The following is a 223929-nucleotide window of genomic DNA, read 5'->3' on the forward strand; positions in this document are numbered from 1 at the left end:
TTTAACCCACTTGCGGGTGTGGAAATTCATGCTCACTCCTGACCGTATTGCCAATTGATGGCGCTAATAATGGCAGACCCGGCGCGTTACCTCTATCGGGCATCGGCTTACGTAGCGATTAGTTTTTTGCAGGGTTATGCGATGGAAAGGTCTTGGGCTACGCCTCGAGCACGGCTATAATCGCCGAGCTTCAAAAACGGTCACCGTCGGCTCGATTGTCTAAACAGCCCATGACCGTTCCCGCCACCTGTCCGAGGGGCGCTGCAGCAGGCTTGTCCTGTCAGGCTCGGATGGGGCGTTGCTTGATCGGCTGACCTTACTGAATCAGTCCGGACGAGCCTTAAACGCACAACGGCGCCCATTCGCACACTACGAATGGAGACTCTAAATGAGTGCTGTAATCACGCCTGCAGATTTTAACGACTACAAAGTCGCCGACATGTCCCTGGCTGCCTGGGGCCGTCGCGAAACCATCATCGCCGAATCCGAAATGCCTGCCCTGATGGGTCTGCGCCGCAAATATGCTGGCGAGCAACCGCTCAAGGGCGCGAAGATTCTCGGTTGCATCCACATGACCATCCAGACGGCCGTGCTGATCGAAACCCTGGTTGCTCTGGGTGCCGAAGTACGCTGGTCGTCCTGCAACATTTTCTCGACTCAAGACCAGGCTGCTGCTGCTATCGCGGCTGCCGGCATCGCGGTTTACGCCTGGAAAGGCGAGACCGAAGAAGAGTACGAGTGGTGCATCGAGCAAACCATCCTTAAAGATGGCCAGCCTTGGGACGCCAACATGATCCTCGACGACGGCGGCGACCTGACCGAGATCATCCACAAGAAATACCCGGCGATGCTGAACAAGATCCACGGCGTTACCGAAGAAACCACCACCGGCGTACACCGCCTGCTGGACATGCTGGCCAAGGGCGAGCTGAAAATCCCGGCCATCAACGTCAATGACTCGGTGACCAAGAGCAAGAACGACAACAAGTACGGCTGCCGTCATAGCCTGAACGATGCGATCAAGCGCGGTACCGACCACCTGCTGTCCGGCAAGCAAGCGCTGGTCATTGGCTACGGCGACGTGGGCAAGGGCTCTTCGCAGTCGCTGCGCCAGGAAGGCATGATCGTCAAGGTTTCCGAAGTTGACCCAATCTGCGCGATGCAAGCGTGCATGGACGGTTTCGAACTGGTTTCGCCGTTCATCGACGGGATCAACGACGGCACTGCCGCCAGCATCGACACTGCACTGCTGGGCAAGATCGACCTGATCGTGACCACCACAGGTAACGTCAATGTCTGCGACTCGAACATGCTCAAGGCCCTGAAGAAACGCGCGGTCGTGTGCAACATCGGTCACTTCGACAATGAAATCGACACCGCTTTCATGCGCAAGCACTGGGCATGGGAAGAAGTGAAGCCACAGGTGCACAAGGTTCACCGCACCGGCGCTGGCACCTTCGATCCGCACAACGATGACTACCTGATCCTGCTGGCCGAAGGCCGTCTGGTAAACCTGGGTAACGCTACCGGTCACCCGAGCCGGATCATGGACGGTTCGTTCGCTAACCAGGTACTGGCGCAGATCTTCCTGTTCGACCAGAAGTACGCCAACCTGGCACCGGCACAGAAAGCCGAGCGTTTGACGGTTGAAGTACTGCCGAAAAAACTCGACGAAGAAGTGGCGCTGGAAATGGTCCGTGGTTTCGGTGGCGTGGTCACTCAGTTGACCAAGCAACAAGCCGACTACATCGGCGTGACCGTTGAAGGTCCGTTCAAGCCGCACGCCTACCGCTACTGATTGATCAGGTAGCCCGCTCCCCATAGGAGCGGGCTTGGTCTGGGCCGCATCCGGATGATCGGCCGCGTAGCGGTCGTCGCGATCAGACACGCGAACCGATGTGGTTTCAGCATTTTGAAGGTCGTTCCGACCTTATCGCGGGCTTGCCCGCTCCTACAATGAGATCGGCGTCCATGTCTAACGACCGTCGCTTCAGCTTCGAATTCTTCCCGACGAAGACCGATGCAGGGCATGAAAAACTGCTCACCACGGCCCGTCACCTGGCCAGCTACAACCCTGATTTTTTCTCCTGCACCTACGGTGCCGGTGGCTCGACCCGCGACCGCACGATCAGCACCGTGCTGCAGCTGGAAAGCGAAGTCAAAGTCCCTGCGGCCCCGCATTTGTCCTGCGTGGGCGACAGCAAGGCTGACCTGCGCGCACTGCTAACGCAGTACAAAGACGCCGGGATCAAACGCATCGTCGCCCTGCGCGGTGACCTGCCCTCAGGCATGGGCATGGCCAGCGGTGAGCTGCGCCACGCCAACGATCTGGTGAGCTTCATTCGTGAAGAGACCGGCAGTCACTTCCATATCGAGGTCGCCGCCTACCCGGAGATGCATCCGCAGGCACGCAACTTCGAAGACGATCTGCAAAACTTCGTGCGCAAGGCCAAGGCCGGTGCCGACAGCGCTATCACCCAATACTTCTTCAACGCCGACAGCTACTTCTACTTCGTCGAGCGTGTGCGGAGGATGGGCGTGAACATTCCTATCGTGCCGGGCATCATGCCGATCACTAACTACAGCAAGCTCGCGCGCTTCTCTGACGCCTGCGGTGCAGAAATCCCGCGCTGGGTCCGCAAGCAGCTGGAAGCTTACGGCGATGACGTGCAAAGCATCCAGGCGTTCGGCGAACAGGTCATCACACAAATGTGCGAGCGCCTGTTGCAAGGTGGCGCACCAGGGCTGCATTTCTATACCCTTAACCAGGCAGAACCCAGCCTGGCGATCTGGAATAACCTCAAGCTTCCACGTTAAAAACCAATCTAACGTGATCATCTTGCGCGTGTAACATCCAGCACGTTGAATCAGCCGGATCTCGCCTCATCGAGACTCGGCTGACACCTTGGACTACGTGACTACTTCCAGCGATGTTTCGCATGGCTGCTGTTGGCAAGATGATGCAACGCCGACATGAACAGAAGTGATCCATTAGCCGCAGAGGTCCGATCCGGCGCTTCTATTTAGGCAACGTCCGTCGTAATCTCAGGCGATGTCTCACATTGTCCGACTCCTGACTGCCCTGGTCCTCACTTGTCTTAGCTTCACTGCTTTAGGCGAAAAACTGCGCATCGTCACCGAACCCTGGGCACCTTACGTGTACATGGAGGATGGTCAGGCACGCGGGCTGGACTACGAAACAACGTCGATCATCTTCCAGCGCCTGGGCATCGAAGTGGAGTGGCATTTTCTGCCCTGGAAGCGTTGCCTGGCGATGCTTGAACAGGGCCAGGCCGACGGCGCACTGGATATTTTCCAGAACGCCGAGCGCACTGATTCATTGCTGTACCCCAGCGAACCTCTGTCCGATGTCGAGTTCGTGCTGTTCTACGCCAACGCCCGTCCCCACCCGTTTCAAAGCCTGGAAGACCTGCGCGGCCTGACCGTAGGGGTTTCGCCGGGCTATCTTTACAGCCCGGAATTTAGGGATTCACCGCTGTTCACCCGTGAAGAAGCGCCCACCCATGAAGCCAATTTCGGCAAGCTTCTGCGCGGGCGGATCGATCTGGTGATTACCGACCGCCGTGTCGGCCAGTATCTGCTTGATGAATTGAAGGTTCGCGAGCAAATCAGCCAGTTGCCAACCGTCATCAGCCGTGAGCCGCAATACCTTGCTCTGCGCAAAAATGTGGGCATGGACCTGCTGGTGCAGCGCTTTGGTGCCGAGCTCAAACGCTTCAAACGCGAACCGGCGTACGCCGAGTTGAGTGCCCGCTATGCTGGCGAGGCGACGCCAACGGCTACCACGTTGCTCACCACGCCACTGCAGCCGGCGTCTGCGCCTGAAAAAACCGTTGAGCAGCAGGAAAGCAGCGCGTTGTGATTGCTCTGTTATACTCCGGCATTCCCGCCAGGCTTACGCCCGGACGCTCGGCCTTGCATAAGGCATCTCGATCACGTCAGTCGCGACTTTTCTTTCCCGCGCCGATATGCCGAGACGCACGTCAAGACCCAGCAGGACCGGACGGGATTGCGTCCTCTAAACGCCATTCACGCCAGGCAAGACCTTCTCAATGGGCCCAGCCCTAACTAAAACAGGATTACTCATGTCCTTTGCTTCCCTCGGTCTCTCCGAGGCTTTAGTCCGCGCCATCGAGGCAGCGGGCTATACCGAGCCTACTCCGGTGCAACAGCGGGCCATTCCCGCCGTGTTGCAAGGTCGCGACCTTATGGTTGCGGCGCAGACAGGTACTGGTAAAACCGGCGGCTTCGCCCTTCCGATTCTGGAACGGTTGTTCCCCAACGGTCATCCGGACAAATCCCAGCGTCACGGCCCGCGCCAACCGCGCGTTTTGGTCCTGACCCCAACCCGCGAGCTCGCGGCGCAAGTACACGATAGCTTCAAGGTGTATGCCCGGGATCTGAAGTTCGTCAGCGCCGTTATTTTTGGCGGTGTCGGCACGAACCCGCAAGTCCAGGCCATGGCTAGAGGCGTTGACGTGTTGGTGGCCTGCCCAGGCCGTCTACTCGATCTGGCCGGTCAGGGCAGCGTCGATTTGTCCCGCGTTGAAATTCTGGTGCTCGATGAAGCCGACCGGATGCTCGACATGGGCTTCGTGCATGATGTGAAGAAAGTCTTGGCTCGCCTGCCTGCCAAGCGCCAGAACCTGCTGTTCTCGGCGACCTTCTCCAACGACATCACGGCCTTGGCCGGCAAGCTGCTGCACAACCCGGAACGCATCGAAGTCACGCCGCCGAACACCACGGTCGAGCGTATCGAACAGCGCGTATTCCGTCTGTCTTCGAGCCATAAACGCTCGTTGCTGGCGCATTTGATTACCGCAGGTGCCTGGGAACAGGTGCTGGTTTTCACCCGGACCAAGCACGGTGCAAACCGTCTGGCTGAGTACCTGGACAAGCACGGCCTCACGGCGGTGGCGATCCACGGTAACAAGAGCCAGAACGCCCGAACCAAAGCACTGGCTGACTTCAAGGCTGGCCAGGTGCGGATCATGGTCGCCACCGATATCGCCGCGCGCGGTCTCGATATCGACCAGCTGCCCCACGTCGTCAACTTCGAACTGCCGAACGTCGACGAAGACTACGTGCACCGTATCGGCCGTACAGGCCGTGCGGGCCGTAGCGGCGAAGCGATTTCGCTGGTCGCGCCGGACGAAGAGAAGCTGCTCAAAAGCATTGAGCGCATGACCAAACAGAAAATCGCCGATGGCGACCTGATGGGCTTCGATATCACAACGGTTGAAGCAGAGAAGCCAGAAGTACGTGAGCGTCCGGATGTGCGTAACCCACGCGCACCCCGTGGCCCTCGCGGCGATGGCCCGACCGGCAGTGGCGGTGGTGGCGGCCGTAAGGATAAAGGCAAGGACAAGGGTCAGGAAAAGCCGGCAGCCGCCGCACGTCCTGAGCGTCCAGCCCAGAAGCCGCGCGAGGGCACACCTGCCCGCGAGCAGCGTCAGGCAACCCCGCGTGCCGACCGTGCCCCGGACGAGTTCCTGGACGACGAAGTGGATAACTTCGGCAACCGCGCTGACTACGTGAGCCCGTACCCGAATAAAGGCCAGAGTCGTGGTCGTCGTCCGGGCGCTCCGGCACCTGCGGCTACCGCAGGCGGTGCAGCACCTGCTGCTCGCGCGCCAAGCTCGGGTCGCCCAAGCGGTCCTCGCACCGGCGCTGGCTCGACCACGGGTACACCGCCTGCCGCCCGTTCTGGTCCACGTAACGGCGCGCCACGCGATGGCCAGGCCCGTCGTGACGACGCGCCACGCAATCGTCGCCCTGCCGCCGCTCGCGATGATCAGCCCGCACGTCAGGAACCTGTGGTCAAAGGTCCTCGCGAAGGTGCACCGCAGCCGAAGATCGTGCACAAAGAGTCAAAAAGCGATCGCTTCCCGTCGGCTGATCAACTCGACCAACTGCCAAGCCGTCCACGTGGCGAGAAACCCGCATTGCTGACCCGCAACCGCGAAGGTTAAAGCCAGACACGCTGCATAAAAAAACGCCCCGACCGGGGCGTTTTTTTTGGTCTGGATATCATGCGACTCCAGACATAAAAACGCCGACCCAAAGGTCGGCGTTTTTATGTTGCGAGCAAACCTTACTTGGCTTGAACGCCTTCAAACGAGAAGATCAGCTCAAGTTCCTGGGTTTTAGGGCCCAGATCTTTCTGAATCGCGAAGTCCTTCAGCTTGATAGTGGTGGTGCCTTCAAAGGCTGCACGGTAGCCGCCCCATGGATCTTTGCCTTCGCCCAGGAAATGCGCAGCGATCACGACTGGCTTGGTCACGCCGTGCAGTGTCAGGTTACCGGTCACGTCAGCCGTGTCGGTGCCAGTCGACTTGACCGAAGTCGATACGAATTTGGCTTCCGGGAATTTTGCTACGTCCAGGAAATCAGGGGTGCGGATGTGCTTGTCACGTTCAGCATGGTTAGTGTCGACGCTGGCAGTTTTCAGCGTGACATTAATCTTGCTGGCTTCCGGGTTCTTCGCGTCGAAGCTGAAGGTGCCGTCCCAGTCCTTGAACGTGCCGTAGATGTAGCTGAAGCCCAAATGGCTGATCTTGAAGTTAACGAAGGCGTGCTGGCCTTCCTTATCGACTTTGTAATCAGCGGCCATCACTTGCCCGGCGGACAACAGAGCAGTACCCAGAGCCAGAGCGGCGAGCGTCTTCTTCAACATGCGTTTATTTCCGTTTAGGTTGAACATTAGTCGCGACCCAACATGCGCGTAAGGGTCGCATCGCGATCAATAAAGTGGTGTTTCAATGCGGCCAGGGCGTGAAATCCAGCGAAAATCACCAGTGCCCAGGCCAGGTACTCATGAACAGCGCCCGCGACGTCTGCCTGATCGGGGATGCTGGAAATCAACGCCGGCACCTCGAACAGATCAAACACCGGAATCCCCACACCGTCGGCGGTGGAAATGAGGTAACCGGCAAACATCACGGCAAACAAACCGACATAAAGAAACAGATGTCCGAACTTAGCCCCCCATTGGACGAGCCGACTCTGAGCGGACAGTGCAGGAGGTGGCAGGCTGATGAAGCGCCAGACCACCCTGACCACCATCACAGCGAACAAGGTAAGACCGATGCTCTTGTGCAGGTCAGGAGCCGCTTTGCGCCAGGTATCGTAGTAGTCGAGGTCGACCATCCACAGACCCAGTGCGAACAAACCAAAGACAACAAGCGCCACACCCCAGTGCAGCAAGATGCTGACCAGACCGTAACGAGAGGAGGAGTTGCGTAGCTGCATCACAGTTACCTTCAAAAGTGGGTCTCAGACTAACTTTTTATCTATCGAATGAAAGCGCAAAATTTCGCTTTGAAATATCGAAAAATACGATCATAGGCTGACTCCTTTCAGCCGGATGCCAGCATCCCGTTAATGCCCGACCGACAATACTGCACCGTGACAATCGGACATTCGATCCCGATGAGTGGCACCACATTGTCATTCTGCGTCACAAGAGGTTGTTCCGCAGCCACGCATTGCATAGGCTTGCGCGATTGTTTGCCCTCGCGCCATGCGAGTTGCCACCCGGAGATTGCCAATGGGCCTGAATAACCAGTGGATGCAACGCGACCTTGCGGTGCTGTGGCATCCGTGCACCCAGATGAAAGACCACGAAAGCCTGCCGCTGATCCCGATCAAGAGCGGCAAAGGCGTCTGGCTAGAAGATTTTGAAGGCAAGCGTTACCTGGATGCCGTGAGCTCCTGGTGGGTCAACGTGTTCGGTCACTCGAACCCGCGCATCAATCAACGGATCAAAGATCAGGTCGACCAGCTGGAGCACGTGATTCTTGCCGGTTTCAGCCACCAACCGGTGATCGAACTGTCCGAGCGTCTGATCAAGATGACGCCCGAGGGCCTGACCCGCTGCTTCTACGCAGATAATGGTTCGTCCTGCATCGAAGTCGCGCTAAAAATGAGCTTTCACTACTGGCTCAACCGCGGCCAGCCGAATAAAAAGCGCTTCGTCACTCTGACCAACAGCTACCACGGCGAAACCATGGCGGCGATGTCGGTGGGCGACGTGCCGCTGTTTACCGAGACGTACAAAGCGCTGCTGCTCGACACCATCAAGGTGCCGAGCCCGGACTGCTACCACCGGCCTGAAGGCATGGGCTGGGAAGAACACTCGCGCAACATGTTCGCCGCCATGGAGCAGACCCTGGCTGAGAACCACGACACTGTCGCGGCGGTGATTGTCGAGCCGTTGATTCAGGGCGCGGGCGGCATGCGCATGTATCACCCGGTGTACCTCAAGCTGTTGCGCGAGGCCTGTGATCGGTATGGCGTGCATTTGATTCACGACGAAATCGCCGTCGGCTTCGGGCGCACCGGAACGATGTTCGCGTGCGAACAGGCTGGCATCCGTCCGGACTTCCTCTGCCTGTCCAAAGCCCTGACCGGTGGTTATCTGCCCTTGGCGGCGTGCATCACCACCGATGACGTGTACAACGCGTTCTACGATGACTACTCGACCCTGCGCGCCTTCCTCCATTCGCACAGCTACACTGGCAATCCGCTGGCGTGTGCGGCGGCACTGGCGACGCTGGACATCTTCGAGCAAGACAACGTCATCGAGAACAACAAGGCCCTGGCGCAACGCATGGCCAGCGCCACCGCGCATCTGGTCGATCACCCCCATGTCGCCGAAGTCCGTCAAACCGGCATGGCGCTGGCCATCGAGATGGTGCAGGACAAAGCCACTAAAGCCGCTTACCCCTGGCAAGAACGACGCGGTTTGAAGGTGTTCCAGCATGCCCTCGAACGGGGTGCCCTGCTGCGGCCGCTCGGCAGCGTGGTGTATTTCCTGCCGCCATATGTCATCACCCCGGAAGAAATCGACTTTCTTGCCGAAGTGGCCACCGAAGGCATCGACATCGCGACCCGCACCAGCATCAGCGTTGCGGTGCATGAAAACTTTCATCCAGACTTTCGAGATCCAGGCTGATCCCTTGTGGAAGCGCACTTGCCCGCTCCTACAAGGACCTAAACACTTTCAGAGAACGAACATGAGACTGTCCCGCTTTTTTATCGATGCGCCCTTGAGCCTCGGCGAGCACGAGCTGCCAGAAGCCCAGGCGCACTACATCGGTCGCGTATTACGCATGGCCGAAGGTGACGCGCTGCAAGTATTCGACGGCTCGGGCAGCGAGTTTCGCGGCACATTGCTCGAAGTGGGCAAGAAGCGCGTGCGGGTGCAGCTGAATGAACAGTTTGCCGGGCAAATCGAATCGCCGTTGCGGATTCATTTGGGGCAGGGGCTGTCACGCGGCGAGCGTATGGACTGGGCGATTCAGAAGGCGACCGAACTGGGCGTCAGCGAAATCACGCCCATCGTCAGTGAGCGTTGTGAAGTTCGCCTCAAAGATGAGCGTGCAGAAAAGCGCCAGGCCCACTGGCAACAGATTGCGATCAGCGCGTGCGAGCAATGCGGGCGCTCTGTGGTGCCGGTGATTCATGCGCCCATGGTGCTGGCTGACTGGATCAAGAAGACCGAAGCCGACCTGAAGCTGGTATTGCACCCGGTCGCAGAACCGCTGACCAGCCACAACAAACCCGGCACCCTGGCCTTTTTGATCGGCCCGGAAGGCGGGCTTAATGATGCCGAAGTCGATCAGGCCCAGGATGCGGGCTTCCACGCCGCCCGCCTCGGCCCGCGCGTACTGCGCACAGAAACCGCACCCGTGGTCGCATTGAGCGTGGCGCAGCAATTGTGGGGTGATTTCTAAACTGTCGTACCACACCATCCGTAGGAGCTGACTTGTCTGCAATCCAGTGCGGAGCGCTGGCCAAGATGGTGAGTTCACCACCGCTGGAAGGTCCTTCGGGTCGAGCGCGACCCAGGCTTATCGCAGACAAGGGGGACCAAGCGCCTACGGGTTATGTGTCAAAGCACATAAAACATGATTGCCACAAAGTGCAGCAAACTGCCGGCGATCACGAACAAGTGCCAGATACCGTGCCAATGCCGGAAGCGGCTATCGAAAGCAAAAAAGATAATCCCCACGGTATAAAACACCCCTCCGGCCGCCAGCCAAGTGAAGCCCGCCGTTCCCAGCGCAGCCATCAGTGGCTTGACTGCCACCAGCACGATCCAGCCCATCACCGCGTAGATCACGAGGGACATCACGCGCGCCTCGGAGCGTGGTTTGATCTCCTGCAACATGCCGATCACCGCCAGTCCCCAGACAACCCCGAACAGTGTCCAGCCCCATGGTCCACGCAACGTCACCAGGCAGAACGGGGTGTAGCTGCCCGCGATCAGCAGATAGATCGACAGATGATCAACCTTTTGCATGATCACCTTCGCCCGTCCCCGGACGCTGTGATACACGGTCGATACGCTATACAGCAGCAACAAGGTCACGCCGTAGATCGCCGTGCTGACGATCTTCCATACATCGCCGTCCATGCTTGCCAGCACCAGCATCCAGACCGCACCGACAAAAGCCAGCACCGCGCCGACCAGATGCGTCCAGGCGTTGAAGCGTTCTCCGTGATACATGTTCGCAAACCTCCAAAAACACCGACTGCGCAAGGCTCAGGGTTCTACGCGAAAAGTGCAATGCCCCACGCGGGCCCACGCGATATTTTTAAAGCCCTAAATGCTGAAATCGCTTGCAGCCAGCACGCGCTGAGTTAGGCACAATCCACCTGCTCACATTATTGAAGAGCTACGAATAAGAGTCCCTGCCATGCTGATCGACGAAGAACTGACCCTCAAGAAGCTGGAGATCTTCCTGGCTTTTATGCGCACCGGCAATCTGGCGCGGGCGGCAGTGGAGCTGCAGACCAGCAATGTCAGTGTGCATCGGGCTATCCATTCACTGGAGAGCGCCCTGCGCTGCCCACTGTTCAAGCACGAAGGTCGCAACCTGACACCGCTCGAAAGCGCTTACGTGCTGGAAGAGCGCGCGCAGAAATTGATTCAGGACGTGGTCGCCACGGTGGAGTTGACCCGTCAGGCCGCCGGCTTTTCAGCCGCACGGTTCAAGTTGGGCTCGCTGTACTCGTTGACCATCAAGACAGTGCCGCAGCTGATCATGGGCCTGAAACTGCGTCGCAGTGAGCTGAACATCGATTTGATCATGGGCTCCAACATCGACCTGTTCTACAAACTGAAGAACATGGAAGTGGACGCGATTCTGGTATCGCTCAATGAAAGCGTCAACGATCTGGACTGCGAACACCTGCCGCTGTTTTCCGATGATATTTTCCTCGCCGCGCCCGCAGAGTCACCGTTTTCACAGCAAAGCGAAGTGGATTTGAGCGATCTGCGCGAAGCGACATTCATTACCCTGGCACAGGGTTTCGCGACGCATCAGGACGGGGTTCGAGTGTTCCAGCAGGCGGGCTTCGAGCCAAAGGTGGCGATGCAGGTCAACGACATTTTCACCCTGCTGAGCATGGTCAGCTCCGGGGTCGGTTATGCGTTGCTGCCAGGACGAGTGGCCGCCGTTTATGAGAATAGGGTGCGCTTGATTCCGTTGCAGGCACGCTATCGGATGCAGCAGCATATTGGTGTCGTGTTCCTCAAATCGAAGGAACGCGACCCAAACCTGCTGGCGTTTGTGGCCGAATGCCGGATGTACGCCAACCGGCATTCGCAGCCTGAGACTTGAAAAGCTTCGTAGCGGGACGCGTAGGTATAAGTGACTATGCGTCCCGCTGCGAATGGCGTTGTTACGCCCCCATAATCCCGCGCACGATGAAGTACAACACCGACGGCCCCAACAGGCAGCCCAACCCGGTGTGGAAGGTCGCGGTCAGGGCGCCGTAAGGCACCAGCCGACGGTCCGTCGCCGCCAGGCCTGCGGTCACGCCGCTGACCGTGCCGGCCAAGCCACCGAACACCATCGCCGAGCGCGGGTTATCCAGGCCCATCCAGCGTGCAGCCATCGGTGTGCCGACCATCACAAAAATCGCTTTGATCAAGCCTGTCGCGATGGACAGCGCCACCACATCCGAACTCGCGCCAATCGCTGCGCCGGTTACCGGCCCGACGATGTAAGTCACCGCACCTGCGCCGATGGTGGTCATGCTGACCGCATCACGATAACCGAACATCCAGGCGATGCTCGCGCCAACAATGAACGGCAGTGTGGTGCCCAATAGCAAGGCAACGACCCCTATCAATCCGGCCTTGCGCGCCTCACTGGCTTGCACTTCGAACGCTGTAGCGACAATGGCGAAGTCACGCAACATGGCACCGCCCATCAAGCCGATGCCCGAAAACAGCGTGAGGTCCGCCAAGCCTTTTTGTCCGCCCGTCATGGTACCGCCGACCCACGCCAGTACCAGCCCGATAACGATGGCAATGGCCGAGCCGTGAATGCGCCCGAACGTCAGTCTTCTTGAGATCACCACCGAAATCCACATCACCACGCCGATAAAGGCGAACGCAGTGACCAGGCCGTTATTTGCCAAACCTTTTTCCATGAGCGCCCACATATCAACGCCCCCCTACCGACGTCACACCGGGAATAAGCGTCGGCTCTTCGTCCGGCAAAGGTTCGCCCTTATGAGTTCGACTGATCAGCGCAATGGCACAAGCACAAACCACCACCGAGCCAATGGCCGCCAATACCGCAACCGGTCCACCGTGCAAGGCTGCGACCACGTTCTGTTGCGCGGCCATGGCGACCACGACAGGAATGTACATGGCACCCCAGAAACCCACGCCCAAGTCGCATTCCTTGGTCATACCGCCGCGGTTGTGCATCCACAGACGGGCGCAGATCAACAGGATCATGGCAATGCCAACCCCGCCCACATTGGATTTAACGCCCAGCAGCATGCCGAGCATATCGCCAAGAATGACGCCTGCCAGGGTGCAGATAGCCAGTAAGGCCACACCGTAAATAATCATTATTTTTATCCTCACATTGCGTTGCCGAAGTTGTTGTTTTTATCCTTCGCAGCTGGCGTACGGTCTAGGGGTTGCGGGTTTCCTCCTCTCGCAGCAGCGCACTCAGCGTATCCAGGCGAGCCCCTTGAAAGGCGACTGCCGCTCCTTGTTCGAACACTTTTCTGGCCAGGCACGTCAATACGGTGCCTGGCGGTAACTCGATCTGTAGACGCACGCCGCGCTCATACGCGGTTTGCACGGTGCTGCGCCAATCAATCACCCGGCACATGTTGAACGCCAGGTCGTCGCGTAATTTATCGGCGGTCAGCACCAACCGCGCAGTACTGCCGCTGAGATAGCGCAAGGTCGGGGCCTGCACAGACACTTTGGCAAAAGCCTCCGCCAACGTTACAGCGGGTTGCTCCAACAAGGCGCAATGAGATGGCACACTGACCGCCAGGCGCTTGACCGCCGAAGCACCGATTTTTGTTGCTCGCTCGGCGACCTCTGCCATCGCGCCATCGCTGCCCGCGATCACCAACTGGTTATCCGCATTGATATTGGCAAGATAAACCGGCGTGTCCGGGCCGTGAACCTGCCCGATCAACGCTTCGACAGCAGGTTGATCCAGCCCCATGATTGCAGTCATGCCGTAACCATGAGGGTAAGCACCCTGCATCAGCTCACCGCGCAGGGCCACCAGACGCACGGCATCGCCAAACGCCAGCGAACCGGCAATCACCGCCGCTGGATAAGCGCCGATGGACAAGCCTGCTACGTAATCGGGGGGGCTTGCGCGCTCGATCAGCACGCGGGCACACGCCACACCCGCAATCAACAAACACAACTGCACGGCGCGGCTATCGGCCAGGGCTTCGACCGAATCGAGTGCCAGTACCTCTTCACCCAGTTCGTCGCTGGCCTGGCGCAGGCAATCGCGGACCAACGTTTCGTCCGGCAAACGATGCAGCATGTGCGGCTGTTGCGCGCCCTGGCCGGGAAACACCATAAGGCTGCTCATGCGGCGTGCTCAATCAATCGCCAAGGATCACTGAGCAGACACGCGCCCTCAGAAGTTTTAAGCAGGACTTTGCGCGCTGGGCCAGCCCACTCGCGCAAGGCCATACCGCCGCCAGGGACTTGTAATTGCAGATCGATCCGGCAGCCCGTTCGCGTCATCGTCGCATCCAATACGCGGACCAGCTCGGCCGCCTGCTCGCGGCTGAAAAACTGTGGCGTGCGCAAAATCAAATCAAGGTCACTGTCACGATGCAGCGCAGCCAACCCGCTGGCCAGTTCAAAACCGGCACTGCCGCTGACGCCCCACACCAACCCCAGGTCTTCCATCAGCGGCCGAACCTGCGCCAGTGCTCGTAGCGCAGGCCAGTCGCGACCCTCTTGACTCTCCACATGAATGAGTTGCTCCGGCTGCACCTGGCGCTGGACATCAGCGCACTTGATCAGTGTGGCGTAGCGTTGTTCGCGCTGCTGACCACGAACACCGACCGCGATCTTATCCGCTGAGCACACCGCGCGACGCACCACCACCGGATGGCCAAGGCTCAACGCCTCGGCGACCCAGCTCGGCGCATCGTCAGCCAGCGCGTGCACAGGCAACCCCCAGAGCAAGTCGTGGGGCAGCACAGCAACGGAGGCGTTCATTTACCACTGCGTCCGGAGTAATTCACGCACCTTGGCAGACGCCGCACGGTTGCTCGCACCCAGGCGGCTGGCCAGGTCCGTGCCGGTCGTTTGCACATCCTTGATCGCCAGTGTCAGGCACGCCTGAACATGATCAATGTCTTGCGCCGTCGGTTGCTCAATCTGGCTGACGGACAGACTTTCCCACAGCAACCCGAGGGTCGCGTAACTGTCGATGTCGTAGGCCATTGGCGGCACGCTGGCGGCCAGTTTTTCCAGCTCCTCAACGGTGCGCAAGGTGACCCGGGCGGCTGAAGCCTTGCCCATGGCATGCACCATGACGCCCGGGTCACGCAGGGCAATCAGACGGTTGGCCTGATAACCATGAGCCAGAAAGGCACCGGACATGGCCTTGCCCACCAGTAAAGCAATCACCGGATGCCCGGCCAGACGCGCGCGCGCATAGCTGTCCACCGCACCGGCGAGGGCTTGATGAATGCCCAGCGCTTCTTCGCGCCGACCGTACGCCTGGCTCGGCACATCGACAATGACGATCAAGGCGCGCTTGTGCTCACTGCGCTGATCCCGCGTTATCACGTCATCCACCGCCTTGGCCAATCCCCACCCTTCAAGCAGCCCGACTTCGCCGTTGCGCGCCCGAGGGAAACGGTTTTCAGGGTCAGCGACCACCGCCAGAAAACGTACCGGCTGATCGCCCAGCATGCCGTCGGCCACCTTGAGCGATGCAGGCAAACCCACAACTTCAGTCGCCCCGCCACTCAACGCCAAAAACCAGTGCAACCCGCGTTGCGAATACTCGCTCATGGTTACGTACTCGCTCATGGCCGTTCTCCTTGATAAAGGGTGCGCACCGTCTGTGGATCGATTTGGGGTGCTGTATCCAGCTGCGCCAGGCGCTGCAGAAACAGTGCGTATTGACCGCTGCGTTGCTGTTCAGGCAAGCCCTGCTTGAGCCAGGTATCGACCTGACGCTGAATGCTCGTCACATCATCAATCGAGAAGCCATCTGCCAAGCCGCTGGCGAAGCGCTGCTCACCCCCGGTCAGGCTCCAGATGAAAGGTCGGTTGCGCGAGTCGTACTCTTCGATGCCTGCTTCCTGCTCAATCACCTGTGGTCCGTTCAAACCCAGACGGGCCTCGCGAGTCACCAATATATAGCTGCATAGACCGGCAGCGATGGACATCCCGCCGAAGCAGCCAACGCTCCCGGCAATCACACCAATCACCGGCTGGTACTGGCGCAAATCGACAATCGCCGCGTGGATATCAGCAATCGCCGCCAGCCCAAGATTGGCCTCTTGCAGGCGCACACCGCCGGTTTCCAGGAGCAACACGGCGGCGGTTGGAATGCCGTTACGGTTGTCCTCGGCGGCCAGTTCCAGCGCACCCGCAATCTTCGCCCCGCCGACTTCGCCGAGGCTACCGCCCTGAAACGCGCCTTCAATGGCGGCGACCACCACCGGCAGGCCGCCGATAGAACCTTTGGCGATCACCACGCCATCATCGGCCTGCGGCACAACGCCTTGCTTGGCCAGCCAAGGCGACATCATCCGGGCGAAAGGGTCGAGCAACTCACGGAAGCTCCCGGCATCCAGTATGGCGCGGGCACGTTGGCGAGCATTGAGTTCGACGAAGCTGTGCTGACGCAATAAACGCGCGTTGTCAGTCATGACCGATCTCCTCGAAACCTTGCTCCAGACGCAACCGCACCACACCCGGCGTCGCGCCGAAATCATGAATATCGATGGCCAGCGCGGGCGGCAATTGCCCGTCGAACATGCGCTCGAACAAGTGCTGCCAACGGGCGGCACTGCCGTTGACCGATGTCACCACCTGTATCGATAGCTTGCCCGGCTGACCCGGCTCAAGCAGGGCTTCCAGATCACCCGAACCGACACAACCCACCAACGCACGCCTCAGGGGCGGCTGCCCGGCAGGGAATTCAAAAGACAGGGTTTCCATGATCAAAAAATCCTCGATTGATCGCCGAGCCCAGGCTCAAGGCTATCGATAAACAGGCACGCGGCGAGCAGGTCCGCAGCGCCACCCGGCGATGCGTTCAGGCTCAACAGCTGTTGATCCAGTTCATGCAGGCAACGCCGACCGCCGAGGCTGGCGCTGCCGCCAGCATCCAGGACCCGTTGCGCGCCGAGTTGCATGGCTTCAAGTCCCGGCTGGCCAGCGCGGTACAGCACACAGGTGTCGGCCAGGGTGGTCATGATCGCCAGCAGCGCATCGAGTCGAGCGCTCTGTTCGCCGTGCCCGGCGGCGCGGCTGCGTTTCAACTGCGGCAGGCCATGTTGGATCACGGCTGGAAAGCCCAGCTGCGCCTGCTCCCGAGCGCCGCGTGCGCCATAACGCTGGGCGACTCTGGCACCGTGGCTGTTCTGCAACGGCGAATGGCGGTCATCGATCAATGCCAGTTTCGCTGCCCGCAGGCTCATGCCCGCCGCCGTGCAATGGCCAGGCTCCAGGGCCACCGCCGTCACCAACAGACCCAAAGCCCAAATAGCCCCACGATGGGTGTTCACGCCACCGGTGGTGTTGAGCATCGCCACTTCACCTTCGCGACCGATCCGGCCCACGGCCTCGCGCAGTGGCTGGCCAACGACGCCAAACTCAAGGGCGGCTTCGGCCATGTGCTTGAACGCTGGCCACAACGACAGCGCAGAAGCGTGCATCAAGCCCAGGTGCAGATCCTGATGCGCGCCGCTACCGCGACGGTCGACCAACGCCGGTTTCGGCGACAGGTCTGCTTCATCGATCAGCGCATCCACGGCCAGGTCAGCCAAACGGTCGGCCAACGAAACAACGACAGGTTGCAGGTTGAGTGCGCGCATCACCAGCTCCTGAATTGGGCGGGCGGGTTGTACAGGCCGCCGGACCACTCGACCAGATCGGCGACGCTTTTCGCGGCCAGCAATTCGCGGCTGGCGTCGGTGCGGCGGATGCCCAAATCTTCAGGTAAGGCGATCAAGCCTTCGCGGCGCATGCGCGCTGTATCTTTAGGGTTGTGACGCATGCCGATGGCCGTCACGCCTGCGACCGCAGCGATCATCGCCTGACGCTCTTCCAGAGTCCGCGCCTTGTACAGATAGGCGATGCCTTCTTCGGTGAGCAAGTGGGTCACGTCATCGCCGTAAATCATGATCGGCGCCAGTGGCATACCGCTCTTCTTCGCCACATCGATCGCGTCCAGGGTTTCGACGAACGTCGGTTTACCGCCTTCCTGGAAGGTCTCGACCATCTGCACCACCAGCTTCTTGCCGCGCTCAAGGTAGGCGGCCGGACCGTCACCGGTCTGCAGGCGCATGTCCAGCCAGGCCGGGGTCGCATGACGACGGCCGTGCGGGTCATGGCCCATGTTCGGTGCGCCGCCGAAACCGGCCAGGCGCCCACGGGTCACGGTCGAGGAATGGCCATCGCCATCCACCTGCAACGTTGCGCCGATAAACAGATCAACCGCGTACTGACCGGCCAATTGGCAAATCATCCGGTTGGAGCGCAGCGAGCCGTCACGGCCGGTGAAGAACACGTCCGGTCGCGCAGCGATGTAATTTTCCATGCCCAACTCAGTGCCGAAGCAATGAATGCTTTCGACCCAGCCACTTTCGATGGCTGGAATCAGCGTTGGGTGCGGGTTGAGGGTCCAGTTGCGGCAGATTTTACCTTTCAGGCCCAGAGACTCGCCGTAGGTGGGCAAAATCAGCTCAATGGCGGCCGTATTGAAACCGATGCCGTGGTTCAGCGACTGCACATTGTGTTTTTCATAAATGCCGCGAATCGCCATCATCGCCATCAACACGTGCACAGGCTTGATGTGGCGCGGGTCACGGGTGAACAGCGGCTCGATGTAAAACGGCTGATCCGCCACCACCACGAAGTCGACCCAGGACGCTGGAATGTCGACCCGAGGCAGGTCGCTGACATCATCCACCAACTGATTGACCTGGAAGATCACGATGCCATCGCTGAACGCCGCCGGTTCGACCAGTGCCGGCGTGTCTTCAGTGCTGGGGCCGGTGTAAATGTTACCGGCACGATCCGCCATGAAGCCGGCCGCCAACACCACGTTGGGGATCAGATCGACCACCAGCCGTGAGTACAATTCGATGTAGGTATGGATGGCGCCGATTTCCAACAAGCCATCTTCCAGCAACTGGCTGATGCGCAGGCTTTGCGTGCCGGCGAAGGAAAAGTCCAGCTTGCGGGCGATCCCGCGTTCAAACAGATCCAAATGCTCGGACCGGCCGACGCTGGGCATGATCATGTGCAGATCGTGCAGCTTGGCCGGATCGACCTTGGCCAGGGAACGGGAAAGAAAATCTGCCTGCTTCTGGTTGTTGCCTTCAAGCACCACACGGTCGCCGGGGGCCAACAAGGCTTCCAGCGCGGCGACGATATTCTCGGTCGGCAATACCACGCCATCGGCGAGAGACCGCACCTGCTCGAGTCGCCGCTGCTTTTCGCTGCGCCGACGCGACCAGCGCGGATCGGGTGTATTTATTGTTGTCATGCTCACTCCACGCGTTTTCGCTGTCGTGAGCCACCTTATGAGGGAATGATGAAGCGCATCAATCAAGCAAGGGATGAAATCATTACGGCTGGAGTAATGATTTCAGCCAGACGCTGATCCTCTGTAGGAGCTGACTTGTCTGCGATCCAGCGCGAAGCGTTGGAAAAAGTAGTGAATTCACCGCCGCCGGAAGGCCGTGCCGGCCTTTTCGCGGGCAAGCGCGCTCCTACAGTTTGCTGCGCGACAGCGCGGCGTCGAAGACAGGGCGGAATCTCCTACATGGACCCTGTAAATCAAACCGCCCAGTTGATCTGATACCGAGTGCTGCGCCCGCCGCCTGGGAGTTTCTCCAGACAGCCTTTGTCCAACAGATCACGGAGATGCCGGGTGGCGGTGGCTTTACTCACTTTCGCAACGGCCTGGTACTGCGCAGCGCTAATACCCGCGTCGAAACCTGCGCCAGGTTTATCAACCAACACATCCCCGTCGAGTAAACGGTTGAGCACTTTAATTTGCTCGGCAGAGAGGCCGTGCTCGCGGTACTGCTGCCAATAGCGCGCCTTGGCCAGGACTCGGTCAATGCGCTTTATGACCTGCTCCAGCGTATGCAGCAACGTGTGCAGAAACCACTCCAGCCATGGCGTGATATCCAGCGTAGCCTTCTGACTGGCTTCGAGAATGCTGTAATAGGATTGACGCGCACTGAGGATGCTTGCCGACATCGCATAAAAGCGAATGGACTGATCTTCGCCTTGAGCCAAAGCAAGGTCGGTGATTGCGCGCGTCAGACGACCATTGCCATCGTCAAACGGGTGCACCGTCACGAACCAGAAATGCGCGATGCCCGCTCGCAACAACGGGTCGAGACTGGCGTCTGTACGACTACTGTTGAACCACGCAAGGAAACGAGTGAGCTGTACGTCCAGCCCTGCTCGCGGTGGCGCCTCAAAGTGCACGGTAGGCCGATCCAGCCTTCCAGACACCACTTGCATCGCCTCTTCGCCGCGCAAGGTGCCGACGCGGATACCACGCATCAGCACCGTTTCTTCCGCAGGAAAGAGCAACGTATGCCAGTGCAACAACCGCTCAAGGGTCAAGGGCGACAGGTGTTGCCGGGTGGCATCAAGCATCAGCTCAGCCAAACCCTCGCTGCGTTGACTGACACGCTGATCCCCCGTTAACCCCAGGCGACGCGCCAGAGAAGAGCGCACAGATCCTGCATTCAGCTGCTCACCCTCAATGGCCGATGAGGTAATGATGTTCTGCAGCAACGTATCCAGTTCGGTCTGCGCGCTGGCATCTACCCCTGCCGCACCGATCATTCCCAGCAACCGCCCCTGAGCCTGCGAGCACCCCCGTAACAACGGCGCGAGTCGATCAGCCCGCCACGTGAAATGCGGCCAGTCGGATTGCTGCCATATCCAGTCGGTGGGTTCGTTCATGGGTCGTCCTGAAACGTGTGAGCCGAATAAAAGCGTTATTCGGCTCATTAGGTGAGCCGATTGTGCGATTTATTCGGCTCATCGTCTATATCGCAGGCACGCCCACACCGTCTAAACCAACCCCGCCGCCACCAACAATTCCTCCAGGCCCACCAGGTCCGGGATTTTCGCGACGGTGTCGCCGACTTGCACCGCCGCCAGTTCCAGTTCGGCCAAGGGCACGTCGACGTAGCTGAGTTGGCTGTCGAGTTTGCAGGAGCGAGGAATGCCCTGGGTCAGCAGCGCAATGAACTCAAGGTCGGCGCGGCCACCCAGGGCGTTGAGAACGACGATACGGGCCCGGCCGCCGACGCGGGTGCGGCTGCCGCAGGTGGCTTCGAAGCTGAGCAGCGGCAAGGTGCGGTTACGCCAGTAAATCGGTCCCAGGTACCAGATGGGCGCATCGGGCTCGGCGTTGCTGTCCTGATAGTCGATCAGCTCAGCCACGGCGACGTTGGGCACCAGCAGGTTGCGGTCGCCCAAGGGCAGCAGCAACCCCGTCAGGGTGGTCAGTTGGCTGGGGGTTGCGCTAGACATGTACCAGACTCCATTGGGCGATGCTTTCCAGCAATACTGACTCCTGATACGGCTTGCTCAGGTAGTCGTTAACACCAATAGCCATGGCGTGGTCGCGGTGTTTTTGTCCGGAGCGGGACGTGATCATGATGATCGGCAGGTCTTTGAGCCGGTCGTCATTGCGAATTTTGCTGGCGACTTCGAAGCCGTCCATGCGCGGCATTTCGATGTCCAGCAGCAGAATGTCGGGGGTGTGTTCCTGCAACAGCGCCATGGCATCGATTCCGTCTTTGGCCGTCAGCACACTCATGCCGTTGCGCTCAAGCAGACGGCTGGTGACCTTGCGCACCGTCACCGAGTCGTCCACCACCATCACCAACAACGGACGGGCTTGTGTGACCTCAATGAACTTCGGTGCTCTTTGGCCCGCGGCATGCTGCGCTTGCAGACGACCATACAAGGCGCGGATATGCGCTGGCAGATCGAGAATGAACACCACGCGCCCATCGCCAAGAATGGTCGCGCCGGAAATGCCCTGCACCCCGGCGAATTGCGCACCGAGGCTTTTCACCACGATTTCCCGCGAGCCCGCCAGCGCATCCACCTGCACGGCCACCCAATGGTCGTGCACATGCACCAACAGCACGGGCAACGGCTGGGTCTGGCCGAGCAGTTTGGGGGGCAGGCCATTGTTCAACAGCTCGCCGAGGTAGCGCAGCTCGTAGCTTCGCTCGGCGAAGTGGTAGCGTGGTGGATCGGACAGGTAACAGGTTTCCAGCTCGCCGGGCATCACCCGCACGATGCCTTCGACCGTATTGAGCGGCACCGCGTATTGCTCTTCCCCGCACTGCACCATCAACGCCCGGTTGACCGACACGGTGAACGGTAAACGGATTTGAAAGCACGTGCCCTGCCCCGGCGTCGAGTCGATGACCATTGAGCCGCCAAGCTGTTTGACCTCGGCGTGCACCACGTCCATGCCCACGCCGCGACCGGAGATCTGGGTGACTTTTTCGGCCGTGGAAAACCCGGCCTGGAGGATAAACTGGAGCAACTCGTAATCACTCAGTTCGGCATCCGCTTCCATCAAACCACGCTTTATGGCTTTGCGGCGCACGGCCCCGAGATCAATACCGCCGCCATCGTCACGCATCTCGATGACGATATCGCCGCCTTCGTGAACCATGCTCAGGCTGATCCGCCCCTCTTGCGGCTTGCCTACGGCTCGGCGTTCTTCGGCACTTTCCAGACCGTGATCGATGGCATTACGCAGCATATGCTCCAGCGGCGCGACCATGCGTTCCAGCACGCTACGGTCCATTTCACCTTCTGCGTCACCCACGTCGAAGCGAACCTGTTTATCCAGCTCGCCGGAGACCTGACGCACGATCCGCCGCAACCGTGGGAGCAGGCGTTCGAACGGCACCATGCGCGTGCGCATCAGGCTTTCCTGCAACTCCGTATTGACCCGCGCCTGTTGTGACAACAGCGCTTGCGCGTCGTGATTTCGGGTGTCGAGGGTTTCTTTAAGGTCGAGCAGGTCGGATGCAGACTCGAACAAGGCCCGCGAAAGTTGCTGCAACTGCGAATGACGGTCCATCTCCAGCGGATCGAATTCTTCATAGCCCAATCGCTCGGCTTGCACCTGCTCGCGGCTGAGAATTCGCCCCTGGGTTTCGATGTCCAGACGCCGCAACTGGTCGCGCATGCGCTCGATGGTGGTTTCCATCTCAACCAAAGTGACATGGGCATCGCTGACTTGCTGTTCGATACGCTCCCGGAAGATCGACGTTTCACCCGCCAGATTGACCAGGCTTTCCAGCTGTTCGGCCGCCACCTTGACCGTTTCCGGTGGGGTGCGCTCAGCCTCGGCTTCGGCCGTCGAAGACACTGCCACCGCGCTGGAGGGTGCAGCCTCGCGCGGCGCATCGTCCAGTGTCGCTTTGGCGGTGAGCGACCCCAAGCCGTTTGGGCTGCTGAAACGATGGATGCTCTCGATCAACAACGTGGCGCTGGGCAGCGGATGCCGCGCACGCACGGCGTCAAGCATGCCAGCCAACAGGTCGTGCCCGCTTTGCAACAGGCTGATCAGCAGTGGATTACTGTGCAACAACCCGGCTGACAGGCCTTCATAGAGAAATTCAAGTTCATGGGCCAGGTCGCCAATCGGGGCGATTTCCACCATCCGTGCGCCGCCCTTGAGGGTGTGCAGATCACGCAGCAGGTTTTCCACCTCAACCGTGTTTTGCGGCTCGTCCTGCCAGCGGGTCAAGGCGCCGCCGGAGCTTTCGACAATGTCGAAGCCTTCCTCAAGGAAGATCTCCAGCAATTCAGGGTCGCGCTCTTCGAGGATATCGACCGCTGATCTGACGGGTTTCGGCTCGACGTCAGGGCGTGAACCTTGGCCAGTGCCCTGGCGAAAATCACGGATATATTCAATCAACTCAGCCGGACTGCTGAGCGGCTGATGGTCTTGCAATTGCTCCAGCAGGATCGCCAGAAGGTCGTGGCTTTGCAGCAGCAAGTCAGCCAATGCGGACGAGTGACAGTAGCGGCGGTCGATCAAGCCTTCGTATAGGGATTCCAGCTCATGACCCAGATCGCCCACGGGGCCGATTTCAGCCATGCGCGCGCCGCCCTTGAGGGTGTGCAAATCGCGTTGCAGCGAGGACAGCGGCAACGGGTTGTCAGGATCGGACAACCAACGGTGCAATGCCTGCCCGGCGCTGTCGAGAATATCCACCGCCTCTTCGAGGAAGATTTCCACGATCTCGTCATCGAGGCCGCTTAGCGGTGCATCGGTCTCTCCGGGCTCCTGCACTGCGGACTGAATAGCGTGTTCAACCGACTGTTCAATCGCGAGTTGCTCGGTCGCTGCATTCAGTTCGGTGATGCTCAGCGAGCGGCTACCGTCGCTTTTGATCAGGCCCATGGCGCCAGGGTCGAGGGCTTGATCGAGCAATTCGCGCAAGGCCCGAATGCGCTCCGGGCTGGCATCCACCTCTTGGCCTGCCGCCACTTGGTCAAGCATGTCGATCAGGGCTTCGTGCGCCCTTTCAACCTCATGAAAGAAGCGCTCGCTGACCGCCAGGCTGCTTTCTTCAACCGCGCCATACAAGTCCAGCAGTGCCTCACACAGCTCATCCACCTGCGGCAGATCGGCCATGTGCGCCCCATGACCCAAGGTGGTCAACTCGTCGAGCAGAGCGCTTAATTCCTGGCGCTCGCCGGGATGCTGCTGCCAGCGCTGCAACAGGCTTTCGGCATCGAGCAGAATGTCCATGCCCTCGGCCAGAAAGGTCGCGATCAATTGCGGATTGCGCTTGATGCGCAGGCCGTTGCTCGGTGCGCTAAGGGCAGCCGCCAGGCGGATGTCCAGCAGCGAATGCGCCTCGTCGATCAGCGCCGCTGCGCCCACGATGGTAGCCAGCGGGTCACTGTCGAGCTGGAGCAGGCCCTGTCGAAACAAGGGTTCGGCGGCCTTCAGTAGCTGAATTTCTGCCTGCCTCAGCGGAATCAGATTGGATTTAAACTCGAGGATCAACTGATCCAGGGGTCTGGCCAACTCGGCTATGGGCAGCACGCCCGCCATGTAAGCGCTGCCTTTGAGCGTGTGCAGGGCGCGCTGCAGGTCGTCGCTGATGGGCGGTGACACCGCTTCGGTGGCGCTGTCGAGAAAGCGATTGAGCGTGTCGAGATGGCTTCGCGCTTCCTGACGGAAAATCTCCAGCAGATGCGGGTCCAACGCCTCATCGTTGGCATTGACGGTATGAGCCATGACCGCAGCGATGAGCACCTCTTCGCCCTTGGCCAGCGCGTGGGCACATGCAGCCAACAGGTCGACATCATCACGCTGATGCTGGGCATTGTCGGCGAATTCGCGAATAACCTCAGGCAATAAGGCCAGCACGTCAGCCAGTAAACGCCGAACGCGCTGATCGGGTTTGACGCTGTTCTCCATGATCCGGTTGAGCAGGTTCTCCGCGGACCAGGCCAACTCGCCGAGGATCAACGCACGGACCATCCGCCCGCTGCCTTTTAGGGTATGAAATGCCCGGCGGACTTCGGTCAGCGCGGCGGTATCACGAGGGTCATCGAACCATTGTGGCAAGTGCTCGTGCAGCGCCACCAACACCTCATCGGTCTCTTCGAGAAACACCTCAAGCAACTCGTCGTCCACCCGCTCTTCATCGGCGGGCGGCGGCAACAGGCTGGTTGGCACATAGAGGGCCGGCGGATTAACGGCCGAAACCGGGCTGGCAAGCACTTGGGCGATGGTCTGCGTCGGGCTGACCAGTTCCTGACGGGCCTGCAACTCAAGCAACTCGTCCTGACTGATCACCTCATCGAGCAGCGGCACCTCGACAACGGCGTCCGGTATCGGCGAATACCCGAGTCCCTCCAGACTGGACTGAGCCCGGTCGAGCACTTGCTCACCCGGCGCTTCATGATCCTGGCCCAAACGCTCCAGGTAATACTCAATACTGGTGAGGGCGTCTGCCAGACCATCGAGCTGACCCCAGGTTGGTGGCGTGTTGTCCTCCAGCAAATGCTCCTGGATGTATTCGTTGCAAACCGCGAGCAGGCTGGCTGCTCGCGCCAGCGGAATCATCGCCAGTGCCCCGCGTACCTGCACCAGCAGCGCGGGCAAAGGCTCGAGCCGATGCCGATCCCAAGGGCCGTCGATATAATCGATGATCATGTCCTTGGCCTGCTGCAGCCCGATACGCGCCTCCTTGATCACCAACTGATGGATCTGGGTCAGGTCTGTCGTTGGCAAGCGGCTGTTTTCACGGTGCGTCTGCTCCACGGTGCCGACCATCCCGGCCAGGGTCGCTTCGACGTACAAGAGTGCGCCAGCGACATCCATCAACGCAGAGTCATCGGCTTCACGTTGGCCCTGGGCCAAACCCTGAACAACCGCCAATTGATCGATGATGACTTTACGTGGCTGACCGAAGCCAAGGACGGCCAAGGTATCCGCGACCTGTTGCAGCGGCGGCAGCAGGCTGTTGAGTTCACCAACGTGCTTGCGGTCGCTGCGCACGAAGACGTCCAGGCGATCTTTGACCCTGACCAGCTCCTCGCATAGCGCGACCACCACCGAGCGCATCGCATCGCGATCCGGGCCCGCCAGCCGCGCACGCTCTTCGTCGACCAGCGCGGTATCGGGCAGGGACTCGGCGAGGCCGTATTGATCTTTGAGCAGCAACATAGGTGGCGCCTGGCTGTCGGATTTGGCGATGTAAAACAATAGGCTCTTGAGCAACTCATCTGGCGCCGGCTGATTGATTGCGCTGATACCCTGCTCGAGCAAGCGCTTGAGTTCCTTGTCAGACTCTTTGAGCAGACCGCGCAGCGCCGGGCTATTGGTGAACTGGCCGTCAGCCATGGTTGCGACCAGCGCCGACGCAATCTGCCACAACAGACCGAGCGGCGCGTCTTTGCACAATGCCTCAAGGCGGCTAAACACTTTGGCCATGTGACCGAGGTTGGTCTGCACCTCCTGCTCACGCAGTAAACCAACCAACGCCGCTTGGAGCATTTGCCGCCACTTGCGCAGCAGCGCCGCCAAGTCAGGGCTGTCTAGCTTGGCCAATGCCTGCGCGTCGAGTTCGGGAACACAGAGCAGTTGCGGGGCAAACAGACTGGTTTCCGACAGCAAGCTCTCGCCTCGGGCGCTGCGCAAATCATTCAGCAGCGGCAGCACCACAAGCGGCAAATCGCGTCTGGCGGTATGGATGCGGTCGAGGTAAACCGGCATCTGCACCATAGCCTGCGTCAGCAAATACACGGCTTCGGCCTGTTGCGCCACGCGACGTTGCTGCAACGCCAGCGCCAGTTGCTCGATTTCTTCGGCGAGCAGCGCCGCGCCATAGAATTCGATCATTTGCAGGCTGCCATGCACCTGGTGCACACAGCTCAGGCACTCAACCATTGAGGCCGGGTCCTGTGGGTGTGCGACAAACGCTTCGAGGGCTTGGCGGGCCTGTTTGAGCGTTTCGGCAATTTCGCCCTTGACCCATTCGAGGGCCACGTAGTCGTGCCGATCAGCCATAACAACTCCAGTCATTACCTATTATTTACCCGGGTGTTCAACCAGGGCCTTACGACGGTGGCAAGGTAAAACCAGACACCGAACGCCGCATCTCGCTGGCCATTTTCGCCAGGTTGCCGATACTTTCCGCCGTGGCCGTGGTGCCAGACGTCGTTTGTGTCGTGGTCTGGTGAATCACGCTCATGGTCCGGGAAATCTGCCCCGCAGAGGACGCCTGCTGCTGCGCAGCGTTGGTGATGCTCTGAATCAACGCCGCGAGGGTTTTCGAAACACCCTCGATTTCCTCCAGTGCCACCCCGGCATCGTGCGCCAGTCGGGCGCCGCGCACCACTTCGCTGGTCGTCTGCTCCATGGAGATGACCGCCTCGTTGGTGTCGTTCTGAATGGCCCGAACCAGGGTCTCAATCTGCTTGGTGGCCGACGAAGAGCGCTCTGCCAGCCGTTGCACTTCGTCGGCAACCACCGCAAAGCCACGTCCGGCATCCCCGGCCATCGAGGCTTGTATCGCCGCATTGAGGGCCAGAATGTTGGTCTGATCGGCAATATCATCGATCAAGCTGACAATATCGCCGATTTCCTGGGAAGACTCGCCCAAACGTTTGATCCGCTTGGAGGTGTCCTGAATCTGCTCACGGATGTTGTCCATACCGTTGATGGTGTTATGCACCACCTCGTTACCTTTATTGGCAATGGCCACCGAACGCTCCGCCACCGCCGACGACTCCGACGCATTGGCCGAGACCTCATCGATGGAAATCGCCATGTTATTGATCGCGGTCGAGGCAGCCGCAATCTGCAACGCCTGATGCTCGGACGCCGCCGCCAACTGCATGGCCGTGGTCTGAGTATCTGCAACCGCTGACGCGACTTGCTCCGCAGTCAGGTTGATCGTGGCCACCAGGTCGCGCAACTGGTCGATGGAGTAATTGATCGAGTCGGCAATTGCCCCGGTGAAGTCTTCGGTCACGGACGCGGCGACTCTCAGATCACCGTCGGCGAGGTTTTCGATCTCATCGAGCAGACGCATGATCGCGTGCTGATTGCGCTCGTTCTTCTCGGCGGTTTCGCGCAACTGCCGGTTGGTTTCGCGCACCATCACGATGCCGATCAAAATGATCGACATCAAGGCCAGCAGGCCCAGCAGGTAGCCGCCGATGCTGTGCATCGAACGCCCACTGGCCAGGTGCTCAAAATGATCGGCCAGCACCGACGCTTCATCGAGCAGGGTTTGCGAGGTGGTGAAGATAGTGCTGGCCGATTCACGCACTTGAAGCAGCTCGGGCGAAGTTTCGAGAATTTCATCCACGGAGCCTGAAACGAACTGGAACAGCTCGGCAATTTCGGTCAGGCGCACACGGGAATCGTGGTCCTGGACCTGGGTGATATTCATCACCGGATTGCCTTCAATCATGCCATTGAGCACCCGGCCAAACAGGCTTGCGTCGCGACCGAACGCATCGGCGGCCTGCACCGCGGTGTCATCCCCGGACAGTACAGTGTTGACCGAACCGAGAATTCGCTCAGCCAACAGCGACTGACGCTGCGCCACCGCCACCTGACTGGCCGGCGCATGATTTTGCAGAAGGCTGTCGACGACTTTTTCGTACTCGACCTGCAACTGCGGAATGGTTTCGGCCAGGGTTGCCGCCACTTGATGCAGGGACAGAACGGTCTGTTCACTGGCGACAATCACGTCGGTGCTCTTGCGCAGACTCTCCCAGTCCTTCTGCACGGCCTGCATTTCCTGACTCACGGCTGACGGCGCCGACGGCAACCCCGTGGCCTTGTCACCTTTTTTCAGGAAACCCCAGCGCAGATCAAAATCGTTGCGTGCGTCGGCCAACAGCTTGAACGCAGGCGCCTTGCCCGCGGCGGCTTCGGAGGCGTTTTTGGCGATTCGCTGAGACAACACGCGCAGCTCGCCTGCGTGGCCGATGTACTGTTTATCGTAATTCGACTGCGTGTTGAGGTAGGCGAAGTTAGCGAACAGCAACATGATAAAAATGATCAGGGCGACAAACAGCGCGGCGATCTGCGACCGACTGCGCTCACCCTCCAATGACCTACCTGTCTTGCTCATTATTCAGGGCCCCGCCTGGCCAGCAACATCTATTCATCCCGGAAATAAAAAAGGGCCCGTCGAGGCCCGCCGAAAAACGTTACAGCGCGACATCCATGAAGCCCGGTGATTGCGCCAGCGCATGCGGGCTGAAGACCAACCAGGCCTGTTCACGTAAGAACTGCCCCTGAATGAACGGCGCGACCCCCGCTTCGAACGCCACAAGTGGCTCAGGCATCAGGCTGCGTTGATTGAAATGCTGCACACCCAATACTTCATCGACCATCAGCCCGGCGAACACATCTTGATAGTCGACCACCAGCACCCGCCGCTGCTTGCGCACAGGCGACAACTCATGATCAAAAAACGCACACAAATCCATGATCGGCAGCAACCGCCCCCGCAGGTTGGCCACACCCTTGACCCAAGGCTTTACCCCAGGCAATACGGAGTAACGCGGCTCATGCAGGATCTCGCTGATCTCCCCCATGGGCGCCACGTAACACTGATCGCCCATGCGAAAACCGATCCCGCTCCAGTCTTGCAGTCGCGTCTCCTGCAAAGGCAGACCGGCCGCGAGAGAGCGACAGCGCTGATCGATTTCAAGGAGCAACTGGAAGGCGGTTTGCGACTCAGCCATGAGTGCGGACCGTCAGCCGGCCAATACCGCATTCAGGGTTTTCATCAGGGTTTCTTCGTCCACCGGCTTGGTCAGATAATCACGCGCGCCCTGGCGCTTGCCCCAGACTTTATCGGTTTCCTGATCCTTGGTCGTGATGATGATCACCGGAATCATGTTGGTGTCAGCGTCTTTAGTCAGCTGGCGCGTGGCCTGGAAACCATTGAGACCGGGCATCACGATATCCATGAGCACCGCGTCGGGTTTTTCCTGACGGGCCAGGGCAACGCCATCAGCGCCGTTTTCGGCTTTCAAGACGTGATGACCGTGCTTTTCCAGCATGCCGGTCAACTTGTACATTTCAGTCGGCGAATCATCAACGATCAGAATTCGAGCCATGGTATTCCCCATACGCAATGGATGCTCTCGACCCGCCAGGGTCACAGGGCATCAAGATACTTGTTGTTCTACTGCAACGAACTCCGGCACATGGGCCTTGATCGCGTTCAGTAGTTCTTCCTTGCTGAAAGGCTTGGTCAGAAACTGGTCTGAGCCGACTATCCGGCCCTTGGCCTTGTCGAACAGGCCATCCCTGGAGGACAGCATGATCACCGGCGTTGACTTGAATGCCCGGTTATTCTTGATCAGTGCACAGGTCTGATAGCCATCCAGGCGCGGCATCATGATGTCGACGAAAATGATTCGCGGGTGATTGTCGGCGATCTTCGCCAGCGCATCGAACCCGTCTATCGCGGTGATGACTTCGCAACCGACGTTCTTCAATAACGTCTCTGCGGTGCGGCGAATCGTCTTCGAATCGTCGATGATCATCACTTTCAAAGCTGTGGAATGCTGTTCCATGTTTGCTCTACCATCGCCGCGGCGAGTCGATTTGCTGCGTTGTGCCCGGCGTCTTCAGGCTGACATGGAGCTACCATGAGCCCCCAGCCCCTTAATTAACGGGGCCCAAGGCCAAGTGCCGAGCCTTTTTAGCACACTCTCCAGACGCAATCCATAAAGCCCGACGCTGCGCGCTTGCCTCTTGACCCAGCGCATGCACGGCGCCACCCTGACGCCTATTTTCAGGCCCAAGCGGCCCTTACCGACAGAGGATATTGCCCATGAGCGTTCGCCTAGGGATTGTCATGGACCCCATCGAGGACATCTCCTATAAAAAGGACAGCTCGCTGGCCATGCTCCTTGCCGCCCAGGATCGCGGTTGGTCGCTGTTCTATATGGAACAGCACGATTTGTACCAAAACGCCGGCCAGGCACGCGCCCGGATGAAACCACTGAAAGTCTTCGCCGACCCCGAACACTGGTTCGAACTGGGAGCCGAAATCGACAGCGGCCTGGACGACCTCGACGTGATCCTGATGCGTAAGGATCCGCCGTTCAATATGGAGTTCGTGTACTCCACGTACCTGCTCGAACAAGCTGAACGCGCCGGCGTACTGGTGGTCAACCGCCCACAGAGCCTGCGTGACTGCAACGAGAAGCTATTTGCCACGCTGTTCCCGCAATGCACGCCGCCGACTCTGGTCAGCCGCCGTATGGACATCTTGCGCGAATTCGCCGAACTGCATGGCGATGTGATTCTCAAACCGCTGGACGGCATGGGCGGCACATCCATCTTCCGCCACCGCGAGGGCGATCCAAACCTGTCGGTGACCCTCGAAATCCTGACGGCCAATGGCACGCAGCAGATTATGGCCCAAGGTTACCTGCCAGCGATCAAGGACGGCGACAAACGCATCCTGATGATTGACGGCGAGCCCGTGCCTTACTGCCTCGCACGTATCCCGGCCGCTGGCGAAACCCGTGGCAACCTGGCCGCCGGTGGTCGTGGCGAAGCCCGCCCCTTGACCCCGCATGACCGCTGGATCGCGGCCGAAGTCGGCCCGACACTGCGTGAAAGAGGCCTGCTATTCGTAGGCATCGATATCATCGGCGAGCACCTCACCGAAATCAACGTCACCAGCCCGACGTGCATTCGTGAAATCGACAATGCCTTCGGCACCAACATTGCGTCCATGCTGATGGATGCCATCGAGAAGAAGCTCAAGGCCAGGTAAACGCTATCCCCGGCCTGATCCCCGTGCGGGTTGCACAGGAATGAGGCCGATCCGGCCTGCTCCAGACCAGCGCACACCGCAGTATTTGCGACAGTGCGCTATCATGCGCGGCTTGTGAAAATGTTGGACTGATGATGAACGCTTTGGCCGACGATCTGCCCCCTGAACTCGCCCGTGCTGGCGTGCGCCCGGCTGATCGGCTTGGGTTTACCCTGATGATTGCAGCGCTGATCCACGTAGCACTGATCCTCGGTGTGGGCTTCGCTTACGTCAAACCGCCAGACATCAGCAAAACCCTGGAAATCACCCTCGCCACCTTCAAAAGCGAAGCCCCGCCGAAAAAAGCCGATTTTCTCGCCCAGGATAATCAGCAGGGCAGTGGCACGCTGGACAAGAAGGCGATCCCCAAGACTACCGAGCTGGCGCCATTTCAGGACACCAAGATCAACAAGGTGACGCCACCCCCTGCCGCCAAGCCGGTGGAAAAGCAGGTAGCACCGAAAACGGCGGTCGCGACCACCGCGCAGAAAACCCAGAAAACCGTGACCAAGCGCGAAGAGATCAAGCAAGAACCCGCCGTCAAGGCCGCGCCGACCTTTGACAGCTCGCAGCTGACCAGCGAAATTTCCAGCCTGGAAGCCGAGCTCTCCAACGAACAACAGCTGTACGCCAAGCGCCCTAAGATCCATCGCCTCAGCGCTGCGTCGACCATGCGCGACAAAGGCGCCTGGTATAAAGAAGACTGGCGTAAAAAAATCGAACGGATAGGCAATCTCAACTATCCGGAAGAAGCGCGGCGCAACCAGGTGTACGGTAATTTGCGGATGATGGTGTCGATCAACCGCGATGGCTCCCTGTTCGAAATATTAGTGCTGGAGTCGTCCGGCCAGCCGCTGCTCGATCAAGCTGCGCAACGTATTGTGCGATTGGCGGCGCCTTTTGCGCCGTTCACCGGCGATCTGGCTGACATCGACCGACTGGAGATCATTCGCACCTGGCGTTTCGCCCGTGGCGATAAGCTGTCCAGCAACTGAAGACCTGAACACCTATCACATTAGCCAGTTGTCAGGCCCGTCGGGCAGCGCCACACTAGGGCTCATGAAAAACGTCCCCGCAAGCTACCTCAAGCATCACTTCCTGATTGCCATGCCGCACATGGCCGATCCGAACTTTGCGCACACCTTGACCTACATCGTCGAGCACAACGCAAATGGCGCCATGGGCCTGGTGATCAACCGTCCACAGGGCCTGACGCTGGCGGACATTCTTGAGCAACTGCGCCCCGAAACCGAACCGCCATTGCGCTGCCAGCACATCCCGATTCATACCGGTGGCCCAGTGCAAACCGATCGCGGCTTTGTCCTGCACCCGAGCGGACCGCAGTTTCAGGCAACGGTCGAACTCGGCGGCCTCGCGCTGTCGACGTCTCAGGATGTGCTGTTCTCTATCGCTGACGGCTACGGCCCGGATCAACATGTGATCACCCTCGGGTATGCGGGCTGGGAAGCCGGGCAACTGGACGCCGAGCTGGCCGCCAACATCTGGCTGACCTGCCCGTTCGATCCGGCCATCCTGTTCGATATCCCGAGTGAGCATCGCCTCCACGCGGCGGCGGCCGGCCTGGGCGTCAATCTCAGCTTGCTGACCAGTCAGGCGGGCCACGCCTGATGGCTTTACGTCTTTTGCTGGGCTTCGATTACGGCACCAAACAGATCGGCGTTGCCGTTGGTCAGGTGATTACCGGCCAGGCCCGCGAGCTGTGCATCTTGAAAGCGCAGAACGGTATCCCGGACTGGGACAAGGTCGAAGCATTGATCCGAGAATGGAAGCCCGACGCCATTGTCGTCGGCCTGCCGCTAAACATGGACGGCACGCCGAGCGACATGAGTGCCCGTGCTGAAAAATTCTCGCGTCGACTCAACGGCCGCTACAACCTGCCGGTGTATACCCACGACGAGCGCCTGACCACCTTTGAAGCCAAGGGCGAGCGTCTGTCCCGTGGCGGGCAGAAAGGCAGCTATCGCGACAACCCGGTGGATGCCATTGCTGCCGCGCTGTTGTTACAGGGCTGGCTGGATGCCAACGGCGCCCTGTTTGACGCGTGATCGCTTTATCGATCTCTTTATTGAAAGAATAGACATCCAGTTTTCAGCCTGAGCAACCTGCGTGAAAGACGCTCAGGCCCCTGAAGGAGCAACCATGAGTCTGCCCAATCCCGCCGCACTGATCAGCCAGATGGCCATTGATCTGAAGGCCTATCTGAGCCAGCGCAACATCACTGAACCGCGTTATATCGGCATTCGCACGGGCGGCATCTGGGTCGCACAGGCGTTGCTTGAAGCGCTGGGCAGCCAGTCGCCGTTGGGCACACTGGACGTGTCCTTCTACCGCGACGATTTCAGCCAGAGCGGCCTGCACCCGCAAGTGCGTCCCTCGGCCCTGCCGTTCGAGATCGAAGGCCAGCACTTGGTACTGATCGATGACGTGCTGATGAGCGGCCGGACCATCCGCGCTGCGCTCAACGAACTGTTCGATTACGGCCGTCCGGCCAGCGTGACCCTGGTCTGCCTGCTCGATCTTAACGCCGGGGAACTGCCGATTAGCCCCGACGTGGTCGGCGCCACCCTGTCGCTGGCGCCCGATGAGCGGGTAAAATTGCTCGGCCCCGCGCCGCTCGCACTTGAATACCAGAACCTCTCTGCCGCCGCCCTCTAGCCCCTAATAAAGAGTCCTTGCGATGACGCCTATCGACGCCAAGCGCCCACTGCAGCTCAATCATCAGGGCCAGCTGCGCCACTTTCTCTCGCTCGACGGTTTGCCCCGCGAGTTACTCACCGAAATTCTCGACACCGCCGATTCCTTTCTGGAAGTCGGCGCCCGGGCGGTAAAGAAAGTCCCGCTGCTGCGCGGCAAGACGGTGTGCAACGTGTTCTTCGAGAACTCGACCCGCACCCGCACCACATTCGAACTGGCTGCCCAACGGCTGTCGGCCGACGTGATCACCCTGAATGTCTCGACCTCGTCCACCAGTAAGGGCGAAACGCTGTTCGACACCCTGCGCAACCTTGAAGCGATGGCCGCCGACATGTTCGTCGTGCGTCATGGCGACTCGGGCGCCGCGCACTTCATCGCCGAACATGTCTGCCCGGAGGTCGCGATCATCAACGGTGGCGACGGCCGCCATGCGCACCCGACTCAGGGCATGCTCGACATGCTCACCATTCGTCGGCACAAGGGTGGTTTCGAAAACCTCTCCGTGGCCATCGTTGGTGACATCCTGCACTCGCGGGTGGCGCGCTCGAACATGATTGCGCTCAAAGCCCTCGGCTGCCCGGACATCCGCGTAGTCGCGCCGAAAACCTTGTTGCCGGTGGGCGTCGAGCAGTACGGGGTCAAGGTCTACACCGACCTGGCTGCCGGCCTCAAAGACGTCGACGTGGTGATCATGCTGCGCCTGCAGCGCGAACGCATGCAGGGCGGTCTGTTGCCCAGCGAAGGTGAGTTCTACCGCCTGTTCGGCCTGACCACCGCTCGTCTGGCCGGCGCCAAACCGGACGTCATTGTCATGCACCCAGGCCCGATCAACCGCGGCGTGGAGATCGAGTCGGCAGTGGCCGACGGCGCCCATTCGGTAATCCTCAACCAGGTCACCTACGGCATCGCAATACGCATGGCTGTGCTGTCCATGGCCATGAGCGGGCAAACCGCACAACGTCAATTCGAGCAGGAGAACGCCCAGTGAAGCTCAGCATCCTCGGCGCTCGCGTCATCGACCCCACCAGCGGTCTGGACACCGTCATTGATCTGCACCTGGAAGCCGGCAAGATTATCGCCCTCGGCGAGGCGCCAGCAGGTTTCGTTGCCAGCCAGACGATTGAGGCCAAGGGCCTGGTCGCCGCACCCGGCCTGGTCGACCTCAACGTAGCCCTGCGCGAACCGGGCTACAGCCGTAAAGGCACAATCGCCAGTGAGACCCAAGCCGCAGCAGCCGGCGGCGTCACCAGCCTGTGCTGCCCGCCACGGACCAAACCGGTGCTCGACACCTCCGCCGTGGCCGAGCTGATCATCGACCGCGCCCGCGAAGCCGGCAATTGCAAAGTGTTCCCCATCGGCGCCTTCAGCAAGGGTCTGGAAGGTGAACAACTGGCCGAGCTGATTGCCTTGCGCGATGCGGGCTGCGTCGCCTTCGGCAATGGTCTGGACAGCTTTCGCAATACCCGGACGTTGTGCCGGGCACTGGAATACGCCGCGACATTCGACCTGACGGTGATTTTCCATTCTCAGGACCGCGATCTGGCTGAAGGGGGCCTGGCCCATGAAGGCCCTACTGCCAGCTTCCTCGGCTTGCCGGGCATCCCGGAAACCGCCGAAACCGTGGCCTTGGCTCGGGATCTGCTGCTGGTGGAACAAAGCGGCGTGCGCGCGCACTTCAGCCAATTGACCAGTGCACGCGGTGTGGAACTGATCGCTCAGGCGCAGGCCCGTGGGCTGCCGGTCACCGCCGACGTGGCGATGTATCAGCTTATCCTCATCGATGAAGCGCTGATCGACTTCTCCAGCCTGTACCACGTCCAGCCGCCGCTACGCACCCGCGCCGACCGCGATGGCCTGCGTGCAGCGGTTAAGTCCGGGGTGGTTCAAGCCATCTCCAGCCATCACCAACCCCATGAACGCGACGCCAAGCTGGCCCCGTTCGGGGCGACCGAGCCGGGCATCAGCAGCGTTGAGCTGCTATTGCCGCTGGCGATGACGTTGGTCGCAGACGGCCTGCTCGACCTGCCAACCCTGCTGGCACGCCTCAGCGCTGGCCCTGCGGCGGCCTTGCGCCTGCCTGCCGGTCAATTGCGTGTCGGTGCGCCAGCGGATCTGGTGCTGTTCGACCCGACGGCTTCTACTGTTGTTGGCGAGAAATGGCTGTCCAAAGGCGAAAACTGCCCGTTCCTTGGCCACTGCCTGCCAGGGGCCGTGCGGTACACCCTGGTGGATGGACGGATCAGCTACAGCAGCTGATTGGGTCTTGATCGCGGTGCGTCAGATGCACCGCTTAAACTGCTTCGCAGCGGGACACGTAGTCTTGCAACTATGCGTCCCGCTGCGAAGCAGTCATCAACTCACCCCGCTACCCAACGCTCCCTTCACCTGATCCAACAACCCCATCTTCGATTCGTCAGGCAACCGGTCGAGCAGATCCTTGACCTTCGCTAAAGCCTTCGCCGCCTCCGTGGCCTTGAGCAGTTTTTGCAGCTCGGGCGTGGTCGCGGTTTCTGCGCTGAGGGCTGGCGGTGTGGGCAAGGCTTTCGCCAGCTTCAGCATATCGCCGGGGTCTTTGCTGAACGCCCGAATGTTGTCGAGATTGTCCAGCATCGGCAGGGCGATGCCCGTGACAGAATCAAATGCGCTGACTTGCGGAAAGCCCACCTTGCCGCGAAACACGGGAATGCCCAGCGATGGAATCAGCAGACCCACCAGGTAACGCGGGTCGTGGCGCTTGATGCTCAAACCGACACTGGCCACCGCAATACCCACCCCGATCACTTGCCCGGCCCTCGCCACCGGCGACAGGGACTTGTTGGATTCGTTGTCGAAAAAGATGCAGCGGTAGCGGAAGTAATCACTGAACACTTCGCGCTCGCCCAAGCGAGTAGAGTTCATGAACCAGGCGCGGGAATCGTGGACCTGGTCGTCGAAAAAGTCGGTGAGCGTGCGAGCAGTATCCGTCAGGGGCTCGGCGGTTTTTAAGTCATACAGCGCCAGGTAAGCCTGGTTACCAGAGGTGCGCAGGTCACGGTATTCCTGGGCTTCATCCTGCTCGTTGGTCAGGTATATCAACCCCCCGAACAGCAGATGAGGAATGGTCGCCCAACTGATGGCGTCACCGGCCAACGCCAGCGACCAGTTGCTTGGGTCATAGTCACGACCGAATTCGATCATGGCCCTGTCCATCTGGCGCTGATCGAGCGTGGGCTCAAAGGCTTTATGGGTATTAAAGTCGATGGGTTGTGCCGCGCCGACGCGTTGTTCATAACCCTGTTTGAGCGCCCGATATTCCTGATGCGTTGCCAGCGTGCTGCCTGACAACTCCTTGAGCGGTTGGCCCTCATGGTTGGCCTTGTTCTCGGCGAGCTGTCGCTCATGCAGCGCTTTAAGGGCATCCCACTCTTCCTGGGTCATGTCCTTGCCTGTGACATGCTGGTAAGCGGAGGTTGTCCTGAAGTGAAAACTGCCATACCGATTGATCCGCCACCCCGTCAGCAGCGCCTGCTCACCGGCCAAGGCGCCTTCCAGCGGGCCGGTTTTGTGGTGGGCGAGCCAGGTGTTGAAGCGGAGGGTGAGGGTTTCGGAGATGTCGAAGGCTTCATGGACTTCTTCAGCCATTTCCAGCCATGGCTCGTCTTGTTTCTGTTCGTCACTGAGCGCATTGGGAGGCGCCTGCAACGGCGCACCCACGGCATAGGCCTCCGCATACATATGGTGCAGCGGAATTTGTGACATCACGTCCTGAGTGCCGCCCAGCGACTTGCCCTGATCGCCCGGCGAATACCCACCCCCGACATCGGAGTGCATGCCGGGGTACAGGTATTCGACCGTGTTAGTGCGGTAGGTCGAAGGGTCATCGGGGTCGTTCTTGCGCCGGATCGAGTCCACCGGGAAACAGGTGCGTTGCTCGTGGGCGGCGACCAGATGCACGCAGCGCTCCAGAAACGTCTCCGAGTCCGACAGGCGCATGGAGTCATCGGCCCACCCCATATGGCCCTCGGCGAACGGCATCGCGTAGGCCATGCCGGTGGAGGCCACGGTGTCGAACAGGCCCAGGAAGGCAATGCAGATCGGCAGGCCGGCAAACAGGTAACAGGTCTCACCCTCGATTTCGACCTGGGTCAGGCTCTCCAGCCAGGTAGCAAAGGCCCGGGCTTCGGCGGCGCCCCGGGAAAAGCCGTACACGTACAGGCGCAGGCCGATGATCCGCGGTTTGGTCTTGCGCGCATGCACGTAGTCGACCTTTTTTTGCAGCGCCAGCAACGGCGCGTGCAGGGCCTCTCGCCGACGGCTGTCACCACTCTTGAGCAACGTCGCGCCGAGCATCTCTTCAGTGAACGAGGTGCCCATTTTTTGCACCAGCTCGTAGGCTGCATCCACGGTTAGCGGGTCTTCGCCGCAGGCCCGACCCACAGCATCCAGCAGGCGCGTAATGCCCCAATTGATCCGGTTCTCACCGCCGACCGCGCCGATCAGCCCCAGATCTCGTGGTTCGAACTCACCGATTTCCTTGAACTCGGTGCCGACCCCTTGCATGTAATAACGATAGAAACCCATCTGGTTCGCCCGGCTCTGCTCTGTGCCCTGGTTGGCACCGACGCTGGCGTGGTAAAGCCGCGCGACGTTGCTGGTGCTCGGGGGTTGACCGAGTTTGTCCGAGGGTTCGTGGTTGTTGGTGCCGTCGAAACACAGGGTGATGTTCAGCACATTGATGCACGGCGCGCCGGAATAGGTTTCACCCGCCGCTTTGGCGGCCCGTTTAGCCGCATAGGCCGCCAGCAGCTTGGGCCGATACTGTGTGCGGTAGTTAAGCGCCACATCCTCGGACGTGCGTGGCAGCAGCCCCTCTTTTGGGAACGGCGGGGTCGGCGTTAAAGGCGCCGGGGCCGGGCGTTGAGAGCCTGAATTCAAGGTAATGGACATTTGGCAGGAACTTCCATCTTGAGAGGATAGTTGTAGGGGTGATTGGGGCGACCGTGGTAGCTGGGACTGGCGGCGACCTTGACTTGATCGCAAGGCAGAAAGTGCACATTGACCAGCCCGAGTTGCTCATACGGTGCCACCTCCACGACGGCGCGATGGCGGGTGTATTTGGATCGGTGTTCTTTCATTCGTGCACGCCACGCATCAGAAAACGGGGGGACACCCCAATACCGTGACGCACCGACATTCGGATCCTTCTCCCACTCCACCACCACGGTCAGGCCGGGGTGCCACTTGCGGGGCAGGCTCACGCAGCAGTTCTGGCTGCCGCCCCCGCCGTAAGGCCCGATGTTCGGCCCGCCGTTGCCGTTGACCATGAAGTAGTTGATCGCCGCCGAGGTGTGGCTGTACCCCTCGATGGGCGCGCCGAGCCGGTCGGGCAATGATTGGCTGCACGCTTGCAGCGCAAGGCAGGCGAGCGCAGCCGCCACCCAAAGCGCTGGCCTTCGGCGTGGGGTGCCAGGTTTTAGGGTGCGGGACATACGGCAGGCTCTTCCATTTTCATAGGATAGTTGTAGGGATGATTGGGGCGACCGTGGTAGCTAGGACTGGCGGCGACCTTGACTTGATCGCAAGGCAGAAAATGCACATTGACCAGGCCAAGTTGCTCATACGGCGCCACCTCCACGACGGCGCGATGGCGGGTGTTTTTAGACTCGTGTTCCTGCATTCGCTTGTTCCAAGCATCGCTGAACGGGCGCTCAGGCCATTTGCCGTAGGCGTGCGGCGTCGGATCCTTCTCCCACTCCACCACCACGGTCAGGCCGGGGTGCCACTGGCGGGGCAGGCTCACGCAGCAGTTCTGGCTACCGCCCCCGCCGTAAGGGCCGATGTTCGGACCGCCGTTGCCGTTGACCATGAAGTAATTGATCGCCGCCGAGGTGTGGCTGTACCCCTCGATGGGCGCGCCGAGTCGGTCGGGCAATGATTGGCTGCAGGCTTGCAGCGCAAGGCAGGTCAGCAGGCAAAGCGCGAGCGGGCGCCTCATGCCCAACCACCGGTCTGCGGCAGGTCTTCGGGTAGGTGTCGGGCCAGCCACTCGATCATAAATGCCCGGTGCTCCTCGCCCTCAAGGTGGAGGTCACTGGCGGCGAGGTGCCCCAAATAAAGCAGGGAGACTCGTTGTTCCTTGCCGACCCGGTAGTTTCGTTTCGACAGACCGTGGGTTTTCTCCCATTGCTCGGCATCACTCCACATGCACACGGACTCGACCTGAAACGCGTCCATCATCAAGGCCGTACTGGGGCGGGTAAATTCGTGAAAGGGGAGGTTATAGCCACCGATGATCTGCGCTTTGTGATCGCGATCGGTCCAGTGCCAACTGATGACGGGGGCATGGAAGTCGCGAGCCGCGTCTTCGATAAACACGCCACTGATGTGCTTGAACAACCGGTTGTCGTAGTAACGCAGGATGCCGCTCTTGGCGCCTTTGTCCCAATGCGCCTGGGTGTAATAACGCAGGTGCTCACTCAACGCGTCGAACGGCCAGGGGCTTAACAGCGACAGCACGCGGGACTCGCGTTCGAACGCCCTGACAAACGTCCCCAGCCAGTTCACCTGGGCCGCATGTGCCCAGAACACACGAACATGCACAGGGCCTTGTGCGGCCAGTGCGTGTTCCGGCGTGCCCTCAAGCAGCGGTGTGTGCAAGGGCGGCGGGTCGAGTTCGGCCAGCCGTTGCAGCAAGGGGTAATCCAGCAACGTGGCGTTGATGATCATGTCGAGGTGGTCGAGGCTTGCTGCGTCTGCGTGTTGTTTCAGGTCGCGCAGACACGCGGGGATTTCAAAGCCCATGGCGGGCTGATGAGTCAGTTTCGGCATTCCGCTGCCCTGCCTTTTGTAAGGAAAGTTGTCCAAGGCATAGTCAGCGAAAGGTTTTTTATCGTCTGTAGGCCAAATCAGTCCCGTGTTGCAGGAAAGGTCTGAAAGGTTGGCCCGCAAAAAAACCGCCGTTCGTGAGAAAGGCGGTTAGGGGGTATCAGGGGGGTATTTGAAGGAAATGGAAATAACAAATGTGTGCGGGCATTCGATAGCGATACCACGTTGCACGAGTAAGGCGCGGTCGTTCCACGGACGGTAGAAAATCTCTATCAGTTACAGCTAGCTTGATGGGAGCATTACTGGCTTTACCCCCGCCGCGCATTCTTGACAGAAATCTGGTCGTTCAGGGTCCAGAAGTCATACAACACGCCCAGCAGAAAAAATCCGCCGGTGAATAGATAGATGATCCCGGTGATCCATTTGCCTTGATACATCCGGTGCACGCCGAACACGCCAAGAAATGTCAGCAGGATCCAGGCGATGCTGTAATCAATGGAACCTGCGTTGAAGCGCAAATCTGCCTCGCGATCCATGCTCGGGATCAAAAACAGGTCGATCAGCCAACCGATACCCAGCAGACCCAACGTAAAAAACCAGATCGTACCGGTCACTGGCTTGCCGTAATAAAAGCGATGCGATCCGGTAAAACCGACAATCCATAGCAGGTAGCCGAGAATTTTGCTGTGGGTGTCCTGAGGTTGGACGTCCTGACGATAGCTGTTCATTCACTGCCTCTTTTAAGCTGATAGAAAAAAATATCCGTAAATTTTGTGACTTTAATGTGGCGCTCCGACGTATGGCAAAAACCTTAAAAGCCTGGCGCAAGCCCTTGTAATTAAGGGCTTTGCCAAAATCCATGTGACACATTACCGCAATAATGGGCACATTCGTTCCGCATTTGTTTCGACCAGCGGGGTCAGAACGACGCAAAAAGCTGTTATAAAGTTGCGCGCTGACCAATAAGAGCCCTGCCTAATGCGTCCAATTTTCAAGACATGGCTAACTATTTGCCTACTTATGCCGCTGGCCGCCCACGCCACCAACCGTGAGCAACAGTTACCGCCAAGCTTCAATGGTTTCACCGCAAAATCCCATTCTTCACCAACACCCGCTTTCACCGCAGCCACCGCCTCCATCGAGCCAACAGCTCCAACCCGGACAAGTCACCGTCCCGCTCACGAAAAATCCCTGAGCAAAACCGCAGCCAAAACCAAGAACAAAGGCAAAACCGGCACCGTCGCACAAATGCCGGTCAAGCAGAGCAGCGCCGTATTGAGCCGTGCAGTTAATGTGCTGGGTACTCCTTATCGTTGGGGCGGTAGCAGCCCAAGTAAAGGGTTCGATTGCAGCGGACTGGTCAAATATGCCTTCCGCGACGTGAACGAAGCCGATTTACCGCGCACCTCGAATGCCATGGCCGCAGGTCACGGGCAGAAAGTTGAACGCAAGGATCTGAAGCCGGGCGATTTGCTGTTCTTCACGATAAAGAGCAGCAAGGTCAATCATGTTGCCATTTACCTGGGCAATGACCGCTTCATCCATGCCCCTCGTCGCGGCAAAGCAGTGTCGATCGATACGCTGAAGAAGCCTTATTGGGACGACCATTACGTGCTCGCCAAGCGGGTCCTGCCAAAGAACGATCCCGTCCTGCGCATCTCTCAGCGTTGACGGTATAGCCTGCGTTCGCGCAGGCAATGCGCCGGAGTGTCCTTCGGCGCATCCTTCCCTCCCCCCCGCAAATAGCCCGCGCTTAGAAGTTGTCTGGTGTCTTGGCCTTCTCCCTAGCACCTTCGCGGGTGATCAGGCCTCTGGTCACCAACTCTTTCAAGCTCATGTCCAGCGTCTGCATGCCCAACGAACCTCCCGTCTGGATCGATGAGTACATCTGCGCGACCTTGTCCTCGCGAATAAGGTTACGGATCGCCGGTGTACCAATCATGATTTCGTGTGCGGCGACCCGCCCGCCACCGACTTTCTTGACCAGCGTTTGCGAGATAACGGCCTGCAACGACTCGGACAGCATCGAGCGCACCATCGATTTCTCTTGCGCCGGGAACACATCGACAACCCGGTCGATGGTTTTCGCCGCCGACGTGGTGTGCAGCGTGCCGAACACCAAATGTCCGGTTTCCGCAGCGGTCAGCGCCAGGCGGATGGTTTCAAGGTCACGCATTTCACCCACCAGAATGATGTCCGGGTCTTCCCGCAAGGCCGAACGCAAGGCCTCAGAGAAGCCCAACGTGTCTCGATGGACTTCGCGCTGGTTGACCAGGCACTTCTTCGACTCGTGGACGAACTCGATCGGGTCTTCAATCGTCAGAATGTGGTGATGCTTGTTACTGTTCAGGTAATCGATCATCGCCGCCAGGGTGGTGGACTTCCCTGAACCGGTCGGGCCGGTAACCAATACCAGCCCGCGCGGCACGTCGGTAATCTTGCGAAACACTTCTCCCATGCCGAGATCGTCCATGGTCAGGACTTTCGACGGAATAGTCCGAAACACCGCACCGGCACCCCGATTCTGGTTGAAAGCGTTCACCCGGAACCGCGCAATACCAGGCACCTCGAAGGAAAAGTCAGTCTCCAAAAACTCCTCGAAGTCCTTGCGCTGCTTGTCGTTCATGATGTCGTAGATCAGTTCCTGAACCTGTTTGTGGTCCAGCGCCGGCAGGTTGATCCGCCGTACATCGCCATCGACTCGAATCATCGGTGGCAGCCCGGCGGAGAGATGCAAGTCCGACGCGCCCTGCTTGGCACTGAAGGCCAGCAGCTCGGTAATATCCATAGGGCTCCCCAATCACATAGAATGCCGCAGACCTTAGCCCTGCTGGCGCAAATCAATGTCCACGATAGCAGACAACGTTTCCCAAGTTGATGAGCGAATTCGCGCAGCAGCCCTTGCGGCGCAACGCGACCCATCGACCATCCACTTGCTGGCCGTAAGCAAGACCAAACCTGCCGCTGCTTTGCGCGAGGCGTTTGCCGCCGGACTGCGTGACTTCGGCGAAAACTACTTGCAGGAAGCCTTGAGCAAACAGCTTGAATTAGCTGACCTGCCCTTGTGTTGGCATTTCATCGGCCCCATTCAGTCAAACAAGACTCGCGCTATCGCCGAGCACTTTGCCTGGGTGCACTCTGTGGATCGCTTGAAAATCGCTCAACGCCTGTCCGAGCAACGCCCCGCAGAGCTCCCGCCGCTCAACATCTGCATTCAGGTCAACGTCAGTGGCGAAGCGAGCAAGTCTGGTTGCACGCCGGCCGACCTGCCCGCCTTGGCCGCCGCGATCAGCGCATTGCCGCGCTTGAAGTTGCGCGGGCTGATGGCGATTCCCGAACCCACCGATGACAGCGCGGAACAAAACGCTGCTTTTGCGACGGTACGCCGCCTGCAAGACAGCCTGAACCTGCCGCTGGACACACTGTCCATGGGCATGAGCCACGACCTGGAAGCCGCCATTGCACAAGGCGCAACCTGGGTTCGAATCGGAACGGCTCTTTTTGGTGCCCGCGATTACGGCCAGCCATAAATCCATTTTGCTAACAGGAACTCAGTCATGAGCAACACTCGTATTGCCTTTATCGGTGCCGGAAACATGGCCACCAGCCTGATCGGCGGGTTGCGCGCCCAAGGCGTGGACGCGGCACTGATTCGTGCCAGCGATCCCGGCGCCGAGCAACGCGCCAAAGTCGCCGCCGAGCATGGCATTGAGCTGTTCGCCGATAACGCCCAGGCCATCGAAGGCGCGGACGTCGTGCTGATCGCGGTAAAACCACAAATGATGAAGGCCGTGTGCGAAGCATTGCGCCCAAGCCTCAAGCCCGGCCAACTGGTCGTGTCCATCGCCGCCGGTATCACCTGCGCCAGCATGAACAAGTGGCTGGGTGAACACCCGATCGTGCGCTGCATGCCCAATACTCCGGCACTCCTGCGCCAGGGCGTGAGCGGCCTGTACGCCACCGCCAGTGTTTCCAGCGAACAACGCGAGCAGGCCGGGCAACTCCTGTCGGCCGTCGGCATTGTGCTGTGGCTGGACGATGAAAAGCAGCTGGACGCTGTCACCGCAGTGTCCGGCAGTGGTCCGGCGTATTTTTTCCTGTTGATCGAAGCCATGACCGCCGCAGGCGAAAAACTCGGCCTGCCGCGCGAGACCGCTGCTCAACTAACCCTGCAGACCGCCTTGGGCGCGGCACTGATGGCCACTGGCAGCGATGTTGATGCCGCTGAGCTGCGCCGCCGTGTAACCTCCCCTGCGGGTACCACGGAAGCGGCTATCAAATCTTTCCAGGCTGGCGGCTTTGAAGCCCTGGTCGAAACAGCACTCACTGCTGCCGCGCATCGTTCGGCAGAAATGGCCGAACAGCTGGGCCAGTAACTTTTTAGGCCATTGAGGAGCAGACCGATGATCGGACTGAACACCGCTGCAATTTATGTTCTGCAAACCGTCGGCAGCTTATACCTGCTGATCATTCTGCTGCGCTTCGTGCTGCAACTGGTTCGCGCAGACTTCTACAACCCTCTGAGCCAGTTCGCCGTGCGTGCCACCCAGCCGCTGCTCAAACCACTGCGGCGGATCATTCCGAGCATGTTCGGGCTGGACATGTCCTCGCTGGTTCTGGCGATCATCGTGCAGTTTTTGCTGTTCGCCCTGATCTTCCTGCTGGCTGTAGGGTACATAAACAACCCGCTGCTGCTGTTGGTCTGGTCGCTGATTGCGGTCACCTCACTGTTCCTGAAGATTTTCTTCTACGCCCTGATCATCAGCGTGATCCTGTCCTGGGTCGCACCGGGCAGCCATAATCCAGGGGCAGAACTGGTCAACCAGATTTGCGAGCCTGCTCTGGCGCCGTTCCGCAAGATTCTGCCGAACCTGGGCGGCCTGGATATTTCGCCGATCCTGGCGTTCATGGCACTCAAGCTGCTGGACATGCTGGTGATCAACAACCTCGCCGCCATGACCTATATGCCTGAAGCCCTGCGTCTGCTGATCTAAGCCTCACTCCGCCACATGCAGGCACCGGCAGGTCCGGTGTTTGCTTGCTGCTAAGGGCCGCGGTCTTTAGACTTACGCCTCATTTATGCGAGAGCAGGGTCGATGCCCACGGTCTTTCCCCACGATTCTGTTGGTCTGGTCACGCCGCAACTGGTGCATTTCAGCGAGCCGCTAGCGTTGGCGTGCGGTCGTTCGCTGCCTGCCTACGACCTGATTTACGAAACCTACGGCGAGCTCAATGCTGCCGCCAGCAACGCCGTGCTGATCTGCCATGCACTCTCCGGGCACCATCATGCGGCCGGCTTCCATAGCGTCGATGAGCGCAAGCCCGGTTGGTGGGACAGCTGCATCGGTCCCGGCAAGCCTATCGACACCAACACGTTCTTTGTCGTCAGCCTGAACAACCTTGGCGGCTGCAATGGCTCGACCGGCCCCAGCAGCATCAATCCCGAGACCGGCAAGCCTTTCGGCGCCGATTTCCCGGTGCTGACCGTGGAAGACTGGGTCAACAGTCAGGCACGCCTGGCCGACACCCTGGGCATCCAGCAATGGGCGGCCGTGGTCGGTGGCAGCCTGGGCGGCATGCAGGCGTTGCAGTGGACCATCAGCTACCCGGACCGGGTCCGCCACTGCCTGGCCATCGCATCGGCGCCCAAGTTGTCGGCGCAGAACATCGCCTTCAATGAAGTGGCGCGACAGGCGATCCTGTCCGACCCGGACTTTCATGGCGGTTATTTCCAGGAATACGGTGTGATCCCCAAGCGCGGCCTGATGCTGGCGCGCATGGTCGGGCACATCACGTACCTGTCCGATGACTCGATGGGCGAGAAATTCGGGCGTGGCCTGAAGAGCGAAAAACTCAACTACGACTTCCACAGCGTCGAGTTCCAGGTTGAAAGCTACCTGCGCTATCAGGGCGAAGAGTTCTCCGGGCGCTTCGATGCCAACACCTACCTGCTGATGACCAAGGCGCTGGACTACTTCGACCCGGCCGCCAATCACGGCGACAACCTGGCACTGACCTTTGCCGGGGCCAAGGCTGATTTCTGCGTGATCTCCTTCACCACCGACTGGCGCTTCTCGCCAGCCCGTTCGCGGGAGCTGGTGGATGCGCTGATGGCGGCGAAAAAGAACGTCTGCTACCTGGAAATCGATGCTCCGCAAGGCCATGACGCCTTTCTGATTCCGATCCCGCGCTACTTGCAGGCCTTCACCAGCTACATGAACCGAATTGCACTCTGAGGACACCATGAGAGCCGACCTGGAAATTATCCAAGACTGGATCCCTGCCGGCAGCCGGGTGCTCGACCTCGGCTGCGGCGATGGCGAACTGCTGGCCTGGCTGCGCGATCACAAGCAAGTCACGGGTTACGGCCTGGAAAACGACGCCGATAACATCGCTCACTGCGTCGCCAAGGGCGTTAACGTCATCGAGCAGGATCTGGACAAAGGTCTCGGCAACTTCGCCAGCAACAGCTTCGATGTCGTAGTCATGACCCAGGCCCTGCAAGCCGTGCACTACCCCGACCGGATTCTCGACGAGATGCTGCGGGTCGGTCGCCAGTGCATCATCACCTTCCCCAACTTCGGTCACTGGCGCTGCCGTTGGTACCTGGCCAGCAAGGGCCGGATGCCGGTGTCCGACTTTCTGCCGTATACCTGGTACAACACGCCGAACATACACTTCTGTACGTTCGGCGACTTCGAAGAGCTGTGCCGTGGCCGCAAAGCGCGCGTCATCAACCGGCTGGCCGTCGATCAGCAACATCGACATGGCTGGGCCAGCAAGCTATGGCCTAATCTGTTAGGTGAGATCGGGATCTACCGCGTCAGCAGCCCTGGCCTGCAAGATCACCGGATCGCGATTTGAATCACTGCCCAAGGAGAACGATCATGCGTCGCTTAGCTCTGTTTCTATGTGCTCTATGCCTGGCCCTGCCGGCCATGGCCGCGGATTACGCCAAGCCCGAACGCCTGGAAAAATTTGGCGATGTGACGGTGCACTACAGCGCCTTCACGTCCAGCTTCCTGCAGCCTGACATTGCCAAGGCCTCCGGCCTCGTGCGCAGCAAGAATCAGGGGGTCATGAACATCGCCGTGCTCAAGGCCGACAAGCCCAGTGCCGCCAGCGTCACCGGCACGGTCAAAGACCTGACCGGTCGCAGCACCACCCTGACGTTCAAGCAAATCACCGATCAGGGCGCGGTGTATTACATTGCGCAATTCCCGATCGTGCAGCAAGAAACCCTCACTTTCACTATCAATGTTCAGGCTGGTGGCGCGACCAACAGCTTCAGCTTTAACCAGGAACTGTTTCCAGGCGAATGATGACGTTCACGCAACTTGTTCTGGCCAGCCATAACGCTGGCAAGCTGAAAGAACTCCAGGCCATGCTTGGTGACTCCGTGCACCTGCGTTCCATCGGTGAGTTCAGCAGTGTCGAGCCGGAAGAGACCGGCCTGTCATTCGTCGAAAACGCGATCCTCAAGGCGCGCAATGCCGCCCGGATTTCCGGACTGCCGGCGCTGGCCGACGACTCCGGGTTGGCCGTGGACTTTCTGGGTGGTGCGCCAGGCATTTATTCGGCCCGGTACGCCGACGGCCAGGGCGATGCGGCGAACAACGCCAAGCTGCTGGAGGCGTTGAAGGATGTACCCGCCGACCAGCGTGGCGCGCAATTCGTCTGTGTTCTGGCACTGGTGCGGCACGCAGATGATCCGCTGCCGATCATCTGCGAAGGCCTGTGGCACGGGCGCATCCTGAGCGCTGCAAGCGGTGCACACGGTTTCGGCTACGACCCTTTGTTCTGGGTGCCCGAGCGTGACTGTTCGAGCGCAGAGCTCAGCCCCGTGGAAAAAAACCAGCTTAGCCACCGCGCCCGCGCCATGGCGTTGCTGCGTCAGCGCTTGAGCCTGCAATGACACCGGATACGCCCGTACAACCGCTGTTTCTGGGTGAGACCGGTTTTTCCTCGGCCGCTCCTTCCACCCAGAGCCCGAGGGCAGGCTTGCCACACCTGCCACCCTTGGCGCTGTACATCCATATCCCGTGGTGCGTGCGCAAATGCCCGTACTGCGACTTCAACTCGCACACGGCCAGCCCGGTATTGCCCGAACAGGAATACGTCGACGCATTGCTGGCGGACCTTGATCAAGACCTGCGGCACGTTCATGGCCGCGAGCTGAGCTCGATTTTCTTCGGCGGCGGCACGCCCAGCCTGTTCAGCGCCAACGCGCTGGGCCGTCTGCTCAAGGGCGTGGAACAGCGCATCCGTTTTGCCGGCGACATCGAAATCACCCTTGAAGCCAACCCCGGCACTTTTGAGCAAGCCAAATTCAGCGCGTATCGCGGGCTTGGCATCAATCGGCTGTCGATTGGTATTCAGAGTTTCCAGGAAGAGAAGCTCAAAGCGCTGGGCCGCATCCACAATGGCGATGAAGCCATTCGCGCAGCCGACATGGCGCGCCAGGCTGGTTTCGATAACTTCAACCTGGACTTGATGCACGGTTTGCCGGATCAGTCGCAGGAAGACGCACTAAACGATTTGCGCCAGGCCATCGCGTTAGCGCCGACGCATCTGTCGTGGTACCAACTGACGCTGGAACCGAACACGGTGTTCTGGAACCAGCCGCCGAGCCTGCCGGAGGACGACATCCTGTGGGACATTCAAGAAGCCGGACAGGCGTTGCTCGCCGAGCACGGTTATGCGCAATACGAAGTGTCGGCCTACGCCCAACCCGGCAGACCTGCGCGGCATAACCTCAATTACTGGAGCTTCGGCGACTTCATCGGCATCGGTGCCGGCGCGCATGGCAAGCTCAGCCATCCCGACGGGCGCATCGTACGCACCTGGAAGACCCGCCTGCCCAAGGATTATCTGAACCCGAACAAGGCGTTCAAGGCTGGCGAAAAGCTGCTCAGCAACGAAGAAATGCCCTTCGAATTCCTGATGAATGCCCTGCGCCTGACAAATGGCGTCGACGCGGAGCTATTTCGCGAGCGCACCGGTCTAAGCCTCGACACCCTGGCCAGCGCCCGGCAACAGGCCGAGCAGCGCGGCCTTCTGGACGCCGATCCGACTCGCCTGGTCGCCAGCGCCCGGGGCCAGTTGTTCCTCAATGACTTGCTGCACTATTTTTTGACCTAAGGACTTTGCATGGACCTTGTACTCGACCTGCTCGCCACCGTCTCGCGCTGGAGCCGCAGCAACCTTTCCGAAATCGCCCTGGCGTTGGTCGGTTGTCTATTGGTGTTGTTTGGTGCCGACATCAAAGGCTGGCTGGAAGGACGTATCGGTGGCTTGGCGGGCGCGTTGCGCGTACCCGTCATGGCCCTTTTGTGCACAATCGGCAGCGGCGCGGCACTGATCTACGCCACCCCATGGGTTATCCGCGGGCTGAGCCAGTTCAACAACTACAGCCTTGCGCCTGTGCTGTTGGTGGTGTTGATCTTGATTGGGGTTGTAGCGGATCGCCGCTAAAGAACACCTATAGGAGCGCGCTTACCCGCGATAAGGTCGGCACGACCTTAAGGATGCAAGCCCGCTCCTACAGGTTTTACGCCAGCTTCTCGAACTTCAAATCCCACACGCCATGCCCAAGCCGCTCACCGCGACGTTCAAACTTGGTGATCGGGCGCTCGGTTGGGCGAGGTACGCATTTTCCGTCTTCGGCCTGGTTGCGATAGCCCGGCGCGACGTTCATCACTTCCAGCATGTACTCGGCATAGGGTTCCCAATCGGTGGCCATGTGCAGAATGCCGCCGACCTTGAGCTTGCTGCGCACCAACTCGGCGAACTCCGGCTGAACGATACGGCGCTTGTGGTGACGGCTTTTGTGCCACGGGTCCGGGAAGAACAGCATCAAACGGTCGAGGCTGTTGTCGGCAATGCAACGGTTGAGCACTTCGATGGCATCGCAATCGTAGACGCGCACGTTTGTCAGCCCCTGGGTCAGCACGCCATTCAGCAGCGCGCCCACACCCGGGTGATGCACTTCGACGCCAATGAAATCGTGCTCGAGCGAGGCTGCCGCCATTTCCAGCAGCGAATGGCCCATGCCGAAGCCGATTTCCAGGGTACGTGGCGCCGAGCGACCGAATACCTGATCAAAATCCACGGGCGCATCAGCCAGCGGCAAGACGAACAGCGGCCGGCCTTGATCGAGGCCGCGTTGCTGGCCTTCGGTCATACGTCCGGCGCGCATCACGAAACTCTTGATGCGACGGTGTTGGCGCTCTTCGCCCTGTTCGGGAACAGACGGCTCTGGGTTGGAAACGTGCGAATCAGTCATCAACGGGCTCTTACTTGATCAGACCATCCAGCGGCGAGGAGGCGCTGGCATAGAGTTTCTTGGGCATACGGCCAGCGAGATACGCCAGACGACCGGCGACAATCGCGTGCTTCATGGCTTCGGCCATCATCACCGGATTTTGCGCATGGGCGATGGCCGAGTTCATCAGCACCGCCTCACAGCCCAATTCCATGGCGATGGTGGCATCGGAAGCAGTACCGACGCCCGCATCGACCAGAACCGGCACTTTGGCCTCTTCGAGGATGATCTGCAGGTTGTAGGGATTGCAGATACCCAGACCGGTGCCGATCAGGCCTGCCAGCGGCATGACCGCGATGCAGCCGATTTCCGCCAGTTGGCGCGCAATAATCGGGTCGTCACTGGTGTAGACCATGACGTCGAAACCATCTTTGACCAGAATCTCGGCGGCCTTGAGGGTTTCGATCACGTTCGGGAACAGGGTTTTCTGGTCGGCCAACACTTCCAGCTTGACCAGGTTTTTACCGTCGAGCAGCTCACGGGCCAGACGGCAGGTGCGCACCGCTTCGATAGCGTCGAAACAACCGGCGGTGTTCGGCAGGATGGTGTAGCGATCCGGCGGCAGGATGTCGAGCAGGTTCGGCTCACCCGGGTTCTGCCCAAGGTTGGTCCGACGCACGGCGACGGTGACAATTTCGGCACCCGAGGCTTCAATGGCCAGGCGCGTGGACTCCATGTCCGGGTACTTGCCCGTGCCAACCAGCAGGCGCGACTGGAAAGTACGACCGGCCAGAGTGAAAGGCTTGTCGGTGCGAACGTTGCTCATCGGAAATCCTCTTTAAGGTTGAGGTTCTTGCAGATTTGAATCGAAAGACTGACGACCCGCTGGATCGACTGAAGCGGCCTAGCCGCCACCGATGGCGTGCACCACTTCGACCTGGTCGCCTTCGCGCAGGGCCGTGGAAACGTGCTGGCTGCGCGGGACAATATCCTGATTGAGCTCGACCGCCACTCGACGCCCGGTCAGGTCCAGACGGATAAGTAACCCCGCGACGGTTTCACCGTCGGGCAGTTCAAAGGATTCACCGTTCAACTGAATGTGCATGCGATAAGCAGCCATCATTTTAAGGGCCAGCATTCTAGCCCGATCATTACGTATGACCAAGGCAAAGCCACGCCATTCGTCTCAAGTGGAGCCTAGGGGTCAGGCTCGAATATGTTAGACCGTGCCCAGGCGCCATGCCGCCAGGCCCAGCAGCAGCCAGCCCATCAGGAAGGCCAGCCCACCAAACGGAGTGATGATCCCAAGCCGGGTGACACCGGTCAGGGTCAACAGGTACAGGCTGCCAGAGAACAACACAATACCGACGACAAACGAGATCCCCGCCCACGTCATCAAACGGCCAGGGATCTGCACGGCAAGCAATGCAACGGCTAATAAGGCCAAGGTGTGGACCAGCTGGTACATCACACCTGTATGGAAAATCGCCAGATACTCCGCGCTCAGGCGATTTTTCAGGCCGTGAGCGGCAAACGCACCCAGGGCTACGCCGGTAAAACCGAAAAAGGCAGCAAGCATCAAGAAGCCACGAAACATCTCAAACTCCAGTCAACGATCATTCAATTGCGCAGGGTCTGTATAATGGCCCGCTCGACTGCTCCGGCCAAGCCATCTCTTATGCTGCGTTTCCTCTTCAACCGTGTCGTCAAAGCCCTGTTCTGGTTCGCAGCAGCCAGCGTTGTGCTGGTATTGATCTTTCGTTGGGTGCCGCCACCCGGTACCGCGCTGATGGTCGAGCGCAAGATCGAGTCCTGGACCGACGGCCAGCCTATCGACCTGCAACGCACCTGGCAGCCCTGGGACAAAATCTCCAACGACCTGAAAGTGGCGGTGATCGCGGGTGAAGACCAGAAATTCGCCGAGCACTGGGGGTTCGATGTCGACGCGATTCAGGCTGCGCTGGCCCATAACGAACTCGGTGGCTCGGTACGCGGCGCCAGTACGCTGAGCCAGCAGGTATCGAAGAACCTGTTCCTGTGGTCGGGCCGTAGCTGGCTGCGCAAAGGGTTGGAGGCCTGGTTCACCGGGTTGATCGAGGTGTTCTGGTCCAAGCAGCGAATTCTCGAGGTTTACCTCAACAGCGTCGAGTGGGACGACGGCGTGTTTGGCGCCGAAGCGGCTGCGCGGCATCACTTCGGCGTGAGCGCTGGCGGGCTCTCGATGCAGCAGGCCAGCTACCTCGCCGCCGTGCTGCCCAATCCCCGCCAGTGGAGCGCCAGCCACCCCAATAGCTACGTGGCGCGCCGTGCCGGCTGGATTCGCCAGCAGATGCGCCAGTTGGGTGGGGATGAATATCTGGTGGGCTTGAACCACAGCCGGAAGTTTTAATTCAGCATCGTTGGTGTCTGGACTGACGCCTTCGCGCTTATCTGACACAACAAAAAACGCCCCGATCACATGATCGGGGCGTTTTTTTGTGTCGAGCAGCTGTTTACGCAGCGATCGACAATTTGAGCTTGTTCATCGCGCTCTTTTCCAGCTGACGAATACGCTCGGCGGAGACGTTGTACTTCTGCGCCAGGTCATGCAACGTGGCCTTCTCCTCAGACAACCAGCGCTGATAAAGAATGTCACGGCTACGGTCATCAAGGACATCCAGCGCCTGGTGCAGATTGGCAGTGGAGTTATCGGTCCAGTCGGAATCTTCCAACTGCCGGGCCGGGTCGTAACGGTGGTCTTCCAGGTAATTGGCAGGCGACTGGAAGGCGCTGTCATCGTCCGCTTCGGCAGCCGGATCGAATGCCATGTCGTGGCCCGTCAGGCGGCTTTCCATTTCGCGCACTTCGCGCGGCTCTACACCGAGGCTTTCCGCCACACGATGGACTTCTTCATTGTTCAGCCACGCCAGACGTTTTTTCTGGCTGCGCAGATTGAAGAACAGCTTGCGCTGCGCCTTGGTCGTGGCGACTTTGACGATGCGCCAGTTGCGCAGAATGAATTCATGAATTTCAGCTTTGATCCAGTGCACAGCGAACGACACCAGGCGCACACCCATTTCCGGGTTGAAGCGTTTGACGGCCTTCATCAGGCCAACGTTACCTTCCTGGATCAGGTCAGCCTGTGCCAGGCCATAACCGGAATAACTGCGTGCGATATGCACCACAAAACGCAGGTGGGCGAGCACCATCTGCCGAGCCGCCCCTAGATCCTGCTCATAATAGAGACTCTCGGCCAGTTCACGCTCCTGCTCGGGCGTCAGCAATGGAATGCTGTTGACCGTGTGCACGTAGGCCTCCAGGTTTGCGCCTGGGGCCGCTAATGCATAAACAGGTTGCAAAGAAGTGGTCATACGAAAAAAACCTCCGACTCACATAACTCGTGCAGTTCAGCACTGCGAAATTGACCGGGAACCACTAGACAAGTTCCCTAAACCGCTGAAAACGTCAATATTAAAAAATAATTCTAACGAGGCGCCAGCTCTCTCAAGTGGCGTGCTACTGCAATCCAAGCACCGATATACCCTAACAATACCGCTCCAAGCAAGAGCGAAAAGCCATCAGCAAGCGGCACACCCGCCAAAGAGAAGTCGCTCCCGTACAGACCCGCCAACCCAACTACGGCATCGTTGAGCCAGTCTAGACCAAAAGCGAGCACGCCCCAGGACAGAAAACCGGCCCCCAGGCCATACAGCGCGCCCATATACAGAAAAGGCCGACGCACGTAGGCGTCAGTACCGCCTACCAGTTTGATCACCTCGATCTCGACGCGGCGGTTCTCGATATGCAGACGTATCGTGTTACCAATTACCAGCAGCAGCGCGAGCACCAGCAGGACGGTCAGACCAAAAACAAAACGGTCGCCCAGCTTGAGGATCGCAGCCAGACGCTCAACCCATACTAGATCAAGCTGAGCCTGCTGCACCTTCGGCAACTCTGCCAGACGCGTGCGCAGTGCTTCCAAAGCAGGCTTATCCACTTCATTCGGCGTCACCAGTACAACGCCCGGAAGCGGGTTCTGTGGCAACTCCTTCAACGCTTCGCCAAGCCCGGATTGCTGCTGAAACTCAACCAGAGCCTGATCCTTGCTGATGTATTCGGCCTCTGCCACGCCGGGCATCCGCTTGATCTGCTCGCTCAGGGCGTTGCCCTCACTGGCGCTGGCGTTCAGCTCCAGGTAAAGCGAAATCTGTGCTGCACGCTGCCACGAACCGCCCAATCGCTCGACGTTGTTCAACAGCAGCGATAAACCCATGGGCAGGCTCAAGGCGATGGCCATCACCAGACAGGTAAAGAAGCTGCCAATCGGCTGTTTGCCCAAACGGCGCACGCTGTCGAGCACGCTGGAGCGGTGCGCTTCCAGCCAGGCATGCAGCAAGGTGCTGAAGTCTGGACCGTCATCGTCGTCACCAGGCTTTTTCTTTTTCTGCGGTTGCGGTTCGGCCGCCTTGGGCGCGACACGCTCCGACACTTTAGGGCTGCGTGTCGCGCTCATACGGCCTCCCCGTCGCCAATCAAGCGACCACGCTGGAGCGTCAGCATGCGATGACGCATGCGCGCAATCAACGCCAGGTCATGGCTGGCGATCAGCACACTGGTGCCCAAACGGTTGATATCTTCGAATACACCCATGATTTCCGCTGCCAGACGTGGGTCAAGGTTACCGGTGGGTTCATCCGCCAGCAGTAACGCCGGACGGTGGACGATGGCCCGAGCGATGCCGACCCGCTGTTGCTGGCCTGTGGATAAGTCACCGGGGTACAGATCGGTTTTATCCGAGAGCGCCACGCGCTCCAGGGCCGAATCGACGCGCTTGGTGATTTCCGCCTTGGACAAGCCAAGAATCTGCAGTGGCAAGGCGATGTTATTGAACACCGTACGGTCGAACAGTAGCTGGTGATTCTGGAACACCACGCCTATCTGACGACGCAGAAACGGGATTTGCGAGGTACTGATCTGGCCCAGATCCTGACCGGCCAGCAACAATTTGCCGGTGGTCGGGCGTTCCATGGCCAGGAGCAAGCGCAACAGAGTGCTTTTGCCGGCGCCAGAATGGCCGGTGACAAACAAAAACTCGCCACGACGTACTCGAAAGCTCAGCTCATGCAAGCCGACGTGTCCGTTCGGATAGCGTTTACCGACCTGTTCGAAACGAATCATGTGCGCTCCCGCTCGGCGAACAGAGCTTGAACAAAGGGTTCAGCTTCAAAAGTACGCAAATCGTCGATGCCTTCACCCACGCCGATATACCGAATCGGCAGACCAAACTGCTTGGCCAGGGCGAAGATCACACCCCCTTTGGCGGTACCGTCGAGTTTGGTCAGGGCCAGACCGGTCAAGGTCACGGTCTGATTGAACTGCTTGGCCTGATTGATTGCGTTCTGCCCAGTGCCCGCGTCCAGCACCAACAGCACTTCATGCGGCGCGTCGGCGTCGAGCTTGCCGATGACCCGGCGAACTTTTTTCAGTTCTTCCATCAGGTTGTCTTTGGTGTGGAGCCGACCCGCGGTGTCGGCGATCAGCACATCAATGCCGCGAGCCTTGGCCGCCTGCACCGCGTCAAAGATCACCGAAGCCGAATCCGCGCCGGTGTGCTGGGCGATGACTGGAATGTGATTGCGCTCACCCCAGACCTGCAGCTGCTCCACCGCTGCCGCGCGGAAGGTGTCACCGGCGGCGAGCATGACTTTTTTACCTTCGAGCTGGAGCTTTTTCGCCAGCTTGCCGATGGTCGTTGTTTTGCCTGCGCCATTGACGCCCACCACTAGGATCACGAACGGCTTGTTCTGCCCGGCGATGACCAATGGCTTCTCGACGGGCTTGAGCAAGGCCGTCAGTTCAGCCTGCAACGACTTATACAGAGCGTCGCTGTCGGTCAGCTGCTTGCGCGCGACCTTCTGGGTCAGGCTTTGAATAATCACCGCTGTCGCATCGACGCCCACATCGGCGGTCAGCAGCCGGGTTTCGATCTCTTCGAGCAGGTCATCGTCGATCAGCTTCTTGCCGAGGAACAGGCTGGCCATGCCCTCGCCCAGACTGGCGCTGGTTTTCGACAAACCTTGCTTGAGACGAGCGAAAAAGCCGGCTTTACTGGCTTCTGTGGCTGTCGGGGTGACCGGAGCAGGCACGGAAACGGGAGCAGGAGCAACTTCAGCCACTCGCGCGACCGACTGGGGTGCCGGTGCCGAAACGGGCACTGGCACGACAATCAGCTCAGGCACAGCCACAGCCACAGGCGCCAGCTCGGCGGGCATCGGCTGCACATCCGGCACGCTGTGCGCCGGAATCGGCGGCGTCACGTGAGGCTCAAGCTCATCGATCAGCGCCACGGACTCTTCGGCCACCGGTAATATCAGCCAAGGCTGAGGCTCTGGAGCCGATTGCGGCGCGAGTTGTGGCTCAACAGCGACTGGCGCGTGGTCGATGACCACCTCAGGCGCTGCTGTGGGTAGGTTTTGTGGCTGCTCGGCAACGGTTTCCTGCGGCTTTTTGCGCAGCCATCCGAACAGGCCTTTTTTCTCTGCAGCCGGAGCTGGGGTCTTCTTGTCGTCGTTGGAACCAAACATGGAGGACGGCTATCTCAAGGTAGCGACGCGCCAAAGCGGCGCCTCAGGAAAATTCTGTCAATGCAAAACAGACTGCTTTTGACCCGGCTTGTTCATCCGCAGCCCCGAAATTGTAGGCGTTCACCGGTACAAAAACGTCATTTCAGCCCGTTTCAACCGTGCCAGACCAGGACCAATAGTTCATGTAACCATTCTAGCCGTGGCCGCCGGCCACACGGACCCGTATCCTAACACCCCCGCGCCCGCCGACGCTAAGTTCAAGCAGGCCGCCTAACAGGTTCAAAACGAATGAATGCTCTAGCCCGCCGTGCCGCAGGCCTGCTACTCAGCACAGTGTGTCTGCCACTGTCAGCATTGGCTGCAGACCCGCAACCTACTCACGAATTCACCCTGGACAATGGCCTGAAAATCATCGTCCGCGAAGACCATCGCGCGCCCGTGGTGGTTTCGCAGGTCTGGTACAAAGTCGGTTCCAGCTATGAAACCCCTGGCCAGACCGGTTTGTCCCATGCCCTGGAACACATGATGTTCAAAGGCAGCAAAAACGTGGGGCCAGGCCAGGCTTCACTGATTTTGCGTGATCTGGGCGCTGAAGAAAACGCGTTCACCAGCGACGACTACACCGCGTATTACCAGGTTTTGGCCCGTGATCGCCTGGGAGTAGCCTTCGAGCTGGAAGCCGATCGCATGGCCAGCCTGCTTCTGCCCCCTGAAGAATTCAGCCGCGAAATTGAAGTCATCAAGGAAGAACGCCGCCTGCGCACTGACGACAAGCCCAGCGCCAAAGCCTATGAGCGCTTCCAGGCCATGGCCTACCCCGCCAGCGGTTACCACACGCCGACCATCGGCTGGATGGCAGACCTGGACCGGATGAAGGTTGAGGAGCTTCGTCATTGGTACGAAGCCTGGTACGTGCCGAACAACGCCACCTTGGTGGTGGTCGGCGACGTGCAGCCCGACGACGTAAAAGCCCTGGCGCAACGTTATTTCGGGCCGATCCAGCGGCGCGACGTACCACCGTCGAAAGCCCCGCTGGAGCTGGCTGAGCCCGGCGAACGCAAAATCACCCTGCACGTACAGACTCAATTGCCGAGCCTTATGTACGGTTTCAACGTACCCAGCCTGTCCACCGCTGCGGATCCACGCTCGGTCAATGCGCTGCGCCTGATTTCCGCCCTGCTTGACGGCGGCTACAGCGCACGCATTCCGACCCGTCTGGAGCGAGGCGAAGAGCTGGTTTCAGGCGCCTCGTCGAGTTACGACGCCTACAGCCGTGGCGATAGCCTGTTCATGCTCAGCGCAACCCCTAACACGCAGAAGAAAAAAAACCTGGCCGATGTTGAAGCCGGTATCTGGCGCCTGTTGAATGAGCTGAAAACCACGCCGCCGTCCAATGAAGAGTTGGAACGGGTTCGGGCGCAAGTGATTGCCAGCCTGGTCTACCAGCGCGATTCGATTACCAGCCAGGCCAGCACGATCGGCGAACTGGAAACCGTCGGCTTGTCGTGGAAGCTGATGGACGAAGAACTGGACGCACTTAAAAGCGTGACCCCGGCCGATATCCAGAAAGCCGCCCGCACCTATTTCATCCGCGAACGTCTCAGCGTTGCGCACGTTTTGCCCGAGGAGACTGCACATGAGTGAGCACAAGGGTCCACGTTATGGGCTACTTGGCCTGGGAGCCTTGGGGCTGGTGGTCATGCTCGGCGCCTTTATCGCTCCCCAGGCCGAGGCTGAAAGCATCGCACCTGACAGCACCACGCTGAAGGACACCGTCCAGGCTCTCCCTGACAACAACCTGCAATCGCTCAAAGAACTCGACGGCAAACCGCCAGCACGGCGCACCTTGAACATCCAGACCTGGAAAACTGCCGAAGGCGCCAAGGTGATGTTCGTCGAAGCGCGTGAATTACCGATGTTCAACTTGCGCCTGACCTACGCCGCCGGCAGCAGTCAGGATCGAAGCACCCCCGGCATCGCCGTACTGACCAACGCCATGCTCAATGAAGGCGTGGCCGGGAAGAATGTGGGCGCCATCGCCGAGGGCTTCGAAGGCTTGGGCGCTGATTTCAGCAACGGCGCTTACCGCGACATGGCAGTGACCTCCCTGCGCAGCCTGAGCGCCGTGGACAAGCGCGAGCCGGCGCTGAAGCTATTTGCCCAAGTCGTCGGTAAACCGACATTCCCTGCCGACTCACTGGCGCGGATCAAGAACCAGTTGCTGGCCGGCTTCGAATACCAGAAACAAAACCCCGGCAAACTCGCGGGCAATGAGTTGTTCAAGCGTCTCTATGGCGACCACCCTTATGCGCACCCGAGCGAAGGGACGGCCAAAAGCATTTCACCTATTAGCATCGCGCAGCTCAAGGCCTTCCACGCCAAAGCCTATGCCGCAGGCAATGCGGTGATCGCATTGGTCGGCGACCTGTCCCGATCCGAAGCAGAAGCGATTGCTGCCCAGGTTTCCTCTGCCCTGCCTAAAGGCCCGGCGCTGCCGAAAATCGAACAACCGGTCGATCCTAAAGCCGGTGAAACCCACATCGAGTTCGCGTCCAAGCAAACGCACTTGATGCTCGCGCAACTGGGGATCGAACGTAACGACCCGGATTTCGTCGCGCTGACACTCGGCAACTCGGTACTCGGCGGTGGCGGCTTCGGCAGTCGTTTGATGACGGAAGTGCGGGAAAAACGTGGCCTGACCTATGGCGTTTCATCGGGTTTCACCCCGATGCAGGTGCCAGGCCCGTTCATGATCACCCTGCAAACCCGCGCCGAACTCAGCGAAAATACCCTGAAGCTGGTTCAGGACATCGTGCGTGACTTCCTCATCACAGGCCCGACCCAGAAAGAACTGGACGACGCCAAGCGTGAATTGTCCGGCAGCTTCCCCCTGTCCACGGCCAGCAACGCCGATATCGTTGGTCAGCTAGGTGCGATTGGTTTCTACGACCTGCCGCTGACGTACCTGGAAGACTTTATGCAACAGGCGCAAAACGTGACGGTCGAGCAAGTCAAAGCTGCCATGAACAAGCACCTGAGCGCGGATAAGATGGTGATCGTCACCGCGGGCCCGACGGTGCCGCAAAAGCCGTTGCCACCCCCTACTGACAAACCTACTCAGCAACCTCTCGGGGTCCCGGAGCACTAATGGCCAATCCAAGACCAAAGGGCCATAACGGCCTGGGTCAACTGCGCATCATCGGTGGCGAATGGGGTAGCCGTCGCCTGACCTTCCCCGACGCTCCAGGCCTGCGTCCAACGCCGGACCGCGTGCGCGAAACGCTGTTTAACTGGCTCGCAACGCACATCGAAGGCGCGCACGTACTCGACGTATTCACCGGCAGCGGCGCGCTTTACCTGGAAGCCCTGTCGCGCGGCGCGGGCATGGCCCTGGCGCTGGACAATAACGCAGAGGCCCTCGCCAGCCTGCGACGGAACCTGGACATGCTCGGGTGCACGGTTGGCCAGGTATCACATACCGACAGCCTGCGTTATCTGGAAACCCAGACGCCTGCCCAGTTCGATCTGGTCTTTCTCGACCCGCCCTTCCACCAGAACCTGCTGCCTGCCGCCTGCGCCCTTCTTGAAGAGCGTCATTGGCTGGCTGACAACGCCTGGATTTACACGGAAAGCGAAATCCCGCCGTCGTCTGTCGGTTTGCCAGGCAACTGGCGCCTGCACCGGGAGAAGAAAGCCGGGCAGGTGTATTACGCGCTATGGCAGCGGAGTACCGAGGTAGACGCCTGATCGCGGTGCCAGCCATATGCATTCACTCCCGCAGAACCCGCAAGGTCTGCGTGGGGTGGATTCATTGGCGAAGGCGTCATGAGTGACACACAGTAGGCTTCAACCCTACCGCTGAAGAAAAACTCCGGCACGCCTGTCCGCAGTTGTGGCAACGTAGCGTTTATGCAGTAAACGTGAATTGCCGACGAGTTCGAACGTGCCTATCCAACTTGCTACGACCACGCTTCCAGACCCGTTCATTCCCGCTTTAGGACTGGCTAACCCGCACCTGCAAACGCTGTGGGGCCCCTTGTGGCGAAAAAAAGCAAAGCTTGAACGCCCGCGTGAACGTATTTGGTTGGCCGACGGCGACTTTCTGGATATGGACTGGCACGGCCCGCATGAGGCAGACACGCCTTTGGTCCTGGTGTTGCACGGTCTGACCGGCTCGTCGAACTCGCCTTACGTGGTGGGTTTGCAGCAGGCTCTGGCCCTCCAAGGCTGGGCCAGCGTGGCGTTGAACTGGCGTGGTTGCTCTGGCGAACCCAATCTTTTGCCACGCAGCTACCACTCCGGCGCCAGTGAAGACCTCGCCAGCGTCATTGCCCATCTGCGCACCCTGCGACCCTTGGCGCCGTTGTATGCGGTGGGCTATTCGCTGGGCGGCAATGTGCTGCTCAAGCACTTGGGCGAAGTGGGCAGCAACAGCTTGCTGCAAGGAGCCGTTGCCGTGTCGGTGCCGTTCCGTCTGGACCAGTGTGCCGACCGCATTGGCCAAGGCTTCTCCAAGGTATACCAAGCACATTTCATGCGTGAAATGCTGGTGTACATCAAAGACAAGCAGCGGCGCTTTCAGCACGAAGGACTCAGCGAAGGCCTCGCGGAACTGGCGGCACTCGGCTCGCTGGAGAACATGCGCACCTTCTGGGATTTTGATGGCCGGGTCACCGCGCCCTTGAATGGTTTTGCCGACGCCGAGGATTATTACCGTCGCGCTTCCAGCCGGTACTTCCTGGGTGAGATTCGTACGCCCACGCTGATCATCCACGCCGCCGACGATCCTTTCGTATTCCCCCACAGCCTGCCAGAAGCCGACGAGCTGTCGTCCAGCACCCACTTCGAACTGCAAGCCCGAGGCGGTCACGTCGGGTTCGTTGACGGGTCGCTGAAAAACCCGAGCTATTACCTAGAGCGGCGCATTCCACTGTGGTTGAGCACTGCCCATCGTTCGGCCACCGCTTTGGGGTAAGTGACAGACTTCAGCGACATTGCACAATCCTTCAAGACAGTCTCTCCCTGACTATTTAAGATGCGGACTCAAGGAGAGACTCATGTCCCGCTATCAGCTTTATACCCGTGGCATACGCGACAGCGTGCCCATGTTGGTCGGCATCGCACCCTTCGGCATTATTTTCGGCACGCTGGCAGGCGCGGGCGGTTTGTCGTTGTGGCAAGCGCTCGGCATGTCGATGTTCGTGTACGCCGGCTCCGCGCAATTTATCGTCGTCAGTCTGATGGGCGCTGGCGCCAGTGCGGTGGTGATTCTGCTGACCACCTTTATCGTCAATCTGCGCCATGTGCTGTACAGCGCCACGCTGCAACCCCAGGTGAGTGCACTGCCTCAACGCTGGCGGGTGCTGCTGGCGTTCTGGCTGACCGACGAGACGTTCGCCGTGGTTCAACGCTTTTATATCGTGCACGGGCGTTCGCCGCTTGGGCATTGGTATTGGGTCGGTGTCGCCAGCGCGTTGTATGCCTGCTGGGTCAGCAGTTCGGTGGTGGGCGTGCTGTTTGGCCAGGCGGTGCCTGATCTGGCGGGCTGGGGGCTGGAGTTCGCCATGCTCGCGACCTTTATCGGAATCGTCGTGCCTTTACTGCGCAATCAACCGCAAATCGCGGCGGCACTCGCCGCTGGCGCGGTGGCCTTGATGACGCATACCTGGCCTTACAAACTGGGCCTGATGGCGGCGGCATTCAGCGGGATCGCCGTGGGCGTCTTGCTTGAGCGTCGACGCTCTGGCGCCAGCGACGAAGCGTCGAGTCACGAGGTGCGATCATGAGTTACTGGTGGCTGATTGGCGGCATGACCGCTATTACGTTCCTGATGCGCTACAGCCTGTTCGCCTGGCCGCATTTGCGCTTTCCGCCCGTGGTACGCCAAGGGCTGCACTATGTGCCCACGGCCGTGCTGACCGCGATTGTGGTGCCGGGCATGCTGCTGCCCGATGGCGAGCATTGGCAATTGAACGCAAGTAACGCCTACTTGCTGGCCGGCCTCGCAGCCATCGCCATCGCCGCCTTCAGCCGCAACCTGCTGGCGACCATTGGCGGCGGCTTGCTGGTGTTCTTCCTGCTGCGCTGGGCGCTGGGGCAGATTTAGGGTTGAGACCGGTGTGTTTCTGGCTGACCTCAGGCGCCAGTGGCGACAGCGCGATTCGGATCGGTGATCCATTCGCTCCACGACCCGGCGTACAGCGAACCCAGTGGATACCCCGCCAGGCACAGCGCGAACAGGTTATGGCAGGCCGTGACGCCTGAGCCGCAGTAGGCCACCAGATGATTTGGCGAACGATCACCCAGCGTTGCCGCAAAGCGTTGTTTGAGCTGGTCTGCTGGCAGAAAGCGGCCGTCGGCACTCAGGTTTTCGTTGAACGCAACACACTGCGCACCCGGAATATGGCCGGCGACCGGATCGATCGGCTCCACCTCACCACGGAAACGCGGCGCGGCGCGGGCATCGAGCAGCGTCATGTCTGGTTGGCCCAGACGCGCTTGCAGCGCCTGGGCGCTGAGCAGCAACGAATCATCCGGCTCACCGGTGAAGGTCCCTTTCTTGTTTTGCGGCGCGTCCAGACTCAACGGCAAACCCGCCGCGTGCCAGGCTTTGAGGCCGCCATCCAGCAAGTACACGCCGTCACGCTTGCCCAGCCACGCCAGCAACCACCATCCGCGAGCAGCAAACGCGCCGGGGCCGTCGTCGTACAGCACAACATCGCTGTCCTGGCTGATGCCCCACTCCTGCAATCGCTGAATCAGCACGTCCGGTTTTGGCAACGGATGACGGCCTGTCACGCCCTTGATCACCTTGTCGCTGAAATCACGCTCCAGATCAGCGAACCTGGCGCCCGCGATATGCCCTTCGGCATAACTGCGCTGGCCATAGTCAGGGTCTTCCAGGGCAAAGCGACAATCGAGAATCACTAGCCCTGGGTGCTGTTGGCGAGCGGCCAGTTGTTCCGGGCTGATCAGTTGCGCGATGGACATGGCAAGTTCCTGTGAGAAAAATTCAGATCAATGTTATGACAAAAAAAACGTCAGGGCGTTTCCTCTAACGCCCGCCCCAACGGCACATAAAATTCTTCACACAGCGCATTCACCGCGTCCCGTGCCTCTGGCGTGACGTAACCCAGTTCCAGCATCAGCACCTGGTACACGCCTCGGCGCATGGCGTCTTCACTGAGTCGCGTGGCGTCTTCCAGCGTGGTGCACAAAAACCGCACCCACGACGTAAGGATAATCCACACATTGAGGGTCAACGACTCAATCTGCACCTTATCCATGCGCAAGATACCGGCCTCGACGAAGCCACTGTAGATGGCCATGCCCTGAATCAGACAGTGCTGGGAAAACCGTCGGTAACGCGCAGCCAGTTCTGGATCGGCGTCGAGCAGATGCTCCAGATCGCGATGCAGGAAACGGTAGCGCCACATGCCGTCGAGCAGCTCCATCAAATAGAAGCGCTTGTCCTCGACACTCGGCAGACGCCCCTTGGGCGGACGCAGAAAGCTCTCCACCAAGGCTTCGTACTCGGTGAACAGCTCGGCGATGATCGCCTGCTTATTGGGGAAGTGGTAATACAGATTGCCCGGCGACATTTCCATGTGCGCAGCAATGTGATTGGTGCTGACGCTGCGCTCACCCTGCTGATTGAACAGCTCCAGGCTGTTTTGCACGATGCGTTCGCGGGTTTTGATGCGTGGTGCCATGTTCAGCTCGACCGCTTAAACGTGTGGAGAATATGCCGCATCTTAGCGCAGGCAATGTCAGGTATACCGCCTTCGCATTGCCCCCCATTTTGAGGGAGCGACTTCATTCGCGAAGAAGACCGCTCGGTTCTGGATTTGACTTTATAGAGCAATGACTCTAAAAGTACAGCATAACGCTAATACGAGCCACGACCATGCCCGCCGAAATCGCCTGTCAGCAAGAGTCCGAGCAAGCCTTCAATGAGCTTGAGCAGCTGTTCAACAATCAGCGACGGGCCTTCGCGGCCAATCCTATGCCGCTCGCCGGCCAGCGTCTGCAATGGCTCAAGACCTTGCGCACGCTATTGAGCGATGAACGGCAGGCGTTGGTCGACGCCATCAACAGCGATTTTAGCCACCGCAGCGCCGATGAAACCCTGCTGGCTGAGTTGATGCCAAGCCTGTTGGGCATCCAGTACGCCAGCAAACATCTGAAAAAATGGATGAAGCCTTCGCGCCGACACGTTGGTATGGCGTTTCAACCGGCGTCGGCCAAAGTGATCTATCAACCATTGGGCGTGGTCGGGGTGATCGTGCCGTGGAATTACCCGCTATTTCTCGCCATCGGCCCACTGGTCGGCGCACTGTCTGCGGGTAATCGGGTGATGCTCAAGCTCAGCGAATCGACGCCAACCACCGGTCAGTTGCTCAAGCGCCTGTTCGCCCAAGTGTTCCCTGAAGATTTGGTCACGGTTGTGCTGGGTGAAGCCGAGGTCGGCATGGCCTTCTCAACATTGCCTTTTGATCATTTATTGTTCACCGGGGCCAGCAGCATCGGTAAGCACGTAATGCGCGCCGCAGCCGAGAACCTGACCCCGGTCACCCTGGAGCTGGGCGGAAAATCCCCGGCCATCGTGTCCAGCGATGTGCCGCTCGAGGATGCCGCCGAACGCATCGCTTTCGGCAAAACCCTGAATGCCGGACAAACCTGCGTCGCGCCCGACTACGTGTTAGTGCCCGAAGACCGGGTCGACGGGTTTGTCGACGCCTACCGAAAAGCGGTACAGAAGTTTTATCCGACACTGATCGACAACCCGGACTACACCGCGATCATCAACGACCGACAGTTGGCCCGACTCAATCGCTACCTCGACGACGCCAGCAGCAAAGGCGCGCGAGTGATTCCGCTGTTCGAGCAGGGCCAGGGACGGCGCATGCCGTTCAGTCTGCTGCTGAATGTCAGTGATGACATGACCGTGATGCAGGACGAAATCTTCGGCCCGCTGCTGCCCATTGTTCCCTACAGCCGCATTGATCAGGCGTTTGCCTACATCAATCAGCGCCCGCGCCCATTGGCGTTGTACTACTTTGGCTACAACAAGGCCGAGCAGCAGCGCGTACTGGAACAGACCCACTCCGGCGGCGTGTGCCTGAACGACACGCTAATGCATGTCGCCCAGGATGACATGCCGTTCGGCGGCGTCGGCCCCTCCGGCATGGGCCACTACCATGGCCATGAAGGCTTTCTGACCTTCAGCAAGGCCAAGGGTGTCTTCATCAAGCAACGCTTCAATGCAGCCCGGTTGATTTACCCGCCGTACGGCAAGGCGATCCAGCGGCTGGTCTACAAGCTGTTCATTCGTTAGCCCTGACTGACAACCGCCGTCCAACAAATCCATAAGAACAGGACCACAAAAACAATGAACAACAGCCTGTCTGAAAGCCCCAACCTATCACGTCGGGGCGTGCTGAAAATCGGCCTGTGCGCCAGCGCCTTCCTGTCCACTGCCGGGCTCGCGGCGAGCCTGAGCGGTTGCTCGGCCAGCACGCCTGCCAGCGGCTTTGCCGTATTACGCAGCAGTGATCTGCCATTCCTGCGCGCACTGATTCCAGTGATGCTCAAAGGCAGTCTGGGTGAGATTGCGCTACCGAACGCCATCGCGGGCACCCTGCAAAGCATCGACGCCAGCCTTGATCGACTGTCGCCGGAGATGCTCAAACTGACGCAGCAACTGTTCGATGTACTGGCGCTGCCCGTCACCCGAGGTCCATTGACCGGTGTCTGGGGCGGCTGGGAAAATGCCAGCCCGTTGCAGATGACGGCCTTCCTCAATCGCTGGGAAAACAGCGCATTGAGCCTGTTACGCATGGGCCATGGCGCCTTGCTGAAGCTGGTGACGATGGCTTGGTACAGCCGCCCGGAATCGTGGGCGCATTGCGGTTATCCCGGCCCGCCGACTGTTTGAACCACACATGCCCCACCCCCCAATAAAAATAAATAGATCGAGGCCCTATGCCGGTTCCTGATGTGTTTCGAGAAGGCCTTGCCCGTGGCTGGAAAACCTACAGCGGCGCGCAATTGACCCATGACCTGACGCTGGAGGCGGATGTCGCGATCATCGGCAGCGGCGCTGGCGGTGGCACCACGGCAGAAATCCTCAGCGCGGCTGGCTATAAGGTATTGCTGATCGAAGAAGGCCCGTTGAAAACCAGCAGCGACTTCAAGATGCTCGAAGATCAGGCTTATTCCAGCCTTTATCAGGAAGGCATCGGCCGCATGAGCAAGGATGGCGCGATTACCATCCTCCAGGGACGAGCCGTCGGCGGCACCACGCTGATCAACTGGACGTCGAGCTTTCGCACCCCCGAACCAACCCTGGAACACTGGGCCAAAGAACACGCGGTCAAAGGCCACAGCGCAGCCGAAATGGCGCCGTGGTTCGCCAAAATGGAACAGCGTCTGGGCGTTGCCCCGTGGGTCATGCCACCCAACGCCAACAACGATGTGATCCGCAACGGATGCGAGCAGTTGGGTTACAGCTGGAAAGTCATCCCGCGCAATGTACGCGGCTGCTGGAACCTAGGGTATTGCGGCATGGGCTGCCCGACCAATGCCAAACAATCGATGCTGGTCACGACCATCCCCGCGACTCTGGATAAGGGCGGCGAGCTGCTGTACCTGGCCCGCGCAGAACGGCTGGTGATCAAAGGTGACAAGGTTGTCGGCCTGCAATGCGTGGGCATGGATGAGCGCTGTGTGGCGCCCAACGGTCGCAGTATCACAGTCAAGGCAAAGCACTACGTACTGGCCGGTGGCGGTATCAACAGCCCTGCCTTACTGATGCGCTCCGACGCCCCGGACCCGGACAAGCGCGTGGGCAAGCGCACGTTTCTGCACCTGACGAGTTTTTCCGCAGCGTTGTTCGACCGGGTGATTAATCCGTTTTACGGCGCACCGCAGTCGATTTATTCCGACCATTTCCAATGGACCGACGGTGCCACAGGGCAGATGTCTTACAAGCTCGAAGTACCGCCCCTGCAACCGGCGCTGGCCAGCACGCTGCTCGGCGGCTTCGGCCAGGAAAACGCAGAGCGCATGGCCCAACTGCCTAATACCCACATGATGCTGGCCTTGATGCGTGACGGTTTTCACCCGGGCAGCCCGGGCGGCAGCGTGGAACTGCGCGGCGACGGCACGCCAGTGCTCGATTATCAGGTGTCGTCTTACGCCTGGGATGGCATTCGCCGGGCTTATCACAGCATGGCCGAGATCCAGTTTGCTGGCGGAGCTAAGGCGGTGATGCCGGTACACGAAGACGCTGGCTACGTGAAAAGCCTGGCCGAGGCACGATCAGTCATCGACGGTTTGAGCATGGAAACGTACCGCACCCGACTGGGCAGCGCCCATGTGATGGGCGGTTGTGCCATGGGTGAAGAGCCAAAAACCGCTGTATGCGATAGCCTTGGCCGGCATCATCAGTTGAGCAATCTGTCGATCCATGACGGCTCGTTATTTCCCACCAGTATCGGTGCCAACCCGCAACTTTCGGTCTATGGACTGACCGCGCAACTGGCGACTTTGCTGGGTGAAAGGCTAAGATCTGCTTAGATGCGTAGCACCGGAAGGCGCTGTAAAAGCGGCGGAAACGCCTCATTTGCCAAAGCAATAATGCCCCTGCTATCCATAAGCCGACTTGGCCCACCGGGATTGCTGCGCTACCATCCGACTCCCCAACGGACTCCGACCAGGACGACGCGATGAACCGAGTGTTGTACCCAGGCACCTTCGACCCTATCACCAAGGGCCATGGCGATCTGGTCGAACGCGCCTCGCGCCTGTTCGACCAAGTGGTCATCGCGGTTGCTGCCAGCCCGAAGAAAAACCCGCTGTTTCCCCTGGAACAGCGCGTGGCGCTGGCCCGAGAGGTCACTAAACACCTGCCCAATGTCGAGGTGGTAGGTTTCTCCACCTTGCTGGCGCACTTCGCCAAAGAGCAGCACGCCAACGTGTTCCTGCGCGGGTTGCGGGCGGTATCGGATTTCGAATACGAGTTCCAGCTGGCCAACATGAACCGCCAATTGGCCCCGGACGTGGAAAGCCTGTTCCTTACACCGTCCGAGCGTTATTCGTTCATTTCCTCAACGCTGGTCCGTGAAATCGCGGCACTGGGCGGCGATATCACCAAGTTTGTACACCCGGCGGTAGCTGAGGCGTTGACCGAACGGTTCAAACGCTAAGGTGCATCGGACGAACTAATGCGGCACAATTCGCCGCATTAGTTTTCATATGCCCCGGCGCTGCCCGTGGCAGGAGTACTTCATGTCCCTGATCATCACCGACGACTGCATCAATTGCGACGTCTGCGAACCCGAGTGCCCGAACGAGGCAATTTCTCAAGGTGAGGAGATCTACGTGATCAATCCGAACCTGTGCACCGAATGCGTTGGCCATTACGACGAACCGCAGTGCCAGCAAGTCTGCCCCGTGGATTGCATCCCGCTGGATGAAACCCACGTCGAGAGCAAAGACGAACTGATGGCCAAATACCTGATTTTGACCCACAAAGCCTAGCCCCTTCGACGCTCCTGCACTCGCCAGCCGGGCTGCACTGCCTGTCGACAAAAGCGAGTTCCGGATGACCCGTACGCTGAATCGTCTCCCCTCCCTGCTCGGCGCCCTGCTCCTGCTGTGCGCCCTTGCCGCTCAGGCCAAGGCACCGCAACAGGCCGCCATCGCCAGCCCCCATCCGCAAGCCACAGCCGCCGGTCGAGAAATATTGTTCATCGGCGGCAACGCGTTCGACGCTGCCGTGGCGGTCAGTGCCGCGCTGGCGGTGGTCGAGCCTTATGCTTCCGGGCTGGGCGGTGGCGGGTTCTTCCTGCTGCGGCAAAGCGCTGAGCCGATTCGCTATCAGTTCCTTGATGCCCGCGAACGCGCACCACTCCAGGCCAACCAGAGCATGTATCGCCGCGACGGCAAGGTACAACCCACGCTGTCGCTCAACGGCCCACTGGCCGCCGCCATTCCGGGCTTGCCAGCGGCGCTGGTCGAACTGGCCGAGCATTACGGTAAACTGCCGCTGAAAACCTCGCTGGCCCCGGCCATCCGCTTGGCGTATCAGGGGTTTGCCGTCGATCCTGTTTACCGGGAGCGCGCTGGCTGGCGTTTGTCCGCCTTGCGCGACGACCCGGAGAGCACCCGGCTGTTTCTGCGCCACGGGAACATCCCGGCGCTGGGCGAGATCATCAAACAACCGGAACTGGGGCTGACCCTTGATCGCTTTGCCGACAAGGGGCGCGCCGGTTTCTACGAAGGCCTGACCGGTCAGGCGCTGGTCAAAGGGGTCAGGTCCGCTGGCGGCATCTGGACAGACGACGATCTGCAGCGCTATCGAGTGGTTGCCCGGGCGCCGCTACGCTTCCCATTAGCCGATAATCGCGAGTTGATCAGCGCCCCGCCACCCTCCGCAGGCGGCATCGCGCTGGCCCAGAGCCTGACGATGTTGCAGCAGTTGCCGTGGCGTGAGGCCGACAAGGTGCAGCGTGCCCACTACGTGGTCGAAGTGCTGCGCCGGGCTTACCGCGACCGAGGCTTGCTGGGCGATCCGGATTTCGTCAGCAACCCATTGGCCCATGTACTTGATCGCGACTACCTAAAGCAGCTGGCTCGCGACATCGACCCACACGACGCGACGCCCAGCGCCAGCCTGCCGCCTGCGCCTAAATGGCGTGAGGGCGATCACACCACTCATTTCGCCATCCTCGACAGCGAGGGCAATGCGGTCGCTGCGACGCTTTCGGTGAATCTGCCGTTCGGGTCAGCCTTCAGCGTGCCCGGTACTGGCGTGGTATTGAATAACGAAATGGACGACTTTGCCGCCGACCCGCAAGGCAGCAACGCTTACGGTCTGGCCGGCAGCCAAGCGAACGCCATCGCGGCGGGCAAGCGGCCGCTGTCGAGCATGAGCCCAAGCTTTATTGAAAGTCCAACCGAGTTCAGCGCCTTCGGCACACCGGGCGGCAGCCGTATTCCGAGCATGGTGCTGCTGTCGATCCTGCAATACCTGGACGGACAACCCGTTGCGACATGGCCTGCCGTGCCGCGCTATCACCACCAGTATTTGCCGGATGTTATCGAGTACGAACCCGACGCCTTTTCTCCAGAGCAACTGACTGAGCTGCAAGCACGCGGCTACAGCCTCAAGGACACCAAGCGCGCCTATGGCAATCAGCAGGTGCTGTTCTGGAACAAGGACAACGCCAAGGTCGAAGCCGCGAGCGATCCTCGCGGGCTTGGGATTCCAGCAGTGTTCGACCCGACAGTCAGGCAAGCCGCGCCTTAGCGTTTATCGCGACGCCGGTTATTCGCGTTTGTTGTAGCCATCGCCCGTACAACCCAGGCAGCGGACGAACGCGGACTTACCAGGGTCCACCACCAACGCCTTGCCCGCGTCGCCAATGCCACCGCCAGTTGCGGTAAACGGCAGCGCCACCACGAACAGTACGGCACCCACCAGAGTTGCCGCGATCAGCAAAGGCCGGGCAATCAACAGGTCGCCGATCATGGCGTAGGCCGGCGGCGCTTCGAGGGAGTAGGTTGGATCTCCGCTCCCGTGTGACTCTGCTTGAGCCTGTGCAGGCAGCACCTGCAATCCGAACAGCAAGGCCAAGGCAACAGCGAGGGTACGAAACGGACTCATGGCGTGATCCTTCAAGCTCAACGGTAGTAATGATCGTCACTATAAACAGCGGCGCTGGTTACGCAAGGTTTGCAGCTGTCAGATGCCATTTCAGGCAGGCGCGGGCAAGGCCGCGATTACAGGATATCTATGTCTGGCAACGCGGGCAGTACACGCTGGTACGTTGACCGAGTTTTACTTCGCGCAACTCGGTACCGCAGACTTTGCACGGCTGATGGCCGCGACCGTAAACGAACAGCTCCTGCTGAAAGTAGCCGGGCTGACCATCGCCGCCGATAAAATCCTTGAGGGTGGTGCCGCCGCGCTCGATGGCGTGGATAAGAATGCGCTTGATCTCGATCGCCAGCTTCATATAACGCGCCCGGGAGATGCTCTTAGCCTCGCGACGCGGGTCGATACCGGCGGCAAACAAGGCTTCAGTCGCGTAAATATTACCGACTCCGACCACCACCGCGTTGTCCATGATGAAAGGTTTGACCGCCATTGAGCGTCCCCGGGAACGTTCGAACAGACGTTCCCCATCGAACAGCTCGGTCAACGGCTCCGGCCCGAGACGAATCAGCAATTCGTGATTGAGCGGGTCAAGGCTCCAGAGCATCGCACCAAAACGGCGCGGGTCGGTGTAGCGCAGGGCCATGCCCGACTCCAGCTCGATATCCACATGCTCATGCTTGGCCGCAGGCAATCCGGCGTCGACCAGACGCAAATTACCCGACATGCCCAAATGACTGATCAACGTTCCGACCTCGGCATTGATCAACAGGTACTTGGCGCGACGCGCCACCGATACAATCCGCTGCCCGGACAGGCGCACGTCCAGGTCCTCGGGGATCGGCCAGCGCAAACGCCGGTCACGAACGATCACGCGACTGACGCGCTGACCTTCCAGATACGGCGCGATGCCCCGGCGGGTGGTTTCGACTTCAGGTAATTCAGGCATTGGCGACCCGGACAAAGGAACGAGTGATCGGGCTAGCGGACGCCCAACTCGTGAATGGATTCTTTGAGGTTCTCAAAATCGTAATCGGAAAGCCCCACGTAATCCAGAATCAGATGACCGATGCTGTTCCACTCATGGTCTTCACCCTGATTGCCCAGCACCCGATAGGACGCACAGACATGTTCGGCCATTTTCAGGATCGCCAGCAAGTTCTTCAGTTGGCTGTTGTGACCCGACTCGTCCTGGAAGATCGCCAACGCATTGTGATGGTTGGCAATAGCGTTGCTGACATGCTCCGGCAAACGCCAGGACTTGGCGGTGAAATAACCGACCACGGCATGGTTGGTATTGAATGTATGGTTCTCTGTGTCCACCACACGACAGGTCGGGCTCGCCTTGGCGTAAGCGTCTTCCAACACACTCATGTAGTTGGGGAAGCGCTTGAGCATCAGCGGAATGCCACAGTCATGGAACAGCCCCAGCGCATAGGCCTCGTCCACCGCCTGTGAGCCGGTGCGTTTGGCCAGCGTCAGGCTGGTCATCGCCACATCCTGCGCGGAGTCCCAGAAACGGTTGAGGGTAACGATGGTTTCGTCGGTCATCTCGCCCTTGATCGACTGCGCGTTGATCAGGTTGATGATCGAGGCACTGCCCAGCAGATTTACCGCGCGCTCAATCGAGGCGATTTTATTGGTCAGGCCGTAATACGGTGAATTAACGATTTTCAACAATGCGCCGGACAAGCCCGGATCCTGCGCGATCAACCGGGCAATCGCCCCCAGGTCCGGATCAGGCATGTATTGCTCCATCTGCAAATCCACCATGATCTGCGGCTGTGGCGGCACACTGATGCCTTGCAAGGCCTGCTGAATCTGCTCGGTGGTTAGCGCTTGGGACATAAATACACACTCAGGACTAGGCGGCAATTTTAACCTTTGTGGAGGGGCATCCGACAACACTCAGAACGATGCAATAGACTCCGCCAGTGGTTTATTCCAGTGATCAGGGCCCCGAGCGTGGATGACGCGTTATAATCTCGCTCTTTTTTCCGGAGCGACGTCATGTCCCTGCCTAGCTTGCGCCTCAAAGCCAATGCCGACCGTCGCTTGCGCGCCGGCCACTTGTGGGTCTACAGCAACGAAATCGATGTAGCCGCCACCCCGCTCAACGGCTTTGCTGCGGGCGATCAAGCCATTCTGGAAGCTGCCGGCGGCAAGCCGTTGGGCATTGTGGCAATGAGCCCCAACAACCTGATCTGCGCACGCCTGCTGTCCCGCGACATCAAAGTGCCGCTGGATAAATCGTTGCTGGTACACCGCCTGAACGTCGCGCTGTCGTTGCGCGAACGCCTGTTCGACAAGCCTTATTACCGCCTGGTGTTCGGCGACTCCGACCTGCTGCCGGGTCTGGTGGTCGATCGTTTTGGCGACATCCTAGTGGTGCAACTGGCTTCCGCCACCATGGAAAACCACAAGGACGACCTGCTCGCGGCCTTGATTCAAGTAATCAAGCCGAGCGGTATCCTGTTCAAGAACGACTCCGCCGCACGCGATGCCGAAGGCCTCAACCGTTACGTCGAGACCGCCTTCGGCCTAGTGCCTGAGTGGGTTGCGCTGGAAGAGAACGGGGTGAAATTCGAAGCGCCGGTCATGGCCGGACAGAAAACCGGCTGGTTCTATGACCACCGCATGAACCGCGCGCGCATGGCACCGTACGTCAAAGGCAAACGCGTCCTGGACCTGTTCAGCTACATCGGCGGCTGGGGCGTGCAAGCGGCCGCTTTCGGTGCCAGCGATGTCACCTGCGTCGACGCATCTTCCTTCGCGCTGGACGGCGTTGAACGTAACGCGGCACTCAACGGTTTCACCGACAAAGTGGCGTGCATCGAAGGCGACGTGTTCGAAGCATTGAAGGAGCTGAAAAACGGCGAAGAGCGTTTCGACGTGATCGTTGCTGATCCACCGGCCTTCATCAAACGCAAAAAAGACCTGAAAAACGGCGAAGGCGCTTACCGCCGTCTCAACGAACAGGCCATGCGCCTGCTCAGCAAAGACGGGATTCTGATCAGCGCTTCCTGCTCGATGCACCTGCCGGAGGACGACCTGCAAAACATCCTCCTGACCAGCGCCCGCCATCTGGACCGCAACATGCAGTTGCTGGAACGCGGCGGCCAAGGCCCGGACCACCCGGTGCACCCGGCGATTGCCGAAACGCGCTATATCAAAAGCATGACCTGCCGGTTGCTGCCAAACAGCTGATCACTGCTTCTCGGCCAATCGCGGGCAAGCCCGCTCCTACTGTAGGAGCGGGTTTGCCCGCGATTAAGGTCGGAACGACCTTCGGCATTCCTTCCTGACGCCGCAGGTGTAGAATCGCCTTTATTCATCGCCAGTCATCCCCGGCGGGTTTATGAGCTCAGGCCGAGCGCGCGGCGATCCCGTGGCGTCATCGGTTCACCGCAGCATCCGGTCACTGCCGGGTGTCTGTGTCGTCAATAGAAGCTCTCTCCCTTTCCTGATACCTGATTTGCCGCCAGGAGCGCTCCATGCCTGATTACCGCTCGAAAACGTCTACCCACGGCCGCAATATGGCCGGCGCTCGCGCTTTGTGGCGCGCCACCGGGATGAAAGACGCCGACTTCAAAAAACCGATCATTGCCATCGCCAACTCGTTCACCCAGTTCGTGCCCGGCCATGTGCACCTCAAAGACATGGGCCAACTGGTCGCTCGCGAAATCGAACGCGCCGGTGGCGTGGCCAAGGAATTCAACACCATTGCCGTGGATGACGGCATCGCCATGGGTCACGACGGCATGCTGTATTCGCTGCCGAGCCGCGAGATCATCGCCGACTCCGTGGAATACATGGTCAACGCCCACTGCGCCGACGCCATCGTCTGCATTTCCAACTGCGACAAAATCACCCCCGGTATGTTGATGGCCGCCTTGCGCCTGAATATCCCGGTGATCTTCGTGTCCGGCGGCCCGATGGAAGCTGGCAAGACCAAACTGGCCAGCCACGGTCTGGACCTGGTCGACGCGATGGTGATCGCCGCTGACTCCGAAGCCAGCGATGAAAAAGTCGCCGAATACGAGCGCAGTGCGTGCCCGACATGCGGCTCTTGCTCCGGCATGTTCACCGCCAACTCGATGAACTGCCTGACAGAAGCCCTGGGCCTTGCGCTGCCGGGCAACGGTTCGCAACTGGCGACCCACAGCGACCGCGAGCAACTGTTCCTGCAGGCTGGCCGCACCATCGTCGACCTGTGCCGCCAGTACTACACCGAGAACGATGAGTCGGTACTGCCACGTAATATCGCCAACTTCAAAGCCTTCGAAAACGCCATGACCCTGGACATCGCCATGGGTGGCTCGACCAATACCATCCTGCATTTGCTGGCGTCGGCACAGGAAGGTGAAATCGATTTCGACTTGAAGGACATCGACCGTCTGTCACGCAAAGTGCCGCAACTGTGCAAGGTCGCGCCGAATATCCAGAAGTACCACATGGAAGACGTGCACCGTGCCGGCGGGATTTTCAGCATCCTCGGCGAACTGGCTCGCGGTGGCCTGCTGCACACCGATCTGCCGACCGTCCACAGCAAGACCATGGCCGAAGGCATCGCCAAATGGGACATCACCCAGACTGACGACGAAGCGGTACACACCTTCTTCAAGGCTGGTCCTGCGGGCATTCCGACCCAGACTGCATTCAGTCAGTCGACTCGTTGGGAAACCCTGGATGACGACCGTGAGAACGGCTGTATCCGCAGCGTGGAACACGCGTATTCGCAAGAAGGCGGCCTGGCCGTGCTGTACGGCAACATCGCGCTGGACGGCTGCGTGGTGAAAACCGCAGGTGTCGATGAGTCGATCCATGTCTTTGAAGGCAACGCGAAGATCTTCGAAAGCCAGGACAGCGCCGTACGCGGCATCCTCGCCGACGAAGTGAAGGCTGGCGACATCGTGATCATCCGTTACGAAGGTCCGAAAGGCGGCCCGGGCATGCAGGAAATGCTCTACCCGACGTCGTACCTGAAATCCAAAGGCCTGGGCAAAGCCTGCGCCTTGCTCACCGACGGTCGCTTCTCCGGCGGCACCTCGGGCCTGTCCATCGGCCACGCATCGCCAGAAGCAGCAGCGGGCGGTGCGATTGGTCTGGTGCGCGATGGCGACAAAGTGCTGATCGACATTCCGAACCGCTCGATCAACCTGTTGATCAGCGATGAAGAAATGGCCGGACGCCGTGCCGAGCAAGATGCCAAAGGCTGGAAGCCGGTCGAGAAGCGCCCGCGCAAAGTGACCACCGCTCTGAAGGCCTACGCCCTGCTGGCGACCAGCGCCGACAAAGGCGCGGTGCGTGACAAGGCGATGCTTGATAAGTTGATGCCGTAATAAGTAGCCAGAACGTCCATTAGCCCGGCATTGATGCCGGGCTTTTTATTGGGGCTCATTCAGCCATGAAGACACTTAACCCTGTCATTTCTGACAGCTATTTCTTTGTTACGAGGCGATTTAGAGTAGGACCTAAGCCAAGAAATATCTGATTACAAGGAACTAAATCACGATAGAAAGGAAGCTTATTATGAAAACGAAACTACTTATCTGTGCGGCTGCAATGCTCCTGTCTACATACCTATATGCATTGGCGCCAAGTGACCAAACAGAAGACGCAAAAACAGCGGCAGTTGTGGTGGACACAACCATTGAAGTCAGAAATAACTCGACCTTTACAATTTACGTAACCCAGAAAGGTCTTAAACAAGAGGTCTTGCCGAAAGCGACTGCCCAGATTCAGAATTACTCAACACAGCCCGTAGGCGTCACGCCTGTCAGTGGAACTGCTGCCATCAAATACGTGACGGTGACTGGAAAGGTGGGGGCTTGTCAGGCTGTAACGTGCGTTATCGTGCAATAGCTGGAAGCGAAGGCTCTTTAGGAGCAACTGCGGCGCGCAGCCTTTTTGGCGAAGGGCTAATGCGGTGTGCCAGGCACACCGCTTCGCCAATAAGTTGGCTTCTACAGGTTGTACATCCTTCGCCTTACTGAATTTCCTCTGGTTTCACGATCACCCAATTCTTGTCCGCCGTGACGGCCAGGCCTTCTTTGGCTTGGGCAGCCGCGTTTGTGGTCATCATGCCGTTGAGCTGAGTCATGTACTTGTCTTTGCGGTTGACCCACAAATGGACACCGCCCTTACTGACGTCGACGCTGTGAAACAGCATGTAGCCGTCACTGGTTGGGGTGTCGCCACCCACCAGCACCGGTTTTTTCCACTGGTCGATGTACGTCAGGATTGCCGCTTGTTTACCTGCCATCCAGGTTGCAGGCGTCCACAGGTACGGCGTCAGCTCCAGACCCAGGTTGCTCTTCTCATCGTATTTGCCCGCTGTGATCTGCTTGCGCGCAGTCGTCAGTTCGCCTGTCGTGCGATTTTTCAGTAGCGTGGTCACGCCAATCACGTTCTGCGGTTTGACGTTGTAGCCGTACTTGGGATCAGCCGCGACCATACGCACCAACTCCTCTGAAGCAGCGGTCATCACGTAGACCTCGATGCCGTTCTCCATCAGCTTGTTGTACAGCTCGGCCTGCCCGGTGAAAACCTTGGGTGGCTGGACGTCGATATTTTTGACCGTATCGCCATCGTAATACGTGCTCGGCACCGGTTTGCCCGACGCCATCAGCTCATCGACGTAACCTTTGAGTTCCGCGAGCGTGAACCCGGAGAACACCTGAGCCACCCATGGGTAGCACACCATGTCGTCGATTTCACACAGACGGTAGTAGTAGCTGAACAGGCTTTCCTTGTGGTCGGCCGTGTCCTTGAACGGGATCAATTTAAGAGAGGGATCGAGGCTTTCGCGGGTGATCAGGCCCTTGTTTTCCATGAACGGCAGCAGCGACTCTTCCAGATCGTAGCGGTAGCTGGTGTTGTCCATGTCGAACACGGCGAAGTTACCCTTGTTGGCGTTGGCTTCGATCATGGCATTGAGCTGCTTGGCCGCAGGTGCGGGCCAATGGGTCAATTCGGTGGCAAACGTCTGGCTGGCGAGCGCTACGCTCAGTCCCAACGTCAGCACGGCGGCAAACAGTTTTGGCGCGAGATTCATAACGGGGTCCCTCCTCAAGGTTGAAGACTGACCGTAGCAAAATCTCGTGACATCTCTAGCGCATCAACGACCGCCCGTGTCGTGAAGACGTCATGCTGATAACGATTCGCGACACGCGCGTCAAAAACGACAAGGCCCACAAGGGATCTGTGCCTGGGTTTACATTTTTTCCCACACTTCAAAGCTGTAAGCCGGCTTGTCGTCCTGCGCCGGGTTAGGGGTGTTGGACACCAGCCTCCACTGCGCGGTATCGAACTCGGGGAACCAGGCATCGCCTTCAGGGCTGAGCGCCACGCGGGTCAGGTACAGGCGGTCTGCCTGCGCCAGGCCTTGCGCATACAACTGCGCCCCGCCAATCAGCATCACTTCATCGACGCCCTGCTCCCGCGCCCATTGCTCGGCACGAACCACAGCGGCGTCGAGTGAGGTAAACACTTCCGCGCCTTCGAGCTGCAGATCGGCCTGGCGACTGACCACCAGGTTCAACCGCCCCGGCAAGGGCCTGCCCAGCGAATCCCAGGTCTTGCGGCCCATGATGATCGGCTTGCCGAGGGTCGTCGCCTTGAAGTATTTGAAGTCCCCCGGCAAATGCCAGGGCATGGAATTGTCGACACCGATCACACGGTTTTCACCGAGGGCGGCAATCAGGCTGAGGGGGAGATGAGTTTTCATGGGCGCGAGGATAGCAGAAGCGAGTGTTTGCCCCGAGCCCGGCCACAGAGGTTATGCTCACGGCTGACTTTATCGACGAGACGCCGCGTGACTGCTCTGACCCCTCTGGATAGCCTCTGGCTGACTGAAGCCGTGCGCCTGCGCGAAGAACACGCGGGCCCTCTGGAAGACCTGGAGGCCAATCGCCGCGCGCGCACCACCGCAGGCGACTTGCCGACACGCATTCAGAACCGCGCCCTATGGCTGGCCGAGCGCGATGGTTTGCTAAACGCTCTGCATCACTGGAAACAAGGCGCGCGACTGGCATTGATTGTCCTGGCCATTATGGTGGTGATCACCGGGGCCGGCCTGGCATTTGCGGCACTGGGCAACGGGCAAGCGCCGGTCAATGTGTTCTGGGCCTTGGGCAGTCTGCTGGGGCTCAACCTGATCCTGCTGCTCAGTTGGGCGCTAAGCATGCTGTTCGCCGGGGAAAGCACGGCCAGCCTTGGTCGGCTGTGGTTATGGCTGAGTGAAAAGCTCGCCCGCGATGCCCAGGCGGCGCAACTGGCGCCCGCGCTGGTCTTATTGTTGCAACGTCAACGGCTGAACCGTTGGGCGTTGGGCATGGTGGTCAACGGCGCGTGGCTGCTGGCGCTGCTCAGCGCGCTGGTGATTCTGCTGATGCTGATGGCGACCCGGCGCTATGGGTTTGTCTGGGAAACCACTATTTTGCGGGGGGATACGTTCGTCACCGTCACCCAGGCCCTCGGCGCGCTGCCCGCGTTGCTGGGGTTTAGCGTACCGACTGAAACCATGATCCGCGCCAGCGGCGACACGGCATTGAGCATCGAAAGCGCGCGCCAGGCGTGGGCGGGCTGGTTGGTCGGCGTATTGCTGGTCTATGGGATCGTCCCACGCCTGCTGTTGGCCCTGGTCTGCCTGTGGCATTGGCGACGTGGCCGTGCCGCCCTCAGCCTCGATCTGAACATGCCCGGTTACAGCCAGCTTCGCGAACGCCTGATGCCCAGCAGTGAGCGCCTGGGTATCAGCGATGCCGCGCCCGAGCAACTGCACAGCACGCAATCAGGCACGGTAGCGCTCGACAGCGACGGCGCGTTGCTGGTCGCCATCGAGCTTGACGATCAGCGCCCATGGCCGCCGAGTCTGCCGAAGAGCGTCATAGACGCGGGGATTCTCGACAGCCGCGAATCCCGACAAAAGCTGCTCGATCAACTGACCCGCTTTCCACCTGCGCGCCTGACCATCGCGTGCGACCCGCGCCGCTCGCCGGACCGTGGCAGCCTGGCGCTGATTGCAGAACTGGCCCGTTGTGCCGGGGCAACGCGGATCTGGCTGCTGCAAGCACCGCCCGGCCAGGCACTGGACGCAGAGCGTTTGGGCGACTGGCATTCAGCCCTGCAAAAGCTCGACATCACTTACGCCGACAGCGCGCCGCTGAAGTGGCTGGAGACCGGCCATGACTAAAGCGCTCAAGCTGGCGGTGGTTGGCCACACCAATGTCGGCAAAACCTCGTTGCTGCGCACCCTGACCCGCGATGTCGGTTTCGGTGACGTCTCACACCGCCCCAGCACCACGCGGCACGTGGAAGGCGCTCGGTTGTCGGTAGACGGCGAGGCCCTGCTGGAGCTTTACGACACGCCCGGCCTGGAAGATGCCATCGCCCTGCTCGACTATCTAGAGCGCCTGGACCGTCCCGGCGAGCGTCTGGATGGACCGGCACGCTTGGCGCGTTTTCTCGACGGCAGCGAAGCTCGCCAGCGCTTCGAGCAGGAAGCCAAGGTGCTGCGCCAGTTGCTGGCCTCGGATGCCGGCTTGTATGTGATCGACGCACGCGAACCGGTGCTGGCCAAATACCGTGATGAATTGGCGGTGCTGGCCAGTTGCGGCAAACCGCTGCTGCCGGTGCTGAATTTTGTCAGCAGTGCCGAACACCGCGAAGCGGACTGGCGCGAAGCCCTGGCGCGTCTGGGCCTGCATGCGCTGGTGCGATTCGACAGCGTTGCGCCACCGGAAGATGGCGAGCGTCGACTGTACGAAAGCCTCGCCCTGCTGCTGGAAAATTCCCGTGAGCAACTGCAACGGCTGATTATCGACCAGCAAGCGCAACGTCTGGCGCGCCAGCAAAGCGCGGCTCGCCTGATCGCTGAACTGCTGCTGGATTGTGCCGCTTGCCGTCGCAGCGTGGCCACCGGATCAGGTCAGGAACAAATCGCCATCGACGCGCTGCGCAAGGCCACTCGCCTGCGCGAACAACGCTGCGTCGAAGCCCTGCTCAAGCTGTACGCCTTCCGCCCGCAAGATGCTGCCGCCACTGACCTGCCGCTGCTGGACGGGCGTTGGGGCGACGATTTATTCAACCCGGAAACCCTCAAGCTGCTGGGCGTACGCCTGGGCGGAGGGATCGCCGCGGGCGCCGCAGCCGGAGCGGGTGTGGATTTGCTGGTGGGCGGGATTACTTTGGGCGCCGCAGCATTGGTCGGGGCGATTGCCGGTGGCGCGCTGCAAACAGCCCGCAGCTACGGCTCACGCCTGCTTGGCAAGCTCAAGGGCCAGCGCGAGCTGACGGTCGACGACGCAGTGTTGCGCCTCCTCGCCCTGCGCCAACGGCAATTACTCCAGGCCCTTGACGTACGCGGTCATGCCGCCATGGATAGGATCACCCTGAGCGCCCCGCAGGACAAAGCCTGGCGTGAAGGGAAACTCCCCGACAGCCTGCAAAAAGCCCGCGCCCACCCGCAATGGTCATCCCTCAACCCGCATCCGCGCCTGACCCAGGCCGAGCGGCAGGAGCAGATTGAAGCGCTGGCCAAGTTGCTGACAGAGGCCTGATACCATCCACTTGAACGGTGCCGACAGTCGTATAGGTAATTTTTACTTACGCGAATTCCGCCAGCCCCGGTATCATCCCGCGCCCGATACACCCGGAACCTGAGCACATGAAGCCCAACCTGATCGCCGCCGCAGAAATCGACCGAATCGATACCTGGGCCAAATACTCCAGCACCATGTGCGGTGGCTGCGTATCCAGCTGTTGCACCTTGCCGGTGGAAGTGAAGATCAAGGATTTGATCCGCATCGGCATCGTCGACGAATTCGAGCGCGGCGAACCGGCGAAGAACATTGCCAAGCGCCTGCAAAAGGAAGGGATCGTCGAGCGCTATAACCAGAAGTCGGAAATATTCACCCTGCAGCGCATGAGCAACAACGATTGCCTGTACCTGGATCGCAAAAGCCGACTGTGCACGATCTACGAAAAACGTCCCGACACCTGCCGCAACCATCCAAAGATCGGTCCGCGACCAGGGTATTGTGCCTACGTGCCAAAAACTCCTGAGCGTAAGGTCGCCGACAACACACTGTACATTTTTTGACCTGATCGTCTTTCCCGGTCAGATGGCCTGCGTCTGAGACGTCTACCCGGCCATCGCCCCTTGTGCCCACGCTCGCACCTGCGCGTAAGGGTAATTCTCGAGCGCGGCAAAACCCTTGATGCCGCGTGCTTTGAGTTTGGTGAACAGCGGCACGCTGATCCCACAGAGAAACCGGGTCAGGCATTCGGCACTGGGGGCGCTGCCACTGTAGTCCTGGTGCCTGTGCACGAACTCGTCGCATAGCCCATGAAAACTGTCTCCAACCAAGGCCGGCAATGCCGGCGGCTCAGGCAAGCGAGCGATATGGCCGTGGCACACTGAACAGTGTCCGCACTGTTCAGGCGCCTGATAATCGCCAAAATAAAGAGCCAGGCGATAACTCAAGCACTGCTCGGTCGCAAACAGGTCGAGCATGGCGTGGATACGGGCGATTTCCGTGACTTCGTGCTGCTTGAAATAGTCGTGCAGCTCAAGGGCTAGCGCTTGAGGGTCGAAGTCGCAGATGAGCAGGCTATACACCTCGGTCATCTGCTTGCTTTCCAGCTCGATCCAGCCTTTCTCCTGGAAATAATCCAGTGCGGTAACCACCCTGCTCCGTTCGGCCTGGTGCTGCTGATACAACGCCTCGAAACTTACCGTCGCCCACGTCCGCGCCCGACTCGAGGTCTCGATAATCGCCTCGACGAACTGCTTCCGCTCGCCTTCGAAGCGCTGCAATAACACCTCGGGTTCGATCAGAAACTTGAAACGGTATTCAGCAAAATAAGAAAAACGCGGCGCGATAATCTCGCGCAATTCCAGTTGCACCAACAAGGTTTTCAGCGGCAGTTGACGGATATTGCTTTGATCGGCCAAGGGCCCCAGGAGCAATTCCCATTGCCCGTCCACGCTCGCCGTCAGCAGCTCATCGAGGACGTTACGAATGCCCGCGTACTCCGGCGTATCGCCGTAAACAAAGTTCTCCAGCACGTTAAGGCTGTCGCGGTTGGCCAACACCAGACAGTCAGACGGCTGACCGTCACGCCCCGCCCGGCCAATCTCCTGGCTGTAATTCTCGATCGATTTCGGCAGATCGAAATGCACGACATTGCGGATATCGCTCTTGTCGATGCCCATCCCGAAAGCGATGGTTGCCACGATGCAGTTCAACCGCCCCGCCATGAATTGCTGCTGGATCGACTCACGTTGATCATGGGGCAAACCGGCGTGATACGCGCTGGCCGCAATGCCGTTCTGGCTCAGGTGCGCGGCGATCTGTTCGGCAGTCTTCTGCAGGGTCACGTAAACGATGGTCGGCTGACCGCCCCGCTCGCCTAACCACTCCACCAGCCGCCGACGTTTGTCGCGGCCACTCACCGGCTCCACCAGCAGATTGAGATTGGGACGGTAGAAACCGGTGGTCACCACATCGTCCGGCGCGATGGCGAACTTGGCCTGCATGTCGGCGATCACCTGGGGCGTGGCTGTCGCAGTCAGCAACAATGCCTGCGGAATCTTGAACTGACGCTGGTAGTCCGGCAGCTTGAGGTAGTCCGGGCGAAAGTTATGGCCCCACTCGGAAATGCAGTGCGCTTCGTCCACCACCAACAACGAAATCGGCACCTGCGCGATGAAATGACGAAAACGCTCGTTTTTCAGGCGCTCCACGGAAATCATCAGAATTTTCAATTCACCTGAGCGGGCACGCGCCATCACCTGCGCCACCTCATCGCGACTTTGCGCCGAATCGATACTCGCCGCCGCAATGCCATGGCGCTGTAAAAACGCCAGCTGATCCTGGATCAACGCCAGCAAGGGCGACACCACCAGTGTCAGGTGCGGTAACAACAACGCCGGCAACTGATAGCACAACGACTTGCCCGAGCCCGTCGGAAAAATAGCCGCCGCCGAACGCCCCGCCAGCACCGCCACAATCGCCGCTTCCTGCCCAGGACGAAACTGTGGATAGCCGAAAACCTGTTCAAGACTTTTATACATAAGCTGCCACTCCATTGACCGCCGGGAAGGTGTTAGACCTTAACGCGAAGCGGTTGATTGCACACGCATGAGGGCGCACCTGGATCGTCTCGGGAAATTTCATCCTATTCTCTTGGTAAGCAGTGCTGGCAAACTGATATCAGTCGGTTTAACCTTCCCGCAAGAACATTGCAGGGGTCAGGCTGTCGTCGAAAAGCAGAGCACACCGTGCTAGACGGCTCGCCCAACAAGCGAAAATGGATATTATGAAACAACCGGATGATGACGGCCTCACGCGTATTCAACGCTTAAGCCCTGAGCACTTCGATGTCGTACTCGGTGCCCACCCCGGCAAGCGTAAAGCCGCAGACCCACCAGCACCCAAATCCTTTACCCGACTGGCGATGTATCTCATCATTCTGGTGATCGGCACCTACCTGCTCGCCACCCAACTTCACACCAGCAAAACGAGCGTTAACGCAGCACCGGCCAAGGTCGTTCACGAGTAGCCGTCGCCGCGAACATCTGCGCCACACCCACGGAACGACGAACGGATGCCATGAAACGCCATAATCAGGACGATTTCACCCCTCACGACGACTTCAGTGCCGACTATAACGACGCCCCGCCCGGGCTTCGTCGTAAAAAGAACATCACCGCCTCGACCCTGTACCGAAACGTCTTCGCCCTGCTCGCCTTATTCACAGTCGTTATCTACCTTCTGACCCACCGCTCTGACTTCGGCCTACCACTCACCGCAAGGTCAGTCGACGTTCAGGTCCCCATTGCGCAGCCGCCAACGGCACCTGACGACATCGCGTCAGTCACCCCCACCTTTCAAACCATCAACGTCCCAGCCCGCGCCCCGCAAGCCCTCACCGACTGCATCAAGCCCGGGAACGTCATCGACGCAAGCGTTGTCACCTGTCGCTACGGCGAATTCCCACAACCTAGCCAGAAACAGCATGCGCAAGGCATGGTCTCTGCCGAGTACCTGGCGCAATACGAGACCGACAAAATCAACCGTCGAAACCGTCCCGGCCGCAACATCGATCAAGGCATCAACCAGGCATGGGTCCACCAATGGGACGGACGCGGCAGCTATCTCGCTCAATGGACAACCTACGGCAACCGCATCGACGGCAGCAGCGTCTGCGGCAACCATCGACGCGGTTCAATCGAATATCGGGAATGTCGCAAGGGCGCAAAGGTGTACTTCAAAGAGGAATGCAGAGCGTGGAGCAAGCGCTGGGAGAGTGGTCGAGCGGACTTGAGCAAGGCGATGGAGGAACGGTATTGCAGTGCGGCTAACGGGTTTAGCCCTATGGGGTGAACCCTGCTATAGGCGAAATCCTGAAAACTCAGTCAAAAAAAACCGCCCCTAAAGGCGGTTTTTTATTCATCCAGCAACCATCACATCAAAGCTGAGGACCGGCATTTTTGATCGCGTCTGAAACATCAAACTTCTTGAAGTTCTCAACGAACAAACCTGCAAGTGCTTTAGCCGATTCGTCGTAGGCCGCTTTGTCTGCCCAGGTGTTGCGTGGGTTGAGCAATGCGGTGTCTACGCCTGGGACCAACTTCGGTACGTCGAGGTTGATGATGCCCAGGTGTTCGGTTTCTACGCCGATCAGTGCGCCACTCTGGATGGCTGCGATGACGCCACGGGTGGTCGGGATGTTGAAGCGTTTGCCAACGCCGTAGCCGCCGCCGGTCCAGCCGGTGTTGACCAGATAGACCTTCGAGCCGAAGCCGCGGATGCGCTTGATCAACAGTTCAGCGTATTCGCCAGCTGGGCGCGGGAAGAACGGTGCGCCGAAGCAGGTAGAGAAGGTCGACTTGATGCCGCTGCCCGAACCCATTTCAGTGGAACCAACCAGTGCGGTGTAACCCGACAGGAAGTGGTAGGCCGCTTGTTCTTCGCTGAGGATCGACACTGGCGGCAGAACGCCGGTCAGGTCGCAGGTCAGGAAGATCACTGCGTTTGGCTCGCCACCGAGGTTCAGCGGTGCGCGTTTTTCGATCAGTTCACGCGGGTAAGCGGCGCGGCTGTTCTGGGTCAGGCTGTCGTCGGCGTAGTCGGCTTTCTTGGTGGCTGGGTCGAGTACGACGTTTTCCAGCACGGCGCCGTGCTGGATGGCTTTCCAGATAACCGGCTCGTTCTTCTCGGAGAGGTCGATGCACTTGGCATAGCAACCGCCTTCGATGTTGAACACAACGCCAACGCCCCAGCCGTGCTCGTCGTCGCCGATCAGGTAACGGCTTTCGTCAGCGGACAGGGTGGTTTTACCGGTGCCGGACAGGCCGAAGAACAACGTTACGTCACCCTCTTCGCCCATGTTGGCAGCACAATGCATCGGCAGAACGTCGACTGCTGGCAGCAGGAAGTTTTGTACCGAGAACAGGGCTTTTTTCATTTCGCCGGCATAACGCATGCCCGCGAGCAGGACTTTCTTGGCCGCGAAGTTGATCATCACGGTGCCGTCGGAGTTGGTGCCATCACGCTCAGGCTCACAGACGAAGGCCGGGGCATTGATGACCTGCCATTCGGTGTGGCCGGACGGGTTGTACTGTTCAGGGTTGATGAACAGGCTCCGGCCGAACAGGTTGTGCCATGCTGTCTCGGTGGTCATTTTGACCGCGAGGTAGTGCGCGGGGTCAGAACCTACATGAACGTGGGACACAAAACGCTCGCGCTCGCCCAGATAGGCTTCAACGCGGTTCCACAGGGCATCGAACTTGTCGGCCGGGAACTTGCGATTGATCGGGCCCCAGGCGATGGCAGCCTGAGTGGTTGGCTCTTCAACGATGTAACGATCAATCGGCGAACGGCCGGTACGGTGACCGGTTTGCACGACCAGCGCGCCAGTATCGGCAAGTACGCCTTCACCGCGATTCAGGGCTTCTTTAACCAGATCATCGATGCACAGATCGGTGTAAACGGCGTTATTAGCTTGCGTCATGAGGTTCCCCGTCGGCCACTGGCCGAGTGCTCCAAACGTTTTGTAGTAGAAATTCCCACACTACTACAGCGGAAAAAGTGGGCCGGATTATGCCAGAAACACCGAAAATAAGGTAGGACCCTCCTGTCAGAACAGCTGCGAAGCGTCCCGTACGGCGTTTCAAGGCGTATTAGCCTATGTTTAATGGCGCGTATCAGATGGCGAATCCACGCCCCCGCCAGAGAACAACTGCGCAACATCAGTGGCATCGAACAAATAGCGTTGATTGCAGAACTGACAGTCGATTTCGATGCTGCCGTTATGCTCGATCACCAGTTGTTGCGCGTCTTCCAGGCCCAGACTGACCAGGGCATTGCCCGAGCGCTCTCGCGAGCAGCTGCAGCGGAACTGTATCGGCTGAATATCGAACATGCGTACCGCGTCTTCGTTGAAGAGGCGATGCAGCACGGTTTCATTGTCCAGGCTGAGTAACTCTTCGCCGGTCAGGGTGCTGGCCAGCGTCGTGACATGCTGCCAACTGGCGGCGCGGTCTTCCGGGTCGGTCAGGCGGTCGGCGGGCAGTTGCTGCAACAGCAAGCCACGGGCGCGCGTGCCGTCGGCGTTGAGCCAGAAACGCGTTTGCAATTGTTCCGACAGGGCAAAGTACGACGTCAGGCTTTCCGACAGGTCAGCGCCGTCCAAAGCAACGACACCTTGATAGCGCTTACCCTGACGAGGATCGACGGTCAGGGTCAGGGTGCCGTCGGGCATCAAGTCTCGCAGTCCCGCGTCAGGGGCTATCTGCTCAGCGTCGTAACGCGCAATGCCGCGTATTTCACGGTCGCTGGAGCATTCCACCATTAGCAACGACACCGGCCCGCTAGAGTTCGCCTGAAGTACCAGCAACCCGTCGAATTTAAGGGTGCCTACCAGCAAAGCCGCAGCAGCGAGCAGCTCACCGAGCAACTGGGCGACCGGCTCGGGGTAGTCATGTTTGGCCAGCACCCCAGCGTAACTACGCTCCAGCGCGACCAGCTCGCCGCGCACATCGCTTTCTTCAAAAATGAAACGCTGGGTGTAATCGTTGTCCGGAAAATCAGGCATAAGAAAAGGTATCTAAAGTGATGACAAAATAAGGAAAAGCGCTGACTAAACGCTATTTAGCACCTGATAACCGGGTGCTGTAAGCCATGCCGACGGAAGGCATTTTATGAACAATCCCGAATTCTTCCAAGACAGATCGAATGCCGTCGGGATGACGGCGTTTTAAAGGTGACGCCGGGTTCAATCGTCACTGCCCGTGTCGCGAAACTGATGAAGCTGCCGACGCTGCTTCTTGGTCGGTCGCCCTTCAGTGCTGATGCCTAAACCGCCCGCTTTGCGCATGGCCGCAGCGTTTTCACGCTTGGCGATGCTTTCGGCTGTCTCGGCATAAAGCGCCTGCGCTTCTGGCGCACCACGGCGTGTGGTCGATAATGCCTGAACCACCACCGTGCGCTCATCAAAACCTGCACGAATCTGAAACTCGTCGCCGATGCGCGGCTCCTTGCCGGGCTTGCAGCGCTCTCCCCGCCAATGGACCTTGCCGCTTTCTATAGCCGCCTTGGCCAAGGCGCGAGTTTTGAAGAATCTCGCCGCCCAAAGCCATTTGTCCAGGCGAACTTTGTCGTCCTCTTCTGGTTTTTGTGCCATCAGAATTCCTCAATCGTGCAATAGTCGGAACTGTACTACGTCACGTCGAGCAGGCGGCAAACCAATCCCTGGATTAATATGCCGCCTATGTTGAAGGTCCCTTTCGCACCGGAGTGCTACGTGACTGATTTCCCAAGCTCGTTGACCTCTCCTAAAGTGGGTTGCCAAGGATGCCAAAGCAGCCCCGCCCTGGATTTTACCTTTGCGTTTGCCTATCAACCGATTGTCGATCTACGCGACCGCTCGGTGTTCGCCCATGAAGCACTGGTGCGTGGCACCAACGGCGAAGGGGCGTTGTCGATCCTCAGCCAGGTCAACGAGCAGAATCGCTACCGTTTCGACCAACGTTGCCGCACACAGGCGATTCAGGGGGCCGCACAGCTCGGCATGAAAGAAAATCTGTCGATCAACTTTATGCCCAGTGCTGTCTATCGTCCCGAGCTGTGTATCCGCAGCACACTGGAAGCAGCCAAGGAACATGATTTCCCGCTAAACCGGCTGATTTTCGAGACCCTGGAAAGCGATCATTTAGATAACAATCGCCATTTGACCAATATTCTGCGTGAATACCGCGAATTCGGCTTCAAGACAGCCATCGACGATTTTGGCGCGGGGTATTCCGGGCTTAATTTGCTGGCCGACTTTCAGCCAGATCTGATCAAACTCGACATGGCGCTGATCCGCGATATCGATCACGATCGCGTTCGGCAGATTATCGTTCGTGGGGTTGTCACAATCTGTGAAGAGTTAGGCGTTACAGTCATCGCCGAAGGCATCGAAACGCCTGGGGAGCGAGACTTTCTGGCTGACTGCGGGATTTTCCTGATGCAAGGCTTCTGGTTCGCCAAACCTGCATTTAAAGCCTTGGCCCAGATAGATCCTGGTGCTTGGCGGACTGTTTGAGGCGTACGGAATCGTTTTGAAAACATTTGATCATTTAACGGTCGTTGGCCTTCGCGAGTGGGTGGCGCTGCCTGATTTAGGGGTGGCTGGCCTGCGCGCGAAAATCGATACCGGGGCGAGCACGTCAAGCCTGCACGCGACCGAGATCGAGCCGTTCGAACGCGATGGGGAAAAGTGGGTGCGCTTCAACGCGCACCTCGGCACGGTGGTGCAACTGCGCCATCGCCGTTGCGAAGCGCAACTGGTCGCGATGAAAACCATAAAAAGCTCCAATGGCCAGGCACAGGTCCGCTACGTCATCCGCACCACCCTGGCGTTGGGTGATCGGGTCTGGCCGGTGGAGTTCACACTGGCCTGCCGTAAAGCCATGCGCTATCGGCTGCTGCTCGGCTCAAACGCTTTGATCGACGGCCAGTTGGTAGTCAATCCAGGCATTACATACGTTCAGGACAAGCCGGCATTCCCGGCCTCTACTACCTCTACCAAAGGTGCTGCATGAAGATCGCTGTGCTGTCGCGTAACCCGCGTCTGTATTCCACCCGTCGCCTGGTCGAAGCGGGCATCGAGCGTGGCCATGAGATGGTGGTGATCGACACCTTGCGCGCTTATATGAACATCGCCAGTCATAAGCCGCAGATCCACTACCGCGGCAAGCCGCTGGAAGGTTTTGATGCGGTGATCCCGCGGATTGGTGCTTCGGTGACGTTCTATGGCTGCGCCGTGCTGCGTCAGTTTGAAATGATGGACGTCTTCCCGCTCAACGAGTCGGTCGCTATCGCGCGCTCCAGGGACAAGCTTCGCTCGCTGCAATTGCTTTCCCGCCGTGGCGTCGGCCTGCCGGTCACCGGTTTCGCGCACTCCCCGGACGACATCCCCGACCTGATCCAGATGGTCAACGGCGCCCCCTTGGTGATCAAGGTGCTGGAAGGGACTCAAGGCATTGGTGTGGTGCTGTGCGAAACGGCCACTGCCGCCGAATCGGTGATCGAGGCTTTCATGGGCCTGAAGCAGGACATCATGGTTCAGGAGTACATCAAGGAAGCCGGCGGTGCGGATATTCGCTGCTTCGTGGTCGGCGACAAGGTCATCGCCTCAATGAAGCGTCAGGCAAAACCGGGGGAGTTTCGCTCGAACCTGCACCGTGGCGGCAGCGCCAGCCTGATCAAAATCACACCCGAAGAGCGCATGACGGCCATCCGCGCCGCCAAGGTCATGGGGCTGAGCGTGGCGGGCGTGGATATCCTGCGCTCCAATCACGGACCGTTGGTGATGGAAGTGAACTCGTCACCGGGCCTTGAGGGTATCGAAACCACCACCAACAAGGACGTTGCCGGGATGATCATTGAATACCTGGAGAAAAACAGCGGCCCGAACATGACACGGACCAAAGGCAAGGGCTGACAGAACGGATAAAACACAAGACCTGTCCGGAGTGTCAGGTCTTGTTGAGCAGGAAGAGTAACAAAGAGTCTTCGCGAGTGAATTCGCTTCCACAATGGATGGATCGGGAGCGAAGTCAGCGCATAACGTTTAAACCGCATCCCTCGGCAACATCAGCCCCAATGGCAAGCGCACTCGCGCTTCCAGGCCGCCCCCAGAACGATTTCGCAGCTCGACATTGCCACCATGCATGGCCGCAATACGCTTGACGATGGCCAGGCCCAGACCGGTGCCTTTGCCGCTACGCGCACGGTCGCCACGGATGAAGGGGTTGAAGATACCCTCCAGCTCCGACGGATCGATCCCGGCGCCCCGGTCGAGCACACTCAGCACCACATAGGGTGCATTGGCGTCACCTGACACATAAGCAGCGACTTCAATGCCGTTACCGGCATGGTGCATGGCGTTGCCGATCAGGTTGTTCAGCAAGCGCTTCATCGAAACCCGACGCAACGGGAAAGGTGGAATCGGCTCCAGACACAACCGAATCTGCTCGGTCGGATGGTTGAACGGCGCCACCACTTCACGCACCAGATCGCTCAGGTCGACGTCTTCGACTTCCTCATCACGCCCGTCGCGAATAAACGCCAGGAATTGATCAAGGATTGCATCCATGTCTTCGATATCGCGGACCATGCCATCGGTCAGTTCATTCTCTTGCGTCATCAACTCAAGGGACAAACGCAAGCGGGTCAAGGGGGTTCGCAAGTCGTGGGAGACCCCCGCCAACATCAATTCCCGCTCCTGCCCGGCCTGCTCGACATCCTCGGCCATCTGGTTGAAGGCGCGGTATACCTCGGCCATTTCGCTGGGCGTGTCGCTGATCGGCAATCGGACACTGCGCCCTTGCCCCAACTGGCGGGCAGCAAAGACCAGACGCTTAAGCGGCTGATTAAGCTGTCGAACGAAGATCCACGCAGAGGCTGTGGACAACAAGCCAATGGCGAGGAACCAGCCCAGCACACTCCAGATTTTCTGGCCGCGCAGTGGGTGCGGGTACAACGGTACTTTCAGCCAACCGTCACCCAGGCTTGGGGCCCGCACCCACAAGGCTGGCGGCGCATGCACCCGCAGACGCACTTCGGTGTCCGCACCCAACTCGGCTTGCATCTGACGCTGATAAATCTCGCTGTACGGCCAATGTTGCTCGCCTTCGGGCACGCCGCCGCCGACCACCCGAATCAACCCGGCAGCCTCGGCAATCGCCGAGCGATCATGCTCATCCGCCGCCCAATAGGCGCGTAAGGTCAACGCAACACCGTGACTGTATTGCCTGTCGACCAGCACGTCCTCGTTCATCAATAGATAAACCAGGGTCAGTGCCTTGGAGAACAGCACGACAATCAACACCAGCCACAGAGTGCGAGAGAAGAAGCTTTGCGGGAACCAGAGCGGGGTTTTCATTGCAGTCGCTACACACTTTGCAGGCGCGAGCCAGGCTCGCAAAAATGGCGAAGCGCGATTGGTATCCGTCGCGTAAACGCCTCGACCCAAAACGTCGATAGCCCTGAACAGGGCTATCGAGTGTGTCAGTCAGGACTCAGCGGTCCTGGTTGGCGCCTACACAGCGCCAATCACTTGGTTCCGGCACCATCGGGAACAAACACATAACCCACGCCCCAGACAGTCTGGATGTAGCGCGGTTTGGAAGGGTCCGGCTCGATCAAGCGACGCAGTCGCGAAATCTGTACATCGATGGAACGCTCCAACGCATCCCACTCGCGTCCACGGGCCAGGTTCATCAACTTGTCGCGGGTCAACGGCTCGCGGGCATGCATCACCAACGCTTTGAGCACCGCGAATTCGCCAGTGGTCAGCATGTGCACTTCATCGCCACGCTTGAGCTCACGGGTTGCCAGCGACAGTTCATAGTCACCGAATGTCACGGACTCATCTTCACTGCCTGGCGCACCGGGAACAGGCACCGCCTGACGACGCAATACGGCTTTGACCCGTGCCACCAGTTCATCGGGGTTGAACGGCTTGGACAGGTAATCGTCAGCACCCAACTCCAGACCACGAATTCGGCTCAGCTCATCGCCTTTGGCGGTCAGCATGATGATAGGCACCTGATTGTTCGCAGCACGCAAGCGGCGGCAAGCGGACAGCCCGTCTTCACCCGGCAGCATCAAATCGAGGACAACGAGGTGGAAAACCTCGCGTGCGAGCAGGCGATCCATTTGCTCGACGTTGGCCACGGCGCGCGCGCGATAGCCTTTGCTGGTGAAAAAACGCTCTAACAGGCTGCTTAATCCTGGGTCGTCGTCAACGATGAGGATTTTTTCGCCTTCAGCAGGTTGTGCAGTACTGCTCATTAGATGCTCCTTTGATCTCGGTGCGCATTATGGCGTAGCTGCCGGTTTACGTACTGTGTGCATTGTTAGCAGATTTTTCCTGAGTCGCCAGCAACGGTTGTTGGTAGCCCTCGTGAAAGGGCGCAATCCCCCTATTCAGAGATCGCTGGGTATAATGCGCCGCCTTGAAGTCAGGTAGCGCCTGACAATGGCCAATCGCGTTTTATTTGCTCACAATTTGCCAGGTGGTTTTATGGACAGCATCAACAGCCGCATCGCCGAGGAACTCGGTGTCCGCCCACAGCAGGTCGCAGCGGCCGTCGCTCTGCTGGATGAAGGCTCAACCGTGCCGTTCATCTCCCGTTACCGTAAAGAAGTGACCGGCAGCCTTGATGACACCCAGTTACGCCACCTGGAAGAGCGCCTGCGCTACCTGCGCGAACTCGACGAGCGGCGCATCAGCATCCTTGCGAGCATCGAAGAGCAAGGCAAGCTGACCCCGGAGCTGGCGCGCGACATCAAACTCGCCGACACCAAAACCCGCCTCGAAGATTTGTACCTGCCCTACAAACAAAAGCGCCGCACCAAGGGCCAGATTGCCCTGGAAGCTGGCCTGGGCGAGTTGGCCGACGGTCTGTTCAACGACCCGACCCTGAACCCGGAAAGCGAGGCAGCACGGTTTGTCGACGCGGAAAAAGGCGTGGCCGATGTGAAAGCCGCCCTCGAAGGCGCCAAATACATCCTGATGGAGCGCTTCGCCGAAGACGCCAACCTCCTGGAGAAACTGCGCAGCTTCCTCAAACACGAGGCTGTTCTCAGCGCCCGCGTGGTAGCTGGCAAGGAAGAAGCCGGCGCCAAGTTCCGCGATTACTTCGAACACGACGAACCCCTGAAAAGCATGCCATCGCACCGCGCCCTGGCCATTTTTCGCGGTCGTAACGAAGGTTTTCTCAGCTCATCCCTGAAAGTTGGCGAAGAGCTGCCTGGCGCCATGCACCCGTGTGAAATGATGATCAGCGAGCGTTTCGGCCTGCAAAACCAGAATCGCCCCGCCGATAAATGGCTGGCCGAAGTGGTCCGCTGGACCTGGAAGGTCAAGCTCTACACCCATTTGGAAACCGACTTGTTGGGCGAACTGCGCGACGGCGCGGAAACCGAAGCGATCAATGTGTTCGCGCACAATCTGCATGATCTGCTGCTGGCGGCACCGGCTGGCCCTCGCGCCACCTTGGGCCTGGACCCTGGTCTGCGCACCGGGTGCAAAGTGGCGGTGGTCGACGCGACCGGCAAGCTGCTCGATTACGCGACGGTTTATCCGCACGTACCCAAGAATCAGTGGGACCAGACCATCGCCGTGTTGGCCGCACTGTGCGCCAAGCATTCGGTGGACCTGATCGCTATCGGCAACGGCACTGCCAGCCGCGAGACCGATAAACTGGCCGCCGAACTGATCAAAAAATACCCAGGTCTGAAAATGACCAAAGTGATGGTGTCCGAAGCCGGTGCCTCTGTGTACTCGGCTTCCGAGCTGGCTGCCAAGGAATTCCCGGAGCTGGACGTGACGATCCGTGGCGCGGTGTCGATTGCCCGCCGCCTGCAAGACCCGTTGGCCGAACTGGTGAAAATCGATCCGAAATCTATCGGTGTCGGTCAGTACCAGCACGACGTTTCGCAGCTGAAACTGGCGCGAGGCCTGGATGCGGTGGTCGAGGACTGCGTGAACGCTGTTGGCGTCGATGTGAATACCGCATCGGTTGCCTTGCTCGCCCGCATCTCTGGCCTGAACACCACGCTGGCGCAAAATATCGTCGCTCACCGCGATGAAAACGGCGCCTTCAAGACCCGTGCTTCGTTGAAGAAAGTCAGTCGCCTCGGCGAAAAGACTTACGAACAGGCTGCCGGCTTCCTGCGTGTAATGAACGGCGACAACCCACTGGATTCCTCGGCAGTTCACCCGGAAGCCTATCCGCTCGTAAAACGCATCGCCGCTGAAACAGACCGTGATATCCGTTCGTTGATTGGCGACGCTAGCTTCCTCAAGCGCCTTGATCCGAAAAAATACACCGATGAAACTTTCGGCCTGCCGACCGTCACCGACATTCTGCAAGAGCTGGAAAAACCGGGCCGCGACCCTCGCCCCGAGTTCAAGACAGCCGAGTTCCAAGACGGCGTCGAAGAGCTCAAGGACCTGGAGTTGGGGATGATCCTCGAAGGCGTGGTCACCAACGTGACCAACTTCGGCGCTTTCGTCGATATCGGCGTGCATCAGGACGGTCTGGTCCATATCTCCGCGCTGTCCGAGAAGTTCATCAAGGACCCGCGTGAAGCGGTCAAGGCCGGTGACGTGGTCAAGGTCAAGGTCATGGAAGTCGATATCCCGCGCAAACGCGTCGGCCTGTCGATGCGCATGAGCGACACCCCAGGCGAGAAAATCGACGGTGCCCGTGGCGCGCGTCCTGGGTCTGCTCCTCGCTCGCAACAACAAACCACGCCCCGCAAGGAAGCCCCGGTAGCCGCAGCACCGACCAATAACGCAATGGCTTCGTTGTTCGCCAACGCCAAACAGTTGAAGAAACGTTGATGGTCATCCCCGAAGGGCTGACCCAGAGCGCTTATTTCAAGATGCTCGGCTGCCAGCTGCAGCGCCTGGACGACGGCGTTGCCGAAGTCAGCCTGGCGCTGGAACCTCACCTGCGCAATCGCGGCAACGTGATGCATGGCGGTGCGATCTTCAGCCTGGTCGATATCGCCATGGGGCTGGCCTGTTCCAGCTCCCACGGTTTCGATCAGCAGAGCGTGACGGTCGAGTGCAAGATCAACTACGTCCGGGCTGTGTCCGAAGGCGAGGTGCTGTGCATCGCTAAGGTGCTGCATGCCGGGCGGCGCACGCTGGTTGTCGAGGCAGAAGTGCTGCAGGGCGACAAACTGGTCGCAAAAGCACAAGGGACGTTCGCAGTCATCTAGCTGTCGCACGTCGATTTGGGTTAATTTCGGCACTGCGAAAACAGTGTCGGAATTTTCTGTTCGGGCTGCGGCCAGACCAAGTAACGGGCATCGGCGTTTCAAACCAAAACCAGGCGACAACGCCAGTTCCTCTCTTCACCCTTGTAGACCGTCATTTCCACCCCCATATTGGGGCGACCGACGCGTGAAGGAATCCAACTTGAGCGAACTTCTCAACCGCCGCCTGGCTCTGCTTAGCGAGCGCACTAACCTCTCCCTGATGGAGCAGTGCCTGCACGGGATTGAGCGTGAATGCCTGCGCGTGACGGGCGAAGCACGCCTGGCGCAGACACCGCACCCGGAACAACTGGGCGCAGCGCTGACCCACGAGCAAATCACGACCGATTACTCCGAGTCGCTGCTTGAGTTCATCACGCCCGCGCTGCCGGACCCGGCCGAAACCCTGTCCAGCCTGGACAAGATCCATCGATTCGCCTACAGCAAGCTCGGCAACGAGTACCTGTGGAGCCCTTCGATGCCGTGTCCGCTGCCAGCCGAAGAAGATATCCCGATTGCCTACTACGGCACCTCGAATATCGGTCAGCTCAAGTACGTCTATCGCAAAGGCCTGGCCTTGCGGTACGGCAAGACCATGCAGTGCATCGCCGGCATTCACTACAACTTCTCCTTGCCGGAAAAAGTCTGGCCGCTGCTCAAGCAGGCCGAAGGCTTTGTCGGCACGGACCGCGACTATCAGTCGGCGTCCTATATCGCCCTGATTCGCAACTTCCGCCGTTACAGCTGGCTACTGATGTACCTGTTCGGCGCCTCGCCGGCACTGGATGCAAGCTTCTTGCGCGGTCGCTCGCATCAGTTGGAGCAATGGGACGCCGACACGCTGTACCTGCCCTACGCCACCAGCCTGCGCATGAGCGATCTGGGCTACCAGAGCAACGCCCAGGCCGGCTTGACCCCGTGCTACAACGACTTGACCAGCTACACCGACAGCCTGCGTAAAGCGGTGGCGACGCCGTATCCGCCGTATGTCGAGATCGGCACCCACAAGGATGGCGAGTGGATTCAGCTCAACACCAACATCCTGCAGATCGAAAACGAGTACTACTCCAACATTCGCCCTAAACGCGTGACCTACTCCGGCGAACGTCCGATTCAGGCGCTGGTGGCCCGTGGCGTGCAATACGTTGAGGTCCGCTGCCTGGACATCAACCCTTTCCTGCCTATGGGTATCGATTTGCAGCAAGCGCGCTTCATCGACGCGTTCGTGCTGTATTGCGCCCTGCAGGACAGCCCGCAACTGGCGAACAACGAATGTACCAACGCAGCCTCGAACTTCCTGACGGTGGTCAAGGAAGGTCGTCGTCCGGGTCTGGAATTGCGGCGTAACGACACCACGATCGACTTGAAAGCCTGGGCCACCGAGTTGCTGGAAAAAATCGCACCGTTGTCGCAGCTACTTGATCAGAGCCACGGCGGCGAAGAACACGTTAAAGCCCTGGCCGCGCAATTGGCCAAGGTCAACGATTCTTCACGGACACCTTCGGCACAAGTGCTGGCAAGCATGACTGAACACAAGGAAGGCTTCACCGCGTTCTCCTTCCGTCAGAGCCAGGTACACGCTGAGTACTTCCGCAGCGAACCGTTGAGCGCTGAAGAACAGTTGCACTTCGAAACCCTGGCCCGCAACTCAATTACCCAACAGGTCGAGCTGGAGCAAACCGAAGAGATTGTCGATTTCGATACGTTTGTCGGTTCGTATCAAGCAAGCATTTTGGCGATCAGTAACTGACGCCATCGCGGCAGGACGTGCAGTTACAAGCACGTTCCGCCGCGATGGACACAGCCCCTACAACGCCTTCTCGAAGATCTTCGAATTGCGCTGATAGTTGTAAAGCGATGCTCGTGCGCTGGGCAGGCGGTCGACGCTGCTCGGCTCAAACCCACGCTCACGGAACCAATGCGCGGTGCGGGTGGTGAGGACGAACAGGGTCTTCAAGCCCTTCGCCCGGGCCCGGGCTTCAATCCTCTCCAACAGTTCATCGCCACGCCGGCCATGGCGGTATTCCGGGCTGACGGCCAGGCAGGCCAACTCGCCAGCATCTGAATCGGCGATCTGGTACAGCGCGGCACAGGCAATGATCAGCCCTTCGCGCTCGACCACGCTGAATTGCTCGATCTCGCGCTCCAATACTTCGCGCGAACGGCGCACCAGAATCCCCTGCTCTTCCAGCGGAGTGATCAAATCCAGCAAACCGCCGACGTCTTCAATCGCCGCCTCACGCACCAGTTCAAACTGCTCTTGCGCGACCAGCGTGCCGCAACCGTCGCGGGTGAACAGCTCGGTCAACAAAGCACCGTCTTCGGCGTAACTGATGATATGGCTGCGACCGACACCGCCACGGCACGCTTGCGCCGCTGCATCGAGCAGTTCGGCCTGATAGTTGCTCCCCAGCCTTAGCATGTGCGCCGGAACTTGTTGTGGACGCAGCTCGCGCACCAACTTGCCCTGGTCATCCAGCAGGCCGCTCTCGGCACCGAACAGCAGCAATTTATCCGCGCCCAGGTCAATGGCGGCGCGGGTGGCGACGTCTTCGCAGGCGATGTTGAACGTCTCCCCCGTCGGCGAATACCCCAGCGGCGACAGCAACACGATGGAGCGCTCGTCGAGCAGGCGGTTGATGCCTTTGCGGTCGACCCGGCGCACTTCGCCTGTGTGGTGATAATCCACGCCTTCGACCACACCAATCGGCCGCGCAGTCACCAGATTGCCACCCGCCACGCGCAAGCGCGAACCCTGCATCGGTGAAGCGGCCATGTCCATGGACAGGCGTGCTTCGATAGCGACACGCAGGGAGCCTACCGCGTCGATGACGCATTCGAGGGTCGCCGCATCGGTGACCCGCAAATTACGATGGAATTGCGGTGTCAGGCCGCGCGCCGCCAGACGGCTTTCAATCTGCGGGCGAGAGCCGTACACCAGCACCAGTCGCACGCCGAGGCTGTGCAACAGCACCAGGTCATGGACGATATTGCCGAAATTCGGATGATCTATACCGTCGCCGGGCAGCATGACAACAAAGGTGCAATCGCGGTGGGCATTGATGTACGGCGAAGCGTGGCGAAGCCAGTTAACGTAGTCGGGCATGACTTGAAGAGCCTGTAAAAGATTGGACGAACGCGTAAGAACACACACAGCACTGTGGTGGTTATCGTCGGAACAGGCTTGGCAACACGCGCATTCTCCTTCTATTTAGAGCCCAACGGCTTCGAAATCACTTGAGCTGACCCGACTCATGCGGGGGTCAGGCAATAATGTTCAACCAACTGACGTAATAGACGCACCGTAGGCTGCAAGCGTGACATTTCAAGGTATTCGCCTGGCTGATGAGCACAGGCAATGTCACCAGGGCCCAAAACCAGGGTTTCGCAGCCCAGGCGCTGAAGATAAGGCGCTTCGGTGCCAAACGCTACTGCCTCGGCGCGATGCCCGGTCAGACGTTCGGCGACGCGCACCAATTCGGCATCGGCGGCCTGTTCGAACGGCGGCACTTCGGGAAACAGCGGCGCATAGTCTATTTGCACCTTATGCAGTTCTGCCAGCGGTTGCAGCTTCTGCCGAATCGCGGCACGCAACACCTGCGGGTCCATGCCCGGCAGGGGCCGCATGTCGAACTCCAGCGAGCATTGACCGCAAATCCGGTTCGGGTTGTCACCGCCATGAATGCACCCGAAGTTCAGGGTCGGCTGTGGCACGCTGAACTGCGGGTTGTGGTATTCGCCTTGCCATTGCTGACGCAGGCCCTTCAATTCGCTGATCGCCGCGTGCATCGCCTCCAGCGCGCTGTGACCCAGACTCGGGTCGGACGAATGGCCGCTGCGGCCGAGAATATTGATGCGCTCCATCATTACGCCCTTGTGCAGGCGAATCGGCTTGAGCCCGGTCGGCTCACCGATCACCGCCGCACGACCCAAAGGACGACCCGCTGCGGCCAACGCTCGAGCGCCGGCCATGGAGCTTTCTTCATCGCAGGTGGCGAGAATCAACAACGGTTGCTTGAACGGTTGATCGAGCAACGGCTGCACTGCTTCGATGACCAAGGCAAAGAAGCCTTTCATGTCGCAACTGCCCAGCCCTACCCAACGCCCATCGACCTCGGTCAGTTTGAGCGGATCGGTTTGCCACAGCGCGCCATCGAACGGCACGGTGTCGCTGTGCCCAGCCAATACCAGACCGCCCGGGCCGCTGCCGAAACTCGCCAACAGGTTGAACTTGCCGGGCGACACCTGCTGAATGTCACAGGCAAACCCCAGATCACCCAGCCAGGTCGCCAGCAGATCGATCACGGCACGGTTGGATTGATCCAGCGCGGGCTGGGTGCAACTCACCGACGGCGCTGCAATCAACGCGGAAAACTGGTCTTTCATGGACGGCAAGGGCATGAGTAATCTCCTCGTTTGAGCACCATCATAGGGCTATCGGCCCCCATGAATAAACATGTCCTGTACACTGTTCGGCCTCAGCAGCCACGTATTTGCAGGCTGCGCTCCCGTTATTAGCGATTAGCGCTTGGATTCCCCGGCCATGCAGAAAGAAACCGAAATCAAACTCCGCGTCAGCCGCGAAACCCTCGCCGCCCTGCGCGACCACCCACTGCTGAAAAAGCGCAACAAAAGTGGCTGGGAACGCCTTGAGCTGTTCAATCAGTATTTCGACACGCCTGAACGCGACCTGGCAAATGCCAAAGTGGCCCTGCGCCTGCGCCGTGATGGCGACGCGATCATTCAGACGTTGAAGACTCGCGGGCAAAGCGTTGCTGGCCTGTCCGAGCGCAATGAATACAATTGGGATCTGCCCAAAGCCAAGCTCGACCTTAAAAAGCTCGATGGCGAATGCTGGCCGGAAGAGCTGGCCGAGCTGGATAAAAAGACCATCAAACCGGCGTTCACCACCGACTTCGTCCGCGAACGTGCGGAAATCGCCTGGGGTCGTGGCAAGGCTAAAGTCGTGATTGAAGCTGCTCTGGACCTAGGCCGGGTAGTTGCTGGCAAGCAGGAAGAAGAAATCTGCGAACTGGAGCTGGAACTGCGCGAAGGTGATCCTTCCGCGCTGCTGGAGCTGGCCGCTGAACTGGCTGCCACGCTGCCGTTGATGCCCTGCGACATCAGCAAAGCCGAGCGTGGCTATCGCCTGTTCGACGCCAATAGCTACTCACTGAGCCTACCGGCACCTGAACTGACCGCAGAAATGCCGCTGGACGACGCCTTCGCCGCGCTGGCCTGGCATTTGTTGGCCAGCAGCCAGCGTCTGGCTGAGCAGTACCGTTTCAACGGCCACTGGCGTTTGTTGCAGGATTGGGTGGCGTTGCTGTCCGAACTGCGCGCGTTGGTTGGCAGCCTGGGTCAGGCCGCGCCACGCACCTCGACCCACGAGTTGCGCGCATCGCTGGACGCCTTGCTCGAAGACTGGCGCCCGCTGGTCCAGGCCGGTCAAGACGACCCCGACGTCCGCACCGAAGCGCCCGCCCAGTTCATCGAAGAGCTTACCGACACCCGTTGGGGCCTGTTCTCCTTGAACACCTCGCGCTGGCTGCTGGCTCGCAGTTGGACCGCTGACCGCAACACCCGCGGCAACCGCCAGGGCGCGGCGCAACTGGCTAACTGGGTACCGCGCCTGCTGGCTGAAGAAGCGACTTCGCTGCAATTGGGTCGCTATCAGCAACAACCGGAAGACCTGGCGGAACAACTGCCGCGCATAGAACGCATTCAGGCCTGGCTGCATTTGGCCCGTGGCGTACTGGATTTGCCAGAGTTGGACCGCTTGTACGGCGAGCTGAACAAACTTGAGCAATTGGCGCTTGAGCCGATCAGCGACGAAATCCTCGACGCGCGCGTGCAACAGACCGTTGTGGTGTTCCAAAGCCGCGCATGGAAGACCTTGCTGCGGTTGTAATACCGACTTCACAAATGAATTCGCCCCACAAGGATTGCATGTTTTCCGGGGGAGCGAATTCAAATGCGAATGGCCTGACGCGGTCCACCTGGCACCCCGTCAGCCCAATATCGGCAAACTCGTGGTGGATTTGATCTCTGACAACGCCACCGTCGAGTTGACCTCCTGAATCCCCGGCACCAGCGATAACTTCTCAAAGAAGAACCGCTCATAAGCCTCGATATCCGCAGTCACAATGCGCAGCAAAAAGTCCACCGACCCCATCAGCACATAACACTCCAGCACCTCCGGAAAACCGCGAATGGCTTCGGTAAACTCCGTGAAGTTGGAGCGGCCATGGGCATTGAGTTTTACCTCGGCGAAAATTTGCGTATTGAGGCCGATTTTCTTGCGGTCCAGCAATGTGACCTGACGTCGGATTACCCCCTCATCCTTGAGACGCTGAATGCGCCGCCAACACGGCGATTGCGACAAGCCGACCTGTTCGGCAATTTGCGCGCTGGAGAGCGAAGCGTCTTCCTGCAGCAACGCCAGAATTTTCCGATCATAGAGGTCCAGCTCGCCTTGCATAAAAATCTCCTATTCACAGATAAACCTGCATTAACAAGTCGCAATAAGGCTAATCCAATCGATCATCGATAAGAAATTTCTTTTTCCGTATGCAAAAATCTCCCTCAGTAGAAACAGGAGAGGCCCGCATGCCAACGTTTGAATTTTCAAGTTCCGCGCCACTGCGCCCTGACGTCTGGTCCTCCAGCAATGCCCATACCCGTGCGTACTATCAAATCCTTGCCGAGGCAGAGCCCGACCTTTTATGCCGGGTGCTGAATCTGTTTGCGATGCAGTATTTGATTCCGCAACAGGTCAGCGTTTTGCAGCAAGATCAGATGCTGATGATTGACGTCCAGCTGGACGGATTAAGCTGGCACCGGGCGCAAGTCATTGGCGAAAAAATGCGTAACTTGATCAATATTTGTTCAGTCACCCTGGAACCCAATCCAATTCAGAACGTCTTACCGCAACAGGTAGTTCTGGCCGTCGGATAATGATTCGGTAAATTTTCGCAACCCTTCACCTCGCTCCGGGTAACACATGCGACGCGCCGGGGACTATTCTTGTCTTGCCATTAGCCGGTCAGAGCAGAACTGTCCCAAGGAGCCCGCATGTCCGTCCTCGCCTCAGTTACCCAAGACCGTTGGCTGGATCTCAACGATCTGCTACACGACTTGGTTGCTCAAGGGTTTACCGATCAAGAAAGTGCTGAATACGCGCTCACTCTGCGCCGTTCAGCTCTGAACATTCAATTGCACCCGCTGGAGTTCATCGCCGCCCAACATCTCGATGATTTAAAGCGGCCTGGCAAGAAGCTCGACCTGGAAAGCCTCACCCTCTGGCTCGCGCAGCAGGTCGGTCAGCCTTACCTGCGCATCGATCCGCTGAAGATCGACGTTGCGGCCATCACGCCGCTGATGTCGTACGCTTTTGCCCAACGACACAAGATCCTCGCGGTGGCCGTGGACCGCGAATCGGTGACCATCGCCAGTGCCCAGCCCTTCGTCAGCGCCTGGGAAGCAGACCTGACGCATGTACTGAAATTGCCGATCAAACGCGTAGTCGCCAATCCGGCAGACATCCAGCGTTTGGCCGTGGAGTTTTTCCGGCTGGCGAAGTCGGTCAGCGGTGCCAATGCCTCTGATCTGAAAATGAGCAATCTGGGCAATTTTGAACAGTTGCTCAAGCTCGGCGCCAGTGACCAGGAACCCGACGCCAACGACGCGCACATCGTCAACATCGTCGATTGGCTGTTCCAATATGCGTTCCAGCAGCGTGCCAGCGATATCCATATCGAGCCCCGCCGTGAACAGGGCACCGTGCGTTTTCGCATCGACGGCGTGCTGCACAACGTCTATCAATTTCCAGCCCAAGTCACCATGGCCATCGTCAGCCGCCTGAAAAGCCTGGGGCGAATGAACGTTGCCGAGAAACGCAAACCGCAGGATGGCCGGGTCAAGACCACCACGCCTGAGGGCGGCGAAGTCGAGCTGCGCCTGTCGACCTTGCCCACCGCATTCGGCGAAAAGATGGTGATGCGGATTTTCGACCCGGAAGTGCTGCTGAAAAACTTCGATCAACTGGGCTTTTCCGGCGATGACCTGCGCCGCTGGCAGGACATGACTCAGCAACCCAACGGCATCATTCTGGTCACGGGCCCAACCGGTTCGGGCAAGACCACGACGCTTTATACAACCCTGAAAAAGCTGGCGACCTCGGAGGTCAATCTCTGCACCATTGAAGACCCCATCGAGATGGTCGAGCCGGCGTTCAACCAGATGCAGGTCCAGCACAACATCGACCTGACGTTTGCCAGCGGCGTGCGCGCACTGATGCGTCAGGACCCGGACATCATCATGATCGGCGAAATTCGTGATCTGGAGACCGCAGAAATGGCGATCCAGGCCGCGCTGACCGGCCACCTCGTGCTGTCCACCCTGCACACCAACGACGCGCCGAGCGCCATTAGCCGCCTACTGGAACTGGGCGTGCCCCATTACCTGCTCAAGGCCACCCTCCTCGGCGTCATGGCCCAACGACTGGTGCGCACTCTCTGCCCGCACTGCAAAGCCCCCATCGAGCTGGAAGAAAGCGACTGGCAAACCCTGACCCGCCCGTGGCAAGCACCTGTCCCGAGCGGTGCTCAACGCGCTGTCGGCTGCGTAGAATGTCGCGACACCGGGTATCGCGGCCGCGCCGGAGTGTACGAAATCATGTTGATGTCCGACAGCGTCAAAGCCCTGATCAGCGCCGACCTCGACCTCACCGCCATACGCCGCCAAGCCTTCAAGGAAGGCATGCGCAGCTTGCGCTTGTCCGGCGCGCAGAAAATATCCGCCGGGCTGACCACGCTCGAAGAGGTGTTGCGGGTAACGCCGCAGAGTGAGCAGCGGTGATGGTTATCCTTGTCTGACACACTGTCATCGCGAATGAATTGGCTCCACACTGGACAGCACATGTCCTGTGGAAGCCAATGTATTCGGCACATTTTGTACAAATCTATTCTGAATTATATCGCCATCACCCTCGTATTTCTGCCTAAATGAGCCGTTCATCACCAGACAATCCATAACCAAAACAGGGAACCGTTATGCAAATCGGTAGTGTGCTTTTACTTTTCGTCGGGCTGGCGATTGCCATTGTGTTCATGGGTTTCAAGGTGGTGCCGCAAGGTTATCAATGGACGGTGGAACGCTTTGGCCGTTATACCAATACCCTGAAACCGGGCCTCAACATCATCGTGCCGGTGATGGACCGTATCGGGCGCAAGATCAATGTGATGGAAAGCGTGCTGGATATCCCGCCGCAGGAAGTCATCACCGCTGACAACGCCACGGTGCAGATTGATGCGGTGTGCTTCTTTCAGGTGGTCAACACCGCGCAGGCCGCGTACGAGGTGAATAACCTCGAGCACGCGATCCGTAACCTGCTGCAAACCAATATCCGTACGGTGCTCGGCTCCATGGAACTGGATGCCATGCTTAGTCAGCGCGACGGCATCAATGAAAAGCTGCTGCGCACTGTCGATGAAGCGACCGCGCCATGGGGAATAAAGATCACCCGGATCGAGATCAAGGACATCAGCCCGCCCGCCGATCTGATGGCTGCAATGTCCGGGCAGATGAAAGCGGAGCGGATCAAGCGCGCGCAGATTCTGGAAGCAGAAGGCCTTCGGGCATCGGCGATTCTCACCGCTGAAGGCAAGAAGCAGGCACAGATCCTCGAAGCCGAAGGCGGTCGTCAGGCGGCGTTCCTTGAATCCGAGGCGCGGGAGCGTCAAGCCGAAGCAGAGGCACGGGCCACCCAAGTGGTGTCCGAAGCGATTGCCAACGGCAACGTGCAGGCGATCAACTATTTTGTCGCACAGAAATACATCGATGCGCTGGGTAAACTCGCGTCAGCCAACAACAGCAAAGTGATCTTGATGCCACTCGAAGCCAGTCAAGTGATTGGTGCCGTGGGCGGTATCGGCGAGATCGTCAAAGCTACCTTCGACACTAAAAAGGGCTGAGGCGCGACCCATGATCTGGGACTACCTGCAACACCTGTCGTTCTGGGACTGGCTGGGGCTGGGCACGGTGTTGCTGATTCTTGAAGTGTTCGGCGCTGGCGGCTATTTGCTGTGGATCGGTGTCGCAGCGGCAGGCGTCGGGGTTATCAGCTTTTTGATCCCCGCGCTGCCATGGACCCTGCAATTTCTGTTGTTCGGTCTGCTTTCGGTCCTGACGGCGTTGTATTGGTGGCGGCGTCAACGCAACGTGGTTCGTCCTTCGGATCAACCGGGTCTGAACATGCGCGGGCAAGAACTGATCGGGCACACGTTTGTGGTCCAGAGTGCGATTGTCGGCGGACGCGGAAAGATCAAAGTGAATGATGGCGTGTGGATGGTAATCGGCCCCGACTTGCCGGTGGGCAGTCAGGTGCGGGTAGTCAGACAGGAAGGCGCTATTTTGAGAGTTGAAGCTATATCCTGAGTCAGGTACGGAACTCCGACGAGGCTTCGACAATCCAATCTTTTAGAACAACCACGTCGGAGTCACCTATCATGCGCCTTAAGCTTGCAGTATTTACATTGGCTTTGCTTTCACTCCCCGTCGGGTCAGCAATGGCAGACGGATTCTTGCGAGACGTGCTTTCATCAGGCGCCACAACAGCTTCCACATACCTGACCTTCAGACATGACCGTAAGCTGATCGTTGCCGCTCAGGATGATGCGGGTAGCTTCGTCGCCAGCGAAGGTGGTATCCGCGGTCCGTTCCTGGAAGCTGCCATGGAACAGGTACGTACCGATAACCCAGGGCTCAAAGCCACGGACATGGAACTGGCGAACGCGATTCTGACAAAGAATCTGGTTGCCGCCGAATGATTCATGACTGACCGCTAGCGCACATTGAAATGCCGCTCATCGAGCGGCATTTTTTATGGCCACTACTTAGCGATATTCATCCACCGGCACGCAGGCGCAGAACAGATTCCGGTCACCGTAAACGTTGTCTACCCGGTTCACCGCGGGCCAATACTTGTGCAGCCGTGTATGCCGAGTGGGCGTGACTGCCTGGGCGATGCTGTACGGGCGTTCCCAGATGCCGGTGATGTCAGCCAGGGTATGCGGTGCGCCCTTCAACGGATTGTTTTCGCCAGGCCAACTGCCGTTTTGCACCTCGGTGATTTCCGCGCGAATACTGAGCATCGCCTCGATAAAGCGATCCAGTTCTGCCTTGGACTCACTTTCAGTGGGCTCGATCATCAAGGTGCCGGGGACAGGGAATGACATGGTCGGCGCGTGAAAACCATAATCCATCAGGCGCTTGGCGACGTCCTCTTCGCTGATCCCCGTTTGCGCCTTGATCGGACGCAAATCAATGATGCACTCGTGCGCGACGCGGTCATTGCGGCCGCTGTAGAGCAGCGGGAACGCGCCACCCAATTGCTGCGCCAGATAATTCGCGCTGAGGATCGCCACTTCACTGGCATCCGCCAATTGCGGGCCCATCATCGCGATGTACATCCAACTGATCGGCAAAATGCTTGCGCTGCCCCAAGGCGCAGCGCTGACAGCCGTATTCTGCGGGTTCGGCCCTTCCAGCGGGACCACCGGGTGGTTGGCCACAAACGGCGCCAAATGGGCGCGCACGCCAATCGGCCCCATGCCTGGACCGCCACCGCCATGCGGGATACAGAACGTTTTGTGCAGGTTCATGTGCGACACATCGGCACCGATGTCTGCTGGCCGGGCCAGCCCGACCTGGGCGTTGAGGTTGGCGCCATCCATGTACACCTGGCCGCCATGGCTGTGAATAATCTCGCAGATATCGCGAATGCCTTCTTCATACACGCCATGGGTAGAGGGATAGGTGACCATCAGGCACGACAACGTGTCCCCCGCTTCTTGCGCCTTGGCTTTCAAGTCAGCAAGGTCAACGTTACCCGCCTTGTCGCACTCAACGATCACCACGTGCATGCCGGCCATCTGAGCCGATGCCGGGTTGGTGCCATGCGCCGACGAAGGGATAAGGCAAATCTCACGCTTATCCTCATGACGGCTCAGGTGGTATTTGTGGATCGCCAGCAGCCCGGCATATTCGCCTTGCGCGCCGGAGTTGGGTTGCATGCAAACAGCGTCGAAACCGGTGATCGCGCACAGCCAGGCTTCGAGTTCGTCAATCATGGCGGTGTAACCGAGCGCCTGTTCACGTGGAACGAAAGGATGCAGATTGGCGAACTCGGGCCAGGTAATAGGGATCATTTCGCTGGTGGCGTTGAGTTTCATGGTGCACGAACCGAGGGGAATCATTGACTGGTCCAGCGCCAGGTCCTTGTTCTCCAGCTGCTTGAGGTAACGCAGCATCTCGGTTTCGCTGTGATGCATGCTGAACACCGGATGGGTCAGGTACGCCGAGGTGCGCAGCAACGCGCCGGGAATACCTGATTCCAGAGTTTCCGCGTCCAGTTCGGCGATGTTAAGCCCATGATCGGCCCCCAGAAATATATCGAACAGGCGCTCTACGGTCGCCTCGCTGCAACGTTCATCCAGGCTCAGCCCCAGCTTGCCGTCCCCAAGAATGCGCAGGTTAATCTGTACATCCCTGGCGCTGTCGAGGATTGCGCTCTGGCTACCGCCGACATCCAGGGTCAAGGTGTCGAAGAACCGTCTGTTGACCCGCTGCAGCCCTTTGCGCGCTAAACCCGCTGCCAGAATGGTGGTCAGCCGGTGAACCCGCTGGGCGATGCGCTTGAGCCCTTCAGGCCCGTGATACACCGCATAGAAGCTGGCGATATTGGCCAGCAAGACTTGCGCGGTGCAGATGTTGGAGTTGGCCTTCTCGCGGCGGATATGCTGTTCACGGGTTTGCAGGGCCATGCGCAAAGCCACGTTGCCACGCGCGTCTTTGGACACACCGATGATCCGCCCCGGCATTGCACGTTTGAACTCATCGCGACAGGCAAAATAGGCCGCGTGCGGGCCGCCATAGCCCATCGGTACGCCAAAACGTTGCGACGAACCAAATACCACGTCGGCGCCCATTTCTCCCGGCGGGGTCAGCAGCAACAGGCTAAGCAGGTCAGCCGACACGCAGGCCAGCGCTTGCTGGACATGCAGTTGCTCGATCAACGGGCGCAGGTCGCGAATTTCTCCGTGGGTATCCGGGTATTGCAGCAGCGCACCAAAGACCTTGTGCCTGGAGAGATTGTCCACCGAATCGATGATCAGTTCGAAGCCGAAACCTTGCGCCCGCGTCTGAACCACGGAAATAGTTTGCGGGTGGCAGTTTTCGTCGACGAAAAACAAGTTGCTTCTGGACTTGGCGACGCGCTTGGCCAGGGCCATGGCCTCGGCGGCAGCGGTGGCTTCGTCGAGCAAGGAGGCGTTGGCCAGTTCCAGACCCGTCAGGTCGATGGTCAGTTGCTGAAAATTCAACAGCGATTCAAGGCGGCCTTGAGCGATCTCGGGCTGATAAGGCGTATAGGCGGTGTACCAGCCAGGATTTTCCAGGACGTTGCGCACAATCACGGTCGGCGTGAGGGTGCCGTGGTAGCCCATGCCGATCAGGCTGGTCCACACCTGATTCTGCTCGGCGTAGCCTTTGAGCTTGGCCAGCGCGGCGTCCTCGTCGAGCGCGGCAGGCAACTCCAGCGCCCGATTGAAGCGGATGGCCGGCGGCACCGTCTGCTCGATCAGTTCCGTTCGGCTGGTCACGCCAAGTGTTTCGAGCATAGCCTGCTGCTCCCTGGCATCCGGGCCAAGGTGGCGCCGCAGGAAGACATTCGGGTCTTGCAACTGGCTCAAGGACGGCAACTGGGACATGACGGCGCTCTCTTATAAGACAAAGCCTCGACAGGTCGAGGCCTATTGAGTCTAGGAAGAGATTGCCATTTGTGTAGAGAAACTATCTATACACTGTTCACGCGGCCCTTCTTTGCGCTAAATCGTTACTCGCCAATCGCGCTTTTATAAGCCGCTGCGTCCAGCAGTTTTTCCATCTCGGCGGTGTTGCCTGGCTTGACCTTGAAGATCCACGCCCCGTATGGGTCGCTGTTCAACAGCTCCGGGGAGCCACCCAGGCCTTCGTTGGTCGCAATCACTTCACCCGACACTGGCGAGTAAATATCCGACGCTGCTTTAACCGACTCGACCACGCCCGCTGTATCGCCAGCGGCAAACACTGTGCCGATTTCCGGCAGTTCGACGTACACGACATCACCCAAGGCTTCCTGAGCGTGGTCGGAGATACCAACGGTTACCGTGCCGTCAGTTTCAAGGCGAGCCCATTCGTGGCTTTCGGCAAAACGCAGATCAGCGGGGATATTGCTCATATAGTCATCCTCTACATCAGGTCAGCGGAAAAACCGCCAGAGAAAGTTAGATCAAGGCTTTGCCATGACGTACGAAATTAGGTTGTACCACGCGAACCGGATACCACTTGCCGCGGATTTCCACCTCGGCCCGGTCAGCGGTCGCCATTGGCACACGCGCCAAGGCAATCGATTTGCTTAGCGTAGGCGAGAAACTACCACTGGTGATCTCTCCTTCGCCAACTTCTGCGATTCGGACGACCTGATGGGCGCGCAATACCCCGCGTTCCTCCAGCACCAGCCCGACCAGCTTGAGCTTCACGCCCGCAGCCCGCTCTTTTTCAACCGCGGTGCGCCCGATGAAATCACGCTCGGCAGGCTCCCAGGCGATGGTCCAGGCCATGTTGGCCGCCAACGGCGATACCTGCTCGTCTATATCCTGGCCATAAAGGTTCATCCCGGCCTCAAGGCGCAACGTATCGCGTGCGCCCAGGCCGATAGGCGAAATACCCGCGCCGACCAGATCGTTGAAAAACCCTGGGGCTTGAGCCGCGGGCAGAATGATTTCCAGGCCGTCTTCACCGGTGTAACCGGTACGGGCGATGAACCAGTCGCCTTCGCTGCGCCCTTCGAAGGGCTGCAGATGCTGGATCAATGCACCGCGTGCGCTGGTCACCAGTTCGGCGATTTTGTGTCGCGCGTGGGGGCCTTGAATCGCTAACATCGCGAGGTCGCTACGCTCGACCAGTTGGACCTCGAAGCCCGCCAGATGCGCGTGCATCCAGGCAAGGTCCTTGGCGCCAGTCGCCGCATTTACCACCAGACGATAACCGCTGTCGGTGAGATAGACGAGCATGTCGTCGATCACACCACCCTCGGTGTTGAGCATTGCACTGTACAGCGCTCGGCCAGGCTCAAGCAGGCGACCGACGTCATTCGCCAGTAAATACTGGAGCCAGGCCTTGGCCTGACTGCCAGCGATGTCGATGACGGTCATATGAGAAACATCGAAAACCCCACAGTCGCGGCGCACTTGATGGTGCTCCTCGACTTGTGAGCCGTAATGCAACGGCATATCCCAACCACCAAAATCGACCATCTTGGCGCCAAGTGCGACGTGCAGGTCAAAGAGGGGCGTACGCTGTCCCATGGGTTTCTCCTTCCGGGCGTGGCGAAGGTGCGGAGAGGCGCGACACCGGGCAAAGCCTCTAAAACAGAGGCTTCCAGCAGGTTTCAACGACCCGACGAGTCTGACAGACCGCACCGATTGCGGCGCATTGTATCCGCATGGTGATGGGCCCGCACCTAGCCGATCTGACGGGCCGAACGCCGGATCAAACCGATGACCGGTAGCAACCCCACCAGAATCAGGGTCAGCGCGGGTAACGCGGCTCTCGCCCACTCGCCTTCACTGGTCATCTCGAAGATTCGTACCGCCAGGGTATCCCACCCAAATGGACGCATCAGCAAGGTTGCCGGCATCTCTTTCAGCACATCGACGAAGACCAGCAGCGCAGCGCTCAAGGCGCCGGGCACCAGTAATGGCAGGTAAACCTTGAAGAACAACCGTGGGCCGCTGACCCCCAGACTGCGCGCGGCTTCTGGAAGCGAAGGCCGGATGCGCGCCAGGCTATTTTCCAGCGGCCCATAGGCCACCGCAATGAACCGCACCAGATAGGCCAGCAGTAATGCCGCCAGACTCCCCAGCAGCAACGGCTTGCCAGCCCCGCCGAGCAAAGTCGACAGCGGGATGACCAACTCGCGATCCAGATAGCTGAACGCCAGCATGATCGACACGGCCAACACCGAACCCGGCAGCGCATAACCCAGATTCGCCAGGCTCACGCCAGAGCGGATCGCCTGGGTCGGCGCCAAACGGCGGGCGAAGGCCAGGATCAGCGCCACACTGACAGTGATCAGTGCTGCCATGCTGCCCAAATACAGGGTGTGCAGGATTAGCCCGGTGTAGCGCTCATCCAGATCGAAGCGGCCGCGCTGCCAGACCCACACGACCAATTGCAGCAGCGGAATCACAAACGCGCAGACAAACACCAAGCCGCACCAGGCACTGGCGGCCAGCGCTTTCAAACCGCGCAGGTGGTACAGCGCCTTGACCCTGGGGCGCTCGTTACTCGGGCGGCTTGCACCACGGGCACGGCGCTCGCCATACAGCACGACCATCACTGCCAGCAGCAACAGGCTCGCCAACTGCGCCGCGCTGGAGAGACTGAAGAAGCCGTACCAGGTTTTGTAGATGGCGGTGGTGAAGGTGTCAAAGTTGAACACGGCCACGGCACCGAAGTCCGCCAGCGTCTCCATCAGCGCCAACGCCACACCTGCGCCTATCGCGGGCCTCGCCATGGGCAACGCCACTCGCCAGAACGCCTGCCAGGGCGATTGGCCGAGCACTCGCGCCGCTTCCATCAAGCCCTTGCCCTGCGCAAGGAACGCCGTGCGCGCCAGCAGATACACATACGGGTAGAACACCAACACCAGGACGATGATCACCCCGCCGGTGGATCGCACGCGCGGCAGGCGCAGGCCGCTGCCAAACACGTCGCGCAGCAGGGTTTGCACCGGCCCGGCGAAATCCAGCAGGCCGACGAAGACGAACGCCAGCACATAGGCCGGAATCGCAAACGGCAACATCAATGCCCAATCCAGCCAGCGACGGCCGGGAAACTCGCACAAGCTGGTCAGCCACGCGAGGCTGACACCGAGCACGGTCACCCCGATACCGACGCCCACGATGAGCTGCAAAGTGTTGCCCAACAGGCGCGGCATCTGGGTTTCCCACAAATGCCCCCAGATTTGCTGATCGATGGTTTGCCAGGACAGCAGCAACACACTCACCGGCAACAGCACCAACGCCGCGATGGCAAAGACCAGCGGGTACCAACGGCGTTGTGCGGAATGGGCCACGGAGGGTTCTCAAAAGAGGGGAAATACGAAAAGTGCCATCGCGGGCAAGCGCGCCTACAGCAGATTGCGACCTGTAGGCGCGCGTTCGCCCGCGATCCAGGCGACAGGGTATGCCTGGCTAACTCAATTCCAGCCAGCGCGATCCATCATGCGGATAGCTTCAGCCTGACGCTTGCCTGCCACTTCGACGGGGATAGTATCCGCCTTGAAGGCGCCCCAGCTGGCGACTTCTGCCGATGGCGCAACGGTTGGGTTAGCAGGGAACTCCTGATTGATGTCCGCAAAGATTTTCTGCGCTTGCGGCTTGGTCATCCACTCGACCAATGCCTTGGCCGCTTCAGGATGCGGTGCGTGCTGGGTCAAGCCGACGCCCGAAAGATTGACGTGAACGCCACGATCCGACTGATTGGGCCAGAACAACTTCACCGCCAGTTTCGGGTTCTGCTTGTGCAGACGACCGTAGTAGTAAGTGTTGACGATGCCGACATCACACTGCCCGGCGTTGATCGCTTCCAGCACAGCGATGTCATCGGAGAACACGTCGGTCGACAGGTTATTGACCCAACCCTTGAGGATATTTTCGGACTGCTCGGCACCGTGGGTTTCGATCAGGGTCGCCGTCAGCGATTGGTTGTAGACCTTCTTCGCCGTACGCAGGCACAGGCGCCCTTCCCAATTTTTGTCCGCCAGCGCTTCGTAGGTGGACAAGTCAGCCGGTTTTACCCGGTCGGTGGAGTAGGCGATGGTCCGCGCGCGCAGGCTCAGACCGGTCCAGCTGTGGGTGGACGAGCGGTATTGTTTAGGAATGTTGGCGTCGATCACGGGTGAGGTAAACGGCTGGAGAATGCCCATTTGCTCGGCTTGCCACAGGTTACCGGCGTCGACCGTGAGCAGCAGGTCCGCCGTGGCGTTCTTGCCCTCGGCCTTGATCCGTTGCATCAGCGGCGCTTCCTTGTCCGTGATGAACTTTATCTTGACCCCGGTTTCAGCGGTGTAAGCGTCGAATACCGGTTTGATCAGCTCATCGATACGCGATGAGTACACCACTACCTCATCGGCGGCCTGGGCGGCGCTGCCGAGCACTGTCAGTGCCAAGGCAGTCAGAATACGCTTGCTTACCTGCATGGGAGTGGTCTCGTGTCAGAAAATTGAGTCGAAATGGTAGTGAATCCCATTTGCCTTCTCAACCAAACTGACAGCGGAGCCGTTACCGGATGTTACGCCGCCCCCTACAACCGGGCCAGTTCAGGCAGGTCACCGGACAATCCCAACGCCTGACGCACGAACATCGCTTTGGCTTCCGGCAGGCTATCGACCCACTTCAGGCCGGTGTTGCGCAACCAGCGCAAGGGCAGTGGATCGGCCTGGAACAGGCGTTCCAAGCCTTCCATTGCCGCCATCAATGCCAGGTTGTGTGGCATGCGGCGGCGCTCAAAACGGCTGAGTACGCGAACATCGGCTAAGCGTTCGCCTCGGCTGGCGGCATGCAGCAACACTTCGGCCAACACTGCGGCATCCAGAAAGCCCAGATTGACGCCCTGCCCGGCCAGCGGGTGAATGGTGTGCGCCGCATCGCCAATCAATGCCAGGCCTTCGGCCACGTAGCGCTTGGCGTGCCGTTGACGCAATGGCACGCACACCCGCGGGTCAGCACTGAGCACGGTGCCGAGACGGCCTTCGAAGGCTTTTTCCAGGTCGCGGCAGAACTCATCATCGCCCAGCGCCATCAAGCGCTGCGCTTCGGTCGGGGTCACCGACCAGACAATCGAGCACCAATGCTCGCCTTCACGTTCCAACGGCAGGAACGCCAGCGGCCCCTCATCGGTAAAGCGCTGCCAAGCGGTGTGCTGATGCGAATCAGCGGTGCGCACGCTGGTGACAATGGCGTGGTGCAGGTAGTCCCACTCCCGGGTCGCGCACCCCGTGAGGCGGCGTACCGCCGAGTTAGCGCCATCAGCGGCGATCACCAGCGGCGCACGCAACACACGACCGTCGGCCAGCGTCAGCAGCCAATCGTCCCCGGAACGGCGCATCTGTTCGAGACGCGCGTTGGCCAGCAGCCCGATGTCACTGTCATGCAAGCGCTCAAGCAGAGCATCTTGAACCACGCGGTTCTCGACGATATGCCCCAGCACGTCGGCGTGCACGCTGGCCGCCGAGAAATGAACCTGCCCGGTGCCGCTGCCGTCCCACACCTGCATCTCGCGATACGGGCTGGCGCGGCGTGCGGCGATGCCGTCCCACACGTTCAAACGATCAAGAATGCGCTGGCTCGCTGCGGACAAGGCACTGACCCGCGGCTCGAACGCTGACTGCGGATCGAAGGGCTTGACGCTCAGCGGACCGCCATCGAGCACCAGAATTTCCAGGCCACTGTCCTTTAACGCCAGCGCAAGTGCGCTACCGACCATTCCAGCCCCGACAATCAGCAGATCTGCGCGCGTTTCCATGCTTTAAATCGTTCTCGCTTGTGGCCTAAGCCGTGTTTTAAGAATCCGCGCGTCACACATCGGATCGAGTTCCCAACCCCATGGCCTGACGGGCAAACCAGCGTTTGGCCGGCGGTAACAGATCCAGTCCCAGCAGGCCCAGATTGCGTCCGGCACCGACCAAGGGCTGGGAGCTGCCGAACAGTCGCGTGACCTGATCGGAGAAGCCCACGGTCAATTGCTGATCCAGTCGCTGACGCTCGCGATAGGCCTGCAACGTGGCGAAATCGCCAGGCATGCTTTGGCTCGCCAGCAGCGCCTCCGCCAGCGCATCGGCATCGCGCAACGACAGGTTGAAACCCTGACCGGCAATCGGGTGCAGGCTATGGGCGGCGTTGCCCAGTACCGCCAGATGCGGCCGCACTTGCTCTTCGGCCTCGACCAGCGTCAGCGGATAAATATGCCGCGCCCCGACCTGACGCAAAGCGCCCAGGCGATAACCGAACACGCCCTGCAGCTCGCTGAGAAAACTACGATCATCCAGATTGGCCAAGCGCTGCGCATCCATCCCCGCACGGGTCCAGACCAGCGCACAGCGGTTTTCCTGCAACGGCAGCAGCGCCATCGGGCCTTCTTCGGTGAAACGTTCGAAAGCCTGGCCGCAATGGGCTTCGCTCGGGGTGATGTTGACGATCAGCGCGCTCTGGTTATAAGGCCGCTGCCGGACGCCAATGCCTAATTGCTCGCGCAGGCTCGAGCGACCGCCGTCGGCAAGAATCGCCAGGTCGCACTCCAGCTCGGTTTCATCATCCAGGGTCAGCCGATAACCATCCGTCAACGGCTGCATGCGCTTGACCTCGGCCGGGCAACGCCAACTGATCACGTCTTTGTCCAGGCCTTGCCACAGGCATTGGCCCAGCCAGGCGTTCTCCACGACGTAGCCCAGCGCCGGAACGCCCTCTTCGATCGCCGACAAACGTGCTGCGCCGAAACGCCCACGGTCGGACACCTGGATCTGCAGGATCGGTTCGGCACGGCGGCTGATCTGCTGCCACACGCCCAGGCGCTCGTAGATTCGCCGGGCGCCAAACGACAGCGCTGACGAACGTGCGTCGTAGCTCGGCTGATACGCATCACCCGGTGCAAAGGGTTCGATCAGAACGATCTTCCAGCCGCGTGCCTTGGCGCCCGCCTGAAGGGCCAGCGCCAGACTGGCACCCACCAGGCCGCCGCCCACAATGGCAAGATTGACCCGGCTCATGCTGCCTCGACACGTGCAGCGGCCATCAAGGCCTCAATCTCGGCGACGGTTTTTGGCACGCCACCAGAAAGAATTTCACAACCGTGTTTAGTCACCACAACGTCATCCTCGATCCGTACACCAATCCCACGCCATTTCTTCGCGACGGTCTGATTATCCGGGGCGATATAAATCCCCGGCTCCACGGTCAGCGTCATGCCAACTTCCAGCACACGCCATTCGCCGCCGACTTTATATTCGCCGACATCGTGCACGTCCATGCCCAGCCAATGACCGGCGCGGTGCATGTAAAACGCTTTATAGGCCTCGTTGACGATCAAATCGCCAACGTCGCCCACCAGCAGCCCGAGCTCGACCAACCCGGCCGTAATGACCTGCACCGTGGCTTCATGCGCTTGGTTCCAGTGCTTGTCTGGGCCGATGGCGGCAAATGCGGCGTCCTGCGCTTTGAGCACCAACTCGTAGATCGCTTTCTGCTCAGGCGAAAATTTACCGCTGACCGGGAACGTCCGCGTGATGTCGCTGGCGTAGCAGTCGATCTCACAGGCCGCGTCGATCAGCACCAGATCCCCATCCTTGAGCAATGCGTCGTTTCCCTGATAGTGCAGGATGCAGGCATTGCGGCCCGAGGCCACGATGGAACCATAGGCCGGCATCTTCGCCCCGCCCTTGCGGAACTCGTAATCCAGCTCGGCTTCCAGACTGAATTCATGCAAGCCGGCACGGCTGGCCTGCATCGCGCGCACATGGGCTCGCGCTGAGATCTCGGCGGCGCAGCGCATGACTTTGACTTCTGCCGCTGATTTATACAGACGCATGTCGTGCAGCAAATGATCCAGCGCAACAAATTCGTTCGGCGGCTGCGCACCCAGATGCGCTTTGGAGCGAATCACATTGATCCAGTCCATCAAATGACGATCGAATTCAGGGTTGCTGCCCATAGCCGAATACACCCGGTCACGCCCTTCGATCAGGCCCGGCAGGATGTCGTCGATATCATTGATCGGGAACGCGTCGTCGGCCCCAAAGTCACGCATTGCGCCTTCCTGCCCGGCACGCAGACCGTCCCACAGCTCGCGCGTAGGGTTGCGTTCACGGCAGAACAGCACGTACTCGCCGTACTCACGGCCAGGGATCAGCACAATCACGGCTTCCGGTTCGGGGAAGCCGCTGAGGTACTGGAAGTCGCTGTCCTGACGGTAGACATGCTCGACGTCGCGATTGCGGATAGCCACCGCAGAGGCTGGCAAAATGGCGATACTGTTGGGCACCATCTGCGCCATCAGGGCTTTACGTCGACGGGCGTATTCCGACTTCGGGATATGGATCATAAGGCAGGTGAGGTCCCCTTTTGGGCGCCGCCGGCGATGCGCCTGGATCACAGGCTCAACGCCGGGAGCGCCAATGATGAGTAATCAATGCAAAGAAGGTTTCGGCTCAGGCACGGCGGGCTTGTTGCATTCGGTGAACAGTAACAGGGGGGCGACGCGCAAGTACTCCATCACTTCCATGTAGTCGGTCTCGCCGTCTTCGGAGTCTTCCAGCGCGTCCTGCACTTGAGCGACAGCGGCCAAATCCTGCAACACTTCCATGGCTTCGGTGCTGATCTCATTGTCGCGAGCAGTCAGCCCGAAACCCGCGAGGAAGCCCTGGCACCATTCGCCCAGCGCGATGGCGCGTTCGCCAAGCGGCGCGTCATCGCTGGGGAGCAAGAGCACAACCGTCATGTCGTCGCTGGTGAGTTCACCCTTGACCATTTCCTGTAATCCGATCAACGCCTGACGTACGTTATCTTCAGGCGCGGCGCCCAGTACTTCGGTCGCATCGACCATCCAGCCGTCGACATCGAAGCCGGCACCGGCACAACTGCGGCCCAGAAGAAAGCCGTGCAACTCGGCCGGAGAGACGGAATGACCGCTGCTGTTGAGCAGGGTGGCAAAAGCTTTGTACGGGGAATTCTGAATAGGCATGGGTAACTAGGCGCCAAGCGGCGCAATGTCTAGAATGGAGGTCTTGTATCCTAGGGCGTGCGGTCATTTATTTCCAGCGATTGCACCCGCAGACTCGCCAAGACTGTCGAAGCCGCTGTTTTTAGCGTGTCAAAACGCCAGCTGCTGCGCCATTCATCAGAAAGTATTCAGTGGGACACAATGGAAGACACCGATTTGCAAGCGCTGATGGCTCGACTGGAGTTGCTGATTAAGCGTGTCGAGCAACTTAAAAGCCAAAATGGACTCTTAGTAGCTCAGGAAAAAACCTGGCGCGAGGAACGCGCTCACCTCATTGAGAAAAACGAAATCGCCCGTCACAAGGTTGAATCGATGATTTCGCGCCTCAAAGCCCTGGAGCAAGACTCATGAGTTCAAATAACAGCGTTACCGTTCAGATCCTCGACAAAGAATACTCGATCATCTGCCCTCAGGAAGAGCGCACCAATCTGGTCAGCGCGGCGCGTTATCTGGACGGCAAAATGCGCGAAATCCGCAGCAGCGGCAAAGTCATCGGGGCCGACCGCATCGCCGTGATGGCGGCACTGAACATCACTCATGACTTGCTGCACAAGCAGGCAGTGCCTGACGTTCAAGCCAGTGGCTCGACCCGCGAGCAAGTACGCGATCTGCTGGAAAGGGTTGATCTAGTGCTGGCCACCGATCCGGAACCCAGCCAAAAGTGATTCTTGCGTAACGTTTCGGGTATACTTGCGACCGCTCCCTGGAGTGCTTGCCAGTCGGTCATGTCCCTGAGCCGATACGCACAACCACGGGGGTTGCACGTTGGGGACGGTGTGCATGTCCGCTTGACGGAAAGCCTTAAGTCCTCCTGCAATCTCCACCTTGAACTTTCGGGTTCAAGGGCTACACCGACAGCGGTTCGTCGGGGAGTCTTTTATTTCTGTCCATTGCCCGTCTCGCTGACTGGCAATGGTCATCACGCGTACGCCGCCGTGCCGTACTCGCTTCTGGATCAGCGCAGATGACCAATCCCGCGCCTCTTTCACGCCAGCAACTGCGCACTCAGTTGCGCAAGGCCCGTCGCGCCTTGAACCCAAGCCAGCAACGCCAGGCCGCTCTCGGCTTATACCGGCAGTTGGCGCAACATCCTCTGTTTCGCCGCGCCAGACACATCGCCCTGTATCTCCCCAATGACGGTGAAATCGATCCGCGCCTGATATTGCGTGCGGCTCAACGACGCGGCAAGAAAACCTATCTGCCCGTGCTCAGCGCCTGGCCGCGAACCAAGATGGTTTTCCAGCAAGTGCGCCACGGCGAAAAATTCAGGCCCAATCGCTTCCGCATCCCGGAACCCCACATCAATGCGGCAAAGCAGCGCACGATCTGGGCCCTGGATTTGATTTTCTTGCCACTGGTTGGCTTTGATGACGTAGGCGGTCGGCTGGGCATGGGCGGCGGTTTTTACGACCGCAGCCTGGCCTATCAGGCGCGCAGAAAGGCTTGGCAGAAACCCGTGTTGCTTGGGCTCGCACATGAATGCCAGAAGGTGGAGCGATTGGCGCAAGCCAGTTGGGATGTGCCACTACAAGGCACCGTGACGGATAAGCGCTGGTATTGAATGGCTGATCCGCCCCACGCCAGGCATGGGAGCAATCAGTGTCGCTGCAATGGTTTTTTCTGCTGTTGTACGATTTCAACCGGAGCATCAGCGTTGTTTGCCCACAGGCTTTGCGCGTAACCCGTAGTCACCACACCCAAACCGAACAAGAAAGCCAATACCCACAATACATCCGGTTTGCGTTTCATCGACTGCCCCCCCTTAGGCAAATCAATACGATGTCCGCTACGGTTTTTATAGGCCGTGCAGCAGCGCGATGCTTAAAATCCCGGGCATTCTCCGACAACGCGAACTGACACGCAAATGCTGGCGTCAACCGACCGTCGGTTAGTCATGAAATCGTTCAACAACTTGACCATTACCCGATTCAGGAGCGCAACCCATGGCCTACTGGCTGATGAAGTCCGAGCCGGAAGAACTGTCGATCAACGACCTCCAGCGTCTTGGCGAAACCCGCTGGGACGGGGTGAGGAATTACCAGGCACGGAACTTCCTGCGGGCCATGGCGCCAGGTGACACGTTCTTTTTCTATCATTCCAGCTGTGCGGAGCCGGGTATCGTCGGCATCGGACGCATTGTCGACGCTGCCTACCCTGACCCCACTGCGCTGGACCAGGGCGGCGCTTATTTCGACGCCAAATCCAGCGCCGCCAACAATCGCTGGAGCGCGGTGAATGTTGGCTTCGTCGAAGCGTTTCCGAAAGTCATTAAAATAGGTTATTTAAAGCAGCAGAGCGCGCTGGAACAGATGCCGCTGGTGCAAAAAGGTACCCGGCTCTCGGTCATGCCGGTGACGCCTGATGAGTGGGAAGCGATCCTGGCGTTACGTTGATCAAGCAGAACCCGGCAGTCACGACCACGCCACATGCAGCACACTCCCAAACGGCGTACGCTTCGCCGACTGTTTGACTGACATCAAGGGAGTAAACCCGGGGTCTGTCAGAATTGGATGTACTAAGAGCAGGATGCACCCATGCCAACGAATCGCCGTCGTTCCAGTCTTTTTGCTATCGCCCTGATCGTGTTATTGGTCGCTGCCGGTGGCTTTGGTTACTGGAAATCTACCCGTGATCGCCTGCCCGAAGGGCTATACATGGGCAATGGTCGGTTGGAGGCCACCGAAGTACAGATCGCCAGCAAGATTCCGGGGCGTCTGGCCGAAGTCCGTGTGGATGAAGGCGACAAGGTGATCAAGGGCCAACTCCTGGCGCGCATGGACACCCGCACCCTGGAAGCACAACGTGCCCAGGCCGAAGCCGAAGTACTGCGTGCGCGGGAAAACTACGCTGCCGCCCAGGCCAATGTGCAATTTCGCCAAAGCGAACAACTGCTGGCCAACCAGGAACTCAAGCGCGCCCAAACCATGTTTGAGCGCGGGTACGCCAGCCGCCAGCAGATTGACCAGTTGCAAGCAAAGCTCGACACCTCCAACGCAGCAGTCGTCTCTGCCCGTGCGCAAGTCGGCGCGGTGGGCGCAGCCATCGGTGCCGCTCAGGCACAGGTTGCACAGCTGACCAGCGAGATTGACGACAGCAGTTTGCGCGCCCCTCTGGACGGCATTATCCAGCTGCGCCTGGCCGAGCCGGGTGAAGTATTGGCCGCAGGCGGACGGGTGTTGCTGCTGATCGACCCCAATGATCGATACATGAATCTGTACCTGCCGACCTCGGTCACCGGCAAGCTGACCGTCGGCGACGATGCACGCATCCTGCTCGACGCACTGCCCCTCCAACCCTTGCCAGCCCGTATCAGTTTTGTCGCGGACAAGTCGCAATTTACCCCCAAAGAAGTTGAAACCAGGGATGAGCGACAAAAACTGGTGTTTCGGGTCAAGTTGCGCCTGACCGACGTCAGCGCCATCCCTCAAGCCAAGTCGGGCATGCCAGGTGCAGGTTACGTACGCACCGCCACAGTGGACTGGCCGGCTAACCTGCAATGAGCGATATGGCGCTGCAAGCCAAGGGTGTCAGCCACCGTTATGGCAAACGGCAAGCCCTGAGCGACATCAGCTTTAGCCTGCCCAGCGGCACCCGGTGCGGGCTGATCGGCCCCGATGGTGCGGGCAAGTCCAGCCTGTTGGCGCTGATTGCCGGAGTGAAAAAGCTTCAGCAAGGCGATTTGCAGGTGCTCGGTGGCTCAATCGAGAAACGCAGCCATCGCAGCAGCCTTTATCCGCGTATTGCGTTCATGCCTCAAGGCTTGGGCAATAACCTGTACCCCGAGCTGTCCATCCGGGAAAACATTCATTTCTTTGCCACACTGTTCGGCCTGTCCCGGGCCGAGAGCGATCAACGCATGCTCAACCTGCTGGCCGCGACGGACCTGACGAGCTTCGCTGACCGCCCGGCAGGCAAGCTGTCCGGCGGCATGAAACAGAAGCTGGGGCTGTGTTGCGCGCTGATCCATGAACCCGACCTGCTGATCCTCGACGAACCCACCACCGGCGTTGACCCGTTGTCACGTCGGCATTTCTGGGAGCTGGTCGAGCAGGTACGCAGCCAACGGCCGCAACTGACCCTGCTGGTGGCTACCGCCTACATGGAAGAGGCCGAGCAGTTCGAGCAGTGTCTGATGCTGGATCGCGGCAAGTTGATCGCCCAGGGTTTGAGCAGCGAGCTGGCAGGCGCCACGCCAAGCGGCAAACTCGACGAGGCGTTCACTCACTTCCAGAGCGACAAGCGCCGCAACAGCGAGCCACTGGTGATTACACCGCGCGTGGGCGACAACAGCGAAATCGCCATTGAGGCCCACGAGCTGACATTGCGTTTCGGCGACTTTACCGCAGTGGACAAGGTCAGCTTTGCCATCGGCCGAGGTGAGATTTTCGGCTTCCTCGGTTCCAACGGTTGCGGCAAAACCACGACCATGAAGGTCCTCACCGGCTTGATCCCGGCCAGCGAAGGCAGCGCCACGCTGCTGGGCAAGGCCGTGGACGCCAAGGATCTGGAGACACGCAAGCAGGTCGGTTTCATGTCGCAGAGCTTCTCGCTGTATGGCGAACTCAGCGTGCAGCAGAATCTGGAGCTGCATGCGCGACTGTTCGATTTACCCAAAGACCAAAGCCGCGAACGGATCGCCGAGCTGATCCAGCGCTTCGACCTTGGCGACGTTGCCACGCAGCAGTCCGGCGACTTGCCTCTGGGCTTGCGTCAGCGTCTGTCATTGGCCGTTGCAGTGCTGCACCGCCCGCAGGTGTTGATCCTCGATGAGCCTACCTCGGGCGTCGACCCGGCCGCTCGGGATGACTTCTGGCGCTTGCTGATCGAACTGTCCCGCGAGCAAGGGGTGACGATCTTTCTTTCCACTCACTTCATGAATGAAGCCCAGCGCTGCGACCGTATCTCGTTGATGCACGCCGGTAAGGTGCTGGCCTGCGACACGCCCGCCGCGCTACAGAAGCAGTTCGGTGGCGAAACGCTGGAAGCTGCATTTGTCACCTGCCTGGAGCAAGCTCAGGGCAATATCGAAAAAGCTCCGTCCAACAGTGAAACCATCCAGGGTGTTGAACCCACGGCACCCAAGGCGACGAAACGAGGTTTCACCTTCGCACGTCTGATCGCCGTGGCCAGCCGTGAAGGCAAAGAGTTGCTGCGCGACAAGGTTCGCCTTGGGTTTGCGCTACTGGGCGCGATGTTCATGATGGTGATCTTCGGCTACGGCATTTCCCTGGATGTCGAGAACCTGGCCTTCGCGGTGTACGACCAGGACCAGACACCGCAAAGTCGCGCCTACCTGGAAGCATTCCGCAGCTCCCGGTATTTCGACGAACGTACGCCCATCACCGATTCGGTCCAGCTGCACAAACGCCTGCAACGCTCGGAGATAAAACTGGCACTGGAAATCCCGCCCGGCTTTGGCCGTGACCTGTATGCAGGGCGGCAACCCGCCGTCGCCGCATGGCTCGATGGCGGCATGCCGTTTCGCGCCGAAACCAGCCGCAACTATGTGGAGCAGGTGCATCAGGACAACATGGTGCAAATGGCGGCGCTGAGCAGTCGACCTCAAGGCCCCGGTGCCGCCGCGAAGCTGGAAACGCGCTTTCGCTACAACCAGGATGTGGTCAGCGTGAACGCTATCGGGCCCGGTGTCATGGCGCTGATCCTGGCGTTTATCCCGGCAATGCTCACGGCGTTGGGCATCGTCCGCGAAAAGGAACTGGGCTCGATCACCAACTTCTACGCCACACCTCTGACCCGCCTGGAGTTCCTGCTGGGCAAACAGGTGCCCTATCTGGTGGTCAGCCTGATCAACCTGGCCCTGCTGGTGGCGATGAACCTGTGGCTGTTTGGCGTACCGTTCAAGGGCAGTGGCCTGACCCTGGCATTCGGCGGATTGCTGTACGTGCTGGCGACCACCAGCCTCGGCCTGCTCATCTCGGCCTTCACCCGCACGCAAATTGCCGCGATCCTCGGCACCATGATTCTGACTAGCCTGCCGACCATTCAGTTTTCCGGGCTGATCGTGCCGCGCTCATCCCTGGACGGCGCCGCAGCGGTCTCGGGCATGTTGTTCCCCGCAGGGTACTTCCTCGACATCGCCGTAGGCACCTTCACCAAAGCGCTGGACCTGCGTGAACTCTGGCCGCAGTGCCTGGCGCTGTTCGGGTTCTTTATTGCCTTCACCGGGCTGAGCCTGGCCATGTTGAAAAAGCAGGAGGCCTGATGAACAAACTTGCACACATCTGGCGCCTGGGCTTCAAGGAACTCACCAGCCTCGGGCACGACAGCGTATTGCTGCTGTTCCTGCTGTACGCCTTCACCGTGGCGATTTACATGCCGGCCGCCGGCTCCGTGATCGGCGTCCACAATGCCAGCGTGGCAATAGTCGATGAAGACCACAGCCATGTGTCCCGACAACTCAGCGAGGCGCTGCTGCCCCCAGAATTCCAGGTTCCGATGCCGTTGGCCTACAACCGGCTGGATCAGACCATGGACGGCGGTCAGTACACCTTCGTCATCAACGTACCGGCCAACTTTCAGGCCGATCTCCTGGCCGGTCGTCAGCCCACAGTGCAGGTCAACGTCGATGCCACCGCCATGAGCCAGGCGTTCATGGGTGCCGGTTACATTGCACGGATCTTCCAACGGGTGCTGCTCGAGTACAGCGGTCAGGACGCCGCCGCCCGCAACGTACCCGCGACTATGACCACGCGGGCGCTGTTCAACTCGAACCTGGAGGGCGGCTGGTTTCTAGCGGTGATTCAGATCGTCAACAACATCACCATTCTGGCGATCGTCCTGACCGGCACCGCGCTGCTGCGCGAACGCGAGCACGGCACCCTCGACCACTTGCTGGTCTTGCCGTTGACCGCGCTGGAAATCATGCTGGCGAAAATCGGCAGCAACGCGCTGGTTGTGGTGGTGTGTACCTGGCTTTCACTGGAAGTGATCGTCAAGGCCGCGCTGGGCGTGCCGCTGGCCGGGTCCATGAGCCTGTTCCTGATGGTCACGGCGTTTTATCTGTTCGCCAGTACCGCACTGGGGATATTCCTCGCTACCCTCGCCCGCTCGACACCGCAGTTCGGGTTGCTGGCGATTCCGGTGATCATCCCCATGCTCCTGCTTTCAGGCGGCAGCACCCCGCTGGACAGCATGCCGCAGTGGCTGCAATGGGTCATGCAGGCCTCGCCTTCCACCCATTTCGTCAGCCTCAGCGCCGCGATTCTGTTCCGCGATGCCGGGCTTGCCGTGGTCTGGCCCGACCTGCTGGCGCTGATCGCCATCGGCTTACTGTTCTTCGTGGTCGCGCTGATGCGCTTCCGTAAAAGCCTGGCCTCATAGAGGCCAGAGACAGGCCCGATTACTGAACGATCAGGTTGTTGAAGAGCAAGTCTTCGACAATCGGCTTACCTTCTTCATCATTCATGATCTGCTGAGTCTGCTTGAGCGCTTCCTGACGCAGCTTTTCCTTGGCCTCGACGTTGTTCATGGTCTCAGCGGTTTGCTGGGAGAACAACGCGACCAGCTGATTACGAATCAGTGGCTCGTTGCGCTTCACCGCCTTCTCGGCATCCCCGCCAGTAACCCGCAGCGCGATATCGGCCTTATAGACCCGCAACTTCGGCCCGCCATCCAGGGCGTAGTTGCCGACAAACGCAGGCGTCAGCGTGACATAAGCCACTTTCGTCGCATCGCCCTCTTTACCTTCTTTGCTTTCTTGAGCCGATGCCGCCAGGGGCAGTGACAACGCCAACAACATGATCATCCACGCTTTCACAGTTCACTCCTTATCCGATTTGCTGCGTAGCTTACTTCAGCTTGAGCCAGCTTATGCCTGCTTATCAGGCCGGGGCATGCTGATTGACCCACAAACCCACCTATCTACACTTATCGGCTATAACTCCAAAAGGAATAGCCCGATGAAAGCCGTGCTGTGCAAAGCCTTCGGTCCCGCCGAAACGCTGGTACTGGAAGAAGTCCCCAACCCTGAAGCGAAGAAAAACGAAATCGTCATGGACGTGCATGCTGCCGGGGTAAATTTTCCGGACACGCTGATCATCGAGGGCAAATACCAGTTCAAGCCGCCCTTCCCCTTCTCACCGGGCGGCGAATCGGCAGGCGTGATTTCAGCGGTCGGTGAAAAAGTCAGCCATCTTAAAGTCGGCGACCGGGTCATGGCCCTGACCGGCTGGGGCAGCTTCGCCGAACACGTCGCAGTGCCCGCCTACAACGTACTGCCCATGCCTGAAACGATGGACTTCACCACCGCAGCCGCGTTCAGCATGACCTACGGCACCTCGATGCACGCGCTGAAACAACGCGCCAACCTACAACCCGGCGAAACCCTGCTGGTGCTCGGCGCCTCAGGCGGCGTCGGCCTGGCCGCCGTCGAAATCGGCAAAGCCATGGGCGCCAGAGTCATCGCCGCCGCCAGCAGCGCCGACAAACTCGCCGTCGCCAAAGCCGCTGGCGCCGATGAACTGATCAACTACAGCGAAACCAACCTCAAAGACGAAATCAAACGCCTCACCAACGGCCTGGGTGCCGACGTCATCTATGACCCGGTCGGCGGCGACCTGTTCGACCAGGCCATCCGCGCCATCGCCTGGAACGGTCGGTTGCTGGTAGTCGGGTTTGCCAGTGGCCGGATTCCAGAATTACCGGTTAATTTGGCATTGTTAAAGGGGGCTTCGGTGGTTGGGGTGTTCTGGGGGTCATTTGCGCAAAGACAGCCTCAGGACAATGCCGCCAACTTCCAGCAGTTGTTTAACTGGTATGCGGAAGGAAAGTTGAAACCACTGGTGTCTCAGGTCTATCCGCTAGAAAAAACGGCGGATGCGATTAATGCGCTGGGACAGCGGAAAGCCGTTGGAAAGGTGGTGGTGCGGGTTCGTTAATGCCCAATCCATAACAGCCGACTTGTCTGTGCGGCGTCAAACACAAGACGCGGACTGACACCGTTTCAGCCGCGCCTCTAGGTTCAAATCCGGCATGGCGTGGCTGCGCAGGGCGCTGACGGTTTGTTCGACGTAGTCGCGGGTCGTGCCGGAGCGGCCGCAGGTCGTGGCCAGCACTTGGCTCAGGACCGCGTCGGGCAGGTTGCCGGCGTAGCTGGGCAGGTGACGCTCAAGCACGAAACCCAATGCGCGGACCCGAGTGCCATCTTCGAGGCGGCAGCTGAGCCAATGGGGTCGGTAGGAGGGATAAGGCATCTCGCGCTGCCAGAGCGCCAATAAAGACTCTTGCAGACAGTCTTCGGGCAGGCGGTAGGCAAACCCGCTACATGAGCCGCCGCGATCCAGGCCAAACACCAGGCCGGGAAGTTCGGGCGTGCCACGATGTTCGTGGGACCACAGGTACAAACCACGATGATAACCGTGCACCCTACCGCGCTGCCGCTCCACGGCGGAGCATTCGGGGCGCCAGATCAAGGAGCCGTAGGCGAACAACCAGACAGGGCCACCCTGATGCAGCTTCATGGTGTTCTGCATTGAGTTCATCAGTTGTTCGAGGGTCAATTGCGGCCCCAGATCAATCACTGGTGGGTAACCGAGTTCCAGACCGGCATGAGCAGCCGTCATCAAACTATTGAATTCATTCCCCATTTCCTTCCCCCCTGGCCCTGCTACTGCCAGTTGTACCCGACCTTTGCGCCGCAGAACATCCCCGCTGGCATCGGGCGGGGAAACGCATCGACAACAACTTCGCCATCAGACGCTTAAATATCAGACTTTGTCGGAGGCTTGCCCGTCACGTTGCAGCGCCCACACGTCTGAAAATATTATGCAATAAATAATCCACCGCCCAGGCCCGCCAGCCTGAACCCACTCAAATGAGCAGATAAAAAGACCTGTCAGCTACTCCCATTGAGGAAAAAACAGGAACTTCCTATTCAAATCATGGACAATTTACCCTTTCAACCTATACGACCCGCGTATAAAGCCGCTTCATGGCAATACCGGCTGAGAGAGTTAGCAATAATGAGTACATCAGGAAAAAGCACGGTCTTGGCCGCGCTTTTGTTCATTTCGGCGACCTGCACGCAGGCTGCTGAAGAGTCGCAAGATAAAAAAGACGGCTTCTGGCTTGTTCAGGCCAGCGTCTACACCCGTCACTTTTCCTCCGACTCCGATCACAATGACCATCAACATCTGATTGGTCTGGAGCGCAACGAGGCCTCAGGTCTGGTCTATGGCGCGGCAAGCTTTCGCAACTCGTTCGACCAACAGTCGGCCTACGCCTATATCGGCAAGCGCTATGAGAGCGCCAATTATCCGGTCTATGTGAAGATCTCGGGCGGGCTGCTTTATGGATATCGTGGCGAATACCGCGACAAGATCCCTCTGAATCGCTTTGGCATCGCGCCAGCGATCATCCCGTCGGTGGGTGTTCACTTCGGCCCCGTCACCACCGAACTGGTTCTGCTGGGGACCTCGGCGACCATGATCAACGTCGGCGTACGCTTCTAAAGCCTACGCACAGACTTGCTACGCCCTTGGGGCGTAAGCAAAGACATCGGCACGCATCTGATGCGCATCCATGCCCGCTGATACCAAGGCGTCGAGGGTGGCGTAGATCATCGCCGGGGAGCCACTGCCGTAAACATACACCGACGACAAATCGCTGATGTCTTCGCACACGGCTTCATGGAGCATGCCGCAACGACCTTCCCAGCCGCACAAATCACTGACCACTTTATGCAGGTGCAGGTTAGGCAATTGCTTCCACTCGTCCCAATGGGACAGCTCATAGAAGTCTTCAGGCCGCCGCACGCCCCAGTACAGGTGCACCGGGTGTTTGAAACCCTTGGCACGGCAATGCTCGATCAGGCTGTGCATCTGCGCCATACCCGTACCCGCGGCAATCAGCACCAGTGGCCCCTCGGGCAATTCAGCGAGATGGGTATCGCCGTAGGGCATTTCGATGTGCACGATGCGATTACGCTGTAATTGTTCGATCAGGCTCTGTGCGCTGGCTTCGCGCACCAGCACATGCAACTCCAGATCGCGCCCGCAATGGGGGGCCGAGGCCATGGAAAAGGCTGATTTCTCGCCATTTTCGCGCTCGATCATCAAGTACTGCCCGGCGTGATAGCGCGGCGGCTTGCCAGCGGGAGCTCTCAAGCCGACCCGCCACACATCGCCACCGACTTCGACGCACTCACTCACCTGGCAGGCCAGTTTGCGCACCGGCAGTTCTCCGCGCGCCAGCACCCCGTCCCACATCACGATGCAGTCTTCCAGGGGCTCGGCCAGACAGGTGTAGATCTCGCCATGATTCAGCGTCACCCCTGCCTGCAATACGCGGCCTTCCACCAACAACGCGGCACAAATATGGCAGTTACCATTCCGGCAGCTTTGTGGGCATTCATAGCCAAGACGTGTCGCGGCGTCGAGTATCCCTTCGCCGGGCAACATCTCCAGTACCGCACCAGACGGCTGCAAGGTTACGCGCATCAATCTATTCCTAACTCGTTCCAGATATCGTCGATCCGGCGTGTCACCGCCTCATCCTTGACGATAACCCGACCCCACTCGCGCGTGGTCTCTCCCGGCCATTTGTGAGTTGCGTCCAGGCCCATCTTCGACCCCAATCCGGACACCGGCGACGCGAAGTCCAGATAGTCGATGGGTGTGTTATCGATCATCACAGTGTCACGCTTGGGGTCCATCCGCGTGGTGATAGCCCAGACCACGTCGTTCCAGTCACGGGCATTGATGTCGTCATCCGTGACGATAACGAATTTGGTGTACATGAACTGTCGCAGGAACGACCAAACCCCCAGCATTACGCGCTTGGCGTGGCCGGGATACTGTTTCTTCATGGTCACGATGGCCATGCGGTACGAGCAACCTTCAGGCGGCAAGTAAAAGTCCGTGATCTCCGGGAACTGCTTTTGCAGAATCGGCACGAAGACTTCGTTCAACGCCACACCGAGAATCGCCGGTTCATCAGGTGGCCGCCCGGTGTAGGTGCTGTGATAGATCGGTTTTATCCGGTGGGTAATGCGCTGGACGGTGAACACCGGGAAGCTGTCGACTTCGTTGTAGTAACCGGTATGGTCGCCGTAAGGGCCTTCGGCAGCCATCTCGCCGGGATGGATCACGCCTTCCAGGACGATTTCCGCACTGGCAGGCACTTGCAGGTCGTTGCCACGGCACTTGATCAGCTCGGTGCGATTACCCCGCAGCAAACCGGCAAAGGCGTATTCAGACAGGCTGTCAGGCACCGGCGTGACGGCACCGAGAATAGTCGCGGGGTCTGCACCCAGCGCCACCGCCACCGGGAACGGCTGGCCAGGGTGTTTATCGCACCACTCCTTGAAGTCCAGTGCACCACCACGGTGGCTGAGCCAGCGCATGATGACTTTGTTACGGCCAATGACTTGCTGACGATAGATACCGAGATTTTGCCGGTCCTTGTTCGGACCCTTGGTGACTGTCAGTCCCCACGTAATCAGCGGACCGACATCGCCCGGCCAGCAGGTTTGTACCGGCAGCATCCCGAGATCGACATCATCGCCTTCGATGACCACTTCCTGGCACGGTGCGTCTTTGACGACTTTAGGCGCCATGGCAATGATTTTTCGGAAGATCGGCAGCTTCGACCAGGCGTCTTTCAGGCCTTTAGGCGGCTCGGGTTCCTTGAGGAACGCCAACAGCTTGCCGATTTCACGCAGCTCGCTGACGGCTTCGGCGCCCATGCCCATCGCCACGCGCTGAGGCGTGCCGAACAGGTTGCCAAGCACCGGAATGTCGTAACCGATGGGCTTTTCGAAGAGCAGAGCCGGACCTTTGTTGCGCAGGGTCCGGTCGCAAATTTCAGTCATCTCAAGCACCGGCGAGACAGGCACCTGAATGCGTTTCAACTCTCCGCGCTGCTCAAGCTGCTGCACGAAATCCCGCAGATCCTTGAATTTCATTAACCAGGCCATTCATCAAATAGACGCACATCCTACCTGCTCTGAAGGTCGGCGGCAGCTCATCAACGCGCAATAGCTGCGCTTAACGGGGATTTTCAGCTAAAAAAAATGGTGCCCCGAGGGACACCATTCTTTTCACACGGTCCGACCTGTTATTTACGCTTCATCGACAGGAAGAACTCGTCGTTGGTCTTGGTCTGCTTCAGCTTATCGATCAGGAACTCGATAGCAGCGACTTCGTCCATCGGGTGCAGCAATTTGCGCAGAATCCACATCCGTTGCAGCTCGTCATCAGCGGTCAGCAACTCTTCGCGGCGGGTACCGGACCGGTTGATGTTGATCGCCGGGAACACACGCTTTTCAGCGATTTTGCGATCCAGAGGCAGTTCCATGTTGCCCGTGCCTTTGAATTCTTCGTAAATCACTTCATCCATCTTCGAGCCGGTTTCAACCAGCGCGGTGGCGATGATGGTCAGCGAGCCGCCTTCTTCGATGTTCCGTGCAGCACCGAAGAAACGTTTCGGTTTCTCCAGGGCGTGAGCATCGACACCACCGGTGAGCACTTTGCCGGAGCTTGGAATCACGGTGTTGTAGGCGCGAGCCAGACGGGTGATGGAGTCCAGCAGGATGACCACATCCTTTTTGTGCTCGACCAGACGCTTGGCCTTCTCGATCACCATTTCGGCGACCTGGACGTGCCGGGTTGGCGGCTCGTCGAATGTCGAGGCAACCACTTCGCCGCGCACAGTGCGCTGCATTTCGGTCACTTCTTCCGGACGCTCATCGATCAGCAGTACGATCAGATGCACTTCCGGATTGTTACGTGTGATGTTCGCCGCGATGTTCTGCAGCATGATGGTCTTGCCAGCCTTTGGCGGCGCAACGATCAAACCGCGCTGACCTTTACCGATCGGGGCGCAAAGATCGATCACCCGGCCAGTCAGGTCTTCAGTGGAACCGTTACCGATTTCCATCTTCATGCGAACTGTCGGGAACAACGGCGTCAGGTTTTCGAAAAGAATCTTGTTCTTCGCGTTTTCCGGACGGTCGTAGTTGATCGTGTCGACCTTGAGCAGCGCGAAATAACGCTCGCCCTCTTTAGGTGGACGGATTTTGCCGACGATGGTGTCGCCAGTGCGCAGGTTGAAACGGCGGATCTGGCTGGGAGAGACGTAGATATCGTCTGGACCGGCAAGGTAGGAAGCGTCTGCAGAGCGGAGAAATCCGAAGCCGTCCTGGAGAATCTCCAACACACCATCACCGGAAATTTCCTCGCCGCTTTTGGCGTGCTTTTTCAGCAGGGAGAAAATCACATCCTGCTTGCGCGAACGGGCCATATTTTCTATGCCCATCTGTTCGGCCATTTCGAGCAGATCGGTAATCGGCTTTTGCTTGAGTTCAGTCAGGTTCATATAGGAATGACGTAATCATGTATGGGAGGGGAAATTAAGCTTTTGGCTTAATGAGGCCGCGCCGCAGAGAAAGCGACAGGATCGCGTACTAATTCGAAAGGAGAGCGTCGGCGACGGCTAGCAGGGGACAACGGAGAAACCATTGCGGGGCCGAATGTAACACCTGACTTTCAGGGCGTCTAGTCCCGCACAATGAAAAAGCCCCGCAATCTGCGGGGCTTTTGGTGTTTCAGATATTTGCGTCGAGAAACGCCATCAACTGCGACTTCGACAGCGCGCCCACCTTGGTGGCCTCTACGTTGCCGTTCTTGAACAGCATCAGTGTCGGGATACCGCGCACGCCATGCTTGGCTGGCGTTTCCTGATTTTCGTCGATGTTCAGCTTGGCGATGGTCAACTTACCCTTGTAAGTCTCGGCGATCTCGTCCAAAACAGGGGCAATCATCTTGCAAGGGCCACACCACTCCGCCCAGTAATCAACAAGTACAGGACCGGCAGCCTGGAGGACATCGGCGTCGAAGCTGGCATCGCTGACGTGTTTGATAAGGTCGCTACTCATGGAAAGTCTCCGAGGTCGTAGGCTAAAAACGTCGCTCATCATAGCGGGACTGGCCGCATTCAGGAAGTCAGGGGTGATTGAGTCTCGCTATGACGATGCATGAGCCTGGTTATGGCGATGAGCATCTCACCTCAATCGGGCTCCAATCCTTGGCCTTCCGCACGCAACTGAGCGGAGAGAAGCGAATTTATTCGCGAATGGCCTGACTCGGGTGGCTTGACGCGACGCTTCGCGTTGGCGCCAGAGGTGGATCGTGGCACGATGGCCGGGTTATCGACCGAGACCATTGATCATGCTGCAGTCCCCACCCAAGAATCTTTCTTTGATAGCCGCCATCGACCTGGGCTCAAACAGCTTTCATATGGTCGTGGCCAAAGCCAATCTTGGCGAAATCCGGATACTGGAGCGGCTGGGCGAGAAGGTTCAGCTGGCGGCCGGGATCACTGAAGAGCGCCTGCTCACTGAAGAATCCATGCAGCGCGGGCTCGATTGCCTCAAGCGCTTTGCCCAACTGATCAACGGCATGGAGCCTGGCTCGGTGCGGATCGTGGGCACCAATGCCCTGCGTGAAGCACGCAACCGCATCGAGTTCATCCGCCGCGCCGAAGAGATTCTTGGTCATCCCGTGGAAGTGATCTCCGGCCGCGAAGAAGCCCGCCTGATTTACCTTGGCGTGTCCCATACGCTGGCCGATACGCCTGGCAAACGCCTGGTGGCCGACATTGGTGGCGGCAGTACCGAATTCATCATCGGCCAGCGCTTCGAACCGCTGCTGCGCGAAAGCCTGCAGATGGGCTGCGTCAGCTACACCCAACGCTATTTCCGTGACGGCAAGATCACCCCGGCCCGTTATGCACAGGCCTATACGGCGGCGCGTCTGGAAATCATGAGCATCGAACACGCGCTGCATCGCCTGAGCTGGGATGAAGCCATCGGTTCGTCTGGGACCATCCGCGCCATTGGCCTGGCACTCAAAGCCGGCGGACATGGCACGGGTGAAGTCAACGCCGAAGGGCTGTCCTGGCTCAAACGCAAGATGTTCAAACTCGGCGATGTCGAGAAAATCGACTTTGAAGGCATCAAGCCTGACCGCCGGGCGATTTTCCCGGCAGGTCTGGCGATTCTCGAGGCGATTTTCGATGCGCTGGAACTCAGCCGCATGGATCACTGCGAAGGCGCCCTACGTGAAGGTGTGCTCTACGACCTGATGGGCCGCTACCATCATGAAGACGTCCGTGAACGCACCCTCAGCTCGCTGATGGAGCGTTACCACGTTGACCTTGAACAGGCCGCCCGTGTCGAGCACAAAGCCCTGCACGCCCTTGAGCAGGTCGCTGCGGCCTGGGACCTGGAAGACGATCTGTACAGCGAGCTGTTGAGCTGGGCCGCCAAGGTGCATGAAGTGGGGCTGGACATCGCCCACTATCACTACCACAAGCACGGCGCGTACCTGATCGAACACTCTGACCTGGCCGGTTTCTCCCGCGAAGATCAGCTCATGCTGGCCCTGCTGGTGCGTGGCCACCGCCGCAATATTCCCAAGGACAAGTTCGCCGAGTTCGGCGATGAAGGCATCAAGCTGATTCGCCTGTGCGTGTTGCTGCGCTTTGCGATCCTGTTCCATCACATTCGTGGCACCCAAGAGATGCCGCAAGTGACCTTGCACGCGAACGGTCAGAACCTGGACGCGCTGTTCCCGGACAACTGGCTGGAAAACAACCAACTGACTCAGGCCGACTTCGCGCAGGAAGCGGAGTGGTTGACCCGAGTCGGTATCGTCTTCAGCGTACGCTGAGGACCGGGTTGCTCAGGCGCTCAAGCAGAGTGGCCTGGGCGCTGCGCGGGTTCTGGTTGCCGGTTGGCGTGCTGCGGACGTAACGACCGTCCGAGTGCAGGATCCAGGCATGGGTGTTGTCGGTCAGGTAACTTTCCAGCTCCCTCTTGACCCGCAGGATCAACTTTTTGCCTTCCACCGGGAAGCAAGTCTCGACCCGCTTGTCGAGGTTGCGCTCCATCCAGTCAGCGCTGGACAGGTACATCTGCTCTTCACCGCCATTGAGGAAGTAGAAGACCCGCGTGTGCTCCAGGAAGCGACCGATGATCGAGCGCACATAGATGTTGTGCGAAACGCCGGCAATTCCAGGACGCAGGCAGCACATGCCCCGCACCACCAAATCGATACGCACGCCAGACTGACTGGCCTTGTACAACGCGCGAATGATCTTCGGATCAGTCAATGAGTTGAACTTGGCGATGATGTGCGCCGGCTTGCCATCGAGCGCGAACTGCGTCTCGCGGGCAATCATGTCGAGCATGCCTTTTTTCAGGGTGAACGGCGCATGCAGCAGCTTCTTCATGCGCAACGTTTTACCCATGCCGATCAACTGACTGAACAACTTGCCGACGTCCTCGCACAAGGCGTCATCGGAGGTCAGCAGGCTGTAGTCGGTATATAGGCGAGCATTGCCGGCGTGGTAGTTACCCGTCCCCAAGTGCGCATAACGGACGATTTCACCGGCTTCACGGCGCAGGATGAGCATCATCTTGGCGTGCGTTTTGAAGCCGACCACACCATAAATCACCACCGCACCGGCCGCTTGCAGACGGCTGGCCAGTTGCAGGTTGGATTCTTCATCGAAACGCGCACGCAACTCGATCACGACCGTAACTTCTTTGCCGTTACGCGCAGCATCGACCAGCGCATCGACGATTTCCGAGTTGGCACCGCTGCGGTACAGGGTCTGCCGGACCGCCAACACATGCGGGTCTTTCGCTGCCTGACGCAGCAGGTCCACCACGGGGGTGAAGGACTCGAACGGGTGCAGCAGCAGAATGTCCTGCTTGCTGATCACGTTGAAAATGTTCTCGCTGTTCTGCAACAGCTTGGGGATCGCTGGAGTGAACGGCGTGTACTGAAGCTCAGGATGGCTGTCCAGGCTGGTGATACTGAACAGACGCGTGAGGTTGACCGGACCGTTGACGCGATACAGTTCGGTGTCGCTCAGGTTGAACTGTTTGAGCAAGTAGTCGGACAGGTGTTTCGGGCATGTATCAGCGACTTCCAGGCGCACTGCATCGCCATAACGACGCGAAAAAAGTTCGCCACGCAGAGCACGGGCCAAGTCTTCGACGTCCTCGGTATCGACCGCCAGGTCGGCGTTTCGGGTCAAACGGAACTGGTAGCAGCCCTTGACCTTCATGCCCTGGAACAGGTCATCGGCGTGAGCGTGGATCATCGATGACAGGAATACATAATTGTCCCCTGTCCCACCGATCTCTTCCGGAACCTTGATGATTCGCGGCAACAGACGCGGTGCCGGGATGATCGCCAGCCCTGAGTCGCGACCGAAGGCGTCAACGCCTTCCAGCTCGACGATAAAGTTCAGGCTCTTGTTCACCAGCAACGGAAACGGGTGCGTTGGGTCGAGCCCGATCGGGGTGATGATCGGCGCAATTTCGTCACGGAAATAGCGACGAACCCAAGCCTTGAGCTTCGCCGTCCAGTAACGACGACGAATGAAGCGAACCTGATGTTTTTCCAGCTCGGGCAGCAAAATGTCGTTGAGGATCGCGTATTGGCGATCAACATGACCATGCACCAGCTCGCTGATCCGTGCCAGCGCCTGATGGGGCTGCAAACCGTCTGCGCCCGCCTGTTCTCGAGCGAAAGTGATCTGCTTCTTCAGGCCGGCAACACGAATTTCGAAGAACTCATCAAGGTTACTGGAGAAGATCAACAGAAACTTCAGCCGCTCCAGTAATGGATAAGACTCGTCCAGCGCCTGTTCCAGTACCCGAATATTGAACTGCAATTGCGACAGCTCGCGATGGATGTACAGGCTGCTGTCGTCCAGGTTCGGGATGACGATGGCCTGTGCCACCGGTACGGGTAGCACTTCAGGGACGGGCAGCACTTCGATGCTTGGCTCAACCACCGGCTGAGCCTCCTGGACGGCGATCTGAACAGCTGCTTCGGTGAGTCCTTCGGTATTCATGGGTGTTCCTGATAGGGACTATTGCCCTTTTAACAGTTGAGCAGCACGAACGGCGAAATAAGTAAGAATGCCGTCAGCACCTGCACGTTTAAAAGCGGTAAGGGACTCAAGAATCACACCCTCACTCAACCAGCCATTCTGGATCGCGGCCATGTGCATCGCGTACTCACCGCTGACCTGATAGACGAAGGTCGGTACCTTGAATTCGTCTTTGACCCGGTACAGGATGTCCAGGTACGGCATACCCGGCTTGACCATCACCATATCAGCCCCTTCAGACAAGTCGGCCGCGACTTCGTGCAGCGCCTCGTTGCTGTTGGCCGGGTCCATTTGATAGGACGCCTTGTTGGCTTTACCCAGGTTCAGCGCCGACCCTACCGCATCGCGGAACGGCCCGTAGTAGGCGCTGGCATATTTCGCCGAGTACGCCATGATCCGCACATTCACGTGATCGGCAAGCTCAAGGGCTTCGCGGATCGCCTGAATGCGACCGTCCATCATGTCAGAAGGCGCAACTACTTGCGCGCCGGCAGCCGCATGGGACAGCGCTTGTTTAACCAGCGCATCGACGGTGATGTCGTTCTGCACATAGCCATCTGCGTCGAGAATGCCATCTTGACCGTGCGTGGTAAACGGATCGAGGGCAACGTCGGTAATCACACCCAACTCAGGGAAACGATCACGCAGCGCGCGAGTGGCTCGCTGAGCAATCCCCTCAGGGTTCCAGGCTTCAGCACCATCAAGGGATTTTTTCTCGGGCGCGGTCACCGGAAACAACGCCAACGCCGGAATGCCCAGCGCCACCCACTGCTCAGCTTCCTGCAACAACAAGTCGATGCTCAGACGCTCAACGCCCGGCATCGACGAAATCGTTTCACGACGGTTTTCACCATCGAGAACAAAAACCGGAAGGATCAGGTCGTCGACGGTCAATACGTTTTCACGGACCAGGCGACGGGAGAAATCATCACGACGATTACGGCGCAAACGGGTAAGAGGAAACAAGCGGTTGGCGGGGGTAAAGCTCACGGCAAGACTCCATAGCCCGCGCAGGCGGGCAAGCGTGACAGTTATAAGCCACCATTATGACCAATGTATGACATCTATGCGCAACGTGCGACGGTAGGACGCAACCATTGTCTCCGTAGGAATTCTTCACGTCGAGACACATATCCACACTTTCCTGAATGTCTTCTAAGCGTTAGGCTGCGCGTTCATTTCGCCAGCACCCAGACAATGCTCCAACAATTTTTGCAGGACTTTGGCTACTTTGCCCTTTTCCTTGGAACCTTTTTTGAAGGTGAGACGATCCTTGTCCTCGCCGGCTTTCTTGCGTTCCGAGGTTACATGGATATCAACATGGTCGTGGTCGTGGCCTTCCTTGGAAGCTACGCCGGTGATCAGCTTTGGTATTTCCTGGGGCGTAAGCACGGCCGCAAGTTGCTGGCACGCAAACCGCGCTGGCAGTTATTGGGTGACAAGGCCCTGGAGCAAATTCGCAAACACCCGGATATCTGGGTGCTGAGTTTTCGCTTCGTCTATGGGCTGCGTACCGTGATGCCGGTGGCGATTGGCCTGTCCGGTTATCCGCCTGGGCGCTACCTGCTGCTCAATGGCCTGGGTGCCGGTGTCTGGGCCGCGGCACTGGGTGCGGCCGCTTATCACTTTGGCGCACTACTCGAAGGTCTGCTGGGTAACGTCAAAAAATATGAGCTTTGGGTGCTGGGCGCCCTGCTATTGCTTGGCGGCGTTCTGTGGCTACGTAGACGAATCAAAGCCGCACGCATTGCCAAAGAGCTGGAAATGACGTCCGCCAAAGTCGTCACCGTTGACGTCAAGAGTCAGCCAAACGAATGAAATGTCCGCGAGCGCAATACAGCCCCATTGCGCTCAGCAGCACGTAAGTCAGCAAGGTCACCCAGCCCAGCGGACTCACGGCCCAAAGCCCCAGCGCCTGCGCAAGCCCCATTAACGGCACGTTCAGCACCAGACGGGCGCACTCCAGCTTGATCGCCCCAGGCCGGTTCTCCAGCGCCACGCCGAGCACAAACAAACCAAGCGTGACCCAGACCCAGCCGAGCACCAGTGCCGGCGGGGCCAAGCTGTCGCCCACCCCCATCAGGTAGCTGCCCAACGCAGCATGGATAGCGAACTGCGCGGCGATGTAGACCTGCTGCGAACGGCTTAACGGCACCTCGAATTTGCGAAACTGGCTCAGGTCTGCCTTGCCCAGCGGGTACTTGGTCGCGACATCCGCCGGGCGCCAGCCGGTGCGCATAAACCAGATCCGCAGCGCATCCCACAGGCTCTCGGTACGCCGTGCGTCGGCGGCAAGTTGGGCGTAAAACTGCACGTTTGCCCATAATGGATTCCAGCTCGCCAGTGGCGTGGTGACACCGAAAATCGTTGGATCACTGTCCAGCTCTTCCTGGAAAGAACCCAATAATCTGTCCCAGACAATGAACACTCCGCCGTAGTTGCGATCCATGTAAACAGGGTTCTGCGCATGGTGAACACGATGATTGGACGGGGTCACGAACACCCATTCGAACCAGCCCAGCTTGGGAATGTGGCGGGTGTGCACCCAGAACTGATACAACAAATTGAGCGCCGCGACGCTGACGAACACCAGCAAGGGCACGCCCAGCACTGCCATCGGCAGGTAGAAAATCCAACTGAGCAGAAAGCCGGTGCTGGTCTGACGCAGAGCCGTGGAGAGGTTGTACTCCTCACTCTGGTGATGGACTGAATGCGCCGCCCACAATACGTTGCGCTCGTGCCCCATGCGGTGCAGCCAGTAGTAACAGAAGTCATAGAGCACGAACGCAAACACCCACACCCATGGGCTGTCGGGCGAAAGCTGCTGCAGCGACAGATGCTCAAGGGCAAACGCGTAGGTCAGCACGCCGACGCCCTTGGTCAGCAAGCCGCTGGTAGTCGACAGCACGCCCGTGCTCAGGCTGTTGATCGAATCGGACAAGCGATACGTATTAACCTTGCGCCAACGATCAGCCAACAGCTCCACGGCAATCAGCACAAAGAAGAACGGCACGGCATACAGAATCAAATTCATGGGGTTGCCACTCAGGAGGCCTCTTGCCAAAGATTAGGCCCGGATTGGCCAAAACCCTATGGCAGCGAATGACAAATTAGTGGACATTTAACGACATTCTTGTCACAGCCTTTAAAGAAACGGCCAGCGTGCGAATCAGCCGATTCAGCGCCATGAACAGGAGCAAAAACGCGATGCAAAAGAGAGTGGCAGTGATTCTTTCCGGCTGCGGCGTCCAGGACGGAGCGGAGATCCATGAGAGCGTCCTCACCCTGCTGCGCCTGGACCAACGCGGCGTCGAGGTTCAATGTTTTGCCCCTGATATTGCGCAACACGATGTGATCAACCATCTGACCGGCGAAAAAATGTCCGAGTCGCGCAACGTCCTGATCGAGTCTGCACGTATTGCCCGTGGCGCGATCAAGGATATTCGCGAGGCCAATGCAGAGGATTTTGATGCGCTGATCATGCCGGGTGGATTTGGCGTGGCGAAAAACCTGTCCAATTTCGCCTTCGAAGGCGTCCATTGCAGCCTGCAGCCTGAGCTTCTGACGCTGGCCGAAGCCTTTGCCGAATCAGGGAAACCCATAGGGTTGATCTGCATTTCCCCCGCGTTGGCCGCGAAAATCTATGGGCCGGGCGTAACCTGCACCATCGGCAACGACCCGGACACCGCCAAGGCCATCTGCAAAATGGGCGGCATCCACAAAGAGTGCGCAGTCGACGAGATTGTCGAGGACACCGCACGCAAACTGGTCAGCACCCCGGCCTACATGACCGCCCAGTCGATCAGCGAATCGGCGGCCGGGATCAACAAACTGGTGGATCGGGTGATTGAGTTGACGCAGGAAAACGACGATTAACGGTGAACATCGCCCAATCCTGACTTAAGGGTATTCCCGCGCCAGCCGCGTCAGAATCCTGTCCAGCGCATTGGCGAACGCTTGTTTTTCACGGTCGCCATGGGGCGCTGGGCCACCGCTCATCTGGCCCTGATCACGCAGGTCAGTGAACAGGTTTCGCACCGCCAGACGATCCCCCATGTTCTGCGGGTCGAACTCGCGGCCCCGAGGGTCGAGTGCCGCAACGCTTTTTTTGATCAGCCGATCCGCCAACGGCACATCGCTGCAAATCACCAGTTCGCCCGGCACGGCATGCTCGACCAGGTAATCATCCGCCGCGTCTGGCCCGCTGGGCACCACGATCAATTTGACGCACGCGTACGTCGGTTTGACCTGGCTTTGCCCAGCCACCAGCAATACCTCGAAATGACGCTTCAAAGCGAACTTGATGACTTGGTCTTTAGCTGCCCGGGGGCAAGCGTCGGCATCGATCCAGACGCGCATACAGTTTTCCTAGACCGCCAGAATGCGGCGTTTCTCAGCCAAACGGCTACGGCCATACAACACGGCAATCGCTAACAAGGCAACTGCCTGTGCTGACAGCGAGTACGCGTCGGCATGAATACCCAGCCAATCGAACTCGAAGAACGGCACCGGACGCGTGCCGAAGACTCCAGCCTCTTGCAACGCCTTGACACCATGCCCGGCAAACACCACCGACAACCCGCACAGCAGCCCTGCGTTGATGCTGAAAAACAGCGCCAGTGGCAGCTTGGCCGAACCGCGCAAAATCACCCAAGCCAGACCGACCAACAACACCAGCGCCGTCGCGCCACCGGCCAGCACGGCGTTATGACCCGCTGGACCGGCCTGCAGCCACAGGGTTTCGTAGAACAGGATGACCTCGAACAACTCGCGATAGACCGAGAAGAAGGCAAGGATTGCGAAGCCAAAACGGCCACCACCGCCCACCAGGCTGCTCTTGATGTAATCCTGCCAGGCGGCGGCATGACGGCGGTCGTGCATCCATACCCCGAGCCACAACACCATGACGCTGGCAAACAACGCCGTGGCACCTTCAAGCAATTCACGCTGAGCGCCGCTGACATCAATCACATACGCGGCCACCGCCCACGTCGCGAGACCCGCGAGCAGGGCCAGCCCCCAACCCATGTTGACGCTGCGTACCGCCGACTCCTGGCCAGTGTTGCGCAGGAACGCCAGAATCGCCGCCAGCACCAGAATCGCTTCCAGACCTTCGCGCAGCAGAATCAGCAGACCCGAGATATAGCTCAGCGACAGACTCAGGCCATCGCTGCCGAGCAGATCCGCCGATTGTTTGAGCAGGGCTTTAGCCGCTTCCAGCTTCTGCGCTGCCTGCGCTACCGGCAGGCCATCCTGCAACGACTGACGGTAAGCCATCAGGGATTTTTCAGTGGCCTTGCGAACGTTGGGGTCGACGTTGTCCAGCGAGCTTTCAACCAGCTCAAACCCTTCCAGATAGGCCGCGACCGACAGGTCATACGCTTGCTCGTGATCGCCTGCACGGTACGCCGCCAGGCTCCTGTCCAGCGTCATGCGGGTGTATTCGAGCAGTTGCCCAGGGCCACGTTGTGCTTGCGGTGGCTGGGCGCGCTGGGCACGGAAGGTCGCGGCAACCTCAACACCTTGAGCCGCACTCACTTCTGCCGGCGTTTGCCGGGCCAGATCGGCCAAATTGAATACCGTGCCTTTGGCCGCAGCGGGATCAGCCGTGAAACTGGCGATATAGGTCGCCACGTCCCAACGCTGACGGTCGTCCAGTTGGTCGGCGAACGCGGGCATGTCCGTGCCTTGCACACCCAGGCCCAGCGTGTTGTAAACGTCATACAGACTTAAGTGGTCGAGTCGGGCCTTGTTACGCAGATTGGCGGGCGGCGGCGTCAAACCAATCCCGGCCGGACCATCACCCGCCCCGGCGTCACCATGGCACACCGAACAATGCTGGGCGTATAACGGCGCACCGCGGGCAGGATCGGGGGTGATTGCCGGGGCTTGGCTGACTTCGTACGTCACCGCCAGCTTCGCCGCCAGTAGTCGAGCCTGGCGCGCTACAGCCGCGCCCTCTTGATGCTCGCTCACGGCCTCGCGCAAGCTGCCAACGCCCTGCTCCAGCTCCGTGCGCTCCGCACGGGCAGGCAACGTGACAATCAAACCCTGCAAGACGGTCAGAAATTCCAACTGTTCGCGGTATTCAGATTCATCGATGACCTTTCCATCAGCAACGGTCGCGGGATAGTCCGCACCTATATAACCCAGCATGTGTAACGCCTGAGCGGCGCCATCAACAGGGTTAGCCAGCAACTCGAAGCTGCACAGGACAAACACGGGCAGCATCAGCCAAGCCCAAAAACGGGAGGGGAAAGACATCAAGGAATCCCAAATAAGAATGCGTTGTATTACATTGTATCAATATTTCTCGTTCGCATGCAGCTACGTTTGGGATGGACGGTGCGACACCGCGCCGCACAGCCTCCTGAGCATGTCTGTGGGTGCGATGGTCTGTTCGCGAACGAGACTGCGCGCGCCCAACGCGCAATCTCTGCGGGAGCGAATTCATTCTCGATGACGGCAAGTCAGGCATCGACGATTTGAATCAAGCGATACCGCGATGGATCGTGGCCAGAAATGCCGCTGCACCGACGAACAATCCAGCAAAGGTCCGGTTCATCCGGCGCTGCTGCTTAGGCGTGCGCAGCAGGCGCAACACTCGCGAAGCCAGCCCGGTATAACCGGCCATCACCGTCAGGTCGACCGCAACCATAGTGGCGCAGATGATCAGGTATTGGGCGAGGAGCGGCTGATGCGGGTCGATGAATTGCGGCAGGATCGCCAGCATGAACACCAGGGCCTTGGGGTTGCTGATATTCACCAGAAAGCCGCGCATGACCAGGCTCAAGGGCCGACCAATCGGGCGTACGGCGGCGTCATCGGCCATGTCGCTGGGCAGCGCGCGCCATTGTTTGATGGCCAGATAGACCAGATAGAGTACGCCAAACCATTTGATCAGGCTGAAGGCCAGTGCGGACGCTGCAAGGACTGCACCCACACCCGCCGCAACAATCGCAATCTGCAACACCAGCGCCAATTGCAGGCCCAGCACGTTCCAGTAACCGCGCCAGAAACCGTATTGCAACCCGCACGACATGGAGGCGATAGCGCCAGCCCCTGGAGACAGGCTGATAACCCAGCAGGCGGCAAAAAATGCCAGCCACGTTTCAAGCAACATCACACACCTCAGGCAAGACCGGAATGCCTTCTAAGCTAATGTTTGCGCCGAAAAATGACTATTTATTTTTAAGGCCTGCGTGCCAATGCACAACAGGCACGCGCATTGATCAGGACAAGGCTTCCAGCTCGGCCTGCATGCCTTCAAGCAGCTCGAGGGCTTCCATCCAGGCTTCTTCAAGCTCGGCTTCACGCACCTTCAGCTTGGCTTGATCGGCCAACAGGTCCCGCAGCTTGTCTTTGTTCGCCGCCTCGTAATTCGCACTGTCGGCCAATGCGGCTTCGACCTTGGTCAGCTTTTCATGCAACGTGCCGAGGTCGCGCTCAAGCTTGTCAGCCTCACGCTTGTGCGGTGCCAGCTGTTGACGCAAAGCGGCAGCCTGTTGGCGCTGGGCTTTCTTGTCGGTTTTATCGGCATTGACCGGCGTGTTGCTAACCGGTGCATTGCGCAGACGGTAGTCCACCAGCCAGCGCGCGTAATCTTCCAGGTCGCCATCGAAGGTCTGCACCAGCCCATCGGCCACCAACAAAAAATCGTCGGTGGTGCTTTTGAGCAAATGCCGGTCGTGGGAAACCACCAATACCGCGCCACTGAATTCCTGGAGGGCCATGGTCAAAGCCAGGCGCATTTCCAGATCCAGGTGGTTGGTCGGTTCGTCGAGCAGCAACAGGTTTGGCTTGCCCCAAGCGATCAAGGCCAACGCCAGACGCGCTTTTTCGCCGCCGGAGAAATTCAGTACCGGCTCGTCCAGACGCGGACCGCGGAAGTCGAAACCACCGAGGAAGTCGCGCAAGGTTTGCTCGCGCTCGGTCGGCGCAATACGTTGCAGGTGTAACAGCGGGCTGGCTTTGGAGTCGAGGGAGTCCAGCTGATGTTGAGCGAAGTAGCCAACGATCAGGTTTTCGCCACGCACCAATCGCCCGCTCAACGGCTCAAGCTCGCCCGCGAGGTTTTTGATCAGCGTCGATTTACCCGCCCCGTTAGGACCGAGCAAACCGATTCGCGCACCCGGCGTAAGCTGTAATTTGACCTTTTCCAGTACGGCCCTTTCGCCGTAGCCCAAACGCGCATCCGAAAGATCGAGCAGCGGGCTGGAAATTTTATCGGACTCACGGAAGGTAAAGTCGAACGGCGAATCGACGTGCGCCGCGGACAACTCTTCCATGCGCTCAAGGGCTTTGATCCGACTTTGAGCCTGACGGGCCTTGGTCGCCTGAGCCTTGAAGCGTGCAATGAATTTCTCCATGTGCGCGCGCTGCACTTGTTGCTTGTCGTAGGCTTGCTGCTGCTGGGCCAGACGCTCGGCACGGGCGCGCTCGAAGGCGCTGTAGCCCCCGCGGTAAAGAATGATTTTTTTCTGCTCGACGTGAGCGATGTGATCCACCACCGCATCAAGGAAATCCCTGTCGTGGGAGATCAGCAACAGGGTGCCGGTATAGCCCTTAAGCCAGTCTTCGAGCCAAAGAATGGCGTCGAGGTCCAAGTGGTTGGTCGGCTCATCGAGCAGCAACAGGTCCGACGGGCACATCAGCGCCTGCGCCAGGTTCAGACGCATCCGCCAGCCACCGGAGAAATCTCCGACCTGACGTTCTGTCTGTTCATTGGTAAAGCCCAGCCCGGCAAGCAACTTTCGCGCTCGTGCATCGGCAGTGTAGCCGTCGGCACTGTCCAGCTCGGCATGCAAGCGCGCTTGGGCGGCGCCATCATGCGCGGCTTCGGCGGCTGCCAGATCGCTCTGTACCTGGCGCAGGCGCAAGTCGCCGTCCAGAACATAGTCCACGGCCAGGCGATCGAGCGTGTCGACCTCCTGGCGCATGTGAGCAATGCGCCAATCGGCAGGCACAAGGCAATCGCCGCCGTCCGGGGTCAGTTCACCCCGCAGCAAAGCGAACAGGCTCGATTTGCCGGCGCCATTGGCGCCGATCAGGCCGGCTTTATGGCCGGGGTGCAGGGTCAGCTCAGCGTCTTCTAGCAGACGTTGCGGGCCACGCTGTAAAGTCAGGTTTTGAAGTCGAATCATAATGGCGGCGGAGTCTACCAGCTTCGTCCGAAACAAGTAGATGACTATGCCTTCTGATCTGTGGAGTTTCACCCTCATTCTTTATACCCGCCCGGGTGTGGAAAAGGCATGCCTGCGCCTGCAAGCCAGCGGGGCCAACGTCTGCACCCTGCTGTGTGGTGCCTGGCTGGGGCAACGTGGAGTGGCTTGCACCGCCGACCGTTTGCGGGAAATCAGACAATTGGCCACGCCCTGGCACGATGAAGTGGTGCAACCACTCAGGGCATTACGCATCCGTTGGCGAGCAGCGGCGGTCAATGACGTCGAGTGGGGGAAGTTGCGCGAGCAGGTAAAGGGGCTGGAACTGGAGGCCGAGCGCGAATTGCTTTCGCGGCTTGAAGCACTGACGCAGGACTGGTCAGCAGGGACAACGAAGGATCTGATGGCGTGGCTGGAAGGTCTTGCTGGCGACGCTGCCCCCCAGAACCTCGACGCGCTGCACGTGCTGCGCGTCGAGGCGAACCAGCCTTAGGAAGCGCTGACAGGTGTGACGTTGCCAGTAGCTGGCGCTGCTGCAGGGGCAACGGCAGTCGGCGTGGTCGACGCTGACGGCGTTGCAGGTTTTGCAACAGGCTTGGCGGCTGGTTTCACTGCAGCAGGCTTGGCAACCACTTTGGCGGGAGCCCTGGCAGCTGGCGCTTTAGCCAGAGCAGGTTTGGCTGCCGGCTTGGCGGCGACCGCTTTAACAGGTGCCTTGACCGCAGGTTTGACGACCGGCTTGGCAGCAGGTTTAGCAGCGGTTGCAGCAACCGTTTTTTTCGCGGCAGGTTTGGCGGCAGCTTTTACGGCTGGCTTGGCGGCTACGACGGACGCTTTAACAGCGGGTTTGGCAGGCGCCTTGACCGGAGCTTTTGCTGCCGCTTTTACAGGAGCCTTCGCGGCGGCTGTTTTAGCCGGAGCTTTGGCGGCTGCAGGTGCAGAGGCTTTTACGGCTACCGGTTTTGCATCACGCAGGCTCAAGGTTTTACCCACGGCCTCTTTGACACGACCAATGCCCTGAGCCAGCTTCAGGCTCTCTTGAGCATCGCGCTTGAGCTGCAGAATGTAAGTGCGGGTTTCGGACTGACGAGATTTCAGCGCATCGAGCAGCTCTTCAAGTTCAGACACACCCTGCTTGGCTTTGGCTTGCGCCTTGGCTTTACCGGCGGTAGCGGCATCCTGCAGTTTGATACGGGATTTGTGCAGTTTTTCTTGAGCTTTACCGCGTTGCTTTTCCAATTTGGCGAGCAATTTTTCAGCATCAGCCATCGCTTGGGAACAAGCAGTTTCAAGATGTTCGAGCAGGCTGCTCGAGAGCTGTTGGAGCAAATGCAATGGGGTGTTTACTGGCTTCTTTTGGGCCGACATGACTGACCTCCTGGCTGGCTTGATTGCGGCTCATACTAGACCTCTGCCTGCACCGCCGCTAGGCCATGTTGACAGTAACAATGGCCGTGCGGTTCACGACGGGATGAAAGTTGGTAGAGGAGCGTGTGACAACCTCATGAAATTCCTTTCATACCGAGCAACACCTTAGCGATTGCACTGGCATAATTGCCCTCTTCCCAGGCTGGAGAGCACCATGTCGCGTTACGTATTAATGTCTCTGTTTCTCTTGCTACCACTCGCTCACGCTGCTGAAACTGCCACCCCTGCCAATGACCATGACCTGGCCTACAGTCTGGGCGCGAGCCTTGGCGAGCGCCTGCGCCAGGAGGTTCCGAACCTGCAGCTTCCGGCACTGATCGAAGGACTGCAGCGGGCCTATGAAGGCAAGCCGCTCGCGCTTAAAGATGAACGCATTGAACAGATACTCAGAGACCATGATGCCTCCATGGCGCAGGCAGAAGACAGTCCGCCACCAGAGCCGCAAAGCGAAATTGCGATGAGTTCCGAGCAACGCTTCCTGGACAGCGAAAAAGCCAAGCCGGGCGTTCGTGTCTTGGAGGACGGGATTCTGCTGACAGAGCTGACACCTGGCAACGGTCCAAAACCGACGACTTCGGACCGAGTGCAAGTGCGCTATGTAGGTCGGTTGCCGGATGGGACCATCTTCGATCAAAACAGCCAACCGCAATGGTTCCGCCTTGATAGCGTGATTGCTGGCTGGACCAGCGCATTGCAAGGCATGCCGGTAGGTGCGAAATGGCGGCTGGTCATTCCTTCCGCGCAAGCCTATGGCGCAGAGGGCGCCGGGGATCTGATTGATCCTTACACGCCGCTGGTGTTCGATATTGAGCTATTGGGTGTCGCTCCGTAAGAGCGGGGTATCAGAAACCGGGGCGCAGGGCGCGCGCCCGGTAATGTCGAGACTTCAGGCTTGGGCCACGTCTTTTATTTCATGGGATGTATGCAGCACTTCGATCAGGCAGTCTTCGAGTTCGAAGCGTTCATGCAGTAGACCGCCCAGCTTCTTGAGCTCAACGGCAACGACTTCGCCATCGGTACAATCGCCTTTGTCGCAGCGATCATTGAACGCCAACGCCACTTCAGTGATGACATCCAGGCGCGGATAAATCTTTTCGGCCAACTCAAGGCCACGCTCATCGCCGAAGGCCTTGGCCTCATTGGTCAGCTGTTCGTAGACCTCGAAATGCCCCGCTGAAACGTAATCGACCAGAATTTCGCAGAATTTCTGCAATGATACGCGGTCATCCGCCAACGCCTCGGGCGTCCCGCCGAGAGCACCGTAGGCTCGAACCAGCTCGTGACGCTCCTGCAACCAGCGATCGATCAGCAGATTGACCCCGCCCCAACGCTCCTGAGCATTCTGACAACTTTCCAACATGATGATCTCTCTTCCCTTCAGGGTCATGCTGCTCTGTACCCGCCTCCAGACGTTCTAATAAATCTCGATGACAGAGACGGGTCTGATAAAGCCAGGTAGGCAGCATATTTCCAATGACGCGTGCGGCCAAGATTATGCCCGCACGCCAACCCCATCAAGGTACGCAGGAGATAAAGTTCATACAAGCGTTTAATATTTACCCGTATTTCAGGCTTCCTGTGCATCGTTCGCGCCGACGCCGACGCGCTGAAACAACGGGTAAGCCGCAAAAAAAATCATGCCGGCGAACGCCAAAAGGCTCCATTCGGCAACGCTCATACCCAGCAGCGACCAATGGATTTCAGTACAGCCGGCGGCGCATTCAAATGCCTGCGCAAGGAACAGGGGCATCGCCTCCTGCGAAGCGTTCTGCGCTTGCAGGCAGGCCGCCACGTCGCCCCGAAGCGGGCTTTGCAGTAAGACCTGGCTCCCCGCCGCCACCGCCCCCGAAAGGGCGCAGAGCAAGGCGATAAACGAGTACATCCGCCAACCGGCCTTATCAGGCGAATGTACAACCGCGACCAGGCAGACGACACCGAAAGTGATCAAAAAGGCGCGCTGCAGGATACACAGCGAGCAGGGCCGAAGCCCTACGCCATACTCCAGATATAACGCTACGCAAGTGACAAACACACTGGCAATAAATGCCAAGAGGAACAGAGAACGCGAGCGGGCCAGGTGCATGGCTAATCCGTAACAGAGTGCGAGGGCCATTACGGTAGAGGAAAGCGCATAACCCTTTCAAGGCGAGGGCATAGCGATACTTCTGCAATGATGTAGGCATGTGCCGACGCAGTTGAACGGAATAAATACCGCTCTCTGCAAGATCATTCCTGCGCCCTACTGGGCGGCAGGACGCCTCCTACAAAATGGGGCGGACACACCCAACCAGCCTAGGCCCGACCCACTGCCGGAAGCGGACGTGCCAGCAAACGCTCGTCAAGCATGCCCAAACCTTCTTGAAACAGCTGATTACTGCGCTCGGTCTCCCCCAGTTGCGCCAACAAGCGAGCCAGTTCGGCGCAAGCCTCTGGGTTACGCTGCTGGCCGAGACTGCTTTCCAGATAGTCCCGCGCCTTGCCCCACAGACTGCTTTGCAGGCACAGACGACCCAGCGTCAATAACAGGCTTGGATCATTAGGGTGACTTTTGAGCCAACCTTCAGCTGTTTGCAGTTGTCGCGCGGGATCGCGGCCCCGCAACAATCCGTAAAGACGGGCCAGATGACTGTTGTAGTCGCGTTTGAGTGCTGTACGCAGCACCTCTTCCGCCTCGGCATCGGCGCTCAGCTGACGTAATTGCTCGGCATAGGCCAAGACCAGCGGCGGCTCCTGACGTTGTGCCGACGTGAGCTGTTGCCAGGCTTTGTTGAGCGACTGCAGACCCGCTTCGCCTTCCTCCCCGCGTTGCGCTGCAAGGGAGAGATTCTCACCCCAGGCACGGCGCTCAAGCTCCGCCAGCTCAGACGGCGGCAGCACTTTGTCCTTGCGCAGCTCGGGCATCAGTCGAATCAGTGCCGACCAATCCCCTCGCTGCTGATACAAACGCTGTAACTGGCGCAACACCTGGGCGTTATGCGGATGGCGGTCATGCATCGCTTGCAAGGTCACCAGTGCACCCTCGATGTCACTACGATCCTGCTGCAACTGCGCATGACTCAACGCAATCGCCAGCTCGGCTTGCGGCTGGCGCTCCAGCGCTCTCTCAAGCAGGTTGTCACAGTCCTCGTAACGGCCCAGTTCATTTGCCGCGCGTGCAGCGCCCAGGTAATACAACAGCGGCTGACGCTCAGCTTCGGCGGCACGCTGGAGGTGGCGCTGGGCACTGGCCCAACGGCCCTCGGCGAGGTCCATCTGACCTTGCTCGATCGCCAGTTGCACACGACGGCTGCGGTTATACCGCGACCACGGATTGACCACCCCACCCGATGCTGTCAGCAGATTGAACAAAGCCCGCAGCAGGAAAACCACCAGCCAGATCACCACCAGCAGCGCCAGCGTTGCCCACAGGCTCGATTCGTAACGGAAGTTTTGGTACGCGATCAACACGTAGCCTGAGTGCTCGGAGATAGCGACGCCAATCAACGCCGCGACAACAATCACCCCGAACAGGATCAGGTAGGCACGCTTCATGGACGGGCCTCCTGCTTGGCAGGTGCGGCAGGCTGCTCGACAGACGCATGACGACGCTCAAGGTAAGCCTGCACGGCGCTCAGGCTTTGCGCTAGATCGGGTGTCATCACCGATACCGGCTGAGTAATCAGGGCTTGAATGCGCTCATCCAGGAACTTGCTTTGCGGGTTGTCCTGATTGAAATTACCGAGCAGCACACTGCGCGCTTCAGTCAGGGCCTGGGTATACACCTGCGGCTCGCCATTGAGGGCTGCCCACTGAGCTTGCTCCAGCGCCAGGGTCAAGGCCAGTCGAACCTGTGTCAGGCTCTGTCCGGCCAACAGTGGACGAATGTTCTTGTCCGCATTGAAGTCAATACGAATGTAGTGCGAGATTTTATCCCACCACTGCACCCAACGACTGGAGGTGTCACTGTCGGAGGTCAATCCCAGCAACGACCCGCCCTTGTCTTCATATTCGGGCGCCAACGCATTGAGCTGTGCGGCCTGATCACGCAAGGCCGCCAATTGCAGAAACAGGCCGGTGCGATCAGGTTGCTCCACGCTGCGCAACGCAGCCAGGCTTTTAGCCAACTGCTCGCGTGCGGCAAAGGAACCCGGGTCATCCTGTTCGCGAAGGATTTCATCCGCCCCCTGCACCAGCGCCTGAGCACTGTTGATGTCTTGCAGCGCCGACAAGCGCAAACTCGCCAGACGTACCAGATGCTCGGCCTCGGCCAGTCGCCAGTCTTTTCGGCTGGCACCCAGCACGGTTTCCAGGCGCTGGCTCAGGCGCTGCTGATCGCCCTGAAGCTGGGCGACCAGCCGCCGACGATTTTCCAGTTCATCCGCTGCAGGCAACTGTGCAAGACGCATCGCCAACTGGAGCTCGTTCTCTTTGAGCGTCTGAGTCTGCGCGCCAATATCCTGCAATTGCCCCGACTGTTGCTGATGGCCCGCCAGCAGAATGCGCACCTGCCAGACACCCCACCCACCAGCAGCAACACCCGCAGCCCCCAGCAGTAACGCTAAAATCACCAAGCTATTGCCACGGCGCTTTGAAGGCTCGGTCGACATTGGCGCAGGCGCTTCAAGCCGCGGTTCAAGATTCTCTTTAGGCAAGACTGTTTCGCTCACGTATCCATCCTTTGCATTAGGGCGCAGTCACATCAATGACGACTCTATTCTGAAAGAGTTCGCCTTTGCTACGTCTAGAGGGCGGGCCCGGGGTGTTCCCGTAACGCCGCCAGCAAAGCCGCGGCATTAGCGCCACGACAATCAACAACTGTCCGGGCCCCGGCGGCATGCGCCAACTCGGCAACCCGGGGGCTCGGTACGAACAGCGGTAACCGGGCCACATCAGGCCAGGCATCGCCCGCCAATTCACGCAGGTGTTCAAACCCCTGCCCACTGCTGACCACCAGGCCGTTCAAGCGTTCCGCTGCGATGCGTCGTGGCAACTCCGAAACTGCATAATGCGGCAGATTACGTCGGTACAACGGCAGATAGTCGACACTAGCACCTAGATCGCGTAACCGCTCGGCCAGCAACTCCCGGCCACCTTCCCCACGCAGAATCAATACGCGCGCTCCCGGCAGCGCCAGCGCTTGCTGCAACTGCGGCAGCGCAAGCAAGGCTTCGCTGTCGTCGGCGCGCGCGGGATAAGTGACGTCCAGGCCATAGTCTTCAAGAATCTGCGCGGTCGCCGCGCCAACGCTGAACCATTGCTGTATCGGCGGTTGCGGCCAGAGCTCGTCGATCAACGCCAAACCCAGACGTGCGGCCGGCTTGCTGACCACGATCACCACGCGGTAAAGGTCCAGATCGAAAATGATCGAGCGCTGCGCCGGCGTAATCGCCAGCGGCTCGATGTCCAGCAACGGCAGGCTACTGCTATAAATGCCGGCCTCGGCCAGCACTGTCGCCAGCGCTGCCGATTCCTGCGCAGGACGGGTCAACAGCAGGCGCCAACCGGTCACTCTTCGCCTGCCTCGCCATACACCGCTTGCAGAATGGCTTGCGCGCCCTGGGCCAGCAACGCTTCAGCGACCTGCACACCCAGTGCCTGAGCCTCGGATTGCGGGCCTCGGGCTTCAGCGTTGAGCAGCAGACCTCCCGCAGGGTCGCCCACCAAACCACGCAACCAGACCTGCCCGCCTTCAAGTATGGCGTAACAGGCAATAGGAACCTGGCAACCGCCATTCAGGTGTTTGTTCAAGGCGCGCTCGGCGGTAACCCGCACAGCCGTGTCGGCATGATGCAGCGGTGCGAGCAAGGCATGAATTTCAGTGTCCGCGCTACGGCATTCGATGCCAACCGCACCCTGGCCACCAGCGGGCAAGCTGTCGTCGACGCTGATTGCCGAGGTGATGCGGTTTTCGAAACCAAGACGAATCAAACCGGCGGCGGCAAGGATGATCGCGTCGTACTCGCCGGCATCCAGTTTCGCCAGTCGGGTATTGACGTTACCCCGCAAGAAACGGATTTCCAGATCAGGTCGACGCGACAGTAATTGGGCCTGGCGACGCAGGCTCGACGTGCCGACGATGCTGCCCGCAGGCAACTGATCCAGGCTGGAGAACGTGTTGGACACAAAAGCGTCGCGTGGGTCTTCACGCTCGCAGATGCAGAACAAGCCAAGGCTTGGGGGGAAGTCCATGGGCACGTCTTTCATCGAGTGCACCGCGATGTCGGCTTCATGCTCAAGCAGGGCCGTTTCCAGCTCTTTGACGAACAAACCCTTGCCGCCAATTTTGGACAACGGCGAGTCGAGCAGTTTGTCGCCACGACTGACCATGGGCACCAGCGTCACGACCAGCCCTGGATGAAACTGCTCCAGACGGGCTTTAACGTATTCGGCCTGCCACAGGGCCAACGCACTTTTGCGGGTAGCAATGCGGATTTCGCGAGAGGACATGGGTAAATCCGTACTTGATAGATTTGACGGATAATAACAGCTCAGCCATTACCTCAGTAGGAGCGCGCTTGCCCGCGATGGCATCTGCAGGATCAACATTTAGGCACTCAATAAACCGCTACGGCCGGCAAGCGCACTCCTGCAAGGGCTTGCCCGCGCCGTTTTACAACTGTTGCATCATCTTGCGCACTCCGGCCACATGCCGACGGCTGACGATCAACGCATCACCATTGAGGCCCTTGAGAAACAGCTGGAAATGGCCCAAAGGCGTACGTTGCAAGCGCTCGATGCGATCACGGGCGACCAGTGCATTACGGTGGATACGCACGAAACGATCACCGAACTCATCTTCCAACGCCTTGAGTGGCTCGTCCAGCAGCACCTCGCCGCCTTCATGGCGCAAGGTCACGTACTTATGATCCGCGATGAAATAAATCACTTGGTTGAGCGGAATCAGTTCAATGCCTTTGCGGGTTCGCGCACTGATATGGCTCCGCGGGCCAGTGCCGCTTTCGGCTGCTGGCCGGGTCAATGCCGCCAGCTGCACCCGATTGGGTCGTTCGGCTTTTTTCAAAGCTTCGAGCAAATACTCGGCACGCACCGGTTTGACCAGATAACCCACGGCGCTAACCTTAAAGGCATCCAGGGCAAACTCGTCATGGGCGGTGCAAAACACCACCGCGGGCGGCGTCTCGCGCTCGCACAATCGAGCGGCGACTTGCAGACCATCCAGGCCGGGCATACGGATATCGAGTAACACGACATCAGGCTTGAGACTGTCGATCAACGCCAAGGCTTCTTCACCATTGGTGGCGCTGGGTTCGAGGACCCGATAGCCCTCGAGTTCGCTGACCAGGCGGCTTAGTCGCTCGCGGGCCAGGGGTTCGTCATCAACGATCAGGACATTCATATTGCTTTGGCTTCCTGCGTAAGTCTCGCACAAGGATAGCGTAGACAGGTGAAGTGACGACCGTCACGGCGCTCCACGCTCAGACTGGCGCGGGGACCAAAAAGTGCCGCAATGCGTGCACCAATGTTTACCAGCGCCTGATGAGTACCGTTAGAAGTCTGCCTTTTGGCGACTTCGTCATAGGGATTGCTGACACACAATATGAACTCTCCCTTTTTATAGGTTGCTTCAACCCTTACTACGCCGCCTTCGACCCGAGGAGCAATCCCGTAGATCAAGGCGTTTTCAAGCAGTGGTTGTAAGGTTAGCTGTGGAATCGGCAAGTCGTCTGGAATTGCACTCACTGCCCACTCCAACTGTAGACGTTCGCCAAGACGATATTGCTCAATTGATAAATAACGTTTCGCCAACTCCAGCTCATCATGCCATGTCACCAAACTCCCCGGCTTGGCAAGACTGGCACGAAACAGGTCGGAAAGATCCAGCACCGCTTGCTCGGCCTTGACCGGATCGCTGGCCACCAGACTAGCAATACTGTTGAGCGTATTGAACAGAAAGTGCGGGCGAATGCGCGCCTGAAGCGATTCGATCCTGGCCCCCAATTCGGCCTGTTGCTGTTTGCGCCACTGACTCTGCAGATAAAAGTAACGCAGCATCAACGCAGACATAATCAAGGCAATCAACGAATACCGTAGATAACGCTCGACCATTGCGCCAACTGAAGCCGATCCATCCAGCTCACAATAGTCGGTCACCGCCGTGCACAGCAGGGTCAAGCCAACCACCAGCACGCAACACAAAAGACCTGCGACACCCGCACGCAAGCGCGCCAGCCAAGGCCGAAGCCCGCACAGCAAGGCTGCCGAGAGCAGCACGATCCATTGTACAAACAGCGAAATCAACGCCAGTCGCACCCAATCGAACATCGGGTACATGGGCTCGACTAACACCAGCACCATCACTAATAGTTCGGCCAGCACCACAAGCACCAATAATGCCTGAGGCAGGCACAGTTCGGGCAAGAAGAACTCTTTGCCGGGCGCTGGCGCTGCACCCGGGTTCAAACGGTTATTTCGCATTGGACCAGTCTCTGCGTCACGGGACCCAGCGGCAAGCCGGTCAAGGATAAAATAACAGCAACCCTGTTATTATCGCTGCGCCCATTTCAAAATCGGCCACGCCATATTTTTTTAAACAGCAGCCTGCAGACTAACGAGCGAACCCATGAGCACCGACAAGACCAATCAGTCCTGGGGCGGCCGCTTCAGTGAACCCGTCGACGCGTTCGTCGCCCGCTTCACCGCCTCCGTCACCTTCGATCAACGCCTCTATCGCCACGACATCCTGGGCTCCATCGCCCACGCGACCATGTTGGCCCACGTCGGCGTGTTGACCGACGCCGAGCGCGACACCATCATCGACGGCCTGAAAACCATTCAGTCCGAGATCGAAGCCGGCAATTTTGACTGGCGTATCGACCTGGAAGATGTGCACATGAACATCGAAGCGCGTCTGACCGACCGCATCGGTATCACCGGCAAAAAACTGCACACCGGACGTAGCCGTAACGACCAGGTCGCGACCGATATCCGCCTGTGGTTGCGCGACGAAATCGATGTGATCCTGGCCGAAATCACCCGCCTGCAAGAAGGTCTTCTGGGGCAAGCCGAGCGTGAAGCCGAGACCATCATGCCCGGCTTCACCCACCTGCAAACCGCACAGCCGGTGACCTTCGGCCACCATATGCTGGCCTGGTTCGAAATGCTCAGCCGTGACTACGAGCGTCTGGTCGACTGCCGCAAGCGCCTCAATCGCTTGCCATTGGGCAGCGCGGCGCTGGCCGGCACCACCTACCCGATTGATCGCGAACTGACCTGCACGCTGCTGGGCTTCGATGCTGTCGGCGGCAACTCGCTGGACAGCGTCTCCGATCGTGACTTCGCCATCGAGTTCTGCGCTGCGGCCAGCGTGGCGATGATGCACCTGTCGCGCTTCTCGGAAGAGTTGGTGCTGTGGACCAGCGCGCAGTTCCAATTCATTGATCTGCCTGATCGCTTCTGCACCGGCAGCTCGATCATGCCGCAAAAGAAAAACCCCGATGTGCCTGAACTGGTGCGCGGCAAAAGCGGCCGGGTCTTTGGTGCATTGATGGGCCTGCTGACTTTGATGAAGGGCCAGCCACTGGCCTACAACAAGGACAACCAGGAAGACAAGGAACCCTTGTTCGACGCCGCCGACACCCTGCGCGACTCACTGCGTGCGTTTGCCGACATGATCCCGGCGATCAAACCCAAGCACGCGATCATGCGTGAAGCGGCTTTGCGTGGCTTCTCCACCGCTACCGACCTTGCGGACTACCTGGTCCGTCGCGGCCTGCCGTTCCGTGATTGCCACGAAATCGTTGGGCATGCGGTGAAATACGGCGTGGAAAGCGGCAAGGACCTGGCCGAGATGAGCCTGGAAGAACTGCGCCGGTTCAGCGACCAGATCGATCAGGACGTGTTCGCGGTGCTGACCCTCGAAGGCTCGGTCAACGCCCGCAACCACATCGGCGGCACGGCTCCCGCCCAGGTCAAAGCGGCCGTGGTGCGTGGCAAGGCGCTGCTGGCAACCCGCTAAAATAAAAGCCTGCAGGAGCGCGGAGTTGCAAGCGCGCTCCTACACAGCCTTCTTTTTTCAGGAACATTTATGACCGATCAAATTGACAACAACGACGATGACGAAGAATTCGCTGAATCGACCCTGACTCAGGCCATCGAAAACCAGATCGAAAGCGACAATCCACCCGCTGCCAAAGCCACGTTCAACAAACTCACCCTGGTGGGTTACGAGCGTGCAGAAATCCTCCAGCTTATGGCCCACGTGCTGGCGGTTGAAATTGATGCGTTGCTTGAAGAGGACCGTCCTTTCAATACTGAGTGGTACGAACAGGCACTTCGCGCCCTGCCAGAGCTGCCGCCCGAAGCCAAATGACGACCGGCCAGAGATACATAGGCAAAAAAGCTACAGCCTGACTACACTGCAAAGGCCCCGCTGCCGCATAACCTCCGGGGCTGTCACGCCAAGCCGGCTTTATGGGTCCTCAAGAGCTCAATAAGCGCAGAACAGCTCGTTCCTGTGCCTTGACTCGAGACACTCCACAGACCTGCTGCCGCGTATTACTGGAAATGTCTGGAGTGCCTATGTCGTATACCCCTGATTTGGTTGCCGAACTGGAAATCCTCGCACTGTTCAATCTGGGCAATACCCTTGAGGGCCTGAAAGTCCATCACGTAGCCGCTCCCGCCGCGATTGCAGCAGTACAGCGACTCTTCGAAAAAGGGCTGATCACCCAACCCGATGGCGGTTATCTGACCAGTCTAGGGCTCGAAGCTGCCGAGCATACCCAATCGCTGTTGACCATCCTGAATGTAACCGAAACGGCCTGAAACGCTGCCTGGCTCGCGGGAGGTTTGGTTCTCCCTCATAACCAATTCGCGAGCCCTTCCTCATGCTCTTCATTTTCCCCGAAGTGCACTCGTTCAAATTTTGACGTCAAAATAAATAATCAGCTTAAAAGTACCTGATCACAGGCTGTAAACTGCTCATCGCCCTGAGCCCTCCTTTCGAGCCTCGCCCGCCGGTTATTTGCGATGACGCGTACGTATGAAATTCGTCCCGACCTGGATGAGGGGATCGACCGCAAGGTCCTCAACCAGTTGCGCGCCCGCTTTCTGACCCTCAACGATGGGCGGCTCGGCCGTGCAATGGAAGGTCTGTCAACCCGGCAACAGGCCGTGTTGACGCTGCTGCCGCTGTTCTTTCACGTCAATCACCCGCTGCTACCCGGTTACGTTTCCGGCAGCACGCCTGCCGGGGTGACGAGCTATGAACCTGATACCCTGGCACTGGCCGAAGCCCAACGACTGACCCGATCGTTCTCCTACAAGCCGCGCCACGGCAATCCGCCGCAGCCGATCCACGGCAATCCGCCGCAGCCGATCCACGGCCTGTTCCTGATGGGCAGCCTTGGCACGTTGGCCCAGGCCGAGCAAAGCGACATGGATGTCTGGGTCTGTCACGACTCCGAGCTGGGCGAGGACGCGCTCACCGAACTGCGCAAAAAATGCCAGGCACTGGAAGCGTGGGCAGCGACCCAGGGCGCTGAAGCACACTTCTTTCTGATCGATCCAAAACGCTTCACCCTCGGTGAGCGCGACGCCCAACTCAGCTCGGAAGATTGCGGCACCACCCAGCACTATCTGCTGTTGGACGAGTTCTATCGCACCGCGATCTGGCTGGCAGGCCGCACACCCTTATGGTGGCTGGTGCCGGTCTACGACGAACAGCGGTACAGCGAGTACGTCCACACGCTGCTGTCCAAGCGCTTCATCCGGGCCGAAGAGATGCTCGACCTCGGTCATATGGCGCACATTCCACCTGGGGAGTTCATTGGCGCAGGCCTGTGGCAGCTGTTTAAAGGCATTGAGTCGCCTTACAAGTCGGTGCTCAAACTGTTGCTGATCGAGGTCTATGCCAGCGAACATCCGCACGGGCAGTGTCTGAGTTTGCGCTTCAAACAGGCGGTCTTCGCCAACAAGCTCGACCTCGACGAGCTGGACCCGTACATGGTTGTGTACCGACGCATAGAAGAGTACCTCAACGCCCGGAACGAACCGGAGCGTCTGGAACTGGTGCGGCGCAGCCTGTATTTGAAGGTCAACAAAAAGCTCACCGGCTCCGCACGCCAGCGTACCTCCCGTTGGCAGCACGTGCTGCTGGAGCGACTGGCCAAGGAATGGGGCTGGGACGAACGCCACCTGGCGCTGCTCGACAGTCGCAGCCAGTGGAAAGTCCGACAGGTCACCACTGAACGCCGCGCGCTGGTCAACGAGCTCAATTACAGCTACCGGTTTCTCACTCAGTTTGCCCGCACGCAACAGGCGGTCAGCGTGATCAACAAGCGCGACCTGAACGTGCTCGGCCGTCGTTTGTATGCCGCCTTCGAGCGCAAGGCCGGCAAGGTCGAGTTCATCAATCCGGGCATCGCCCCGGACCTGGCCGAAGACACACTGACACTGGTGCATTCGCCCAATCGCCGCGAGCCGGGAAAAACCCAATGGGGCCTGTTTAACGGCAGCCTTGGCGCCCAGGAATGGGAGCATTTTTCACCGATCAAACGCAGTCGGGAATTGCTTGAACTGCTGGTCTGGTGCCATCGCAACAACGTGATCGACACCACCACGCGCCTGGCGCTGCACCCCGGCAGCAGTGATTTGACCGAATTTGAGTTATTCAACCTGATCGGCAGCCTGCAGCAGGCCATAGAAATGCCCCTCGCCAGTGTCAGCGAAGAATCGCTGTTGCGCCCCAGCGTGCCCAGCGAAGTGCTGTTACTGATCAACGTCGGCATCGATCCGCTCAAACATCACCGGGACCTGAATATCCTGATGACCACCGAACGCACCGACTCGCTGAGCTATGCTGGCGTTCGGGAAAATCTGGTGCTGACCCTCGACCAGATCACCCTCAACAGCTGGAATGAAATACTGGTCAGCCGTTACGACGGGCCCCATGCGCTACTCGACTGCCTGAGCGAATTCCTCAGCAACCTGCCCGAAGGCCCGGAGCAACCGCATGTGCGCGTGCGCTGCTTCTGCCATAACCGCGCGACAGCCATTGCCCAGCGGGTCGAAGAGTTGGTCCACACCGCCCAATTGCTGCTCACCCGACGCCTCAATCACCGTTACCTGATCCAGGTTCAGCAGCACTACCACGTATTGGAAATGGTGCCCGGACACGTCAATCACGTGGCATTGCCCAGCTTGCCAGCGCTGCTTGATTACTTGAGCGAGGAGTTACCGAGCTACAGCCCGTTGCACCTGGACACGAACGCACTGGATGAGCATGACCTGACGCTGATCCTGCCCCATGGCCAGCCGGAATGCATTCAGGTGTTTTACCGAATCAACGAACCCCACGCAGACCTCTATGTGCTCGATGAGCACAACGCGTTATGGCATCAGCGTTTGCCGTACCACGATGAATCAAGCCTGCTGGTGCCGCTGCAACGCTTCTTCCAGTCGCTGGTGTATCGACGTGGCGCCCTGCTGCCGCTGGACAACCCGCTGAAGCAATCCTCGCTGGAAACCCTGTACTACCAGGTGCTGCCCACCGGCGCAGGCCGCGCCCGGCGAGTAGAGCCTCGCGTGACGCCCGCCATCCCACTCGAAAAGCCGTTCTATGACGTGCAGGCAATCATTGACGAAGCGGCGCCAGGACAGGTGAATGTCACCTTGTACTGCAACCACCGAGAGTTTTCCGAACTGGAATATGGTGAGCAGTTATTCGCCGTGGTCGCCCAACAGATTCTCGAACAACGCAGCGAAACCGAGCGCTATCGCTGCTACATCACCGACCTTGATCTGTCCGGTTTACTGGGCGATGTATGCGGGCAAAGCATTCTGTTTCTACGCTACAAAGCGGATCTGGAAAGAGCGCTGAATAGCGCAATGGATGCAGCCTGAGCTGCGACCGCAGGGCAGGCACTCTACGTGTAGACGCGCGCTTGCCCGCGATCAGGGGCCTTACTGGTTGTACTCACCCGCCGCTTCCGGCTGATATTCCACTTCCAGCAACGTCAGCTTTAGCGTCTTGCCGCCGGGCGCGGGCCAGTCGATGTGTTGACCAACCTGCAAGCCCAGCAGTGCACAGCCGACCGGCGCCAGCACCGACACCGTGCCTTCGGCGCCTGCATCTTGCGGGTAGACCAGCGTCAGGTGGTAATCCTTGCCACTGCTTTCTTCGCGGCAATGCACACGTGAGTTCATGGTCACGACACCGGCAGGCACTTCTTCGTGACCGACCACTTGTTCGGCGCGATCCAACTCGGCTTGAAGCGCTTCAATGCCCGGCGTGCCCTCATCCAGGCTGTCGAGGAGACGCTCAAGACGTTGCACGTCGAGTCGGGTGAGGATGATTGAAGGTGCTGTGCTCATGATCCTGACAGGCTCCTTTTATTCTGCCTGATAAAAGCAAAACCCCGCCGATTCGGGCGGGGTTTTGACGGGCCTCAAGCAAATGAGGCATGCCCGGACACTATCACAGCCTAATAAATACACAAGCCGGCGAGGTTTAGCGGACAGCCACTCACGTTCGAGTGAGGCCCAGCCTGCGCTGCTCGGCCTCCGCGCAAATCTGCCGGCGACGGTGATCATCAGCCGAGCGCCATTCGCGAATAGCTTCGACTGGACGCCAGCAACCCAGGCAAACCTTTTGCTCATCGAGCCGGCACACGCTGATGCAGGGCGACGGCACTGCCGGGCTGACATTGCTGAACAAGGGTTTCGCCGGCTTGACTGGCGCTGAAGCGGTACTGTCGGCCACTGTCAGATCTCGTCGAACTCAAGTTCGACGCCGGCCTGATCCAGAGTGATGCGTGCGAGCATTTCGCTGAGCAACTCATCACTGGAGTCGCACACCCAACGCTTCTCCTCTTCGTCGTAGTCGAAATGGAAACCACCGGAACGCGCGGCCAGCCATAGCTGACGCAACGGTTCCTGGCGGCTGAAAATAAGCTGGGTCCCATTTTCAAACTTCACGGTCAGCACGCCGGCCGAGTTTTCCAGGTCCAGATCCAGATCGCTCTCATCGAAAATATCCTCCAGCGCTTGCTGGGTGGCATCGACCAAATCGTGAAAGCGGGCTTCAGTCAAACTCATTACGGGAACCTCAAAAAAGTGTCTACCGGTGACGCAACGCCGCAAGATACGGTCGCATTCGGACAAATGCAAAGCATACCCGCCCAACAGCAGGCGGCAATGTCGATAATGCATCATCGCGCCGGGACAAATCATCAGGGCCTTGCCCGGAGCCCCGCCGGACTGGTAGGCGGCCGCATAGGCAAGGCGCTGGGTGGCCGGTATACTCGTGCGCAATTAATGCTTTTACAAAGGATTTCGCCATGAAGCGCCTGATCTCTTCCCTTGCTGCGCTCCTCGCGGTCGCTTGCCTCGTCTCTGCCTGTGGTCAGAAAGGGCCGCTGTACCTGCCCGACGACAGCAAATCCCCTGAAGACCAAGCAAAATCATCGCAATCGCAATCGCATAAGCACTCTACTTACTAGGGAACACCCATGGACGCCTTCAACTACCGCGACGGTGAACTGTTCGCGGAGGCTGTAGCGTTGTCTGCCATTGCCGAGCGTTTCGGCACGCCGACCTACGTCTACTCCCGCGCGCACATCGAAGCGCAATACCGTGCCTATGCCGATGCACTGGACGGTATGCCGCACCTTGTGTGCTTTGCGGTAAAAGCCAACTCCAACCTGGCTGTACTCAATGTCCTGGCGCGTTTAGGCGCTGGTTTCGACATCGTGTCCCGGGGTGAGCTGGAACGCGTGCTGGCCGCTGGCGGCGAACCCGGAAAAATCGTGTTCTCCGGCGTCGGCAAGACCCGCGAAGACATGCGTCGCGCCCTGGAAGTCGGCGTGCACTGCTTCAACGTCGAATCCACCGACGAGCTGGAGCGCCTGCAAGTGGTGGCCGCAGAGCTAGGCGTACGCGCGCCGATCTCCCTGCGCGTCAACCCGGATGTCGATGCGGGCACCCACCCGTACATCTCCACCGGGCTCAAAGAAAACAAGTTCGGCATCGCCATCGCCGACGCCGAAGACGTGTACATCCGAGCCGCGCAACTGCCGAACCTGGATATAGTCGGCGTCGATTGCCATATCGGCTCGCAACTGACCAGCCTGCCGCCGTTCCTTGATGCACTGGATCGCTTGCTGGCGCTGGTCGATCGCCTTGGCGATTGCGGCATTCACTTGCGCCATCTGGATCTTGGCGGCGGTTTGGGCGTGCGTTATCGCGACGAAGAACCCCCGCTGGCCAGCGACTACATCAAGGCTGTGCGTGAGCGTCTTGACGGTCGTGACCTGGCACTGGTGTTCGAGCCCGGTCGCTTCATCGTAGCCAATGCCGGCGTGCTCCTGACCCAGGTTGAATACCTCAAGCACACCGAACACAAAGATTTCGCCATCGTCGATGCGGCGATGAACGACCTGATTCGTCCAGCGTTGTATCAGGCCTGGATGGACGTGAGCGCCGTTCGCCCACGCGACGGCCAGCCACGCACTTACGACATCGTCGGACCGATCTGCGAAACCGGTGACTTCCTGGCCAAGGAGCGCCAACTGGTGCTGGCCGAGGGTGATTTGCTGGCGGTGCATTCGGCTGGGGCTTATGGTTTCGTCATGAGTTCCAACTACAACACCCGCGGCCGCGCCGCCGAAGTATTGGTCGATGGCGCCGAAGCGTTCGAAGTGCGCCGCCGCGAGACTGTGGCAGAGCTGTTTGCTGGCGAAAGCCTGCTGCCGGAGTAACCCCATGCTGCTGCGTTTTACCAAGATGCATGGTTTGGGCAACGACTTCATGGTTCTGGACCTGGTCAGCCAGCACGCGCACATTTTGCCCAAGCACGCCAAACAATGGGGTGATCGCCACACCGGGATCGGCTTCGACCAACTGCTGCTGGTCGAAGCGCCGAGCAACCCGGAGGTCGATTTCCGTTACCGGATTTTCAATTCCGACGGCTCCGAGGTCGAGCAGTGCGGCAACGGCGCGCGCTGCTTTGCCCGCTTCGTGCTGGACAAACGCCTGACCACCAAGCGCCAGATTCGCGTGGAAACCAAAAGCGGCATCATCGAACTGGACATACGCAGCGACGGCCAGATCAGCGTCAACATGGGCCCTCCACGCCTGATTCCAGAAGAGATTCCGTTTCAGGCCGACGAACAGGCGCCGAGCTATCCCGTCGAAGTCGATGGCCAAATCATTGAGCTTGCCGCAGTATCGATGGGCAATCCACACGCAGTTTTGCGTGTCGAAGACATCAATAATGCGCCCGTGCATGAGCTTGGGCCGAAGCTGGAGCATCACCCGCGCTTCCCGGCCCGGGTCAATGTCGGCTTCTTGCATGTGGTTGATCGCCAACGCGCGCAACTGCGCGTCTGGGAGCGTGGTGCAGGGGAAACCCAGGCCTGCGGTACCGGCGCTTGCGCGGCGGCGGTGGCTGCCATCAGTCAGGGCTGGATGGATTCGCCCCTGTTGATCGACCTGCCTGGCGGGCGCTTGTCCATTGAGTGGGAAGGCCCAGGCCATCCCGTGATGATGACGGGTCCTGCAGTGCGGGTTTACGAAGGACAGGTTCGTCTATGAGTGAGCAAATCCGATGACCGATCAGCCTCAGATTTCAGCCGAAAAGCCCAGCGAAGCACCTGCCGACAACGCAGCGCCAGCCCTTGAGGCGGAGGCTATCGCCGCTTACTTGCGTCATCACCCGGAGTTCTTTGTTGAACACGAAGAGCTCCTGCCAGCCTTGCGCATCCCGCACCAGCGCGGCGATACCGTATCGCTGGTCGAGCGCCAGCTCAAACTGTTGCGCGATCGCAATATCGAGATGCGCCACCGCCTTTCGCAACTGATGGACGTGGCGCGCGACAATGATCGACTGTTCGACAAGACCCGTCGCCTGATCCTCGCGTTGATGGACGCCAGTAGCCTGGAAGAAGTGGTCATCGCCGTGGAAGACAGCCTCCGCGAAGAGTTTCAGGTGCCCTTCGTCAGCCTCATTCTGTTCAGCGACAACCCCATGCCCGTAGGCCGCTGGGTCAGCAGTGCCGACGCGCAGAAAGCCATCGGTGGCCTGATCTCGGGCGACAAGACTGTCTGCGGCGCACTGCGCGAGCACGAGCTGACCTTTTTGTTCGGCCGCGAACAAGGCGAACAAATCGGCTCAACCGCCGTCGTTGCCCTGATTCATCAAGGCCTGCATGGCGTTCTGGCCATCGGCAGCCGCGATCCGCAGTACTACAAAAGCTCCGTCGGCACGCTGTTTCTCAGCTATATCGCAGAAGTATTGGGCCGGGTGTTGCCGCGCTTCACCCAGTCACTACGCTCGGTTCGCTGACCATGGAAAGTCAACTTGACGCTTACTGCACGCACCTGCGCAGTGAGCGCCAAGTGTCCTCCCATACCTTGGAAGCCTACCGCCGTGACCTGGGCAAAGTCCTCGCGTTTTGCGAAAAACAGCAGCTAAGCAGTTGGTCGGCGCTGGATATTCAGCACCTGCGCAGCCTGATCGCCCGTCTGCATCAGCAAGGCCAGTCTTCGCGCAGCCTGGCGCGCCTGTTGTCAGCGGTTCGCGGCCTATACCGTTACTTGAACCGCGAAGGCCTGTGCGATCACGATCCAGCCAACGGTTTGTCGCCACCCAAGGGCGAGCGCCGCCTGCCGAAGACCCTTGATGCCGATCGCGCCCTGCAATTGCTCGACGGCGCGGTCGAGGACGACTTTCTGGCTCGTCGCGATCAAGCGATCCTGGAACTGTTCTACTCGTCGGGCCTGCGCCTGTCGGAACTGACCGGGCTCAATCTCGAACAACTCGATTTGAGTGACGGATTGATTCAAGTACTCGGCAAAGGCAGCAAGACCCGCGTTTTGCCAGTGGGCAAGAAGGCTCGTGAAGCCCTGGAAATATGGTTGCCGTTGCGCGCACTGGCCAATCCGGAGGACGATGCGGTATTCATCGGCCAGCAAGGGCGTCGCCTGGGTCCCCGGGCAATTCAGCTACGCGTGAAAGCGGCGGGCGAACGCGAACTGGGGCAAAATCTGCATCCACACATGCTTCGCCATTCGTTTGCCAGCCACTTGCTCGAGTCTTCACAGGATCTACGCGCGGTGCAGGAACTGCTCGGCCACGCCGACATCACCACCACGCAGATCTATACGCATCTGGACTTCCAGCATCTGGCCACGGTTTACGACAGCGCCCATCCCAGGGCCAAACGCAGCAAGGGCACCGATCATGATTAAACTGATTACCTTCGACCTCGATGACACCCTGTGGGACACCGCGCCGGTGATTGTCAGCGCCGAAGCCGTGCTGCGTGACTGGCTGGCCGAACACGCGCCGAATCTCGGCCCGGTGCCGGTGGAGCATCTGTGGGCCATACGCGCACGACTGGTCGAGGCCGACCCCACGCTCAAGCACCGAATCAGCGCGCTGCGTCGACGCGTGCTGTTTCATGCGCTGGAGGATGCTGGCTACGCACATGCCCACGCGCAGGAATTGGCCGACAAAAGCTTCGAAGTCTTCCTGCACGCACGGCATCAAATCGAGATATTCCCCGAGGCTCAGCCGACGCTGGAAATTCTCGCCAAAACCTACACCCTGGGGGTTGTGACTAACGGCAATGCCGACATCCGCCGCCTGGGGTTGGCTGATTATTTCGCGTTCGCCCTGTGTGCCGAAGAGCTGGGCATCGGCAAACCCGACCCGGCCCCGTTCCTTGAAGCGCTGAAGCGCGGCAAGGTCGATGCCAGCGCAGCCGTGCACATCGGCGACCACCCCGGCGACGATATCGCAGGGGCGCAGCAGGTTGGGTTTCGCGCCATCTGGTTCAATCCCACAGGCAAAGCTTGGGAAGCCGACAGGCAGCCTGACGCCGAGATTCAAAGCCTGATGCAATTGCCGGAATTGTTGGCGAGTTGGGGCTGAGAGCAATTTTCAGACAAGAAAAAGCCCGCGGCGACAGCGGGCTTTTTTTTGTTCGATAAACGACCGTTTAGATAGGTCGGCTACCGTACTTGTTGTCCGGCTTCTTCGGCGGATCGGCAACGACGTTGGGCTCCACCTCGACAACCTTGCCGCCTTTGGAGAGGAACTCTTCCATCGCACGGGCCAGAGCGTCGCGCTCTTTGTTCTTGGCTTCTACGCTCGGCAGTTCATCCACCGAGACAGCGGCCTTGGCTTTACCCTTGGTGGGAGTGACCGAGGCTTCGATGCTGTCATCAGCGTCGGCGCCATCGTCTTCGGCAGCAGCAGCGAGCTCCTCACCGTCCTCTTCACCTTCCAGATCGTCTACCATTTCATCGTTGTCATCGTCGCTCATGTTCTACCTCATGACTTGCGAAAGCAGATTAGTTATAGCCCAGCTACGCCCACTGTCGAAGGCTGCCGGAAAAAAATCAACGACCGCTGAAAATCAGTGGTCATGCCTCATCACCGTACAAGGTGGCGAGGACTCTGCGAGCACCGCTAACGTCACGATGCTCACCCAGATAAACACCTTGCCAGGTGCCCAGCGCCAATCGCCCCGCCGTGACCGGCAAACTCAACTGGCAGCCAAGCAAACTGGCCTTGAAGTGCGCCGGCAGGTCATCGGGGCCTTCGTCGTCATGTTCATATACGTCCATACCCTGGGGCACCAGACGATTGAAAAAACGCTCGAAATCACGACGCACAGCCGGGTCGGCATTCTCGTTGATGGTCAACGAGGCCGAGGTATGCTGTAGCCACAGATGCAATAGACCGATCCGACAAGTGCGCAGCTCAGGCAGGCCTGCCAGTATCTCGTCGGTTACCAGATGAAACCCGCGAGGCTTTGCTCGCAGAGTAATCAGCGTCTGTTGCCACATACAGTTCTCCACGCTTCGGCGCGCATTCTAACGCGCTGGAAGAAAAAACAAAGCGCGTAATAGACCACCTTTTGTGTAAGCCGCCGCCCAAAAGCAAATAACCCTCTCTATCCTGTGTGTATCGACAAACTTCAGACAAAAAAATGCCCGGTCGCCCGGGCAATTTTTGTGTGTCGACTTACAGGTTGTAGCCACGTTCGTTGTGCAGCGCAAGGTCGAGGCCGACAGCTTCTTCCTCGTCAGTCACACGCAGACCCATGACCATGTCCAGGACCTTGAGAATGACGTAGGTCACAATCGCGGTGTAGATGATCGTGAAGCCTACGCCTTTGCACTGGATCCAGACCTGTGCCGCAATGTCGGTGGTTGCCGCATTGAAGCCACCCATCGAAGGTGCAGCGAATACACCGGTCAGGATCGCGCCGAGGATACCGCCGATACCGTGCACACCGAAAGCGTCCAGGGAGTCGTCATAGCCCAGCTTGCGTTTCAGGGTTGTAGCGCAGAAAAAGCAGACCACGCCAGCAGCCAGGCCGATCACCAGGGAGCCCATTGGCCCAACAGTACCGGCGGCAGGGGTAATGGCAACCAGACCGGCAACTACACCCGAAGCGATGCCCAGAGCACTTGGCTTACCGTGGGTCAGCCATTCAGCGAACATCCAGCCCAGTGCGGCAGCAGCGGTCGCAATCTGGGTCACGAGCATTGCCATACCGGCAGTGCCGTTGGCCGCAGCAGCGGAGCCGGCGTTGAAGCCGAACCAGCCTACCCAAAGCATTGCCGCGCCGATCAGGGTGTAACCCAGATTGTGCGGAGCCATTGGGGTGGTCGGAAAGCCTTTACGTTTGCCCAGTACCAGACAGGCAACCAGGCCCGCTACACCGGCGTTGATGTGAACCACGGTGCCGCCAGCGAAGTCGAGAACGCCCCAATCACCCAACAGTGCGCCCGGACCACTCCAGACCATGTGCGCGATTGGCGCATAGACCAGCGTGAACCAGATACCCATGAAGACCAGCATGGCGGAGAATTTCATCCGTTCAGCGAATGCTCCGACGATCAACGCCGGGGTGATGATGGCGAAGGTCATCTGGTAGATGACGAACACCGCTTCAGGGAACAGCGCTGCCGGGCCAGTGATGCTCGATGGCGTCACGCCAGCGAGGAATGCCTTGCCCAGGCTGCCGAAGATGGAGTTGAAGTTGACGACGCCCACCTCCATCCCCGTCGTATCGAATGCAATGCTGTAGCCGTAGATGACCCACAGAATACTGATCAGACCGGTAATCGCGAAGCACTGCATCATTACAGAAAGAATGTTTTTCGACCGAACCATACCGCCGTAGAACAGCGCCAGGCCGGGAATGGTCATGAACAGCACCAACGCCGTCGAGGTCATCATCCAGGAAGTGTCGCCGGAATTGAGGACAGGCGCAGCCACTGGGTCTGCCGCCATGGCCAGACCAGGGATTACAAGGGACAACAGGGCTCCTAGCCCTGCGAATTGACGCAGAGTCATATTGTTTTACTCCTGGGGCGTTGGGGTTGGCGGCTTAGATTGCGTCGGTATCGGTTTCGCCGGTACGGATGCGAATGGCCTGTTCCAGATTAACCACGAAGATCTTGCCGTCACCGATTTTGCCGGTGTTGGCAGCCTTGGTTATTGCCTCGATCACTCGATCAAGATCCTTGTCATCGATCGCAACATCGATTTTCACCTTGGGCAGGAAGTCGACTACGTATTCCGCCCCGCGATACAGCTCGGTGTGACCCTTTTGCCGACCGAAGCCTTTGACTTCAGTGACGGTGATGCCCTGCACGCCGATCTCCGACAGTGACTCGCGCACGTCATCCAATTTAAACGGCTTGATGATCGCAGTGACTAGCTTCATGAAACTTTCTCCCGAATTGGTGGACTTGCCCCAGGAAAACAAACCCGACTCAAGTCTAAGCGCAGTGCCTGGCTTTGTAACGTGTCGGTCGCCTTAACAGCCCCGATCAACCCCAGAAAACCGCTTCTGACGAAACACTTCCCCGCTTCGCCTGCCGCACTGCAATCGTCACAGCGACTGCATCAGTGCATGGGTCATATGCCACTAAGCAGAAAGCTTGCCATCTCGTGAATTCTCATTGAATACAGGGCCTTGGCCAACAATCACTTTCCCAGCCACCGATTGCGGTGATCAGGACGCACAACAACAGTGCGCATGCGCCCGTCCCCATGCGCGAAAAGCGTGCAGAAGGGGCGATCTGAATTGACTATAGATGCTGCGTGATATACTGCCGCCCATCTGTTTCCGGAACTCTGACCATGCTCGCGCCCAAAGCCTTCCTCGACGCCCTGAGTGGCCACGCCTCTCGCTTGTTCAACGGCGAAACGCCTGTCCCGCGCAACGAATTCGAAACCCAGTTCAAAGCCCTGCTGCAAAGCGGCTTCAGCAAGCTTGATTTAGTGAGCCGCGAAGAGTTCGACAGCCAGATGACCGTCCTCGCCCGCACCCGTGCCCGCCTTGAAGCGCTGGAAGCCAAAGTGACCGAGATGGAAGCGAAACTGACGCCACCGGCAGAGTAACAACCGCGCGACTTCTGGACGCTCACCGTCCAATCCCGGTGGGAGCGAATTCATTCGCGAAAAAAACTACGCGTCCCGATTGCTCCCATACAGGGCTATCCATTCACACCCTGTATCGATTCCTCGCCCCAGCTTCCCCCCGAATTCCCGCAGGATGCGGTTCTTCAGACATCAAGGAATGATCATGTCTCTCGCCATCGTGCTCAGTCGCGCTCAGGTGGGTGTGGAAGCGCCAGCCGTCACTGTCGAGTGCCATCTGGCCAACGGGCTTCCCGCGCTGACGCTGGTGGGCTTGCCTGAAGGCGCAGTCAGGGAAAGCAAGGATCGGGTCCGCAGTGCCATCCTCAATTCCGGCCTCGAATACCCTGCCCGCAGAATTACCCTCAACCTCGCGCCAGCCGACCTGCCCAAAGACGGTGGGCGTTTCGATCTGGCGATTGCCCTGGGTTTGCTCGCCGCCAGTGGGCAACTGCCTGCTCACGCGTTACAGGATGTCGAATGCCTGGGTGAATTGGCGCTCTCGGGCGCTATAAGGCCGATACAGGGCGTCTTGCCTGCCGCACTGGCTGCTCGTGCCGAGGGCCATACGTTGATCGTGCCCGCGGCCAATGCCGAAGAGGCGTGTCTGGCGTCCGGGTTGCGGGTGATTGCAGTCAATCATCTGCTGGAGCTGGTGGCACACTTCAATGGCCGGGCCCCGATTGTCCCCTACGAATCCAGCGGCCTGCTGCACCTGAGCAAACCCTATCCAGACTTGAGCGAGGTGCAAGGCCAGACCGCCGCCAAACGCGCATTGCTGGTGGCGGCGGCGGGCGCGCACAATCTGCTTTTCAGTGGGCCTCCCGGCACCGGCAAGACGCTCCTTGCCAGCCGTCTGCCAGGCCTGTTGCCGCCACTGGATGAACATGAAGCTCTGGAGGTCGCCGCAATTCAGTCGGTCGCCAGCCAGAGTCCTCTGACCAGTTGGCCACAGCGGCCCTTTCGGCAGCCCCACCATTCCGCCTCAGGTGCCGCGCTGGTGGGTGGCGGCAGTCGTCCGCAACCCGGCGAAATCACCCTTGCCCACCATGGCGTGCTGTTTCTCGATGAGCTGCCCGAGTTTGATCGCAAAGTGCTGGAGGTGCTGCGTGAGCCACTGGAGTCCGGGCACATCGTCATTGCCAGAGCCCGCGACCGGGTACGCTTCCCGGCGCGCTTTCAGTTGGTGGCCGCGATGAACCCCTGCCCTTGCGGCTATCTGGGCGAGCCCAGCGGTCGCTGTCGTTGTTCCACCGAGCAGATTCAGCGCTACCGCAACAAGCTTTCCGGCCCGCTGCTGGATCGCATCGACCTGCACCTGACCGTAGCCCGCGAAGCCACGGCACTCAACCCCACCCCGCAAACCGGCGACGACACCGCCAGCGCCGCCGCCCTCGTGGCCCAGGCCCGCGAGCGGCAACAACGGCGCCAAGGCTGCGCCAACGCCTTTCTCGACCTACCGGGCCTGCGCAAACACTGCTCGCTGTCCAGCGCCGACGAAAACTGGCTGGAAACCGCCTGCGAGCGTTTGACCCTGTCACTCAGGGCCGCACACCGCTTGTTGAAAGTGGCAAGAACGCTGGCTGATCTGGAACAGGTCGATGCGATTGGGCGCAGCCATCTGGCCGAGGCGTTGCAGTATCGGCCGTCGAGTAATTGATGGGGTCACACGCAGAATAAGAGCCGCGAAAAGGCCGGCACAGCCCTCCGGGGCTCGTGAGGCCAACCCTTTTCACGACCAGTGCACAGTCGATTACGCGGCCAAGCTTTTTAGCGAGAAACACTTCACAAAAGCTTGATCGGCAGCAGCGTATCTAAAAGAGGTTTTCGGTGAACGCAAACCTTGTATCACCGAAACCGATTGACCTCTTTGCGCAAATCCGCTGCCAGTTCGTCCAGTTCTTTCGCGGTGATAGCCAGGTGGGAGACGACTTCGCGCTGCTCGCTGTTGGCCATGGCGATGCTCTGCAGGTTGCTGCTAAGCAAGGTAGCGGTGCTGCTTTGTTCTTGGGTGGCGGTGGTGATGGCAGCGAATTGTTCGCCTGCGGAGCGGCTTTTTTCGTCGATCTGGGTCAGGGCGGCTGCGACTTTTGCGTTGAGTGAAAGGCCTTCCTGCATGAGCGCGTTGCCCTGTTCCATGGTGCTGATCGCGTTTCCGGTTTCTTGCTGAATGCTCACGATCATGCCTGAAATCTGGTCGGTCGCCTGACGGGTGCGCAAAGCCAGATTACGCACCTCATCCGCTACCACCGCGAAACCACGGCCTTGTTCGCCGGCACGGGCAGCTTCAATCGCGGCGTTGAGAGCCAGCAGGTTGGTCTGCTCGGCAATCGAGGTAATGACGCCGACGATCCCGCCGATTTCCTGAGAGCGCTGGCCCAAGGTGTCAATCACCGTGGCCGTGCCTTTGAGCGAGGACGCGATCTGCTCAAGAGATGCCGAAGCTTCATCCATTGAGGTGCGGCCAATGCGGGTCTGCTGAGCGTTCTCCTGCGCCAGGCGCTCGGTGCTGCCCATGTTGTCGGCGATGTTCAATGAGGTGGCGCTGAACTCTTCCACGGCGCCAGCCATGCTGGTGATCTCCCCGGACTGCTGCTCCATGCCTTCGTAGGCCCCCCCTGACAAGCCGGACAGCGTCTGAGCGCGGCCACTGACTTCCTGTGCCGCGCTGCGGATGTGCGCGACCATGTTCGACAAGGCTTCACCCATCTGATTGAAGCTGCGCGCCAATTGACCGATTTCATCGTGACTGGAAACATTCAGACGCGCGCTCAGGTCGCCCGCGCCCAGGGCTTCAGCCTGACGAACCAGATCCGACAGTGGTTGCAACTTGCGGCGTAACAGCCAGATCGCCGCGCCGACCGCGATCAGCATGGCCAGCAAGCTGCCGATTGCCAATTGTGTGCCGACGCTCCAGGTCACGGCGCTGATTTCGGTTTTTGGCATGCTCGCAAACACTGCCCACGGGCCGCCCGCAAAGGCCACGGCGACGGTATAGAAATCTTGCGTGCCGTCATTCCAGAAATGACCTGTGCCTGGGCGCTTGACGAAGTCGGCCAACGTTTGCGTTGCCTGATCCAGCGCCTTGACCCCGGCAGGCGCCACCAGCCAGTGATTCTGCTCATCCAGCAGGGCCAGAGAACCCGTCGTGCCGATGCGGAAATTCTTCAGGTTCTCGAATTGGGTATTTTGCGCGCCGGTGTAGTCAAAGCCGACGAACAAGGCGGCAATGATTTTGCCACTGCTGTCACGCACCGGGCTGTACTGAGTCATGTAGTAATGCTCGAACAACAGCGCCCGGCCGACGTACTCCTGACCTGCCATCAGTCGGTCATAGGCCGGGCTCTTGCGATCCAGCAAGGTGCCGATGGCCCGCGAGCCATCTTGCTTGCTCAGCGACGTACTCACACGAATAAAATCATCGCCGCTACGCACGAAAATCGTCGCCACGCCGGCCGTCATTTGCTTGAAGTTGTCGACCTCGGTGAAGTCGTTATTCAGGACGTGGTCCCCCAACAACAGGCTTGGTGCCTGCACGCCCGCAACCGTCACGGGGTTGTCTGCCTGCAGGCTCAGGCCACCGCTAAACCGTTTCTCGAACAACCCACTCAAGCGCTGGGTGCTTTCACGCAGAGTGCTGTGAAACGTATTCAGTTGATCGGCCAGCAAACGTGCTTCGCTGGCCATGTGTTCTTCACGAATCGCGAGATTCGCGGCGTCCAGCGAGCGCAACGCGAATACGGTACTGCTGCTGATGACCACGGCCAGAATTACCGCCAGGGCGAGACCCAACTGCGAGGCGATACGAGCACGGGGTTCAGACATGGAAGCTCCTGGCCGAACAGCGGCATCGTTTTGATTTCGATGCCTTGCTCAGCAAAATTCAAAAATGGGGGTCCGTTGAACCTTTTTTAAAAGTCCGACTTATACGGATTCGGCCGACGTGAACAATACTTGAGCTCTGCACTCGGGGATACTGACGAATAACCGCTCAAAAGCCTGTGCCAGAGCTGTTTTCACGTCAGTATCTCAACCTTTGGCAAATCCATTGCGCACACCTCGCCTTGAAGAAACTCGCTGAGCCTGCGCAGACGTTCGCCGCCTGGCCGGGTCTTTGGCCACACCAGATAATAGTTTTCGCCGCTGGCCACGGCGGTGCGCCAAGGCAAGCTTAAACGCCCTTGCGCGACGTCCTCGGCGACCATCAACAAGTCCCCCATGGACACGCCATAGCCCCGCGCAGCCGCGATCATGCCAAGTTCCAGAGTGTCGAACACCTGGCCGCCCTTGAGCGAGATCTGCTCCGACAGGCCCATCCGCTGTAGCCAGTTGCGCCAATCGCGACGGTCGGGGGTCGGGTGCAACAGTTCGGCACTGGCCAACCGCGCGACATCCCAGGGCGGGTCCTGGAGCAACGTCGATGCACCCACAGGGATCAGCAGCTCAGGGAACAGGTAGGTGGCTTCCCAATCCGGCGGAAAATGCCCACGGCTGAGCAACACCGCGCAGTCAAACGGCTCCTGAGTGAAATCCACACTGTCGACATCCATCCAGGCGCTGGTCAATTGCACTTCATTACCAACCTGAAGATGGCGAAACCGGCTCAGGCGCGCCAGCAACCAGCGCATGGTCAGGGTCGAGGGTGCCTTCATGCGCAAAATGCCTTCCTCTGCACGCAAGATGCTGCACGCACGCTCCAACGCCGAAAAACCTTCACGCACTCCCGGCAGTAGCAGGCGCGCCGCCTCGGTCAATTGCAGGTTGCGGCCATTGCGCTGAAATAAACGACAGGCAAAGTGATCTTCAAGCGTGCGGATGTGGCGGCTGACGGCACTTTGGGTGATCGACAGCTCCTCGGCAGCGCGGGTGAACGAGCTGTGTCGGGCAGCGGCTTCAAATGCGCGTAGCGCATAAAGGGGAGGAAGACTACGGGACATACACAACATTCCTACGCAATAGTTGCGCTACTTTACCCCCAACGACTACGCTCGATTCAGATGAGTTTTACTCATGCCAATCATCGGATTTATCCCTTTGTGCCCGCCGTGAGAAATGCCGAGAATCAGTTGCTCACAAAGCCCTGTAAGCCGAGCGCCACGCCTATGCAATCCGTCGCCATCCAAGCACCCTGGATCAAAGAGCTAAGGACCATCCTGCGCTTGGCCGGACCGCTGATCGCCTCGCAAATGGCGCATATGCTCATGGTGTTCACTGACACCGTAATGATGGGTCGCCTGGGACCCGATGCCTTGGCCGGTGGCGGGCTGGGCGCGGCCAGCTACAACCTGATTTCGTTCTTCTGCGTAGGCGTTATCGCTGCCGTCGGCACCCTGGTTTCGATCCGTCACGGTGCAGGTGACAACTTAGGCGCCACGCGGCTGACTCAGGCGGGACTCTGGCTGGCGTGGGGCATGGCACTAATCGCGGCCTTGGTGCTGTGGAACCTTGAGCCCGTTTTGCTCAAGCTTGGCCAGAATGAGGCGAACGTGCACATGGCCGGGCAATTCCTGATCACCCTGCCCTTGGCCCTGCCCGGCTTTCTGTCCTTTATGGCCTTGCGGGGCTTCACCAGCGCGTTGGGGCGGGCCGGCCCTGTGATGGTGATCAGTCTGGGCGGCGTGGCGGTGAACTTCGGGCTTAACTATGCACTCATCCATGGCCTGTTTGGCCTGCCGCATCTGGGCCTGATGGGCATCGGTCTGGTCACGGCGGTGGTTGCCAATGGCATGGCGCTGCTCCTGGCCCTGCATATCCGCCAACACCCAGCCTATGCGCCCTATCCCATTCGCCAGGGCCTGATGCGCCCCTCGCTGACTTATTTGCAAGAGCTGTGGCGCCTCGGCTTGCCGATTGGCGGTACCTACGCGGTCGAGGTTGGCCTGTTCACCTTCGCAGCGTTCTGCATGGGCGCGATGGGCAGTACGCAGATGGCCGCACACCAGATCGCCCTACAGTCGGTGTCGATGGCGTTCATGGTGCCCGTGGGGATTTCCTACGCGATGACCATGCGCATCGGCCAACACTACGGCGCGGGCAATCTGCTCCAGGCGCGACTGGCCGGACGCGTCGGCATTGCCTTCGGGGCGTTGATCATGCTCGGTTTCGCGCTGCTGTTCTGGCTGGCACCGTATCAAGTCGTCAGCCTGTTTCTCGACCTCGACAATCCGGCCTACCGCGACGTGATCGATCTAGCCGTGAAACTGTTGGCGATCGCCGCGTGGTTCGAACTGTTCGACGGCACGCAGACGCTGGCCATGGGCGCCATCAGGGGGTTCAAGGACGCCAGGACCACGTTTGTCATCGGCCTCGCCTGTTATTGGCTGGTCGGCGCGCCTGCGGCCTGGGCTTTCGGTTTTTATGCACAGGGCGGAGCGATGGGGGTCTGGTGGGGGTTGGCTCTGGGGCTGGCCTGTGCAGCGCTGGCACTGACAGTGGCATTCGAAAGGAAGACGTCACGCTTGCTGCGTCAGGCGCCAGTGCTTGCGTCGGTCATGAGTTGAGGGCCGAATCAGGTATGTCTACTGAACGTGCGCCTGCCCCACGTTATGGCGCTGTCCATACGTCAGGTACTCAATCAACTCCGTGAATGGCAACGGCTTGCTGATCAGGTAACCCTGAATTTGATCGCAACCAAAACCACGCAACAGCGCCAGTTGTTCCGGGGTTTCCACACCTTCGGCGACCACTTCCAGGCTGAGGTTGTGCGCCAGGTTGATCATGGCATGCACCAGCTTGCGATTTTCTTCGCGCAACTCCATGCCGCCGACAAAGCTTTTGTCGACCTTGAGCAAGGCAATCGGCAGGCTGTTGAGGTGCACGAACGACGAGAAGCCGGTGCCAAAATCGTCCAGCGAAAAACGCACACCTAGCCGACCCAACGCATCCATCGTCTGTTTGACCAGATCGCTGCGGCGCATGACGGCGGTTTCGGTCAGTTCGAATTCCAGCCAACGGGCATCGACGCCCCGCTCGGCGATCAAGCGGCTCAGGGTCGACAGCAACTGACTGTCCTGAAACTGGCGGAACGACAGGTTGACCGCCATGTGCAGTGCCGGCAGCCCGAGTTCACGCAGCGCCTGCATGTCGCGCAGGGCGCGGGAAATGACCCAGTAACCCAAAGGCACGATCAAACCGCTTTGCTCGGCCAAGGGTACAAACTCGCTGGGTGGCAGCAACCCACGCTCGGCGTGGCGCCAGCGCACCAGGGCTTCGAGGCCAACGATACGCCCGTCGCTCAATGACAGGCGTGGCTGGTAATGCAGTTCCAGCTCATCGCGACGCAAGGCCCGGCGCAGTTCGCTTTCCAGATCGGCCAGGCTACGGGCATTGCGGTTGATGCGTTCGTTAAAAACATGAAAGGTGCAGCCCTGAGTGCCCTTGGCCTGCTGCATAGCGATATGAGCGTGCCACATCAACGGATCGGCACCGGCACCGGCCCGGGCATAGGAAATCCCCAGGCTACAGCCTATCAGCAAGCTTTCACCATCGACCCAATAGGGCTCGGCCAAGGCTTCGGTAATGCGTTCGGCCATCCATTCGGCACGCTGCGGCGCACGGCGGATGTCGATCAACAACGCGAACTCGTCACTGCCCAGCCGCGCCAGTTGATCGCCTGCTTCCAACTGGCTCTTGAGCCGCGAGACCACTTGCAAGATCAATCGGTCGCCAGCCTGATGGCCCAGCGCGTCGTTGGCGTGACGGAAGTTGTCGAGATCCAGGTGCCCGAGCGCCAGTCCACGGCCTTCGTTTTCAGCCAAGCGTGTCGCCAATAAGGTCTGGAAGCCCTGGCGGTTGGCGATGCCGGTTAGCGGGTCTTGCTCGGCCAGACGTTGCAGAGTGTTTTCCAGCACGCCGCGCTCGCGCACATGGCGCAGGCAACGGCGTAGCGCATCAATGCTCAACGTGGCGAGCACCAGCCAATCGCTGACGCCAATCGGCGGTTCGAGCGGTTCGTGCTCAAGCAGCATCACCACCGGCAACTTACAGCGCCCGGGCGCTGGCTGGAGCTCAGGCGTCGTCAGCAGCACGGCATTTCGCGCGTCGTCGAACAGGCTGCCGACATCGCCCCAACTCGGCGCACAGACCAGCGCGGCCGCGTCTCCCAGAGGAGCCAGACACTCACGCAATAACGCCAGCCATTCCGGCTTTTGGGCCAGGAGCAACAAACGCAAGGGTTCGACAGGCGTAGACAAACTAGCTCCCTACTCGCAAAAAAATCGTTGGTGGTTCCGCTCTACTTCAGACATCTGGCGTAATCCACTGCGCATCCTGCGGGAAAGTAACAAAACCGGCAAATTTAGATCGCGTGCTACGTCACAGTGTCGGACGATGACCGCACAAATGCGTGAGCCTGTTAAAATGCCCACCCATTTCGCAAGCGACCCTTTTTCTGTCATGTCCCGACTCAATCCTCGGCAACAAGAAGCCGTGAACTACGTCGGCGGCCCTCTTTTGGTGCTCGCCGGTGCCGGCTCCGGCAAGACCAGCGTGATCACCCGCAAGATCGCGCACCTGATCCAGAACTGCGGCTTTCGCGCGCAACATATCGTCGCCATGACCTTTACCAACAAGGCCGCGCGGGAAATGAAAGAGCGCGTAGGCACCCTGCTCAAGGGTGGCGAGGGGCGTGGCTTGACGGTGTCGACCTTCCACAACCTGGGCCTGAACATCATCCGCAAGGAACATGCGCGACTGGGCTATAAACCAGGGTTCTCGATTTTCGACGAGACCGACGTGAAAGCCCTGATGACCGACATCATGCAAAAAGAATATTCGGGCGATGACGGCGTCGACGAAATCAAAAACATGATCGGCTCGTGGAAAAACGACCTGATCCTGCCGCCCGAGGCCCTGGAAAACGCGCGCAACCCCAAGGAACAGACCGCCGCCATTGTCTATACCCACTACCAGCGCACGCTCAAAGCCTACAACGCGGTGGATTTCGACGATTTGATCCTGATGCCCGTGAAGCTGTTCCAGGAACATGCCGACATCCTGGAGAAGTGGCAAAACAAGGTTCGCTACCTGTTGGTGGATGAATATCAGGACACCAACGCCAGTCAGTACCTGCTGGTAAAGTTGCTGATCGGTATGCGCAATCAGTTCACCGTGGTGGGCGACGATGACCAGTCGATCTATGCCTGGCGTGGTGCGCGCCCGGAAAACCTGATGCTGCTCAAGGATGACTATCCGTCGCTCAAAGTGGTGATGCTCGAGCAGAACTATCGCTCCACCAGCCGTATCCTGCGCTGCGCCAACGTGCTGATCTCGAACAACCCCCACGCCTTCGAAAAGCAGCTGTGGAGTGATATGGGTCACGGCGATGAAGTCCGTGTCATCCGCTGCCGCAACGAAGACGCCGAAGCCGAACGCGTCGCGGTGGAACTCCTCACCCTGCACTTGCGCACCGACCGGCCCTACAGTGACTTCGCGATTCTCTATCGCGGTAACTATCAGGCCAAGCTGATCGAGCTGAAGCTGCAACACCACCAGATCCCCTACCGCCTGTCGGGTGGCAATAGCTTCTTCGGCCGTCAGGAAGTGAAAGACCTGATGGCCTACTTCCGCCTGCTGGTGAACCCGGACGACGACAACGCCTTCTTGCGCGTGATCAACGTGCCGCGTCGTGAAATAGGCTCGACCACCCTGGAAAAGCTCGGCAATTACTCCACCGAGCGCAAGATATCGATGTACGCCGCCACCGATGAAATCGGCCTGGGCGAGCATCTGGACAGCCGCTACACCGACCGCCTGCAACGCTTCAAACGCTGGATGGATGGCGTGCGCCAGCAATGCTCGCAAAACGACCCCATCGCCGCGCTACGCAGCATGGTCATGGACATCGACTACGAAAACTGGCTGCGACAGAACAGCTCCAGTGAAAAAGCCGCCGACTACCGGATGGCGAACGTCTGGTTCTTGATCGAAGCGCTGAAGAACACACTGGAGAAAGACGACGACGGCAAAATGACCATCGAAGAAGCCATCGGCAAGCTGGTCTTGCGCGACATGCTCGAGCGTCAGCAGGAAGAAGAAGACGGCGCCGAAGGCGTGCAAATGATGACCCTGCATGCCTCCAAAGGCCTGGAATTCCCCTATGTGTTCATCATGGGAATGGAGGAAGAAATCCTCCCGCACCGCTCCAGTATCGAAGCCGACACGATCGAGGAAGAGCGCCGCCTGGCGTATGTCGGGATTACCCGCGCGCGGGAAACACTGGCCTTCACCTTTGCCGCCAAGCGCAAGCAATATGGCGAGATCATCGATTGCGCACCCAGCCGCTTTCTCGATGAACTGCCGCCGGACGACCTCGCCTGGGAAGGCAACGACGACACACCGGTAGAAGTGAAAGCCGTTCGCGGTAACACGGCACTGGCCGATATTCGGGCCATGCTCAAACGCTGAATTGATTATTTATTGCGCACATGTGCGCTGCCCGAGGAATCACCGTGGAAGCACTGCACAAGAAAATTCGCGAAGAGGGCATCGTCCTTTCCGACCAGGTGTTAAAGGTCGACGCGTTTCTTAATCACCAGATCGACCCGGCCTTGATGCAGCTGATTGGCAACGAATTCGCCACGCTGTTCGCAGACTCGGGCATCACCAAGATCGTCACCATCGAGGCCTCGGGCATTGCCCCCGCGATCATGACCGGCCTGAAACTGGGCGTGCCGGTGATCTTTGCGCGCAAACACCAATCGCTGACCCTGACCGAAAACCTGCTGTCGGCGACCGTGTATTCGTTCACCAAGCAAGTCGAAAGCACCGTCGCCATTTCGCCTCGGCACCTGACCAGCAGCGACCGCGTCCTGATCATTGATGATTTTTTGGCCAACGGCAGGGCCTCGCAGGCGCTAATTTCGATCATTAAACAAGCCGGTGCCAGTGTTGCAGGGCTGGGCATTGTGATCGAGAAATCATTCCAGGGCGGGCGTGCCGAACTCGACGCTCAGGGCTATCGCGTCGAATCCCTCGCCCGGGTGAAATCGCTGGAGGGTGGGGTGGTGACTTTTCTCGATTGATTGTTGGCGAAGGCGGTGCTTCAGGCGCTGGGAGCAGTCGCCTGCAACCCGGCCAGCACCAACCGCTGATACAGCTCTTCAAGCAGCCCCTGCGGCTGCAAAAGCCGCATGCGTTCAAGCTGCGCCGGGAAGGCTGTCGGCTCCGGTGCGTCGAGGGTGGCTTTGCCCAATTGCAGAATCTCGGTGAGCTTGAGTTTGCTTTTCAGCCAGTTCAAGGCTCGCAGCAGGTCCCGCTCTTCCACGCTGAAATCACAACCCAGCGGATACTCCGGGAACAACTGCACATAACGCGCTTGCAACGCCTGCAAACGTTCGGGGGTGTTTTCGCTAAAGCGCGGATCGAGGCGGAAGTCGCGGGGCAATTTGCCGATCTTTTGCGCCTGCTCGATCAAGCCTTCCTGGAAGCGTGAGTCACTGATATTCAGCAGCGCCTCGATCACCTTGGCGTCGGTTTTGCCACGCAGATCGGCAATCCCGTATTCGGTGACAATAATGTCCCGCAGGTGCCTCGGAATCGTGACGTGACCGTACTCCCAAACGATATTGGAACTGACCTCCCCGCCCGACTCGCGCCAGCTACGCAGCATCAACAGTGAGCGAGCCCCTTCCAGTGCATGCGCCTGAGCGACAAAATTGTATTGGCCACCCACCCCGCTCAACACTCGGCCGTCTTCCAGTTGATCGGCCACAGCGGCGCCCAACAGCGTCACTTTAAACGCGCTGTTGATGAATCGTGCGTCGCGCCGTTGCAAGCGCTTGAGCTCTTCATTGCCGTACAGCTCGTTGATGTAGCTGATGGCGGTCATGTTGAAGCGCTCACGCTGAGCCAGTGAAAACTCGCGCAAGCGTTGATAAAAACTGCGAGGCCCCAGGAAAAAACCCGCGTGGACCACGACGCCTTCGGCATGGGCCGACTCGTCGAGCGTGCCATCGTTGGCCTGCCGTTGCAGGGCCGCGTCGGAGTAAACCTTACGCCGCACGATGCCGGCGTCCACCAGCACCAATAAACCGTTCACGAACATTTCGCTGCAACCGTACAGCCCCTGAGCAAACGGCTGCACCCCGCCTTCGCGCTCGATCAACGCCTGCCATGACGTGGTCGCGTCCAGATCCGCGAGCAGCGCGCGGTAAGTGGCGTTATCCGCTTGCCGCGCCAAAAGCGCCGCTGTCAGCGCATCGCCCATCGAGCCAATGCCGATTTGCAAGGTGCCGCCGTCGCGCACTAGGGTACTGGCGTGCAGGCCAATGAAATGGTCCTGAAACCCGACCGGCATGTTCGGGGTAGAGAACAGGGTGCTGTGTTCTTCCTCGTCGAGCATCAGATCAAAGACGTCAGTACTGAGCTCCGAGTCGCCGAGCATGTATGGCAAGTCTGCATGGATCTGGCCGAGCAACAGGATTGTTTCACCGGCCGCACGGCGTTTGGCGATCATCGGCAGCAAATCAAGAGTGATGTCCGAGTTGCAACTCAGGCTCACGCGACCCGGACGTTGCGGATCATGAGCGATCAACTGCGCCACCAGATTAAGGCCATTGGCGTTGATGTCACGCGCAGCATGACTGTAATTACTGCTGACATAATCCTGCTGCGCCGCGTGGCTGTTGAGCAGGCTGCCGGGCTGCATAAAGAACTGCTCGACACGAATATTCGGCGGCAGGCTGTCGCGCCGCAGGTCCTCAAGGAAATCCAGTTCGGGGTAATCACCGAACACCCGTGCGACGAAGGGCTCAAGAAAACGCGCCTGCAAACCCTCACCCAGCGGCGGGCGCCCGAGACAGAGGGCGGTGTAGATCGTCAGCTGTCGTTGCGGCAGGCCTTTGACCCGCGCATACAACGCGTTAACGAAGCGGTTGGGCTTGCCCAGCCCCAGCTGCAGGCCCATGTGAATGTGCGCAGGCAACTGCGCCAGTACTTGATCGACTGCTTGTTCAATGGAACACGACTGCGTCATCTCACCCTCCTGGCACATCCTTGATTTCAGGTTGGACCGAGCTTGCCGGGTGTTTGCTGCAAAGGACAGGACTTCGAATCATTCGCCCACAAAAAAGCCGACACGAAGTCGGCTGTTTTTGTCACAGGCTGAATTACTTCAGACCGGACATTTTCTGAATCGCGCTTTTCAGCTCTGCATCAGAGCAATCTGCGCAAGTGCCTTTTGGCGGCATCGAGTTGATCCCGGTGATGGCTTTAGCAAGAATGCCTTCAAGACCGCCCTGCGTTTTGGCACGGTTGCCCCAGTCAGCCGCGTCACCGATTTTCGGCGAACCCAGCAAACCGGTGCCGTGACATGCATTGCAATGGCCTGCGATGATCTCATCAGCGGATTTGGCACCACCCGCGCCGCCAGCCGAAGCTGCGACGTCCATACCGGCGCACTCTTTACCCTGCACACATACTTGACCCACTGGATCAAGCCGCTTGGCCAGATCGTCACTTGTCGTGGCCTGAGCACCGACAGCCCAAAAGACCAATACGGCAGCTTGAACTGCCAGCATTTTATTAATTAGGTTCACGCGTACACCCTCATGGTGGCTAGTCACGCCCGCGGCCACGGTTTTGCGGGCGGGCGGAAGTATACCGGTTAGCCCGCCACTCTGAAACAACCCTATAGTCGCAGGGGTATTTACCAGCTGTCAGGCCCTGCAAATAGGCACCTTGTGCTCTCATTTCTGAGACGCGGCGCCTGTAAATGAAGCATTCAATCAAAAATTCGCGGGTGTTGCCGCGCTGATCAGCCGCGCAGGCACATCGAACGGATTACGAAAACGGTGTGGCTTGGTACTCTCAAAGTAGTAACTGTCGCCGGCTTCGAGGATGAACGTCTCAACGCCAACCACCAGTTCCAGCCGACCTTCGAGCAGGGTTCCGGTTTCTTCGCCTTCATGAACGAGCATTGCATCCCCGGTATCGGAACCCGGAGGATAGATCTCATTGAGAAATGTGATCGCCCGGCCTGGATGGGCCTTACCGACCAGCTTCATGGTGACGGCGCCGTCCGAAATGTCGATCAACTCACTGGCTTTATAAACCACTTGAGTCAGATTTTCTTGCTCCAACTCTTCCGAAAAGAACTCAACCATGGACATCGGAATACCGCCGAGCACCTTTCTCAGGGAACTGATCGAGGGGCTGACGCTGTTTTTCTCGATCATGGAAATGGTGCTGTTGGTCACGCCCGCTCGCTTGGCGAGTTCACGCTGGGAGAGACCTTTAAGCTTTCGAATGGATTGCAGTCGTTCACCGACGTCCAATGCGGGAGTCCTCCTATTGATCAGTTATGGTCGTTATGAACGGTATGATGGCAACAGCGTTCAGTATTTACAACACTTCGACCCGTAACGTGTTCGCAAAAGGACTAGCGGCTTATTCATGGAGGCTGCAATTCTGCCGACAGCTGCCGACAGCCGTCTGTCAGACTCCGGAATAGAGCCTTGGCACGCGGCGCAGGTTACAAAATATCTGGTAAGGGATTGTACCGGCGTGCGCGGCAACATCGCTGGCCAGCACGTTTTTGCCCCATAACTCGACCTGGCTACCCAGCCCGGCGCGTGGCAAATCGGTCAAGTCCACGCACAGCATGTCCATCGACACCCGACCCAGCAACCGGCTCGGCTGGCCGTCAATCGAGACCGGAGTGCCGGTCGGTGCCTGACGGGGATAACCATCGGCGTACCCCATGGCCACCACTCCGACACGCATCGAGCGATCCGTGATGAAACCACCGCCATACCCAATCGGTTCGCCCGCCGGCAACTCGCGCACGCAAATTACTTTCGACTCCAGTGTCATCACCGGCTGCAAGCGCTCAGCCACGCTCTGTGGCTGATCAAAAGGCGTGGCGCCGTATAGCATGATGCCGGGGCGGACCCAGTCACTAGGGACCTTCGGCCAGCCCATGACCGCAGGAGAGTTGCGCAAACTGACCTCTGCGGACAATCCCTGACGGGCCGCGTTGAAGACCGCCACCTGCTCGTCACTCCGCGAGCAATCCAATTCATCAGCGCGGGCAAAATGGCTCATCAAGACGATTTTTGCCACTTTTCCGCTGCTCAACAGGCGCTTGTAAGCCGCGTGGTAATCGGCGGGGTGCAAGCCGACACGGTGCATGCCCGAGTCCAGTTTGAGCCAGACGTTCAGCGGCTTGCTGATGCTCGCTTGCTCGATGGCGTCGAGTTGCCAAAGCGAATGCACCACGAACCAGAGGTCATGCTCGACGATCAGTGCCAGCTCGCTCGCCTCGAAAAAACCTTCAAGCAGCAAAATCGGCCCGCCAATCCCCGCCTCACGGAGTTCCAGCGCTTCTTCGATGCAGGCCACGGCGAACCCGTCGGCCTCGGCTTCCAGAGCTTGCGCGCACCGCACCGCCCCATGACCGTAGGCATCGGCCTTGACGACCGCAAGCGCTTTGGCGCCAGCGGTTTCACGGGCCAATTGGTAGTTGTGACGCAGGGCTTGGAGATCGATCAAGGCGCGGGCAGGACGCATGGCGGCAGGCTTCTAGGCGTTATGAGAATAAAAAAGCCCGACACCCATTAACAGGCATCAGGCGAAGGTTCTTGCAGATTAAGGCAATGCCGCAACGACCGACAGCTCAACCAGGATTTCCGGTTCGCACAGCTTCGACTCGACCGTTGCCCGGGCTGGAGCAACGCCTTTTGGCAGCCATTTATCCCAGACGCTGTTCATGCCGGCGAAATCCGCGTCGATGTCTTTCAGGTAGATGGTCACCGACAGAATCCGGGTCTTGTCGGTACCGGCCAAGTCCAGCAGACGCTCGATGTTGGCCAGCGTCTCCCGGGTTTGCTGCTCGATCCCGGCAGCCATGTCATCACCCACTTGCCCGGACAGGTACACGGTGCTGTTGTGGACAACGAGCTGACTCATACGATCATTGGTGAGCTGGCGCAGGATTGCCATGTTTTACGATCTCCTGGGTTTTACCGTAGCGAGAAATATCAAGGCCTTCGGCACTGATCTGTGGTGTTTTAAAGGCCATCAAGTCGGCCAGCAAACGGCCTGAACCGCACGCCATTGTCCAGCCAAGTGTGCCGTGACCGGTATTCAGGAACAGGTTGCGGAATGGCGTGGCGCCGACAATCGGGGTGCCGTCCGGTGTGGTTGGGCGCAGGCCGGTCCAGAAAGTGGCCTCCGTCAAATCACCGCCCTGAGGATAAAGGTCGCCGACGATCATCTCCAGTGTTTCGCGCCGACGTGGATTGAGCGATAAGTCGAACCCGGCGATCTCGGCCATACCGCCCACACGAATGCGGTTGTCGAAACGGGTAATGGCGACCTTGTAGGTCTCGTCGAGAATAGTCGACGTCGGGGCCATGGCCGGATTGGTGATTGGCACAGTCAGGGAGTAACCCTTGAGTGGGTAGATCGGTGCGCGAATGCCCAACGGCTTGAGCAACTGCGGTGAATAGCTACCCAGCGCCAGCACGTAGCGATCAGCGGTTTCCAGCTTGCCGTCGATCCACACGCCATTGATGCGATCACCTGCGTAGTCGAGGCGCTCGATGGACTGACCGAAACGGAACTCGACGCCCAACTTGACCGCCATTTCCGCCAGGCGGGTGGTGAACAACTGGCAATCGCCCGTCTGGTCGTTCGGCAGACGCAACGCACCGGCCAAAATATTAGTCACGTTGGCCAACGCCGGCTCGACCCGGGCGATGCCCGCGCGATCAAGCAGTTCGTAAGGCACGCCAGACTGCTGCAGAACAGCGATGTCCTTGGCGGCATTATCCAATTGTTCCTGAGTACGGAACAATTGAGTGGTGCCCAAGCTGCGGCCTTCGTACGCGATACCGGTTTCGGCACGCAACTCATCGAGGCAATCGCGGCTGTACTCGGACAAACGCACCATGCGCTCTTTGTTCACCGCATACCGGCTGGCCGTGCAGTTACGCAGCATTTGCGCCATCCACAGGTACTGATCAATGTCTGCGGTGGCTTTGATCGCCAACGGGGCATGACGCTGCAACAACCATTTGATCGCCTTGAGCGGGACGCCAGGCGCGGCCCATGGCGATGCATAGCCTGGCGAAACCTGGCCGGCGTTGGCGAAACTGGTTTCCATCGCGGCCGCAGGTTGACGGTCGACCACGGTCACCTCGAATCCAGCTCGGGCCAGATAATAGGCGCTGGCCGTACCGATCACGCCACTGCCAAGGACCAGAACTCGCATGTTAAATCCCTCAATCGCGGATATCCGCTGACGTTTGTTGTACAGAGCCAAGATATGCGCAGTATAAAAAGCAATGACCAGTGCTTTTCACTATATAAACACCTATATTTGGCGAGAATTCTCGGCAAAAATGGCTTTAGTAGAGGGGGTTTACCCATGCGCACCCAGCACCAGTCAAAACGTGAGTTGGACAAGATTGACCGCAACATCCTGCGCATCCTTCAGGCGGACGGGCGGATCTCATTTACCGAGCTGGGAGAAAGGGTGGGATTGTCGACTACGCCCTGTACTGAGAGGGTCCGCAGGCTTGAGCGCGAAGGGATCATCATGGGCTACAACGCCCGACTCAATCCGCAAAGCCTCAAGGCCAGCCTGCTGGTGTTCGTCGAGATCAGCCTGGACTACAAGTCCGGCGACACCTTCGAAGAGTTCCGCCGCGCCGTGCTCAAACTGCCGCACGTGCTGGAGTGCCACCTAGTGTCCGGTGACTTCGATTACCTGGTGAAAGCGCGGATTTCAGAGATGGCTTCGTACCGCAAACTACTCGGCGATATCCTGCTCAAACTGCCGCATGTGCGCGAATCCAAGAGCTACATCGTCATGGAAGAAGTGAAAGAGAGTTTGAATTTGCCGATTCCGGAGTGACCTCTACACCAACACCTGTCGCGTAGTCGCGATGTATTCGTGGATCTGCTTTTCCGCCTTGGGATGGATCATCTCAACCGGCCGACGGCCATTGGGGCATGGCAGGGTCGGAGTGGTGCCGAACAACCGGCAGATCAGCGGACGCTCTTCATACACCGTGCAGCCATTTGGCCCCAGGTGCACACAGTTCAGCTCATCCATCGCCGCCTCTTGCTCTGCGGCGGTTTTGCGCGGCAAGCGCGCCATCTCTTCAGATGAGGTGGTGACCGGACCGCAGCAGTCGTGGCAGCCGGGCACGCACTCGAAAGACGGGATCTGCTGCCGAAGAAAGCGGATTTTCTGGCTGTTGCAGCTCATCGAGGCGTTTACCGAAAGAAAGACTAGGGCGTAATTTTGCCTCACTTGAGCCCCGGGTGACAGCGCCGCCCGACCGAACCTTGCTGGGCGGCGCAGCTCACGTCTATGCTGCATGACATTTTCAAAACACAAAAACCAGGATAAACCTCATGAACGCTCGCGTTCAGCAACCGCTCGCCAACGACCAGCATGCCGCTTCCTATTACGCCGCCAGCAGCCATCCGCAACCGGATCATCCGCCGCTGGCAGGCGAGTTGAGCGTCGATGTGTGCGTAGTCGGCGGTGGCTTTTCCGGGCTGAACACGGCCATCGAACTGGCAGAACGTGGCTTGAGCGTGGCGTTGCTGGAAGCGCGGAAAATCGGCTGGGGTGCCAGCGGGCGCAATGGCGGGCAACTTATTCGCGGCGTCGGCCATGGCCTCGATCAGTTCAACAACGTGATTGGCAGCGACGGCGTGCGCCAGATGAAACTCATGGGCCTGGAGGCGGTGGAAATCGTGCGCCAGCGCGTCGCCCGCTACCAGATCGACTGCGACCTGACATGGGGCTACTGCGACCTCGCCAACAAGCCGCGCGATCTCGACGGCTTAGCCGAAGATGCAGACGAATTGCGCAGCTTGGGCTATCGCCATGAACTGCGCCTGCTGCACGCGAACGAGATGCACAGTGTGGTCGGCTCGGACCGCTACGTCGGCGGCATGATCGACATGGGCTCGGGCCATCTGCACCCGCTGAACCTGGCATTGGGCGAAGCCGCCGCCGCTCGCTCGCTGGGCGTACAGATTTTCGAGCACTCAGCGGTGACGCGAATCGAGTACGGCCCGCGCGCGCGCGTGCACACCACTCAAGGTTCGGTGCGCGCCAATACGCTGGTGCTGGGCTGCAATGCCTACCTGAATGATCTGAACCCGGAACTCAGCGGCAAAGTGCTGCCCGCTGGCAGCTACATCATCGCCACCGAGTCGCTCAGCGAGGCGCAGGCCCATGAGTTGCTGCCACAGAACATGGCCGTCTGCGACCAACGGGTGACGGTGGATTATTACCGGCTTTCCGCAGACCGACGTCTGTTGTTCGGCGGTGCGTGTCATTACTCGGGGCGCGACCCGCAGGACATCGCGGCCTACATGCAGCCGAAAATGCTGGAGGTCTTTCCACAACTGGCCGGGACCAGGATCGACTATCAATGGGGCGGCATGATCGGCATCGGTGCCAACCGCCTGCCGCAGATCGGCAGGCTCAAGGACCAGCCCAACGTGTTTTACGCCCAAGCCTATTCCGGGCACGGGGTGAATGCCACGCACCTGGCCGGCAAGCTGTTGGCAGAAGCCATCAGCGGGCAACACAGCAGCGGCTTCGAGTTGTTTGCCAAGGTGCCGCACATGACCTTCCCTGGCGGCAAACACCTGCGCTCCCCGCTGCTGGCGCTGGGCATGCTCTGGCATCGGCTGAAAGCGCTGCGCTGACCGCCAGGCTTGGTTCAACCTCTCCAGAACGGCTTCAGGCCCTCGGCTCGGGCCTGCTCCAGGCTGATGCCAACGTCGCGCAACTGATTGGCATCCAGATCAAGCAGCGCTTTGCGGGTCACCCAGCGATGGCGGAACACGCCCCACCGGCTTAGCCCCGGTGGGCAGCCCGTCTGCACGCAAGGCGCTCGCCCCTCATGCAGCTCCTGGCTATGCAGCATCAGCCGTACATCGCTCAACCCGTTCATTTCCTGATCCCTCCATCACGCGTTCGTGTGATTTCATGATGACGGGCCGGGCAAATCCATTACAGATTCAAAAAAACCTTATTACTTCCATACAGACAACCCCATCGCGAGGCTGAATCCTGTATTTTGACGGCATCTGTACTGGTCAACTGAATCGATCGCCATCGAGAGTACGCCATGACGCTCTACGTCAATCTTGCCGCCCTGCTCGGCACTCGCATTGAAAACGGTTTTTATCGCCCTGGAGACCGGCTGCCCTCGGTCCGCGCACTGAGCCTGGAGCACGGCGTCAGCCTGAGCACCGTGCAACAGGCGTATCGCTTGCTGGAAGACAACGGGCTGGCATCGCCGAAACCTAAATCAGGTTATTTCGTCCCGTCCGGACGTACGATCCCCGCCTTGCCGGTGGTGGGACGACCGGCGCAACGGCCCGTCGAAATTTCCCAATGGGAACAAGTCCTCGAGCTGATCCGCAGTGTGCCCAATGCCAATGTGATCCAGCTCGGGCGCGGCATGCCAGACGTCAGCAGCCCGACCCTGAAACCCCTGCTGCGCGCGCTGGCCAAGATCAGTCGGCGCCAGGACATGCCAGGGCTGTATTACGACAACATCTACGGCACCCAAAGCCTGCGCGATCAGGTCGCGCGCCTGCTGCTGGATTCTGGGTGTCAGCTCTCGGCCAACGATCTGGTGATCACCACCGGCTGCCATGAAGCGTTGTCCACCAGCATCCGCGCCGTTTGCGAGCCGGGCGACATCGTGGCGGTGGACTCGCCAAGCTTTCACGGCGCCATGCAGACCCTCAAGGGCCTGGGGATGAAGGCCCTGGAAATCCCCACCGACCCCATTACCGGCATCAGCCTCGATGCGCTGGAACTGGCGCTGGAACAGTGGCCGATCAAAGCCATTCAACTGACCCCCAACTGCAACAACCCGCTGGGCTACATCATGCCCGAGGCGCGCAAGCGGGCCCTGCTGAGCCTCGCTCAACGCTTTGATGTGGCGATCATCGAAGACGATGTGTATGGCGATCTGGCCTACAACTATCCCCGACCGCGAACGATCAAATCCTTCGACGAAGACGGTCGCGTCCTCCTGTGCAGCTCGTTCTCGAAAACCCTGGCGCCAGGACTGCGCATTGGTTGGGTCGCGCCGGGGCGCTATCTGGAGCGGGTGCTGCACATGAAATACATCAGCACCGGCTCGACCGCCACTCAACCGCAACTGGCGATTGCCGAATTTCTAGAATCTGGGCACTACGAGCCGCATTTGCGGCGGATGCGCGGGCAGTATCAGCGCGGTCGCGACCAGATGACCGATTGGGTCATGCGCTACTTTCCGGCAGGCACCCGTGTCAGTCGGCCCCAAGGCGGTTTTATGCTGTGGGTTGAGCTGGTTGAGGATTTCGACACCTTGCGCCTGAATCGCGCGTTGCTCGACCAAGGCGTACAGATCGCCGTGGGCAGCATTTTCTCGGCGTCCGGCAAGTACCGCAATTGCCTGCGGATGAACTACGCCGCCAAACCGACGGCGCAGATCGAGGACGCCGTGCGCAAAGTAGGCTCGACCATCACCCGCCTGCTGGCCGAGACGGAACCGGCCACCCACTGACGTTTGCCCCGCCATGCGGGGCTAGGGAAAAAAGGGCTCTAAGCCACGACCGGCTGCGCCCCGAACGCACCACGGCGCAGGGACAAAATCACCAGACCGAAGGAACCCGCGGCCATGAGCAATGGCAGGGCATGCCCACTGACCCATTGGCTGCCCGCGCCTGCCGCCAGTGGCCCGAGCAAGCAGCCGATCCCCCACAGCTGAGCGATGTGTGCGTTGGCACGAACCAGTGAATCATCGCGATAACGCTCGCCGATCAGAATCAACGACAAGGTGAACAACCCTCCGGCGCTGGCACCGAACAACACCCACACTGGCCAGATCAGCACGGTATCAAGCAGCAGCGGAATCGCCAGACTCGACAGCATGAGTAACAGCGCACAGCCCGAAAACAGCGTGCGTCGAGAAACCCTGTCAGCCAGCGCACCAATCGGCAATTGCAGGAGCGCATCACCGACCACCACCGTGCTGACCATGAATAATGCGACTTCCGGGGTAAAGCCCTGGCGCAGGCAGTAGATCGGCAGCAAGGTCAGAATCATTGCCTCGAACGCCGCGAACAGTGCCACCGCCCAAGCAATCGCTGGCAGTCCTCGGCAAAAGCCAAACAGATCGCTGAAGGTCACGTTGCAGGCTTCAGCGCTGGGCGCGCCGGTACGCCCCAGCAGCAACAGCGGCGAACAGAGCAGCAGCACGACGCCAACCCAAAAACCGTAATCCGCTTCGGCGCCGATAATGCCCAGCAGCAGGGGGCCGGCCAGTTGGCTCAGGGCATAGCTGCTGCCATACAGCGCCACCAACCGGCCGCGCCAACGCTCGACCACCAGTTGATTGATCCAGCTTTCGCCAAGAATGAACACGATGGTCAGGATGACCCCGATCAACAGACGCAACCCTACCCAGACCCAATAGTTGGGCAACAAGGCCAGCAAACCGATGGACAACGCCCCGGCCCACAAGCACAGACGCATCAACAGTGGCGTCCCGAAGCGCGCGGCCAGGCGGCTGGCGAAACTCGCCCCGACCAGCACGCCAATCGCCGGCATCGCCGCCATCACCCCGATGGCAAAAGAACCGTAGCCCCAGCTTTCCAGGCGCAAGGACACCAACGGCATGCTCACGCCCAAGGCCAATCCGACACTCAAGACCGAGGCCAGAACAGCGAAATAAGTACCCCAACGCATTGCCCACGCTCCTGTGGATAACGTGTACCGACGATCAAAACAAAACAGCCGGGCTTCCTGATGTGGAGAGCCCGGCTGCTTTTCGGCTGTCTTGCACACCGCTTGCGCGAGTTTATTCGCGCCTACAGTGGATCAAAACCCTGAAGGAGCGAATTCATTCGCGACCTAGCCGGATTACAACTTGATCCAGGTCGCCTTCAGCTCGGTGTACTTGTCGAACGCATGCAGCGATTTATCGCGGCCGTTGCCCGACTGCTTGAACCCGCCAAACGGTGCGGTCATGTCGCCGCCATCGTACTGGTTGATCCACACGCTACCGGCACGCAGCGCCTTGGCCGTCAGATGAGCCTTGGACAGGTTAGCGGTCCACACAGCCGCCGCCAGGCCATAAGGCGTGTCGTTGGCGATCTGGATAGCTTCTTCCACGGTATCGAAGGCAATCACCGACAGCACTGGGCCGAAAATTTCTTCCTGAGCGATTTTCATCGCATTGCTGACGCCGTCAAAAATCGTCGGCTCAACATAAGTGCCGCCCGTTTCCTGCAGCGTGCGCTTGCCGCCTGCGACCAACGTGGCGCCATCGGCATGACCCGACTCGATGTAAGACAACACCGTGTTCAGCTGCTGGGTGTCGACCACCGCCCCCACATTGGTTTGCGGGTCCAGCGGATTACCTGGCTTCCAGGCCTTGAGTGCTTCGATCACCAGCGGCAGGAACGTGTCCTTGATCGACCGTTCGACCAGCAGACGCGAACCCGCAGTGCACACTTCGCCCTGGTTGAAGGCGATAGCGCCAGCAGCCGATTCGGCGGCGGCTTGCAGATCCGGTGCGTCGGCAAATACGATATTCGGGCTCTTGCCACCGGCTTCCAGCCAGATGCGCTTCATGTTCGACTCGCCGGAATAGATCAGCAATTGCTTGGCGGTTCTGGTCGAGCCGGTGAAGACCAGCGTATCGACATCCATGTGCAAGGCCAGCGCCTTGCCGACGGTATGACCATAGCCAGGCAGAACGTTGAGCACGCCCGCCGGGATACCGGCTTCAACCGCCAGTTGGGCGATGCGAATAGCGGTCAACGGAGATTTTTCCGACGGTTTGAGGATGACCGAGTTGCCAGTGGACAGCGCTGGACCGAGTTTCCAGCAGGCCATCATCAGCGGGAAGTTCCACGGCACGATGGCCGCCACAACACCGATGGGTTCGCGCGTCACCAGACCCAGTTGGTCATGGGGCGTGGCGGCCACTTCGTCGTAAATTTTGTCGATCGCTTCACCGCTCCAGCTCAGCGCCTGGGCGGCTCCAGGGACATCAATGCTCAACGAGTCGCTGATCGGCTTGCCCATGTCGAGGGTTTCGAGCAGGGCCAATTCTTCAGCGTTCTGTTTCAACAGACCGGCAAAACGGATCATCGCCGCCTTGCGTTTGACAGGGGCCAGACGTGACCACACGCCAGAGTTGAACGTAGCGCGGGCACTGTCGACAGCACGCTGGGCATCGGCAGCCTCGCAACTGGCAACCTGTGCCAGGACGCGGCCATCGACAGGGCTGATGCATTCGAAGGTGGCGCCAGAAACCGCAGCGGTGTATTCACCGTTGATGTAAGCACGGCCTTCGATCTTCAGATCTTTGGCACGCTGTTCCCAGTCAGCACGAGTCAGGGTGGTCATACGAGTGTCCTCCTGTTGTTTTTTGAATACGGATGGCATCAGCCAAGGGCAAACCCCACCCTAAACCAAGTGACTGGGAAATTTCCAATATATTTGACACTTCAGGCCAAACGGCGTTTTGTTGTTCATTTTATTCAACATGAAACGCGTTAGCGGGGAGCGAATCACGATGAACATCGAAAATATTGTCGACTTCAGCCAGGCCAACACCACGCCAGAACGCTACGTGCCCGCGCCAGAAAAAATCCTCAAGGGCAACCCGGAGCAAACCGTCTACAACCATTACAACAGCCCCTGCGGCCAACTCAGCGCCGGCGTTTGGGAAGGTGCAATCGGTCAATGGACGGTGAATTACACCGAACATGAGTATTGCGAAATCGTGCAGGGCGTATCGGTGCTACGCGACGAGGATGGCAACGCCAAAACCCTGCGTGCCGGTGATCGCTTTGTGATTCCTGCGGGCTTCAAAGGCACCTGGGAAGTGCTGGAAGCCTGTCGCAAGGTGTATGTGGTGTTCGAACAAAAGGCCTGAGCAACAGCTGCCTTCACTGAAATTCAGGCACAAAAAAACCCGCCTTCTCAGGCGGGTTTTTTTGTAAGAAGCGAAATCAATTACTTGATTTTGGCTTCTTTGTAGATCACGTGCTTACGAGCAACCGGATCGAATTTTTTAATTTCGATTTTGTCCGGAGTGGTGCGTTTGTTCTTATCGGTGGTGTAGAAATGGCCTGTGTTAGCGCTCGACACCAAACGGATCAATTCACGCATGACTATCTCCCTTAGACCTTAGCGCCATTGGCGCGAATTTCGAGAAGAATGACATCAATGCCACGCTTGTCGATGATACGCATGCCTTTGGCAGATACGCGCAGACGCACAAAACGATTCTCGGACTCGACCCAGAAGCGGTGATGCTGCAGGTTCGGCAGGAAACGACGACGGGTTTTGTTGTTTGCGTGGGAAATGTTATTCCCGGTTACCGGACCCTTACCGGTAACTTGACATACTCTCGACATGCCTCAGCCCTCTAAAACCACATGCCCAACCCGGCATGGGTTGGCCGCTTAATCTCTCAGTCATTTGGCGCCAGGCGCCGCGTTTCTTTAGGGGTCTTACCGGCCACACCTACAAACGAAGGAACCGGGCCCCTAGAAAAGAGCGCTGCTTTATACCAGAAACACCAAGGTGCAACAACAGCGCATGCACATTACCTTGTTTTGGCAGACCGTGTTTTGCCTTCAGGCTCAACCCGTGCGGGCGCGGCAAGAAATATACCGCTCGTCGCACCAGACGGATTGTCCTGCGCCGATGCATAGTCTAGGGTAAGTCTCTCACCAGACTGCGCCCGCAGATGGGGCCCTCTCTGACAGGAATATCGCCATGCGTTTTACGCGTTTCGCAGCCCTTTCGCTCCTGCTCGCGCCCTTTTTCAGCACATTGCCGGCTCAGGCTGCGACCACCCTCAGCGTCTGCACCGAAGCCAGCCCCGAAGGGTTTGATGTCGTGCAGTACAACTCGCTGACGACGACCAACGCCTCCGCCGACGTGCTCATGAACCGTTTGGTGGAGTTCGATGCGCAGAGCGGCAAACTGCTGCCCAGTCTGGCGGAAAGCTGGAGTGTCTCGGCGGATGGCCTGACCTACGACTTCAAACTACGCGCCGGGGTGAAGTTTCACCACACCGATTACTTCAATCCGACCCGTGACCTGACCGCAGAAGACGTGCAATTCAGCTTCCAGCGCATGCTCGACCCGGCCAACCCGTGGCATAAGGTCGCCCAAAGCGGCTTTCCGCATGCACAATCGATGCAGTTACCCACACTGATCAAGAATATAGAAGCACCTGACGCTCTCACCGTCCGCTTTACCCTCAACCACCCGGATTCGACCTTCCTGGCAACGCTGAGCATGGGCTTTGCGTCGATCTATTCCGCCGAATACACCGCGCAGCTACTGAAGGCGGGCACCCCGGAAAAGCTCAACAGCCAACCCATCGGTACCGGCCCATTCGTCTTCAAGCGCTTCCAAAAGGACGCTGTGGTGCGTTATGTCGCCAACCCGGACTACTTCAGCGGCAAGCCTGCCGTTGACGCGCTGGTGTATGCGATCACGCCGGACGCCAACGTGCGACTGCAGAAAATCCGCCAGAACGAGTGCCAGATCGCCCTTTCACCCAAACCTCTGGATATTCAGGCTGCCAGCAAAGACCCACAGCTGAAAATCGAAAAAGCCGCAGCGTTCATGACCGCTTTTGTCGCGATCAACAGCCAGCACCCGCCGCTGGACAAGCCTGAAGTTCGCCAGGCGATCAACCTCGCTTTCGATAAAAACAGCTACCTCAAAGCGGTATTCGAAAACACCGCTGAAAACGCGACCGGGGTTTATCCGCCCAACACCTGGAGCTACGCCAAAGACCTTCCCGGCTATCAGCATAATCAGGCCAAAGCCCGTGAGTTGCTGGCCAAAGCCGGTATCAAGGATGGCTTCAAAACAACGATCTGGACTCGCCCATCCGGCAGTTTGCTCAACCCTAACCCAAGTCTCGGCGCGCAATTGTTGCAGGCAGACCTGGCTGCAGTCGGGATCAAAGCCGAGATCAAGATCATCGAGTGGGGCGAGTTGATTCGTCGCGCCAAGGCTGGCGAGCATGACCTGCTGTTCATGGGCTGGGCAGGCGATAACGGCGATCCGGATAACTTCCTGACACCGCAGTTCTCCTGCGCCGCCGTGACCTCAGGAACCAACTTCGCCCGTTATTGCGACCAGGGCCTGGACAAACTGATCAGCGCAGGCAAAGCCACCAGCGATCAAGCCGAGCGCAGCGCCTTGTACCTCAAGGCTCAGACGCAAATCCAGCAACAGGCCTTGTGGCTGCCGCTGGCACACCCCACCGCTGCCGCACTGACGCGCAAAGACGTACAGGGTTATCAGGTGAGTCCATTCGGTCGCCAGGACTTTTCCCACGTCACATTGAAGTAGATACAGAACGAAAATAGCGCGCTGTACACTTTTCGTACGACCAACAGGCCGCGCACCCACCGTGCGCGGCCTGTGCTTCTCACATCAAGCCGGCTTCCACCATCGACAACGGGTCGCCATCACCGATGATGAAGTGATCGAGCACCTTCACGTCGATCATGTCCAGAGCGTCCTTGAGCAGGTGGGTCAGCTTGCAGTCATCCTCGCTGGGGTCGGGCACGCCGGACGGATGGTTGTGGCACAGGATCAACGCCGCCGCATTGTGCGCCAGGGCGCGCTTGACCACTTGCCGGGGATGGACCTCGGCGCAGCTGATCGACCCTCGAAACAACGCCTCGAACGCCAACACCCGATGCTTGGTGTCCAGAAACAGGCAGGCGAAAACCTCGTGCGGCTCGTGCCTGAGCTGCGCCTTGAGGTAATCGCGCACCCCTTGCGGGTTCTCCAGGCTTGAATCGCGCTTCAAACGTTCGGCCATATGCCGACGAGACATCTCCATCACCGCCTGCAACTGCGCGAACTTTGCGGGGCCCAGCCCCAACTCCAGACAGAAGGTTTGCAGGTCAGCCTCCAGCAACGATCTGAGGCTGCCGAATTGCTTCAGCAAATGTCGCGCAAGGTCCACGGCGCTTTTTCCGGTAACACCCGTGCGCAAAAAAATCGCCAACAGTTCGGCATCGGAAAGGCTCGCCGCCCCCTGCTCAAGAAGCTTCTCCCGCGGACGCTCGGCCGCAGGCCAATCACGAATACTCATAGCACCTCCATGTGTGTGGGGACCGCTGTTCCCGTGCGGTCGCTGTGCTATCTTAGCCCATCTTTTTTGCGCGGCGATCTGGCCTGGGGAGGCGTCATCGCCGTCGCGTTCACTCGACTAAAAGGCACGCCTATGCAGCGGCTGTATCGAAAACGCATTGTTCTCGGCGTCGGCGGCGGCATCGCCGCCTACAAGAGCGCCGAGCTGGTCCGTCGGTTACGCGATCAGGGCGCAGAAGTGCGTGTTGTCATGACCCGCGGCGGCAGTGAGTTCATCACGCCTCTGACCATGCAAGCCTTGTCCGGTAATCCGGTGCACATGGATTTGCTCGACCCGGCAGCAGAAGCGGCCATGGGCCATATCGAGCTGGCCAAGTGGGCCGACCTGGTGCTGATCGCCCCGGCCACCGCCGACCTGATCGCGCGCCTGGCCCAAGGCATCGCCAATGACCTGTTGACCACCGTCGTGCTGGCCACTGACGCCTCTGTAGCGATTGCGCCAGCCATGAACCAGGCGATGTGGCGCGATCCAGCGACGCAGGCCAACACCCACCTGCTCGAAGAGCGCGGCATGCGCATGTTCGGTCCTGCATCGGGCAGCCAGGCCTGCGGTGATGTCGGCTTTGGCCGCATGCTCGAAGCGGACGAACTGGTGCAACGTGCCGCCGATTGTTTCCGGCGCGAGTCGCTGACCGGCAGGCACGTCCTGATCACCGCCGGCCCGACCCAGGAAAACATCGACCCGGTACGCTACATCACCAACCACAGCTCGGGAAAAATGGGGTTTGCCTTGGCCGAAGCGGCGGTTGAAGCTGGCGCCCGGGTGACCTTGATCACCGGCCCGGTCAATCTGCCAACCCCGGACCGCGTCACCCGGATCGACGTGGTCAGTGCGCGCGACATGCTCGCCGCCTGCGAAGCCGCGATCCCCTGCGATCTGTTTATCGCCTCCGCAGCGGTGGCCGATTACCGTCCCGAAGTGGTCGCACCGCACAAGCTCAAGAAAGACCCCAGCAACGGTGACGGCCTGCTGTTGCAGATGGTCCGCAACCCGGACATTCTTGCCACCATTGCTGGCCGCCCGGACCGTCCATTCAGTGTCGGCTTCGCTGCCGAAACCGAACATCTGCTCGACTATGCTGCACGCAAGCTCAAGGACAAGAACCTGGACCTGATCGTCGCCAACGATGTGGCTAACCCCAGCATCGGTTTCAATAGCGAAGAGAATGCGTGCAGCGTGATTGACCGGGCACTGCACGAAACTTTTTTTGCCCAGACCAGCAAAGGCAAGATTGCCCGCCAGCTGATCACTTTTATCGCCGACCGTCTGAACCAGGTTTAATCACGCATGCATGCTTTACAAGCCAAGATCCTCGACCCCCGCATTGGTAGCGACTTCCCTCTTCCGGCCTACGCCACCGAGGGCTCCGCCGGTCTCGACCTGCGCGCGATGCTGCAAGAAGACACGATCATCGAACCGGGCCAGACCCTGCTGATCCCCACAGGGCTGTCGATTTACATTGGCGATCCCGGCCTCGCCGCGTTGATTCTGCCGCGTTCGGGCCTTGGCCATAAACACGGCATCGTGTTGGGCAATCTGGTCGGTTTGATCGACTCCGATTACCAGGGCGAGTTGATGGTGTCCTGTTGGAATCGCGGCCAGACCGCCTTCAAAATCTCAATCGGCGAACGCCTTGCTCAACTGGTGCTGGTGCCGGTCGTACAAGCGCACTTCGAGTTGGTCGAAGAGTTCGACGAAAGCCAGCGTGGTGCTGGCGGTTTTGGTCACTCAGGCAGCCACTGAAACACCGTCTAAAATGGCCACTTGAACCCTGACCCGGCCGTTTGGGCCCTAACGGGCACCAAACGGCTCAGGAAAGACCCTTTGCGATTCAGGATGAATACCGGGGAGAGGTGATGTGAAAGGCTTTAAGCGCACCGCCACAGCAAGCAACCACTCGCAACCCCCCGACAGTCCGTCATCGGCTGCCCGTCAGCCCATTCTTTCGCCCGGCCTTGTTTCGGCTGTCGCAGGGCTACTCACGGCCAGCGTGTTGTTGTGGCTGGCGTTATTCAGCCAGCCGCACCAGCAAACCCGGCTCAGCCAGGCTTGGGGTTCTAGCCAGGCCAGCGCCTTGGGCCTGGCACTCAAACAACTGAACGCCGAGACGCAAACCGCCGCGCTCGACGGCGCACTTGCTCAAGCACTGCAAAGCAAAGACCCGACCTCGATCAGCCAGGCTGAAAATCAGCTGCGCTATCACGACAGCGTGGTGGGCGCACGGCTCAACCCTCTCGGCCGGACCGACGTGGATGCACAAGCTCCCGTGCCGGTGAATTTTTCCACCCTGGACATGCTCAACAAAGCCGCACTCGGCCAGACGCCCTCCCCCGAAGCGCGCAAAGTCGGCGAGCGCTGGCTGGTCTATAGCGTTGCGCCGCTGCGGGCGAGCCCGGGCGCACCGATCACCGGCACGCTGTTGCTGGCGTTCGACCTGCAACGGGTGCTGAGCGCGCTGCCGGTTTTGCTCACTGATATTGGTCAGGTCCAGGTAACCCAACAGTTCGGCGCCAGTCCCGGGCAAGTTCTGCTGCAACGCGGTCAGCCTGCAGCAGGTTCGTCACAGGCGTTCGACACCGGCCAACCCAACTGGAAACTCGACTTCACGCCGGGCCCGGCGCTCGATTCATCAGTGCCCTGGCTGTTTCTGGCGCTGGCGGCGCTGGTTGCGCTGGCCGGTGTTGTGCTTGGGCTGTACCTCAACGACAGCGCCTTGCAGCGGCGCATTTCGGCAGACGCCCGACAGCTGGACCAACTGCTTCAAGAACTCTCAGGCGGAAAAGCCGTCAAAGCTTTCGGATTAAGCCTGCCAGCCCTGAATGGGTTGGCCCAGAGCCTGGCCAGATTTTCGGTGCGTAATGCGCCATCGACCACGGTCCAAGACAAGAACCGCTTCAATAACGACTTAGCGACAAGCAGTGCCCCAGCGTCGACTCAGCCCAATGCCCCGCGTACTGAGTGGGTCGATCCGCTGTTTCAAGATACCGACATTCTCGATATCGACTTCCTCGACGAAAACCAGGACTTCCTGAGATTGGAGCACCCCCCAGTTATGAGCAGTACAGCATTGGTGGCACCTAAATTTCCTGACACCATCTTCCGCGCCTACGATATTCGTGGCGTCGTCGGTGACACCCTCTTCGCAGAAACGGCTTACTGGATTGGTCGCGCCATCGGCTCCGAGAGTCTGGCCAAGAATGAACCTAACGTCTCCGTAGGCCGCGATGGCCGCCTGTCCGGCCCGGAACTGGTACAGCAACTGATTCAGGGCCTGCACGACAGCGGCTGCCACGTCAGCGATGTCGGCCTGGTACCGACCCCTGCGCTCTATTACGCCGCCAACGTGCTTGCCGGTAAAACCGGTGTGATGCTGACCGGCAGCCACAACCCGCGAGACTACAACGGCTTCAAGATCGTCATTGCTGGCGACACCCTGGCCAATGAACAGATCCAGGCTTTGCACACGCGCCTGAAAACCAACGATCTGACCACCGGCAAAGGCAGCATCGAGAAAGTCGACATTCTTGATCGCTACTTCAAGCAAATCACCGAAGACGTTGTCCTCGCCCGACGCATGAAGGTCGTGGTCGACTGTGGCAACGGCGCGGCGGGCGTCATCGCTCCGCAACTGCTTGAAGCCCTGAACTGCGAAATCATCCCGCTGTTCTGCGACGTCGACGGCAACTTCCCGAACCACCACCCTGATCCAGGCAAACCGGAAAACCTCGTTGACCTGATCGCCAAGGTCAAGGAAACCGGTGCCGACCTGGGCCTGGCCTTCGACGGTGACGGTGACCGCGTAGGCGTCGTCACCAACACCGGCAACATCGTGTTCCCGGATCGCTTGTTGATGCTGTTCGCCAAAGATGTAGTGTCACGCAATCCCGGTGCCGATATCATTTTCGACGTCAAATGCACCCGCCGCCTGACCCCGTTGATCCGCGAATACGGCGGTCGTCCGGTGATGTGGAAGACCGGTCACTCGCTGATCAAAAAGAAGATGCGCGAAAGCGGTGCGCTGCTGGCAGGCGAAATGAGCGGGCACATCTTCTTCAAGGAACGCTGGTTCGGTTTCGACGACGGCATCTACAGCGCGGCACGCCTGCTGGAAATCCTCAGCCAGGAGAAAGGCACCGCTGAAGAAGTCTTCGCGACCTTCCCGAATGATATTTCCACACCGGAAATCAATATCGATGTGACGGACGTGACCAAGTTCAGCATCATTGAAGCGCTGCAACGCGATGCCCAATGGGGCGACGCACAGTTGACCAGCATTGATGGTGTGCGAGTGGACTACCCCAAAGGCTGGGGTCTGGTGCGTGCATCCAACACCACGCCGGTCTTGGTATTACGCTTCGAGGCCGATACTGAAGCCGAATTGCAGCGCATCAAGGACGTGTTCCACGCCCAGCTCAAGAACGTTGCGCCCGACCTCAAATTACCGTTTTGAATGAACCCTTGTTTTCACTGGAGCCCTGAATGACCCTCGAACACGATGCCGCTGCTAATGTAGCCAAAGTTTTGTCCGAAGCGCTGCCTTACATTCGCCGATTTGTCGGCAAGACGCTGGTGATCAAATACGGCGGCAACGCTATGGAGAGCGAGGAGCTGAAAACCGGCTTTGCGCGCGATATCGTGCTGATGAAAGCCGTCGGTATCAACCCGGTAGTGGTTCACGGCGGGGGCCCGCAAATCGGCGACCTGCTCAAGCGCCTGTCCATCGAAAGCCACTTCATCGACGGCATGCGCGTCACTGACGCACAAACCATGGACGTGGTGGAAATGGTCCTGGGCGGCCAGGTCAACAAGGACATCGTCAACCTGATCAACCGCCACGGCGGCAGCGCCATTGGCTTGACCGGCAAAGACGCTGAACTGATTCGCGCGCGAAAGCTCACGGTCACCCGGCAGACGCCAGACATGACCAAGCCGGAAATCATTGATATCGGCCAGGTCGGTGAAGTGGTCGGGGTTAACACCGACCTGCTGAACATGCTGGTCAAAGGCGACTTTATTCCGGTGATCGCGCCCATCGGCGTTGGCCCTAACGGTGAGTCGTACAACATCAACGCCGACCTGGTTGCAGGCAAAGTCGCCGAGGCCCTCAAGGCCGAAAAACTGATTTTGCTGACCAACATCGCCGGCTTGATGAATAAACAAGGCGAAGTCCTGACCGGACTGACCACCGAACAAGTCGATGGCCTGATCGCCGACGGCACCATCTACGGCGGCATGCTGCCCAAGATCCGGTGCGCACTGGAAGCGGTTCAGGGCGGAGTCAACAGCTCGCACATCATCGACGGGCGCGTGCCCAATGCCGTGCTGCTGGAGATCTTCACCGACAGCGGCGTCGGCACCCAGATCACCAATCGCAAGCGGCATTGATTGATCGATACGTCACGCACAACTGAAAGGCCCCGTCCGGTTCACACCGGACGGGGCCTTTTTTTTCAGAGCCTATCAATGCTGTAACTGCTGAACCCGCACTCGATCAACCGCAAAATCGGCCTCAGCCTGTTTGCGCGAACCCTGATAACGCTCGACTTCAGCCTTGAGGCTTTGCTGGTCGTCACGCAGGCTGTTCATCTGATCGAGTAACGGCTGCGGTACGGCACGACCGGCACGTTCCTGGGCCGCAGCCTGCCCCTGAAGAGTGCTCTGCTGAGAGATCAAGCCTTGCAGATTGCCCTGTGCCACGGCAATCAAGGCATCCAGCTCGGCGAGCTTGCGGGTCTTGGCACTGTCGACATCGCTCACGCTGCTGTACAAATGCAGCAGTTGAGCATTGGCGTCGGCCTTGGCCTTGTCGGTCTGCTGACGCTGGATTTCCTCTGCCGTGGGGGCTGGCGGCACGACCTGTATCACTCGGCCTCGCTCATTGAGCACCTGGTAACCTTTGCCGACATACTCCGGCGGCACGCCTTGACGGTCGAGAACGATCCCACCCTTGTTGTCGACGTAGCGATAGAGCAACACAGGCGTTTTATCAGCAGCCTGTACAGCCATCACATTCAACGCCAATAGCAGCCCCGCGGTGTTCAGCTTGAGCATAAATGCAGCATCCTCAAATTCCGTACTGCGTCCGATAAGCCTCGACCGCAGGCAAATATTGCTTGAGTTGTGGGTCATCGGCCAAAAATTGCAGCACCTGATTCAAGGACACGATGCTGATCACCGGGATACCGAAGTCACGTTCGACCTCCTGAATCGCCGACAGCTCACCATTGCCGCGTTCCTGACGATTCAGCGCGATCAACACACCGGCCGCTGTCGCGCCCTGGTCCTTGATGATCTGCATGACCTCACGAATGGCCGTACCGGCAGTGATCACATCGTCGATGATCAACACGTTGCCTTGCAATGGCGCGCCGACCAGGCTTCCGCCTTCGCCGTGAGCCTTGGCTTCCTTGCGATTGAAGCACCATGGCAGATCCAGCTGATGATGTTCAGCCAAGGCCACGGCCGTCGTGGCCGCCAGGGGAATGCCCTTGTAGGCCGGGCCGAACAGAACATCGAAAGAAATGCCGCTCTCAACCACCGCCTGGGCGTAGAAACGACCGAGCTGAGCCAGGGCAGAACCGCTGTTGAACAGGCCGGCATTGAAGAAATATGGACTGGTCCGTCCAGACTTCAAAGTGAACTCACCGAAGCGCAAAACACCGCGATCGATGGCAAAACGAATGAAGTCGCGCTGATATGCCTGCATGAAAAAAGCCCCAAATACCACGGATTTAGCTAATTAGGTAGAGCTCGGGTATCATACACGCACGTGATTTTTGGGGCCATTTATGCGGATCATCAGTGTGAACGTAAATGGCATTCAGGCTGCAGTCGAGCGTGGTTTGCTCAGTTGGCTACAAGCCCAGAATGCTGACGTCATCTGCCTACAGGACACCCGCGCCTCTGCCTTTGAACTGGACGACCCAGCCTTCCAACTGGATGGCTACTTCCTTTATGCCTGCGATGCTGAAGTCCCTGCCCAAGGCGGTGTGGCGCTCTACTCGCGGTTGCAACCAAAGGCTGTTATCAGCGGACTTGGCTTCGAAACAGCCGACCGTTACGGGCGCTATCTGCAAGCGGATTTCGACAAGGTCAGTATTGCGACCTTGCTGCTTCCTTCGGGAATGAACGGCGACGAAGACTTGAACCAGAAGTTCAAGCTTATGGACGATTTCGCGCGCTACCTGGATAAGCAACGACGCAAGCGTCGTGAATACATCTATTGCGGCTCGCTGTATGTCGCGCAACAGAAGCTAGATATCAAAAACTGGCGTGACAGCCAGCAATCTCCAGGCTTTCTTGCGCCAGAACGCGCATGGATGGACGAGATTGTCGGCACCATGGGCTATGTCGACGCCCTGCGTGAAGTCAGCCGTGAAGGCGATCAGTACAGCTGGTGGCCGGATAACGAACAAGCCGAAATGCTCAACCTCGGTTGGCGCTTCGACTATCAACTGCTGACCCCGGGTCTGCGCCGCTTCGTACGCAGCGCTCGCCTGCCACGTCAGCCACGCTTCTCGCAGCACGCTCCATTGATTGTGGATTACGACTGGACGTTGACCATCTGACGTCCAGCCGCCCACAAAAAAGCCGACTTCGTGTCGGCTTTTTTGCGGCTGCTGGTTTTGCGTTACTTGATCAAGCGCCAGGTAAACGGATACCGATAGGCAATCCCGTCGTTGGCCTTGACCCCGCCGATAATGGTCAACACCAGCGCGCCGACGCCGACCAGTACCAACAGCGGGAAGCCGATAATCACGACCATCAACAGGAAGCAGATCATTGCGGCAATCGCCACGGTGATCTGAAAATTCAGAGCTTCCTTGCCTTGGGCATCAATGAAAGGATCGGTCTCTTTCTTGATCTGCCAGAGAATCAATGGCCCCAGCAGATTGCCGAAAGGGAAGATCAGGCCGAAAAACGCCGCAAAGTGACAGAGCATCGCCCATTGACGAACCTCGGCACTGGGGGTCGGTAGCGGAAGCTGGCTGTCACTCATGATGCTTATCCTTAGCAGGTGTGATGGCTGAATCTATACCCGTGCCGATCAGTCGGCCAGCGCAGCTCGCTGCAGTTCGAACAGCTCGGCCATGCCGATGTTCGCCAATGCCAGCATCGCGTTCAGCTCTTCTGGCTGGAACGGCGCGCCTTCAGCGGTGCCCTGGACTTCGATAAAGCCGCCAGCACTGGTCATCACCACGTTGAGATCGGTCTCGGCAGCGGAGTCTTCCAGGTAGTCGAGGTCAAGTACTGGCTCACCCTGATACATACCCACCGACACCGCAGCAATCATCTGCTTGAGTGGATCGCCACCTTTGAGGCCGCCGCGCTTCTTGATGACTTTCAAGGCATCGACCAACGCAACCATGGCACCGGTAATGGACGCGGTACGCGTACCGCCATCGGCCTGGATCACATCGCAATCGACATACAGCGTCACTTCGCCCAGCTTGGACATGTCCAACGCTGATCGCAGGGAACGACCGATCAAACGTTGAATCTCCAGGGTACGCCCGCCTTGCTTGCCACGGCTCGCTTCACGCTGGTTACGATCACCAGTGGCGCGCGGCAGCATGCCGTACTCAGCCGTCAACCAGCCTTGGCCCTGACCTTTAAGGAAGCGCGGCACGCCGCTCTCGACGCTGACCGTGCAAATCACTTTGGTGTCACCAAACTCTACCAGTACAGAACCCTCGGCGTGTTTGGTGTAGTTGCGGGTGATGCGGATCGAGCGGAGCTGATCGGCAGCGCGGCCACTTGGACGTTTCATTTGGGAATACCTGTACTGAGACGGAAAACTGCCGGGCATTATAGAGGCCACAACCCTAGCTGGGCACCTCTAATAAAGTTGCCGGGCCGATTCGGGGCTGCCAACAGCATGCAGCCTGCACAAGAGCGACGCTCGGTAACGCCTTATGGCGTCGCCAGTTTGGGAGCATGCACCGCACTGCGCTACAATCCTGCGCCTTCGAAGCCTGTCGGCTATTTGTGACATTTATTCGGGCAGTCCTGCGCCCACGACAGTCTTCTCACCGACTGAACCCACGAGGTATTTCCCATGGTGCACAGCATGACGGCCTTCGCCCGAGTAGAACGGGCCGGCACCCAGGGCACGCTGAGCTGGGAACTGCGCTCGGTCAATCATCGCTATCTTGAGCCGCACCTGCGCCTGCCGGAGTCCTTTCGCGACCTGGAAGGCGCGGTCCGCGAAGCTCTGCGTCAGGGTTTGTCGCGCGGCAAGGTGGAATGCACGTTGCGCTTCACCGAAGAAACCGCCGGCAAACCGCTGCAGGTTGATCTCGAGCGCGCCGCGCAATTGGTCGCCGCAGCAGAGACAGTAGCCAGCCTGATCAAGCAACCGGCCCCTCTGAATCCGCTGGAAGTACTTGCCTGGCCCGGCGTATTGGTGGCCGATGCCAGCGATCCGCAGGCGCTCAATAACGATGCACTGGCCCTGTTCAGCGAGGCGTTGAGCGAACTGAAAGCCGGTCGCGGCCGTGAAGGTGCCGACCTGGCCAAACTTCTAGACGAACGGCTAGTCTCGATAAACGAAGAAGTCGCAACCCTGCGTACGCTGGTGCCGCAGATGCTTGCGACCCAGCGCCAAAAGGTAATGGATCGCTTTGCCGACATGAAGGCCGAGCTTGATCCTCAGCGCCTGGAACAGGAAATGGTCCTGCTCGCACAGAAAAGTGACGTCGCCGAAGAACTGGACCGTCTCAGCACCCACGTTACCGAGGTGCGTCGCGTCCTCAAGACGGGCGGACAAGCAGGTCGGCGCCTGGACTTCCTGATGCAGGAACTCAACCGCGAAGCCAATACATTGGGCTCCAAAGCCTTCGACCCGCGCAGCACTCAAGCGGCGGTCAACCTCAAGGTGTTGATCGAGCAGATGCGTGAACAAGTGCAGAATATTGAGTAAGGCTACCCCAACATGACCCACAGTACCGGCACCCTTTATATCGTTTCTGCACCTTCTGGCGCGGGCAAAACCAGCTTGGTAAAGGCCCTGATCGACGCCCAGCCGCAGATCCGTGTCTCGGTCTCGCACACCACGCGCGCCATACGTCCGGGCGAAGTCGACGGGGTGAACTATCACTTTGTCGACCGCGCCGAGTTCGTGCGGATGATCGAGCACGGCGATTTTCTCGAACAGGCCGAAGTCTTCGGCAATATGTACGGCACCTCGCAGAGCCGCCTGCAGCAAACGCTTGATGAAGGCCATGACCTGATTCTGGAAATCGACTGGCAAGGGGCTGAACAAGTCCGCAAATTGCTGCCGGACGCACGCTCGATTTTCATCCTGCCACCGACCCAGCAAGCGTTGCGTCAACGCCTGACCAACCGCGGCCAGGACAGCGACGAGATCATCGAAGGACGCATGCGTGAAGCCGTCAGCGAGATGAGCCATTATGTGGAATACGATTTCATTGTGATCAACGATGACTTCGCCACCGCCCTGGAAGACCTTAAAGCGATCTTCCGCGCCAACCAGTTAAAGCAGAAACCACAACAGCAGCGTTTCAGCGATTTGCTTCGTCAACTGCTGGCTTGAAATACCGCTTTCGGGCATTTTAAACGTGCGTAAGCAACGTATTGGGGTGCCCCTGAAAAATCAGCGCTTCCCTAAACGCTGGTGTTTTTTTAAACTGTTCAGTCCGCTCGCCCATCCGGGCACCGCGCATACTGCATTTGCTACGAGGAATACCCATGGCCCGCGTGACCGTTGAAGACTGCCTAGACCACGTCGTTAATCGCTTTGAGCTGGTCATGCTCTCTACCAAGCGTGCCCGTCAATTGGCGACCGGCGGTAAAGAACCGAAACTGCCTTGGGAAAATGACAAGCCTACCGTTATGGCTCTGCGTGAAATCGCAGCGGGCCTGATGAATTACGCAGTCATTGCAGAAGCTGAAATCGTTGAAGATGAGCCGTTGTTCGGTAACTTCGAGGACGAGTCCAACGAGGCCGTCTAAGTCTATGCCTGGTCGACGTAGTACGGCACAGGGCAAAAGCCATCGGCAGGGGGTAACACCTTGCCGAGCATAGACGCCCTCGCCGATCGTCTGTCGGCCTACCTCGGTAAAGACCAGGTCAATCTGGTCCGCCGAGCGTATTTCTATGCCGAACAAGCCCACGATGGCCAACGCCGTCGTAGCGGTGAAGCCTACGTCACGCACCCTCTAGCGGTCGCGAATATCCTTGCCGACATGCACATGGACCATCAAAGCCTGATGGCGGCCATGCTGCATGACGTGATTGAAGACACCGGAATTGCCAAGGAAGCGCTCTGTGCGCAGTTCGGCGAAACCGTGGCCGAATTGGTCGATGGGGTCAGCAAGCTGACTCAGATGAACTTCGAGACCAAGGCCGAGGCGCAAGCTGAAAACTTCCAGAAAATGGCCATGGCCATGGCGCGCGATATCCGCGTGATCCTGGTCAAGCTGGCTGACCGGCTGCACAACATGCGCACGCTGGAAGTCCTGTCCGGAGAAAAGCGCCGGCGGATCGCCAAGGAAACCCTGGAAATCTATGCGCCCATCGCCAATCGCCTGGGCATGCACAGCATTCGCATTGAGTTCGAAGACCTCGGGTTCAAGGCCATGTACCCAATGCGCTCCTCACGTATTGGCCAAGCGGTCAAACGGGCACGGGGCAATCGCAAAGAGCTGGTCAACAAGATCGAGGAGTCCCTGAGCCATTGCCTGGCCGTGGACGGTATCGAAGGCGAAGTCAGCGGTCGGCAGAAACACCTGTACGGCATCTACAAGAAGATGCGCGGCAAACGCCGGGCCTTCAACGAAATCATGGACGTTTACGCGTTCCGCATCATCGTCGACAAAGTCGACACCTGCTACCGCGTGCTGGGTGCTGTGCATAATTTGTACAAACCGCTGCCCGGGCGCTTCAAGGATTACATCGCGATTCCCAAGGCCAACGGCTACCAGTCCCTGCATACGACGCTGTTCGGTATGCATGGCGTGCCTATCGAAATCCAGATCCGCACCCGTGAAATGGAAGAGATGGCGAACAACGGGATCGCGGCGCATTGGCTGTACAAATCCAATGGCGACGAGCAGCAACAAGGCACGCATGCCCGCGCTCGTCAGTGGGTCAAAGGCGTGCTGGAAATGCAGCAGCGTGCCGGCAACTCGCTGGAATTCATCGAAAGCGTGAAGATCGACCTGTTCCCGGACGAGGTCTACGTGTTCACGCCCAAAGGCCGGATCATGGAGCTGCCCAAAGGCTCCACGGCGGTCGATTTCGCTTACGCAGTCCACACCGATGTCGGCAACAGCTGCATAGCCTGTCGGATCAATCGTCGCCTGGCACCGCTCTCCGAGCCGCTGCAAAGTGGCTCGACGGTTGAAATCGTCAGCGCGCCAGGTGCGCGTCCGAACCCGGCGTGGCTGAATTTCGTGGTCACCGGTAAAGCTCGCACGCACATTCGCCACGCCCTCAAGCTGCAACGCCGCTCTGAATCCATCAGCCTGGGCGAACGCCTGCTGAACAAGGTGCTCAACGGCTTCAATAGCACCCTGGAGAAGATTCCAGCCGACCGCGTGCAAATGATCCTTACCGAGTACCGCGTGGAGGTCATCGAAGACCTGCTCGAAGACATTGGCCTGGGCAACCGCATGGCCTATGTCGTCGCCCGCCGCTTGCTGACCAGCGAAGCCGAGCAACTGCCAAGCTCCGAAGGTCCATTGGCGATTCGCGGCACCGAAGGGTTAGTCCTCAGCTACGCCAAGTGCTGCACGCCGATCCCGGGCGACCCGATTGTCGGCCATCTGTCCGCAGGCAAGGGCATGGTTGTGCACCTGGACAACTGCCGCAACATCAGTGAAATCCGCCACAATCCGGAAAAATGCATCCAGCTGTCCTGGGCCAAGGATGTGACGGGCGAATTCAACGTCGAACTGCGCGTCGAACTGGAACATCAGCGCGGCCTTATCGCCCTGCTGGCCAGTAGCGTGAATGCCGCGGACGGCAATATCGAAAAAATCAGCATGGACGAGCGCGATGGTCGCATCAGCGTGGTCCAACTGGTAGTCAGCGTGCACGACCGCGTGCACCTGGCCCGCGTGATCAGAAAACTGCGCGCCCTGACAGGGGTCATTCGCATCACCCGCATGCGCGCGTAGCCAACCACTTCATCAGGAGTTCTTCATGACCAAGACCGTTATCACCAGCGACAAAGCACCTGCAGCCATCGGCACTTACTCTCAGGCGATCAAAGCTGGCAATACCGTCTACATGTCCGGGCAGATCCCGCTGGACCCGAAAACCATGGAACTGGTCGAAGGCTTCGAAGCCCAGACCGTTCAGGTGTTCGAGAACCTGAAAGCCGTGGCTGAAGCAGCCGGAGGTTCGTTCAAGGACATCGTCAAACTGAACATCTTCCTGACTGACCTGAGCCACTTCGCCAAGGTCAACGAGATCATGGGCAAATACTTCGACCAGCCTTACCCGGCCCGCGCCGCCATCGGTGTTGCTGCGCTGCCAAAAGGCTCGCAGGTCGAAATGGACGCCATCCTCGTTATTGAATAACCTCCCCCGACGGAGCGCTGGCCGTTCCGCCCACCCTGCAAAGGAAGGACTCCGCTATGCGCTTTGCGCTTGCCCTCTCGCTGCTCGCCACGCTATTGAGCGGCTGTGCCAGCCACGCCGACCGTAACCCTGACGGCATCTGGATCAACCAGACCGCTATCGATGCCGCCTCCAAAGGTGGAAATCTGCGCCAGGCGCTGCTTGCCAACGGGCCTAACCTGGAATGGCACGTCGACACAAAAGCCAGGCAGGCCGCCTTCTCTAACGGCTTCGAGCTGAGTGAAGGAAAAATCGTCAGTGCCGCCGATGGCAAATGGCACGTCGATTTCTACGGTAACTTCTTCGAAGACCTGAGCCTCAAAGGCGACGAACTGGTTCAAGGCGTCAGCGACTCGAGCCCGGAACAACGCTTCGTGCAGCCTGAAAATCCCGCGCCTGCCGACGCACCGCCGGGCAGCAGTTTCGAGAAAGCCCTGTATAGCGCCTATATGGGCGGTCAATGGAAAATTGTCGACGGCGAAGGCGCTGGCGGCGTCGTTCAGTTCCAGCCTGACGGCAGCATTATCGGCTTGCCGGGCAATGATCGTTACGCCCTATGCCTGGCCGGTGATTGCGCAGCCATGAGCGGCGAACACGACAGCCTCTGGCTGGAAAAAGCCCAAAAAGGCAATGCCTGGATCTTTGTCCGCAAAGACAAGCAGATGGAAATACTCCAGGCCGTCAATCAGGCCAAGGCCGACGAAATGCCGGACCTGCGTCCTGGTGCACGTCACTGGTTGCTCGAGCGGAACTGAAGCCGCACGGTCTGCCCTTCGCTCCCACACCCCCCGTGGGAGCGAATTTATTGGCGATACAGGCCTGTCGGCGATGCAGGGTTCAGACCCCTATTTCTGCCCTTCAAGCACCGCAGCGTAGCCCTCGCGATAACTCGCATAACGCGGCACCCAGCCCAATGCCCGGGCCCGGGCATTGCTGCAGCGCTTGCTGCCGGCGCGGCGCACGCTGGCCTCAGCCGACCACTCGGTAACCCCCAGATACTCACGCAGCCACGCAACCACCTCGGCCAAGGGCGCGGGCGCATCATCGACACCGATATAGCACTCATCCAGCGCAACGCCACGGGCATCCGCCTGTAGCAGGTACGCCAATAGCCCTGCGGCATCGTCGACATGAATGCGATTGCCATATAACGGCGGCTCGGCCACGACGCGATAACCTTGACGAACTTGCGTCAGCAACCACTCGCGGCCCGGCCCATAGATGCCCGTCAGGCGCACCACACTGGCGGGGATGCCGCTGTGCAATGCCAAGTGCTCGGCCTCAAGCATCAGGCGACTGGAATAACCCGTCGCCTGGGTAGCCGATGACTCATCGACCCACTCTCCCTGCTGTTGCCCATACACACTACTGCTGGACACGAACACCAGACGCCTGGGCTTCTGCCCGTGTTGCTTGAGCCAACTCAATACATTGCGCAGGCCATCCACATACGCTGCCCGGTAACCGGCCTCGTCATGATCGGTCGCAGCAGCGCTGTAGACCAGGTAATCAATCGGCGAGGTTGGCCAGGCGATTGGGCAGTCAGCATCGAACAGGTCACCTGCGATGCCTGTTACCCCGGCAGGCAAGCGCGCAACAGACCGGCGCAAACCAGACACGGTCCAGCCCTGAGCAAGCAGTTGGCTGGCGAGACGGCCTCCAACATCACCACAACCAGCAATCAAAACAGACGGGGCAGACATGTCGGAGCTCCACAATAAAAAACGTGCGACAACGGCGCGGTAAACAGCCGAAAATGACGTTTGAATTTAATCAGAAACCTACGGTTTATAGGGAAAGATACCGCACCACTTGTTGTTAACAAGAATTATTTGCAATAATCGGGACCCGTTTGCTCTGCCCTTCCGGTCATATGCCTAGCGCGAAGTGGCAGAACGAAGCCCCCTTTTTCCTCTCAGGTCAGGCCAGCATGACACGTATCCAATCCCTCGCTTCGCCCACCAAGCTTGCCAGCCTGCCGCGCGCATGGCGCGGTATTGCTGCGTTGATGCTCAGCCTGATGCTGGCTCCCAGCGCGTTTGCCAATGAACCGGTCGCTGCTGCTTCGCCCGCCGTCCAGGCTGTCGCTGCCGCACCCGCCAATGGCATTGTCGACCCTGCCGCCGCCCCGGTTGTAGAGCAACGTGAAGACGCAGCCGTTGTCGATGACAACAGCCTCGGTATGGCCAACGACCTGTCGCCTTGGGGCATGTACCAGCATGCCGACATCATCGTGAAAGTCGTCCTGATTGGTCTCGCCATCGCCTCGATCATCACCTGGACAATCTGGATCGCCAAAGGCGTTGAGTTGTTGGGCGCCAAGCGGCGCCTGCGCGGCGAAATCGTCAACCTGAAAAAGGCCCGTACCCTCAAGGAAGCCAGCGACAGCGCCAGTAAAGAAGGGACGCTGGGCCACCTGTTAGTGCATGACGCCCTCGAAGAAATGCGCCTGTCGGCCAACAGCCGCGAGCGCGAAGGCATCAAGGAGCGGGTCAGCTTCCGCCTGGAACGTCTGGTTGCAGCCTGTGGCCGCAACATGAGCAACGGCACCGGCGTGCTCGCGACCATCGGTTCCACCGCGCCCTTCGTCGGCCTCTTTGGCACCGTATGGGGCATCATGAACAGCTTCATCGGCATCGCCAAAACCCAGACCACCAACCTTGCCGTGGTGGCCCCCGGTATTGCCGAAGCCTTGCTGGCTACCGCGCTTGGGCTGGTTGCCGCGATTCCGGCTGTGGTGATCTACAACGTTTTCGCCCGCTCCATCGCGGGTTACAAAGCCCAGGTTTCCGATGCCTCGGCACACGTTCTGCTGCTGGTCAGTCGTGACCTCGATCACCTGCCGGCCGAGCGTAGCCAGCAGCCTCACGTGGTTAAAGTGGGGTAAACCATGGGCCTGCATCTGAACGAAAACAGTGGCGACGATCTCGTCGAGAACCACGAAATCAACGTCACGCCGTTTATCGACGTCATGTTGGTGCTGCTGATCATTTTCATGGTGGCCGCCCCGTTGGCGACGGTCGATATCAAAGTCGACCTCCCCGCCTCCACCGCCAAGCCTGTTGCTCGGCCCGAGAAACCGCTGTTTCTCAGCGTCAAGACTGATCAGAGCCTATTCCTCGGCGAAGAAAAAATCAGTCGTGAACAGCTTGGCCAAGTGCTCGATGCCAAGACCAGGGGCAAGAAGGACACGACGATTTTCTTCCAGGCCGACAAGGGCGTGGACTACGGCGACCTGATGGAGGTGATGAACGCCTTGCGCGGTGCCGGTTACCTGAAAGTCGGCCTCGTGGGCCTCGAGACGGTTGGCAAGAAATGACGACTCTGCGCCAAAAACTGACGCGCTATAGCGGTAGTTTGTTGTTGGTGCTCGCCGTGCACGCCATCGCGATTATCGTCGCGATGCGCTGGTCGGCACCCCAGGCAATCGAACTGCCTCCTGCTGCGATGATGGTCGAACTGGCGCCGTTGCCAGCACCCGCGCCACCGCCGCCCAAGGTCGTGCAGCCGCCGCAACCACCGACGCCGGTGGAAACCCTGCCGTTGCCGAAACTCACTGAAGCGCCAAAGCCGGAAATTGCCATTCCAAAGCCGGTTATCAAGCCAAAAGCCAAACCACAGCCGCCCAAACCGCAGAAGAAACCGGAGCCGCCGCAAGAAAAGCCGGCCGAGGAGAAACCAGTGGATACGCCGCCGACCGACGCCAAGCCTGAAAAAGCCGCCGCGGCGCCGCAGCCATCCAGCACACCGTCGGACAGTCATGCGAAGCGCAACTGGCAATCCGATTTGCAGCAGCATCTGGCCAAGTACAAACGCTACCCCGAAGATGCGCGCCGTCGCGGCACCCAGGGGACGGTCAGTCTGCGCTTTGTCGTCGATGCCGACGGCAGGGTCCTGTCCTTCTCGCTGGCGGGCAACTCCGGCAGCACCGCGTTGGATCGAGCCACTCTTGAAATGATCCGACGTGCGCAACCGTTGCCCCAGCCGCCCGCTGAAGCACTGACTAATGGCGCAGTGGAAATACTTGCCCCTTTCGTTTATTCCCTGGATAAACGCTGAAATCGTAATTTTGATTGACTGGAGTACAGCTGATAACGTGCGTCTATCGATTGCAGCCGCTATGCTGGGGTCGCTACCTCATGGACGCACGCTATGACCCTTACAGAATTGCGCTACATCGTTACGCTCGCCCAGGAACAACATTTCGGACACGCCGCCGAGCGCTGCCACGTCAGCCAGCCGACCCTCTCGGTGGGCGTGAAAAAGCTGGAAGATGAACTTGGCGTGCTGATTTTCGAGCGCAGCAAGAGTGCCGTTCGCCTGACCCCGGTCGGCGAAGGGATTGTCGCTCAAGCTCAAAAAGTGCTCGAACAGGCTCAAGGCATCCGCGAACTGGCTCAGGCTGGCAAGAATCAGCTGACCGCACCGCTCAAAGTCGGCGCGATCTACACCGTTGGCCCGTACCTGTTCCCGCACCTGATCCCGCAACTGCACCGGGTCGCCCCGCAAATGCCGTTGTACATCGAAGAAAACTTCACCCATATCCTGCGCGACAAACTGCGCAACGGTGAGTTGGACGCGATTATCATTGCGCTGCCATTCAATGAAGCCGATGTACTGACCCTGCCGCTGTACGACGAGCCGTTCTACGTACTGATGCCTGCGGACCACCCATGGACCCAGAAAGAGTCCATCGATGCCGCTGCGCTGAACGACAAGAGCCTGTTGCTGCTCGGCGAAGGTCACTGTTTCCGTGATCAGGTGCTCGAAGCGTGCCCGACACTGGCCAAAGGCAGCGAAGGCGTCAAGCACACCACCGTCGAATCCAGTTCGCTGGAAACCATTCGGCACATGGTTGCCTCAGGACTGGGCATCTCAATCCTGCCGATGTCAGCCGTCGACAGCCATCACTATGCACCTGGCATCATCGAAGTGCGTCCGCTGACCCCGCCCGCGCCGTTCCGCACCGTGGCGATCGCATGGCGCGCGAGCTTCCCTCGGCCCAAGGCGATCGAGATTCTCGCCGACTCCGTGCGCCTGTGCTCGGTGACCCGGCCTAAAGTAGAAGCGAGCTAAGTCGCAACATGAGCGAGTTGTCCCACGTCTCCGTCACGGCGCTTAAAGGCGTCGGCGCGGCCATGGCCGAGAAACTGGCCAAAGTAGGCCTCGAGAATCTTCAGGACGTCCTGTTCCACCTGCCCCTGCGCTATCAGGACCGGACCCGTGTCGTGCCCATCGGCGCATTGCGTCCGGGCCAGGACGCGGTGATAGAAGGGGTGGTCAGCGGCGCCGATGTGGTCATGGGCAAGCGCCGCAGCCTGCTGGTGCGCCTGGGCGACGGTACAGGCACGCTCAGCCTGCGCTTTTATCACTTCAGCAATGCGCAAAAAGAGGGCATGAAACGCGGTACCCACCTGCGCTGCTACGGTGAAGCCAGGCCCGGCGCGTCCGGGCTGGAAATTTATCACCCGGAATACCGCGCACTGACCGACGATGAGCACATCCCGGTTGAACAAACCCTCACGCCCATTTATCCAACCACCGAAGGCCTGACCCAGCAGCGTTTGCGCCAGCTGTGCCAGCAAAGCCTGGCGCTGCTGGGCCCCAAAAGCCTGCCCGACTGGCTGCCTGAAGAGCTGGCGCGCGACTATCAACTGGCGCCGCTGGATGAAGCCATTCGTTATTTGCACCATCCACCCGCGAACGCCGACCTGGAAGAGCTTGCCCTCGGCCATCACTGGGCCCAGCACCGCCTGGCATTCGAAGAGTTACTGACCCATCAACTGTCGCAACAACGCCTGCGTGAAAGCTTGCGCTCGCAGCGCGCCCCGGCATTGCCCAAAGCCACAAAGCTGCCACCACAGTTCCTCGCCAACCTTGGTTTTGCGCCCACTGGCGCGCAGCAACGGGTCGGCAACGAAGTCGCTTATGACCTGAGTCAGCCAGAACCCATGCTGCGCCTGATTCAGGGCGACGTCGGCGCGGGCAAAACCGTGGTCGCTGCTCTGGCGGCCTTGCAGGCACTGGAGGCGGGTTATCAGGTGGCGCTGATGGCGCCGACCGAAATTCTGGCTGAACAGCATTACGTCAACTTCAAACGCTGGCTCGAACCCCTGGGTATTGATGTCGCGTGGCTGGCAGGCAAGCTCAAGGGCAAAGCCCGGGCCGCCTCGCTGGAGCAGATTGCCAGCGGCACGCCCATGGTCGTGGGCACCCATGCGCTGTTCCAGGATGAAGTGCAGTTCAAGAATCTGGCGCTGGTGATCATCGATGAACAACACCGCTTCGGCGTGCAACAGCGCCTGGCCCTGCGCAAAAAGGGCGTCGGTGGCCTGATGTGTCCGCATCAGCTGATCATGACCGCGACGCCCATCCCGCGCACCCTGGCCATGAGTGCCTATGCCGACCTCGACACCTCGATCCTCGACGAGCTGCCGCCAGGACGTACACCGGTCAATACCGTATTGGTGGTCGACAGTCGCCGGGTTGAAGTCGTCGAACGCGTTCGCGCGGCCTGCGCCGAAGGGCGTCAGGCCTATTGGGTCTGCACCCTGATCGAAGAATCCGAAGAGCTCACCTGCCAAGCCGCCGAAACCTCATTCGAAGAGCTGACCAGCGCCTTGGGCGAATTGCGCGTGGGCTTGATCCATGGGCGCATGAAACCTGCGGAAAAAGCGGCCGTCATGGCCGAGTTCAAACAAGGCGCCCTGCAACTGTTGGTGGCAACCACCGTCATCGAAGTCGGCGTCGACGTGCCCAATGCCAGCCTGATGATTATCGAAAATCCCGAACGCCTGGGCCTGGCGCAACTGCACCAGTTACGCGGGCGCGTCGGTCGGGGCAGCGCCGCGAGTCATTGTGTATTGCTCTATCATCCCCCCCTGTCGCAGATTGGGCGGCAACGACTGGGCATCATGCGCGAGACCAATGATGGTTTCGTCATCGCTGAAAAAGATTTAGAACTGCGCGGTCCTGGCGAAATGCTCGGCACCCGACAGACTGGCCTGCTGCAATTCAAGGTCGCCGACCTGATGCGTGACGCAGACCTGTTGCCGGCCGTTCGAGACGCTGCACAAGCCTTGCTCGAACGCTGGCCCCAACATGTAAGCCCACTGTTGGAGCGCTGGTTACGCCATGGCCAGCAATATGGACAGGTATGAAGAGAGTGCGTCGATAACGACGCCGGATAACTAAGCTGGTTATACTCCCTAAACTGTAACAATCTGGATACACGTCATGACAGAAGTTGCCTTCGCCGATGCAACCCCGCCCGCTCCGTCTGTCATTCGGGCGCTGTTCGGCAAATTAGCCGTCAGCTACCGGGAAGTCATGGATGACACGAGCCTTCCTGCCTCGCAGAGAGTCCAGCCCATCCTCCTCGGCGACGCCATTGGCACGCTGCTGGTTCTGTTCCCGCAGAGTCATTTACTGGACCTCAACCGCCTCGCCGAGTTGACCGGACGCACGCTGACCGCCATTCCCCAGGAACGTCTTGATCACATGCTCGGTAAACACAACCAGAGCATGCTGCCTGGCTTACCTGCGCTGAACGGCTCACCGTGCCTGTATGAAGAGCGCTTGCTACAAGAGCCGACGCTACTGATCAATTCCGGCGAGCCGGGCCTGTTGCTGGAAATTTCCAGCGAGGCCTTCAAAGGTATGATGAGCAAAGCCAGCGCGGCAACTTTCGGCGAACCACTGAGCTTGATCCGGCCCAACCTTGACCGGCCAGACGATGACCGCGAGGAAATCATCAAGGCGATGCATGCCTTCACCGCCCGTCGCATTCAGCAACGCCTGGAAGAGACGCTGGAAATTCCACCGCTGGCCGAGACCGCGCAAAAAATCATCAAGTTGCGGGTCGATCCCAACGCCACGATTGACGACATCACCGGCGTAGTCGAGACCGACCCCGCGTTGGCGGCACAAGTGGTCAGCTGGGCTGCTTCGCCTTACTACGCATCGCCCGGCAAAATCCGCTCGGTGGAAGATGCCATCGTCCGCGTGCTTGGCTTCGACCTGGTGATCAACCTGGCCTTGGGCCTCGCACTGGGCAAAACCCTGAGCCTGCCCAAGGATCATCCGCAACACACCACGCCTTACTGGCAGCAGTCGATCTACACTGCGGCCGTGATCGAAGGC

Annotated in this window: 217 protein-coding genes, 1 other RNA gene, 2 pseudogenes and 1 riboswitch (2 of these 221 only partly in view); of the genes and pseudogenes, 109 read left to right on the forward strand and 111 right to left on the reverse strand. The window is 59.3% G+C overall.

The genetic code is table 11. The features are described 5' to 3' along the window. On the reverse strand, positions 1-30 hold the 5' end (the start) of the coding sequence (locus RHM55_RS13200; RefSeq protein WP_322176842.1) for an acyl-CoA thioesterase. Its footprint begins 372 nt before the window's first position; 30 of the gene's 402 nt are visible here — the first part of the coding sequence; it begins with the start codon at positions 28-30; the stop codon falls past the left edge of the window. Between the two features lie 217 nt (positions 31-247). Further along, a riboswitch (S-adenosyl-L-homocysteine riboswitch) is annotated at positions 248-367 on the forward strand. Positions 368-388: 21 nt separating this feature from the next. Between RHM55_RS13200 and ahcY the strand changes: the two genes are divergently transcribed. The 4 genes from ahcY (at position 389) to RHM55_RS13220 (ending at position 5993) form a co-directional block, all read left to right on the forward strand. Further along, positions 389-1798 carry an adenosylhomocysteinase gene (gene ahcY, locus RHM55_RS13205; protein ID WP_322176843.1) on the forward strand — a complete coding sequence of 470 codons (1410 nt, stop codon included), beginning with the start codon at positions 389-391 and terminating at the stop codon, positions 1796-1798. Positions 1799-1971: 173 nt separating this feature from the next. Further along, positions 1972-2817, forward strand: coding sequence for a methylenetetrahydrofolate reductase [NAD(P)H] (gene metF / locus RHM55_RS13210; protein WP_322176844.1), 846 nt, complete (start codon positions 1972-1974; stop codon positions 2815-2817). A 235-nt stretch (positions 2818-3052) separates the two neighbouring features. After that, positions 3053-3883 carry a substrate-binding periplasmic protein gene (locus tag RHM55_RS13215; RefSeq protein WP_322176845.1) on the forward strand — a complete coding sequence of 277 codons (831 nt, stop codon included), beginning with the start codon at positions 3053-3055 and terminating at the stop codon, positions 3881-3883. A gap of 223 nt (positions 3884-4106) precedes the next feature. Continuing rightward, complete coding sequence (locus tag RHM55_RS13220) at positions 4107-5993, forward strand: DEAD/DEAH box helicase (RefSeq protein ID WP_322176846.1); 1887 nt, start codon at positions 4107-4109, stop codon at positions 5991-5993. A 122-nt stretch (positions 5994-6115) separates the two neighbouring features. On the opposite strand, the gene RHM55_RS13225 is transcribed toward RHM55_RS13220, so the two are convergent. Together RHM55_RS13225 and RHM55_RS13230 are read right to left on the reverse strand one after the other, a co-directional pair. Beyond that, positions 6116-6697 carry a YceI family protein gene (locus RHM55_RS13225; protein WP_219064003.1) on the reverse strand — a complete coding sequence of 194 codons (582 nt, stop codon included), beginning with the start codon at positions 6695-6697 and terminating at the stop codon, positions 6116-6118. Between the two features lie 26 nt (positions 6698-6723). Then, positions 6724-7272: a cytochrome b gene (locus RHM55_RS13230; protein WP_322176847.1), complete on the reverse strand. Its 549-nt coding sequence runs from the start codon at positions 7270-7272 to the stop codon at positions 6724-6726. Positions 7273-7570: 298 nt separating this feature from the next. Here RHM55_RS13230 and RHM55_RS13235 point away from each other — a divergent pair, with 298 nt between their 5' ends. Further along, a complete protein-coding gene (locus RHM55_RS13235) occupies positions 7571-8977 on the forward strand; it encodes an adenosylmethionine--8-amino-7-oxononanoate transaminase (protein ID WP_322176848.1) in 1407 nt (468 codons plus the stop codon). Positions 8978-9038: 61 nt separating this feature from the next. After that, positions 9039-9758 (forward strand): 16S rRNA (uracil(1498)-N(3))-methyltransferase, encoded by a 720-nt coding sequence (locus tag RHM55_RS13240; protein WP_322176849.1) that lies wholly within the window; start codon positions 9039-9041, stop codon positions 9756-9758. Between the two features lie 158 nt (positions 9759-9916). Here the strand turns inward: RHM55_RS13240 and trhA are convergent, their stop codons facing one another. Then, complete coding sequence (gene trhA / locus RHM55_RS13245; RefSeq protein WP_322176850.1) at positions 9917-10534, reverse strand: PAQR family membrane homeostasis protein TrhA; 618 nt, start codon at positions 10532-10534, stop codon at positions 9917-9919. Positions 10535-10724: 190 nt separating this feature from the next. On the opposite strand from trhA, the gene RHM55_RS13250 reads away from it, so the two are divergent. Further along, the gene (locus RHM55_RS13250; RefSeq protein WP_322176851.1) at positions 10725-11651 is read left to right on the forward strand and encodes a LysR substrate-binding domain-containing protein; all 927 of its coding nucleotides are present in this window, start codon (positions 10725-10727) and stop codon (positions 11649-11651) included. Positions 11652-11712: 61 nt separating this feature from the next. Here RHM55_RS13250 and madM read toward each other — a convergent pair whose 3' ends face one another. The 17 genes and pseudogenes from madM to pilG all read right to left on the reverse strand — a co-directional run bounded on the left by madM (position 11713) and on the right by pilG (position 30649). Then, positions 11713-12480, reverse strand: coding sequence for a malonate transporter subunit MadM (gene madM, locus RHM55_RS13255; protein WP_322176852.1), 768 nt, complete (start codon positions 12478-12480; stop codon positions 11713-11715). 1 nt (position 12481) lies between these two features. Continuing rightward, a complete protein-coding gene (madL, locus tag RHM55_RS13260; RefSeq protein ID WP_322176853.1) occupies positions 12482-12898 on the reverse strand; it encodes a malonate transporter subunit MadL in 417 nt (138 codons plus the stop codon). 64 nt (positions 12899-12962) lie between these two features. Then, entirely contained in the window at positions 12963-13898 is a 936-nt protein-coding gene (gene mdcH, locus RHM55_RS13265) for a malonate decarboxylase subunit epsilon (RefSeq protein WP_322176854.1), read from the reverse strand. Next, the gene (locus RHM55_RS13270) at positions 13895-14539 is read right to left on the reverse strand and encodes a malonate decarboxylase holo-ACP synthase (protein ID WP_322176855.1); all 645 of its coding nucleotides are present in this window, start codon (positions 14537-14539) and stop codon (positions 13895-13897) included. Before RHM55_RS13270 ends, mdcH begins: the two co-directional genes overlap by 4 nt. Then, the gene (gene mdcE, locus RHM55_RS13275; protein ID WP_322182916.1) at positions 14540-15343 is read right to left on the reverse strand and encodes a biotin-independent malonate decarboxylase subunit gamma; all 804 of its coding nucleotides are present in this window, start codon (positions 15341-15343) and stop codon (positions 14540-14542) included. A 14-nt stretch (positions 15344-15357) separates the two neighbouring features. After that, positions 15358-16209, reverse strand: coding sequence for a biotin-independent malonate decarboxylase subunit beta (locus RHM55_RS13280; RefSeq protein WP_322176856.1), 852 nt, complete (start codon positions 16207-16209; stop codon positions 15358-15360). Continuing rightward, positions 16202-16501 carry a malonate decarboxylase subunit delta gene (locus RHM55_RS13285; RefSeq protein ID WP_219063991.1) on the reverse strand — a complete coding sequence of 100 codons (300 nt, stop codon included), beginning with the start codon at positions 16499-16501 and terminating at the stop codon, positions 16202-16204. The genes RHM55_RS13280 and RHM55_RS13285 overlap by 8 nt, the downstream gene beginning before the upstream one ends. 2 nt (positions 16502-16503) lie before the next feature. Further along, positions 16504-17379: a triphosphoribosyl-dephospho-CoA synthase gene (locus RHM55_RS13290; RefSeq protein ID WP_322176857.1), complete on the reverse strand. Its 876-nt coding sequence runs from the start codon at positions 17377-17379 to the stop codon at positions 16504-16506. Next, positions 17379-19055: a malonate decarboxylase subunit alpha gene (gene mdcA / locus RHM55_RS13295; protein ID WP_322176858.1), complete on the reverse strand. Its 1677-nt coding sequence runs from the start codon at positions 19053-19055 to the stop codon at positions 17379-17381. The genes RHM55_RS13290 and mdcA overlap by 1 nt, the downstream gene beginning before the upstream one ends. A 293-nt stretch (positions 19056-19348) precedes the next feature. Further along, positions 19349-20497 (reverse strand): Fic family protein, encoded by a 1149-nt coding sequence (locus tag RHM55_RS13300; RefSeq protein ID WP_322176859.1) that lies wholly within the window; start codon positions 20495-20497, stop codon positions 19349-19351. Between the two features lie 111 nt (positions 20498-20608). After that, positions 20609-21073: a chemotaxis protein CheW gene (locus RHM55_RS13305; RefSeq protein WP_219063987.1), complete on the reverse strand. Its 465-nt coding sequence runs from the start codon at positions 21071-21073 to the stop codon at positions 20609-20611. Next, a pseudogene (locus RHM55_RS25935) lies at positions 21066-23396 on the reverse strand (response regulator); the annotation flags it as partial. The gene RHM55_RS13305 and the pseudogene RHM55_RS25935, both read right to left, overlap by 8 nt. A gap of 80 nt (positions 23397-23476) precedes the next feature. Further along, positions 23477-27110, reverse strand: a pseudogene (locus RHM55_RS25940) (Hpt domain-containing protein); the annotation flags it as partial. Positions 27111-27159: 49 nt separating this feature from the next. Beyond that, positions 27160-29190, reverse strand: a complete 2031-nt coding sequence (locus RHM55_RS13315; protein ID WP_322176861.1) for a methyl-accepting chemotaxis protein — start codon at positions 29188-29190, stop codon at positions 27160-27162. A gap of 79 nt (positions 29191-29269) precedes the next feature. Next, positions 29270-29809 (reverse strand): chemotaxis protein CheW, encoded by a 540-nt coding sequence (locus RHM55_RS13320; RefSeq protein WP_322176862.1) that lies wholly within the window; start codon positions 29807-29809, stop codon positions 29270-29272. A 12-nt stretch (positions 29810-29821) separates the two neighbouring features. Next, a complete protein-coding gene (gene pilH, locus RHM55_RS13325; RefSeq protein ID WP_322176863.1) occupies positions 29822-30187 on the reverse strand; it encodes a twitching motility response regulator PilH in 366 nt (121 codons plus the stop codon). A gap of 51 nt (positions 30188-30238) precedes the next feature. Continuing rightward, the gene (pilG, locus tag RHM55_RS13330) at positions 30239-30649 is read right to left on the reverse strand and encodes a twitching motility response regulator PilG (protein WP_219063982.1); all 411 of its coding nucleotides are present in this window, start codon (positions 30647-30649) and stop codon (positions 30239-30241) included. Between the two features lie 260 nt (positions 30650-30909). On the opposite strand from pilG, the gene gshB reads away from it, so the two are divergent. From gshB to RHM55_RS13365, 7 genes are all read left to right on the forward strand, one after another. Continuing rightward, positions 30910-31863 (forward strand): glutathione synthase, encoded by a 954-nt coding sequence (gene gshB, locus RHM55_RS13335; RefSeq protein ID WP_322176864.1) that lies wholly within the window; start codon positions 30910-30912, stop codon positions 31861-31863. A 131-nt stretch (positions 31864-31994) separates the two neighbouring features. Beyond that, on the forward strand, positions 31995-32897 hold the full coding sequence (locus RHM55_RS13340) for an energy transducer TonB (RefSeq protein WP_407074604.1): 903 nt from the start codon (positions 31995-31997) through the stop codon (positions 32895-32897). 64 nt (positions 32898-32961) lie between these two features. After that, entirely contained in the window at positions 32962-33531 is a 570-nt protein-coding gene (locus RHM55_RS13345; RefSeq protein WP_322176865.1) for a YqgE/AlgH family protein, read from the forward strand. After that, entirely contained in the window at positions 33531-33968 is a 438-nt protein-coding gene (gene ruvX, locus RHM55_RS13350) for a Holliday junction resolvase RuvX (protein WP_219063978.1), read from the forward strand. Before RHM55_RS13345 ends, ruvX begins: the two co-directional genes overlap by 1 nt. A 94-nt stretch (positions 33969-34062) precedes the next feature. Further along, complete coding sequence (gene pyrR, locus RHM55_RS13355) at positions 34063-34578, forward strand: bifunctional pyr operon transcriptional regulator/uracil phosphoribosyltransferase PyrR (RefSeq protein WP_322176866.1); 516 nt, start codon at positions 34063-34065, stop codon at positions 34576-34578. A 22-nt stretch (positions 34579-34600) separates the two neighbouring features. Continuing rightward, positions 34601-35605, forward strand: a complete 1005-nt coding sequence (locus tag RHM55_RS13360; RefSeq protein ID WP_219063976.1) for an aspartate carbamoyltransferase catalytic subunit — start codon at positions 34601-34603, stop codon at positions 35603-35605. Further along, on the forward strand, positions 35602-36873 hold the full coding sequence (locus tag RHM55_RS13365) for a dihydroorotase (protein ID WP_322176867.1): 1272 nt from the start codon (positions 35602-35604) through the stop codon (positions 36871-36873). Before RHM55_RS13360 ends, RHM55_RS13365 begins: the two co-directional genes overlap by 4 nt. Before the next feature lie 96 nt (positions 36874-36969). Here the strand turns inward: RHM55_RS13365 and RHM55_RS13370 are convergent, their stop codons facing one another. The 5 genes from RHM55_RS13370 to RHM55_RS13390 form a co-directional block, all read right to left on the reverse strand. Then, entirely contained in the window at positions 36970-39543 is a 2574-nt protein-coding gene (locus RHM55_RS13370) for a DUF2235 domain-containing protein (protein ID WP_322176868.1), read from the reverse strand. After that, entirely contained in the window at positions 39528-40085 is a 558-nt protein-coding gene (locus tag RHM55_RS13375) for a DUF3304 domain-containing protein (protein WP_322176869.1), read from the reverse strand. The genes RHM55_RS13370 and RHM55_RS13375 overlap by 16 nt, the downstream gene beginning before the upstream one ends. Then, the gene (locus tag RHM55_RS13380) at positions 40070-40591 is read right to left on the reverse strand and encodes a DUF3304 domain-containing protein (RefSeq protein WP_322176870.1); all 522 of its coding nucleotides are present in this window, start codon (positions 40589-40591) and stop codon (positions 40070-40072) included. Before RHM55_RS13380 ends, RHM55_RS13375 begins: the two co-directional genes overlap by 16 nt. Continuing rightward, positions 40588-41424, reverse strand: a complete 837-nt coding sequence (locus RHM55_RS13385) for a DUF4123 domain-containing protein (RefSeq protein ID WP_322176871.1) — start codon at positions 41422-41424, stop codon at positions 40588-40590. Before RHM55_RS13385 ends, RHM55_RS13380 begins: the two co-directional genes overlap by 4 nt. 305 nt (positions 41425-41729) lie before the next feature. Next, positions 41730-42149, reverse strand: a complete 420-nt coding sequence (locus tag RHM55_RS13390) for a TM2 domain-containing protein (RefSeq protein WP_322176872.1) — start codon at positions 42147-42149, stop codon at positions 41730-41732. Between the two features lie 250 nt (positions 42150-42399). Here RHM55_RS13390 and RHM55_RS13395 point away from each other — a divergent pair, with 250 nt between their 5' ends. Continuing rightward, positions 42400-43092: a C40 family peptidase gene (locus RHM55_RS13395; RefSeq protein ID WP_322176873.1), complete on the forward strand. Its 693-nt coding sequence runs from the start codon at positions 42400-42402 to the stop codon at positions 43090-43092. 82 nt (positions 43093-43174) lie between these two features. Here RHM55_RS13395 and RHM55_RS13400 read toward each other — a convergent pair whose 3' ends face one another. After that, on the reverse strand, positions 43175-44209 hold the full coding sequence (locus RHM55_RS13400; protein WP_322176874.1) for a type IV pilus twitching motility protein PilT: 1035 nt from the start codon (positions 44207-44209) through the stop codon (positions 43175-43177). A gap of 55 nt (positions 44210-44264) precedes the next feature. Here RHM55_RS13400 and RHM55_RS13405 point away from each other — a divergent pair, with 55 nt between their 5' ends. The 9 genes from RHM55_RS13405 (at position 44265) to RHM55_RS13445 (ending at position 50895) form a co-directional block, all read left to right on the forward strand. Further along, positions 44265-44951, forward strand: a complete 687-nt coding sequence (locus RHM55_RS13405; protein WP_322176875.1) for a YggS family pyridoxal phosphate-dependent enzyme — start codon at positions 44265-44267, stop codon at positions 44949-44951. Positions 44952-44978: 27 nt separating this feature from the next. Continuing rightward, entirely contained in the window at positions 44979-45797 is an 819-nt protein-coding gene (gene proC / locus RHM55_RS13410) for a pyrroline-5-carboxylate reductase (protein ID WP_322176876.1), read from the forward strand. 27 nt (positions 45798-45824) lie between these two features. Next, positions 45825-46415 (forward strand): YggT family protein, encoded by a 591-nt coding sequence (locus RHM55_RS13415; RefSeq protein ID WP_322176877.1) that lies wholly within the window; start codon positions 45825-45827, stop codon positions 46413-46415. 102 nt (positions 46416-46517) lie between these two features. After that, positions 46518-47657 (forward strand): homoserine O-succinyltransferase MetX, encoded by a 1140-nt coding sequence (metX, locus tag RHM55_RS13420; RefSeq protein WP_322176878.1) that lies wholly within the window; start codon positions 46518-46520, stop codon positions 47655-47657. Positions 47658-47664: 7 nt separating this feature from the next. Next, a complete protein-coding gene (gene metW / locus RHM55_RS13425) occupies positions 47665-48285 on the forward strand; it encodes a methionine biosynthesis protein MetW (protein ID WP_322176879.1) in 621 nt (206 codons plus the stop codon). A gap of 23 nt (positions 48286-48308) precedes the next feature. Further along, positions 48309-48743: a DUF4426 domain-containing protein gene (locus RHM55_RS13430; protein ID WP_322176880.1), complete on the forward strand. Its 435-nt coding sequence runs from the start codon at positions 48309-48311 to the stop codon at positions 48741-48743. Continuing rightward, positions 48740-49336, forward strand: coding sequence for an RdgB/HAM1 family non-canonical purine NTP pyrophosphatase (rdgB, locus tag RHM55_RS13435; RefSeq protein ID WP_322176881.1), 597 nt, complete (start codon positions 48740-48742; stop codon positions 49334-49336). The genes RHM55_RS13430 and rdgB overlap by 4 nt, the downstream gene beginning before the upstream one ends. Then, positions 49333-50562 (forward strand): radical SAM family heme chaperone HemW, encoded by a 1230-nt coding sequence (hemW, locus tag RHM55_RS13440; RefSeq protein WP_322176882.1) that lies wholly within the window; start codon positions 49333-49335, stop codon positions 50560-50562. The genes rdgB and hemW overlap by 4 nt, the downstream gene beginning before the upstream one ends. Before the next feature lie 9 nt (positions 50563-50571). After that, entirely contained in the window at positions 50572-50895 is a 324-nt protein-coding gene (locus tag RHM55_RS13445) for a DUF3392 domain-containing protein (protein WP_322176883.1), read from the forward strand. A 76-nt stretch (positions 50896-50971) separates the two neighbouring features. Here the strand turns inward: RHM55_RS13445 and trmB are convergent, their stop codons facing one another. The 4 genes from trmB to RHM55_RS13465 all read right to left on the reverse strand — a co-directional run bounded on the left by trmB (position 50972) and on the right by RHM55_RS13465 (position 53282). Next, positions 50972-51619 carry a tRNA (guanosine(46)-N7)-methyltransferase TrmB gene (gene trmB / locus RHM55_RS13450; RefSeq protein ID WP_322182922.1) on the reverse strand — a complete coding sequence of 216 codons (648 nt, stop codon included), beginning with the start codon at positions 51617-51619 and terminating at the stop codon, positions 50972-50974. A gap of 97 nt (positions 51620-51716) precedes the next feature. Beyond that, complete coding sequence (locus RHM55_RS13455) at positions 51717-52511, reverse strand: thiazole synthase (RefSeq protein WP_219062850.1); 795 nt, start codon at positions 52509-52511, stop codon at positions 51717-51719. Positions 52512-52589: 78 nt separating this feature from the next. Then, positions 52590-52790 carry a sulfur carrier protein ThiS gene (gene thiS, locus RHM55_RS13460; protein ID WP_322182924.1) on the reverse strand — a complete coding sequence of 67 codons (201 nt, stop codon included), beginning with the start codon at positions 52788-52790 and terminating at the stop codon, positions 52590-52592. A gap of 114 nt (positions 52791-52904) precedes the next feature. Further along, the gene (locus tag RHM55_RS13465; RefSeq protein ID WP_322176884.1) at positions 52905-53282 is read right to left on the reverse strand and encodes a DUF423 domain-containing protein; all 378 of its coding nucleotides are present in this window, start codon (positions 53280-53282) and stop codon (positions 52905-52907) included. Between the two features lie 81 nt (positions 53283-53363). Between RHM55_RS13465 and mtgA the strand changes: the two genes are divergently transcribed. Then, positions 53364-54074, forward strand: coding sequence for a monofunctional biosynthetic peptidoglycan transglycosylase (gene mtgA, locus RHM55_RS13470; protein ID WP_322182926.1), 711 nt, complete (start codon positions 53364-53366; stop codon positions 54072-54074). A gap of 103 nt (positions 54075-54177) precedes the next feature. Here the strand turns inward: mtgA and rpoH are convergent, their stop codons facing one another. The 4 genes from rpoH to ftsY form a co-directional block, all read right to left on the reverse strand. Continuing rightward, complete coding sequence (gene rpoH / locus RHM55_RS13475) at positions 54178-55035, reverse strand: RNA polymerase sigma factor RpoH (RefSeq protein WP_219062854.1); 858 nt, start codon at positions 55033-55035, stop codon at positions 54178-54180. A gap of 113 nt (positions 55036-55148) precedes the next feature. After that, on the reverse strand, positions 55149-56177 hold the full coding sequence (gene ftsX / locus RHM55_RS13480) for a permease-like cell division protein FtsX (protein ID WP_322176885.1): 1029 nt from the start codon (positions 56175-56177) through the stop codon (positions 55149-55151). Next, positions 56174-56842, reverse strand: coding sequence for a cell division ATP-binding protein FtsE (ftsE, locus tag RHM55_RS13485; RefSeq protein WP_219062857.1), 669 nt, complete (start codon positions 56840-56842; stop codon positions 56174-56176). The genes ftsX and ftsE overlap by 4 nt, the downstream gene beginning before the upstream one ends. Continuing rightward, the gene (gene ftsY, locus RHM55_RS13490; RefSeq protein ID WP_322176886.1) at positions 56839-58248 is read right to left on the reverse strand and encodes a signal recognition particle-docking protein FtsY; all 1410 of its coding nucleotides are present in this window, start codon (positions 58246-58248) and stop codon (positions 56839-56841) included. The genes ftsE and ftsY overlap by 4 nt, the downstream gene beginning before the upstream one ends. 288 nt (positions 58249-58536) lie before the next feature. Between ftsY and RHM55_RS13495 the strand changes: the two genes are divergently transcribed. The 6 genes from RHM55_RS13495 (at position 58537) to RHM55_RS13520 (ending at position 64354) form a co-directional block, all read left to right on the forward strand. After that, the gene (locus RHM55_RS13495) at positions 58537-59892 is read left to right on the forward strand and encodes a pitrilysin family protein (RefSeq protein WP_322176887.1); all 1356 of its coding nucleotides are present in this window, start codon (positions 58537-58539) and stop codon (positions 59890-59892) included. Continuing rightward, a complete protein-coding gene (locus RHM55_RS13500) occupies positions 59885-61396 on the forward strand; it encodes a pitrilysin family protein (RefSeq protein WP_322176888.1) in 1512 nt (503 codons plus the stop codon). Before RHM55_RS13495 ends, RHM55_RS13500 begins: the two co-directional genes overlap by 8 nt. Next, a complete protein-coding gene (rsmD, locus tag RHM55_RS13505; RefSeq protein WP_322176889.1) occupies positions 61396-61995 on the forward strand; it encodes a 16S rRNA (guanine(966)-N(2))-methyltransferase RsmD in 600 nt (199 codons plus the stop codon). The genes RHM55_RS13500 and rsmD overlap by 1 nt, the downstream gene beginning before the upstream one ends. Positions 61996-62191: 196 nt before the next feature. Then, on the forward strand, positions 62192-63223 hold the full coding sequence (locus RHM55_RS13510) for a hydrolase (RefSeq protein ID WP_322176890.1): 1032 nt from the start codon (positions 62192-62194) through the stop codon (positions 63221-63223). 82 nt (positions 63224-63305) lie between these two features. After that, on the forward strand, positions 63306-64034 hold the full coding sequence (locus tag RHM55_RS13515) for an AzlC family ABC transporter permease (protein WP_322176891.1): 729 nt from the start codon (positions 63306-63308) through the stop codon (positions 64032-64034). Beyond that, positions 64031-64354: an AzlD domain-containing protein gene (locus tag RHM55_RS13520; protein ID WP_322176892.1), complete on the forward strand. Its 324-nt coding sequence runs from the start codon at positions 64031-64033 to the stop codon at positions 64352-64354. Before RHM55_RS13515 ends, RHM55_RS13520 begins: the two co-directional genes overlap by 4 nt. 29 nt (positions 64355-64383) lie before the next feature. Here RHM55_RS13520 and RHM55_RS13525 read toward each other — a convergent pair whose 3' ends face one another. Together RHM55_RS13525 and RHM55_RS13530 are read right to left on the reverse strand one after the other, a co-directional pair. Further along, entirely contained in the window at positions 64384-65238 is an 855-nt protein-coding gene (locus RHM55_RS13525) for a sulfurtransferase (protein WP_322176893.1), read from the reverse strand. A gap of 50 nt (positions 65239-65288) precedes the next feature. Next, entirely contained in the window at positions 65289-65960 is a 672-nt protein-coding gene (locus tag RHM55_RS13530) for a TetR/AcrR family transcriptional regulator (protein WP_322176894.1), read from the reverse strand. Between the two features lie 194 nt (positions 65961-66154). On the opposite strand from RHM55_RS13530, the gene RHM55_RS13535 reads away from it, so the two are divergent. From RHM55_RS13535 to ggt, 6 genes are all read left to right on the forward strand, one after another. Beyond that, complete coding sequence (locus RHM55_RS13535; RefSeq protein WP_322176895.1) at positions 66155-67585, forward strand: coniferyl aldehyde dehydrogenase; 1431 nt, start codon at positions 66155-66157, stop codon at positions 67583-67585. A 54-nt stretch (positions 67586-67639) separates the two neighbouring features. Next, positions 67640-68185, forward strand: coding sequence for a twin-arginine translocation pathway signal protein (locus tag RHM55_RS13540; protein ID WP_322176896.1), 546 nt, complete (start codon positions 67640-67642; stop codon positions 68183-68185). Between the two features lie 47 nt (positions 68186-68232). Then, the gene (locus tag RHM55_RS13545; RefSeq protein WP_322176897.1) at positions 68233-69828 is read left to right on the forward strand and encodes a GMC family oxidoreductase; all 1596 of its coding nucleotides are present in this window, start codon (positions 68233-68235) and stop codon (positions 69826-69828) included. Positions 69829-69977: 149 nt separating this feature from the next. Continuing rightward, complete coding sequence (coaD, locus tag RHM55_RS13550; protein WP_322176898.1) at positions 69978-70457, forward strand: pantetheine-phosphate adenylyltransferase; 480 nt, start codon at positions 69978-69980, stop codon at positions 70455-70457. Positions 70458-70539: 82 nt separating this feature from the next. Continuing rightward, on the forward strand, positions 70540-70791 hold the full coding sequence (locus RHM55_RS13555) for a YfhL family 4Fe-4S dicluster ferredoxin (RefSeq protein WP_219062877.1): 252 nt from the start codon (positions 70540-70542) through the stop codon (positions 70789-70791). Between the two features lie 64 nt (positions 70792-70855). After that, positions 70856-72562 carry a gamma-glutamyltransferase gene (gene ggt / locus RHM55_RS13560; protein ID WP_322176899.1) on the forward strand — a complete coding sequence of 569 codons (1707 nt, stop codon included), beginning with the start codon at positions 70856-70858 and terminating at the stop codon, positions 72560-72562. 18 nt (positions 72563-72580) lie between these two features. On the opposite strand, the gene RHM55_RS13565 is transcribed toward ggt, so the two are convergent. The 3 genes from RHM55_RS13565 to RHM55_RS13575 form a co-directional block, all read right to left on the reverse strand. Next, positions 72581-72919: a multidrug transporter gene (locus tag RHM55_RS13565; RefSeq protein WP_322176900.1), complete on the reverse strand. Its 339-nt coding sequence runs from the start codon at positions 72917-72919 to the stop codon at positions 72581-72583. A gap of 127 nt (positions 72920-73046) precedes the next feature. Continuing rightward, positions 73047-73859, reverse strand: coding sequence for a bifunctional DNA-formamidopyrimidine glycosylase/DNA-(apurinic or apyrimidinic site) lyase (mutM, locus tag RHM55_RS13570; protein ID WP_322176901.1), 813 nt, complete (start codon positions 73857-73859; stop codon positions 73047-73049). A gap of 32 nt (positions 73860-73891) precedes the next feature. Continuing rightward, positions 73892-74704, reverse strand: coding sequence for an HDOD domain-containing protein (locus RHM55_RS13575; RefSeq protein ID WP_322182928.1), 813 nt, complete (start codon positions 74702-74704; stop codon positions 73892-73894). 216 nt (positions 74705-74920) lie between these two features. On the opposite strand from RHM55_RS13575, the gene RHM55_RS13580 reads away from it, so the two are divergent. The 3 genes from RHM55_RS13580 to RHM55_RS13590 all read left to right on the forward strand — a co-directional run bounded on the left by RHM55_RS13580 (position 74921) and on the right by RHM55_RS13590 (position 78775). After that, positions 74921-76117 carry a class I SAM-dependent rRNA methyltransferase gene (locus tag RHM55_RS13580; protein WP_322176902.1) on the forward strand — a complete coding sequence of 399 codons (1197 nt, stop codon included), beginning with the start codon at positions 74921-74923 and terminating at the stop codon, positions 76115-76117. Between the two features lie 287 nt (positions 76118-76404). Continuing rightward, on the forward strand, positions 76405-78252 hold the full coding sequence (gene ilvD, locus RHM55_RS13585; protein WP_322176903.1) for a dihydroxy-acid dehydratase: 1848 nt from the start codon (positions 76405-76407) through the stop codon (positions 78250-78252). A 190-nt stretch (positions 78253-78442) separates the two neighbouring features. After that, positions 78443-78775 carry a hypothetical protein gene (locus RHM55_RS13590; protein WP_322176904.1) on the forward strand — a complete coding sequence of 111 codons (333 nt, stop codon included), beginning with the start codon at positions 78443-78445 and terminating at the stop codon, positions 78773-78775. Between the two features lie 124 nt (positions 78776-78899). Here RHM55_RS13590 and RHM55_RS13595 read toward each other — a convergent pair whose 3' ends face one another. Both RHM55_RS13595 and RHM55_RS13600 read right to left on the reverse strand, forming a co-directional pair. Beyond that, positions 78900-79967 carry a haloacid dehalogenase-like hydrolase gene (locus RHM55_RS13595; RefSeq protein ID WP_322176905.1) on the reverse strand — a complete coding sequence of 356 codons (1068 nt, stop codon included), beginning with the start codon at positions 79965-79967 and terminating at the stop codon, positions 78900-78902. Positions 79968-80126: 159 nt separating this feature from the next. Further along, complete coding sequence (locus RHM55_RS13600) at positions 80127-80639, reverse strand: dihydrofolate reductase (RefSeq protein ID WP_322176906.1); 513 nt, start codon at positions 80637-80639, stop codon at positions 80127-80129. A gap of 87 nt (positions 80640-80726) precedes the next feature. On the opposite strand from RHM55_RS13600, the gene RHM55_RS13605 reads away from it, so the two are divergent. The 3 genes from RHM55_RS13605 (at position 80727) to RHM55_RS13615 (ending at position 84014) form a co-directional block, all read left to right on the forward strand. Continuing rightward, entirely contained in the window at positions 80727-82106 is a 1380-nt protein-coding gene (locus tag RHM55_RS13605) for a DUF2868 domain-containing protein (RefSeq protein WP_322176907.1), read from the forward strand. After that, positions 82099-83472, forward strand: coding sequence for a DUF3482 domain-containing protein (locus RHM55_RS13610; RefSeq protein WP_322176908.1), 1374 nt, complete (start codon positions 82099-82101; stop codon positions 83470-83472). The genes RHM55_RS13605 and RHM55_RS13610 overlap by 8 nt, the downstream gene beginning before the upstream one ends. Positions 83473-83579: 107 nt before the next feature. Continuing rightward, a complete protein-coding gene (locus RHM55_RS13615; protein WP_219062893.1) occupies positions 83580-84014 on the forward strand; it encodes a YkgJ family cysteine cluster protein in 435 nt (144 codons plus the stop codon). Between the two features lie 42 nt (positions 84015-84056). Here RHM55_RS13615 and RHM55_RS13620 read toward each other — a convergent pair whose 3' ends face one another. Continuing rightward, complete coding sequence (locus RHM55_RS13620) at positions 84057-85991, reverse strand: ATP-dependent DNA helicase RecQ (RefSeq protein WP_322176909.1); 1935 nt, start codon at positions 85989-85991, stop codon at positions 84057-84059. A 236-nt stretch (positions 85992-86227) separates the two neighbouring features. Here RHM55_RS13620 and RHM55_RS13625 point away from each other — a divergent pair, with 236 nt between their 5' ends. Both RHM55_RS13625 and RHM55_RS13630 read left to right on the forward strand, forming a co-directional pair. After that, a complete protein-coding gene (locus tag RHM55_RS13625) occupies positions 86228-86479 on the forward strand; it encodes a hypothetical protein (protein ID WP_322176910.1) in 252 nt (83 codons plus the stop codon). 50 nt (positions 86480-86529) lie between these two features. After that, positions 86530-87303 carry a hypothetical protein gene (locus RHM55_RS13630; protein ID WP_322176911.1) on the forward strand — a complete coding sequence of 258 codons (774 nt, stop codon included), beginning with the start codon at positions 86530-86532 and terminating at the stop codon, positions 87301-87303. 85 nt (positions 87304-87388) lie between these two features. On the opposite strand, the gene RHM55_RS13635 is transcribed toward RHM55_RS13630, so the two are convergent. From RHM55_RS13635 to RHM55_RS13645, 3 genes are all read right to left on the reverse strand, one after another. Then, the gene (locus tag RHM55_RS13635; protein ID WP_322176912.1) at positions 87389-88933 is read right to left on the reverse strand and encodes a phosphoenolpyruvate carboxykinase; all 1545 of its coding nucleotides are present in this window, start codon (positions 88931-88933) and stop codon (positions 87389-87391) included. Between the two features lie 180 nt (positions 88934-89113). After that, entirely contained in the window at positions 89114-90016 is a 903-nt protein-coding gene (gene hslO / locus RHM55_RS13640; protein WP_322176913.1) for an Hsp33 family molecular chaperone HslO, read from the reverse strand. Between the two features lie 180 nt (positions 90017-90196). Next, positions 90197-90604: an RNA-binding S4 domain-containing protein gene (locus RHM55_RS13645; RefSeq protein ID WP_322176914.1), complete on the reverse strand. Its 408-nt coding sequence runs from the start codon at positions 90602-90604 to the stop codon at positions 90197-90199. Positions 90605-90724: 120 nt separating this feature from the next. Between RHM55_RS13645 and RHM55_RS13650 the strand changes: the two genes are divergently transcribed. The 3 genes from RHM55_RS13650 (at position 90725) to rimK (ending at position 92908) form a co-directional block, all read left to right on the forward strand. Beyond that, entirely contained in the window at positions 90725-91507 is a 783-nt protein-coding gene (locus RHM55_RS13650) for an EAL domain-containing protein (protein WP_322176915.1), read from the forward strand. Between the two features lie 82 nt (positions 91508-91589). After that, on the forward strand, positions 91590-92006 hold the full coding sequence (locus RHM55_RS13655; RefSeq protein WP_322182930.1) for an ATP-dependent zinc protease: 417 nt from the start codon (positions 91590-91592) through the stop codon (positions 92004-92006). Next, on the forward strand, positions 92003-92908 hold the full coding sequence (gene rimK / locus RHM55_RS13660; RefSeq protein WP_219062904.1) for a 30S ribosomal protein S6--L-glutamate ligase: 906 nt from the start codon (positions 92003-92005) through the stop codon (positions 92906-92908). The genes RHM55_RS13655 and rimK overlap by 4 nt, the downstream gene beginning before the upstream one ends. 129 nt (positions 92909-93037) lie before the next feature. Here rimK and RHM55_RS13665 read toward each other — a convergent pair whose 3' ends face one another. Both RHM55_RS13665 and ompR read right to left on the reverse strand, forming a co-directional pair. Continuing rightward, positions 93038-94351, reverse strand: a complete 1314-nt coding sequence (locus RHM55_RS13665; protein ID WP_322176916.1) for an ATP-binding protein — start codon at positions 94349-94351, stop codon at positions 93038-93040. A gap of 170 nt (positions 94352-94521) precedes the next feature. Beyond that, a complete protein-coding gene (ompR, locus tag RHM55_RS13670) occupies positions 94522-95262 on the reverse strand; it encodes a two-component system response regulator OmpR (RefSeq protein WP_219062907.1) in 741 nt (246 codons plus the stop codon). 232 nt (positions 95263-95494) lie between these two features. On the opposite strand from ompR, the gene RHM55_RS13675 reads away from it, so the two are divergent. The 3 genes from RHM55_RS13675 (at position 95495) to gshA (ending at position 99991) form a co-directional block, all read left to right on the forward strand. Continuing rightward, entirely contained in the window at positions 95495-97822 is a 2328-nt protein-coding gene (locus tag RHM55_RS13675; protein ID WP_322176917.1) for a Tex family protein, read from the forward strand. Continuing rightward, positions 97822-98205 (forward strand): PaaI family thioesterase, encoded by a 384-nt coding sequence (locus tag RHM55_RS13680; RefSeq protein WP_322176918.1) that lies wholly within the window; start codon positions 97822-97824, stop codon positions 98203-98205. The genes RHM55_RS13675 and RHM55_RS13680 overlap by 1 nt, the downstream gene beginning before the upstream one ends. 199 nt (positions 98206-98404) lie before the next feature. Then, on the forward strand, positions 98405-99991 hold the full coding sequence (gshA, locus tag RHM55_RS13685; protein WP_322176919.1) for a glutamate--cysteine ligase: 1587 nt from the start codon (positions 98405-98407) through the stop codon (positions 99989-99991). A gap of 57 nt (positions 99992-100048) precedes the next feature. On the opposite strand, the gene argA is transcribed toward gshA, so the two are convergent. Continuing rightward, the gene (gene argA / locus RHM55_RS13690; RefSeq protein ID WP_322176920.1) at positions 100049-101347 is read right to left on the reverse strand and encodes an amino-acid N-acetyltransferase; all 1299 of its coding nucleotides are present in this window, start codon (positions 101345-101347) and stop codon (positions 100049-100051) included. A 146-nt stretch (positions 101348-101493) separates the two neighbouring features. Continuing rightward, positions 101494-102642, reverse strand: coding sequence for an acetylornithine deacetylase (gene argE, locus RHM55_RS13695; RefSeq protein ID WP_322176921.1), 1149 nt, complete (start codon positions 102640-102642; stop codon positions 101494-101496). 142 nt (positions 102643-102784) lie between these two features. On the opposite strand from argE, the gene RHM55_RS13700 reads away from it, so the two are divergent. Further along, positions 102785-104152 carry an inorganic triphosphatase gene (locus RHM55_RS13700; RefSeq protein WP_322176922.1) on the forward strand — a complete coding sequence of 456 codons (1368 nt, stop codon included), beginning with the start codon at positions 102785-102787 and terminating at the stop codon, positions 104150-104152. 99 nt (positions 104153-104251) lie between these two features. Here RHM55_RS13700 and RHM55_RS13705 read toward each other — a convergent pair whose 3' ends face one another. Further along, positions 104252-104722, reverse strand: a complete 471-nt coding sequence (locus tag RHM55_RS13705) for an Lrp/AsnC family transcriptional regulator (RefSeq protein ID WP_322176923.1) — start codon at positions 104720-104722, stop codon at positions 104252-104254. 128 nt (positions 104723-104850) lie between these two features. Between RHM55_RS13705 and RHM55_RS13710 the strand changes: the two genes are divergently transcribed. From RHM55_RS13710 to RHM55_RS13730, 5 genes are all read left to right on the forward strand, one after another. Then, the gene (locus RHM55_RS13710) at positions 104851-105198 is read left to right on the forward strand and encodes a hypothetical protein (protein WP_322176924.1); all 348 of its coding nucleotides are present in this window, start codon (positions 104851-104853) and stop codon (positions 105196-105198) included. Between the two features lie 117 nt (positions 105199-105315). Then, positions 105316-107100: a GspE/PulE family protein gene (locus RHM55_RS13715; RefSeq protein WP_322176925.1), complete on the forward strand. Its 1785-nt coding sequence runs from the start codon at positions 105316-105318 to the stop codon at positions 107098-107100. A gap of 194 nt (positions 107101-107294) precedes the next feature. Further along, entirely contained in the window at positions 107295-108215 is a 921-nt protein-coding gene (locus RHM55_RS13720) for an SPFH domain-containing protein (RefSeq protein WP_219062944.1), read from the forward strand. A 13-nt stretch (positions 108216-108228) separates the two neighbouring features. After that, the gene (locus tag RHM55_RS13725; RefSeq protein WP_322182932.1) at positions 108229-108678 is read left to right on the forward strand and encodes an NfeD family protein; all 450 of its coding nucleotides are present in this window, start codon (positions 108229-108231) and stop codon (positions 108676-108678) included. Between the two features lie 71 nt (positions 108679-108749). Next, positions 108750-109070 carry a DUF2388 domain-containing protein gene (locus tag RHM55_RS13730; RefSeq protein ID WP_322176926.1) on the forward strand — a complete coding sequence of 107 codons (321 nt, stop codon included), beginning with the start codon at positions 108750-108752 and terminating at the stop codon, positions 109068-109070. Between the two features lie 66 nt (positions 109071-109136). Here the strand turns inward: RHM55_RS13730 and gcvP are convergent, their stop codons facing one another. The 9 genes from gcvP to RHM55_RS13775 form a co-directional block, all read right to left on the reverse strand. Next, complete coding sequence (gene gcvP / locus RHM55_RS13735; protein WP_322176927.1) at positions 109137-112010, reverse strand: aminomethyl-transferring glycine dehydrogenase; 2874 nt, start codon at positions 112008-112010, stop codon at positions 109137-109139. A gap of 125 nt (positions 112011-112135) precedes the next feature. Continuing rightward, on the reverse strand, positions 112136-112519 hold the full coding sequence (gcvH, locus tag RHM55_RS13740) for a glycine cleavage system protein GcvH (RefSeq protein ID WP_322176928.1): 384 nt from the start codon (positions 112517-112519) through the stop codon (positions 112136-112138). Positions 112520-112565: 46 nt separating this feature from the next. Then, positions 112566-113648, reverse strand: a complete 1083-nt coding sequence (gene gcvT / locus RHM55_RS13745; RefSeq protein WP_322176929.1) for a glycine cleavage system aminomethyltransferase GcvT — start codon at positions 113646-113648, stop codon at positions 112566-112568. 155 nt (positions 113649-113803) lie between these two features. Next, entirely contained in the window at positions 113804-115420 is a 1617-nt protein-coding gene (locus RHM55_RS13750; protein ID WP_322176930.1) for an iron ABC transporter permease, read from the reverse strand. A gap of 123 nt (positions 115421-115543) precedes the next feature. Continuing rightward, positions 115544-116545 (reverse strand): extracellular solute-binding protein, encoded by a 1002-nt coding sequence (locus tag RHM55_RS13755; RefSeq protein ID WP_322176931.1) that lies wholly within the window; start codon positions 116543-116545, stop codon positions 115544-115546. A 104-nt stretch (positions 116546-116649) separates the two neighbouring features. After that, positions 116650-117870, reverse strand: a complete 1221-nt coding sequence (locus RHM55_RS13760; protein WP_322176932.1) for a 2-octaprenyl-3-methyl-6-methoxy-1,4-benzoquinol hydroxylase — start codon at positions 117868-117870, stop codon at positions 116650-116652. A gap of 52 nt (positions 117871-117922) precedes the next feature. Next, on the reverse strand, positions 117923-119110 hold the full coding sequence (gene ubiH / locus RHM55_RS13765; protein WP_322176933.1) for a 2-octaprenyl-6-methoxyphenyl hydroxylase: 1188 nt from the start codon (positions 119108-119110) through the stop codon (positions 117923-117925). Continuing rightward, a complete protein-coding gene (pepP, locus tag RHM55_RS13770; protein WP_322176934.1) occupies positions 119107-120441 on the reverse strand; it encodes a Xaa-Pro aminopeptidase in 1335 nt (444 codons plus the stop codon). Before pepP ends, ubiH begins: the two co-directional genes overlap by 4 nt. Positions 120442-120525: 84 nt before the next feature. Further along, positions 120526-121080: a YecA family protein gene (locus RHM55_RS13775; protein ID WP_322176935.1), complete on the reverse strand. Its 555-nt coding sequence runs from the start codon at positions 121078-121080 to the stop codon at positions 120526-120528. Positions 121081-121260: 180 nt separating this feature from the next. Here RHM55_RS13775 and RHM55_RS13780 point away from each other — a divergent pair, with 180 nt between their 5' ends. From RHM55_RS13780 to RHM55_RS13795, 4 genes are all read left to right on the forward strand, one after another. Continuing rightward, entirely contained in the window at positions 121261-121470 is a 210-nt protein-coding gene (locus RHM55_RS13780) for a TIGR02449 family protein (protein WP_322182934.1), read from the forward strand. Continuing rightward, positions 121467-121784, forward strand: coding sequence for a cell division protein ZapA (locus tag RHM55_RS13785; RefSeq protein WP_219062964.1), 318 nt, complete (start codon positions 121467-121469; stop codon positions 121782-121784). The genes RHM55_RS13780 and RHM55_RS13785 overlap by 4 nt, the downstream gene beginning before the upstream one ends. 32 nt (positions 121785-121816) lie before the next feature. Then, positions 121817-121995, forward strand: a non-coding RNA gene (ssrS, locus tag RHM55_RS13790) — 6S RNA. 88 nt (positions 121996-122083) lie between these two features. Further along, positions 122084-122680, forward strand: coding sequence for a 5-formyltetrahydrofolate cyclo-ligase (locus tag RHM55_RS13795; protein WP_322176936.1), 597 nt, complete (start codon positions 122084-122086; stop codon positions 122678-122680). A gap of 35 nt (positions 122681-122715) precedes the next feature. On the opposite strand, the gene RHM55_RS13800 is transcribed toward RHM55_RS13795, so the two are convergent. Then, positions 122716-122868, reverse strand: a complete 153-nt coding sequence (locus RHM55_RS13800; protein WP_322176937.1) for a hypothetical protein — start codon at positions 122866-122868, stop codon at positions 122716-122718. Between the two features lie 194 nt (positions 122869-123062). On the opposite strand from RHM55_RS13800, the gene RHM55_RS13805 reads away from it, so the two are divergent. The 4 genes from RHM55_RS13805 to RHM55_RS13820 all read left to right on the forward strand — a co-directional run bounded on the left by RHM55_RS13805 (position 123063) and on the right by RHM55_RS13820 (position 128460). Next, positions 123063-123512, forward strand: coding sequence for an EVE domain-containing protein (locus RHM55_RS13805; protein WP_322176938.1), 450 nt, complete (start codon positions 123063-123065; stop codon positions 123510-123512). Positions 123513-123653: 141 nt separating this feature from the next. Continuing rightward, complete coding sequence (locus tag RHM55_RS13810) at positions 123654-124619, forward strand: HlyD family secretion protein (protein WP_322176939.1); 966 nt, start codon at positions 123654-123656, stop codon at positions 124617-124619. Then, positions 124616-127342 (forward strand): ribosome-associated ATPase/putative transporter RbbA, encoded by a 2727-nt coding sequence (gene rbbA / locus RHM55_RS13815; RefSeq protein ID WP_322176940.1) that lies wholly within the window; start codon positions 124616-124618, stop codon positions 127340-127342. Before RHM55_RS13810 ends, rbbA begins: the two co-directional genes overlap by 4 nt. Then, positions 127342-128460, forward strand: a complete 1119-nt coding sequence (locus RHM55_RS13820; protein ID WP_322176941.1) for an ABC transporter permease — start codon at positions 127342-127344, stop codon at positions 128458-128460. Before rbbA ends, RHM55_RS13820 begins: the two co-directional genes overlap by 1 nt. A gap of 19 nt (positions 128461-128479) precedes the next feature. On the opposite strand, the gene RHM55_RS13825 is transcribed toward RHM55_RS13820, so the two are convergent. Next, a complete protein-coding gene (locus RHM55_RS13825) occupies positions 128480-128896 on the reverse strand; it encodes a flagellar basal body-associated protein FliL (protein ID WP_322176942.1) in 417 nt (138 codons plus the stop codon). A 142-nt stretch (positions 128897-129038) separates the two neighbouring features. Here RHM55_RS13825 and RHM55_RS13830 point away from each other — a divergent pair, with 142 nt between their 5' ends. Next, a complete protein-coding gene (locus RHM55_RS13830) occupies positions 129039-130016 on the forward strand; it encodes an NADPH:quinone oxidoreductase family protein (protein WP_322176943.1) in 978 nt (325 codons plus the stop codon). Between the two features lie 36 nt (positions 130017-130052). Here the strand turns inward: RHM55_RS13830 and RHM55_RS13835 are convergent, their stop codons facing one another. Next, entirely contained in the window at positions 130053-130724 is a 672-nt protein-coding gene (locus tag RHM55_RS13835) for a gamma-glutamylcyclotransferase (RefSeq protein WP_416151981.1), read from the reverse strand. 375 nt (positions 130725-131099) lie between these two features. Between RHM55_RS13835 and RHM55_RS13840 the strand changes: the two genes are divergently transcribed. Continuing rightward, the gene (locus RHM55_RS13840; RefSeq protein WP_322176944.1) at positions 131100-131588 is read left to right on the forward strand and encodes a sn-glycerol-3-phosphate transporter; all 489 of its coding nucleotides are present in this window, start codon (positions 131100-131102) and stop codon (positions 131586-131588) included. Between the two features lie 18 nt (positions 131589-131606). Here RHM55_RS13840 and RHM55_RS13845 read toward each other — a convergent pair whose 3' ends face one another. From RHM55_RS13845 to trxA, 4 genes are all read right to left on the reverse strand, one after another. Then, on the reverse strand, positions 131607-132575 hold the full coding sequence (locus RHM55_RS13845) for a CDP-6-deoxy-delta-3,4-glucoseen reductase (RefSeq protein WP_322176945.1): 969 nt from the start codon (positions 132573-132575) through the stop codon (positions 131607-131609). Next, positions 132575-134041 carry a 4-hydroxy-3-polyprenylbenzoate decarboxylase gene (ubiD, locus tag RHM55_RS13850; protein WP_322176946.1) on the reverse strand — a complete coding sequence of 489 codons (1467 nt, stop codon included), beginning with the start codon at positions 134039-134041 and terminating at the stop codon, positions 132575-132577. The genes RHM55_RS13845 and ubiD overlap by 1 nt, the downstream gene beginning before the upstream one ends. A 152-nt stretch (positions 134042-134193) precedes the next feature. After that, complete coding sequence (gene rho, locus RHM55_RS13855; protein ID WP_219062987.1) at positions 134194-135453, reverse strand: transcription termination factor Rho; 1260 nt, start codon at positions 135451-135453, stop codon at positions 134194-134196. A 229-nt stretch (positions 135454-135682) separates the two neighbouring features. Next, entirely contained in the window at positions 135683-136012 is a 330-nt protein-coding gene (gene trxA, locus RHM55_RS13860) for a thioredoxin TrxA (protein WP_219062988.1), read from the reverse strand. Between the two features lie 292 nt (positions 136013-136304). On the opposite strand from trxA, the gene ppx reads away from it, so the two are divergent. Then, positions 136305-137807, forward strand: a complete 1503-nt coding sequence (gene ppx / locus RHM55_RS13865) for an exopolyphosphatase (RefSeq protein WP_322176947.1) — start codon at positions 136305-136307, stop codon at positions 137805-137807. Here ppx and ppk1 read toward each other — a convergent pair. Beyond that, on the reverse strand, positions 137794-140007 hold the full coding sequence (gene ppk1 / locus RHM55_RS13870) for a polyphosphate kinase 1 (RefSeq protein WP_322176948.1): 2214 nt from the start codon (positions 140005-140007) through the stop codon (positions 137794-137796). The two genes, ppx and ppk1, sit on opposite strands and share 14 nt — an antisense overlap. Positions 140008-140025: 18 nt before the next feature. Next, positions 140026-141036 carry a porphobilinogen synthase gene (gene hemB, locus RHM55_RS13875; RefSeq protein ID WP_322176949.1) on the reverse strand — a complete coding sequence of 337 codons (1011 nt, stop codon included), beginning with the start codon at positions 141034-141036 and terminating at the stop codon, positions 140026-140028. A gap of 207 nt (positions 141037-141243) precedes the next feature. On the opposite strand from hemB, the gene RHM55_RS13880 reads away from it, so the two are divergent. Continuing rightward, positions 141244-141864 (forward strand): DedA family protein, encoded by a 621-nt coding sequence (locus RHM55_RS13880; protein ID WP_322176950.1) that lies wholly within the window; start codon positions 141244-141246, stop codon positions 141862-141864. On the opposite strand, the gene RHM55_RS13885 is transcribed toward RHM55_RS13880, so the two are convergent. Further along, positions 141842-143080 carry a sterol desaturase family protein gene (locus tag RHM55_RS13885; RefSeq protein WP_322176951.1) on the reverse strand — a complete coding sequence of 413 codons (1239 nt, stop codon included), beginning with the start codon at positions 143078-143080 and terminating at the stop codon, positions 141842-141844. The two genes, RHM55_RS13880 and RHM55_RS13885, sit on opposite strands and share 23 nt — an antisense overlap. 173 nt (positions 143081-143253) lie before the next feature. On the opposite strand from RHM55_RS13885, the gene elbB reads away from it, so the two are divergent. After that, positions 143254-143922 carry an isoprenoid biosynthesis glyoxalase ElbB gene (gene elbB, locus RHM55_RS13890; protein ID WP_322176952.1) on the forward strand — a complete coding sequence of 223 codons (669 nt, stop codon included), beginning with the start codon at positions 143254-143256 and terminating at the stop codon, positions 143920-143922. Between the two features lie 24 nt (positions 143923-143946). On the opposite strand, the gene RHM55_RS13895 is transcribed toward elbB, so the two are convergent. From RHM55_RS13895 to RHM55_RS13910, 4 genes are all read right to left on the reverse strand, one after another. Further along, positions 143947-144405 carry a YaiI/YqxD family protein gene (locus RHM55_RS13895; protein WP_322176953.1) on the reverse strand — a complete coding sequence of 153 codons (459 nt, stop codon included), beginning with the start codon at positions 144403-144405 and terminating at the stop codon, positions 143947-143949. A 9-nt stretch (positions 144406-144414) separates the two neighbouring features. Continuing rightward, positions 144415-146310, reverse strand: a complete 1896-nt coding sequence (locus RHM55_RS13900) for a cytochrome c/FTR1 family iron permease (protein WP_322176954.1) — start codon at positions 146308-146310, stop codon at positions 144415-144417. A 226-nt stretch (positions 146311-146536) separates the two neighbouring features. Next, positions 146537-147169: a LysE family transporter gene (locus RHM55_RS13905; RefSeq protein WP_322176955.1), complete on the reverse strand. Its 633-nt coding sequence runs from the start codon at positions 147167-147169 to the stop codon at positions 146537-146539. A 109-nt stretch (positions 147170-147278) separates the two neighbouring features. Next, on the reverse strand, positions 147279-149189 hold the full coding sequence (locus RHM55_RS13910; RefSeq protein WP_322176956.1) for an ATP-binding cassette domain-containing protein: 1911 nt from the start codon (positions 149187-149189) through the stop codon (positions 147279-147281). Positions 149190-149235: 46 nt separating this feature from the next. Between RHM55_RS13910 and RHM55_RS13915 the strand changes: the two genes are divergently transcribed. Beyond that, positions 149236-149700 carry a TIGR02444 family protein gene (locus tag RHM55_RS13915; protein WP_322176957.1) on the forward strand — a complete coding sequence of 155 codons (465 nt, stop codon included), beginning with the start codon at positions 149236-149238 and terminating at the stop codon, positions 149698-149700. On the opposite strand, the gene RHM55_RS13920 is transcribed toward RHM55_RS13915, so the two are convergent. Continuing rightward, positions 149697-150575 (reverse strand): AlgP family protein, encoded by an 879-nt coding sequence (locus RHM55_RS13920; protein ID WP_322176958.1) that lies wholly within the window; start codon positions 150573-150575, stop codon positions 149697-149699. The two genes, RHM55_RS13915 and RHM55_RS13920, sit on opposite strands and share 4 nt — an antisense overlap. Positions 150576-150789: 214 nt before the next feature. Here RHM55_RS13920 and RHM55_RS13925 point away from each other — a divergent pair, with 214 nt between their 5' ends. Continuing rightward, a complete protein-coding gene (locus RHM55_RS13925; protein ID WP_322176959.1) occupies positions 150790-151467 on the forward strand; it encodes an FKBP-type peptidyl-prolyl cis-trans isomerase in 678 nt (225 codons plus the stop codon). A gap of 54 nt (positions 151468-151521) precedes the next feature. On the opposite strand, the gene rsd is transcribed toward RHM55_RS13925, so the two are convergent. The 8 genes from rsd to RHM55_RS13965 form a co-directional block, all read right to left on the reverse strand. Further along, positions 151522-151995, reverse strand: a complete 474-nt coding sequence (gene rsd, locus RHM55_RS13930; RefSeq protein ID WP_322176960.1) for a sigma D regulator — start codon at positions 151993-151995, stop codon at positions 151522-151524. Positions 151996-152202: 207 nt separating this feature from the next. Continuing rightward, positions 152203-152718, reverse strand: a complete 516-nt coding sequence (locus tag RHM55_RS13935; RefSeq protein WP_322176961.1) for a disulfide bond formation protein B — start codon at positions 152716-152718, stop codon at positions 152203-152205. A gap of 209 nt (positions 152719-152927) precedes the next feature. Beyond that, positions 152928-154166 carry a heme biosynthesis protein HemY gene (locus tag RHM55_RS13940; RefSeq protein ID WP_322176962.1) on the reverse strand — a complete coding sequence of 413 codons (1239 nt, stop codon included), beginning with the start codon at positions 154164-154166 and terminating at the stop codon, positions 152928-152930. After that, entirely contained in the window at positions 154163-155221 is a 1059-nt protein-coding gene (locus RHM55_RS13945; RefSeq protein WP_322182938.1) for a uroporphyrinogen-III C-methyltransferase, read from the reverse strand. The genes RHM55_RS13940 and RHM55_RS13945 overlap by 4 nt, the downstream gene beginning before the upstream one ends. 134 nt (positions 155222-155355) lie before the next feature. After that, the gene (locus RHM55_RS13950; RefSeq protein ID WP_322176963.1) at positions 155356-156123 is read right to left on the reverse strand and encodes a uroporphyrinogen-III synthase; all 768 of its coding nucleotides are present in this window, start codon (positions 156121-156123) and stop codon (positions 155356-155358) included. After that, positions 156120-157061 carry a hydroxymethylbilane synthase gene (hemC, locus tag RHM55_RS13955; RefSeq protein WP_322176964.1) on the reverse strand — a complete coding sequence of 314 codons (942 nt, stop codon included), beginning with the start codon at positions 157059-157061 and terminating at the stop codon, positions 156120-156122. Before hemC ends, RHM55_RS13950 begins: the two co-directional genes overlap by 4 nt. Before the next feature lie 163 nt (positions 157062-157224). After that, positions 157225-157971 (reverse strand): LytTR family DNA-binding domain-containing protein, encoded by a 747-nt coding sequence (locus tag RHM55_RS13960; protein WP_322176965.1) that lies wholly within the window; start codon positions 157969-157971, stop codon positions 157225-157227. Further along, positions 157968-159050 carry a sensor histidine kinase gene (locus RHM55_RS13965; protein WP_322176966.1) on the reverse strand — a complete coding sequence of 361 codons (1083 nt, stop codon included), beginning with the start codon at positions 159048-159050 and terminating at the stop codon, positions 157968-157970. The genes RHM55_RS13960 and RHM55_RS13965 overlap by 4 nt, the downstream gene beginning before the upstream one ends. A gap of 145 nt (positions 159051-159195) precedes the next feature. On the opposite strand from RHM55_RS13965, the gene argH reads away from it, so the two are divergent. The 4 genes from argH (at position 159196) to RHM55_RS13985 (ending at position 164477) form a co-directional block, all read left to right on the forward strand. Continuing rightward, positions 159196-160590 carry an argininosuccinate lyase gene (gene argH, locus RHM55_RS13970; RefSeq protein WP_322176967.1) on the forward strand — a complete coding sequence of 465 codons (1395 nt, stop codon included), beginning with the start codon at positions 159196-159198 and terminating at the stop codon, positions 160588-160590. Positions 160591-160659: 69 nt separating this feature from the next. Next, positions 160660-160944 carry a hypothetical protein gene (locus tag RHM55_RS13975; RefSeq protein WP_322176968.1) on the forward strand — a complete coding sequence of 95 codons (285 nt, stop codon included), beginning with the start codon at positions 160660-160662 and terminating at the stop codon, positions 160942-160944. 209 nt (positions 160945-161153) lie between these two features. Beyond that, positions 161154-161399: a TIGR02647 family protein gene (locus tag RHM55_RS13980; RefSeq protein ID WP_322176969.1), complete on the forward strand. Its 246-nt coding sequence runs from the start codon at positions 161154-161156 to the stop codon at positions 161397-161399. 204 nt (positions 161400-161603) lie between these two features. After that, a complete protein-coding gene (locus tag RHM55_RS13985) occupies positions 161604-164477 on the forward strand; it encodes a class I adenylate cyclase (RefSeq protein WP_322176970.1) in 2874 nt (957 codons plus the stop codon). Positions 164478-164537: 60 nt separating this feature from the next. On the opposite strand, the gene rnk is transcribed toward RHM55_RS13985, so the two are convergent. The 3 genes from rnk to cyaY form a co-directional block, all read right to left on the reverse strand. After that, positions 164538-164948 carry a nucleoside diphosphate kinase regulator gene (gene rnk / locus RHM55_RS13990; RefSeq protein ID WP_322176971.1) on the reverse strand — a complete coding sequence of 137 codons (411 nt, stop codon included), beginning with the start codon at positions 164946-164948 and terminating at the stop codon, positions 164538-164540. Between the two features lie 151 nt (positions 164949-165099). After that, positions 165100-165336, reverse strand: a complete 237-nt coding sequence (locus RHM55_RS13995) for a DUF1289 domain-containing protein (RefSeq protein ID WP_322176972.1) — start codon at positions 165334-165336, stop codon at positions 165100-165102. 2 nt (positions 165337-165338) lie between these two features. Then, on the reverse strand, positions 165339-165671 hold the full coding sequence (cyaY, locus tag RHM55_RS14000; protein WP_322176973.1) for an iron donor protein CyaY: 333 nt from the start codon (positions 165669-165671) through the stop codon (positions 165339-165341). Between the two features lie 242 nt (positions 165672-165913). On the opposite strand from cyaY, the gene lptM reads away from it, so the two are divergent. Genes lptM through RHM55_RS14030 form a run of 6 tightly spaced genes read left to right on the forward strand, consistent with a single transcriptional unit; the run spans position 165914 to position 170508 of the window. Beyond that, complete coding sequence (gene lptM, locus RHM55_RS14005; protein ID WP_219063018.1) at positions 165914-166075, forward strand: LPS translocon maturation chaperone LptM; 162 nt, start codon at positions 165914-165916, stop codon at positions 166073-166075. 9 nt (positions 166076-166084) lie between these two features. Beyond that, complete coding sequence (gene lysA, locus RHM55_RS14010) at positions 166085-167332, forward strand: diaminopimelate decarboxylase (RefSeq protein WP_322176974.1); 1248 nt, start codon at positions 166085-166087, stop codon at positions 167330-167332. Positions 167333-167336: 4 nt separating this feature from the next. Next, positions 167337-168167: a diaminopimelate epimerase gene (dapF, locus tag RHM55_RS14015; RefSeq protein WP_322176975.1), complete on the forward strand. Its 831-nt coding sequence runs from the start codon at positions 167337-167339 to the stop codon at positions 168165-168167. Between the two features lie 13 nt (positions 168168-168180). Next, positions 168181-168918, forward strand: coding sequence for a DUF484 family protein (locus RHM55_RS14020; protein ID WP_322176976.1), 738 nt, complete (start codon positions 168181-168183; stop codon positions 168916-168918). Between the two features lie 2 nt (positions 168919-168920). Then, positions 168921-169823, forward strand: coding sequence for a tyrosine recombinase XerC (xerC, locus tag RHM55_RS14025; protein ID WP_322176977.1), 903 nt, complete (start codon positions 168921-168923; stop codon positions 169821-169823). After that, complete coding sequence (locus tag RHM55_RS14030; protein ID WP_322176978.1) at positions 169816-170508, forward strand: HAD family hydrolase; 693 nt, start codon at positions 169816-169818, stop codon at positions 170506-170508. Before xerC ends, RHM55_RS14030 begins: the two co-directional genes overlap by 8 nt. 67 nt (positions 170509-170575) lie before the next feature. On the opposite strand, the gene RHM55_RS14035 is transcribed toward RHM55_RS14030, so the two are convergent. From RHM55_RS14035 to glnK, 4 genes are all read right to left on the reverse strand, one after another. Continuing rightward, positions 170576-170902: a hypothetical protein gene (locus RHM55_RS14035; RefSeq protein WP_219063024.1), complete on the reverse strand. Its 327-nt coding sequence runs from the start codon at positions 170900-170902 to the stop codon at positions 170576-170578. A 100-nt stretch (positions 170903-171002) separates the two neighbouring features. Beyond that, positions 171003-171428, reverse strand: coding sequence for a secondary thiamine-phosphate synthase enzyme YjbQ (locus tag RHM55_RS14040; protein ID WP_322176979.1), 426 nt, complete (start codon positions 171426-171428; stop codon positions 171003-171005). Between the two features lie 178 nt (positions 171429-171606). After that, positions 171607-172947, reverse strand: coding sequence for an ammonium transporter (locus RHM55_RS14045; protein ID WP_322176980.1), 1341 nt, complete (start codon positions 172945-172947; stop codon positions 171607-171609). 34 nt (positions 172948-172981) lie between these two features. Beyond that, entirely contained in the window at positions 172982-173320 is a 339-nt protein-coding gene (gene glnK / locus RHM55_RS14050) for a P-II family nitrogen regulator (protein ID WP_002555808.1), read from the reverse strand. A 419-nt stretch (positions 173321-173739) separates the two neighbouring features. Between glnK and RHM55_RS14055 the strand changes: the two genes are divergently transcribed. Both RHM55_RS14055 and RHM55_RS14060 read left to right on the forward strand, forming a co-directional pair. Further along, positions 173740-174000 carry an accessory factor UbiK family protein gene (locus RHM55_RS14055; protein WP_322176981.1) on the forward strand — a complete coding sequence of 87 codons (261 nt, stop codon included), beginning with the start codon at positions 173740-173742 and terminating at the stop codon, positions 173998-174000. 184 nt (positions 174001-174184) lie between these two features. Beyond that, on the forward strand, positions 174185-175678 hold the full coding sequence (locus RHM55_RS14060) for a YifB family Mg chelatase-like AAA ATPase (protein ID WP_322176982.1): 1494 nt from the start codon (positions 174185-174187) through the stop codon (positions 175676-175678). Positions 175679-175866: 188 nt separating this feature from the next. Here the strand turns inward: RHM55_RS14060 and RHM55_RS14065 are convergent, their stop codons facing one another. Both RHM55_RS14065 and RHM55_RS14070 read right to left on the reverse strand, forming a co-directional pair. Next, positions 175867-177843: a methyl-accepting chemotaxis protein gene (locus RHM55_RS14065; protein WP_322176983.1), complete on the reverse strand. Its 1977-nt coding sequence runs from the start codon at positions 177841-177843 to the stop codon at positions 175867-175869. A 191-nt stretch (positions 177844-178034) separates the two neighbouring features. Then, the gene (locus RHM55_RS14070; protein ID WP_322176984.1) at positions 178035-178955 is read right to left on the reverse strand and encodes a LysR substrate-binding domain-containing protein; all 921 of its coding nucleotides are present in this window, start codon (positions 178953-178955) and stop codon (positions 178035-178037) included. Positions 178956-179135: 180 nt separating this feature from the next. Here RHM55_RS14070 and RHM55_RS14075 point away from each other — a divergent pair, with 180 nt between their 5' ends. Beyond that, positions 179136-180518, forward strand: a complete 1383-nt coding sequence (locus tag RHM55_RS14075) for a NorM family multidrug efflux MATE transporter (RefSeq protein WP_322182940.1) — start codon at positions 179136-179138, stop codon at positions 180516-180518. 18 nt (positions 180519-180536) lie between these two features. Here the strand turns inward: RHM55_RS14075 and RHM55_RS14080 are convergent, their stop codons facing one another. After that, the gene (locus tag RHM55_RS14080) at positions 180537-182210 is read right to left on the reverse strand and encodes a bifunctional diguanylate cyclase/phosphodiesterase (protein ID WP_322176985.1); all 1674 of its coding nucleotides are present in this window, start codon (positions 182208-182210) and stop codon (positions 180537-180539) included. A 202-nt stretch (positions 182211-182412) separates the two neighbouring features. On the opposite strand from RHM55_RS14080, the gene rep reads away from it, so the two are divergent. Further along, a complete protein-coding gene (rep, locus tag RHM55_RS14085) occupies positions 182413-184422 on the forward strand; it encodes a DNA helicase Rep (RefSeq protein ID WP_322176986.1) in 2010 nt (669 codons plus the stop codon). 44 nt (positions 184423-184466) lie between these two features. Then, positions 184467-185039, forward strand: coding sequence for a xanthine phosphoribosyltransferase (locus RHM55_RS14090; protein ID WP_219063034.1), 573 nt, complete (start codon positions 184467-184469; stop codon positions 185037-185039). Between the two features lie 20 nt (positions 185040-185059). On the opposite strand, the gene RHM55_RS14095 is transcribed toward RHM55_RS14090, so the two are convergent. The 6 genes from RHM55_RS14095 to dadA form a co-directional block, all read right to left on the reverse strand. Continuing rightward, positions 185060-186991 (reverse strand): acetyl-CoA hydrolase/transferase C-terminal domain-containing protein, encoded by a 1932-nt coding sequence (locus RHM55_RS14095; protein WP_322176987.1) that lies wholly within the window; start codon positions 186989-186991, stop codon positions 185060-185062. A gap of 133 nt (positions 186992-187124) precedes the next feature. After that, positions 187125-187553: a c-type cytochrome gene (locus RHM55_RS14100; protein WP_322176988.1), complete on the reverse strand. Its 429-nt coding sequence runs from the start codon at positions 187551-187553 to the stop codon at positions 187125-187127. Positions 187554-187742: 189 nt separating this feature from the next. After that, positions 187743-188291, reverse strand: coding sequence for a cupin domain-containing protein (locus tag RHM55_RS14105; RefSeq protein WP_219063036.1), 549 nt, complete (start codon positions 188289-188291; stop codon positions 187743-187745). A gap of 160 nt (positions 188292-188451) precedes the next feature. Continuing rightward, the gene (gene alr, locus RHM55_RS14110) at positions 188452-189525 is read right to left on the reverse strand and encodes an alanine racemase (protein ID WP_322176989.1); all 1074 of its coding nucleotides are present in this window, start codon (positions 189523-189525) and stop codon (positions 188452-188454) included. Between the two features lie 78 nt (positions 189526-189603). Beyond that, positions 189604-189957 carry a RidA family protein gene (locus RHM55_RS14115; RefSeq protein ID WP_219063038.1) on the reverse strand — a complete coding sequence of 118 codons (354 nt, stop codon included), beginning with the start codon at positions 189955-189957 and terminating at the stop codon, positions 189604-189606. Beyond that, the gene (gene dadA / locus RHM55_RS14120; RefSeq protein WP_219063039.1) at positions 189929-191230 is read right to left on the reverse strand and encodes a D-amino acid dehydrogenase; all 1302 of its coding nucleotides are present in this window, start codon (positions 191228-191230) and stop codon (positions 189929-189931) included. Before dadA ends, RHM55_RS14115 begins: the two co-directional genes overlap by 29 nt. Positions 191231-191386: 156 nt before the next feature. Between dadA and dadR the strand changes: the two genes are divergently transcribed. Then, positions 191387-191875, forward strand: coding sequence for a transcriptional regulator DadR (dadR, locus tag RHM55_RS14125; RefSeq protein WP_219063040.1), 489 nt, complete (start codon positions 191387-191389; stop codon positions 191873-191875). Between the two features lie 3 nt (positions 191876-191878). Here dadR and RHM55_RS14130 read toward each other — a convergent pair whose 3' ends face one another. Beyond that, positions 191879-192232, reverse strand: coding sequence for a YkgJ family cysteine cluster protein (locus RHM55_RS14130; RefSeq protein ID WP_219063041.1), 354 nt, complete (start codon positions 192230-192232; stop codon positions 191879-191881). A 149-nt stretch (positions 192233-192381) separates the two neighbouring features. Between RHM55_RS14130 and RHM55_RS14135 the strand changes: the two genes are divergently transcribed. Next, positions 192382-193695, forward strand: a complete 1314-nt coding sequence (locus RHM55_RS14135) for an FAD-binding oxidoreductase (RefSeq protein WP_322176990.1) — start codon at positions 192382-192384, stop codon at positions 193693-193695. Between the two features lie 14 nt (positions 193696-193709). Here the strand turns inward: RHM55_RS14135 and RHM55_RS14140 are convergent, their stop codons facing one another. Next, the gene (locus RHM55_RS14140; protein WP_322176991.1) at positions 193710-193943 is read right to left on the reverse strand and encodes a DUF1127 domain-containing protein; all 234 of its coding nucleotides are present in this window, start codon (positions 193941-193943) and stop codon (positions 193710-193712) included. Positions 193944-194120: 177 nt separating this feature from the next. On the opposite strand from RHM55_RS14140, the gene RHM55_RS14145 reads away from it, so the two are divergent. Further along, complete coding sequence (locus RHM55_RS14145) at positions 194121-195554, forward strand: PLP-dependent aminotransferase family protein (protein WP_322176992.1); 1434 nt, start codon at positions 194121-194123, stop codon at positions 195552-195554. A 38-nt stretch (positions 195555-195592) separates the two neighbouring features. Here the strand turns inward: RHM55_RS14145 and RHM55_RS14150 are convergent, their stop codons facing one another. Together RHM55_RS14150 and RHM55_RS14155 are read right to left on the reverse strand one after the other, a co-directional pair. Continuing rightward, positions 195593-196738 carry an MFS transporter gene (locus tag RHM55_RS14150; RefSeq protein ID WP_219063045.1) on the reverse strand — a complete coding sequence of 382 codons (1146 nt, stop codon included), beginning with the start codon at positions 196736-196738 and terminating at the stop codon, positions 195593-195595. A 174-nt stretch (positions 196739-196912) separates the two neighbouring features. Next, on the reverse strand, positions 196913-198406 hold the full coding sequence (locus RHM55_RS14155) for an aldehyde dehydrogenase (protein ID WP_322176993.1): 1494 nt from the start codon (positions 198404-198406) through the stop codon (positions 196913-196915). Between the two features lie 169 nt (positions 198407-198575). Here RHM55_RS14155 and RHM55_RS14160 point away from each other — a divergent pair, with 169 nt between their 5' ends. After that, on the forward strand, positions 198576-198938 hold the full coding sequence (locus tag RHM55_RS14160) for a cupin domain-containing protein (protein WP_322176994.1): 363 nt from the start codon (positions 198576-198578) through the stop codon (positions 198936-198938). 80 nt (positions 198939-199018) lie between these two features. Here the strand turns inward: RHM55_RS14160 and rpmG are convergent, their stop codons facing one another. Together rpmG and rpmB are read right to left on the reverse strand one after the other, a co-directional pair. Beyond that, on the reverse strand, positions 199019-199174 hold the full coding sequence (gene rpmG, locus RHM55_RS14165; protein WP_219063048.1) for a 50S ribosomal protein L33: 156 nt from the start codon (positions 199172-199174) through the stop codon (positions 199019-199021). 11 nt (positions 199175-199185) lie between these two features. Continuing rightward, positions 199186-199422, reverse strand: coding sequence for a 50S ribosomal protein L28 (gene rpmB, locus RHM55_RS14170; RefSeq protein ID WP_219063049.1), 237 nt, complete (start codon positions 199420-199422; stop codon positions 199186-199188). A gap of 364 nt (positions 199423-199786) precedes the next feature. On the opposite strand from rpmB, the gene RHM55_RS14175 reads away from it, so the two are divergent. Beyond that, positions 199787-201385, forward strand: coding sequence for an ABC transporter substrate-binding protein (locus RHM55_RS14175; protein ID WP_322176995.1), 1599 nt, complete (start codon positions 199787-199789; stop codon positions 201383-201385). A gap of 79 nt (positions 201386-201464) precedes the next feature. Here RHM55_RS14175 and radC read toward each other — a convergent pair whose 3' ends face one another. Then, complete coding sequence (gene radC, locus RHM55_RS14180; RefSeq protein ID WP_322176996.1) at positions 201465-202139, reverse strand: RadC family protein; 675 nt, start codon at positions 202137-202139, stop codon at positions 201465-201467. Positions 202140-202271: 132 nt separating this feature from the next. Between radC and coaBC the strand changes: the two genes are divergently transcribed. The 4 genes from coaBC to argB all read left to right on the forward strand — a co-directional run bounded on the left by coaBC (position 202272) and on the right by argB (position 207584). Next, entirely contained in the window at positions 202272-203480 is a 1209-nt protein-coding gene (coaBC, locus tag RHM55_RS14185; protein ID WP_322176997.1) for a bifunctional phosphopantothenoylcysteine decarboxylase/phosphopantothenate--cysteine ligase CoaBC, read from the forward strand. A gap of 6 nt (positions 203481-203486) precedes the next feature. Next, the gene (dut, locus tag RHM55_RS14190) at positions 203487-203942 is read left to right on the forward strand and encodes a dUTP diphosphatase (protein ID WP_322176998.1); all 456 of its coding nucleotides are present in this window, start codon (positions 203487-203489) and stop codon (positions 203940-203942) included. A 1309-nt stretch (positions 203943-205251) separates the two neighbouring features. Then, positions 205252-206649 carry a phosphomannomutase/phosphoglucomutase gene (gene algC, locus RHM55_RS14195; RefSeq protein WP_322182942.1) on the forward strand — a complete coding sequence of 466 codons (1398 nt, stop codon included), beginning with the start codon at positions 205252-205254 and terminating at the stop codon, positions 206647-206649. Between the two features lie 29 nt (positions 206650-206678). Continuing rightward, positions 206679-207584, forward strand: coding sequence for an acetylglutamate kinase (gene argB / locus RHM55_RS14200; protein ID WP_219063054.1), 906 nt, complete (start codon positions 206679-206681; stop codon positions 207582-207584). 75 nt (positions 207585-207659) lie between these two features. Here the strand turns inward: argB and RHM55_RS14205 are convergent, their stop codons facing one another. Next, positions 207660-208250, reverse strand: coding sequence for a DUF4124 domain-containing protein (locus tag RHM55_RS14205; protein WP_322176999.1), 591 nt, complete (start codon positions 208248-208250; stop codon positions 207660-207662). Positions 208251-208263: 13 nt separating this feature from the next. Further along, positions 208264-208905 carry an orotate phosphoribosyltransferase gene (pyrE, locus tag RHM55_RS14210; RefSeq protein WP_322177000.1) on the reverse strand — a complete coding sequence of 214 codons (642 nt, stop codon included), beginning with the start codon at positions 208903-208905 and terminating at the stop codon, positions 208264-208266. A gap of 82 nt (positions 208906-208987) precedes the next feature. On the opposite strand from pyrE, the gene RHM55_RS14215 reads away from it, so the two are divergent. Beyond that, complete coding sequence (locus tag RHM55_RS14215; RefSeq protein ID WP_322177001.1) at positions 208988-209767, forward strand: exodeoxyribonuclease III; 780 nt, start codon at positions 208988-208990, stop codon at positions 209765-209767. Between the two features lie 62 nt (positions 209768-209829). On the opposite strand, the gene RHM55_RS14220 is transcribed toward RHM55_RS14215, so the two are convergent. Together RHM55_RS14220 and rph are read right to left on the reverse strand one after the other, a co-directional pair. Continuing rightward, positions 209830-210198: a DUF4870 domain-containing protein gene (locus tag RHM55_RS14220; protein ID WP_322177002.1), complete on the reverse strand. Its 369-nt coding sequence runs from the start codon at positions 210196-210198 to the stop codon at positions 209830-209832. A 48-nt stretch (positions 210199-210246) separates the two neighbouring features. Further along, complete coding sequence (gene rph / locus RHM55_RS14225) at positions 210247-210969, reverse strand: ribonuclease PH (RefSeq protein WP_322177003.1); 723 nt, start codon at positions 210967-210969, stop codon at positions 210247-210249. 288 nt (positions 210970-211257) lie between these two features. Here rph and RHM55_RS14230 point away from each other — a divergent pair, with 288 nt between their 5' ends. From RHM55_RS14230 to RHM55_RS14255, 6 genes are all read left to right on the forward strand, one after another. Next, positions 211258-212121, forward strand: a complete 864-nt coding sequence (locus tag RHM55_RS14230) for a YicC/YloC family endoribonuclease (protein ID WP_322177004.1) — start codon at positions 211258-211260, stop codon at positions 212119-212121. A gap of 12 nt (positions 212122-212133) precedes the next feature. Further along, positions 212134-212754, forward strand: a complete 621-nt coding sequence (gmk, locus tag RHM55_RS14235) for a guanylate kinase (protein WP_322177005.1) — start codon at positions 212134-212136, stop codon at positions 212752-212754. 155 nt (positions 212755-212909) lie between these two features. Further along, on the forward strand, positions 212910-213173 hold the full coding sequence (gene rpoZ, locus RHM55_RS14240) for a DNA-directed RNA polymerase subunit omega (protein ID WP_322177006.1): 264 nt from the start codon (positions 212910-212912) through the stop codon (positions 213171-213173). A 60-nt stretch (positions 213174-213233) separates the two neighbouring features. Further along, positions 213234-215342 carry a bifunctional GTP diphosphokinase/guanosine-3',5'-bis pyrophosphate 3'-pyrophosphohydrolase gene (gene spoT, locus RHM55_RS14245; RefSeq protein WP_219063063.1) on the forward strand — a complete coding sequence of 703 codons (2109 nt, stop codon included), beginning with the start codon at positions 213234-213236 and terminating at the stop codon, positions 215340-215342. A 25-nt stretch (positions 215343-215367) separates the two neighbouring features. Next, entirely contained in the window at positions 215368-215748 is a 381-nt protein-coding gene (locus RHM55_RS14250; RefSeq protein WP_003229509.1) for a RidA family protein, read from the forward strand. 56 nt (positions 215749-215804) lie between these two features. Then, entirely contained in the window at positions 215805-216542 is a 738-nt protein-coding gene (locus tag RHM55_RS14255) for a hypothetical protein (RefSeq protein WP_322177007.1), read from the forward strand. Positions 216543-216632: 90 nt separating this feature from the next. On the opposite strand, the gene RHM55_RS14260 is transcribed toward RHM55_RS14255, so the two are convergent. Continuing rightward, positions 216633-217490 (reverse strand): SDR family oxidoreductase, encoded by an 858-nt coding sequence (locus RHM55_RS14260; RefSeq protein WP_322177008.1) that lies wholly within the window; start codon positions 217488-217490, stop codon positions 216633-216635. Positions 217491-217717: 227 nt separating this feature from the next. Here RHM55_RS14260 and exbB point away from each other — a divergent pair, with 227 nt between their 5' ends. The 6 genes from exbB to RHM55_RS14290 all read left to right on the forward strand — a co-directional run. Continuing rightward, entirely contained in the window at positions 217718-218674 is a 957-nt protein-coding gene (gene exbB / locus RHM55_RS14265) for a tonB-system energizer ExbB (RefSeq protein WP_322177009.1), read from the forward strand. A gap of 3 nt (positions 218675-218677) precedes the next feature. Further along, positions 218678-219106 carry a TonB system transport protein ExbD gene (gene exbD / locus RHM55_RS14270; RefSeq protein WP_322177010.1) on the forward strand — a complete coding sequence of 143 codons (429 nt, stop codon included), beginning with the start codon at positions 218678-218680 and terminating at the stop codon, positions 219104-219106. Continuing rightward, a complete protein-coding gene (locus RHM55_RS14275; protein ID WP_322177011.1) occupies positions 219103-219846 on the forward strand; it encodes an energy transducer TonB in 744 nt (247 codons plus the stop codon). Before exbD ends, RHM55_RS14275 begins: the two co-directional genes overlap by 4 nt. Positions 219847-219939: 93 nt before the next feature. Then, positions 219940-220863, forward strand: coding sequence for a hydrogen peroxide-inducible genes activator (locus RHM55_RS14280; protein ID WP_322177012.1), 924 nt, complete (start codon positions 219940-219942; stop codon positions 220861-220863). An 8-nt stretch (positions 220864-220871) separates the two neighbouring features. Beyond that, on the forward strand, positions 220872-222947 hold the full coding sequence (gene recG / locus RHM55_RS14285) for an ATP-dependent DNA helicase RecG (RefSeq protein ID WP_322177013.1): 2076 nt from the start codon (positions 220872-220874) through the stop codon (positions 222945-222947). A gap of 76 nt (positions 222948-223023) precedes the next feature. After that, positions 223024-223929, forward strand: partial view of an aminoacyl-tRNA deacylase and HDOD domain-containing protein gene (locus RHM55_RS14290; protein ID WP_322177014.1) — the 5' portion only. 492 nt of this gene lie beyond the right edge of the window; the window shows 906 of its 1398 coding nt (coding positions 1-906); the start codon lies at positions 223024-223026; its stop codon lies beyond the right edge, outside the window.

The sequence above is a fragment of the Pseudomonas sp. MH9.2 genome, from assembly GCF_034353875.1.
In the GTDB taxonomy this organism is placed as follows: domain Bacteria; phylum Pseudomonadota; class Gammaproteobacteria; order Pseudomonadales; family Pseudomonadaceae; genus Aquipseudomonas.

What these genes read in the sequence shown, in the direction of transcription:
- RHM55_RS13555 (WP_219062877.1), top strand. Translation starts at nt 70,540, where the DNA reads ATGTCCCTGATCATCACCGACGACTGCATCAATTGCGACGTCTGCGAA.
- RHM55_RS14255 (WP_322177007.1), top strand. Translation starts at nt 215,805, where the DNA reads ATGCGCTTTGCGCTTGCCCTCTCGCTGCTCGCCACGCTATTGAGCGGC.
- pepP (WP_322176934.1), bottom strand. Translation starts at nt 120,441, where the DNA reads ATGATCCATATCCCGAAGTCGGAATACGCCCGTCGACGTAAAGCCCTG.
- rpoH (WP_219062854.1), bottom strand. Translation starts at nt 55,035, where the DNA reads ATGACCACTTCTTTGCAACCTGTTTATGCATTAGCGGCCCCAGGCGCA.
- elbB (WP_322176952.1), top strand. Translation starts at nt 143,254, where the DNA reads ATGCAAAAGAGAGTGGCAGTGATTCTTTCCGGCTGCGGCGTCCAGGAC.
- RHM55_RS13580 (WP_322176902.1), top strand. Translation starts at nt 74,921, where the DNA reads ATGTCCCTGCCTAGCTTGCGCCTCAAAGCCAATGCCGACCGTCGCTTG.
- ompR (WP_219062907.1), bottom strand. Translation starts at nt 95,262, where the DNA reads ATGAGCAGTACTGCACAACCTGCTGAAGGCGAAAAAATCCTCATCGTT.
- RHM55_RS14140 (WP_322176991.1), bottom strand. Translation starts at nt 193,943, where the DNA reads ATGAACGGGTTGAGCGATGTACGGCTGATGCTGCATAGCCAGGAGCTG.
- ubiD (WP_322176946.1), bottom strand. Translation starts at nt 134,041, where the DNA reads ATGAAATTCAAGGATCTGCGGGATTTCGTGCAGCAGCTTGAGCAGCGC.
- RHM55_RS13665 (WP_322176916.1), bottom strand. Translation starts at nt 94,351, where the DNA reads ATGAAAACCCCGCTCTGGTTCCCGCAAAGCTTCTTCTCTCGCACTCTG.
- RHM55_RS14035 (WP_219063024.1), bottom strand. Translation starts at nt 170,902, where the DNA reads ATGAGCGACGATGACAACGATGAAATGGTAGACGATCTGGAAGGTGAA.
- RHM55_RS13370 (WP_322176868.1), bottom strand. Translation starts at nt 39,543, where the DNA reads ATGTCCATTACCTTGAATTCAGGCTCTCAACGCCCGGCCCCGGCGCCT.
- mdcA (WP_322176858.1), bottom strand. Translation starts at nt 19,055, where the DNA reads ATGACAACAATAAATACACCCGATCCGCGCTGGTCGCGTCGGCGCAGC.
- ftsX (WP_322176885.1), bottom strand. Translation starts at nt 56,177, where the DNA reads ATGAGCGCGACACGCAGCCCTAAAGTGTCGGAGCGTGTCGCGCCCAAG.
- RHM55_RS13780 (WP_322182934.1), top strand. Translation starts at nt 121,261, where the DNA reads ATGGAAGACACCGATTTGCAAGCGCTGATGGCTCGACTGGAGTTGCTG.
- RHM55_RS13980 (WP_322176969.1), top strand. Translation starts at nt 161,154, where the DNA reads ATGTCGTATACCCCTGATTTGGTTGCCGAACTGGAAATCCTCGCACTG.
- recG (WP_322177013.1), top strand. Translation starts at nt 220,872, where the DNA reads ATGAGCGAGTTGTCCCACGTCTCCGTCACGGCGCTTAAAGGCGTCGGC.
- RHM55_RS13935 (WP_322176961.1), bottom strand. Translation starts at nt 152,718, where the DNA reads ATGCACCTGGCCCGCTCGCGTTCTCTGTTCCTCTTGGCATTTATTGCC.
- ppk1 (WP_322176948.1), bottom strand. Translation starts at nt 140,007, where the DNA reads ATGAATACCGAAGGACTCACCGAAGCAGCTGTTCAGATCGCCGTCCAG.
- argH (WP_322176967.1), top strand. Translation starts at nt 159,196, where the DNA reads ATGAGCACCGACAAGACCAATCAGTCCTGGGGCGGCCGCTTCAGTGAA.
- rho (WP_219062987.1), bottom strand. Translation starts at nt 135,453, where the DNA reads ATGAACCTGACTGAACTCAAGCAAAAGCCGATTACCGATCTGCTCGAA.
- rnk (WP_322176971.1), bottom strand. Translation starts at nt 164,948, where the DNA reads ATGAGCACAGCACCTTCAATCATCCTCACCCGACTCGACGTGCAACGT.
- RHM55_RS13415 (WP_322176877.1), top strand. Translation starts at nt 45,825, where the DNA reads ATGATCGGACTGAACACCGCTGCAATTTATGTTCTGCAAACCGTCGGC.
- RHM55_RS13920 (WP_322176958.1), bottom strand. Translation starts at nt 150,575, where the DNA reads ATGTCGGCCCAAAAGAAGCCAGTAAACACCCCATTGCATTTGCTCCAA.
- mdcH (WP_322176854.1), bottom strand. Translation starts at nt 13,898, where the DNA reads ATGAGCAGCCTTATGGTGTTTCCCGGCCAGGGCGCGCAACAGCCGCAC.
- cyaY (WP_322176973.1), bottom strand. Translation starts at nt 165,671, where the DNA reads ATGAGTTTGACTGAAGCCCGCTTTCACGATTTGGTCGATGCCACCCAG.
- RHM55_RS13445 (WP_322176883.1), top strand. Translation starts at nt 50,572, where the DNA reads ATGGACCTTGTACTCGACCTGCTCGCCACCGTCTCGCGCTGGAGCCGC.
- madL (WP_322176853.1), bottom strand. Translation starts at nt 12,898, where the DNA reads ATGATTATTTACGGTGTGGCCTTACTGGCTATCTGCACCCTGGCAGGC.
- metX (WP_322176878.1), top strand. Translation starts at nt 46,518, where the DNA reads ATGCCCACGGTCTTTCCCCACGATTCTGTTGGTCTGGTCACGCCGCAA.
- RHM55_RS13595 (WP_322176905.1), bottom strand. Translation starts at nt 79,967, where the DNA reads ATGAATCTCGCGCCAAAACTGTTTGCCGCCGTGCTGACGTTGGGACTG.
- RHM55_RS13975 (WP_322176968.1), top strand. Translation starts at nt 160,660, where the DNA reads ATGACCGATCAAATTGACAACAACGACGATGACGAAGAATTCGCTGAA.
- RHM55_RS13800 (WP_322176937.1), bottom strand. Translation starts at nt 122,868, where the DNA reads ATGAAACGCAAACCGGATGTATTGTGGGTATTGGCTTTCTTGTTCGGT.
- RHM55_RS13730 (WP_322176926.1), top strand. Translation starts at nt 108,750, where the DNA reads ATGCGCCTTAAGCTTGCAGTATTTACATTGGCTTTGCTTTCACTCCCC.
- RHM55_RS14150 (WP_219063045.1), bottom strand. Translation starts at nt 196,738, where the DNA reads ATGCGTTGGGGTACTTATTTCGCTGTTCTGGCCTCGGTCTTGAGTGTC.
- proC (WP_322176876.1), top strand. Translation starts at nt 44,979, where the DNA reads ATGAGCAACACTCGTATTGCCTTTATCGGTGCCGGAAACATGGCCACC.
- RHM55_RS13805 (WP_322176938.1), top strand. Translation starts at nt 123,063, where the DNA reads ATGGCCTACTGGCTGATGAAGTCCGAGCCGGAAGAACTGTCGATCAAC.
- mdcE (WP_322182916.1), bottom strand. Translation starts at nt 15,343, where the DNA reads ATGAGCGAGTATTCGCAACGCGGGTTGCACTGGTTTTTGGCGTTGAGT.
- dadA (WP_219063039.1), bottom strand. Translation starts at nt 191,230, where the DNA reads ATGCGAGTTCTGGTCCTTGGCAGTGGCGTGATCGGTACGGCCAGCGCC.
- ppx (WP_322176947.1), top strand. Translation starts at nt 136,305, where the DNA reads ATGCTGCAGTCCCCACCCAAGAATCTTTCTTTGATAGCCGCCATCGAC.
- RHM55_RS14055 (WP_322176981.1), top strand. Translation starts at nt 173,740, where the DNA reads ATGCTCGCGCCCAAAGCCTTCCTCGACGCCCTGAGTGGCCACGCCTCT.
- RHM55_RS14155 (WP_322176993.1), bottom strand. Translation starts at nt 198,406, where the DNA reads ATGACCACCCTGACTCGTGCTGACTGGGAACAGCGTGCCAAAGATCTG.
- mtgA (WP_322182926.1), top strand. Translation starts at nt 53,364, where the DNA reads ATGCTGCGTTTCCTCTTCAACCGTGTCGTCAAAGCCCTGTTCTGGTTC.
- dapF (WP_322176975.1), top strand. Translation starts at nt 167,337, where the DNA reads ATGCTGCTGCGTTTTACCAAGATGCATGGTTTGGGCAACGACTTCATG.
- RHM55_RS13635 (WP_322176912.1), bottom strand. Translation starts at nt 88,933, where the DNA reads ATGACGCAAGCTAATAACGCCGTTTACACCGATCTGTGCATCGATGAT.
- RHM55_RS13315 (WP_322176861.1), bottom strand. Translation starts at nt 29,190, where the DNA reads ATGAGCAAGACAGGTAGGTCATTGGAGGGTGAGCGCAGTCGGTCGCAG.
- RHM55_RS13925 (WP_322176959.1), top strand. Translation starts at nt 150,790, where the DNA reads ATGTCGCGTTACGTATTAATGTCTCTGTTTCTCTTGCTACCACTCGCT.
- hemW (WP_322176882.1), top strand. Translation starts at nt 49,333, where the DNA reads ATGACACCGGATACGCCCGTACAACCGCTGTTTCTGGGTGAGACCGGT.
- RHM55_RS13680 (WP_322176918.1), top strand. Translation starts at nt 97,822, where the DNA reads ATGGTCATCCCCGAAGGGCTGACCCAGAGCGCTTATTTCAAGATGCTC.
- rsmD (WP_322176889.1), top strand. Translation starts at nt 61,396, where the DNA reads ATGGCCAATCCAAGACCAAAGGGCCATAACGGCCTGGGTCAACTGCGC.
- RHM55_RS13700 (WP_322176922.1), top strand. Translation starts at nt 102,785, where the DNA reads ATGCAGAAAGAAACCGAAATCAAACTCCGCGTCAGCCGCGAAACCCTC.
- RHM55_RS13225 (WP_219064003.1), bottom strand. Translation starts at nt 6,697, where the DNA reads ATGTTGAAGAAGACGCTCGCCGCTCTGGCTCTGGGTACTGCTCTGTTG.
- RHM55_RS13390 (WP_322176872.1), bottom strand. Translation starts at nt 42,149, where the DNA reads ATGAACAGCTATCGTCAGGACGTCCAACCTCAGGACACCCACAGCAAA.
- exbB (WP_322177009.1), top strand. Translation starts at nt 217,718, where the DNA reads ATGACACGTATCCAATCCCTCGCTTCGCCCACCAAGCTTGCCAGCCTG.
- RHM55_RS13620 (WP_322176909.1), bottom strand. Translation starts at nt 85,991, where the DNA reads ATGTATAAAAGTCTTGAACAGGTTTTCGGCTATCCACAGTTTCGTCCT.
- RHM55_RS13910 (WP_322176956.1), bottom strand. Translation starts at nt 149,189, where the DNA reads ATGATTCGACTTCAAAACCTGACTTTACAGCGTGGCCCGCAACGTCTG.
- hslO (WP_322176913.1), bottom strand. Translation starts at nt 90,016, where the DNA reads ATGCCTGATTTTCCGGACAACGATTACACCCAGCGTTTCATTTTTGAA.
- RHM55_RS13280 (WP_322176856.1), bottom strand. Translation starts at nt 16,209, where the DNA reads ATGACTGACAACGCGCGTTTATTGCGTCAGCACAGCTTCGTCGAACTC.
- RHM55_RS13645 (WP_322176914.1), bottom strand. Translation starts at nt 90,604, where the DNA reads ATGGCACAAAAACCAGAAGAGGACGACAAAGTTCGCCTGGACAAATGG.
- RHM55_RS13360 (WP_219063976.1), top strand. Translation starts at nt 34,601, where the DNA reads ATGACGCCTATCGACGCCAAGCGCCCACTGCAGCTCAATCATCAGGGC.
- RHM55_RS13775 (WP_322176935.1), bottom strand. Translation starts at nt 121,080, where the DNA reads ATGCCTATTCAGAATTCCCCGTACAAAGCTTTTGCCACCCTGCTCAAC.
- RHM55_RS13240 (WP_322176849.1), top strand. Translation starts at nt 9,039, where the DNA reads ATGAGACTGTCCCGCTTTTTTATCGATGCGCCCTTGAGCCTCGGCGAG.
- gmk (WP_322177005.1), top strand. Translation starts at nt 212,134, where the DNA reads ATGACCCACAGTACCGGCACCCTTTATATCGTTTCTGCACCTTCTGGC.
- rep (WP_322176986.1), top strand. Translation starts at nt 182,413, where the DNA reads ATGTCCCGACTCAATCCTCGGCAACAAGAAGCCGTGAACTACGTCGGC.
- RHM55_RS13960 (WP_322176965.1), bottom strand. Translation starts at nt 157,971, where the DNA reads ATGAATGTCCTGATCGTTGATGACGAACCCCTGGCCCGCGAGCGACTA.
- RHM55_RS13270 (WP_322176855.1), bottom strand. Translation starts at nt 14,539, where the DNA reads ATGAACGCCTCCGTTGCTGTGCTGCCCCACGACTTGCTCTGGGGGTTG.
- RHM55_RS13220 (WP_322176846.1), top strand. Translation starts at nt 4,107, where the DNA reads ATGTCCTTTGCTTCCCTCGGTCTCTCCGAGGCTTTAGTCCGCGCCATC.
- RHM55_RS13675 (WP_322176917.1), top strand. Translation starts at nt 95,495, where the DNA reads ATGGACAGCATCAACAGCCGCATCGCCGAGGAACTCGGTGTCCGCCCA.
- RHM55_RS14060 (WP_322176982.1), top strand. Translation starts at nt 174,185, where the DNA reads ATGTCTCTCGCCATCGTGCTCAGTCGCGCTCAGGTGGGTGTGGAAGCG.
- glnK (WP_002555808.1), bottom strand. Translation starts at nt 173,320, where the DNA reads ATGAAGCTAGTCACTGCGATCATCAAGCCGTTTAAATTGGATGACGTG.
- RHM55_RS13305 (WP_219063987.1), bottom strand. Translation starts at nt 21,073, where the DNA reads ATGTCTAGCGCAACCCCCAGCCAACTGACCACCCTGACGGGGTTGCTG.
- RHM55_RS13345 (WP_322176865.1), top strand. Translation starts at nt 32,962, where the DNA reads ATGAAAAACGTCCCCGCAAGCTACCTCAAGCATCACTTCCTGATTGCC.
- RHM55_RS14040 (WP_322176979.1), bottom strand. Translation starts at nt 171,428, where the DNA reads ATGTGGCAACAGACGCTGATTACTCTGCGAGCAAAGCCTCGCGGGTTT.
- RHM55_RS13705 (WP_322176923.1), bottom strand. Translation starts at nt 104,722, where the DNA reads ATGCAAGGCGAGCTGGACCTCTATGATCGGAAAATTCTGGCGTTGCTG.
- ftsY (WP_322176886.1), bottom strand. Translation starts at nt 58,248, where the DNA reads ATGTTTGGTTCCAACGACGACAAGAAGACCCCAGCTCCGGCTGCAGAG.
- RHM55_RS13290 (WP_322176857.1), bottom strand. Translation starts at nt 17,379, where the DNA reads ATGCGCGCACTCAACCTGCAACCTGTCGTTGTTTCGTTGGCCGACCGT.
- ruvX (WP_219063978.1), top strand. Translation starts at nt 33,531, where the DNA reads ATGGCTTTACGTCTTTTGCTGGGCTTCGATTACGGCACCAAACAGATC.
- rdgB (WP_322176881.1), top strand. Translation starts at nt 48,740, where the DNA reads ATGATGACGTTCACGCAACTTGTTCTGGCCAGCCATAACGCTGGCAAG.
- rpmB (WP_219063049.1), bottom strand. Translation starts at nt 199,422, where the DNA reads ATGTCGAGAGTATGTCAAGTTACCGGTAAGGGTCCGGTAACCGGGAAT.
- RHM55_RS13965 (WP_322176966.1), bottom strand. Translation starts at nt 159,050, where the DNA reads ATGCGAAATAACCGTTTGAACCCGGGTGCAGCGCCAGCGCCCGGCAAA.
- RHM55_RS13905 (WP_322176955.1), bottom strand. Translation starts at nt 147,169, where the DNA reads ATGTTGCTTGAAACGTGGCTGGCATTTTTTGCCGCCTGCTGGGTTATC.
- RHM55_RS14215 (WP_322177001.1), top strand. Translation starts at nt 208,988, where the DNA reads ATGCGGATCATCAGTGTGAACGTAAATGGCATTCAGGCTGCAGTCGAG.
- RHM55_RS14230 (WP_322177004.1), top strand. Translation starts at nt 211,258, where the DNA reads ATGGTGCACAGCATGACGGCCTTCGCCCGAGTAGAACGGGCCGGCACC.
- pyrE (WP_322177000.1), bottom strand. Translation starts at nt 208,905, where the DNA reads ATGCAGGCATATCAGCGCGACTTCATTCGTTTTGCCATCGATCGCGGT.
- gcvT (WP_322176929.1), bottom strand. Translation starts at nt 113,648, where the DNA reads ATGGGACAGCGTACGCCCCTCTTTGACCTGCACGTCGCACTTGGCGCC.
- coaBC (WP_322176997.1), top strand. Translation starts at nt 202,272, where the DNA reads ATGCAGCGGCTGTATCGAAAACGCATTGTTCTCGGCGTCGGCGGCGGC.
- RHM55_RS13940 (WP_322176962.1), bottom strand. Translation starts at nt 154,166, where the DNA reads ATGAAGCGTGCCTACCTGATCCTGTTCGGGGTGATTGTTGTCGCGGCG.
- radC (WP_322176996.1), bottom strand. Translation starts at nt 202,139, where the DNA reads ATGAGTATTCGTGATTGGCCTGCGGCCGAGCGTCCGCGGGAGAAGCTT.
- RHM55_RS14130 (WP_219063041.1), bottom strand. Translation starts at nt 192,232, where the DNA reads ATGAGCTGCAACAGCCAGAAAATCCGCTTTCTTCGGCAGCAGATCCCG.
- RHM55_RS13545 (WP_322176897.1), top strand. Translation starts at nt 68,233, where the DNA reads ATGCCGGTTCCTGATGTGTTTCGAGAAGGCCTTGCCCGTGGCTGGAAA.
- RHM55_RS14030 (WP_322176978.1), top strand. Translation starts at nt 169,816, where the DNA reads ATGATTAAACTGATTACCTTCGACCTCGATGACACCCTGTGGGACACC.
- dadR (WP_219063040.1), top strand. Translation starts at nt 191,387, where the DNA reads ATGCGCACCCAGCACCAGTCAAAACGTGAGTTGGACAAGATTGACCGC.
- pyrR (WP_322176866.1), top strand. Translation starts at nt 34,063, where the DNA reads ATGAGTCTGCCCAATCCCGCCGCACTGATCAGCCAGATGGCCATTGAT.
- RHM55_RS13340 (WP_407074604.1), top strand. Translation starts at nt 31,995, where the DNA reads ATGATGAACGCTTTGGCCGACGATCTGCCCCCTGAACTCGCCCGTGCT.
- RHM55_RS13945 (WP_322182938.1), bottom strand. Translation starts at nt 155,221, where the DNA reads ATGTCGACCGAGCCTTCAAAGCGCCGTGGCAATAGCTTGGTGATTTTA.
- rimK (WP_219062904.1), top strand. Translation starts at nt 92,003, where the DNA reads ATGAAGATCGCTGTGCTGTCGCGTAACCCGCGTCTGTATTCCACCCGT.
- rpoZ (WP_322177006.1), top strand. Translation starts at nt 212,910, where the DNA reads ATGGCCCGCGTGACCGTTGAAGACTGCCTAGACCACGTCGTTAATCGC.
- pilH (WP_322176863.1), bottom strand. Translation starts at nt 30,187, where the DNA reads ATGGCTCGAATTCTGATCGTTGATGATTCGCCGACTGAAATGTACAAG.
- RHM55_RS13845 (WP_322176945.1), bottom strand. Translation starts at nt 132,575, where the DNA reads ATGCGCGTAACCTTGCAGCCGTCTGGTGCGGTACTGGAGATGTTGCCC.
- RHM55_RS13215 (WP_322176845.1), top strand. Translation starts at nt 3,053, where the DNA reads ATGTCTCACATTGTCCGACTCCTGACTGCCCTGGTCCTCACTTGTCTT.
- RHM55_RS13610 (WP_322176908.1), top strand. Translation starts at nt 82,099, where the DNA reads ATGACTAAAGCGCTCAAGCTGGCGGTGGTTGGCCACACCAATGTCGGC.
- RHM55_RS13830 (WP_322176943.1), top strand. Translation starts at nt 129,039, where the DNA reads ATGAAAGCCGTGCTGTGCAAAGCCTTCGGTCCCGCCGAAACGCTGGTA.
- RHM55_RS14045 (WP_322176980.1), bottom strand. Translation starts at nt 172,947, where the DNA reads ATGACTCTGCGTCAATTCGCAGGGCTAGGAGCCCTGTTGTCCCTTGTA.
- dut (WP_322176998.1), top strand. Translation starts at nt 203,487, where the DNA reads ATGCATGCTTTACAAGCCAAGATCCTCGACCCCCGCATTGGTAGCGAC.
- xerC (WP_322176977.1), top strand. Translation starts at nt 168,921, where the DNA reads ATGGAAAGTCAACTTGACGCTTACTGCACGCACCTGCGCAGTGAGCGC.
- RHM55_RS13250 (WP_322176851.1), top strand. Translation starts at nt 10,725, where the DNA reads ATGCTGATCGACGAAGAACTGACCCTCAAGAAGCTGGAGATCTTCCTG.
- RHM55_RS14280 (WP_322177012.1), top strand. Translation starts at nt 219,940, where the DNA reads ATGACCCTTACAGAATTGCGCTACATCGTTACGCTCGCCCAGGAACAA.
- pilG (WP_219063982.1), bottom strand. Translation starts at nt 30,649, where the DNA reads ATGGAACAGCATTCCACAGCTTTGAAAGTGATGATCATCGACGATTCG.
- ubiH (WP_322176933.1), bottom strand. Translation starts at nt 119,110, where the DNA reads ATGAGCCGGGTCAATCTTGCCATTGTGGGCGGCGGCCTGGTGGGTGCC.
- coaD (WP_322176898.1), top strand. Translation starts at nt 69,978, where the DNA reads ATGAACCGAGTGTTGTACCCAGGCACCTTCGACCCTATCACCAAGGGC.
- RHM55_RS13515 (WP_322176891.1), top strand. Translation starts at nt 63,306, where the DNA reads ATGTCCCGCTATCAGCTTTATACCCGTGGCATACGCGACAGCGTGCCC.
- RHM55_RS13530 (WP_322176894.1), bottom strand. Translation starts at nt 65,960, where the DNA reads ATGGCACCACGCATCAAAACCCGCGAACGCATCGTGCAAAACAGCCTG.
- RHM55_RS13915 (WP_322176957.1), top strand. Translation starts at nt 149,236, where the DNA reads ATGCCTTCTGATCTGTGGAGTTTCACCCTCATTCTTTATACCCGCCCG.
- RHM55_RS13615 (WP_219062893.1), top strand. Translation starts at nt 83,580, where the DNA reads ATGAAGCCCAACCTGATCGCCGCCGCAGAAATCGACCGAATCGATACC.
- RHM55_RS14135 (WP_322176990.1), top strand. Translation starts at nt 192,382, where the DNA reads ATGAACGCTCGCGTTCAGCAACCGCTCGCCAACGACCAGCATGCCGCT.
- RHM55_RS13520 (WP_322176892.1), top strand. Translation starts at nt 64,031, where the DNA reads ATGAGTTACTGGTGGCTGATTGGCGGCATGACCGCTATTACGTTCCTG.
- RHM55_RS13590 (WP_322176904.1), top strand. Translation starts at nt 78,443, where the DNA reads ATGAAAACGAAACTACTTATCTGTGCGGCTGCAATGCTCCTGTCTACA.
- ftsE (WP_219062857.1), bottom strand. Translation starts at nt 56,842, where the DNA reads ATGATTCGTTTCGAACAGGTCGGTAAACGCTATCCGAACGGACACGTC.
- RHM55_RS13630 (WP_322176911.1), top strand. Translation starts at nt 86,530, where the DNA reads ATGAAACGCCATAATCAGGACGATTTCACCCCTCACGACGACTTCAGT.
- RHM55_RS13880 (WP_322176950.1), top strand. Translation starts at nt 141,244, where the DNA reads ATGCTCCAACAATTTTTGCAGGACTTTGGCTACTTTGCCCTTTTCCTT.
- rbbA (WP_322176940.1), top strand. Translation starts at nt 124,616, where the DNA reads ATGAGCGATATGGCGCTGCAAGCCAAGGGTGTCAGCCACCGTTATGGC.
- RHM55_RS13760 (WP_322176932.1), bottom strand. Translation starts at nt 117,870, where the DNA reads ATGGAAACGCGCGCAGATCTGCTGATTGTCGGGGCTGGAATGGTCGGT.
- RHM55_RS13895 (WP_322176953.1), bottom strand. Translation starts at nt 144,405, where the DNA reads ATGCGCGTCTGGATCGATGCCGACGCTTGCCCCCGGGCAGCTAAAGAC.
- RHM55_RS13385 (WP_322176871.1), bottom strand. Translation starts at nt 41,424, where the DNA reads ATGCCGAAACTGACTCATCAGCCCGCCATGGGCTTTGAAATCCCCGCG.
- RHM55_RS14065 (WP_322176983.1), bottom strand. Translation starts at nt 177,843, where the DNA reads ATGTCTGAACCCCGTGCTCGTATCGCCTCGCAGTTGGGTCTCGCCCTG.
- RHM55_RS13320 (WP_322176862.1), bottom strand. Translation starts at nt 29,809, where the DNA reads ATGGCTGAGTCGCAAACCGCCTTCCAGTTGCTCCTTGAAATCGATCAG.
- RHM55_RS13455 (WP_219062850.1), bottom strand. Translation starts at nt 52,511, where the DNA reads ATGAGCAACGTTCGCACCGACAAGCCTTTCACTCTGGCCGGTCGTACT.
- RHM55_RS14220 (WP_322177002.1), bottom strand. Translation starts at nt 210,198, where the DNA reads ATGAGTGACAGCCAGCTTCCGCTACCGACCCCCAGTGCCGAGGTTCGT.
- RHM55_RS13395 (WP_322176873.1), top strand. Translation starts at nt 42,400, where the DNA reads ATGCGTCCAATTTTCAAGACATGGCTAACTATTTGCCTACTTATGCCG.
- argB (WP_219063054.1), top strand. Translation starts at nt 206,679, where the DNA reads ATGACCCTCGAACACGATGCCGCTGCTAATGTAGCCAAAGTTTTGTCC.
- RHM55_RS13885 (WP_322176951.1), bottom strand. Translation starts at nt 143,080, where the DNA reads ATGAATTTGATTCTGTATGCCGTGCCGTTCTTCTTTGTGCTGATTGCC.
- RHM55_RS13400 (WP_322176874.1), bottom strand. Translation starts at nt 44,209, where the DNA reads ATGGATATTACCGAGCTGCTGGCCTTCAGTGCCAAGCAGGGCGCGTCG.
- RHM55_RS13500 (WP_322176888.1), top strand. Translation starts at nt 59,885, where the DNA reads ATGAGTGAGCACAAGGGTCCACGTTATGGGCTACTTGGCCTGGGAGCC.
- RHM55_RS13820 (WP_322176941.1), top strand. Translation starts at nt 127,342, where the DNA reads ATGAACAAACTTGCACACATCTGGCGCCTGGGCTTCAAGGAACTCACC.
- RHM55_RS13380 (WP_322176870.1), bottom strand. Translation starts at nt 40,591, where the DNA reads ATGAGGCGCCCGCTCGCGCTTTGCCTGCTGACCTGCCTTGCGCTGCAA.
- RHM55_RS13795 (WP_322176936.1), top strand. Translation starts at nt 122,084, where the DNA reads ATGACCAATCCCGCGCCTCTTTCACGCCAGCAACTGCGCACTCAGTTG.
- RHM55_RS13785 (WP_219062964.1), top strand. Translation starts at nt 121,467, where the DNA reads ATGAGTTCAAATAACAGCGTTACCGTTCAGATCCTCGACAAAGAATAC.
- argE (WP_322176921.1), bottom strand. Translation starts at nt 102,642, where the DNA reads ATGCCCTTGCCGTCCATGAAAGACCAGTTTTCCGCGTTGATTGCAGCG.
- exbD (WP_322177010.1), top strand. Translation starts at nt 218,678, where the DNA reads ATGGGCCTGCATCTGAACGAAAACAGTGGCGACGATCTCGTCGAGAAC.
- rsd (WP_322176960.1), bottom strand. Translation starts at nt 151,995, where the DNA reads ATGTTGGAAAGTTGTCAGAATGCTCAGGAGCGTTGGGGCGGGGTCAAT.
- argA (WP_322176920.1), bottom strand. Translation starts at nt 101,347, where the DNA reads ATGCCCGACTACGTTAACTGGCTTCGCCACGCTTCGCCGTACATCAAT.
- RHM55_RS13810 (WP_322176939.1), top strand. Translation starts at nt 123,654, where the DNA reads ATGCCAACGAATCGCCGTCGTTCCAGTCTTTTTGCTATCGCCCTGATC.
- trhA (WP_322176850.1), bottom strand. Translation starts at nt 10,534, where the DNA reads ATGTATCACGGAGAACGCTTCAACGCCTGGACGCATCTGGTCGGCGCG.
- RHM55_RS13235 (WP_322176848.1), top strand. Translation starts at nt 7,571, where the DNA reads ATGGGCCTGAATAACCAGTGGATGCAACGCGACCTTGCGGTGCTGTGG.
- trmB (WP_322182922.1), bottom strand. Translation starts at nt 51,619, where the DNA reads ATGCGCGCCGGACGTATGACCGAAGGCCAGCAACGCGGCCTCGATCAA.
- RHM55_RS13525 (WP_322176893.1), bottom strand. Translation starts at nt 65,238, where the DNA reads ATGTCCATCGCGCAACTGATCAGCCCGGAACAACTGGCCGCTCGCCAA.
- alr (WP_322176989.1), bottom strand. Translation starts at nt 189,525, where the DNA reads ATGCGTCCTGCCCGCGCCTTGATCGATCTCCAAGCCCTGCGTCACAAC.
- RHM55_RS13540 (WP_322176896.1), top strand. Translation starts at nt 67,640, where the DNA reads ATGAACAACAGCCTGTCTGAAAGCCCCAACCTATCACGTCGGGGCGTG.
- gshB (WP_322176864.1), top strand. Translation starts at nt 30,910, where the DNA reads ATGAGCGTTCGCCTAGGGATTGTCATGGACCCCATCGAGGACATCTCC.
- lysA (WP_322176974.1), top strand. Translation starts at nt 166,085, where the DNA reads ATGGACGCCTTCAACTACCGCGACGGTGAACTGTTCGCGGAGGCTGTA.
- RHM55_RS13755 (WP_322176931.1), bottom strand. Translation starts at nt 116,545, where the DNA reads ATGCAGGTAAGCAAGCGTATTCTGACTGCCTTGGCACTGACAGTGCTC.
- RHM55_RS14175 (WP_322176995.1), top strand. Translation starts at nt 199,787, where the DNA reads ATGCGTTTTACGCGTTTCGCAGCCCTTTCGCTCCTGCTCGCGCCCTTT.
- lptM (WP_219063018.1), top strand. Translation starts at nt 165,914, where the DNA reads ATGAAGCGCCTGATCTCTTCCCTTGCTGCGCTCCTCGCGGTCGCTTGC.
- thiS (WP_322182924.1), bottom strand. Translation starts at nt 52,790, where the DNA reads ATGCACATTCAGTTGAACGGTGAATCCTTTGAACTGCCCGACGGTGAA.
- RHM55_RS14020 (WP_322176976.1), top strand. Translation starts at nt 168,181, where the DNA reads ATGACCGATCAGCCTCAGATTTCAGCCGAAAAGCCCAGCGAAGCACCT.
- rph (WP_322177003.1), bottom strand. Translation starts at nt 210,969, where the DNA reads ATGAAACGTCCAAGTGGCCGCGCTGCCGATCAGCTCCGCTCGATCCGC.
- RHM55_RS13600 (WP_322176906.1), bottom strand. Translation starts at nt 80,639, where the DNA reads ATGAAAACTCATCTCCCCCTCAGCCTGATTGCCGCCCTCGGTGAAAAC.
- RHM55_RS14260 (WP_322177008.1), bottom strand. Translation starts at nt 217,490, where the DNA reads ATGTCTGCCCCGTCTGTTTTGATTGCTGGTTGTGGTGATGTTGGAGGC.
- trxA (WP_219062988.1), bottom strand. Translation starts at nt 136,012, where the DNA reads ATGAGTAGCGACCTTATCAAACACGTCAGCGATGCCAGCTTCGACGCC.
- RHM55_RS13715 (WP_322176925.1), top strand. Translation starts at nt 105,316, where the DNA reads ATGTCCGTCCTCGCCTCAGTTACCCAAGACCGTTGGCTGGATCTCAAC.
- gcvP (WP_322176927.1), bottom strand. Translation starts at nt 112,010, where the DNA reads ATGTCCCAGTTGCCGTCCTTGAGCCAGTTGCAAGACCCGAATGTCTTC.
- RHM55_RS13375 (WP_322176869.1), bottom strand. Translation starts at nt 40,085, where the DNA reads ATGTCCCGCACCCTAAAACCTGGCACCCCACGCCGAAGGCCAGCGCTT.
- RHM55_RS13625 (WP_322176910.1), top strand. Translation starts at nt 86,228, where the DNA reads ATGGATATTATGAAACAACCGGATGATGACGGCCTCACGCGTATTCAA.
- madM (WP_322176852.1), bottom strand. Translation starts at nt 12,480, where the DNA reads ATGTGGGCGCTCATGGAAAAAGGTTTGGCAAATAACGGCCTGGTCACT.
- RHM55_RS13405 (WP_322176875.1), top strand. Translation starts at nt 44,265, where the DNA reads ATGTCCACGATAGCAGACAACGTTTCCCAAGTTGATGAGCGAATTCGC.
- RHM55_RS14275 (WP_322177011.1), top strand. Translation starts at nt 219,103, where the DNA reads ATGACGACTCTGCGCCAAAAACTGACGCGCTATAGCGGTAGTTTGTTG.
- mutM (WP_322176901.1), bottom strand. Translation starts at nt 73,859, where the DNA reads ATGCCTGAATTACCTGAAGTCGAAACCACCCGCCGGGGCATCGCGCCG.
- RHM55_RS13985 (WP_322176970.1), top strand. Translation starts at nt 161,604, where the DNA reads ATGACGCGTACGTATGAAATTCGTCCCGACCTGGATGAGGGGATCGAC.
- RHM55_RS13535 (WP_322176895.1), top strand. Translation starts at nt 66,155, where the DNA reads ATGCCCGCCGAAATCGCCTGTCAGCAAGAGTCCGAGCAAGCCTTCAAT.
- RHM55_RS13465 (WP_322176884.1), bottom strand. Translation starts at nt 53,282, where the DNA reads ATGTTTCGTGGCTTCTTGATGCTTGCTGCCTTTTTCGGTTTTACCGGC.
- RHM55_RS14115 (WP_219063038.1), bottom strand. Translation starts at nt 189,957, where the DNA reads ATGGCAATCCTGCGCCAGCTCACCAATGATCGTATGAGTCAGCTCGTT.
- hemC (WP_322176964.1), bottom strand. Translation starts at nt 157,061, where the DNA reads ATGTCCTCTCGCGAAATCCGCATTGCTACCCGCAAAAGTGCGTTGGCC.
- RHM55_RS13840 (WP_322176944.1), top strand. Translation starts at nt 131,100, where the DNA reads ATGAGTACATCAGGAAAAAGCACGGTCTTGGCCGCGCTTTTGTTCATT.
- RHM55_RS13285 (WP_219063991.1), bottom strand. Translation starts at nt 16,501, where the DNA reads ATGGAAACCCTGTCTTTTGAATTCCCTGCCGGGCAGCCGCCCCTGAGG.
- RHM55_RS13430 (WP_322176880.1), top strand. Translation starts at nt 48,309, where the DNA reads ATGCGTCGCTTAGCTCTGTTTCTATGTGCTCTATGCCTGGCCCTGCCG.
- RHM55_RS14145 (WP_322176992.1), top strand. Translation starts at nt 194,121, where the DNA reads ATGACGCTCTACGTCAATCTTGCCGCCCTGCTCGGCACTCGCATTGAA.
- RHM55_RS14070 (WP_322176984.1), bottom strand. Translation starts at nt 178,955, where the DNA reads ATGTCCCGTAGTCTTCCTCCCCTTTATGCGCTACGCGCATTTGAAGCC.
- RHM55_RS13900 (WP_322176954.1), bottom strand. Translation starts at nt 146,310, where the DNA reads ATGTCTTTCCCCTCCCGTTTTTGGGCTTGGCTGATGCTGCCCGTGTTT.
- RHM55_RS13710 (WP_322176924.1), top strand. Translation starts at nt 104,851, where the DNA reads ATGCCAACGTTTGAATTTTCAAGTTCCGCGCCACTGCGCCCTGACGTC.
- ahcY (WP_322176843.1), top strand. Translation starts at nt 389, where the DNA reads ATGAGTGCTGTAATCACGCCTGCAGATTTTAACGACTACAAAGTCGCC.
- metW (WP_322176879.1), top strand. Translation starts at nt 47,665, where the DNA reads ATGAGAGCCGACCTGGAAATTATCCAAGACTGGATCCCTGCCGGCAGC.
- ggt (WP_322176899.1), top strand. Translation starts at nt 70,856, where the DNA reads ATGACCCGTACGCTGAATCGTCTCCCCTCCCTGCTCGGCGCCCTGCTC.
- RHM55_RS13565 (WP_322176900.1), bottom strand. Translation starts at nt 72,919, where the DNA reads ATGAGTCCGTTTCGTACCCTCGCTGTTGCCTTGGCCTTGCTGTTCGGA.
- metF (WP_322176844.1), top strand. Translation starts at nt 1,972, where the DNA reads ATGTCTAACGACCGTCGCTTCAGCTTCGAATTCTTCCCGACGAAGACC.
- RHM55_RS13300 (WP_322176859.1), bottom strand. Translation starts at nt 20,497, where the DNA reads ATGAACGAACCCACCGACTGGATATGGCAGCAATCCGACTGGCCGCAT.
- RHM55_RS14160 (WP_322176994.1), top strand. Translation starts at nt 198,576, where the DNA reads ATGAACATCGAAAATATTGTCGACTTCAGCCAGGCCAACACCACGCCA.
- RHM55_RS14250 (WP_003229509.1), top strand. Translation starts at nt 215,368, where the DNA reads ATGACCAAGACCGTTATCACCAGCGACAAAGCACCTGCAGCCATCGGC.
- RHM55_RS13230 (WP_322176847.1), bottom strand. Translation starts at nt 7,272, where the DNA reads ATGCAGCTACGCAACTCCTCCTCTCGTTACGGTCTGGTCAGCATCTTG.
- RHM55_RS13720 (WP_219062944.1), top strand. Translation starts at nt 107,295, where the DNA reads ATGCAAATCGGTAGTGTGCTTTTACTTTTCGTCGGGCTGGCGATTGCC.
- algC (WP_322182942.1), top strand. Translation starts at nt 205,252, where the DNA reads ATGAGCAGTACAGCATTGGTGGCACCTAAATTTCCTGACACCATCTTC.
- gcvH (WP_322176928.1), bottom strand. Translation starts at nt 112,519, where the DNA reads ATGAGCAATATCCCCGCTGATCTGCGTTTTGCCGAAAGCCACGAATGG.
- RHM55_RS14205 (WP_322176999.1), bottom strand. Translation starts at nt 208,250, where the DNA reads ATGCTCAAGCTGAACACCGCGGGGCTGCTATTGGCGTTGAATGTGATG.
- RHM55_RS14095 (WP_322176987.1), bottom strand. Translation starts at nt 186,991, where the DNA reads ATGACGCAGTCGTGTTCCATTGAACAAGCAGTCGATCAAGTACTGGCG.
- ilvD (WP_322176903.1), top strand. Translation starts at nt 76,405, where the DNA reads ATGCCTGATTACCGCTCGAAAACGTCTACCCACGGCCGCAATATGGCC.
- RHM55_RS13835 (WP_416151981.1), bottom strand. Translation starts at nt 130,724, where the DNA reads ATGGGGAATGAATTCAATAGTTTGATGACGGCTGCTCATGCCGGTCTG.
- rpmG (WP_219063048.1), bottom strand. Translation starts at nt 199,174, where the DNA reads ATGCGTGAATTGATCCGTTTGGTGTCGAGCGCTAACACAGGCCATTTC.
- RHM55_RS13495 (WP_322176887.1), top strand. Translation starts at nt 58,537, where the DNA reads ATGAATGCTCTAGCCCGCCGTGCCGCAGGCCTGCTACTCAGCACAGTG.